The sequence below is a fragment of the Streptomyces sp. AP-93 genome (genome assembly GCF_022808175.1).
Lineage (GTDB): Bacteria > Actinomycetota > Actinomycetes > Streptomycetales > Streptomycetaceae > Streptomyces.
The window spans coordinates 112401-337133 of the sequence record NZ_JALGBX010000001.1; the positions used below are offsets into that span (position 1 = coordinate 112401).

Annotated in this window: 210 protein-coding genes, 1 other RNA gene, 4 pseudogenes and 1 riboswitch (2 of these 216 running past the window's edge); of the genes and pseudogenes, 117 read left to right on the forward strand and 98 right to left on the reverse strand. The window is 72.1% G+C overall.

Annotated elements, in window-relative coordinates:
• Both MTF69_RS00520 and MTF69_RS00525 read right to left on the reverse strand, forming a co-directional pair.
• On the reverse strand, positions 1 to 810 hold the 5' portion of the coding sequence (locus MTF69_RS00520; protein ID WP_243329494.1) for a prenyltransferase/squalene oxidase repeat-containing protein. 453 nt of this gene lie to the left of the window's left edge; the window shows 810 of its 1263 coding nt (coding positions 1-810); the start codon lies at positions 808 to 810; its stop codon lies beyond the left edge, outside the window.
• 142 nt (positions 811 to 952) lie between these two features.
• A riboswitch (cobalamin riboswitch) is annotated at positions 953 to 1032 on the reverse strand.
• Between the two features lie 79 nt (positions 1033 to 1111).
• Positions 1112 to 2176, reverse strand: a complete 1065-nt coding sequence (locus MTF69_RS00525) for an MBL fold metallo-hydrolase (protein ID WP_243329495.1) — start codon at positions 2174 to 2176, stop codon at positions 1112 to 1114.
• A gap of 230 nt (positions 2177 to 2406) precedes the next feature.
• Between MTF69_RS00525 and MTF69_RS00530 the strand changes: the two genes are divergently transcribed.
• The 3 genes from MTF69_RS00530 (at position 2407) to MTF69_RS00540 (ending at position 5136) form a co-directional block, all read left to right on the forward strand.
• A complete protein-coding gene (locus MTF69_RS00530) occupies positions 2407 to 3885 on the forward strand; it encodes an aldehyde dehydrogenase (protein WP_243329496.1) in 1479 nt (492 codons plus the stop codon).
• The gene (locus MTF69_RS00535; protein ID WP_243329498.1) at positions 3885 to 4118 is read left to right on the forward strand and encodes a ferredoxin; all 234 of its coding nucleotides are present in this window, start codon (positions 3885 to 3887) and stop codon (positions 4116 to 4118) included. Before MTF69_RS00530 ends, MTF69_RS00535 begins: the two co-directional genes overlap by 1 nt.
• 271 nt (positions 4119 to 4389) lie before the next feature.
• Positions 4390 to 5136 carry a hypothetical protein gene (locus MTF69_RS00540; protein WP_243329500.1) on the forward strand — a complete coding sequence of 249 codons (747 nt, stop codon included), beginning with the start codon at positions 4390 to 4392 and terminating at the stop codon, positions 5134 to 5136.
• Between the two features lie 52 nt (positions 5137 to 5188).
• On the opposite strand, the gene MTF69_RS00545 is transcribed toward MTF69_RS00540, so the two are convergent.
• Entirely contained in the window at positions 5189 to 5863 is a 675-nt protein-coding gene (locus MTF69_RS00545; protein ID WP_243329501.1) for a TetR family transcriptional regulator, read from the reverse strand.
• Between the two features lie 259 nt (positions 5864 to 6122).
• On the opposite strand from MTF69_RS00545, the gene MTF69_RS00550 reads away from it, so the two are divergent.
• The 3 genes from MTF69_RS00550 (at position 6123) to MTF69_RS00560 (ending at position 9410) form a co-directional block, all read left to right on the forward strand.
• Positions 6123 to 7481 (forward strand): glycosyltransferase family 4 protein, encoded by a 1359-nt coding sequence (locus MTF69_RS00550; RefSeq protein ID WP_243329503.1) that lies wholly within the window; start codon positions 6123 to 6125, stop codon positions 7479 to 7481.
• 61 nt (positions 7482 to 7542) lie between these two features.
• On the forward strand, positions 7543 to 8313 hold the full coding sequence (locus MTF69_RS00555) for a class I SAM-dependent methyltransferase (RefSeq protein ID WP_243329504.1): 771 nt from the start codon (positions 7543 to 7545) through the stop codon (positions 8311 to 8313).
• The gene (locus MTF69_RS00560; protein ID WP_243329506.1) at positions 8310 to 9410 is read left to right on the forward strand and encodes a prenyltransferase; all 1101 of its coding nucleotides are present in this window, start codon (positions 8310 to 8312) and stop codon (positions 9408 to 9410) included. The genes MTF69_RS00555 and MTF69_RS00560 overlap by 4 nt, the downstream gene beginning before the upstream one ends.
• A 73-nt stretch (positions 9411 to 9483) precedes the next feature.
• On the opposite strand, the gene MTF69_RS00565 is transcribed toward MTF69_RS00560, so the two are convergent.
• A complete protein-coding gene (locus tag MTF69_RS00565; RefSeq protein WP_243329508.1) occupies positions 9484 to 9786 on the reverse strand; it encodes a hypothetical protein in 303 nt (100 codons plus the stop codon).
• Between the two features lie 274 nt (positions 9787 to 10060).
• Between MTF69_RS00565 and MTF69_RS00570 the strand changes: the two genes are divergently transcribed.
• Together MTF69_RS00570 and MTF69_RS00575 are read left to right on the forward strand one after the other, a co-directional pair.
• Positions 10061 to 10558, forward strand: coding sequence for a hypothetical protein (locus tag MTF69_RS00570; protein WP_374321997.1), 498 nt, complete (start codon positions 10061 to 10063; stop codon positions 10556 to 10558).
• A 91-nt stretch (positions 10559 to 10649) separates the two neighbouring features.
• A complete protein-coding gene (locus MTF69_RS00575) occupies positions 10650 to 11105 on the forward strand; it encodes a hypothetical protein (protein ID WP_243329513.1) in 456 nt (151 codons plus the stop codon).
• Here MTF69_RS00575 and MTF69_RS00580 read toward each other — a convergent pair.
• Positions 11102 to 12052: an AraC family transcriptional regulator gene (locus tag MTF69_RS00580; protein ID WP_243329515.1), complete on the reverse strand. Its 951-nt coding sequence runs from the start codon at positions 12050 to 12052 to the stop codon at positions 11102 to 11104. The two genes, MTF69_RS00575 and MTF69_RS00580, sit on opposite strands and share 4 nt — an antisense overlap.
• Positions 12053 to 12133: 81 nt before the next feature.
• On the opposite strand from MTF69_RS00580, the gene MTF69_RS00585 reads away from it, so the two are divergent.
• Positions 12134 to 13084, forward strand: a complete 951-nt coding sequence (locus MTF69_RS00585) for an NADP-dependent oxidoreductase (protein WP_243329516.1) — start codon at positions 12134 to 12136, stop codon at positions 13082 to 13084.
• An 11-nt stretch (positions 13085 to 13095) separates the two neighbouring features.
• Here MTF69_RS00585 and MTF69_RS00590 read toward each other — a convergent pair whose 3' ends face one another.
• From MTF69_RS00590 to MTF69_RS00605, 4 genes are all read right to left on the reverse strand, one after another.
• On the reverse strand, positions 13096 to 14106 hold the full coding sequence (locus MTF69_RS00590; protein ID WP_243329517.1) for an LLM class F420-dependent oxidoreductase: 1011 nt from the start codon (positions 14104 to 14106) through the stop codon (positions 13096 to 13098).
• A gap of 103 nt (positions 14107 to 14209) precedes the next feature.
• Positions 14210 to 15025 carry a hypothetical protein gene (locus tag MTF69_RS00595; protein ID WP_243329518.1) on the reverse strand — a complete coding sequence of 272 codons (816 nt, stop codon included), beginning with the start codon at positions 15023 to 15025 and terminating at the stop codon, positions 14210 to 14212.
• 150 nt (positions 15026 to 15175) lie between these two features.
• The gene (locus MTF69_RS00600; RefSeq protein WP_243329519.1) at positions 15176 to 16201 is read right to left on the reverse strand and encodes an N-acetylmuramoyl-L-alanine amidase; all 1026 of its coding nucleotides are present in this window, start codon (positions 16199 to 16201) and stop codon (positions 15176 to 15178) included.
• A gap of 321 nt (positions 16202 to 16522) precedes the next feature.
• Positions 16523 to 17164, reverse strand: coding sequence for a class I SAM-dependent methyltransferase (locus tag MTF69_RS00605; protein WP_243329520.1), 642 nt, complete (start codon positions 17162 to 17164; stop codon positions 16523 to 16525).
• Positions 17165 to 17397: 233 nt separating this feature from the next.
• Between MTF69_RS00605 and MTF69_RS00610 the strand changes: the two genes are divergently transcribed.
• Positions 17398 to 18021, forward strand: a complete 624-nt coding sequence (locus tag MTF69_RS00610) for a hypothetical protein (RefSeq protein ID WP_243329521.1) — start codon at positions 17398 to 17400, stop codon at positions 18019 to 18021.
• 11 nt (positions 18022 to 18032) lie between these two features.
• Here the strand turns inward: MTF69_RS00610 and MTF69_RS00615 are convergent, their stop codons facing one another.
• Together MTF69_RS00615 and MTF69_RS00620 are read right to left on the reverse strand one after the other, a co-directional pair.
• Positions 18033 to 19913, reverse strand: a complete 1881-nt coding sequence (locus MTF69_RS00615) for a serine/threonine-protein kinase (protein WP_243329522.1) — start codon at positions 19911 to 19913, stop codon at positions 18033 to 18035.
• Positions 19914 to 19957: 44 nt separating this feature from the next.
• Entirely contained in the window at positions 19958 to 20893 is a 936-nt protein-coding gene (locus tag MTF69_RS00620; protein WP_243329523.1) for a LysR family transcriptional regulator, read from the reverse strand.
• A 79-nt stretch (positions 20894 to 20972) separates the two neighbouring features.
• Between MTF69_RS00620 and MTF69_RS00625 the strand changes: the two genes are divergently transcribed.
• The 3 genes from MTF69_RS00625 (at position 20973) to MTF69_RS00635 (ending at position 24824) form a co-directional block, all read left to right on the forward strand.
• Positions 20973 to 21704 (forward strand): hypothetical protein, encoded by a 732-nt coding sequence (locus tag MTF69_RS00625; RefSeq protein ID WP_243330405.1) that lies wholly within the window; start codon positions 20973 to 20975, stop codon positions 21702 to 21704.
• Between the two features lie 149 nt (positions 21705 to 21853).
• Positions 21854 to 22195, forward strand: coding sequence for a hypothetical protein (locus tag MTF69_RS00630; RefSeq protein WP_243329524.1), 342 nt, complete (start codon positions 21854 to 21856; stop codon positions 22193 to 22195).
• Positions 22196 to 22775: 580 nt separating this feature from the next.
• Complete coding sequence (locus MTF69_RS00635; RefSeq protein ID WP_243329526.1) at positions 22776 to 24824, forward strand: serine/threonine-protein kinase; 2049 nt, start codon at positions 22776 to 22778, stop codon at positions 24822 to 24824.
• 10 nt (positions 24825 to 24834) lie between these two features.
• Here MTF69_RS00635 and MTF69_RS00640 read toward each other — a convergent pair whose 3' ends face one another.
• Together MTF69_RS00640 and MTF69_RS43300 are read right to left on the reverse strand one after the other, a co-directional pair.
• On the reverse strand, positions 24835 to 25521 hold the full coding sequence (locus MTF69_RS00640; protein WP_243329527.1) for a response regulator transcription factor: 687 nt from the start codon (positions 25519 to 25521) through the stop codon (positions 24835 to 24837).
• A gap of 4 nt (positions 25522 to 25525) precedes the next feature.
• Positions 25526 to 26767, reverse strand: coding sequence for a sensor histidine kinase (locus MTF69_RS43300; protein ID WP_243329530.1), 1242 nt, complete (start codon positions 26765 to 26767; stop codon positions 25526 to 25528).
• A 176-nt stretch (positions 26768 to 26943) separates the two neighbouring features.
• Between MTF69_RS43300 and MTF69_RS00650 the strand changes: the two genes are divergently transcribed.
• The 5 genes from MTF69_RS00650 to MTF69_RS00670 all read left to right on the forward strand — a co-directional run bounded on the left by MTF69_RS00650 (position 26944) and on the right by MTF69_RS00670 (position 32738).
• A complete protein-coding gene (locus tag MTF69_RS00650) occupies positions 26944 to 27651 on the forward strand; it encodes a hypothetical protein (protein WP_243329532.1) in 708 nt (235 codons plus the stop codon).
• An 8-nt stretch (positions 27652 to 27659) separates the two neighbouring features.
• A complete protein-coding gene (locus tag MTF69_RS00655) occupies positions 27660 to 28253 on the forward strand; it encodes a hypothetical protein (RefSeq protein WP_243329535.1) in 594 nt (197 codons plus the stop codon).
• A 38-nt stretch (positions 28254 to 28291) separates the two neighbouring features.
• On the forward strand, positions 28292 to 30424 hold the full coding sequence (locus MTF69_RS00660) for an acyl-CoA dehydrogenase (protein ID WP_243329536.1): 2133 nt from the start codon (positions 28292 to 28294) through the stop codon (positions 30422 to 30424).
• A gap of 30 nt (positions 30425 to 30454) precedes the next feature.
• The gene (locus MTF69_RS00665; protein ID WP_243329538.1) at positions 30455 to 31642 is read left to right on the forward strand and encodes a beta-ketoacyl synthase N-terminal-like domain-containing protein; all 1188 of its coding nucleotides are present in this window, start codon (positions 30455 to 30457) and stop codon (positions 31640 to 31642) included.
• Positions 31643 to 31781: 139 nt separating this feature from the next.
• Positions 31782 to 32738, forward strand: coding sequence for a hypothetical protein (locus MTF69_RS00670; protein ID WP_243329541.1), 957 nt, complete (start codon positions 31782 to 31784; stop codon positions 32736 to 32738).
• Between the two features lie 48 nt (positions 32739 to 32786).
• Here MTF69_RS00670 and MTF69_RS00675 read toward each other — a convergent pair whose 3' ends face one another.
• Positions 32787 to 33917: an amidohydrolase family protein gene (locus MTF69_RS00675; RefSeq protein WP_243329543.1), complete on the reverse strand. Its 1131-nt coding sequence runs from the start codon at positions 33915 to 33917 to the stop codon at positions 32787 to 32789.
• Between the two features lie 183 nt (positions 33918 to 34100).
• Between MTF69_RS00675 and MTF69_RS00680 the strand changes: the two genes are divergently transcribed.
• Entirely contained in the window at positions 34101 to 35408 is a 1308-nt protein-coding gene (locus MTF69_RS00680; protein ID WP_374321908.1) for a cytochrome P450, read from the forward strand.
• A 113-nt stretch (positions 35409 to 35521) separates the two neighbouring features.
• Here MTF69_RS00680 and MTF69_RS42715 read toward each other — a convergent pair whose 3' ends face one another.
• Entirely contained in the window at positions 35522 to 35899 is a 378-nt protein-coding gene (locus MTF69_RS42715; RefSeq protein ID WP_279345259.1) for a DNA-binding response regulator, read from the reverse strand.
• Between the two features lie 327 nt (positions 35900 to 36226).
• Between MTF69_RS42715 and MTF69_RS00690 the strand changes: the two genes are divergently transcribed.
• The 3 genes from MTF69_RS00690 (at position 36227) to MTF69_RS00700 (ending at position 39240) form a co-directional block, all read left to right on the forward strand.
• The gene (locus MTF69_RS00690) at positions 36227 to 37099 is read left to right on the forward strand and encodes a MaoC/PaaZ C-terminal domain-containing protein (protein WP_243329544.1); all 873 of its coding nucleotides are present in this window, start codon (positions 36227 to 36229) and stop codon (positions 37097 to 37099) included.
• A gap of 95 nt (positions 37100 to 37194) precedes the next feature.
• On the forward strand, positions 37195 to 38271 hold the full coding sequence (locus MTF69_RS00695; RefSeq protein ID WP_243330408.1) for a Zn-dependent alcohol dehydrogenase: 1077 nt from the start codon (positions 37195 to 37197) through the stop codon (positions 38269 to 38271).
• Positions 38272 to 38295: 24 nt separating this feature from the next.
• On the forward strand, positions 38296 to 39240 hold the full coding sequence (locus MTF69_RS00700; protein ID WP_243329547.1) for a 3-oxoacyl-ACP reductase: 945 nt from the start codon (positions 38296 to 38298) through the stop codon (positions 39238 to 39240).
• A 94-nt stretch (positions 39241 to 39334) separates the two neighbouring features.
• Here MTF69_RS00700 and MTF69_RS00705 read toward each other — a convergent pair whose 3' ends face one another.
• Both MTF69_RS00705 and iscB (MTF69_RS00710) read right to left on the reverse strand, forming a co-directional pair.
• Positions 39335 to 40465, reverse strand: coding sequence for a hypothetical protein (locus MTF69_RS00705; RefSeq protein WP_243329549.1), 1131 nt, complete (start codon positions 40463 to 40465; stop codon positions 39335 to 39337).
• A 103-nt stretch (positions 40466 to 40568) separates the two neighbouring features.
• Positions 40569 to 41939: an RNA-guided endonuclease IscB gene (iscB, locus tag MTF69_RS00710; protein ID WP_243330410.1), complete on the reverse strand. Its 1371-nt coding sequence runs from the start codon at positions 41937 to 41939 to the stop codon at positions 40569 to 40571.
• Between the two features lie 519 nt (positions 41940 to 42458).
• Here iscB (MTF69_RS00710) and MTF69_RS00715 point away from each other — a divergent pair.
• The 5 genes from MTF69_RS00715 (at position 42459) to MTF69_RS00735 (ending at position 47300) form a co-directional block, all read left to right on the forward strand.
• Entirely contained in the window at positions 42459 to 43520 is a 1062-nt protein-coding gene (locus tag MTF69_RS00715; RefSeq protein ID WP_243329551.1) for an ABC transporter substrate-binding protein, read from the forward strand.
• A gap of 194 nt (positions 43521 to 43714) precedes the next feature.
• The gene (locus MTF69_RS00720; RefSeq protein WP_243329561.1) at positions 43715 to 44584 is read left to right on the forward strand and encodes a Nif3-like dinuclear metal center hexameric protein; all 870 of its coding nucleotides are present in this window, start codon (positions 43715 to 43717) and stop codon (positions 44582 to 44584) included.
• Positions 44581 to 45324, forward strand: coding sequence for a zinc ribbon domain-containing protein (locus tag MTF69_RS00725; protein WP_243330412.1), 744 nt, complete (start codon positions 44581 to 44583; stop codon positions 45322 to 45324). Before MTF69_RS00720 ends, MTF69_RS00725 begins: the two co-directional genes overlap by 4 nt.
• Positions 45324 to 46721 carry a bifunctional RNase H/acid phosphatase gene (locus MTF69_RS00730; protein ID WP_243329563.1) on the forward strand — a complete coding sequence of 466 codons (1398 nt, stop codon included), beginning with the start codon at positions 45324 to 45326 and terminating at the stop codon, positions 46719 to 46721. The genes MTF69_RS00725 and MTF69_RS00730 overlap by 1 nt, the downstream gene beginning before the upstream one ends.
• A gap of 201 nt (positions 46722 to 46922) precedes the next feature.
• On the forward strand, positions 46923 to 47300 hold the full coding sequence (locus tag MTF69_RS00735; RefSeq protein WP_243329565.1) for a hypothetical protein: 378 nt from the start codon (positions 46923 to 46925) through the stop codon (positions 47298 to 47300).
• A 63-nt stretch (positions 47301 to 47363) separates the two neighbouring features.
• Here MTF69_RS00735 and rnpB read toward each other — a convergent pair.
• Positions 47364 to 47773: RNase P RNA component class A (rnpB, locus tag MTF69_RS00740), an RNA gene on the reverse strand.
• A gap of 76 nt (positions 47774 to 47849) precedes the next feature.
• Between rnpB and MTF69_RS00745 the strand changes: the two genes are divergently transcribed.
• Positions 47850 to 48626, forward strand: coding sequence for a MerR family transcriptional regulator (locus MTF69_RS00745; RefSeq protein WP_243329567.1), 777 nt, complete (start codon positions 47850 to 47852; stop codon positions 48624 to 48626).
• Positions 48623 to 49459 (forward strand): hypothetical protein, encoded by an 837-nt coding sequence (locus MTF69_RS00750; protein ID WP_243329568.1) that lies wholly within the window; start codon positions 48623 to 48625, stop codon positions 49457 to 49459. The genes MTF69_RS00745 and MTF69_RS00750 overlap by 4 nt, the downstream gene beginning before the upstream one ends.
• A gap of 138 nt (positions 49460 to 49597) precedes the next feature.
• Here the strand turns inward: MTF69_RS00750 and MTF69_RS00755 are convergent, their stop codons facing one another.
• The 6 genes from MTF69_RS00755 to MTF69_RS00780 all read right to left on the reverse strand — a co-directional run bounded on the left by MTF69_RS00755 (position 49598) and on the right by MTF69_RS00780 (position 54883).
• Entirely contained in the window at positions 49598 to 50194 is a 597-nt protein-coding gene (locus tag MTF69_RS00755) for a hypothetical protein (protein ID WP_243329570.1), read from the reverse strand.
• On the reverse strand, positions 50191 to 51381 hold the full coding sequence (locus MTF69_RS00760) for an MAB_1171c family putative transporter (RefSeq protein ID WP_243329572.1): 1191 nt from the start codon (positions 51379 to 51381) through the stop codon (positions 50191 to 50193). The genes MTF69_RS00755 and MTF69_RS00760 overlap by 4 nt, the downstream gene beginning before the upstream one ends.
• A gap of 1 nt (position 51382) precedes the next feature.
• Complete coding sequence (locus tag MTF69_RS00765; protein ID WP_243329574.1) at positions 51383 to 52084, reverse strand: hypothetical protein; 702 nt, start codon at positions 52082 to 52084, stop codon at positions 51383 to 51385.
• A gap of 142 nt (positions 52085 to 52226) precedes the next feature.
• Entirely contained in the window at positions 52227 to 52739 is a 513-nt protein-coding gene (locus tag MTF69_RS00770) for an XRE family transcriptional regulator (protein ID WP_243329576.1), read from the reverse strand.
• 639 nt (positions 52740 to 53378) lie between these two features.
• Complete coding sequence (locus MTF69_RS00775; protein WP_243329578.1) at positions 53379 to 54173, reverse strand: helix-turn-helix domain-containing protein; 795 nt, start codon at positions 54171 to 54173, stop codon at positions 53379 to 53381.
• 53 nt (positions 54174 to 54226) lie between these two features.
• Positions 54227 to 54883, reverse strand: coding sequence for a phosphotransferase (locus tag MTF69_RS00780; protein WP_243329581.1), 657 nt, complete (start codon positions 54881 to 54883; stop codon positions 54227 to 54229).
• A 435-nt stretch (positions 54884 to 55318) separates the two neighbouring features.
• On the opposite strand from MTF69_RS00780, the gene MTF69_RS00785 reads away from it, so the two are divergent.
• Both MTF69_RS00785 and MTF69_RS00790 read left to right on the forward strand, forming a co-directional pair.
• Positions 55319 to 55687 (forward strand): hypothetical protein, encoded by a 369-nt coding sequence (locus MTF69_RS00785; protein WP_243329583.1) that lies wholly within the window; start codon positions 55319 to 55321, stop codon positions 55685 to 55687.
• Positions 55684 to 56361, forward strand: a complete 678-nt coding sequence (locus MTF69_RS00790; protein ID WP_243329585.1) for a nucleotidyl transferase AbiEii/AbiGii toxin family protein — start codon at positions 55684 to 55686, stop codon at positions 56359 to 56361. The genes MTF69_RS00785 and MTF69_RS00790 overlap by 4 nt, the downstream gene beginning before the upstream one ends.
• Before the next feature lie 40 nt (positions 56362 to 56401).
• Here the strand turns inward: MTF69_RS00790 and MTF69_RS00795 are convergent.
• Positions 56402 to 56539 (reverse strand): annotated as a pseudogene (locus tag MTF69_RS00795) (DUF4265 domain-containing protein); the annotation flags it as partial.
• Positions 56540 to 56633: 94 nt separating this feature from the next.
• On the opposite strand from MTF69_RS00795, the gene MTF69_RS00800 reads away from it, so the two are divergent.
• From MTF69_RS00800 to MTF69_RS43305, 3 genes and pseudogenes are all read left to right on the forward strand, one after another.
• Complete coding sequence (locus tag MTF69_RS00800) at positions 56634 to 56912, forward strand: hypothetical protein (protein ID WP_243329587.1); 279 nt, start codon at positions 56634 to 56636, stop codon at positions 56910 to 56912.
• A gap of 374 nt (positions 56913 to 57286) precedes the next feature.
• The gene (locus MTF69_RS00805; RefSeq protein ID WP_243329589.1) at positions 57287 to 57928 is read left to right on the forward strand and encodes a gamma carbonic anhydrase family protein; all 642 of its coding nucleotides are present in this window, start codon (positions 57287 to 57289) and stop codon (positions 57926 to 57928) included.
• A gap of 85 nt (positions 57929 to 58013) precedes the next feature.
• Positions 58014 to 59147, forward strand: a pseudogene (locus MTF69_RS43305) (IS630 family transposase).
• A 23-nt stretch (positions 59148 to 59170) separates the two neighbouring features.
• Here the strand turns inward: MTF69_RS43305 and MTF69_RS00820 are convergent.
• Positions 59171 to 60076 carry an AraC family transcriptional regulator gene (locus MTF69_RS00820; protein ID WP_243329593.1) on the reverse strand — a complete coding sequence of 302 codons (906 nt, stop codon included), beginning with the start codon at positions 60074 to 60076 and terminating at the stop codon, positions 59171 to 59173.
• Positions 60077 to 60225: 149 nt separating this feature from the next.
• On the opposite strand from MTF69_RS00820, the gene MTF69_RS00825 reads away from it, so the two are divergent.
• Entirely contained in the window at positions 60226 to 60624 is a 399-nt protein-coding gene (locus MTF69_RS00825) for a TerD family protein (RefSeq protein ID WP_243329595.1), read from the forward strand.
• 67 nt (positions 60625 to 60691) lie between these two features.
• Here MTF69_RS00825 and MTF69_RS00830 read toward each other — a convergent pair whose 3' ends face one another.
• On the reverse strand, positions 60692 to 62134 hold the full coding sequence (locus tag MTF69_RS00830) for an RNB domain-containing ribonuclease (RefSeq protein ID WP_243329597.1): 1443 nt from the start codon (positions 62132 to 62134) through the stop codon (positions 60692 to 60694).
• 105 nt (positions 62135 to 62239) lie between these two features.
• Here MTF69_RS00830 and yaaA point away from each other — a divergent pair, with 105 nt between their 5' ends.
• On the forward strand, positions 62240 to 63040 hold the full coding sequence (gene yaaA, locus MTF69_RS00835) for a peroxide stress protein YaaA (RefSeq protein WP_243329599.1): 801 nt from the start codon (positions 62240 to 62242) through the stop codon (positions 63038 to 63040).
• 387 nt (positions 63041 to 63427) lie between these two features.
• Here the strand turns inward: yaaA and MTF69_RS00840 are convergent, their stop codons facing one another.
• Both MTF69_RS00840 and MTF69_RS00845 read right to left on the reverse strand, forming a co-directional pair.
• Positions 63428 to 64177: a bifunctional DNA primase/polymerase gene (locus tag MTF69_RS00840; RefSeq protein ID WP_243329602.1), complete on the reverse strand. Its 750-nt coding sequence runs from the start codon at positions 64175 to 64177 to the stop codon at positions 63428 to 63430.
• Between the two features lie 137 nt (positions 64178 to 64314).
• Positions 64315 to 64998, reverse strand: a complete 684-nt coding sequence (locus tag MTF69_RS00845; protein WP_243329604.1) for a TetR/AcrR family transcriptional regulator — start codon at positions 64996 to 64998, stop codon at positions 64315 to 64317.
• 115 nt (positions 64999 to 65113) lie between these two features.
• Between MTF69_RS00845 and ddaH the strand changes: the two are divergent.
• Positions 65114 to 65932 (forward strand): annotated as a pseudogene (gene ddaH / locus MTF69_RS00850) (dimethylargininase); the annotation flags it as partial.
• 209 nt (positions 65933 to 66141) lie between these two features.
• Here the strand turns inward: ddaH and MTF69_RS00855 are convergent.
• Both MTF69_RS00855 and MTF69_RS00860 read right to left on the reverse strand, forming a co-directional pair.
• Positions 66142 to 67146, reverse strand: coding sequence for a small ribosomal subunit Rsm22 family protein (locus MTF69_RS00855; protein WP_243329608.1), 1005 nt, complete (start codon positions 67144 to 67146; stop codon positions 66142 to 66144).
• 61 nt (positions 67147 to 67207) lie between these two features.
• Positions 67208 to 68527, reverse strand: coding sequence for a Bcr/CflA family multidrug efflux MFS transporter (locus tag MTF69_RS00860; RefSeq protein ID WP_243329610.1), 1320 nt, complete (start codon positions 68525 to 68527; stop codon positions 67208 to 67210).
• A gap of 109 nt (positions 68528 to 68636) precedes the next feature.
• Between MTF69_RS00860 and MTF69_RS00865 the strand changes: the two genes are divergently transcribed.
• The 3 genes from MTF69_RS00865 (at position 68637) to MTF69_RS00875 (ending at position 70933) form a co-directional block, all read left to right on the forward strand.
• Entirely contained in the window at positions 68637 to 69407 is a 771-nt protein-coding gene (locus MTF69_RS00865; RefSeq protein ID WP_243329612.1) for an SDR family oxidoreductase, read from the forward strand.
• Between the two features lie 75 nt (positions 69408 to 69482).
• The gene (locus MTF69_RS00870; protein ID WP_243329614.1) at positions 69483 to 70343 is read left to right on the forward strand and encodes a PhzF family phenazine biosynthesis protein; all 861 of its coding nucleotides are present in this window, start codon (positions 69483 to 69485) and stop codon (positions 70341 to 70343) included.
• The gene (locus tag MTF69_RS00875; RefSeq protein WP_243329616.1) at positions 70343 to 70933 is read left to right on the forward strand and encodes a GNAT family N-acetyltransferase; all 591 of its coding nucleotides are present in this window, start codon (positions 70343 to 70345) and stop codon (positions 70931 to 70933) included. Before MTF69_RS00870 ends, MTF69_RS00875 begins: the two co-directional genes overlap by 1 nt.
• A gap of 1 nt (position 70934) precedes the next feature.
• Here MTF69_RS00875 and efeU read toward each other — a convergent pair whose 3' ends face one another.
• From efeU to MTF69_RS00905, 6 genes are all read right to left on the reverse strand, one after another.
• Complete coding sequence (gene efeU / locus MTF69_RS00880; protein ID WP_243329618.1) at positions 70935 to 71804, reverse strand: iron uptake transporter permease EfeU; 870 nt, start codon at positions 71802 to 71804, stop codon at positions 70935 to 70937.
• A 17-nt stretch (positions 71805 to 71821) separates the two neighbouring features.
• Positions 71822 to 73138 (reverse strand): iron uptake transporter deferrochelatase/peroxidase subunit, encoded by a 1317-nt coding sequence (efeB, locus tag MTF69_RS00885; protein ID WP_243329620.1) that lies wholly within the window; start codon positions 73136 to 73138, stop codon positions 71822 to 71824.
• Between the two features lie 34 nt (positions 73139 to 73172).
• A complete protein-coding gene (gene efeO, locus MTF69_RS00890; protein ID WP_243329622.1) occupies positions 73173 to 74312 on the reverse strand; it encodes an iron uptake system protein EfeO in 1140 nt (379 codons plus the stop codon).
• A gap of 186 nt (positions 74313 to 74498) precedes the next feature.
• Complete coding sequence (locus MTF69_RS00895; protein WP_243329624.1) at positions 74499 to 75422, reverse strand: heme ABC transporter ATP-binding protein; 924 nt, start codon at positions 75420 to 75422, stop codon at positions 74499 to 74501.
• Entirely contained in the window at positions 75419 to 76558 is a 1140-nt protein-coding gene (locus MTF69_RS00900) for an iron ABC transporter permease (protein ID WP_243329626.1), read from the reverse strand. The genes MTF69_RS00895 and MTF69_RS00900 overlap by 4 nt, the downstream gene beginning before the upstream one ends.
• Position 76559: 1 nt before the next feature.
• A complete protein-coding gene (locus MTF69_RS00905; protein WP_374321912.1) occupies positions 76560 to 77579 on the reverse strand; it encodes a hemin ABC transporter substrate-binding protein in 1020 nt (339 codons plus the stop codon).
• 155 nt (positions 77580 to 77734) lie between these two features.
• On the opposite strand from MTF69_RS00905, the gene MTF69_RS00910 reads away from it, so the two are divergent.
• The 3 genes from MTF69_RS00910 to MTF69_RS00920 all read left to right on the forward strand — a co-directional run bounded on the left by MTF69_RS00910 (position 77735) and on the right by MTF69_RS00920 (position 81886).
• Positions 77735 to 79225, forward strand: coding sequence for an HtaA domain-containing protein (locus MTF69_RS00910; protein ID WP_243329629.1), 1491 nt, complete (start codon positions 77735 to 77737; stop codon positions 79223 to 79225).
• Between the two features lie 437 nt (positions 79226 to 79662).
• Positions 79663 to 81150: an HtaA domain-containing protein gene (locus tag MTF69_RS00915; RefSeq protein ID WP_243329631.1), complete on the forward strand. Its 1488-nt coding sequence runs from the start codon at positions 79663 to 79665 to the stop codon at positions 81148 to 81150.
• A gap of 19 nt (positions 81151 to 81169) precedes the next feature.
• Positions 81170 to 81886: a PhzF family phenazine biosynthesis protein gene (locus tag MTF69_RS00920; RefSeq protein WP_243329633.1), complete on the forward strand. Its 717-nt coding sequence runs from the start codon at positions 81170 to 81172 to the stop codon at positions 81884 to 81886.
• Between the two features lie 160 nt (positions 81887 to 82046).
• Here MTF69_RS00920 and MTF69_RS00925 read toward each other — a convergent pair whose 3' ends face one another.
• The gene (locus MTF69_RS00925) at positions 82047 to 82694 is read right to left on the reverse strand and encodes a heme oxygenase (biliverdin-producing) (protein ID WP_243329642.1); all 648 of its coding nucleotides are present in this window, start codon (positions 82692 to 82694) and stop codon (positions 82047 to 82049) included.
• 146 nt (positions 82695 to 82840) lie between these two features.
• On the reverse strand, positions 82841 to 83698 hold the full coding sequence (gene map / locus MTF69_RS00930; protein ID WP_243329644.1) for a type I methionyl aminopeptidase: 858 nt from the start codon (positions 83696 to 83698) through the stop codon (positions 82841 to 82843).
• A gap of 59 nt (positions 83699 to 83757) precedes the next feature.
• Here map and MTF69_RS00935 point away from each other — a divergent pair, with 59 nt between their 5' ends.
• A complete protein-coding gene (locus MTF69_RS00935) occupies positions 83758 to 83997 on the forward strand; it encodes a hypothetical protein (RefSeq protein WP_243329646.1) in 240 nt (79 codons plus the stop codon).
• An 18-nt stretch (positions 83998 to 84015) separates the two neighbouring features.
• Here MTF69_RS00935 and MTF69_RS00940 read toward each other — a convergent pair whose 3' ends face one another.
• Positions 84016 to 84621 (reverse strand): hypothetical protein, encoded by a 606-nt coding sequence (locus MTF69_RS00940; protein ID WP_243329648.1) that lies wholly within the window; start codon positions 84619 to 84621, stop codon positions 84016 to 84018.
• 201 nt (positions 84622 to 84822) lie between these two features.
• Between MTF69_RS00940 and npdG the strand changes: the two genes are divergently transcribed.
• Together npdG and MTF69_RS00950 are read left to right on the forward strand one after the other, a co-directional pair.
• Positions 84823 to 85536, forward strand: coding sequence for an NADPH-dependent F420 reductase (npdG, locus tag MTF69_RS00945; protein ID WP_243329650.1), 714 nt, complete (start codon positions 84823 to 84825; stop codon positions 85534 to 85536).
• 185 nt (positions 85537 to 85721) lie between these two features.
• The gene (locus MTF69_RS00950) at positions 85722 to 85916 is read left to right on the forward strand and encodes a hypothetical protein (RefSeq protein ID WP_243329652.1); all 195 of its coding nucleotides are present in this window, start codon (positions 85722 to 85724) and stop codon (positions 85914 to 85916) included.
• Here MTF69_RS00950 and MTF69_RS00955 read toward each other — a convergent pair.
• Entirely contained in the window at positions 85913 to 86740 is an 828-nt protein-coding gene (locus MTF69_RS00955; protein ID WP_243329655.1) for a site-2 protease family protein, read from the reverse strand. The genes MTF69_RS00950 and MTF69_RS00955 overlap by 4 nt on opposite strands.
• A gap of 72 nt (positions 86741 to 86812) precedes the next feature.
• On the opposite strand from MTF69_RS00955, the gene MTF69_RS00960 reads away from it, so the two are divergent.
• Positions 86813 to 90769 (forward strand): BTAD domain-containing putative transcriptional regulator, encoded by a 3957-nt coding sequence (locus MTF69_RS00960; protein WP_243330415.1) that lies wholly within the window; start codon positions 86813 to 86815, stop codon positions 90767 to 90769.
• Positions 90770 to 90838: 69 nt separating this feature from the next.
• Here the strand turns inward: MTF69_RS00960 and MTF69_RS00965 are convergent, their stop codons facing one another.
• From MTF69_RS00965 to panB, 3 genes are all read right to left on the reverse strand, one after another.
• Positions 90839 to 91690: an ABC transporter permease gene (locus MTF69_RS00965; protein WP_243329658.1), complete on the reverse strand. Its 852-nt coding sequence runs from the start codon at positions 91688 to 91690 to the stop codon at positions 90839 to 90841.
• Positions 91687 to 92718: an ATP-binding cassette domain-containing protein gene (locus MTF69_RS00970; RefSeq protein ID WP_243329660.1), complete on the reverse strand. Its 1032-nt coding sequence runs from the start codon at positions 92716 to 92718 to the stop codon at positions 91687 to 91689. Before MTF69_RS00970 ends, MTF69_RS00965 begins: the two co-directional genes overlap by 4 nt.
• Positions 92719 to 92849: 131 nt before the next feature.
• Positions 92850 to 93710 carry a 3-methyl-2-oxobutanoate hydroxymethyltransferase gene (gene panB, locus MTF69_RS00975; RefSeq protein WP_243329661.1) on the reverse strand — a complete coding sequence of 287 codons (861 nt, stop codon included), beginning with the start codon at positions 93708 to 93710 and terminating at the stop codon, positions 92850 to 92852.
• Positions 93711 to 93994: 284 nt separating this feature from the next.
• Here panB and MTF69_RS00980 point away from each other — a divergent pair, with 284 nt between their 5' ends.
• Both MTF69_RS00980 and MTF69_RS00985 read left to right on the forward strand, forming a co-directional pair.
• Positions 93995 to 95023 carry an endonuclease/exonuclease/phosphatase family protein gene (locus MTF69_RS00980; RefSeq protein WP_243329662.1) on the forward strand — a complete coding sequence of 343 codons (1029 nt, stop codon included), beginning with the start codon at positions 93995 to 93997 and terminating at the stop codon, positions 95021 to 95023.
• A gap of 53 nt (positions 95024 to 95076) precedes the next feature.
• Positions 95077 to 95985 (forward strand): hypothetical protein, encoded by a 909-nt coding sequence (locus MTF69_RS00985; RefSeq protein ID WP_243329663.1) that lies wholly within the window; start codon positions 95077 to 95079, stop codon positions 95983 to 95985.
• Between the two features lie 53 nt (positions 95986 to 96038).
• Here MTF69_RS00985 and MTF69_RS00990 read toward each other — a convergent pair whose 3' ends face one another.
• The 5 genes from MTF69_RS00990 to MTF69_RS01015 form a co-directional block, all read right to left on the reverse strand.
• The gene (locus tag MTF69_RS00990; RefSeq protein ID WP_243330417.1) at positions 96039 to 97793 is read right to left on the reverse strand and encodes an NAD+ synthase; all 1755 of its coding nucleotides are present in this window, start codon (positions 97791 to 97793) and stop codon (positions 96039 to 96041) included.
• A 50-nt stretch (positions 97794 to 97843) separates the two neighbouring features.
• Complete coding sequence (locus tag MTF69_RS42720) at positions 97844 to 99013, reverse strand: DUF4352 domain-containing protein (RefSeq protein WP_279345217.1); 1170 nt, start codon at positions 99011 to 99013, stop codon at positions 97844 to 97846.
• A 62-nt stretch (positions 99014 to 99075) separates the two neighbouring features.
• Complete coding sequence (locus MTF69_RS01005) at positions 99076 to 101130, reverse strand: transposase (protein WP_243329664.1); 2055 nt, start codon at positions 101128 to 101130, stop codon at positions 99076 to 99078.
• Between the two features lie 254 nt (positions 101131 to 101384).
• The gene (locus tag MTF69_RS01010; protein ID WP_243329665.1) at positions 101385 to 103064 is read right to left on the reverse strand and encodes a multicopper oxidase family protein; all 1680 of its coding nucleotides are present in this window, start codon (positions 103062 to 103064) and stop codon (positions 101385 to 101387) included.
• Between the two features lie 90 nt (positions 103065 to 103154).
• Positions 103155 to 103691 carry a hypothetical protein gene (locus MTF69_RS01015; protein WP_243329666.1) on the reverse strand — a complete coding sequence of 179 codons (537 nt, stop codon included), beginning with the start codon at positions 103689 to 103691 and terminating at the stop codon, positions 103155 to 103157.
• A gap of 225 nt (positions 103692 to 103916) precedes the next feature.
• Here MTF69_RS01015 and MTF69_RS01020 point away from each other — a divergent pair, with 225 nt between their 5' ends.
• Together MTF69_RS01020 and MTF69_RS01025 are read left to right on the forward strand one after the other, a co-directional pair.
• A complete protein-coding gene (locus MTF69_RS01020; protein ID WP_243330421.1) occupies positions 103917 to 104579 on the forward strand; it encodes a DUF998 domain-containing protein in 663 nt (220 codons plus the stop codon).
• Positions 104576 to 105499, forward strand: a complete 924-nt coding sequence (locus MTF69_RS01025) for an alpha/beta fold hydrolase (protein ID WP_374321916.1) — start codon at positions 104576 to 104578, stop codon at positions 105497 to 105499. Before MTF69_RS01020 ends, MTF69_RS01025 begins: the two co-directional genes overlap by 4 nt.
• On the opposite strand, the gene MTF69_RS01030 is transcribed toward MTF69_RS01025, so the two are convergent.
• The 4 genes from MTF69_RS01030 to MTF69_RS01045 form a co-directional block, all read right to left on the reverse strand.
• Positions 105496 to 105915, reverse strand: a complete 420-nt coding sequence (locus MTF69_RS01030; protein ID WP_243329668.1) for a CBS domain-containing protein — start codon at positions 105913 to 105915, stop codon at positions 105496 to 105498. The genes MTF69_RS01025 and MTF69_RS01030 overlap by 4 nt on opposite strands.
• A 337-nt stretch (positions 105916 to 106252) precedes the next feature.
• A complete protein-coding gene (locus MTF69_RS01035; protein ID WP_243329669.1) occupies positions 106253 to 106930 on the reverse strand; it encodes a DUF305 domain-containing protein in 678 nt (225 codons plus the stop codon).
• Positions 106931 to 106953: 23 nt separating this feature from the next.
• Positions 106954 to 107607 (reverse strand): DUF3105 domain-containing protein, encoded by a 654-nt coding sequence (locus MTF69_RS01040; protein ID WP_243329670.1) that lies wholly within the window; start codon positions 107605 to 107607, stop codon positions 106954 to 106956.
• Between the two features lie 73 nt (positions 107608 to 107680).
• Positions 107681 to 108049 carry a hypothetical protein gene (locus MTF69_RS01045; RefSeq protein ID WP_243329672.1) on the reverse strand — a complete coding sequence of 123 codons (369 nt, stop codon included), beginning with the start codon at positions 108047 to 108049 and terminating at the stop codon, positions 107681 to 107683.
• A gap of 217 nt (positions 108050 to 108266) precedes the next feature.
• Here MTF69_RS01045 and glnA (MTF69_RS01050) point away from each other — a divergent pair, with 217 nt between their 5' ends.
• Entirely contained in the window at positions 108267 to 109628 is a 1362-nt protein-coding gene (gene glnA / locus MTF69_RS01050; RefSeq protein WP_243329674.1) for a type I glutamate--ammonia ligase, read from the forward strand.
• Positions 109629 to 109714: 86 nt separating this feature from the next.
• On the opposite strand, the gene MTF69_RS01055 is transcribed toward glnA (MTF69_RS01050), so the two are convergent.
• The 3 genes from MTF69_RS01055 to MTF69_RS01065 all read right to left on the reverse strand — a co-directional run bounded on the left by MTF69_RS01055 (position 109715) and on the right by MTF69_RS01065 (position 112739).
• Positions 109715 to 109957: a TM2 domain-containing protein gene (locus tag MTF69_RS01055; RefSeq protein WP_243329676.1), complete on the reverse strand. Its 243-nt coding sequence runs from the start codon at positions 109955 to 109957 to the stop codon at positions 109715 to 109717.
• A gap of 125 nt (positions 109958 to 110082) precedes the next feature.
• Complete coding sequence (locus tag MTF69_RS01060) at positions 110083 to 110541, reverse strand: DUF2752 domain-containing protein (protein ID WP_243329678.1); 459 nt, start codon at positions 110539 to 110541, stop codon at positions 110083 to 110085.
• 92 nt (positions 110542 to 110633) lie between these two features.
• Complete coding sequence (locus tag MTF69_RS01065) at positions 110634 to 112739, reverse strand: PIG-L family deacetylase (RefSeq protein WP_243329680.1); 2106 nt, start codon at positions 112737 to 112739, stop codon at positions 110634 to 110636.
• A 518-nt stretch (positions 112740 to 113257) separates the two neighbouring features.
• Here MTF69_RS01065 and MTF69_RS01070 point away from each other — a divergent pair.
• A complete protein-coding gene (locus MTF69_RS01070; RefSeq protein WP_243329682.1) occupies positions 113258 to 116245 on the forward strand; it encodes a bifunctional [glutamine synthetase] adenylyltransferase/[glutamine synthetase]-adenylyl-L-tyrosine phosphorylase in 2988 nt (995 codons plus the stop codon).
• A gap of 123 nt (positions 116246 to 116368) precedes the next feature.
• Here MTF69_RS01070 and MTF69_RS01075 read toward each other — a convergent pair whose 3' ends face one another.
• A complete protein-coding gene (locus MTF69_RS01075; RefSeq protein ID WP_243329684.1) occupies positions 116369 to 117304 on the reverse strand; it encodes a hypothetical protein in 936 nt (311 codons plus the stop codon).
• Positions 117301 to 117825, reverse strand: a complete 525-nt coding sequence (locus MTF69_RS01080) for a SigE family RNA polymerase sigma factor (RefSeq protein ID WP_243329685.1) — start codon at positions 117823 to 117825, stop codon at positions 117301 to 117303. The genes MTF69_RS01075 and MTF69_RS01080 overlap by 4 nt, the downstream gene beginning before the upstream one ends.
• Positions 117826 to 118114: 289 nt before the next feature.
• On the opposite strand from MTF69_RS01080, the gene MTF69_RS01085 reads away from it, so the two are divergent.
• The gene (locus tag MTF69_RS01085) at positions 118115 to 118903 is read left to right on the forward strand and encodes a hypothetical protein (protein WP_243329687.1); all 789 of its coding nucleotides are present in this window, start codon (positions 118115 to 118117) and stop codon (positions 118901 to 118903) included.
• Between the two features lie 35 nt (positions 118904 to 118938).
• Here the strand turns inward: MTF69_RS01085 and MTF69_RS01090 are convergent, their stop codons facing one another.
• Together MTF69_RS01090 and MTF69_RS01095 are read right to left on the reverse strand one after the other, a co-directional pair.
• Positions 118939 to 119895: a helix-turn-helix domain-containing protein gene (locus tag MTF69_RS01090; RefSeq protein WP_243329690.1), complete on the reverse strand. Its 957-nt coding sequence runs from the start codon at positions 119893 to 119895 to the stop codon at positions 118939 to 118941.
• Positions 119896 to 120159: 264 nt separating this feature from the next.
• The gene (locus tag MTF69_RS01095; RefSeq protein ID WP_243329693.1) at positions 120160 to 120627 is read right to left on the reverse strand and encodes an ATP-binding protein; all 468 of its coding nucleotides are present in this window, start codon (positions 120625 to 120627) and stop codon (positions 120160 to 120162) included.
• A 108-nt stretch (positions 120628 to 120735) separates the two neighbouring features.
• Between MTF69_RS01095 and MTF69_RS01100 the strand changes: the two genes are divergently transcribed.
• Together MTF69_RS01100 and MTF69_RS01105 are read left to right on the forward strand one after the other, a co-directional pair.
• Positions 120736 to 121593 carry a helix-turn-helix transcriptional regulator gene (locus MTF69_RS01100; RefSeq protein ID WP_243329694.1) on the forward strand — a complete coding sequence of 286 codons (858 nt, stop codon included), beginning with the start codon at positions 120736 to 120738 and terminating at the stop codon, positions 121591 to 121593.
• Complete coding sequence (locus MTF69_RS01105; protein ID WP_243329696.1) at positions 121590 to 121847, forward strand: DUF397 domain-containing protein; 258 nt, start codon at positions 121590 to 121592, stop codon at positions 121845 to 121847. The genes MTF69_RS01100 and MTF69_RS01105 overlap by 4 nt, the downstream gene beginning before the upstream one ends.
• A 93-nt stretch (positions 121848 to 121940) precedes the next feature.
• Here MTF69_RS01105 and MTF69_RS01110 read toward each other — a convergent pair whose 3' ends face one another.
• The gene (locus MTF69_RS01110; RefSeq protein ID WP_243329698.1) at positions 121941 to 123428 is read right to left on the reverse strand and encodes a hypothetical protein; all 1488 of its coding nucleotides are present in this window, start codon (positions 123426 to 123428) and stop codon (positions 121941 to 121943) included.
• A gap of 302 nt (positions 123429 to 123730) precedes the next feature.
• On the opposite strand from MTF69_RS01110, the gene MTF69_RS01115 reads away from it, so the two are divergent.
• Both MTF69_RS01115 and MTF69_RS01120 read left to right on the forward strand, forming a co-directional pair.
• A complete protein-coding gene (locus MTF69_RS01115; protein ID WP_243329700.1) occupies positions 123731 to 125839 on the forward strand; it encodes a VCBS repeat-containing protein in 2109 nt (702 codons plus the stop codon).
• Between the two features lie 97 nt (positions 125840 to 125936).
• Entirely contained in the window at positions 125937 to 126485 is a 549-nt protein-coding gene (locus tag MTF69_RS01120) for a putative immunity protein (RefSeq protein WP_243329701.1), read from the forward strand.
• 97 nt (positions 126486 to 126582) lie between these two features.
• On the opposite strand, the gene abc-f is transcribed toward MTF69_RS01120, so the two are convergent.
• Positions 126583 to 128268 carry a ribosomal protection-like ABC-F family protein gene (abc-f, locus tag MTF69_RS01125; RefSeq protein ID WP_243329703.1) on the reverse strand — a complete coding sequence of 562 codons (1686 nt, stop codon included), beginning with the start codon at positions 128266 to 128268 and terminating at the stop codon, positions 126583 to 126585.
• 194 nt (positions 128269 to 128462) lie between these two features.
• On the reverse strand, positions 128463 to 129338 hold the full coding sequence (locus tag MTF69_RS01130; protein ID WP_243329715.1) for an NAD(P)H-binding protein: 876 nt from the start codon (positions 129336 to 129338) through the stop codon (positions 128463 to 128465).
• A gap of 110 nt (positions 129339 to 129448) precedes the next feature.
• On the opposite strand from MTF69_RS01130, the gene MTF69_RS01135 reads away from it, so the two are divergent.
• Complete coding sequence (locus MTF69_RS01135) at positions 129449 to 129847, forward strand: helix-turn-helix domain-containing protein (RefSeq protein ID WP_243329716.1); 399 nt, start codon at positions 129449 to 129451, stop codon at positions 129845 to 129847.
• A 22-nt stretch (positions 129848 to 129869) separates the two neighbouring features.
• Here the strand turns inward: MTF69_RS01135 and MTF69_RS01140 are convergent, their stop codons facing one another.
• The 3 genes from MTF69_RS01140 to MTF69_RS01150 form a co-directional block, all read right to left on the reverse strand.
• Complete coding sequence (locus MTF69_RS01140; protein ID WP_243330425.1) at positions 129870 to 130610, reverse strand: PP2C family serine/threonine-protein phosphatase; 741 nt, start codon at positions 130608 to 130610, stop codon at positions 129870 to 129872.
• Between the two features lie 98 nt (positions 130611 to 130708).
• On the reverse strand, positions 130709 to 131362 hold the full coding sequence (locus tag MTF69_RS01145) for a hypothetical protein (RefSeq protein ID WP_243329718.1): 654 nt from the start codon (positions 131360 to 131362) through the stop codon (positions 130709 to 130711).
• A gap of 76 nt (positions 131363 to 131438) precedes the next feature.
• Positions 131439 to 132068: a TetR/AcrR family transcriptional regulator gene (locus tag MTF69_RS01150; protein WP_243329720.1), complete on the reverse strand. Its 630-nt coding sequence runs from the start codon at positions 132066 to 132068 to the stop codon at positions 131439 to 131441.
• 121 nt (positions 132069 to 132189) lie between these two features.
• Between MTF69_RS01150 and MTF69_RS01155 the strand changes: the two genes are divergently transcribed.
• The gene (locus MTF69_RS01155; RefSeq protein WP_243329722.1) at positions 132190 to 133710 is read left to right on the forward strand and encodes an APC family permease; all 1521 of its coding nucleotides are present in this window, start codon (positions 132190 to 132192) and stop codon (positions 133708 to 133710) included.
• 97 nt (positions 133711 to 133807) lie between these two features.
• Positions 133808 to 135427, forward strand: a complete 1620-nt coding sequence (locus MTF69_RS01160; RefSeq protein WP_243329723.1) for an amidohydrolase — start codon at positions 133808 to 133810, stop codon at positions 135425 to 135427.
• A gap of 12 nt (positions 135428 to 135439) precedes the next feature.
• On the opposite strand, the gene MTF69_RS01165 is transcribed toward MTF69_RS01160, so the two are convergent.
• The 3 genes from MTF69_RS01165 to MTF69_RS01175 form a co-directional block, all read right to left on the reverse strand.
• Positions 135440 to 136345, reverse strand: coding sequence for a phosphatase PAP2 family protein (locus MTF69_RS01165; protein ID WP_243329725.1), 906 nt, complete (start codon positions 136343 to 136345; stop codon positions 135440 to 135442).
• Positions 136346 to 136471: 126 nt separating this feature from the next.
• Positions 136472 to 137512 carry a LacI family DNA-binding transcriptional regulator gene (locus tag MTF69_RS01170; protein ID WP_243329726.1) on the reverse strand — a complete coding sequence of 347 codons (1041 nt, stop codon included), beginning with the start codon at positions 137510 to 137512 and terminating at the stop codon, positions 136472 to 136474.
• Positions 137513 to 137538: 26 nt separating this feature from the next.
• The gene (locus MTF69_RS01175) at positions 137539 to 139242 is read right to left on the reverse strand and encodes a glycoside hydrolase family 13 protein (RefSeq protein WP_243329728.1); all 1704 of its coding nucleotides are present in this window, start codon (positions 139240 to 139242) and stop codon (positions 137539 to 137541) included.
• Positions 139243 to 139462: 220 nt separating this feature from the next.
• Between MTF69_RS01175 and MTF69_RS01180 the strand changes: the two genes are divergently transcribed.
• Genes MTF69_RS01180 through MTF69_RS01200 form a run of 5 tightly spaced genes read left to right on the forward strand, consistent with a single transcriptional unit; the run spans position 139463 to position 145366 of the window.
• Positions 139463 to 140740, forward strand: coding sequence for an extracellular solute-binding protein (locus MTF69_RS01180; RefSeq protein ID WP_243329729.1), 1278 nt, complete (start codon positions 139463 to 139465; stop codon positions 140738 to 140740).
• A 7-nt stretch (positions 140741 to 140747) separates the two neighbouring features.
• The gene (locus MTF69_RS01185; protein ID WP_243329731.1) at positions 140748 to 141818 is read left to right on the forward strand and encodes a carbohydrate ABC transporter permease; all 1071 of its coding nucleotides are present in this window, start codon (positions 140748 to 140750) and stop codon (positions 141816 to 141818) included.
• 2 nt (positions 141819 to 141820) lie between these two features.
• Positions 141821 to 142693 (forward strand): sugar ABC transporter permease, encoded by an 873-nt coding sequence (locus MTF69_RS01190; protein WP_243329734.1) that lies wholly within the window; start codon positions 141821 to 141823, stop codon positions 142691 to 142693.
• 52 nt (positions 142694 to 142745) lie between these two features.
• The gene (locus MTF69_RS01195; RefSeq protein WP_243329736.1) at positions 142746 to 144362 is read left to right on the forward strand and encodes a glycoside hydrolase family 13 protein; all 1617 of its coding nucleotides are present in this window, start codon (positions 142746 to 142748) and stop codon (positions 144360 to 144362) included.
• Positions 144359 to 145366 (forward strand): LacI family DNA-binding transcriptional regulator, encoded by a 1008-nt coding sequence (locus tag MTF69_RS01200; RefSeq protein WP_243329738.1) that lies wholly within the window; start codon positions 144359 to 144361, stop codon positions 145364 to 145366. The genes MTF69_RS01195 and MTF69_RS01200 overlap by 4 nt, the downstream gene beginning before the upstream one ends.
• Before the next feature lie 734 nt (positions 145367 to 146100).
• On the opposite strand, the pseudogene MTF69_RS01210 reads toward MTF69_RS01200, so the two are convergent.
• The 3 genes and pseudogenes from MTF69_RS01210 to MTF69_RS01220 form a co-directional block, all read right to left on the reverse strand.
• Positions 146101 to 146765 (reverse strand): annotated as a pseudogene (locus tag MTF69_RS01210) (YdcF family protein).
• Complete coding sequence (locus MTF69_RS01215; RefSeq protein WP_243329740.1) at positions 146762 to 146947, reverse strand: hypothetical protein; 186 nt, start codon at positions 146945 to 146947, stop codon at positions 146762 to 146764. The pseudogene MTF69_RS01210 and the gene MTF69_RS01215 overlap by 4 nt, the downstream one beginning before the upstream one ends.
• An 85-nt stretch (positions 146948 to 147032) precedes the next feature.
• Positions 147033 to 148424 (reverse strand): sporulation protein, encoded by a 1392-nt coding sequence (locus MTF69_RS01220; RefSeq protein ID WP_243329742.1) that lies wholly within the window; start codon positions 148422 to 148424, stop codon positions 147033 to 147035.
• Positions 148425 to 148667: 243 nt separating this feature from the next.
• Between MTF69_RS01220 and MTF69_RS01225 the strand changes: the two genes are divergently transcribed.
• Genes MTF69_RS01225 through MTF69_RS01240 form a run of 4 tightly spaced genes read left to right on the forward strand, consistent with a single transcriptional unit; the run spans position 148668 to position 152248 of the window.
• Positions 148668 to 149696 (forward strand): dTDP-glucose 4,6-dehydratase, encoded by a 1029-nt coding sequence (locus MTF69_RS01225; RefSeq protein ID WP_243329744.1) that lies wholly within the window; start codon positions 148668 to 148670, stop codon positions 149694 to 149696.
• Positions 149686 to 150675, forward strand: a complete 990-nt coding sequence (locus MTF69_RS01230; protein WP_243329746.1) for an ATP-grasp domain-containing protein — start codon at positions 149686 to 149688, stop codon at positions 150673 to 150675. Before MTF69_RS01225 ends, MTF69_RS01230 begins: the two co-directional genes overlap by 11 nt.
• The gene (locus MTF69_RS01235) at positions 150672 to 151814 is read left to right on the forward strand and encodes a DegT/DnrJ/EryC1/StrS aminotransferase family protein (protein WP_243329748.1); all 1143 of its coding nucleotides are present in this window, start codon (positions 150672 to 150674) and stop codon (positions 151812 to 151814) included. Before MTF69_RS01230 ends, MTF69_RS01235 begins: the two co-directional genes overlap by 4 nt.
• On the forward strand, positions 151811 to 152248 hold the full coding sequence (locus tag MTF69_RS01240; protein ID WP_243329750.1) for a low molecular weight protein-tyrosine-phosphatase: 438 nt from the start codon (positions 151811 to 151813) through the stop codon (positions 152246 to 152248). Before MTF69_RS01235 ends, MTF69_RS01240 begins: the two co-directional genes overlap by 4 nt.
• Positions 152249 to 152264: 16 nt before the next feature.
• On the opposite strand, the gene MTF69_RS01245 is transcribed toward MTF69_RS01240, so the two are convergent.
• Entirely contained in the window at positions 152265 to 153437 is a 1173-nt protein-coding gene (locus MTF69_RS01245; RefSeq protein ID WP_243329751.1) for a glycosyltransferase, read from the reverse strand.
• Between the two features lie 160 nt (positions 153438 to 153597).
• Positions 153598 to 157368: a hypothetical protein gene (locus MTF69_RS01250; RefSeq protein WP_243329754.1), complete on the reverse strand. Its 3771-nt coding sequence runs from the start codon at positions 157366 to 157368 to the stop codon at positions 153598 to 153600.
• 149 nt (positions 157369 to 157517) lie between these two features.
• On the opposite strand from MTF69_RS01250, the gene MTF69_RS01255 reads away from it, so the two are divergent.
• The 4 genes from MTF69_RS01255 (at position 157518) to pulA (ending at position 165795) form a co-directional block, all read left to right on the forward strand.
• Positions 157518 to 157985 carry an RICIN domain-containing protein gene (locus MTF69_RS01255; protein ID WP_243329755.1) on the forward strand — a complete coding sequence of 156 codons (468 nt, stop codon included), beginning with the start codon at positions 157518 to 157520 and terminating at the stop codon, positions 157983 to 157985.
• A 79-nt stretch (positions 157986 to 158064) separates the two neighbouring features.
• Positions 158065 to 158376 carry a hypothetical protein gene (locus MTF69_RS01260; protein ID WP_243329756.1) on the forward strand — a complete coding sequence of 104 codons (312 nt, stop codon included), beginning with the start codon at positions 158065 to 158067 and terminating at the stop codon, positions 158374 to 158376.
• 226 nt (positions 158377 to 158602) lie between these two features.
• Positions 158603 to 160363, forward strand: coding sequence for a carbohydrate-binding module family 20 domain-containing protein (locus MTF69_RS01265; RefSeq protein ID WP_243329757.1), 1761 nt, complete (start codon positions 158603 to 158605; stop codon positions 160361 to 160363).
• A 41-nt stretch (positions 160364 to 160404) separates the two neighbouring features.
• Positions 160405 to 165795 (forward strand): pullulanase-type alpha-1,6-glucosidase, encoded by a 5391-nt coding sequence (gene pulA, locus MTF69_RS01270; protein WP_374321923.1) that lies wholly within the window; start codon positions 160405 to 160407, stop codon positions 165793 to 165795.
• A gap of 57 nt (positions 165796 to 165852) precedes the next feature.
• On the opposite strand, the gene MTF69_RS01275 is transcribed toward pulA, so the two are convergent.
• From MTF69_RS01275 to MTF69_RS01305, 7 genes are all read right to left on the reverse strand, one after another.
• Entirely contained in the window at positions 165853 to 166398 is a 546-nt protein-coding gene (locus MTF69_RS01275) for a GNAT family N-acetyltransferase (protein WP_243329758.1), read from the reverse strand.
• 39 nt (positions 166399 to 166437) lie between these two features.
• Positions 166438 to 167181: a TetR/AcrR family transcriptional regulator gene (locus MTF69_RS01280; RefSeq protein ID WP_243329759.1), complete on the reverse strand. Its 744-nt coding sequence runs from the start codon at positions 167179 to 167181 to the stop codon at positions 166438 to 166440.
• A gap of 35 nt (positions 167182 to 167216) precedes the next feature.
• A complete protein-coding gene (locus MTF69_RS01285) occupies positions 167217 to 168266 on the reverse strand; it encodes a PDR/VanB family oxidoreductase (protein WP_243329760.1) in 1050 nt (349 codons plus the stop codon).
• Positions 168263 to 169165 carry a metal-dependent hydrolase gene (locus MTF69_RS01290; RefSeq protein ID WP_243329761.1) on the reverse strand — a complete coding sequence of 301 codons (903 nt, stop codon included), beginning with the start codon at positions 169163 to 169165 and terminating at the stop codon, positions 168263 to 168265. The genes MTF69_RS01285 and MTF69_RS01290 overlap by 4 nt, the downstream gene beginning before the upstream one ends.
• Positions 169166 to 169217: 52 nt before the next feature.
• Complete coding sequence (locus MTF69_RS01295; protein WP_243329762.1) at positions 169218 to 171146, reverse strand: hypothetical protein; 1929 nt, start codon at positions 171144 to 171146, stop codon at positions 169218 to 169220.
• A gap of 65 nt (positions 171147 to 171211) precedes the next feature.
• The gene (locus MTF69_RS01300; protein ID WP_243329764.1) at positions 171212 to 172027 is read right to left on the reverse strand and encodes a tyrosine-protein phosphatase; all 816 of its coding nucleotides are present in this window, start codon (positions 172025 to 172027) and stop codon (positions 171212 to 171214) included.
• Positions 172028 to 172107: 80 nt separating this feature from the next.
• Positions 172108 to 172740: a rhomboid-like protein gene (locus MTF69_RS01305; protein ID WP_243329766.1), complete on the reverse strand. Its 633-nt coding sequence runs from the start codon at positions 172738 to 172740 to the stop codon at positions 172108 to 172110.
• Between the two features lie 66 nt (positions 172741 to 172806).
• Between MTF69_RS01305 and MTF69_RS01310 the strand changes: the two genes are divergently transcribed.
• Complete coding sequence (locus tag MTF69_RS01310; RefSeq protein WP_243330475.1) at positions 172807 to 173583, forward strand: hypothetical protein; 777 nt, start codon at positions 172807 to 172809, stop codon at positions 173581 to 173583.
• A gap of 76 nt (positions 173584 to 173659) precedes the next feature.
• The gene (locus MTF69_RS01315) at positions 173660 to 175156 is read left to right on the forward strand and encodes a PepSY domain-containing protein (protein WP_243329768.1); all 1497 of its coding nucleotides are present in this window, start codon (positions 173660 to 173662) and stop codon (positions 175154 to 175156) included.
• A gap of 52 nt (positions 175157 to 175208) precedes the next feature.
• On the opposite strand, the gene MTF69_RS01320 is transcribed toward MTF69_RS01315, so the two are convergent.
• The 3 genes from MTF69_RS01320 to glnII form a co-directional block, all read right to left on the reverse strand.
• On the reverse strand, positions 175209 to 177011 hold the full coding sequence (locus MTF69_RS01320; RefSeq protein WP_243329770.1) for a serine/threonine-protein kinase: 1803 nt from the start codon (positions 177009 to 177011) through the stop codon (positions 175209 to 175211).
• A 154-nt stretch (positions 177012 to 177165) separates the two neighbouring features.
• Positions 177166 to 177780: a winged helix-turn-helix domain-containing protein gene (locus tag MTF69_RS01325; protein WP_243329772.1), complete on the reverse strand. Its 615-nt coding sequence runs from the start codon at positions 177778 to 177780 to the stop codon at positions 177166 to 177168.
• Positions 177781 to 178309: 529 nt separating this feature from the next.
• Positions 178310 to 179329 carry a glutamine synthetase gene (gene glnII, locus MTF69_RS01330; protein WP_243329774.1) on the reverse strand — a complete coding sequence of 340 codons (1020 nt, stop codon included), beginning with the start codon at positions 179327 to 179329 and terminating at the stop codon, positions 178310 to 178312.
• Between the two features lie 278 nt (positions 179330 to 179607).
• Here glnII and MTF69_RS01335 point away from each other — a divergent pair, with 278 nt between their 5' ends.
• The gene (locus tag MTF69_RS01335) at positions 179608 to 180537 is read left to right on the forward strand and encodes a Gfo/Idh/MocA family protein (RefSeq protein ID WP_243330429.1); all 930 of its coding nucleotides are present in this window, start codon (positions 179608 to 179610) and stop codon (positions 180535 to 180537) included.
• A gap of 74 nt (positions 180538 to 180611) precedes the next feature.
• Here MTF69_RS01335 and MTF69_RS01340 read toward each other — a convergent pair whose 3' ends face one another.
• A complete protein-coding gene (locus tag MTF69_RS01340; protein WP_243329776.1) occupies positions 180612 to 181238 on the reverse strand; it encodes a hypothetical protein in 627 nt (208 codons plus the stop codon).
• 209 nt (positions 181239 to 181447) lie between these two features.
• Between MTF69_RS01340 and MTF69_RS01345 the strand changes: the two genes are divergently transcribed.
• The 3 genes from MTF69_RS01345 (at position 181448) to MTF69_RS01355 (ending at position 184361) form a co-directional block, all read left to right on the forward strand.
• Complete coding sequence (locus tag MTF69_RS01345) at positions 181448 to 182155, forward strand: NADPH-dependent F420 reductase (RefSeq protein ID WP_243329779.1); 708 nt, start codon at positions 181448 to 181450, stop codon at positions 182153 to 182155.
• Positions 182152 to 183078, forward strand: coding sequence for a 2-dehydropantoate 2-reductase (locus tag MTF69_RS01350; RefSeq protein WP_243329780.1), 927 nt, complete (start codon positions 182152 to 182154; stop codon positions 183076 to 183078). Before MTF69_RS01345 ends, MTF69_RS01350 begins: the two co-directional genes overlap by 4 nt.
• A gap of 143 nt (positions 183079 to 183221) precedes the next feature.
• A complete protein-coding gene (locus MTF69_RS01355) occupies positions 183222 to 184361 on the forward strand; it encodes a serine hydrolase (RefSeq protein ID WP_243329782.1) in 1140 nt (379 codons plus the stop codon).
• Here the strand turns inward: MTF69_RS01355 and MTF69_RS01360 are convergent.
• Positions 184358 to 184756, reverse strand: coding sequence for an ArsC/Spx/MgsR family protein (locus MTF69_RS01360; RefSeq protein ID WP_243329784.1), 399 nt, complete (start codon positions 184754 to 184756; stop codon positions 184358 to 184360). The two genes, MTF69_RS01355 and MTF69_RS01360, sit on opposite strands and share 4 nt — an antisense overlap.
• A 106-nt stretch (positions 184757 to 184862) precedes the next feature.
• Here MTF69_RS01360 and MTF69_RS01365 point away from each other — a divergent pair, with 106 nt between their 5' ends.
• Positions 184863 to 185126, forward strand: a complete 264-nt coding sequence (locus MTF69_RS01365; protein WP_243329786.1) for a hypothetical protein — start codon at positions 184863 to 184865, stop codon at positions 185124 to 185126.
• A 36-nt stretch (positions 185127 to 185162) separates the two neighbouring features.
• Here MTF69_RS01365 and MTF69_RS01370 read toward each other — a convergent pair whose 3' ends face one another.
• Together MTF69_RS01370 and MTF69_RS01375 are read right to left on the reverse strand one after the other, a co-directional pair.
• Positions 185163 to 185858: a polysaccharide deacetylase family protein gene (locus MTF69_RS01370; protein WP_243329788.1), complete on the reverse strand. Its 696-nt coding sequence runs from the start codon at positions 185856 to 185858 to the stop codon at positions 185163 to 185165.
• A gap of 111 nt (positions 185859 to 185969) precedes the next feature.
• Positions 185970 to 187124: a PP2C family protein-serine/threonine phosphatase gene (locus MTF69_RS01375; RefSeq protein WP_243329791.1), complete on the reverse strand. Its 1155-nt coding sequence runs from the start codon at positions 187122 to 187124 to the stop codon at positions 185970 to 185972.
• Positions 187125 to 187200: 76 nt separating this feature from the next.
• On the opposite strand from MTF69_RS01375, the gene MTF69_RS01380 reads away from it, so the two are divergent.
• The 3 genes from MTF69_RS01380 to MTF69_RS01390 all read left to right on the forward strand — a co-directional run bounded on the left by MTF69_RS01380 (position 187201) and on the right by MTF69_RS01390 (position 190631).
• Positions 187201 to 187923, forward strand: coding sequence for a VIT family protein (locus MTF69_RS01380; protein WP_374321926.1), 723 nt, complete (start codon positions 187201 to 187203; stop codon positions 187921 to 187923).
• 330 nt (positions 187924 to 188253) lie between these two features.
• Positions 188254 to 189147, forward strand: coding sequence for a TIGR01777 family oxidoreductase (locus MTF69_RS01385; RefSeq protein WP_243329792.1), 894 nt, complete (start codon positions 188254 to 188256; stop codon positions 189145 to 189147).
• A gap of 233 nt (positions 189148 to 189380) precedes the next feature.
• Positions 189381 to 190631 (forward strand): FAD-dependent oxidoreductase, encoded by a 1251-nt coding sequence (locus MTF69_RS01390; protein ID WP_243329793.1) that lies wholly within the window; start codon positions 189381 to 189383, stop codon positions 190629 to 190631.
• 427 nt (positions 190632 to 191058) lie between these two features.
• On the opposite strand, the gene MTF69_RS01395 is transcribed toward MTF69_RS01390, so the two are convergent.
• Both MTF69_RS01395 and iscB (MTF69_RS01400) read right to left on the reverse strand, forming a co-directional pair.
• On the reverse strand, positions 191059 to 192558 hold the full coding sequence (locus MTF69_RS01395; RefSeq protein WP_243329794.1) for a regulator: 1500 nt from the start codon (positions 192556 to 192558) through the stop codon (positions 191059 to 191061).
• A 103-nt stretch (positions 192559 to 192661) separates the two neighbouring features.
• Entirely contained in the window at positions 192662 to 194074 is a 1413-nt protein-coding gene (iscB, locus tag MTF69_RS01400) for an RNA-guided endonuclease IscB (protein ID WP_243329795.1), read from the reverse strand.
• A 410-nt stretch (positions 194075 to 194484) separates the two neighbouring features.
• On the opposite strand from iscB (MTF69_RS01400), the gene MTF69_RS01405 reads away from it, so the two are divergent.
• The 5 genes from MTF69_RS01405 (at position 194485) to MTF69_RS01425 (ending at position 197950) form a co-directional block, all read left to right on the forward strand.
• Entirely contained in the window at positions 194485 to 194826 is a 342-nt protein-coding gene (locus MTF69_RS01405) for a hypothetical protein (RefSeq protein WP_243329796.1), read from the forward strand.
• Positions 194827 to 194914: 88 nt separating this feature from the next.
• Positions 194915 to 195712, forward strand: coding sequence for a lipoyl(octanoyl) transferase LipB (gene lipB, locus MTF69_RS01410; RefSeq protein ID WP_243329797.1), 798 nt, complete (start codon positions 194915 to 194917; stop codon positions 195710 to 195712).
• Between the two features lie 119 nt (positions 195713 to 195831).
• On the forward strand, positions 195832 to 196779 hold the full coding sequence (lipA, locus tag MTF69_RS01415; RefSeq protein ID WP_243329798.1) for a lipoyl synthase: 948 nt from the start codon (positions 195832 to 195834) through the stop codon (positions 196777 to 196779).
• Between the two features lie 270 nt (positions 196780 to 197049).
• Entirely contained in the window at positions 197050 to 197247 is a 198-nt protein-coding gene (locus MTF69_RS01420) for a hypothetical protein (RefSeq protein ID WP_243329800.1), read from the forward strand.
• Between the two features lie 10 nt (positions 197248 to 197257).
• Positions 197258 to 197950, forward strand: a complete 693-nt coding sequence (locus MTF69_RS01425; protein WP_243329802.1) for a DUF4191 domain-containing protein — start codon at positions 197258 to 197260, stop codon at positions 197948 to 197950.
• On the opposite strand, the gene MTF69_RS01430 is transcribed toward MTF69_RS01425, so the two are convergent.
• On the reverse strand, positions 197910 to 199658 hold the full coding sequence (locus MTF69_RS01430) for a recombinase family protein (protein WP_243329804.1): 1749 nt from the start codon (positions 199656 to 199658) through the stop codon (positions 197910 to 197912). The genes MTF69_RS01425 and MTF69_RS01430 overlap by 41 nt on opposite strands.
• A 450-nt stretch (positions 199659 to 200108) precedes the next feature.
• Positions 200109 to 200576, reverse strand: coding sequence for an RDD family protein (locus MTF69_RS01435; RefSeq protein WP_243329805.1), 468 nt, complete (start codon positions 200574 to 200576; stop codon positions 200109 to 200111).
• A gap of 186 nt (positions 200577 to 200762) precedes the next feature.
• Here MTF69_RS01435 and glnA (MTF69_RS01440) point away from each other — a divergent pair, with 186 nt between their 5' ends.
• The 3 genes from glnA (MTF69_RS01440) (at position 200763) to MTF69_RS01450 (ending at position 204697) form a co-directional block, all read left to right on the forward strand.
• Positions 200763 to 202172 (forward strand): type I glutamate--ammonia ligase, encoded by a 1410-nt coding sequence (gene glnA, locus MTF69_RS01440; protein WP_243329806.1) that lies wholly within the window; start codon positions 200763 to 200765, stop codon positions 202170 to 202172.
• Between the two features lie 903 nt (positions 202173 to 203075).
• Positions 203076 to 204401: a hypothetical protein gene (locus tag MTF69_RS01445; protein WP_243329807.1), complete on the forward strand. Its 1326-nt coding sequence runs from the start codon at positions 203076 to 203078 to the stop codon at positions 204399 to 204401.
• The gene (locus tag MTF69_RS01450) at positions 204398 to 204697 is read left to right on the forward strand and encodes a WhiB family transcriptional regulator (protein ID WP_243329810.1); all 300 of its coding nucleotides are present in this window, start codon (positions 204398 to 204400) and stop codon (positions 204695 to 204697) included. The genes MTF69_RS01445 and MTF69_RS01450 overlap by 4 nt, the downstream gene beginning before the upstream one ends.
• 53 nt (positions 204698 to 204750) lie before the next feature.
• Here the strand turns inward: MTF69_RS01450 and MTF69_RS01455 are convergent, their stop codons facing one another.
• Positions 204751 to 204969, reverse strand: a complete 219-nt coding sequence (locus tag MTF69_RS01455) for a hypothetical protein (RefSeq protein WP_243329812.1) — start codon at positions 204967 to 204969, stop codon at positions 204751 to 204753.
• Between the two features lie 429 nt (positions 204970 to 205398).
• On the opposite strand from MTF69_RS01455, the gene MTF69_RS01460 reads away from it, so the two are divergent.
• From MTF69_RS01460 to MTF69_RS01515, 12 genes are all read left to right on the forward strand, one after another.
• The gene (locus MTF69_RS01460; RefSeq protein WP_243329824.1) at positions 205399 to 205542 is read left to right on the forward strand and encodes a hypothetical protein; all 144 of its coding nucleotides are present in this window, start codon (positions 205399 to 205401) and stop codon (positions 205540 to 205542) included.
• On the forward strand, positions 205539 to 205715 hold the full coding sequence (locus MTF69_RS01465; protein ID WP_243329825.1) for a hypothetical protein: 177 nt from the start codon (positions 205539 to 205541) through the stop codon (positions 205713 to 205715). The genes MTF69_RS01460 and MTF69_RS01465 overlap by 4 nt, the downstream gene beginning before the upstream one ends.
• A 184-nt stretch (positions 205716 to 205899) precedes the next feature.
• Positions 205900 to 207156, forward strand: coding sequence for a DUF2637 domain-containing protein (locus tag MTF69_RS01470; RefSeq protein WP_243330435.1), 1257 nt, complete (start codon positions 205900 to 205902; stop codon positions 207154 to 207156).
• An 84-nt stretch (positions 207157 to 207240) separates the two neighbouring features.
• Positions 207241 to 207402, forward strand: a complete 162-nt coding sequence (locus MTF69_RS01475) for a hypothetical protein (protein WP_243329827.1) — start codon at positions 207241 to 207243, stop codon at positions 207400 to 207402.
• Positions 207399 to 208016, forward strand: a complete 618-nt coding sequence (locus MTF69_RS01480; protein WP_243329829.1) for a hypothetical protein — start codon at positions 207399 to 207401, stop codon at positions 208014 to 208016. Before MTF69_RS01475 ends, MTF69_RS01480 begins: the two co-directional genes overlap by 4 nt.
• On the forward strand, positions 208013 to 208453 hold the full coding sequence (locus MTF69_RS01485) for a hypothetical protein (RefSeq protein ID WP_243329831.1): 441 nt from the start codon (positions 208013 to 208015) through the stop codon (positions 208451 to 208453). The genes MTF69_RS01480 and MTF69_RS01485 overlap by 4 nt, the downstream gene beginning before the upstream one ends.
• Before the next feature lies 1 nt (position 208454).
• Positions 208455 to 209237 (forward strand): hypothetical protein, encoded by a 783-nt coding sequence (locus MTF69_RS01490; RefSeq protein ID WP_243329833.1) that lies wholly within the window; start codon positions 208455 to 208457, stop codon positions 209235 to 209237.
• 115 nt (positions 209238 to 209352) lie between these two features.
• The gene (locus MTF69_RS01495; protein WP_243329834.1) at positions 209353 to 209595 is read left to right on the forward strand and encodes a hypothetical protein; all 243 of its coding nucleotides are present in this window, start codon (positions 209353 to 209355) and stop codon (positions 209593 to 209595) included.
• A 143-nt stretch (positions 209596 to 209738) separates the two neighbouring features.
• Positions 209739 to 210095: a hypothetical protein gene (locus MTF69_RS01500; protein WP_243329836.1), complete on the forward strand. Its 357-nt coding sequence runs from the start codon at positions 209739 to 209741 to the stop codon at positions 210093 to 210095.
• A gap of 16 nt (positions 210096 to 210111) precedes the next feature.
• On the forward strand, positions 210112 to 210342 hold the full coding sequence (locus MTF69_RS01505) for a hypothetical protein (RefSeq protein WP_243329838.1): 231 nt from the start codon (positions 210112 to 210114) through the stop codon (positions 210340 to 210342).
• Between the two features lie 168 nt (positions 210343 to 210510).
• The gene (locus MTF69_RS01510; protein WP_243329840.1) at positions 210511 to 210711 is read left to right on the forward strand and encodes a hypothetical protein; all 201 of its coding nucleotides are present in this window, start codon (positions 210511 to 210513) and stop codon (positions 210709 to 210711) included.
• Positions 210712 to 211045: 334 nt separating this feature from the next.
• Entirely contained in the window at positions 211046 to 211285 is a 240-nt protein-coding gene (locus tag MTF69_RS01515; RefSeq protein WP_243329842.1) for a hypothetical protein, read from the forward strand.
• Positions 211286 to 211353: 68 nt separating this feature from the next.
• Here the strand turns inward: MTF69_RS01515 and MTF69_RS01520 are convergent, their stop codons facing one another.
• Positions 211354 to 212265 (reverse strand): tyrosine-protein phosphatase, encoded by a 912-nt coding sequence (locus MTF69_RS01520; protein ID WP_243329845.1) that lies wholly within the window; start codon positions 212263 to 212265, stop codon positions 211354 to 211356.
• A 236-nt stretch (positions 212266 to 212501) separates the two neighbouring features.
• On the opposite strand from MTF69_RS01520, the gene MTF69_RS01525 reads away from it, so the two are divergent.
• Positions 212502 to 213395 carry a hypothetical protein gene (locus MTF69_RS01525; protein ID WP_243329846.1) on the forward strand — a complete coding sequence of 298 codons (894 nt, stop codon included), beginning with the start codon at positions 212502 to 212504 and terminating at the stop codon, positions 213393 to 213395.
• 152 nt (positions 213396 to 213547) lie between these two features.
• The gene (locus MTF69_RS01530; protein ID WP_243329848.1) at positions 213548 to 213769 is read left to right on the forward strand and encodes a hypothetical protein; all 222 of its coding nucleotides are present in this window, start codon (positions 213548 to 213550) and stop codon (positions 213767 to 213769) included.
• Between the two features lie 42 nt (positions 213770 to 213811).
• On the opposite strand, the gene MTF69_RS01535 is transcribed toward MTF69_RS01530, so the two are convergent.
• Both MTF69_RS01535 and MTF69_RS01540 read right to left on the reverse strand, forming a co-directional pair.
• Positions 213812 to 214315, reverse strand: a complete 504-nt coding sequence (locus MTF69_RS01535) for a GNAT family N-acetyltransferase (RefSeq protein ID WP_243329851.1) — start codon at positions 214313 to 214315, stop codon at positions 213812 to 213814.
• Positions 214306 to 215547 carry a helix-turn-helix transcriptional regulator gene (locus tag MTF69_RS01540; RefSeq protein ID WP_243329853.1) on the reverse strand — a complete coding sequence of 414 codons (1242 nt, stop codon included), beginning with the start codon at positions 215545 to 215547 and terminating at the stop codon, positions 214306 to 214308. The genes MTF69_RS01535 and MTF69_RS01540 overlap by 10 nt, the downstream gene beginning before the upstream one ends.
• A 232-nt stretch (positions 215548 to 215779) precedes the next feature.
• Between MTF69_RS01540 and MTF69_RS01545 the strand changes: the two genes are divergently transcribed.
• The gene (locus MTF69_RS01545; protein ID WP_243329856.1) at positions 215780 to 216346 is read left to right on the forward strand and encodes a hypothetical protein; all 567 of its coding nucleotides are present in this window, start codon (positions 215780 to 215782) and stop codon (positions 216344 to 216346) included.
• Position 216347: 1 nt separating this feature from the next.
• Here MTF69_RS01545 and MTF69_RS01550 read toward each other — a convergent pair whose 3' ends face one another.
• Entirely contained in the window at positions 216348 to 216626 is a 279-nt protein-coding gene (locus tag MTF69_RS01550) for a hypothetical protein (protein WP_243329858.1), read from the reverse strand.
• Between the two features lie 94 nt (positions 216627 to 216720).
• Here MTF69_RS01550 and MTF69_RS01555 point away from each other — a divergent pair, with 94 nt between their 5' ends.
• From MTF69_RS01555 to MTF69_RS01585, 7 genes are all read left to right on the forward strand, one after another.
• Positions 216721 to 216954: a hypothetical protein gene (locus tag MTF69_RS01555; protein WP_243329860.1), complete on the forward strand. Its 234-nt coding sequence runs from the start codon at positions 216721 to 216723 to the stop codon at positions 216952 to 216954.
• Entirely contained in the window at positions 216951 to 217160 is a 210-nt protein-coding gene (locus MTF69_RS01560) for a hypothetical protein (protein WP_243329862.1), read from the forward strand. The genes MTF69_RS01555 and MTF69_RS01560 overlap by 4 nt, the downstream gene beginning before the upstream one ends.
• 229 nt (positions 217161 to 217389) lie before the next feature.
• Positions 217390 to 218025, forward strand: a complete 636-nt coding sequence (locus tag MTF69_RS01565) for a hypothetical protein (RefSeq protein ID WP_243329864.1) — start codon at positions 217390 to 217392, stop codon at positions 218023 to 218025.
• Complete coding sequence (locus tag MTF69_RS01570; protein ID WP_243329866.1) at positions 218025 to 218645, forward strand: hypothetical protein; 621 nt, start codon at positions 218025 to 218027, stop codon at positions 218643 to 218645. Before MTF69_RS01565 ends, MTF69_RS01570 begins: the two co-directional genes overlap by 1 nt.
• Positions 218646 to 218671: 26 nt before the next feature.
• Positions 218672 to 218830 (forward strand): hypothetical protein, encoded by a 159-nt coding sequence (locus tag MTF69_RS01575; protein WP_243329868.1) that lies wholly within the window; start codon positions 218672 to 218674, stop codon positions 218828 to 218830.
• A 95-nt stretch (positions 218831 to 218925) separates the two neighbouring features.
• Positions 218926 to 220101, forward strand: a complete 1176-nt coding sequence (locus MTF69_RS01580; protein ID WP_243329870.1) for a YcaO-like family protein — start codon at positions 218926 to 218928, stop codon at positions 220099 to 220101.
• Positions 220098 to 221462, forward strand: coding sequence for a TfuA-like protein (locus MTF69_RS01585; protein WP_243329871.1), 1365 nt, complete (start codon positions 220098 to 220100; stop codon positions 221460 to 221462). The genes MTF69_RS01580 and MTF69_RS01585 overlap by 4 nt, the downstream gene beginning before the upstream one ends.
• Here MTF69_RS01585 and MTF69_RS01590 read toward each other — a convergent pair.
• Positions 221381 to 222703 carry an MFS transporter gene (locus MTF69_RS01590; protein WP_243330437.1) on the reverse strand — a complete coding sequence of 441 codons (1323 nt, stop codon included), beginning with the start codon at positions 222701 to 222703 and terminating at the stop codon, positions 221381 to 221383. The two genes, MTF69_RS01585 and MTF69_RS01590, sit on opposite strands and share 82 nt — an antisense overlap.
• Positions 222704 to 222925: 222 nt before the next feature.
• Between MTF69_RS01590 and MTF69_RS01595 the strand changes: the two genes are divergently transcribed.
• From MTF69_RS01595 to MTF69_RS01605, 3 genes are all read left to right on the forward strand, one after another.
• A complete protein-coding gene (locus tag MTF69_RS01595; RefSeq protein WP_243329873.1) occupies positions 222926 to 223477 on the forward strand; it encodes a tetratricopeptide repeat protein in 552 nt (183 codons plus the stop codon).
• The gene (locus MTF69_RS01600; RefSeq protein WP_243329875.1) at positions 223474 to 223956 is read left to right on the forward strand and encodes an NUDIX domain-containing protein; all 483 of its coding nucleotides are present in this window, start codon (positions 223474 to 223476) and stop codon (positions 223954 to 223956) included. The genes MTF69_RS01595 and MTF69_RS01600 overlap by 4 nt, the downstream gene beginning before the upstream one ends.
• A gap of 307 nt (positions 223957 to 224263) precedes the next feature.
• Positions 224264 to 224733, forward strand: the start of a protein-coding gene (locus MTF69_RS01605) for a DNA sulfur modification protein DndB (RefSeq protein ID WP_243329877.1). Its footprint extends 712 nt past the window's final position; only the first 470 of its 1182 coding nucleotides appear in the window; its start codon is at positions 224264 to 224266; its stop codon lies beyond the right edge, outside the window.

Below are 224733 nucleotides of genomic sequence, written 5' to 3' on the forward strand. Positions count from 1 at the left end.
CTCGGCCAGGTATCCGGCCGCGCCCTGGGCCGCCGCCGCCGGGTCACCGGCGGTCGCCGGGCAGGCGAGCGCGGCCGCGGGGGTGTCCGTAGGAGAGGAGGAAGGGGAGACGAGCGCGCCTTTGCCGAGGCCGGCGAGTACGGCGGCGGCCGTCGCGTCGGCGTTGGCGGGGAGCTTGCCGTCGGCCGTCGGCTGGTAGGCGAAGGCGCCCCGGTCGGCGGCCGGCTCGGCCGAGCAGCCGAGCTGGAAGGCGAGCAGCCCCTCGTACGCGGACTTGCCGGTCTTCGACTTGACCTCGGCCGGCTTCTCGCCCGCCGCGGAGAGCGCGCTGATCACCACGGAGGTGGAGCTGGCCTCGCTCGGGGAGCCGGGTACGTAGGCCCAGCCGCCGTCCGCGTTCTGGACGGACTTCAGCCAGTCCACGCCCTTCTTCACCGCCGCGTCCTGGCCGCCGAGCGCCTTCAGCGCCTGCACGGCCACCGCGGTGGCGTTCGTGTCGAGCATCGTCTTCGCGTCGCACGCGGCTGCCGTGTCCGCGCGGAAGGAGGCGAAGCCGCCGTCGGCGCACTGCTGGCCGACGAGCCAGTCCACGGCCTGCTGCGCGGGCTTCAGGCCCACGGTGTGCTGGGCGAGCAGCGCGAACGACTGCCGCCACACCCCGTCGTACGTCGGGTCGTTCTTGCCGAAGAGCCCGGAGGGGACGACGGGCGCCGGGGACGGCGTCGCGACATCGGCGAGGGCCGCGGGGGCCGCGCCCACGCAGAGCACGGCGGAGACGGCGAGCGTGGCGGCGCTGCGGCGGACGTTCATGGCGGGGCGGGGGCCTCTCGTGCTGGGGACCCGGAGGCAGGCAGCACAGCAACGGAGGCTGGCACCGGGCTCCGGCTCCGTTTACCTCGACGGTGCCGGCCGCCGGAGGGCCCGGCGGCACGAGCCGCGCACCTCCGGCACGGGGCAATCCGGCTCCCCGCCCCGATGCTGCCGGGGAGGGTCACGGTTGCGGGTCAGCGCCGGATTCGCACCGGCTTCCCCCCGTACGGAAGTGTGGACGACGCCCATACTCTACCGGCCCGTAGCTCCGGTATCCGGTGGCGCCGCCCACCCGCACCCCTTACACGGCGCGGTACGTCACGGGGTCGCTGCCCGGCACCGCCTCCGCGCGGCCCTGCTTCACCAGACGCCGCAGGTGGGCCTCCGCTTCGGAGACGGCGATGTTGCGGGAGCCGTACGGGATCTGCTCCCAGGGCCGGTTCCACTCCATCCGCTCCGCCAGCGCCCACGGGGTCAGCGGCTCGGCGGCGAGCAGGTCCCGCAGCCCGGTCAGCCGCTCCTCGTGGTGCTCCAGGAGCTCCCGTACGCGGGCCGGGGCGTCCGTGAAGGCGTGCTGGTGGGCCGGGAGCACCTCGGCGGGCCGGAGGCGGCCGATGCGTTCGAGGGAGTCGAGGTAGTCGCCGAGGGGGTCGGTGACCTGCTCCGAGGAGGGGTCCTCGTAGAGGCCGATGTGCGGGGAGATCCCGGGCAGCAGGTGGTCCCCGGAGAAGAGGCGGCCGTTGCCGGGCAGGTTCGCCGGGTGCTTCTCCTCCAGGTGCAGGCAGACGTGGCCGGGGGTGTGCCCGGGGGTCCAGATCGCCCGCAGCCGGCGGCCGGCCAGCGGCAGCAGCTCGGCGGGCACGATCTCCCGGTCGGGGACGGCGGCCCGCAGCCCCGGCAGGGTGCTCATGCGGCCGCTCGTGCGAGCCGCGCGCAGCGGGGCGATGTGCTCCTCGGGGGCTCCGGAGAGGGCCAGCTTCTCGCTCATGTAGTCGAACCAGACGCCGGGTTCGGAGGCCCGGGTCCGCACCACGATCTCGCTGTCGGCGGCGTGCATGGCGATCCAGGCGCCGGACGCCTCGCGGACCTGGCCGGACAGGCCGTGGTGGTCGGGGTGGTGGTGGGTGATGACCACGCCGTGGACGTCGGCGACGGCGATGGAGAGGGCGCCGAGGCCGGCGACGAGGGTGTCCCAGGACGCGGGGTCGTCCCAGCCGGTGTCGATGAGGACCGGGCCGCGGTCGGTGTCGAGGACGTGGACGAGGGTGTGGCCGAGCGGATTGTCGGGGATGGGGACCTTGATGCCCCACACGCCGCCGCCGTGATCGGTGACGTGAGGTGCCACGTCCGGGGTGTCCTCTGCCATGAGGGGCTCCGCTCTAACGAGAACAGGTCCAACGGACCAACGAGAACAGGTCTAACGAGAACGTGTTGCAATAGTCGCCCAAGTCGACCACTTCTGCGGCCTCCTGACTAGTCGTTGGATCTTTGGGGTCTCGGGCGAAGTGGCGAGAGGGCGGTTCGGTCAGGGCCGTGGACTCCTAGAACTAGAACTGGTATCAGTTCTGGAACGCCAAGCCGCAGGAGGCATCAGCCATGACCGAGCTCGTGGAACACGGAAAACTGTTCATCGGCGGTGAGTGGACGGATCCGCTGGGCTCCGACACGATCAAGGTCGTCTCGCCCCACACCGGGCAGGTCATCGGCAGCGTCCCGCACGCCTCGAAGGCGGACGTCGACCGGGCCGTCGCCGTGGCCCGCAAGGCCTTCGACGAGGGCCCCTGGCCGCGCACCACGCTCGAAGAGCGGATCGCCGTGGTGACCAGGATCAAGGACGCCATAGCCGTCCGCCACGAGGAGATCGCCCGCTCGATCAGCTCGCAGAACGGGTCCCCGTACTCCTGGAGCATCCTCGCCCAGGCCCTCGGCCCGATGATGGTCTACGACGCCGCGATCACCGTGGCCCGCGACTACCCCTACGAGGAGTTCCGCCAGGGCGTCCTCGGCCCGATCCTCGTCCGCCGCGAGGCCGTCGGCGTCGTCGCCGCCGTCATCCCGTGGAACGTCCCGCAGTTCGTGGCCGCCGCCAAGCTGGCGCCCGCGCTGCTCACCGGCTGCACGGTGATCCTCAAGCCGTCCCCGGAGGCGGTCCTCGACTCCTACATCCTCGCCGACATCGCCCGCGAGGCCGGACTGCCCGAGGGCGTGCTGTCGATCCTGCCCGCCGACCGCGAGGTCAGCGAGTACCTCGTCGGCCACCCGGACGTGGACAAGGTCGCCTTCACCGGCTCCGTCCCCGCCGGCCGGCGGGTCATGGAGGTCGCCTCGAAGAATCTCACCCGCGTGACCCTCGAGCTCGGCGGCAAGTCCGCGGCCGTCATCCTCCCGGACGCCGACCTCGACACCGCCATCGCCGGCATCGTCCCCGCGGCCTGGATGAACAACGGCCAGGCCTGCGTGGCCCAGACCCGCGTCCTCGCCCCGCGCAGCCGCTACGAGGAGATCGCCGAGGCACTCGCCGCCGCGGCCTCCGCGCTGGTCGTCGGCGACCCGCTCGACCCCGCGACGCAGATCGGCCCGCTGGTGGCCAGGCGGCAGCAGCAGCGCTCCCTCGACTTCATCCGGATCGGCCAGGAGGAGGGCGCCAAGGTCCTGTCCGGCGGCGGGCGTCCGGCGGGACAGGGCCTGGACCAGGGCTGGTACGTGGAGCCGACCCTCTTCGGAGACGTCGACAACTCGATGCGGATCGCCCGCGAGGAGATCTTCGGCCCGGTCGTCTGCCTGATCCCGTACGGCGACGAGGCGGAGGCCCTACGCGTCGCCAACGACTCGGAGTTCGGGCTCAGCGGCAGCGTCTGGACCGGCGACGTGGAGCACGGCATCGACTTCGCCCGGCAGGTGCGGACCGGCACCTTCAACGTGAACACCTTCAGCCTGGACATGCTCGGGCCGTTCGGCGGCTACAAGAACAGCGGCGTCGGGCGGGAGTTCGGCCCGGAGGGGCTGAGCGAGTACCTGGAGCACAAGATGATCCACCTCCCGGCAGGGTACGCACCCCCCGCGGCCGGTGCGTGATGGGTGACCGGTGGCACGTCGAGGTGGACCGGGGGGTCTGCATCGGCTCGGGGATGTGCGTGAACCACGCACCTGAGGGCTTCGCCCTCGACTCGGCGCGGCAGTCGCATCCGCGGGTCGCGGAGACGGACGCGAGCGAGCCGGTGCTCGCGGCGGCGGAGGGGTGCCCGGTCGAGGCGATCGCGATCACGCTGCTGGGCAGTGGCGAGGCGGTGTTCCCTCCGGAGGAGTGAGGGGGCCGCCGGGGGGCCGGGGCCGGGGTTCGGGCCCAGGCCCCGCTGCTCCGGGCGGTGCCCTGCCCTGCCCTGGCGGGCCCCCGGCCCCCGGATCCGTTGCCGCGTGCGGCGCCGTTGCCGGGGACCAGTCCCCGGACCCCTGCGCCTCAAACGCCGGCGGGGCTGGATTTGGCCGACGTCGGCCTGCACGTGCGGGCGTGTGAGACTCGTGCCACGACTGCCCGGCGTACGTGAACGGGCGGCATGGTGAGGGTGGGGAACGAGCGGTATGCGCAGGAGCGGGTGGACGGCCGGGGTGGTGCTCGGGGCGCTGCTGGTGACGGGCTGTGGGTCGGGTGGAGACTCGGCGGCGCCGGCGTCGGCGCAGGCGAAGCCGTCGAAGGGGTCCGCCGCGCCCGCGGGGACCGCCGGACAGGGCGGGCCGGCCGCGTCCGCCGGGACCGCCGGACAGGGCGGGTCCGCCGCGCCGACCGGGTCGGGTGTGCCCACCGGGCCGGGTGTGCCGACCGCGCCGGCCGCCTCCGCGGCCGCCTCCGGTGCGCCCGGTGTGCCCGGTGTCTTCGGCAAGGAGCAGGCCGCGGCCGACATCGCCGCCGCCACGGCGGCGGGCGGGCTGCCGCAGCCCGGGGCGGCCGCCACCGCCTCCCCGGCCCCGACGGGGGCGGACGCGGAGGCGGACGTGCGCCGGGCCGAGATGGCCGAGTGCATGGCTCCCTGGCAGACCATGGAGCGGGTCGCGGACCCCGAGAAGGCGTACACGGCCACGATCGCGGAGCTGGAGCGGCGCGGCTGGAAGGCCGCGGGCGACCGGAGCCGGCACGACATGCTGAGCCAGGTGACCCTGAAGAAGCAGGGCTGGATCCTGTTCGCCCGACGCTACGACTTCTCCGCGGGCAAGGGTTCCGGCATGGGCATGCCCGACATGCTGTCCTTCTTCGCCTCCGACCTGGCGTGCGAAGGCCGTTTCACGGAGGCGGAGATGGCGGAGGCGCTCCAGGAAGCGCCGGAGGAGTAGCCGAGGAGTGGCCGCGGAGTAGCTGCGGCCGTGCCCCGCCCGGACAGCTGGATCAGGACTTTTTCGGAGGCGCCGACGGAGTCGCCGGCCCGGGCCCGGCGTCCGGGGCCGTGAGGTCGATCAGGCGGCAGACCGTTTCGATGTCGATCTTCACCTGGGCGATCGAGGCCCGGCCCGACAGCCAGGTGATCAGCGCCGAGTGCCAGGTGTGCTCGATCACCCGGACCGCCGACAGCTGCTCCGCCGTCGGCGGGGCGTCCAGGCCCATCGCGTCCAGGATGATCGCCGTCGTCAGCCGGGAGACCGTGTCCACCTCGGGGCTCACGCTGCGGTCCGCGAAGGTGAGGGCCCGGACCATCGCGTCCGCCAGGTGCGGCTCGCGCTGCAGTGCGCGGAAGGCGCGCATCAGGGTTTCCGCGACCCGGGCCGCGGGCTCGTCCCCGGCCGGCGGGCGCTTGCGCAGCGTTCCGTGCATGTGCTGCAGCTGGTCCTGCATGGTCGCGACGAGCAGGTGCACCTTGGAGGGGAAGTACCGGTAGAGGGTGCCCAGGGCCACGCTGGAGGACTCCGCCACCTCCCGCATCTGCACCGCGTCGAAACCGCCCCGGCTCGCCAACTGGGCGCTGGCGTGCAGGATCCGCCTGCGGCGTGCCTCCTGGCGCTCCGTCAGGGGCGGAGACGCCGGTGTGGTGACGGCTGGGGTCACGGCCTTCGCTTCCGCTGTCATCTGTCCCGTTCCGGTTCCAAGGCGTTCCAGTTCCAAGGCGTTCATGTCTGTGCCGGGGCGGCCGCGGGAGCTGCCCCGGGCCGTCGCGCGCCCAGCATGGCAGGCGCCCGAGCCGTGGCGCGAATCACCCGCCACCCCTCTTACGGTGTGGTTTCCGGCCGGTAGATTCAATGCTCTTCAACGGATCAAGTCTGAAACTTGTTCTACATTATCCGAGCGGTTACGCTCCGGCGAAAGTGCAGGGAGAAGGGGGCCGAGAGTGACCGCAGAGGCCATGGTGACGAGCCCTCTCACGGGTCCGGCCGCCGACGGCGGCCGCCCGTTGCGGATCGCACTCCTCACCTATAAGGGGAACCCGTTCTGCGGTGGCCAGGGCGTCTACGTCCGCCACCTCGCCCGCGAACTCGTGAAGCTGGGCCACTGCGTCGAGGTCATCGGCGCGCAGCCCTACCCGGTGCTGGACACCGACGCCCTCACCGGCGCCGGCGCCACCCTCACCGAGCTGCCCAGCCTGGACCTCTACCGCAGCCCGGACCCGTTCCGCACGCCCAAGCGCGACGAGTACCGCGACTGGATCGACGCCGTCGAGGTCGCGACCATGTGGACCGGCGGATTCCCCGAGCCGCTGACCTTCTCGCTGCGGGCGCGCCGCCATCTGGCCGCCCGCGCAGGCGAGTTCGACGTGATCCACGACAACCAGACCCTCGGCTACGGACTGTTGGCGGACCTCGGTGCCCCGCTGGTCACCACCATCCACCACCCCATCACCGTCGACCGCGAGCTGGACCTGGCCGCCGCCAAGGACCGCAGGAAGCGTGCCTCCGTGCGGCGTTGGTACGGGTTCACGCGCATGCAGGGCCGTGTGGCCCGGCGGCTGCCCTCCGTGCTCACCGTCTCCGGCTCCTCCAAGAAGGAGATCGCCGAGCACCTCGGCGTCCAGGGCGAGCGCATCCACGTCGTCCACATCGGCGCCGACACCGACCTCTGGTCGCCCGATCCCGCCGTGGCCGAGGTGCCCGGACGGATCGTCACCACGTCGAGCGCCGACGTCCCGCTCAAGGGGCTCGTGCACCTCGTCGAGGCGCTCGCGAAGCTCCGTACCGAACAGCCCGAGGCCCACCTCGTCGTCGTCGGCAAGCGCGCCGAACAGGGCCCGGTGGCCCGCGCGATCGAGACGTACGGACTCCAGGACGCCGTCCGCTTCGTCAAGGGCATCACCGACACCGAGCTCGTCGACCTCGTCCGCAGCGCCCAGATCGCCTGCGTGCCCTCGCTGTACGAGGGGTTCTCGCTGCCGGCCGCCGAGGCCATGGCCACCGGCACCCCGCTGGTCGCCACCACCGGCGGCGCGATTCCCGAGGTCACCGGACCCGACGGCGAGAGCTGCCTGGCCGTGCCGCCCGGCGACGCGGGCGCGCTGGCCGCCGCGCTGGGCCGGCTGCTGGGCGACGGCGAACTGCGCACCCGGCTCGGCGCCGCCGGCCGCGAGCGGGTGCTGTCCCGCTTCACCTGGGCCAAGGCCGCCGAGGGCACCGTCGTGCACTACCGCGCCGCCATCGAGCGGGCCGCGGCGCCGGCTCCCCGGTCCCGGGCCCCGAAGTCCCGTACCGCCCGGTGACCTCCCCCTTCCGTCCGATGCAGTTCCCCTCCCCACCCCGCGACCGCGAAGGCAGGACCACGTGCTGACCGTCGATTTCTCCCGGTTCCCGCTCGCCGCAGGCGACCGCGTACTCGATCTGGGCTGCGGCGCAGGCCGGCACGCCTTCGAGTGCTACCGGCGCGGCGCCCAGGTGGTCGCCCTCGACCGCAACGGCGAGGAGATCCGCGAGGTCGCCAAGTGGTTCGCCGCGATGAAGGAGGCGGGTGAGGCCCCGGCCGGCGCCACCGCCACCGCCATGGAGGGCGACGCCCTCGCGCTGCCCTTCCCCGACGAGTCCTTCGACGTCGTCATCATCTCCGAGGTGATGGAGCACATCCCCGACGACAAGGGCGTCCTCGCCGAGATGGTCCGCGTCCTGAAGCCCGGCGGGCGCATCGCCATCACCGTGCCGCGCTACGGCCCCGAGAAGATCTGCTGGGCGCTGTCCGACGCCTACCACGAGGTCGAGGGCGGCCACATCCGCATCTACAAGGCGGAGGAACTGCTCGGCAAGATGGAGTCCGCGGGCCTCAAGCCGTACGGAACCCACCACGCGCACGGCCTGCACTCGCCGTACTGGTGGCTCAAGTGCGCCTTCGGCGTCGACAACGACAAGGCGCTGCCCGTCAAGGCGTACCACAAGCTCCTGGTCTGGGACATCATGAAGAAGCCGGCGCTGACCCGGCTCGCGGAGCAGGCCCTGAACCCGGTCATCGGCAAGAGCTTCGTCGCCTACGCCACCAAGCCGCACCTCCCCGTGGACGCGGCAGCGGCCGTGGCCGGGGCCGCGGCCGTGGGCGCCGCACAGTGAGCTCTCCCGGGCGCACCGCACCCGAACACCTGGTCCTGGACGGCGTGCTGACCGCCGACCAGGCCGCCGCCACCGTCGCCGGGATCCTCGCCGCGCAGCGCGCCGACGGGGCCATCCCCTGGTTCCGCGGGCACCACCTCGACCCGTGGGACCACACCGAGGCCGCGATGGCCCTCGACGCGGCCGGCGAGCACGAGGCCGCCGAGCGGGCCTACGACTGGCTGGTCCGCCACCAGAACGACGACGGCTCCTGGTACGCGGCCTACGCCGACCGCGAGGACGGGGTCGACACCCGCGAGCCGCAGGACGCGAGCCGGGAGACCAACTTCGTCGCGTACCTCGCCGTCGGCGTCTGGCACCACCACCTGTCCACCGGCGACGAGGCCTTCCTCGACCGGATGTGGCCCGCCGTCTACGCGGCCGTCGAGTTCGTCCTGCGGCTCCAGCAGCCGGGCGGCGAGATCGGCTGGAAGCGCGAACCCTCCGGCGAGGACGTCTCGGACGCGCTGCTGACCGGCTCCTCCTCCATCCACCAGGCGCTGCGCTGCGCGCTGGCCATCGCCGAGTACCGGGGCGATCCGCAGCCGGACTGGGAACTGGCCGCGGGCGCCCTCGGGCACGCGATACGCCGGCACCCGGAGCGGTTCCTCGACAAGTCCCGCTACTCCATGGACTGGTACTACCCCGTCCTCGGCGGGGCGCTGACCGGCGCGGAGGCGAAGGCCCGGATCGAGGAGCGGTGGGAGGAGTTCGTCGTCCCGGACCTCGGCGTACGGTGCGTGTTGCCGAACCCCTGGGTGACCGGCGGGGAGTCCTGCGAACTGGCGCTCGCGCTGTGGGCGACGGGGGAGTCGGACCGGGCCCTGGAGATCCTGCGCTCGATCGGCCACCTGCGGGCCGACAACGGCATGTACTGGACCGGGTACGTCTTCGACGACCGGGCGGTCTGGCCCGTGGAGCAGACCACCTGGACGGCGGGCTCGCTCCTCCTCGCGGTGGCCGCCCTGGGCGGCGACGAGGCCACCGGCACGGTCTTCGGCGGGCTGACGCTGCCGGCCGGCCTGGAGCCGGACTGCTGCGCCGATACGCCCGCCTGAGTACGGCCCGCCCCCCGGCCCGTGCCGGGGGACGGACACCGGCCGGGCCGGCCGGGGGTGGTGGGCGCGCCGGTCAGCGGCGGTAGAGCCGGCCCGCGACGGCGTGACCGATGACCAGGTAGGCGACGGCCGCGATGCCGTAGCCGATCACCACCTGGACCCATGCGCGGTGGAAGGTGAACAGGTCGTACGACCAGCCGGCGAGCCAGGTCGCGGCGTCGTGGACGAAGTCCACCAGGGCGTTGCCCTGGTTGGCGTCCAGCAGGTACAGCAGGATCCACAGGCCGATGACGAAGGCCATGACGTCCGCCACGACCGCGACGGCACGGCCCGCCCGGCTGCTTCCTCTGGTGTGCACTCGCGTGTGTGTGGGCATGCCGCGCGTCTTGCCGCTCCCGGGCCGGGCAAACCCGTACGCGTGAACCCGAACGGGTCCCCCGGGTGGCGGAGTCGGGTGGCCGGGGTGAGGCTGCGGGGGACGCCTCAGTCCCCGGAGGAAACCCGTGTCCGTACCCACCACAGCCGTCCGCTTCCGCCGTGCCCTCACGGCGGTGCTCCTGTCCTGTGCCCTGCTCGGCGGCGCCACCGCCTGCGGCTCGGGCGGTGGCGACAGGACCGCCGCCGGTCAGGCCGACGAGGTCTCGGTGGCCATGGCCGCGTTCGCCGAGGCCGACGCGGCGGCCTCCGCGGAGGACGCGGAAGCGGCCGCCGCCACTCCCTCGGCCAGCACCCCGGAAGAGAAGCAGAAGTTCGCCAAGACCCGCTTCGTCGCCAACGCGGGGCTCGCGGCCGGCGCCACCTACCAGTGGATCATCAAGCCGTACCGCGACGGCAAGTTCAAGAAGGGCGCCAAGGGCCGCACCTTCGCCCTGGTCAAGGCGGGCCTCGCGGGCGCCTTCGCCTACAACCGGCTGAAGGCGGCCACCGAGAACGCCAAGGGCGACCCGCTGCTGTCGAAGGCCGTGGGCCCGCTGACGGCGGGCATCGACTCCCTCAAGGGGCTCGGCTCCAAGCTGCGCAAGGGCCAGGCGGGCGACGCCGACATCAGCGCCTTCGAGGACGTCATCAACGGCGTCAAGGAGGCCGGGAAGAGCGCGGGCGCCACGGTGACCGACAAGATCCCGAGCGCCGGGCAGCTGACCGGCTGAGCGCAGCCGCCGCCTTCCCGATGCCGCAGCCCCGGAACAGGCCGGACCGGAACATTCCGGTCCGGCCTGTTCCACCTGTTTGAATGGGCCGGTGATCGAGTACGTGGTCCTCGCCGGCGCCGCCGCCGCAGCCGGCTGGCTGATGCGCCGCAAGCACCTCCGGCGCCAGGCCGTCGGGCCCGTGCCCGGCATCCCGTGCATGGCCCGGCAGCCCGCGGGCACCGGCCGCTGGCGCAGCGGCCGGGTCTACGCCGACCAGGGCGCGGCCCGCTGGGTGCCCGGCCGGGGCGAGCCCGTGACCTTGACCGGAGCCCGCGCCACCGGCGTACGGGCGCCCTCCGTGAAGGAGGGCATCTCCATCAACCCGGGCTCGCGCATCGTGACCGTTGAGTTCGCGGGAGACGAGCGCGGAGCCTCCGGCGGCATGGAGATCGCCGTGATGCCGCTGGACCTGCGGGAGCTGCTGGCCGCGGTGGAGCAGGCGGACGGCGGGACGGCAGAGACGGCAGAGGCGGCAGAGACGGAAGGGACGGAAGGGACGGCTTAGGTCGTCTCTTCGTCGCGACGCCCGCCGCGGTAGCGCCCGGGCGGGATCCCGTAGGTCCGTTTGAAGGCGTGGGCGAAGGAGTACTCCGAGGTGTAGCCGGAGCGGGCCGCCAGGACCGACAGGGGTGTGTCGGTGGTGCGCAGCAGGCGCGCGGCCGTGGTCATGCGCCACCACGTCAGGTAGGCGAGCGGCGGCTGCCCGACGCGTTCGTGGAACCGGCGGGCGAAGGCGGCCCGCGACAGTCCGGCCCGCGCCCCCAGGGAGGCGACCGTCCAGGGGCGGTCCGGTTCGGCGTGGATGGCCGCCAGCGCGGCGCCGACGGCGGGGTCGACGAGCGCCGCCGCCCAGCCCGTCCGCCCGGCCTCCCCGGCGGCCCCGCCCGGCCCGGAAACCCCGCCCACGTGCGCCCGCAGCACGTACAGCAGCAGCACGTCCAGCAGGGCCGGGAGCAGCGTGTCCGTCCCCAGCCCGGGCTCCTGCGCCTCCCGGGCCAGCAGGGCCACCGCCTCGGCCGCGCCGGGCTGTCCGCCCGGCAGGTGGAGCACCTCGGGGAGTTCCCGCAACAGCGGATGCGCGTGCTCCGCCTCGATCCGGTACCCGCCGCACAGGGTCACGGTGACCGGCCCGGCGCCCGGCTCCCCGACGGTGTCCCGGACGAGCAGGGCGGGTTCGCGGTCGGGCTCCCAGCGGGGTTCGGCCGGCTCGGCCGACGGCTCGCCGAGCAGTGTGTACCCGTGCCCGTGCGGCAGGAACAGCACGTCCCCGGCGTTCAGACGGACCGGCTCCGAGGCGGTCGCCAGCAGGCAGCTCCCGCTGAGCACCACCTGGAAGCCCGCCGACCCGGGGACCGCGGGGAACCGCTGGCCCCAGGGCGCGTGCCACCGTACGAGCGCCGACGTGGGCCTGCCCGTACGCATGAGCGCGATGACATCGCTGAGTACGTCCACGCCCGGCAGCTTAGACGGATGCGCAGGAAACATGGATCTTCACGCATGGATCGTCTTCCGCCCGGCTCATAGCGTGGGGGCATGAACGAAACCCGACAGAACGAAACCCGACAGCCCGCCGCCACGATGCGCGCGGCCCGCGTCCACGCCTACGGAGGCCCCGCCGTCATCCGCCACGAGGAGGTGCCGGTCCCCGTCCCGGCTCCCGGCGAGGTTCTCGTGGAGGTGGCGGCCACCTCCTTCAACCCGTCCGAACTCGCCCTGCGCGCCGGGCTGCTGCGGCAGGTCCTGCCCCTGGACCTGCCGTACGTCCCGGGCTGGGACCTGGCGGGCACGGTCGTCGCCACGGGGGAGCGGGTGATCGGCCGGCTGGACTCGGGCGGAGCCGCCGCCCCGTACGTGTCCGTCGCCCCCGACCTGCTGGTCCCGGCCCCCCGCTCCCTCCCCCTCGCGGCCGCGGCGGCGATCCCGGTGGCCGGCCTGACGGCCTGGCAGGCGTTGTTCGAGGCGGCGGGGATCGGCCGGGGCAGCCGGATCCTGATCAACGGGGCCGGCGGGGGCGTGGGCGCCTTCGCCGTGCAGCTCGCACGCTGGGCCGGGGCCACCGTCGTGGCGACCGCGAGCCCGCGCAGTGCGCCGGCGGTGCGGCGGTACGGGGCGCAGCGGGTGATCGACCACACGGCCGGCCCGCTCCGCGCGGCCCTGGAGGGCGAACCGCTCGACGCCGTGCTCAACCTGGCCCCGCTCGGCCCGGCGGCCGCCGCCGCCCTGCCGGCCCTCCTCGGCCCGGGCGGCGTGGCGGTCTCCGTGGCGACTCCGATCCCCGGCGGCATCCACCTGGTGGCCCGCCGGGACACCGGGCAGCTCTCGCGGCTGGTCGCACTGGTCGACGCGGGCGACCTGGAGGTCGCCCCCGCCGCGGTCCGCCCGCTGGCCGACCTGGCCGACGTACACGCGGAAGCGGAAGCGGGAACTCTCGTCCGCGGAAAGACGATCCTGGTTCCGGACGCGAGCCGGCGTGCATCCCTCTGACGGGCCGGAACCTAGCTGTTCAGCTCCGCCAGGACCCGCAGGGTGTGCGGGTCGGGGGCGGTCAGGAGCAGGTCGGTCACCGGACCCTTGCGCCACAGCTCCAGGCGTTCGGCGATCCGCTCCCGCGGTCCGACCAGGGAGATCTCGTCCGCGAAGGCGTCCGGGACGGCCATGACGGCCTCTTCCTTGCGCCCGGCCAGGAACAGCTCCTGGATCCGGTGCGCCTCCTCCTCGTAGCCCATCCGGCCCATGAGGTCGGCGTGGAAGTTGCGTGCCGCGTGCCCCATCCCGCCGATGTAGAAGCCCAGCATCGCCTTCACCGGGAGGAGTCCCTCCGCGACGTCGTCGCAGACCTTCGCCCGGGCCATCGGAGCGATCATGAACCCTTCGGGGAGCTCGGACAGCGAGGCCTGGTAGACGTCCGTGCGGGTCGGCGACCAGTAGAGGGGGAGCCAGCCGTCCGCGATGCGGGTGGTCTGGGCGATGTTCTTCGGGCCCTCCGCGCCGAGCAGGAGCGGCAGGTCGGCCCGCAGCGGGTGGGTGATGGGCTTGAGCGGTTTGCCGATGCCGGTGCCGTCCGCGCCCCGGTACGGGTGGCTGTGGAAGCGGCCGTCCAGCGCGACCGGGGCCTCGCGGCGCAGTACCTGGCGGATGACGTCCACGTACTCCCGGGTCGCCGTCAGCGGGCTGGAGGGGAAGGGGCGCCCGTACCAGCCCTCGACCACCTGCGGGCCGGACAGGCCGAGGCCCAGCATCATCCGGCCGCCGGACAGGTGGTCCAGGGTCAGGGCCTGCATCGCGGTGGCGGTCGGAGTGCGGGCGGCCATCTGCGCGATGGCGGTGCCCAGGCGGATGCGCGAGGTGTGCGCGGCGATCCAGGTGAGCGGGGTGAAGGCGTCCGAGCCCCAGGCCTCGGCGGTCCACACGGAGTCGTAGCCGAGGTTCTCGGCTTCGGCGGCGAGGTCGAGGTGGTCCGGATTGGGGCCGCGGCCCCAGTAGCCGAGTGCGAGTCCGAGGCGCATGTGACGGTCCCCTCCACGAATCTGACGATGCGTCAGGAGACTGTAGGGCAACGGCCCCCCGCCCGGAAGGGCGGGGGGCCGTTGTGCGTGAGCGCGCCCGGGGTCAGCCGCGCTGGATGCCCGAGGTGTCGTTCAGGACGCCGCGGCGGCCGTCCTGGGTCTGGGCGATCAGCGTGGCCGGACCGCGCTGCTCCACGGCCAGGTACCAGGTGCCGGGCGCGAGCTCCGCGATCGGGGCGGGGCTGCCGTCCTCGGCGAAGAGCGGGCGGGCCACCGGAACGGCGAACCAGAACGGCGTGAAGTCCGCCGCCGGGGCGGGCTGCGGGGTCGCGTCCTGCGGGGCCTGGGGCTGCTCGTGGCCGCCGCCGTAGGGCGGGACCGGCTGCGGGGCGGCCCCGTACGGCTGCGGCTCCTGGCCGCCCGGGTAGCCGTACCCGGCGCCCGGCTGCTGCTGGCCGCCGTACGGCGGGACGACGGCGGCGGCGGGCTTCGGGTCCGGGATCAGCTGCCCGGCGAGCGCGGGCACCTTCGACCCGAAGAGGGTCACGCCGGCCAGCACGGCCGTGGCGAGGAAGCCGATGACGGCGCCCGCGCCCAGGTCGGCCCCGGTCGGGCAGGTGATCAGGGCCCAGAGCGCGGACCAGGCGGCCGCGACGGAGAGCACGGTGCCCCAGGCCTGGAAGGGCAGGCCCAGGAGCTGGCGTCCGGCGGGCTGCAGGCGGGCCGCGACGAGCAGGCCGACGGCGATGAACGCGAGCAGGAAGATGCTCGGCAGCGCCAGGCGGTACACGTCGGTGTCCCACGCGCTCGGTGCGTCGACGCCGGGCGCGGAATAGAAATCGAGGAACGAGGCGATGAACAGCAGCGCCGCTGCTCCGATCACCACGCCGTCGCCTCGAGTGAGGGATCGGATGTTCACGTCTCAGGTGTCCTTCTCGGTCTCGTCGTCTCGTGGTGCCGTGGGGTGCCCGCCGTGACGCAGGGGGGCGGGCGGCACCATGGTACGGAGCTTTGCCGCGGCCGAGAGGATCGGGGCTGCGGGCCGCCCGGAGGGACGGTCCCGGTGGCCCTACCCGCCGAGGAAGCCGACGATGCCGTCCGCGATGCCCTGGGCCGCTTTCTGGCGCCACTGCGGACTCGACAGCTGTGCCGCGTCCTTGGCATCACGCATGTTGCCGCATTCGATGAACACCTTGGGCCGGGTCGAGAGGTTCAGTCCGCCCAGATCGTCGCGGACGACCAATCCGGTACCGCCGCCGAGGTAGTTGGCGGGGGCGGAACCGGTGGTCCGGGCGAAGTTCCCGGCGATCCGCTCGCCGAGCTGCCGGGACGGTCCGATGATCTTCGCGGTGTCGGCGCCGCCGCCCTTGACCTTGGCGGGGAGGATGACGTGGAAACCGCGGCTGCCGGCCGAGACCCCGTCCGCGTGGACGGAGACCACGGCGTCGGCGACGGCCTCGTTGCCGATGCGGGCGCGCTCGTCGATGCACGGGCCGAAGGGGCGTTCCTTGCCGGCCTCGTGGGTGAGGACCACCTTGAGGCCCTTGGCCTCCAGGACGGTGCGCAGGCGGCGCGACACGTCCATGCTGAACTCGGCTTCCATGTAGCCGGAGTTGGTGGTCGTGCCGGTGGTGTCGCACTCCTTGCGGTTGGTGCCGATGTCCACCTGGCGGTTGATCTCGGTGGTGTGCTTGAAGTTGCCCGTGTTGTGACCGGGGTCGATGACGACGGTGCGGCCGGCGAGGCCCTTGGCGGCGGCGGGGCTCGGCACGGTGCCGGTCCCTCCGGGGGTCGCGCCGGGGGCCGGGCTCGCGGCCGGAGCCGACGCGGAGGCCGATGCCGATGCGGATCCCGGTGCCGGGGGCGCGGAGGATGCCGCCGCCGACGCCGCGAGCGGCATCACGATCCGGGGCGGCCGCGAGTCGTCGCCGACGCCCCCGCTCAGCACCTCGGTCAGTACCCACCCGGCCAGAGCGGCCGGGGCGACCGCGGCCACCGCGACGACCAGGGTCGACCGGCGGGTGTACCAGGGCCGGTCCGGACTGATGGACGTCGAGGACTCGGGGAGCGGCGGGAGGCTTTCGTCGTAGCGCACCCGGCGATGCTAGACCGGCGGTCGGCCGGGTGTACGGACCGTGGGCCATCCGGGGGCGCGGTGCGGTTATATGCTCCGCTGACCTGTTGGGCCCCGAGCCGCCGGGCGCTGTGCGCGGGTGCGGCGCCGTTGCCGGGGGGCGCTGCCCCCGGACCCCCGCGCCTCAAACGCCGGCGGGGCTGGATTTGGCCGACGTCGCCTCCACGAGCGGGCGGGCGGGGCTGGATTTGGCCGACGTCGCCTCCACGAGCGGGCGGGTGGGGCTGGATTTGGCCGACGTCGCCTCCACGAGCGGGCGGGTGGGGCTGGGTGCGGGCCGGGTCAGATGCCCTCGCCCGTGCGGCGCAGCACGCGCAGGGAGTCGGTCACCGAGACCTCCTCGAAGGCGCCGGAGGTCAGGGCGCGCAGGTAGATGCGGTATGGGGCCTGGCCGCCGTCGGCCGGGTCGGGAAACACGTCGTGGATCACCAGCGTGCCGCCCTCGGCGACGTGCGGGGCCCAGCCCTCGTAGTCGCCCGTGGCGTGCTCGTCGGTGTGGCCGCCGTCGATGAAGACCAGGCCGAGCTTGCCGCCCCAGGCCGCTGCGACCTGCGGTGAGCGGCCGACGATCGCGATGACGTGGTCCTCCAGGCCGGCCTTGTGCAGGGTCCGGCGGAAGGTGGGCAGGGTGTCCATCAGCCCGATCTCCGGGTCGACGACGCTCGGGTCGTGGTACTCCCAGCCGGGCTGCTGCTCCTCGCTGCCCCGGTGGTGGTCCACGGTGAGCGCGCTCACCCCCGCCTCGCGGGCGGCGTCGGCGAGCAGGATCGTGGAGCGCCCGCAGTAGGTCCCGACCTCCAGCAACGGCAGCCCGAGCCGCGCCGCGGAGGCGGCCGCCTCGTACAGGGCGAGGCCTTCCCCTACGGGCATGAACCCCTTGGCGGCCTCGAAGGCGGCGAGGGTCTCCGGCTTGGGGCTGGCCATGGTGTTCCTCCTGCGGGGTGGGCGGCATGCGGCATGCGTCGGCACGCGTCGGCGTACATCGGCGTACGTCGGCGTACGTCGGCGTACGTCGGCGGCCCATGCTGCCTTACCCGCTGGTAGGACGCCATGCCCGGGCCCGCCCACCGTGTCGGAGGGCGACATGAGTTGCTGTCATCCCGTCTCAGCCGACAGTTTTACTTGTCGTTAGGGCTTGCGGCAGGTAAACATGTCACATGGATGATTCGGTATCGATCCCGACCCCCGACAGGAACGACGAGGACTTCTGGGCCACCGTCATGGCCCTGGTGGAGCCCGCCTGGAGCGAGCCCGCCGAGGACGAGGAGTTCGCGATGGACGACCAGGTGCTCGACGCGGTCCGCCCGCTGGCGCAGCGCATCTCGACGCGCGCGCAGGCCTACCGGGCCGCCGGCCGGCCCTTCGACCCCGTCCTCATGGCCGCCCCCGACGTACAACTGGCCCTGCTGCGGGCGCTCTACGAGGCCAAACGGTCCGTCGACCGGATGGCGGAGAGCGCCGCGACCGTCGCCGGCCGCAGCGGAGCCAGCTACACGCAGCTCGGCGCGGCCTGGGGCGGCATCAAGCGCCAGTCCGCCCGCCTCAAGTGGCCCCACGCGGTGGCGAAGCGGTCCGCCAGTGAGTCCATCCCGCTGCGCTACGCGGGCGGCACCGCCGTCATCCACCACGACCCGGACGCCGACGCCTGGTGGTACACCGCCGTCGCCGCGGACGGGCAGGAGGAGGAGTCGGAAGCCGTGCACCCGACCTACGCCGAGGCCATCGCCCGGGCGACCGAATTCCTCCTGGGCCACGGCCGGCCGGACGGGCCGGCTTCCTGACCCCCTTCCGGTCAGCGGCCGAAGAGACGGGAGAGGGTGCCGGTCCCCGGGCCGGCGCCGCGGCGGCGTTCGCGCAGTGCGCGGCGCAGGTCCGCGCGGGTGTCCGTGACCTCCTGGGTCAGCCAGTCGCCGCTGCCGAAGACGAAGGGGAGCCGGTGCAGCAGAGGGTTGACGAGGCTCAGCGCGCGCTCGGGATCCCCCGCCTCGCCGATGCTGCGGATCACGCGGTGAGCCACCTCCGGGTCGCCGTGTTCCACGAGCTCCTCCACGTCCGGGAACAGCCGCAGGTACAGCGGCGCGGCCGCCGCGAAGTCGCCGACCAGCCACGCGTCGTGCGCCAGCCGACGCCGTACGTCGAGCAGGATCGGCCCGTCGGAGGGCAGGGTCCGCTCCAGTCCGGGCAGCAGCGGCCCCAGCAGGGCGCGTTCGCGCTCGGCCCGCTCGGGCGTGCGGGCGTCCCACTGGCCGTCGCGGTCGTGCGCGCCGCGCTGCATCGCCGAGGCCAGGTAGTACCGGGCGGTCATGGTCACCGGGTCGTCGGGACCGAGCACCCGGACCGCCTGCTCGATGATCTCGCGCAGCTCCCCCTCGTGGCGGTGGCCGTCGCCGGGTCCGTGGGCCGCGGCTTCGCCGACGTACGCGACGCGCGCGGTGATCGTGTCGTGGTGCTCCAGGCCGAGGACCCGCACCATGCGGGGCAGGATGCGCTCCAGCTCGACGCCGGACTGCCCGCGTACGCGCACCGCCCGGTGGTAGGCGGCCCGCACCGTCAGCGGGTCGTTCGCGCCGAGCTCCTCCGTGGAGTCGGCGGCCAGCATGCCCAGCCGTTCCACGAGGTCGGCGGGGGCGTCCGTCAGAAGCCGCTCCAGGCGCCGCCGCAACAGGGCCCGGACGGGATCGTCGGCCGGCTGGGCCGCGAGGACGTGGACGGTCGGGGAGTAGGACGGCACCGGAGGCGCGGGGGAGGGGGCGGGGGAGGACGGGACCGGCCCGGGTCCGGACGGGGGCGTGAGGGCGGGCGCGGACGGTGCGCCGCCCCGGGCGAGGTCCGCGAGCCGCCGCGCCACCTCGTGCGCATCGGCGGGACGGTTCCCGGGGTCCTTGGCGAGCAGGCCGAGTACGAGGTCGTCGAGGCCGGCGGGCAGCCCCGGCCGGAGAGAGCCGGGGGACGGCGGCTCGGCCGTCAGGTGCTGGGCGAGGAGTTCGTGCATCTCGCGTGCGGGGAAGGGGCGTTCGCCGGTGAGCAGCTCCATCAGGACGCAGCCCAGGGCGTACAGGTCGCTGCGGCCGTCCACGGGGACCCCGTTCGCGCCGCCCGTCCAGCGCTCCGGGGCCATGTACGGGAAGGAGCCGATGATCATGCCGGTGCCCGTCAGCTCCGTACCGGGGCCGCCCGGGGCCTTGGCGATGCCGAAGTCGAGGACCTTCGCCACCCCGTTCCCGCCGTGCCCGCCGTTCCCGACGTGCCCGACCACCATCACATTCGCCGGCTTGATGTCCCGGTGGACGATCCCGGCGTCGTGCGCGGCCCCGAGGGCGTCCGCGATCTGCCGCGCCCAGTCCAGGGCGTCGGCGAGGGGCGGTACCCCTTCCTCCAGGACCTCGGCGAGGCTGCGTCCCCGGAGTAGCTCCATCACCAGGAAGACCGTGCTGCGCCCGGCGCGTTCGGTGCGGCCGAAGTCGTGAATGGTGGCGATGTGGGGATGGGCGAGGCTCCCGGCGAGGCTGGCCTCCCGCTCGAAGCGGCGGGTGTCCTCGTACGTCAGCGGGTACCCGATCTTGACGGCGACCCGGCGGCCCACCCGGCGGTCCGTGGCCCGCCACACCTCGCCGAACCCGCCCCGGCCGAGCAGCTCCTCCAACTCGTACCGGTCTTCGATCAGTTCCCGCACCCGCTCGTCTCCCCGCCACGATCCTCGTCCCGCCGGGGCGAAGCCTATGTCCGGCGGCGTTCCACGTGGTGAGGCCCCGGGCCGCGAACGGCCGACTCAGCACGGCCCGTGAGGAAGGCCGTCAGGCGGGCCGCGTGCGGGGGCGGGTCCGCGGGGTGCAGGAGTTCCGTGCGGTGGACCAGGCGGGGGGCGTGGACCGGGATCGCCGTGGTGCCGGGGAACGTGGCGGCCAGGGAGAGGGGGAGGGCGGTCAGGCCGTGGCCGGCGGCGGCCAGGGCGGCCAGAGCGTGCGGGTCCGTGCCGTGGTGGTGGATGCGCGGGTGGAAGCCGGGGGTGTGGCTGACCTCGCGGAGCCGGGTCAAGGGGACCGCCGTGTCGGGGGCGTCGATCCACTGCGCCTGCGCGAGGTCGGGCAGCCGGACCGAACTGCGCCGCGCCAGGGGGTGGTCGTGCGGGAAGAGCACCGCCAGGGGCTCCTCGGTGACGGCGAGGGTGACGGTGGGGCCCAGGTCCGGCAGCGGGAGGGGATCGCTGGGCGCGGCCACTCCGTCCACGAGGCCGAGGCCGGCGCGGCCGGTCAGGACCGCCTCGACCACCGCGTCCCGGCCCAGGACGTGCAGGCCGACCTCCACCGGCCCCGCGGCGCGCAGCCGGGCCAGGGCCTGTGCGAGTGCCGGCCCGAAGGCCGCGGGGGAACAGGCCAGCGTCAGCCGGGCGTCGGGTGCCCGGTGCAGGCGGGCGATGTCGGCGCGGGCCGCGTCCAGGCGCAGGAGCAGCGCGGGGGCGTGTTCCATCAGCCGGACCCCCGCCTCGGTGGGGGCGACGGGCCGCCGCTCGACCAGCCGGGCGCCCAAGTCGGCTTCGAGCGCCGCGATGTGCTGGGAGACGGCCGGCTGCGTGTAGCCGAGGACCGAGGCGGCGGTGGAGAAGGAGCGGTGTTCGAGGACCGCGACGAAGGTGCGCAGCAGATGCGGATCCATGGGCATCAGTATCGCTTATGGGAGTAGTGCGGATCATCGTTGGACGTGATGGGCGGCGGCTCGGAGGATGGCCGTCATGATGAACGTGAACCAGACCGCCGGTACGGCAACCGCCCGCATCGCCCTGATCGCGGACCGCTCCGACGCCGTACGCTCCCACGCCCGCGTCCCCGGCCTGCTGGAGGCACTGCGCCTGCGCGAGGGCCTTGACCTGGACGCCTACTGGATCCCCACCGAGGAAGCCGGCGAGGGCATGGACGGCTTCGACGCCGTCTGGGTCCTCCCCGGCAGCCCCTACCGCAGCGAGGGCGGGGTGCTCGCGGCGATCCGGGACGCCCGCGAGAACGGCATCCCCTTCCTCGGCACCTGCGGCGGCTTCCAGCACGCCCTGCTGGAGTTCGCCCGTACCGTCTGCGGCCTCGACCGGGCCGCCCACGCCGAGAACGACCCCGCGACCACGGAGGCGGACGCCGTGGTCGTCCCGCTGGCCTGCTCGCTCGTGGGCCACGAGGGGACCGTACGGGTCACACCCGGCTCCCGTGCCGCCCGGCTGCTCGGCGCGGACCGCACGCAGGCGCGGTACCACTGCAACTACGGCCCCAACCCGCTCCACTCGGACCTGCTGCGGGCGCACGGCATGACCTTCACCGGCGCCGACGAATCCGGCGACATCCGCATCGCCGAACTGGCCGAGCACCCCTTCTTCCTGGCCACCCTCTTCCAGCCCGAACTGGACGGCGACGGCACCCGCGCCCACCCGTTCGTCACGGGCCTGGCGGCGGCGGCCGTCGAGCACGCGCGCAGCCACTGACCGCAGGGGGGCCGGAAGGGGGTGTTCCTGCCCGGACGGGGGAACGACACCGCTTCGGAGCGCCGCGTGATACCGGGGGGCCCCGAGGAGCGGGCTGGTCCGACTACGGCTCGGCCGCGGAGGACGCCGACGGCCACACCGACCTCACGGTGCGGTTCTCGGTGTATTCCTGCCCGGACGCGACGGCCGCCGGCCGGGGCTACACGGAGCTGGTCGCCGAACTCGACAATCCGGGCGGAGGGAAGGAAGTCCCCTTCGCCACCCGGAAACTGGGCGACGAGAGCGCGACGACCGCGTACACCGTTGCCGACGAGCATCTTGCGGACCCCACCCAGATCGGCCGCCACCTGATGTGGAGGGCACGCGTCGGGACCGTCGTGATCGAGATGCACTACGGGCCCCTGCGCGAGGGGGCCGGATCCGAGCGCGAGGCGGAGGAGTTCATGCGGATCGTCTGCGACCGCGCCCGGGCGGCTCAGGCCCGCGGCTGACCCGGACCGGGTCACAGGGGGCGGCGGCGCACTCGAACCACACCGTCTTTCCGATGGAGTTTGCGTCCGTGCCCCAGCGGTCCGTCACCGTCGCTCCCGTCTGAGCGGCGGCGGTAACCGGAGCCTGTCGGCTCTCCGCCTGTACGGGGAGGGCGAGCAGGCCGGAGCCGGTGAGGAGCGCCGCGGTGACCGCGCCGATCACCGCGCTGCGGAGGTGGGGACGGTGGGGCAGGGGGGCTCCTCGGGGATGAAGTGCGAAGGGAACACGCGCACTCAAGCAACTTCCGGGGAGCGGGCATAGCGGCCCTTGGGGGTCGCGCCTGCGCGGGGCCTCCGCCTCGTGCCCGGCCTTGCCCCACCCCCCTTGAAGAGAAGGGTTTCCGGTGGCACCGTTCCCCAGGCGTCAGGGCTCGGCAGGAGTACCCGTACGGCCGGTGGCACGGAGGCCGTCCGCCCGGCCATTTCTCGTACGCGCCCGACCTCGCCTTCAGGGTGCAGGTGAACTGGCTCTACCCTGAGCCGAGTTCGAACGGGACGGGCCGACCGGCCGCCCGCAGGGGATCACCGGGGGACGGGCAGCATGGGCAGCGGGACCGGCAAGGGGCAGGGTGGCGGCAGTGATGGCCACGTCGGCGATGCGGACGGCGGCATAAAGCCGCTCGCGGCCGGTGATCCGGGCCGGATCGGGCCGTACCTGCTGCTCGGGCGCCTCGGTGCCGGCGGGATGGGCCGGGTGTTCCTGGCCCGGTCCGAGGGCGGGCGTACGGTCGCGGTCAAGGTGCTGCACGAGGAGCACGTGGCCGACGCGCAGTTCCGGGCCCGGTTCCGCCGCGAGATCGACGCCGCCCGGAAGGTGGGCGAGCGGTACACCGCGCCCGTCCTGGACGCGGATCCCGACGCCGAACGGCCGTGGGTGGCCACCGGATACGTACCCGGGCTCTCGCTGGAGCAGATCGTGCGCCGGCACGGCCCCCTGCCCGTGGACTCCGTACACGCCCTCGCGGACGGGCTGCTGCACGCGCTGAAGGACATCCACAGCGCAGGGATCGTGCACCGCGACCTCAAGCCGTCGAACGTGATGCTGACCGTCGAGGGCAGCCGGGTCATCGACTTCGGGATCTCGCGCGCCCTGGAGACCTCCGTCGAGTCGCTGCTCACCAGCACCGGCATGGTCGTCGGCTCGCCCGGGTTCATGTCGCCCGAGCAGGTGCGCGGACAGCGGGCCGGGGCGAAGAGCGACGTGTTCACCCTCGGCTGTGTCCTGATGTACGCGGCCACGGGCGAGCTGCCCTTCGGGCACGGCGCCAGCAACCAGCACGCGGTGATGTTCCAGATCGTGGAGGGCGAACCGGCCCTGGAGCGGGTGGCGGACGCCACCCTGCGCGCGCTCATCGGCCGCTGCCTGGTCAAGGGCGTCGAGGAACGGCCGGGCGTGGACGAGCTGCTGGCGGATCCGGAGCGGGTCCGCCCGGCGGTGCGTGGAGGGGCGTGGCTGCCGCCCGAGGTGGTGGAACGGCTGGCCCGGCAGGCGGCGCGGCTGCTCGACGCGGAGGCGGTGCCCGTGGCCGCGGCCGCGGAAGGCGGGGGCCCGGGGGATACGCAGACCCCGGACCGGGGGACGGTCGGGCTGCGTCCGGAGGCGGGTGCGGCGGGTGCGGCTGGTGCGGCTGGTGAGTCCGGCCGGTCCGGCGAGCAGGTCGTCGAGGTCGTCGAGCCGGCGGGCGGACAGGCGGGGGGACCGGCTGCCGTTCCGGCGGCCGGACCGGCCGCCGTCGCCGGCGGTGCCGCGGAGAACGAGCGGCGCGGGGCACGGCGGCGGTGGTCCATCGCCGTGCCCGCCGTCCTGGTGCTGACCGTCGGCGGGGGCACGGTGGCCCTGCTCCAGCCGTTCGGCGGCGGTGGCGACGGGGCGCAGGCCTCGCCCCCGGCGAGCAGTGCGCCCGTGACGCCCGGCGCCTCCTCCGGCTCCCCTTCGGCGGCGAGCGGGTCACCCGCCGCCCCGGGCAGTCCGAACTCCGAGAGCCCCCAGGCCGCCCAGAGCCCGCCCGTACCGGTGCCGGACGGCCAGGGCGGCGCCGCGGCGGGCGCGGGGACCCCCGGCGGAGGCTCCGGTACCCCGGGCGGCAGCAGCGCGAGCCAGGGCGGCGGCGGTGGCCCGGCCGCCGGAGGCACCGGTACGGGCACCGGCCCGAGCGCCACCCCGGGCGGCTCGGGTTCGCCGAGCGGCGGGGGCTCCCCCAGTGGCGGCGGTTCGCCGAGTGGCGGCTCGCCCAGCGGCGGTTCGTCCGGCGGCAGCGACGCGGTCCCCGCGTACTTCACCGGCACCTGGACCTACAAGGGCGACTTCAACATCGGCCAGCCGGAGACGGTGACCATCACCCGGTCCGGAGCCGTCCGGCTGATCACCGAATCGAACATGGGCCACTGCGAGAACATCGCCAAGGTGACGTCGCTGGCCTCGGGCGGCACCCGGATCAACATCGGCGCGGCCGCGGTGGACAAGTCCAAGTCCACCAGCCAGTTCTGCGGGGTCCTGGACCCCTCCTTCTTCACCAAGAGCCTGCCGGCCGGCCTCCAGCACAACGTCGGCCCCTCCCACGGCGAGGGCTACTACTACGAAAAGTCCTGACCTCGGTCCTTCAAGTGCCGCTCGCCAGGCCGGTCTCCCAGGCCCACGCCGCGATGCCCACCCGGTTGCGCACCGCCAGCTTCGCCTGGATGTTGGCGACATGGGTCTTGGCGGTGCCCGGCGAGATGAACAGCTCGGCGCCGACCTCGGCGTTGGTCAGGCCGCGTGCGACGAGCAGGGCGATCTCGCGCTCCCGCGCGGTGAGGGGGTCCTCGGCTGCGCTCTGCGGTGCGGGAACGGCCTGCGGGCCGGGTTGCGGGCCGGGTTGCGGCGCGGACAGGCTGCGCAGCAGCCGGACCGTGAGCTGCGGGCTGATCAGGGTGTCTCCGGCCATCGCCGCCCGTACGCCCTCGATCAGCAGGTTGGGGCCCGACCGCTTCAGCAGGTAGCCGCAGGCGCCGTTGCGCAGTGCGGCGTGCACGTAGTCGTCGAGGTCGAACGTCGTGACGACTACGACGCGGACGGGGTGTTCGGCGGTCGGGCCCGCCAGGAGCCGGGTCACCTCCAAGCCGTCCAGGCGCGGCATCCGGATGTCGGCGAGTACGACGTCGGGCCGCAGCGTACGGGCGAGTTCGACCGCTGTCGCACCGTCGGCGGCCTCCCCGACGACGGTCATGTCGGGCTGCGAGTCGAGGATGAGCCGGAAGCCGTTGCGTACGTCTTCCTGGTCGTCGGCTATCAGAATGCGGGTGGTCACGGGATCATGATGCCGTGGCGTGCGGTCCGGTGGTGGCGGGAAGGGTCGCGGTCACGCGCCAGCCGTCCTGGTACGGGCCCGAGGCGAAGGTGCCGCCGGAGGCGCGGACGCGTTCGGCCAGTGCGAGCAGTCCGCCGCCGCCCCTGGCGCCCCGTTCGAGCCGGGAGAGGGCCGGCAGGTGCGAAGAGCGGCCGCGGCCACCGCCGTTGGTCACCTTGACCTCGACGGTCGTACGGTCCGTGCCGAGCTCGACTCGTACACCGGCCGCTCCCGGCGCGTGGCGCCGGACATTGGTGAGCGCCTCCACCACGACCCGGTGGACCGTGGCGGCTCCCTCGCGGGAGAGCACGTCGGTGACGTCCGGGGCCAGGTCGAGCCGGGCCGGTATCCGTCCCGTCTCACTGAACCGGTCCACGACTTCGCCGAGTTGGCCGATGCCCGGGAGGACCGTACGGGCGCCGCGCGCGGCCTCGTCTCCGGTCAGGCCGCTGCTGTCGCCGTCACCGTTGCCGCCGGTGTTCTCGTCGGCCGCGTGCAGCATCCGGACCGTACGGTCGATCGAGGCCAGTGCCGCGAGTCCGGCCCGCTCGATCCGTTCCAGCGCCCGGGCCGCCGCCGCCGGATCGTGCTGGGCCACGAACCGGGCCGCCTGGGCCTGCACGACGATGCCGCTCACGTCGTGGGCGACGAAGTCGTGCAGATCGTGGGCGAGTTCGAGCTGTTGGGCGCGGCGCGCGGCAAGGACCGCCTGCCGGCGGCGGTCCTCCATCAGGCGGGGATAGCCGCCGACGACGACCGAGACGGCGATCGGCGCCGACCAGAAGGACATCAGGCCGAGGCGCTCGAAGAAGGAGGCGTCCGGGACGAGCGGGAGGGTCCATGCGGCGACGGCCACGGCGCCGAGCCCGCCGCCCGTCAGGAGCTGCCGCCGGGGCGCCCAGCGCACCGCCGCCGTCAGGAGCAGCAGCACCGCTCCTACGGCCACCATGTGCCACGGCGCTCCTTCGGCCGTTCCGCGTCCCGGCCAGCCGAACGCGGCCACCAGGAGCAGGGCGCCGGCGCCGCCCGTGGCGGTCCCGGTCCATCCGCGCGACCGCGGCAGGCAGCCGAAAGCGGCGAGGGCGATTCCGGCGGCAGCGAGCGCCGGCAGCGGCCGTACGCCCAGGAAGAGGGTGGCGGCGCAGCAGGCGGCGGTAAGGACGCCGACGACGGCACGGTCCCGGTGTGCCATGCCCGTGATCTTCACCTCCACGACCTTAGGGGCTGTGCGGGCCGGCGGCCTCTGCCGAACGGCATAGAGGGGTCCACCGAGCCCCCGAGCGGATCTCCCCATCGGCCGATGGTCGCGGATCGGCGCGGTGGCGGAGGCTGATGCCACACCGAACAGCGGCTCAACCGGTCGCAGGGATCAAGGAGTTCACCATGCTGCGCAGTACCACGCTTCGTACGTCCGTCGTCGGAATCGCCGCGCTGGCGGTCATCGGCGGCCTCGCTGTCTCCGCCTCGGCCTCCGCCTCGGCCTCCGCCTCGGCCTCCGCCTCGGCCTCCGCCTCGGCCTCCGCCTCGGCCTCTGCCTCCGGCTCGGCTTCCGTCTCGGGCGGGGCGAAGAAGGCGCTGAAGGAATCGAGTCTCACCGGCTCCGCCAAGCTGTACCGGGAGGACGGCCAGCAGGTCCACTTCTCCTTCGACGCACACGGCTTCGCACCGGTCGAGCCCGACGAGCCGGGCGCCCCGGCCGGTACCTCGCGCGGCACCTTCCGGTTCACTCACCACGCTCCCGACGGAACGGGGGGTGCGTACGCCGAAGGCCGTATCGACTGCCTGCTGACCGGCGGTCCGGTCGCGACCGTCACCGGCATCATCACGCGTTCCGACCTGCCCCCCGGCGCCATCGGCACGCGCATCGGCTTCACCGTCTACGACGGGAAGGGCGACGGGAAGAAGGACCGGGTCGGCTACAGCTGGGCCGTGGCCGGGTTCGACGGGCTGGAGGTTCCGAAGTGCCTGAGTGCCGCTCCGTACGAGACCGTCGAAAGCGGCGACTTCAAGGTCGTGCACGTGTTGCCGGCGCCCCCGACGCCCCCGGCGGAGAGCACGGAGAGCACGGAGAACGCGGAGATCAGCGAATGAGGGCCGCCATGGAGTACCCGCCGAGCCGTCGAGTGGTGCGCCTCGCCCGCCTCGCCGCGCTCGCCCCGCTGCCCACGGGGCTCTGGCGGATCGCCGGAGCGGTCGGAGTGCCGCTCGGCTTCTCCGGGGGCGACCCGCTGGCGGACGTCAGCTTCGGCAGCGGCTTCTCGCTCTACCTGATCGGCCTGAGCGTGTTCGCCGAGGTACTGGGATTCCTCGCCCTGGGCCTCGTGCAGCGCTGGGGCGAAGTCACCCCGCACTGGCTTCCGTTGGTCGGCGGCAGGCGCGTACCGCCGCTCGCCGCCGTGATCCCCGCCGGCGTGGGGGCTGCCGCGCTGACCCTGCTGGGAGTCCTGGGGGCCATCGGCTGGAACGACCCGGGGAACATGGGCGCCCCCGGATCCCCGACGGGCGCGGCGTACTGGGTGATGACGGCCTGCTACCTGCCGCTGGTGGCCTGGGGGCCGCTGCTGGCGGTCGTCACCGTGGCCTACCACCGCCGCCGGAGGACCGCGGCACCCGGCCGCCGGCTCGTCATTGCCTCACGCTCCGGTCCGGGCGACGGCGGCCGGCCCCAGAGTGAGAACACGTTTCAGTTCTGACCTTCCGTCAGAATGCAACGTGTTCTACTCTGCCGCGCATGGGCATCGGAATCACACAGGAACAGCGGGAGTTGGCCGAAGCCGTACGCGGCTGGGTCGCGCGGGCCGTGCCGCCCGAGGAGGTGCGCAAACTCCTCGACACCCCGCCGCAGACGGGCTCGAGGCCCGCCTACTGGGACGGGCTGCTCGCCTCCGGGCTGCTGGAGCCGCACCTGGAGGGCGGGAGCCTGCTCGACCTCGCCGTCGCGGTGGAGGAGGCCGCCCGGGCGGCGCTGCCGGGGGCCTACCTGCCGAGCGTGCTGGCCTCCGTACTCCTGGACCGGGCCGGGTCCGAGCCCCTCGGCGGGCGGGTCGGGGCCGTGGCGCTCGGGCCCGGGGACCTGACCGCCGTGGCCGTGGAGGGCGGGTACCTCCTCGACGGGACCGCGCCGCCGGTGCTGGGCGCGGGCGAGGCCGACCTCGTGCTGCTCGCCGCCGAGACCGCGCACGGGACCCGCTGGTTCGCCGTCGGCGCCGCCGCGCTGGACATCCGTACGCAGGACAGCGCCGACCCGACCCGGCCCACCGCCGAGGTCCGCGCCCGCGGGGTCACCGCCGGGCCGGGGGCCCTGCTGGAACTCGACGCCGCCCTCGTACGGGACCTCGCCTGCGTGCTGTTCGCCGCCGACGCCTGCGGCACCGCCGCCTGGGCGCTGCACACCGCCGCCGAGTACGCGAAGGTGCGCGAGCAGTTCGGGCGGCCCATCGGGCAGTTCCAGGGGATCAAGCACCTGTGCGCCGACATGCTGGTGCGCGTGGAGCAGGCCCGGGCGCTCGCCTGGGACGCCGCGCAGGCCATGGAGGAACCGGCCGAGGTGCGCTCGCTGGTGGCCGCGCTGGCCGCGGGCACCGCGCTCGACGCCGCGTACTCCTGCGCCAAGGACTGCGTCCAGGTGCTCGGCGGCATCGGCTTCACCTGGGAGCACGACGCCCACATCTACCTCCGCCGGGCCCTCGTCGCCCGCCAGCTCCTCGGCTCCGGCGACGGCCACCGGGTCCGGGCCGTACGCCTCGCCGCCGCCGGAGCGCGGCGCGAGCTGCGCCTGGAGCTGCCCGCGCGGGCCGAGACCCACCGCGCGAAGGCCCGTAGCGCCATCGCGGACGCGGCCGGGCTCGACCCCGCCACCGCCCGCCGCGTGCTGGCGCCCACCGGGTACGCGGCCCCCTACCTGCCGGCCCCGTACGGGCTCGGCGCCGGTCCCGTCGAACAGCTCGTCGTCCAGCAGGAACTGGCGGCCGCCGGGGTCAAGGTCGCCGACCTCGGGATCGCCACGTGGGTCGTGCCGTCCCTCCTCGCCTACGGGACCCCCGAACAGCAGGAGCGCTACCTGCTGCCCACCCTGCGCGGGGACGTCACCTGGTGCCAGCTCTTCTCCGAGCCCGGCGCGGGCTCCGACCTCGCCTCGCTGCGGACGAAGGCGGAGCGGTCGGCTTCCGGGGACGGCTCCTGGCTGGTCAACGGGCAGAAGGTGTGGACGAGTTCCGCGCACAGCGCCGACTACGGGATCCTGCTGGCCCGCACCGACCCGGACGCCCCCAAGCACAAGGGGCTCGGCTACTTCATCGTGGACATGAAGACCCCCGGGATCGACATCCGGCCGCTCAAGGAGATCACCGGCGAGGCCCTGTTCAACGAGGTCTACTTCGACGACGTGCCGCTGCCGCCGGACGCCCTGGTGGGCGCCGAGGACGGGGGCTGGAAGGTCGCCCGCAACACGCTGGGCAACGAACGCGTCCACATGGCCGACCAGATGACCTTCGATACCGGCCTGGAGGCGCTGCTCGCCCGCTCCGCCGAACTCGAAGGCGGCTACCGGGTCCGGATCGGGGCCCTGGCGGCCGAGGCGCACGCCCTGGCCTGCATCGGGCTGCGCACCACGCTCCAGCAGGTCTCCGGACTGGAGCCGGGCGCGGGCGCGTCCGTACGCAAGCTCGTCCAGACCCCGCACCAGCAGCGGACCGCCGAGCTCACGCTCGAACTGCTGGGCCCGGCGGGCGCGGTGAGCGAGGGGGCGGGGAAGCGGGCGGTGCACGGCATGCTCATGTCCCGCTGCCTGACCATCGCCGGGGGCACCACGCAGGTCCAGCTCAACGTCGTCGCCGAGCGGATTCTCGGCCTTCCCAGGGACTGACTGAAGGACTGAAGGGCAGTGGGGACACACATGAAGTCGTACATCGTGGGCGTCGGCATGACCAAGTTCGAGAAGCCGGAGTCGAGGGACTGGCAGTACTGGGACATGGCGAAGGAGGCCGGCGACGCGGCGCTGGCGGACGCGGGCATCGACTACGGGCTGGTCGAGCAGGTGCCGGTGGGCTACTGCTTCCAGGCCTCCACGGCCGGCCAGCGGGCCGCGTACGAGCTGGGACTGAGCGGGGTCCCCGTCTACAACGTCAACAACAACTGCGCGACGGGCTCGACGGCGCTGATGATGGCGCGGCAGTTCGTGGAGGGCGGGATCAACGACTGCGTGCTGGCGCTGGGCTTCGAGAAGATGAAGCGCGGCGCGCTGGGCGGGGGCGCGGACGGCGGGGACTTCAAGATTTCCCCGGTCGCCCGCCACTACACGATCATGGCCTCCGGCCACGGCTTCGAGATGTCCCCGCCGACCGCACAGATCTTCGGGAACGCGGCGCGGGAGCACATGAAGCTCTACGGGACCACGGCCGCGCAGCTGGCGGCGGTCGGGGCGAAGAACCACCGGCACTCGGCGAACAATCCGAACGCGCAGTTCCAGGACGTGTACACGGTGGAGGAGATCCTCGCCGCCAAGACGATCCACGAGCCGCTGACGAAGCTCCAGTGCTCGCCGACCTCGGACGGGGCGGCGGCCGCGGTCGTCGTATCGGAACGCTTCGTGGAACAGCACGGCCTCGGCGACCGGGCGGTGGAGATCGTCGCCCAGTCCATGACCACGGACACGGAGGCGTCCTTCGCCTCCGGCTCCTGCATCGACGTGGTCGGCAAGCCGATGACGGCGGCGGCGGGCCGGGCGGTGTTCGCGGCGTCCGGGCTCGCGATCGGGGACGTGGACGTCATCGAGCTGCACGACTGCTTCTCGATCAACGAGCTGCTGACGTACGAGGCGCTGGGCATGTGCGAGGACGGCGGCGCCGGGGAACTGGTGGAGTCGGGCGCGACGACGTACGGCGGCCGCTGGGTGGTGAACCCCTCGGGCGGCCTCATCTCCAAGGGCCACCCCCTGGGCGCGACGGGCCTGGCGCAGGCGGCCGAACTCGTCTGGCAGCTCCGCGGCACCGCGGGCCCCCGCCAGGTCCCCGGAGCCAGGGTCGGCCTCGCCCACAACATCGGCCTGGGCGGCGCGGCGGTGGTGACCCTCCTGCGCAAGTAGCCCCCCGGCGGGTGCTCCGGTGCGGCCCTCGTACTCCGACCTGGCCAGTTCCGAGGGCCGCACCGGTGCGTCCGCCCCCCTCCTCAGAACGGTTTCACCCATCTGAGGAGCATCTTGTCCAGAATCCGTCGCAGAGGACGTGACCCTCCCCGCGGTGCACATGCCGCTGGGCCCCGCCGAGCTGGAGGCCACGCCGGGTGAGCTCCAAACCCTGGCGCCCGGGGTCACGTACCAGAAGTACAGCCAGGGCCACGTGTCGTCCGACCTGTGGTCGGTCGAGGTGCAGATCAAGGAAGACGACACGATGAAGTGGCAGGTCGTCGAAAGGTCGAACGCCGCCAACGTGCTCGTGGGCCTGGAGAAGAAGGGGTTCGCGGGCCGCGTCGACTCCCGGCAGGTTCCCGTCCTGAAGCAGTTCGACGACACCTGGCCGGTCGGCAGAACCATGTCCGAGCACAAAGTGCGCGTCGGGCGGTTCGGCCCCGAGGAGCAGGCCGGTGCGACCCAGCTGAAGGGCTTCCTGCAGTCCGCCGGTTACTCCGCCCGCACCGTCTACACGGGCCAGGACGGCGCCGACACCACCGGGCCGTGGGAGGTGCGGGTCGTCAAGGTGGATCCCACCGCGAACGTCGCCTTCAAGGCCGTACACGGACAGGACGTCAGGAAGGGGGAGACGGTCCGCGACATGGCCGCGGCGGCCGGCGCCCTGGTCGCGGTCAACGCCTCCGAGTTCGAAGTCGAACCGTTGGACAACAAGGACGCCTTGCTCTTCGACGGCGATCCCGAGGGCCTGCACGTCAATGACGGCGACCTCGTGAGCGAGCCCAACAACGGCCGCACCGCCCTGCTCCTGGAGGGCCCGGGAGCCCGCGTCCGCGTCGACGAGGTCTCCTCCAAGACCCAGGTGACCGCGGCCGACGGCCAGATCCACCAGATTGACGGCATCAACCGCGTGCCCGGCCGGAACCGCGGCTGCGGCGGGATCGGCACCGAGCGCCGAGACGACGTCCTCTACAACCGTCCCATGGACAGCTGGACCGCGAGCGGCCCCACCCAACGCAGGGTCAGCAATGCCGTCGTAGTCGTGCCGAAGTAGCCGCGACGTACCGGGGAGCGGGTTCCCCGCTCCCCGGTACGGGTTGCCTCAGGCGCGAGCCGGTGCCGGGGCCGGTGCCGGGCTCAAGGGGGCGGCCAGGGCCGGCATCAGGCGCAGCGCGTTGTCGCGGTTGATCGCCCGGTGGTGCGCCGGCGTCAGCGCCGGGTCGCCCGCCAGCGCAGGCAGGGCGATGTCCGTGACCATCTCCGCAGGGCACGCCGGCCAGTCGCTGCCGAAGAGGATCCGGTCGGGCGCCGCCATCGCCAGCAGGGTGCCCGCAGGGGACATGGGCCCGGCCGTGTCGTAGTAGAAGCGGCGCAGGTGGTCGCGGACCATCGCCGGGTCGACGGGCGGCGTCAGCGCACCCGCGAAGGCCTGTACGCGGGTGGCGATGTGCGGGAGGAAGCCGCCCGCGTGCGGCAGGATCACCGACAGGTTCGGGAACCGGTCCAGGGTGCGCTTGTGGATCATGTTCACCGCTGCCCGCGTCGTGTCCAGCAGGAAGTCGCACAGGAAGTTCGGGATCCCCGGCACAGCCACGGCCCCCGGCCCGCCGCCTGCCCGCGGCCCGCCGCCCGTGCCCTGCCCGCGGACTGCGTCCGCCCCGCCGCCCGCACCCGGCCCCGGCCCCCCGCCTGCCCCCGCGCCCCCGCCAGGGCCCGGCAGGTTGTGCGGATGGGTGTCCACGACGGCGGACCGCTCGTCGAGTTCGGCGAAGAGCGGGTCGTAGGAGGGGTCGCCCAGGTAGACGCCCCCGTAGTTCGCCGTGATGTTCACCCCCACCGCCCCCAGCTCGTCGAGCCCGCGCCGCAGCGCCCAGCGCGAGACCTCCGGGTCGTCGAGGAACAGCGGGGCGTGGAACGCGAAGCGGCCCGGATGCGCGTCCGCCACCTCCGCCGCCGCCCGCAGGGTGATGGCCGTGGCCTCGCGCAGCTGCGCGGACGTCGCGTAGCGCGCCGGCAGCATCGGCTTGAGGACGGCGGTGGCGATCCCCGTCCGGTCCATCAGGTCCAGGGCCGCCGCGGAGTCCCAGTGCGCCCACGGCGGCAGGGCCTTCCGGTTCACCAGGCCCTGGCCCTCGGCCCATTCCAGCCACTGGGGGGCGCAGAAGTGGTGGTGGACGTCGATCCGGTGGCGACTGCCGTCGTCCGGCGGGGTGAGGTCTGCGATGTCCGGCATGGGGGGACCTTATGGCGGGTCCGCGCGGGTGTTCGCGGGACAGGTCGGGGACCCGGCCGATCCGCTCAGGCGGGCGTAGTTTCGGGCCCGAACGGGGTAATCCGTGTTTTTCGGCGTTTTTTGGTCCACGGGCCGAGGGAGTGAGGTGGCTGGACAGTCGAGCCCCACGAGAGGTCTGAGCCCGTGACGACCGAACCCGCAGTGGCAGTGAGTGACGGCCTCCCGGTCGACAAAGCCGTGGCAGCCGTGTCCATGGGCACGCCGGAGTACCGAACGTGCCCTTATCCGGTCTATCAGTCACTGCGCGAGCAGGCCCCCGTCGCCCGGTTGACGACGCGGAACGGGGTGGCGACGTACCTGATCACCCGGTACGACGATGCCCTGCGGGTGCTTTCGGATCCACGCATCGGAAAGGACATGCACGAGCGCCCCGACCTTTACCACGCCGTCTTCGGGGACACCTGCGAGGCGCTCGACGACAACCTGCTCTTCGCCGACGGCGCTCGGCACACCCGGCTGCGCCAGATCGCCAACAAGGCCTTCACGCCGCGCCACGTCAAAGACCTGCGCCCGCGCATCCAGGAGATCGCCGACGAACTGCTGGACCGGTGCCCGACGGACTCTCCCGTCGACCTGATGGCGTCGTTCGCCCTTCCGCTTCCCATCATGGTCATCTGTGAACTGCTCGGAATCGTCGGAGACGAGCGCACGGACGTCCTGAAGTGGTTCGGCAACGTGACGCGCGCCCGGTTCAGCAAGGACATGGCGAGTGACCTGGCCGCGGCCGAGAATTGGCTGCGGACCTACTTCACCGGCCTCATCGCCCGCGAGCGCGCGCGCCCCTCGGAGGACTTCCTCAGTGTGCTGATCGAAGCGGATCACGACGGGGGGTCCCTGACCGACGAGGAACTCGTGTCGATGATCTGGGTGCTGCTCTTCGCCGGGCACAAGACCACCACCTACCAGATCGGGAACGCCGTCTTCGACCTGCTGACGCACCCCGATCAGCTCCACCTCCTCAAGGAGGACCGGGACCTCCTGCCCCACGCGATCGATGAGCTCGTCCGGTTCGAAGGCTCGGTGGAGACCTCCACGTTCCGGTACGCCATCGAGGACATGGAAATCGGGGGAACCCTCATCCCCAAGGGTTCTCTCGTACAGATCGCGATCGCCTCGGCGAACCGCGATCCGGAGAAGTTCCCCGCACCGGACACCCTGGACGTGACGCGGGAGGGACTGCAGAGCACCCACCTCGGCTTCGGCCACGGACCCCACTACTGCCTCGGCGCCCCGCTCGCCCGCATGGAGCTGGAGACCGCTCTGACGAGCCTGTTCGACCGGTTCCCCGACATGGTCCTGGCGACGCCGGGGGCGGGCGAGGAGGAGTGGCTCAAGGGGCCGTTCCCCGCGTTCCGCGGGTTGGAGCGGCTTCCGATCGCGCTGGACCCGTCGCGGACGGTCGACGACTGGACGGCGGCCGCCTCCGGCTGAGCCGGCCCTTCGCACCGCTGCCGCACCCCGCCCGCCCTGCGGATCCTCCGGAAGGATCCGCAGGGCGGACGCATGCCCGGTGGGGCCTACGGGGCCTACGGGGCCTACGGGGCCTACGGGGCGTGCGGCGCCTGTGGGGCCTCCAGCGCCGGGTCGACCACCGACTCCCCCCGGGAGGCGCGGCGGATGGCGTCCGCGAGGTCCTCGACCGGGCCGTCCCGCAGGACCAGGCCCGCCGCGCCGGCGGCGAGTGCGGCCTCCGCCAGGCCGGGATGGGCGGAGCCCGTCATCACCAGGATCCGGCATTCCGGATCCTCCGCCAGGAGCACGCGGACGCGGTCCACCGACTCCGTCAGCGCCACCGCCGGGCGGGCCAGCGCCGAAGCCACGACCTCGATGTCCGGCTGGAGGCCGAGGAGGACCGCCAGGGCCGGGTTCGGCGGGTCCAGGAGTACCCGCAGGGATCGGGCAGGGCGCTGGGAAACGGGCATATCGTCCACCCGGTCAGGGTAGGGGCGAAGTGTCCCGTACCAGCGTAACGCGCCGCGGGAGAAGTGTGTCTGACAGAGAGTCAGGAGTCTTCCCAAGTGCTGGGGCGTGCGTTATACATTCCTTCACCGGCAACCTAGAACGCGTTCTAGAGCGCCGGTCCCGCATACGACCTCGGTGCGGCCGACGGTGCGGACGGCCGCGCCGAGGTCTTCCAGGGCACCGCGCTTGCGCAGTCGGTGCCCTACGACCGGTGCCTCACAAGCCGGTGCCCGCCACACAGCCGGTGCCCCAAAGACGGTGTTTCCAACACAGGGAGCAGCACGCCCATGCCGATCGATGCCGCCAAGGCCCTCGCCGCAGAACCCCGCCGGGGGAACATCGCCTGGGACCACAAGGACATCCAGCTCTACCACCTCGGACTCGGCGCGGGGACCTCCCCGAACAACCCCGGGGCCGCCACCGACCCCGACGAGCTGCGCTACACCCTGGAGTCCAAGCTCCACGTGCTCCCCAGCTTCGCGACCGTCGCGGGCGCCGGCATGGCCATGATGGGCGGCCTCGCCGCCCCCGGCATCGAGGTCAACCTCGCCAACGTGCTGCACGGCAGCCAGTCCATCGAGCTGCACCGGCCCATCCCGGTCAAGGGGCAGGCCGCCTCCACCGCCAAGGTCGCCGCGGTCTACGACAAGGGCAAGGCGGCGGTGATCGTCCTGCGCACCGAGGTCGCGGACGCCGACGGGCCGCTGTGGACCTCCGACGCGTCGATCTTCGTACGCGGCGAGGGCGGCTTCGGCGGCGACCGCGGCCCGTCCGTCAAGGCCGAGCAGCCCGAGCGGGCGCCCGACCGGGTGGAGGAGCGCAAGATCCGCGAGGAGCAGGCCCTGCTGTACCGCCTCTCCGGAGACTGGAACCCGCTCCACGCGGACCCCGAGTTCGCCAAGATGGCCGGCTTCGACCAGCCGATCCTGCACGGCCTGTGCTCGTACGGGATGACCCTGAAGGCCGTGGTCGACACCGTCCTCGACGGCGACGTGTCCCGCGTCCGCGCCTACCGCACCCGCTTCGCCGGGATCGTCTTCCCCGGCGAGACCCTGCGGATCCGGATGTGGCAGGAGCCCGGCCGGGTCCTCGTCACGGTGAGCGCCGCAGACCGGGACGACGCCCCGGTCCTCGCCGACACCGTCGTCGAACACGGCTGAGCAGCCGCAGCAGCCGCAGCAGCCGCAGCAGCCCCAGCCGCCGCCGCAGCCGAAGTACGCGAGAAGCCCCGCACACCCACAGAAGGAGCCGCACCGTGCGCGCAGCACTCCAGAGCGAGATAGGCCAGGACAAGCTCGAAGTCGTCGAGGACATGCAGGCCGTGGGCTTCGGCCCCGGCAAGGTCAAGATCCGCGTCAAGGCCACCGGCCTGTGCCACTCCGACCTCTCCGCGATGAGCGGCGTCCTCCCGCAGCCCGCCCCCTTCATCCCGGGCCACGAGGGCTCCGGCGTGATCACCGACGTCGGTGACGGGGTCACCAGCCACAAGATCGGCGACCGGGTCCTGGTCTGCTGGCTCCCGCCCTGCGGGCACTGTCCCTCCTGCAAGCGCGGCCAGGGCCACCTGTGCCTGGAGGCCTTCGGCAACGTGGCCACCCCCAACTTCCAGCGCGGCGACAGCAGCATCTTCGGCTTCGCCGGCACCGGCACCTTCGCCGAGGAGATGGTGGTCCCGGCGGGCTGCGCCGTACCGATCCCCGACGACGTGCCCTTCGACATCGCCGCCCTCATCGGCTGCGGAGTCACCACCGGACTCGGCGCCGCCATCAACACCGCCAAGGTGGAGGCCGGTTCCTCGGTCGCCGTCATCGGCTGCGGCGGCGTCGGCATCTCCGTCATCCAGGGCGCGAAGGTCCAGGGCGCTGCCCAGATCATCGCCGTCGACCCGGTCGCCTCCCGGCGCGAGGCCGCACTGCGCTTCGGCGCCACCGAGGCGGTCTCCCCGGAGGAGTTCGCCGACGCCAAGAACCGGATCACCGCGGGCGAGGGCTTCGACTACGTCTTCGAGGTCGTCGGCAAGTCCGCCACCACCAAGACCGCCTACGACATGACCCGCCGCGGCGGCTCCGTCGTCGTGGTCGGCGCCGGCGCGCTCGACGACAACTACTCGATCAACATGTTCTCCCTCTTCTTCGACGAGAAGAAGATCCTGCCGTCGATGTACGGAGGCGGCGACGTGCTCCGCTCCTACGAGCGCACCATCGCGCTGTGGCGGGCCGGCCGGGTGGACCTGGCGGGCCTGATCACGCACCGCGTGCAGCTCGCCGAGATCAACGACGCGCTCGACCAGATGCGTACGGGCGTGGCCCTGCGCACCTGCATCGAACTCTGACCCGTTTCGAGAGGAACCGTACGGATGTCACTGCCACTTGAGGGACTCGTCGCCATCGTCACCGGGGCGGGCCGCGGCCTCGGCCGGTCCGAGGCGATCGAACTCGCCCGGCTCGGCGCGAGCGTGGTCGTCAACGACTTCGGGCAGCCCGGCCGCGACGGCTCCGGCGAGGCCTCGGCCGCCCCGGCGGAGGAGGTCGCGGCGGAGATCCGGGCCGCGGGCGGACAGGCGGTGGCGCACCTGGGCGACGTGGCCGACTTCGAGCAGGCGCGCGAGCTGGTCGAGCTGGCGACTCGCAGCTTCGGCAAGCTCGACATCCTGGTCAACAACGCGGGCATCCTGCGCGACCGGATGGTCTTCTCGATGTCGGAGCCGGAGTGGGACTCGGTCATCCGGGTGCACCTCAAGGGCCACTTCAACACGACCCACTTCGCGTCCGTGCACTGGCGCGAACGCTCCAAGGCCGCCGGCGGACCGGTCTACGGCCGGATCATCAACACCTCCTCCGAGGCCTTCCTCGGCGGCTCGGCCGGTCAGCCCAACTACGCGGCGGCCAAGGGCGGCATCGTGGGCCTGACCACGTCCACCGCCCTGGCCCTGGCCAAGTACGGGGTGACGGCCAACGCCATCTGCCCGCGCGCCCGTACCCGGATGACGGAGGACGTCTTCGCGGGCTTCCAGGTCCCGGAGGAGGGCAAGCTCGACGCCCTCGCCCCCGAGCACGTCTCCCCGCTGGTCGGCTACCTGGCCTCCCCGGCCTCGGCGAAGGCCAACGGGCAGCTGTTCGTGGTCCACGGCGGCATCGTGGTCGTCATGGAACGCCCCAAGGTGGCGGCGAAGTTCGACACCACCAAGGAGTCCTTCTCCTACGAGGAACTCGACGGGCTCCTCACCCCCCACTACGACTCCCGCCCCCCGAACGAAACCTTCGCGGCAGCGGAAGTCCTCGGCCTGAAGCACGACGGCTGACGGGTACGAGGGATCCGCACGCACGCCCGCACGCACATACGCACGCACGCAGACGCCGGGCCCGGGGTTCCCACCCCGGGCCCGGCGTCGTCGTTCACCCCAGCGGAGCCTGCTGCAAGGGGACCGGCCGGGCGGGGGCCGGGGGGAGGGGGATGGGGTCCAGGCGGATCGGCGGGGGCGGGGAGACCGGGAGGGTCATGCCCAGGAGGCCGCACGGGACCTCGGGGGTGGCGTACGGGAGGTGCAGGCGGCCCTCCGGGGTCCAGCGGCCCGTTCCGCCGAGCCAGCCGGCCGGGGCGCCGAGCCGGAACACGTGCCGGTCGACGGGGCGCCACAGGGCCAGCCCGGCCACGGAGCCGCCGTAACCGTCGCCGGCCTCGTCCACCCGCAGGGCGACCCCGCAGCTCTCCGGCATCAGCACCTGCCCCGGCTGCACCGCGAAGGGCGTCGCCGTGGCCCCGACGGCCCGCAGGCACTCCGGGAAGCGCACGGGGCGGGCGCTGCCCAGGACCCCCCAGCCGAGCCGGGGTTCGCCCGGCGCGTCCGAGCGGATCAGCAGCAGCCCGCTGTCGGGGTCGGCCAGCAGCAGCCGGTCGTTGCTGGCCTCCGCGATCTGGAGCAGCGGCGAGACCTCCCCGGCGCGCCGCAGGTCCACGGCCACCGCCTTGGTCACCGGCCCGCCCGGGCCGTCCAGTTCGCGGTCCAGCGCCAGCAGCCGGCCCGTCCGGTCCAGCCAGACCCCGCCCGAGCAGCGCCCCGGGATCCGGGCGACCCGCTCCGGCCCGAAGGGGACCCCGGCCACCTGCCAGACCGTGGTCGAGGTGGCCTCCACGGCCAGGGCGAAGGCCCCGTGCCCGTCCGGGGACGGGGGCAGCAGGGTGACCCGTACGCCGTCGGCCGCCGGGATCGCGCCGAGCTGCAGCTCCCCGGTCCGGGGCCCGGCGCCCCCATCGCCCCCGCCCGTCGGGTACAGCAGCGCGAAGCCGTGCCGCTCCGCGACCCGACGGTGGATCAGCACCCGCCCGTCGGCCAGCGGCAGCACCTCGCTGTCGGCCTCCTCGGGCTGCGCGAGGGGCAGGGGCACCGCGTACGGCTCGGGACCGGTCAGCGTCCAGCGCTCCGGATAGCGGGCTTCGCCCTCCCCGGCCAGCCGGGCGGCGTAGGACCCGTCCGCGGCGATGGTGAACGGGGTTGCGGTCGTCTCGAGGACACAGCCAGCAGTCATCGGACTTCTTTCGTGGATACCCCTGCTTTGGCTGGGGGAGGAAGCGAATCCTTGGGGGCAGAAGCGAGGAGCGCCGGAGGTCTCTTCGGTTTGTCGGTGACGGTCATGTGGTGCCGGTGGGCCCTTCGAGCCGGGTGGTGTAGGCGTAGCCGTCGGCTCGTTGGAGGAGGCGGAAGTGTTTGTGGCGGATGCTCTGGATGAGGCCGTAGGCGGTTTTGATGTTGAACTTGCCGCTGGCGCGGACGGCGACGCGACCAGTGTGGGTGCCGGTCCACTTGCCTGTGGGGACGACGGCGCGGGCGAGGTCTCCGGTCTGGTAGCCGAAGAACTGCTTCTGCCTGGGCAGGCGGAGGCGGGGGAAGCCGTACTTGTCGGGGCAGGTGCGCGTGTAGGTGCCGCGCCCGGTCGCGGCGACCGCGAGGACCGTGACCGGCGTACGGGTGACGGTGTCGAGTTCACCAACGCACAGTGCGTCGAGGGTGTGGGTTTTGGGCAGGCCGGTTCGCTGCCGGTTCCATTTCGTACGGCCACCTGATGCAGCACGCACCGAGGGGAAAGCGCCATCGAGTGCATGCCACAGGGCCCAGCGGGTGGTGTTGACGGCCGCCCCGTCCCGCAAGGGGGTTTTGGCCTGGGCAAGGATCTGGGTCAACAGGTGCGGGGAGTCCTTGAGGAACTCTTCGACCTCCCGGTTGGACTTCTTCTCGTTGCAGGGGACGCAGGCGGTGCACAGGTTGGAGACGCGGTCGCTGCCGCCGCGCGAGCGGGGCTGGATGTGGTCGATGTTGAGGGGGACCCCTGTGGCACCGCAGTAGGCGCAGGCCCTCTCCCACTTGGCGAGGAGGTATTGGCGGGCTTCTGTGCCGTGCAGGGTGCCGTGTTGGTACTCGGTCCCCTCCAACGGTCCGCCGTGGGACATGGTGTGCACGTCGAACGCGACGCGCTCGACGTGCACCGCGCGGACGGGTGCCCAGCGTGCGAGCCGGGCGGTCCACGACATGGTGGTGTCCACACGGTGACGCAACGACGGGGCGAGCCACCCCTTGGGGCGGGTGCGGTTGGAGAAGCGGGGCGCGCGGTAGCGCAGGTTGCGTGATCGCCTGCCACGCCGGTAGGCGGAACGAGCGGTGAGTTTGTCCCGGATCCGGCAGCCCCGGTGGGTGAGCTCGACCGCGTACAGGCCACGGCGCTCACCGTCCTTCGTGGTGAAGACAGCGATACCGGTGTGCTTCGCACCCGGATCGATCCCGAGTTCCACACCGTCCACCTGCGACTGGCCGACGGTGCGGTCCTTCAGCCGGATCGCGAACGGGGTGTGTCGGGCCACGACGGCCCGGTCCTGATGGAGGAGCTTGCGCGCCCTTGCGGGTGTGGTGGGTTGGAGCGGTGTGCTGTTCGTGTCCAGAACGAAGACGAAAGGGTGGCCCTCACGGGCCTTCTCCCCAACCTGATGGTTGGGGGTGACGCCATCGATGCCAGGTGAAGCATCGGTGGTCTCCCCTCGCACATGTTCCACGCCGGTTACCGCACGAGCACGGTGTTCGAGTCCCGTTTCGTCCCCGATCCGGGGGGTGTCTACTGACTCGAATTCCAGAGCAGCCCGCTGAGGAAGCACGGACTGGTGGGTCTTCTCGCCTACGTGGAACGTAGCCAACTTCGTTCACCTCCAATGTGCGTTGTTGGCTGGTGCTGGTAACGGCAGCTGCTGACAGCCCCCTCCCTCAGGAGGAAGATCCCGTTACCTCCGCCGAGGAAGGTAGAGGATCCCGTTTCCTCCGCCGAGGAACGTAGTGATCCCGCTCCCCGCCGGACAACGGGACAATCCCCGCTTCACACGTACGGGTGGCGGAGTGACGATTCGGCTGAGGAGGGGGAGGCGATTGTGCTGTGCGATATCGGGGCGTTTAGGGTGAGGGGGCGGGTTAGGTACACCTAACCCGCTTTTGCAGATCTTTCAGCCTTTCGCCCGTTCCCCATCCTCAGGAGACGTCCCATGTCCCTCCGACGCCGCACGCCCCGAGGTGGCTCCGTCGCCGCCGTCGCCCTGGCCGCTGCCGCCGCACTCGTCCTCACCGCCTGCGCAGGCCAGGACGACAAGGCCGCGAAGACGGGCAAGGAGGCCCCGGCCGGAGGCACCGAGAAGAAGGCCGCCGCCCAGGGCGGCAAGGACTTCTCCGACGCGGCGAAGAAGACGGCGGCCTTCGGGACCACCGCGGCGGCGGGGCAGTTCCCGCGCACGGTCACCCACGCCATGGGCTCCACCGAGCTCAAGGCCGCGCCCAAGCGGGTCGTCGTCCTCGACGTCGGCGAGCTCGACAACGTCGTCTCGCTCGGCATGCGGCCCGTCGGCTACGCGCCCACCGAGGGCGACGAGGGCATCCCCGCGTACCTGAAGAAGGACGCGGGAGAGCCGAAGTCCGTCGGCACCATCAACAACCTCAACCTCGAGGCGATCAACGCCCTGAAGCCCGACCTGATCCTCGGCAGCCAGCTCCGCTCCGCGGACAAGTACGCCGCGCTCTCGAAGATCGCCCCGACCGTCTTCTCCATCCGCCCGGGCTTCCCGTGGAAGGAGAACTACCTCCTGAACGCCGCCGCCCTCGACAAGACCGCCGAGGCCAAGGCCAAGCTCGACGCCTACCAGGCCAAGGCGGCGAAGCTCGGCGCGGACCTCGGCGAGAAGAAGCCGACCGTCACGATGCTGCGCTACATGCCGGGCAAGACCCGGCTGTACGCCGGCGCCTCCTTCATCGGCACGATCCTGAAGGACTCCGGCATCCCGCGCCCGCAGAACCAGCAGGCCGAGGACCTCGCGGTGGAGGTCAGCCCGGAGCGCATGGACGAGGCCGCCGCCGACTGGATCTTCACCGGCGTCTACGGGGCCAAGGACAAGACCAAGCGCGACTCCGCTGAAGCCAACCCGCTGTGGAAGGGCCTGGAGGCCGTGAAGCAGGGTCAGGCCAAGGACGTCCCGGACGAGACCTGGTACCTGGGCCTCGGCGTGACCGCCGCCGACAAGGTCCTCGACGACCTGCGCGGCTTCCTGGTCAATTGATGATGCTCGCCTTCTGTGTGGAGGCGGACCTCGGCTGCGCTCCAGGGCGGCGGCTCCCCGACCGGTCGGATGCCGCACTCGCGCACATGGGTGGTGACGCAGGGGTGGGGTGCGCTCCGTGGTCCGGGATGGGCTTGGTTCATAGGGGGGGCAGTCCTGACCAGGATGGTCGGCCCGGACGGTAGCCTTGGCCTGTGCCCCGTCTCTCTGAAGTCATCGCCGCGCTGGACGCTCTGTGGCCCCCCTCGCGGGCCGAGGAGTGGGACGCCGTCGGCACCGTCTGCGGCGACCCCGACGCCGAGGTCTCCCGGGTCCTGTTCGCCGTCGACCCCGTCCAGGAGATCGTCGACGAAGCGGTGAAGCTGGGCGCCGACCTGCTCGTCACCCACCACCCCCTCTACCTGCGGGGCACCACCACCGTCGCCGCCGGCACCTTCAAGGGCCGGGCCGTGCACACGCTGATCAAGAACGACATCGCGCTGCACGTCGCCCACACCAACGCCGACACCGCCGACCCGGGCGTCTCCGACGCCCTCGCCGGCGCCCTCGACCTGCGCGTCACCGGCCCGCTGGTCCCCGACCCGAGCGACCCCGCCGGCCGCCGGGGCCTGGGCCGGCTCTGCGAGCTGGACCGCCCCGAGACGCTGCGCGAGTTCACCGCGCGCGTCGCCGCCTGGCTCCAGCCGACCGCCCAGGGCATCCGGGTGGCCGGTGACCCCGACGCGATGATCCGCCGGGTCGCCGTCAGCGGCGGCTCCGGCGACAGCCTCTTCGCGCAGGTCCGGGCCGCCGACGTCGACGCGTACGTCACCTCCGACCTGCGCCACCACCCGGTGTCCGAGGCCCGCGAGCAGAGCCCGCTCGCCCTCGTCGACGCCGCCCACTGGGCCACCGAATGGCCCTGGTGCGAGCAGGCCGCGGCCCAGCTCGACGCCATCTCCGAGCGCAACGGCTGGGGTCTGCGGACCCACGTCTCGCGCACGGCCACCGACCCGTGGACGGCGCACGCGCCGTCCGTGACATCCCCTTCGATCTCCCCTTCTCTCCCTGGAGCCCCCAACTGAACGCCGAGCCCGCCGACCAGATCCGACTTCTCGACGTCCAGGCCCTGGACGTCCGGCTGTCTCAGCTGACCCACAAGCGCAAGATGCTCCCCGAGCACGCCGAGGTCGACTCGCTGACCAGCGACCTGGCCCAGCAGCGCGACTTCCTCGTCGCCGCCCAGACGCAGGCCACCGACGCCGCCCGCGAGCAGACCAAGGCCGAGCAGGACGTGGACCAGGTGCGCCAGCGCGCCGCCCGCGACCAGGCCCGCCTGGACACCGGCGTGGGCATCTCCGCCCGCGACCTGGCCAACTTGCAGAGCGAGGTCGTCTCCCTCGCCAAGCGCCAGGGCGACCTGGAGGACGTGGTCCTGGAGGTCATGGAGCGCCTGGAGGGTGCGCAGGAGCGCGTCACCGAGCTCACCGACCGGGTCGCCTCCCTGGAGGCCAAGCTCGTCGACGCCACCGCGCGCCGCGACGCCGCCACCGGCGAGATCGACGCCGAGGTCGCGGGCATCGCCAAGGACCGCGAGGTCATCGTCACCACGATGCCGGCCGCGCTGATCGCCCTGTACGAGAAGATCCGCGTGAAGCAGGGCGGCGTCGGCGCCGCCCGCCTGTCGCAGCGCCGCTGCGAGGGCTGCCGCCTGGAGCTCGACCTCGCCGAGGTCAACGAGATCAAGGCCGCCGCCCGCGACCAGATCGTCCGGCACGAGAGCTGCGGCCGCATCCTGGTCCGCATGGCCGACTCGGGCATCTGATGCCGCGGTTCGTTGTGGAAGCCGACGGCGGCTCCCGGGGCAACCCGGGGCCCGCCGGATACGGCTCCGTCGTCCTCGACCCGGTGACGGGCGAGACGCTGGCCGAGCGCGCGGAGTACATCGGCGTCGCGACGAACAACGTGGCCGAGTACAAGGGCCTCATCGCCGGGCTGAAGGCCGCCCGCGAGCTGGACCCGGACGCGGTGGTCCTCGTACGCATGGACTCCAAGCTCGTCGTCGAGCAGATGTCGGGCCGCTGGAAGATCAAGCACCCGGACATGAAGCCGCTCGCGGCCCAGGCGGCGAAGGTCATGCCGCGCGCCCAGGTGACGTACGAGTGGATCCCGCGCGAGCGGAACAAGCACGCGGACCGGCTCGCGAACGAGGCGATGGACGCGGGCAAGCGCGGCAAGCAGTGGGAGCCGTCCCACTCATCGGCCGTGCTGGACGCCTCGGCGGCCCGTACTCTGGCGACCCCGCAGGGCCCTCCGGGTGACGCAGCGAAGGGTGCCGCGGCCGTCCGGGCCGCGCTGGCCTCCGGCGGTGGTACGCGGACCCGTGCGGCTTCGGCTGCGGGTGTGCGGGCCGGCTCCGCACCGGCCGGCGCCGACACCCTGTTCGGGGACCCGGCCGACCTCGTCGACCCGGCGGCAGCCCCGGCCCCGGCCCCGGCTTCCGGGCCGGACACGGCTGCCGCGGCCGTGCCCGCCACCGCTGCGTCCACCGGCGCCGCTCCCGTCCCCGCGGCGGGACAGGGCTGGGGACCCGACATGGGGACCCCGGCCACCTTCGTGCTGCTCCGCCACGGCGAGACCGCGCTGACCCCGCAGAAGCGGTTCTCCGGCAGCGGCGGCAGCGATCCGGAGCTCTCCGAGGCGGGCCGCCGCCAGGCCGCCGCCGTCGCGGAGTCGCTCGCTGCGCGCGGCACCATCGAGACGGTGATCAGTTCCCCGCTGCGGCGCTGCCGGGAGACCGCGCAGGCCGTCGCCGACCGGCTCGGGCTCACCGTCACCGTCGAAGAGGGCCTGCGCGAGGTCGACTTCGGCGCGTGGGAGGGGCTGACCTTCGCGGAGGCGCGCGAGCGCCACCCCGAGGACCTCCAGGCGTGGCTGGACTCCCCGAGGGCCGCCCCCACGGGCGGCGGCGAAAGCTTCGCTTCGGCCACCCGCCGCATTTCGGCGACCAGGGACCGGCTGCTCGCCGAACACGCGGGCCGCACGGTGCTCCTCGTCTCGCACGTGACCCCGGTCAAGATCCTGGTCCGGCTGGCGCTGGGCGCCCCGCCGGAGGCCCTGTTCCGCATGGAGCTCTCGGCGGCCTCCCTGTCGGCGGTCGCCTACTACGCCGACGGCAACGCCTCGGTCCGCCTCCTGAACGACACCTCCCACCTGCGCTGAGCCACCGCGCCCGGCCGCACGGCGAGGCCCCCCGCCCCGACCGGGCGGGGGGCCTCGCCGTAATCCCCGAGCCGCGGCGCACCGCCGGCTGGTAGTAAGGGGTCACGCGAGGACAGCAGGAGGGACCGCCCGTGCCGCCGTACCCGTCCGGCTTCCGGTAGCACCCCCAGGAAGGCCCTGGGGTGCGGCTGGAGGCTCTCCTTGTCCCGCACCGCCCACCACATTCCCGCCCCGCACACCCCGTTCGCCGTTCAGCGGCGCGCGGAGCGCGACACCCCGGGCCGGCGTTCGTACAGCGGCCCCTGGCGCCGCGTCGACCTGCGCACCCTGCGCTACTCCGCCGCCGAGCTCCGTACCGCGGCGAAGGAAGGCAGGCGCCCGCGGCCGCGGGAGGTCCGGCGCGCCTTCGACAGCTGGCGGTACTGCTGCGCCTTCGCGGCGTCCCCGTCCGTGGCCGCGAACCTCGCGGAGCGCGCCTCGCGCGCACGGGCCCGTACAGCCTGCCGCGCCGCGCTCCACGACCCCGAGACGGTCATCGAGCCCTACCGGCCCCGCTACGGGGCCCACTGGGAGGCCTGACCGCCACCCGGTACGACGAAGCCCCCGCCCCGAACGAACGGGAAAGCGGGGGCTGTTCGTCGGCAGACGAGCCGGCCTGTACGCCGGGTTCTGTCACCCGGTGACCTCGCGGTCGCCGGGGAGACGGCCATCCATCTAGGACCGGCGTTGCCGCCGGCCTCGTGCGGTCTACCCGCGAACTCGGGCGGGCAGCCCTCAAGCGTTCGCGCAGGTCCTGCCATCCGAAAACGGCCGGACCCTCTTGACCTTGCTCCGGGTGGGGTTTACCTAGCCGCCTGAGTCGCCTCAGGCGCTGGTGGTCTCTTACACCACCGTTTCACCCTTACCGGGGGCCGAAGCCCCAGGCGGTCTGTTTTCTGTGGCACTGTCCCGCGGGTCACCCCGGGTGGCCGTTAGCCACCACCCTGCCCTGTGGAGCCCGGACGTTCCTCGGCGGGATCCGGGGATCCCGACGCGGCCGCCCGGCCGACTCGTCTGCCGTGTCGACCATGGTACCTGCAACGTGTAAGCACTTGACCTTGACGCAGCGGCAAGGTTTCTACTGGGCCCATGCGGATCGGAGAGATCGCCGCGCTCGTCGGGGTCACCACCCGGGCGATCCGGCACTACCACCACGTCGGCCTGCTCCCCGAGCCGGACCGGCGCCCCAACGGCTATCGCGCCTACAGCGTGCGCGACGCCGTCCGGCTGGCCCGGGTACGCCGGCTGACCGAGCTCGGGCTGAGCCTCGATGAGGTGCGCGACGTGCTCGCGGACGACGCGGGGCGCGAGCTGGCCGAGGTACTGGCCGAGCTCGATGCCGACCTCGCCCGCCAGCAGGCCGAACTGGCCGAGCGCAGACGGCGCCTGGCCGTCCTGCTCGCCGCCCCGCCCGGGGAGGCCGAGCCGGTCTCGCCCGCGCTCGCGGAGCTGCTCGCCAAGGCGCCCGCGACGGCCTCGCCGTCCGCCGCGCTCGACCGCGAGCACCTGAGCCTGCTGGACGCCTCGGGCGCCGTGGGGGAGGAGCTCTACGCCCTGCTCGGGACGGTCGCCGCCGATCCGGCCGTGCTCGCGCTGTACGAGCGGCTCGACGAGCTCGCCGACGCGGACGGGGACGACCCCCGGATCGGGCCGCTCGCCGCGGACCTGGTGGCCGCGGTGCCCGCCGAGGCGTTCGCGGCGATGGCGACGGCGACGCCGGAGGGGGCCGGCGGGCCGCAGGCGGTGCCGGGCTTCCTGGAGGCCCTGCTCGCCGAGTACGCCCCGGCGCAGGCGGAGGTCGTCCGCCGGGTGATGGAAGCCTTCACGGACACGTGGGCCACGCACACGAAAAGGGGCGGGGAATGAACGCGATACGCGCGGCACGGACCGGGGTGGCCGCCGTGCTCCCCATGGAGCTGGCACTGGTGGTGTGCGTGGCGGCCGGGGTGCGCCCGCCCGGCTGGGTCCTCGCCGTCGCCGAGGTGGTGGTGCTGGGGGTCCTCCTCCTGGAGGCCGGCGTCCTCTACTCCCTGTACGCCGCCGCCCGTGCCCGCGGCGCCGACCCGGGCACGGCCCGCCGAGAGGCCGTACGGGCCGTGGTGCCCGCGACCGTACGCCGCCTCGTGCTCCACGAGCTGCGCGCGTCCGCCTCGCTGGCCCGGTGGGCGCTGCGGCGGCCGCCGCACGGGGTGCGCCCCGGAGACCACGCCGCCGCGTACACCGGACCGCAGACGGCCATGATGTACGGGCTGGTGTTCGTGTCGCTGATCGAGACGGTGGCGCTGGCCTTCCTGATCCCCTGGCCGGCCGTCCACCGGGTGGTGCTCGTCCTCGACGTGTACGGGGTGCTGTTGATGCTCGGGCTGCACGCCGCCTGCGTCACCCGGCCGCACGTCGTGAGCCCCGACGGGACCCTGCGGATCCGCTACGGGGCCCTCTTCGACCTGGCCGTCCCGCCGGACGCGGTGGCCTCGGTCCGGGTGGACCGCCGCTACCCCGAGGGACGGCTCGTCACCCTCTCCGAGGACGGGGTGCTCGACCTGATCGTCGGCAGCCAGACCACGGTCACCGTGGAGCTGGTCCGGCCGCTCGCCTTCCGCCGTCCGCTCGGCGCCCGCGCCGAGGCCCGCGTCGTCCGCTTCCACGCCGACGAGCCCCGCGCACTGGTCGACGCACTGCGGCAGCCCACACCCCCGTGACGGGCTGCCACAGTGGCGACTGTGTGCGCCGAGCGTGACAAGCCGGGGCGCGCCTGTCTTGTCGAAAACGGCACGGCTCGAAAACGGCACGGCCCGAAAACGGCACGGCTCGAAAACGGGCTGCCCCGAAGACAGGCCCTAGCGGACCAGCGCGAAGGTGGTGGCCGCGACGGCCGCGCCCACCGCGGTGCCCGCGAGGACCTGGGCGAGGGTGTGGTCCTTCAGCTCGACCCGGGACCAGCCGACGACGGCGACCAGCGGGTAGGCGAGCAGCAGCCAGGGCCCGTAGGTCAGGGCGAGCATGGCCACGCTCCCGGAGGAGACGGCCGCGTGCACGCTGATCTTCCAGACGGGGGTCACGGCGAGCAGGGCCGCGAGGGTGGCCAGCATGGCCGCGATCAGCGCGATCATCGTGCGGGGCGAGCCGAGCAGCGCCATCAGCAGGATGCCGGTGGCGACCGAGCCGATGATGAACACCATCACGGTGATGCGCTGTCGGCGCTGACCGACGTGCCGGTCGGCCCAGCGGCCGCGCCGGATGCCGTACTTGATGAAGGCCAGCGGGATGACGGCGCTGAACAGGCAGCCCAGGAGTCCCCAGCCGATCCCGGCGAGGCCGGCGGTGTGCCAGCCGATCAGGAGGGTGTCGGCGATGATCCAGGTCTTGGGATCGAGCCCGTCGGTGATCAGGCGGGCGGACCGGGACTCGGCGGGCTGGGTGAGCGTGGCGGTCACGCCGTGGCCTCCTGGCTGGTGGCGCTGGTAGCGCTGCTGGTGGTGAGGAATGCGTCGGCCACGGCGGAGTGGTAGATCCGGGCGAGCTGGATCAGTCGCAGTACTTCGGCGGAGAAGTCGAGTTCGTCGATGCCGGCGGTGGCCGGCGGCTCCTGGGTGCCGTGGAGCGGCTGGATCCCGCGGGCCTTGCCCTCGCGGGCCGCCCGCATCCACAGGGCCTCGGCCGCCGGGCTCGTCGCCGGGTCGAACCCGGCCTCCAGGGCGGCGCGGTGCGCGCGCTCGCGGACCTCGGGGGCGGTGTACGCGTCCAGGGTCAGGGCGGCGTCGCGGATCTCGATCACCCGCCGGTACAGCCGCAGGCGCGGGCTGCGCAGGAGCCCGGTCTTCAGGACGATGTCGGGGGTGACCGCGGTCAGGTCCTGCCAGAGCGGCTGGAGCTGCCGGTGGTGCCGGCCGTCCTGGACGGTGCGCCAGGCCACGCCGAAGGCGGGGATGCTGCTCCCGATGAGGATGAAGCCGATCGCCAGGTACTTCAGGGCGTCGGTGACGTTGTCGACCGCGACGTCGCTGGTGTCGTCCGTGAGGCCCGCCAGACGGCTCGCGATGTACCCGGCCCGCAGCAGGGTGTAGAGCACGCCGACGGCGGTTCCGATGCCCATGAGCCGGACGCCGGTCCGCAGCCACAGGGCGCTGGCGTGCCGGGCGCTGCCCCAGAAGAGCCAGGTGGCGGTGGCCATGGCGATGCCGAGGTAGACGACGAAGAGGAGGTAGTAGAGCGTGGCCCAGCCGTTGCCCGCGGTCTCCTCGAAGAAGTCGGTCATCTCGTGGGGCCGCGGGACGAAGAAGACGAAGAGCACCGCCATGGCCGTCATCGCGGTGAGCGCGGCGTAGTGCCGGGCCCGCAGCCGGCGGCCGGTCTCCGGGCGGGCGATGGCGACGACGAAGTCGACGACCGCGCCGGCCGCGATCATGCCGAGCCAGTGCTTGACGAGGGTGGAGAGGTTGTTGACTCCCGCCCCGTCGTCCAGGGTGCGCATCACGCCGGGGAGGCGGAGCGTCATGGAGACGGTCAGGGCGGCGAACGCCGTCCACAGGGCCCGCTGTTTGACCGACCGGACGGCTGAGGGGGCGCGCCAGACCGTCACCGTCCACAGCATGGCCAGGATGGCGATTTCGAGGTGTTTCACTTCACGACCACGTGTTTCGAACGGGGTGCCCGAGGGCGTCATGGAGGCGTACGAGACGGTCCTCGGCCTCACTGTCACTGGAGGTCGACTGCGTCGTGTTGTAGCGGCCGGCCCGCTCGTGGATGAGCGTGGCCAGGGTCTCGGCCTGCCGTTCCTGCGGGCTGGCGAACTTGCTCCGCCCCATCAGGTGGGCCAGGCGGTCGATGTCGAGGCCGAGTTCCTCGTCGATCGTTTCGGTCCTGCGTGCGACGTTCCTGATCCGGGCCGCCTCGGTGCGGATGATCGAGGCCACGGGCAGCTCGGGGCGGTCGAGTCCGGAGACGGCCGTGTGCGTACGCGTCAGCAGGCGCTGGAAGTGCTCGGAGGCCCGGGCGAGCTCCCGGTCCGAGGGCTGTTCGGGCATGTCGAGTTCGGGAGCGACATGGCCGAGCAGCATGTGCGAGATCTCGTGGAGGACGATCTGCACCTTGAGGATCTCGGCGGCGACGGCGTCGTAGAAGACGAGGTCGGCGACGTCCAGTCCGAGCCAGATCCCGCAGGGCAGGGCCGGGTCGGAGGGTCCGTCGAGGGGCAGCAGGATCAGCGGCCGGCCGCGCTGCGCGGCTATGCCCTCGCAGAAGGCTTCCAGGTCGAACGGCCGGGGGATGACGAGCCGGTCCGCGACGGCGGCGCACTCCGCGTCGGCGCGCTTCCACCAGCGCATGGTCGCCCTCCCCGCCCGTCATCGCCCAGTCCGCACACCTGATCGGGTCTGAGAGTAACCGGAAGCGCAGCAGGGGCTGACTGAGGACGTGTCGGTGGCCGGAATATGGCTGATGGGGTGAGGCGCGTGGCTGATTCGCGCCTCAGGACTCCTTGCCGCGGCGGCGGCGGGGCTTCACATCCGGAAGCCCTTCGGCCTTCCGGAGCTGCTTGATCAGGCCGGTGACGGACCGCATGGAACCGGCGGACAGCCCGCTGAGGCGGAAGGCCGCGGCCTTGACCTGCTCGTCCTCGAGGACCTGGGCGAACTCGTCGGCCGCGGCGGCCTTGCCCATCTCCTCGCGCAGCCGCGCGATCCGCTCCTCGATCCGCTGCTCGATCGCCTGGGCGTTCTCGCCGTCGGCCAGGTACCCGACGGTGACGCCGAAGAAATTGGCGATGGCGCGGATCGAGTCGATGCCCGGGTTCGGGTTGTTGTTCAGGCGGATGGTCTGGACGGTGCCGTGCGAGACGGAGGGTCCCGACAGCTTCTTGGTGCCCTCGGCGATCTCCTGGTACGTGTACGGACCGCGGCCCGCCGGGTGGATCGTCTCGATCAAGAAGCCGAGGCGGTCACCCATGGTGTCCCGCCGGCCGGTGGGGGTCTCCTCACCCATCACCGTCACTGCTCCCGTCTACGGCTGGACCTCATGGTCCAGTACTAAATCATCGTCGACATTATCTACCTGCCTAGATGGCTTTCGCCACACAGTGCAACGAACTGCGTCTACCCAGCTAGCGGACCCCGGGGAATGTGACCCATGCCATATTGCCCCCGGGGCGCCCCGCAGGACCTTGACAGGCCATGTGTGCCGCGGCGTATCTTCGTCCAGCCGTCTAGCCCACTAGATGGTTCGGCGCTCAACCGCTCGACGCGATGCGTCTAGCCGACTGAGCTTCGGAGCCGGTGGGCGGGGCGGGAAGGGGGAGGAGCCGCGCTGCCGTCACGGCGGCGGGCTCCAGGTGCAGGACCAGGGGGGTCGGCGCGCTCGCCCGTGGGCTGAGGTACGGGGGTCCTCAGCCCGGGGCGGGCGAACCGCCCGCCGACGGGAGCCGACGCCCGTCGGCGGGGTCCGGCGGAATCCAACGGGGGAGCCGCCGCCGGACGGCACGGTCCGGCCGCCGCCCGGGACGCGATCCGAGGCGCGTCCCGGGCCGCGATCCGGCGGGGCGTCAGGTCGGCCGGCGCCCTGGATGGCCGGTGCCACGCGGCCTGGTGGTTCAGCCGCCTAGCTGTCTAGCTGTCTAGTGCCGCATCAGGCAACGTTTGCCCTGTCGACGACGGCGCGTAGGCGTCGGTCGTCGGCATGGCGGTTTCGCCAGATGATGTAGCGGCGGATCATGCTTCCTTGTTCCTTGTTCCTTGTTCCTTGTTCCTTGTGGCTGACGTGGTCAGTGCCGTCGAGGGTGAAGTAACGCAGGGCGGTGAACTGGCCCTCAATGCGGCTGCGCCAGGAGCTGTTGGTGGGTGTATAGGCGATCTCGACATCTTCGGGCTCGCCCTCCTCGTGTATGACCTCGCCGTCGGCGATCGCGTAGAGGTGCTCAACGCGAGCCTTCTTGGCCGCGTAGTCCGGGCCGCGGGAGGTCTTCCAGGTCTTCAGGCGTTGAAAGGAGACGCCTACCTCGCGGAGCAGGATGCGCAGGCCCTCGTGGCTGATGTCGTCGACCACCCTCTCGGCGAACAGGAAATCGGCCGGCTTGGTCAGGCTCCAGGTCGAGAACGGCAGGTCGTGTTCGGTCGGTTTGGACTTGGCGATCTTCTTGATCTCGCGGCGTTCGGGCAGGGTGAAGGTCTTCGGCCGTCCACCCTTGCACTTCGGGTAGAGCGAGTCGAAGCCGTCGATGTTGAAGTTGTGGATCACGTCGCGGACCCGGTCATCGCTGGTGAACGACACTTCGGCGATCTTTGCCACCGGCATGCCCTGCGCGGACAGCAGGATCATCTGGGCTCGCCGCCAGGTGACCACCGACCCGATGCCTCTGCGGATGATCCGCAGCAGCCGTCTGCCCTCGTCGTCGATCTCGCGCACCCGCACCCGCACAGCCACGGACCAGCACACTGGCAGATCCCCACGGCCCCGGCCAGGCCACCACCCGAGTGTCAGAAAGCGGCCTCGGCAACACGGCTCCGCAACCACGCTGCTTCCGCGGGCATCAGGTTCGGGTCGGCCAGCTTGGCCCTGACCGCCTCCTGGAGCCGTCCCGTGGGGTCGGTCCGAGAGCCGTGGCGTATGCCGCGCAGCAACAGGCTCCGTCCCAGGCGGGCGGCGAGTCCGGGGACGTCCGCGCTGCCGATGGTCACCATGGTCATCGCCACATCGGCAGCGGGATCACCAGCGCTCGCGTTGCACCAGTCAATCACCACCGGGCCCCGCTGGGTCAGCATGACATTGCCCGGATGCAGGTCCAGATGCAGCACCCGGTCATCATCTGCCGTGCTGAACCGCTTGGGCAGCCACTCCGGTGCCGGCAGCATGTGCAAGCGGTCGTGGAGGCCGCCCAGCACCCGGCCGAGGGAACCCACCTGCCACGGGCGCCGGGCCATCACGTCCAGCATCGTCGGCCCGGTCAGCCGCTCTAGAACCATGTCAGTCCCGGTGGCCTCGTACACCTGGGGCACCGGATACCCGTATGCCGCCAGGTGCGTCATCAGACGCGACTCGAGACCGGTGGGACCCCCGTGCCGGTATCGCCGCAGTACCCTGGACTCATCCAGGGCATACACATCAGCGTCCCGACCCCGCGCGATCAACTCCATGCGATGCAGTCTGTCTTGACAGGCAAGCCCGCGCCAACAGGGCGAACGTTGCCTGACGCGGCACCAGCATCACATCAACAGTAAGACTCGTGATCGGGGTCATCCCCGCGTGCGCGGGGAGCAGACTCACTGACCTGCCACTTTAAGTTGGCAACCGTACGTTCTGCAGCTTTCACCGAAATCGACACCAACCTCGGCCCGTCACGATGCCCACGCCGAAGGGCGATGCCAGCGCCGCGTCTGGGCCCTCCTGGACTCAGCTCTCCCGGGGCCGCTGGTAAGACTGGCGGAGCCAGCCGGCCCCAGGGCGCCTACGCGGGATCCGCGGGAGGCGTAGCCCGCGTAGGCCCCACGCACGACGCCCCATGCGGCCGGTGGGGACCGTACGCGCGTCTGCGGTACCGGGGAGGGGCGGTACGCGGGATAATCGGGTTCATGGTCATGCTCTCCTCCAGCAGTGCGGCGCCCTCGGCGGCCGAGGTGCTCCACGCCCGGTACGCGGGCCGGCTGCCCGTCTCCCTGGATGAGCTCGCCGGGCCCCGGCATGGTGTGGTCGAGCTGCCGCTGCACGTGGCCTGGTCGGGCTTGCGTTCCTACGACCTGGACCGGCCGCGCCTGCGCATGGGGCTCTACCGCACGGTCCTGGCCGAGGGGCTTCACGAGGACCTCGTCACCCTCCTGAACCGCGACCTCCTCCTCACGCAGTGGCCCGTCCTGCGCACCCTGGTCAGCCGGCACCTGCGCGAGGTCTGGGAAGACGCCTTCCCCGAGCTGCTCGCGGCGACGGGATCCGCCGCCGCGTGAAGCTGACCGACCTGCACCGCCGGCTCCTCGCCGCCGTGATCGACATCGGCGCCCCGTACCCCCTCGTGATCACCGGCGGGTACGCCGTCCAGGCCCACGGCCTCGTCGAGCGCATCAGCCAGGACCTCGACGTCGCCACCGAGAACCCCGCCCCGATGGCGGAGATCGTCACGGGCCTGGAGCAGGGATTGGCCGCCCGGGGCTGGCAGGTGCGGGTGATCGCCGTCGACCCGCTGTCGGCCAGGCTGATGGTCGTCGACCCGGACACCGGCGAGGAGTGCGAGGTCGACGTCCTCAAGGAGCACTTCTGGAACCCGCCGGCCCAGACCGAGTACGGGCCGGTACTCGCCTTCGACTCCGTCATCGGTACGAAGGTCCGCGCACTCGCCGACCGCGGAGCCGTCCGCGACTTCATCGACGTCCACGCCGCCTCCCGCCACCGCACCACCTCCGACCTCGAACGCCTCGGCGAGCGGCACGGCCGCGACGAGTTCCGGCTCCAGGACCTGCGCGACCGCCTCGCCGGCGCCGACTGGGCGGACGACGACGAGTTCGCCGCGTACGGCCTCACCGAGGACGAGACCGCCGAGCTGCGTACCTGGGCCCGCCGCTGGACGGACGACCTCGACCAGCGGCTGCACGACTCCGAGCACGATCACGATCACGGAGCCTGAGCTCGATCACCCTGCGCCCGGAACCGAGTTCCCATCGGAGTCAGGCGTTCCACCACTCGGCCGTGCCACAGCCGACTTCGTAGTGCCACCAGCCTTCCTCCTGCCCTTGAGCCAGCAGTGCCTTGATCCCGGCGAAGTCCGCGTCCGCCGGCACGGTGAAGGCGACCAGAGGGAAGTCCGCGGTGGTGTGGCACTCGTCGCGCTCCGCCCGGGTGGGCACCCGGCGTCTGCCGGTGGTCCACTGAAAGGAGGCCGGAAGGAGAGGAGCCGAGATGTACGTCCTGCGCGTCCAGCACTCCGTACCGGACTACGCGGCCTGGAAGGCGGCCTTCGACAGTGACCCGCTCGGCCGGGAGAAGTCCGGGGTTAAGAGCTACCGCATCCTGCGGCCCGCGGACGACCCGGGCCACGTCATGATCGACTTGGACTTCGACACCGCCGCCGAGGCCGAGGCTCTGGAGGCCGCCCTCCGGGAGATGTGGACCAGGGTGACCGTGGCGGTCGACCCGCAGAGCCAGATCGTCGAGGTGGTCGAGACCCGGCAGTACTGAAACCCCATGCTCGTGTCCCATCAATCGGCAACCTGCCTGCGTTTCATGATCATTCACGCGGGATGATGGCGGTATGCATGATGGGAATGGGCTGTTCGAGGTCGAGCCGGTCAGGAAGAGGCAGCCGCAGGGGCGTCCGGCGGTGGTGGACAAGCGGCCCCACCCACAGCCTCCAAGCGCCGACGGGACGGCCGCGACCGATCACATCGATCACGGCCGACTGGCCATGTGCCCGTTACTGACCCACGCTCCTAGTGCCGTATCAGCCAACGTTCGCCCTGTAGTGCCTCAGATCGCGGATGGCGCATGTCTCGGCGAACGCGACGTCGGAAATCCGCCAGCATGCTCGCGGTCGGTCGGGCGAGAATCCGCTCATGATCGCTGAAGCGCAGGGAATCCGCATCCGGCACCGCGGGCATGAACCGCAGGTCCATCCCACCGCCTATGTCGCCCCGACGGCCACGCTCGTCGGTGATGTCCGCGTGGGGCCGAGGGCGCGGGTGATGTACGGTGCGGTGCTCGATGCCGAGGGGTCTCGGATCGAGGTCGGGGAGGCGGCGGTGATCTGCGAGAACGCGGTGTTGCGCGGGTCTGCGGTCGCCGGCGATCAGCCGGTGCTTGTCGGCGACCATGTCTTCGTGGGGCCGCATGCCACGCTGTTGGGCTGCGAGGTCGGCAGGTGCGTCTATGTGGCGACCGCGGCGACGGTCCTGCAGTGCGCACGGTTGGGGGCCGGCTCGGTTGTCGCTGTCGGCGCGCTCGTCCATGCGCGCACCGTTTTGCCGGACGAGTACTTCGTGCCGCCGCACACCGTGGCGCTTGACGCGCCGGTGCGGCTGCTGGCCCCTGGCGATCCGGGCCTGGCCGAGGCCGTCGGGCGGGTGGGCTTCGCGCAGGTGGCGTTCGGCGTCGACGCGGAGTGGACCGACCGGATCAGCCGGTACGAGCGCATCGCGGAGGTGCGCGTCGCCGAGTTCGGCACGCACGCGGACGATGAGGTTCTGAATCTCGGCTAGCGCCGCATCAGCGACCCTTGTGCTGTGGTGAGGTGACGCGCCGTCCGGATTCCACTCCGGCGCACGCGTCCGGCAAGCTGTGCCGGTGGCAGAGCGAGTGCGGGTCCGTGAGATCGGTGACGACGAGGGCAGGCGGCCGCTGCTGATCATCCGTAGGGGCACCGGGTCGGTGGTGACCTGGCGCCGGGCGCAGATGGTGCTGTTATCCGCGCAGGGCATGCCCGTGGCGAAGATGGCCGGGGTGACGTTCACCAGCGCGGACCGGGTCCGGGATGTGATCCACAACTTCAACGCTGACGGCTTCGACTCGCTCTATCCGAAGTACGCGGGCGGGCGGCCGAGGACCTTCACCCTGCCCGAGCGCCGGGAGATCAAGAAGATCGCCAAGTCCAAGCCGGCCGAGCACGGCCTGCCGTTCTCGACCTGGAGCCTGGCCAAGCTGGCCGACTTCCTGGTCGCCGAGGGGGTCGTCGACGACATCAGCCACGAGGGCCTGCGGGTCCTGCTCCGCGAGGAGGGCGTCTCGTTTCAACGCCTGAAGACCTGGAAGACCTCCCGCGATCCGGACTACGCCGCCAAGAAGGCCCGCGTCGAGCACCTGTACGCCATCGCCGACGGCGAGGTCATACCCGAGGACGGCGAGCCGGAGGTGGTGTTCTGCTTGGACGAGTTCGGCCCGCTGAACCTGTAACCGCACCCGGGCCGGCAGTGGGCCGAACGCGGCGGCAGGCACAAAGACCCCGACCGTGAACCACGCCGCAGGCGGCGGGCGACCTACAACCGCCCACACGGGGTGCGGCACCTGTTCGCCGCCTACGACCTGGCCAAGGACAAGCTCTACGGCGACATCAAGAAGACCAAGAACCGATCGAAGTTCCTGGAACTCTGCCGCTACCTGCGCACCCTCTACCTGCCGACAGTCCGCCTGGCGATCGTGTGTGACACCTACTCCCCGCACCTGACCACCAAGCGGTGCCGCCGGGTGGCGGACTGGGCAGAGGCCAACAACGTCGAGATCGCCTACACCCCGACCAACTCCTCGTGGCTGAACCGCATCGAGGCCCAGTTCACTGCCCTGCGCTACGTCACCCTCGACGGCACCGACCACGCCGGCCACAAAGAGCAGGGCAGCATGATCCGCCGCTACATCATCTGGCGAAACCGCCACGCCGACGACCGGCGCCTACGCGCCGTCGTCGACAGGGCAAACGTTGCCTGATGCGGCACTAGCTGCCCAGCTGTCTAGCCGGACAGCATCACGCTGCTGACCCGGCCCGCCATGCGGTCCAGTACCGAACCGGGCGCCAGGCCGCCCCGCAGCAGGACGAACCGGGACGGGGGCAGCCCCGTCATCGCCTTCACCTCGCGGCTCAGGTGCGCCTGGTCGTGGTAGCCGCAGGCTGTCGCCACCTGCGCTGCCGCCGTTCCGGCCGCCAGCATCCGCAGCGCGTGCTGCAGCCGGAACACCCGGGCCATGGCCTTGGGCGACAGGCCCACCTGCTCGCGGAACCGGGCCCGTACGGTACGGGCGCTCCACCCCGTCGAGGCGCTCACCCGGGCCAGGGAGCGGGTGTTCGCCCAGAGCTCGAAGAGGGCTCCGCCGATCTCGGGCGCGGGGTGGGGGCCGCGGTCGAGGCGGGCGCAGAACAGCTCGTCGAGCAGGGCGAAGCGCTCCGTCCACGAGGGGAGCGCCTGGAGCCGTTCGGTGAGGTAGCGGCCCTGCGCTCCGAGCACGTCCACCAGATCTATGTGGGCGTCCTCGAAGTGCCACATCGGGATGCCGAACAGCCGGTAGCAGCCCTGCGGGGTCATGTTCACCTCCAGCCCGTGCACGACTCCCGCGTGCAACCCGACCGCCGGCACCGTGCGCGGGCCGCTGATCATGGCCCGGGCCGCGGGGCGCAGTTGGGCCGTGGCGAGGTCTTCCGTACGGGAGACCCACAAGCCGTCGGAGAAGCTGAAGACCAGCGTCACGCAGCCGGTGGGCAGCTCCAGGCGGCGCCTCGGGGCCATGAACTCGGTGTGGAACCCCGTGTAGTTGATGATGAGCGGCCGCAGTGCGGCGGCCGGCGCGCGCCGGCGCGCTGATCGTCTGCCCGGGGCGGCGGCGGGCATCGTGCGTACGTCGAAGGCGTCGACCGAGCCCATGTCCGGGCCCTCCCCCCGCTGTTGCGCGGCCGGTGGTACCGCGCGGTCGGCCGATGATGCCAGGTCACAGGGGGCGATGACCAGAGTGGTCCGGCGGCGGATCCGGGCCGTCGCCCCTGCCGGCAGGCCGGAAAGTGATGTGAGGATGCGTGCATGACAGAGATCATCAAGGGGGGAACCTTCCGCTCGGCGGCGGCGAGCCGATGCGCGTGGCCGTCGTACGCCGCGACGGCGGGCCGGACGCTCCCGCGGTCGACGCGGCCGCGCTGCTCGCCGATGCGGGCGGCAAGGTCAGGGACCGGGGAGACCTCGTGTACTACAACCAGCCCGAGCACGCGGGGAGCGCGGTGCGGCTGTTGGGGAGCGCCCAGGGGGAGGGCGGGGTGACCGCGGACTGGCTGGAGATCGACCCCGGCCGCGTCGAGCCCTCCGTCGAGCGGATCGTGGTCGCGGCCTCCTGTGACGGCGGGACCTTCGGGGAGGTCGAGGACCTCTGCCTGCAGCCCGCCGAGCTGAACGCCGTCAGCTTCTGGCTCCGCCACCGCTGACCCGCTCCCGGGCCCGGGACGGGGCGGGGCGTCCGCCGGCGACGCCCCGCCCCGGGCTCCGCGTCCGCTAGACCGGTGCGAAGAGCACCTTCGCCCGGCCCGGGTCCGCCTCCGTCAGCCGGACCCTGATGCGGTCGCCCAGCGGCAGCTCCGCCGACGTGGACTCCACGCGGCCGATCACCGCCGGCTCCGCCAGGTGGACCGTGCCGACCAGCGGCTCGCGGTCCTTGACGTCGATGACCGTCGCCTCGAAGGTCTCCCCGACGCGGTCCTTGAGCAGCGCCGCCTCCACCAGGTCCACGGACTCCCGCTCCGCCGAGTTCGCCAGCCGGGTTCCGTCCGACATCTCTTTCGGGAGGGCGTCGAGCGCCTCCAGCGCCCACCCGGGGGGTTCGGCCCCGGCCACGGCCGCCACGCACAGCTCGCCCGTGTACCGGTCGACGAGCCGGCGCAGCGGCGCGGTGCAATGGGCGTACGGGGCGGCGACCGCGGCGTGCAGGACGGGGTCCGGGGTCTCGCCGCCGGTGAAGACCGTGTAGCCGGCGCCGCGCAGCAGAGCGGTGCACTCCTGGAGGAAGGCGGCGTGGGCGGGCCGGTGCGGATCGAGCCCGCGCACGAGCTCCGCGTACGGGACGTGGTGCGGCCAGTCGATCCGCAGGGCCTTCGCCGCCCGGCGCAGCCGCCCGACCGCTCCGTCGGGGGCGGTCGGCAGGGTCCGTAGGATCCCGGTCCCGGCGGCGAGCATCAGCTCGGCGGCCGCCATGCCGGTCATCAGGGAGATCTGCGCGTTCCAGCCGTCGGCCGGGAGCGGAGCCCGGTAGGCCAGGCTGTACGAGCCCCCGTGCTCGATGATCTCCTGCTCGGGCACGTTCAGCGAGATGCCCCCGCGCTCCGTCTCCAAGGCCTCGCGCAGCCGCCCGATGTCCTTCAGCAGGGCCAGCGGCTCCTCGGCCGTGCCCGCGTCGATGGCCTTCTGGACGCCGTCGTAGTCGAGTTTGGCCCGGCTGCGCACGAGTGCGCGGCGCACGTCGGTGCTCTCGACCCGCCCCTCGGCGTCCAGGTCGAGCCGCCACAGCAGGGCGGGGCAGGTCTGGTCGGGGAGCAGGCTGGCGGCGCCCTCCGAGAGCACGGCCGGGTGCAGGGGGATCTTCTCGTCGGGGAAGTAGAGGGTGGTGACCCGGCGGTGGGCCTCGCTGTCGAGGGCGCCGCCGGGAGTGACGTAGGCGGCGACGTCGGCGATGGCGTAGTGGACGCGGTAGCCGCCGGTGGCGCGCTTCGCCAGGTGCATGGCCTGGTCCAGGTCGCGCGAGGCCGGCGGATCGATCGTGAAGAAGGGGATGTCGGTGGCGTCGAAGTCCGGCAGGAGGGGGTGTCGTACCGCCCGCTCGGCCTCGGCGAGTACGGGCGCCGGGAACTCTTCCGGCACCTCCAGCTTCGTCCGCAGTTCACGCAGCGCGGCCCGCAGAGCAGCCCCGTCTGCGCCGGTCATGATCATATGACGGCGTGGCATGTGCCGAGCCTATGGCCGGTGGGCCCGGGCGGCACGGCGAGCCGTCTACCCTGGTCGGGGGCCGCACCCCCGCCGCTGTGCCGTGCCCGTCGAAGGAGAACCACCGTGCTCGTGCTGCTGCCGCCGTCCGAAGGAAAGGCCGCCGGCGGCTCCGGCGCACCGCTGAAGCCGCAGACGCTCTCGCTGCCGGGGCTGGCCGAGGCCCGCGCGGCGGTGCTGGAGGAGCTGGTCGAGCTGTGCGTGGGCGACGAGCTGAAGGCCCGCGAGGTGCTCGGCCTGAGCGAGGGCTTGCGCGGTGAGGTCGCCAAGAACGCGGAACTGCTGACGGCGGTCGCCCGCCCGGCCGGGGAGATCTACACGGGCGTCCTGTACGACGCGCTGGGCCTGTCGACCCTGTCGCCCGCCGCGGCCTCCCTGGCCGCGGATTCCCTGCTGGTCTTCTCGGGCCTGTGGGGTGCGGTCGGGGTCGCGGACCGCATCCCCTCCTACCGCTGCTCGATGGGCGTGAAGCTGCCGGGGCTGGGGGCGCTGGGCGCGTTCTGGCGCGAACCGATGGCCTCGGTGATGCCGGAGGCGGCGGGGGAGGGCTTGGTCCTGGACCTGCGGTCCTCGGCGTACGCCTCCGCGTGGAAGCCGAAGGGCGAGGTGGCGGGCCGTACGGCCACGGTCCGGGTCCTGCACTCCCAGATGGTGGACGGGGTGGAGAAGCGGTCGGTGGTGAGCCACTTCAACAAGGCCACCAAGGGCCGCCTGGTCCGCGACCTCCTGTCGGCGGGCGCGGCCCCCGCGGCTCCGGCGGAGCTGGTGACGGCCCTGCGTGACCTGGGCTTCACGGTGGAGGCCGAGGCCCCCGCGAAGCCGGGCAAGTCATGGTCCCTCGACGTGGTCGTCACCCAGATCCACTGACCGGTGCGTCCGGGGCGGGGGAGCCGCTGCGCGGGGCTTCCCGGGCGCTGCCCGGACCCGCGCCTCAAACGCCGGCGGGGCTGGATTTCGCTGCGGTCAGCCCACACGCGCATGCCACGGCGGGGCAATCCCGGAGACTTTTCAGCCGTCCGGCGTTTGAGGACCGGGGTCTGGGGCGGAGCCCCAGGGGGTCCGGGCGCAGCCCGGTACCCCTCCCAGCCCGTCCGGCGTGTGAGGACCGGGGTCCGGGCAGAGCCCGGGGAACGGGCGAAGGGCGGGTAGGGGACCCGGCCCCGCGCAGCGGCCAGGGCACGGTGCGGCGTCGCTGCCGGGGGCCGGCCCCGGGACCCCCGCGCCTCAAACGCCGGCGAGGCTGAATGGGGCCGGTCAGCGGCCCAGGGGCCAGGCGACGGTGGCGGGGGTGTGGTCGGACGTGCCGGCGTAGGTGGCGCACGCGTCCGTGAGGGTTTCCAGTAGGGTCAGCGGATCGACGAGCGGATGCTCCATCCCGCGGAGCCAGGTCACCGAGAGGTCCCCCGGCAGTGCGGCCGGCGGCACCAGTACGTAGCTGCCCCGGCAGTGCCAGCGCAGCCCGGGGTGTTCGTCCATCGTCTCGGGGTGGCAGTCCAGTTCGCAGGGCCACCACTCGTCCTCGTCCTCGGGCGTACCCCGGGTCGCGGTGAAGAAGAGCATCCGGGCCTGGTCGCCCGTACCGCCCGATTCGGCGACCGGACCGACCTCGATGCCGGCGGCCAGCAGGCGTTCCAGCGCGCTGTGCCCGGCTTCCAGGGGGACGTCCAGGACGTCGTGGACCATGCCCGTCGCGGTGATGAAGTTGGCCGCGGGCTGGTTGCGCGCCCAGCGTTCGACCTGCGCGCGGTCCGTCGTGGACTGCGTCTGCCAGGCGAAGGAGACGGGGTGGCGTGCGGGCGTCGGACAGCCGATCCGGTCGCACGAGCACCGGTAGCCGGCGGGGTGCGCGGCGGGCGAGATCGGCAGACCCGCCGCGGCGACGGCCAGCAGCAGGGCTTCGCGTTCTCGTGCGGGGTCCGCGGCGTCGGGTTTCGGCTTGCGGCGCAGCCACTGGGAAATCCTGCTCTGCTCGCCGCGTTTGACGCGGCCCGACTCAGACCCCATCTATCCCCTCACCTACACCGTTGCCCCGGCAGACCCTCACATGTTCCCACCATCCTGGGCGCCGGGTGACCGCACCCCCCGACCAGGACTCCCGCATAACCATAGAAATCGGCCATATGTTCTCGGCCATCAGGGGGTCATGACTTATCCCACCCCACCCCGGCCCCGCCCAGCACCGCGTCCACCAGCGCATCCGCGTACGCGTGCGTGAGCGGCGCCGTGCGCAGCAGCCAGCGGTAGGTCAGAGGTCCGAGCAGCATCTCCACGGTGAGCCGCAGATCGGTGTCCGGCGGGAGCTGCCCGGCCTCGCGGGCCGACCGCAACCGCTCCTCGTACAGCGCGAGCTGGGGCTCCAGCAGCTGCTCGGTGAAGCGCGCCCCGAGCTCGGGGTCGGTGGCGCCGGCCGCCGTCAGGGCGCGCGCGGGGGCCGCGTACCGCTCGTCGGCGAACTCGTCCACCGTCGCCCGCAGTACGTACTTCAGGTCGGCGGCCAGATCCCCGGTGTCGGGGAAGCCGGTCCACGCCCCCTCGGACTGCGCGTCCCCGGCGAGCGCGACCGAGGCGTCCAGCAGGACCGCGGCCTTGGACGGCCACCAGCGGTAGATGGTCTGCTTGCCGACTCCGGCGCGGGCGGCGATGGCCTCGATGGTCAGCTTGTTGTAGCCGACCTCCCCCACCAGGTCGAGCGCCGCGTCCAGGATGGCCCGCCGCGAGCGGTCGCTGCGGCGCGTGGCGTCCGGGGACCGGGGGGCGGAGGAGGGGCCGGGACCGGAGTCGGGGTTGGGGTCGGAGTCGGGAGCAGGGAGGGGGCTGGAGCTCATTTCGGCAACTTATCAACACCGAACCACTCGTTTTTCAGCCGTTCGGGAAACCACCCAATCAGTTCACTGCGCCGTTCCCGCCGAGGAGAGACGATTCTCTTCTCATCACCGTGAGGAGCCTTCATTGCGCAGAGACGCCACACCCCGGCGCTACCTGATGTGCCCACCGGCGCACTTCAAGGTCACGTACTCCATCAACCCCTGGATGGACCCCACGAAACCGGTGGACCTGCCCCTGGCCATGGCCCAGTGGGAGGACCTCCGCGACCGCTACGTGGCCCTCGGCCACACCGTCGAGACCCTCGTCCCCGAACGCGGTCTGCCCGACATGGTCTTCGCGGCCAACGGCGCCCTCGTCGTCGACGGCCGGGTGCTGGGCGCGCGGTTCGCCTACCCCGAGCGGGCCGCCGAGGCGGAGATCCACCTCGACTGGTTCCGCGGCCACGGCTTCCAGGAAGTGCACGAGCCGTCCCACGTCAACGAGGGCGAGGGTGATTTCGCCGTCACCGCCACCTACATCCTGGCCGGCCGGGGCTTCCGCTCCAGCCCGCTCTCGCACGACGAGGCGCAGGAGTTCTTCGGCCGCCCGGTCATCGGGCTCGACCTGGTCGACCCGCGCTACTACCACCTGGACACGGCCCTGTCCGTGCTCGACGGCGACGAGGTCATGTACTACCCGGACGCCTTCTCCGAGGGCAGCCGGGCGGTCCTGCGCCGGCTCTTCCCGGACGCGCTGATCGCGCGGGCCGAGGACGCGGCCGCCCTCGGGCTCAACGCGGTCTCGGACGGCCGGCACGTGCTGCTCCCGCAGGAGGCGACCGGACTCTTCGCACCCCTGCGGGCGCGGGGGTTCGAGCCGGTCCCGATGGACCTGGGAGAGCTGCTCAAGGGCGGCGGCAGCGTGAAGTGCTGCACGCAGGAGCTGAGGCCCTAGCCGTCCGCGGGTCCCGACGGGCCCGGGCCCGCGGGGGTTCAGCCTCCGCGGGCCGAGGTCTTCGCGGGCTCAAGCCTTCGACGGCCCGGGCCTTCGCGGGCTCAGTCCTCGCGGGCTCAGGCCTCCGCAGGCTCAGTCCTCGCGGGCTCAGTCCTCGCGGGCCCAGGCCTCCGCAGGCTCAGCCCTCGCGGGCTCAGGCCTTCCCGGGCTCAGGCCCCCTGCGGAGGCGGCCACTCCTGGCCCCAGTCGGCGTTCCGCGCGGCCTTGTACAGGTCGCCGTGGCGCTTGGTCACGTTGACGTGGGTCTGCCCCTCGGACTCGGGTCCGCACAGCTCCAGCAGGACCAGCCCCTTGCGGATCTGCGGCCTGCGCGTGATCCGGGAGGCGGCCGGCTCCACCGGGAAGCGGGTGGCGGCCACGTAGCTGAACTTCTCGTCCTCGTAGGAGAGGGAGCCGCCCTTGACCTGCCGGTGCAGGGAGGACCGGCTGACCCGGGCCGAGAAGTGGCACCAGTCCTTGCCGACCTCGATGGGGCAGGTCCCGTCGTGCGGGCACGGGGCCGCGACCCGCAGCCCGGCCTCGATCAGCTGGTCGCGGGCCTCGCGGATGCGCAGGTACCCCTCCGGCGTGCCCGGCTCGATCACCGCCACCGCCTGACCGGCCCGCGCCGCCTCGGCGACCACCTCGCGGCGGGCTTCCGGGGTCAGTTCGCCCAGGACGTACGAGACCGTCACCAGGTCCGCCCCCGGGAGCGTCAGGCCGGCCCCGATGACGGTCCGCCGCCACTCGGCGGCCCGCAGCGTGGGGGAGGAGGAGGCCGCGGCCAGCTCCTTGCCGAGGTCCAGGGCCGGATCCGCCCAGTCCAGTACCGCCGTCTCGCGCGGCCCGCCCCAGATCGAGTCCGCGGCCCAGGCCGCCGCGCCGGTGCCGCCGCCCACGTCCACGTGCGAGGCCGGGGACCAGCCCGGGGCCGCCTCGGCGAGCCCGTCCAGGGCGGACCGTACGGCCTCGAAGGTGGCGGGCATCCGGTACGCCGCGTAGGCGGCCACGTCGGAGCGGTTGCGCAGGACGGGGGTGTGGGTCGGGATCTGGCCGCGGTAGTTGGCGATCAGCCGCTCCACGGCGGCCGTGGCCTGCTTCTGCGGGAGGCCTTCGAGCAGTCCGGCGAGGGCGCTGCGCAGGGTTTCGGCGGTGGTGGTGGCGGTGTCGTTCACCCGCCAAGTTTACGGGGCCGGGGCCGGGCCGGGTCCGCAGCCCGGACCCGGCCCCGGACGATCAGCTCGCCGTCGCCGTCGCCGTCGCCGTCGTCGGGGGGCTGGTCCGCCAGGGGCGGCACAGGACGACGAAGCAGAGGACCGCCATGAGGGCGCAGGTCGCCTGGACCACGGCCATCGGTACCGCCGTGTCCTCGCCCGCGATGCCGACCAGGGGGGAGGCCACGGCTCCGACCAGGAAGGAGGAGGTGCCGAGCAGGGCGGAGGCCGAGCCGGCCGCGTGCGGGGCGCGCATCAGGGCCTGCGCGTTCGTGTTCGGCAGCACCAGGCCCATCGCGGACATCAGGACGAACAGTCCGGCGCAGATGGCGAAGAGCCCGACCTCGCCGAAGACCCCCGCGGTCATGAGGAGCAGGGCGGCCGAGGCCGCCATGACGACCGCGAGTCCGTACCCCAGCACCTTGTCCAGGCGGACCCGGCCGACCAGCAGCTTGCCGTTGATCTGGCCCACCGTGATCAGGCCGAGGGAGTTGACGCCGAACAGCAGGCTGAAGGTCTGCGGCGAAGCACCGTAGATCTCCTGCACGACGAACGGCGAGGCGGAGATGTACGCGAACAGCGTCGCGAAGGCGAAGCCGCCGGCCAGCGTGTACCCGGCGAAGACCCGGTCGGCGAGCAGTCCGCGCATGGTCCGCAGCGCGGCGCCGACGCCGCCGGTCTGGCGCCGCTCGGGCGGCAGCGTCTCGCCGAGCTTCCGCCAGACCAGGAGGGTCAGGAGGGCTCCCACGACGGTGAGGACGCCGAAGACCCCGCGCCAGTCGGCGAAGCGCATCACCTGGCCGCCGATGAGCGGGGCGATGATCGGCGCCACGCCGGATATGAGCATCAGGGTGGAGAAGAACCGGGCCATCTCGACCCCGTCGTACAGATCGCGCACGACGGCCCGCGCGATGACGATCGCGGCAGCGCCGGCCAGGCCCTGGAGCAGCCGGAAGGCGATCAGCAGCTCGACGGTCGGGGCGAAGGCGCAGATGGCGGTGGCGAGGACGTAGACGACCATGCCGACGAGCAGGGGGCGCCGGCGGCCCCATTTGTCGCTCATCGGACCGATCACCAGCTGGCCCAGGGCCATGCCGGCGAGGCAGGCGGTGAGGGTGAGCTGGATGGTCGAGGCCGGGCTGTTCAGATCCGTGGTCACCGCCGGCAGCGCGGGCAGGTACATGTCCATGGACAGCGGGGTGAGCGCGCTGAGTCCGCCGAGGATGAAGGTGACGAGCAGTCCCGTCCGGCGGGCGGCCGTCTGGGGAGGGGTGCTGAGAGGGAAGGGAGTCGTGGGGGACGAATCCTTCGAGGGCGCTGTCGCGGGGCCTCGCTCCGACATACGGAACTCCAGTCTTCTTATCGTGTCTTCACACCCCCGGATCGCCCCATGTTCTCAGCAATCGGAACGTCCCGGGGGCGATGTCCCGTGTGACGTAGCCTGCGGCCCCATGAACGCACGTGTGAAGAAGATCGCCGTAGTGACCGGGGCCGGCTCCGGAATCGGCCGCTCCGTGGCCCTGACCCTGGCCGCCGCCGGATGGTCGGTGGCCGTGGCGGGCCGCCGGACCGAGCCCCTGGAGGAGACCGCGGGGGCCGCGCGGGCGGCCGATGCCGAAGCCGACGTGCTCTGCGTCCGGGCCGACGTGAGCAATCCGGACGACGTCGCCGTGCTGTTCGAGACCGTGCGGGAGCGCTACGGGCGGGTCGACCTGCTCTTCAACAACGCGGGCACCTTCGGCCCGGCCGGAGTCCCGCTGGAGGACATCTCGTACGAGGCCTGGCGCTCGGTGGTCGACGTCAACCTCACCGGCTCCTTCCTCTGCGCGCAGGCGGCCTTCCGGGTGATGAAGGCCCAGGACCCGCAGGGCGGCCGCATCATCAACAACGGCTCCATCTCCGCGCACGTGCCCCGGCCGAACTCGATCGCGTACACCGCGACCAAGCACGCCATGACCGGCCTGACGAAGTCCCTGTCGCTGGACGGACGCCCGTACGGGATCGCGTGCGGGCAGATCGACATCGGCAACGCGGCCACCGAGATGACCGAGCGGATGCAGACCGGGATCATGCAGGCCAACGGACAGCTCGCGGTGGAGCCCGTCATGGACGCGGCCGACGTGGCGCGCACGGTGCTGCACATGGCGGAGCTCCCGCTGGGTGCCAACGTGCAGTTCGCGACGGTGATGGCGACCGCGATGCCGTACATCGGGCGCGGCTGATCCCGTACGCCGGGCGCGGCTGATCTTGTTCGGCTCCGGGGGAATGCCCGCCCGGGGGCCGGGGTTGTGGTGATCATGACGATCGAAGTACTGCGCTACACCGCCTTCTCCGACGATCCGGAGGGCGGAAACCCGGCCGGAGTCGTGCTCGACGCGAGCGGTCTGGACGACGCCGCCATGCTGGAGATCGCCGCCGAGGCGGGCTACAGCGAGACGGCCTTCCTCACCGCACCGCCCGAGGGCCTCGGCGGTGAGCCGGGGAGGGCCTTCTCCGTGCGCTACTTCAGCCCGAAGGTGGAGGTCCCGTTCTGCGGGCACGCCACCGTGGCCACCGCCGTCGCGCTCGGCGAGCGGGTCGGCCCCGGCGAGCTGCTGTTCGCGACCAAGGCGGGCACCGTGCCGGTGTCGGTGACCCGGGAGGGCGGCGGCCTGCGCGCCACCCTGACCAGCGTCGAACCGCACACCGAGGACCTGGACCCGGCCGACCTCGCCGAGGCCCTGGCCGCGCTGGACTGGCCGGCCGCCGACCTGGACCCGGCGTTCCCGCCGCGGATCGCCTACGGCGGCGCCCGCCACCTGGTGCTCGGCGCCGCCACCCGGGCCCGGCTCGCGGACCTCGACTACGACTTCGCCCGGCTGGAGGCGCTGATGCGCCGCCTCGACCTGGTCACCGCGCAGCTCGTGTACCGGGCGGGCCCGGCGGAGTTCCACGTGCGCAACCCCTTCCCGGTCGGCGGCGTCGTCGAGGACCCGGCGACCGGCGCGGCCGCGGCCGCCTTCGGCGCGTACGCCCGCGAGCTCGGCCTGGTCCCGGCCGACGCCGTCCTGACCCTCCACCAGGGCGAGGACATGGGCCGCCCCGGCGTCCTGACGGTGGAGCTCCGCTCCGGGGACCCCCGGGTCCGGGTGGGCGGCGCGGGGGCGCTGATCCCGTAGTGCGGATCGAGGGGCCCATCGAGGCGTACGAAGACCTGCCCGCCGGGCTCGCCGAACAGGTGGCGGCCCTGGAGGCGCAGGCGTGGCCCGGGTCGTCCTCCGGGCACGACCCGGCGCTCCGCCCGCGCGCGGTACTGCTCCTGGACGCCGGCGGACGGGTCGCCGCCTGCCTGGCGCTCCTCCACAAGCCGGTCCGGCTCGCGGACGGGCGTACGTACCGAGCGGCCGGGCTGAGCGGCGTGGTCACTCGGGCCGACCTGCGGGGGCGCGGGTACGGGAGCCGGCTGGTGGCGGCGGCCCGCGCCGGGCTCGCCGCCGATCCGGCGGTGGACCTGGCGCTGTTCAGCTGCGACCGGGAGCTGGTCCCGTTCTACGAGGCGGCCGGCTTCGAGGTGCTGCCCGGCACGGTCCTGGTCGGCGGCACCCCGGCGGAGCCTCTCGCCACGGACGCCCCGGGCCTCGACAAGACGGTGCTCGCGGCGTTCCCGGCCGGCTCCGCGGACGGCGAAGGCCGCGCGGACCAGGTCCGCGCGGCCTTCACCGGCATTCGAGTCCCCCTCTACCCGGGGACGATCGACAGATTGTGGTGAGTCAGGAGCCGCTCGGCTCCGACGCCGACGCCGGCGCCGCGGACTCCGGCTTCGGTTCCGGCTTGCTGCGCTTGGCCTGCGACGGCGCCAGGAACAGGGCGAGCACCGGGACCAGGTACAGGGTCCACACGACGACCTGGAGCACGGTCGGGTCCGGCTGGAAGTTGAAGGTGCCCTTCAGCAGGGTCCCGTACCAGCTGTCCGGCGGGATCGTCGAGCTGATGTCGAAGGCCTTGTTGGTCAGACCCGGCAGGAAGTCGGCTTCCTGGAGGTCGTGGACCCCGTACGCGAGGACGCCCGCGGCGACCACGACCAGCATGCCGCCGGTCCACGTGAAGAACTTCGACAGGTTGATCTTCAGCGCGCCCCGGTAGAACAGCCAGCCCAGGGCGATCGAGGACCCGATGCCGAGCAGCACGCCGATCAGCGGGCCCGCGCCGTCTCCGGCCGCGTGCACCGAGCGCCACACGAACAGCGAGGTCTCCAGGCCCTCCCGGCCGACGGCCAGGAACGCCGTCGCCACCAGGGCGCCGGTGCCCATCGCGAGCGCCGCGTCGAGCTTGCCCTGGAGCTCGGCCTTCAGGTGCCGCGCGGTGCGCTTCATCCAGAAGACCATCCACGTCACCAGGCCGACCGCGACGATCGACAGGGTGCCGCCGATGGCCTCCTGCGCCGTGAAGGTCAACTCCTGCGTGCCGAATTCGAGGCCCGCGCCGAAGGCCAGGGACAGGGCGGCGGCCAGGCCGACACCCAGCCACAGCGGCCCCAGCTTGTCCTTGTTCCCGGTCTTCACCAGGTAGGCGATGAGGATGCAGACGACGAGGCTGGCTTCCAGCCCCTCGCGCAGTCCGATCAGATAGTTGCTGAACACTTCGGTTCTCCCCGTCCCTACGCGAACAGCGTCCGGCCCCACCAGTCGTCCTTGTCGCGGACGCCCGGCGGGACGGCGAAGACGGCCGAACCCACGTGCTGGATGTATTCGTTGAGGACGTCGGCCTTGGCCAGGCTGCGCTGGACCGGGACGAAGCCGGTGCGGACGTCGCGTTGGTAGGCGAGGAAGAACAGGCCCGCGTCGAGGCGGCCCAGTCCGTCGGTGCCGTCGGTGAAGGAGTAGCCGCGGCGCAGCATCATCGCGCCGTTGTTGGTGTCGGGGTGCGCGAGGCGGACGTGCGCCTCGGGCTTCATCGCCTTCAGGAACGGCTCGTCGCGTTCCTTGGACTTGCCGACGGGGGCGCCCTCGCCCTTGTCGCGGCCGAAGATGTCCTCCTGCTCGCCCAGGGAGGTGCGGTCCCAGATCTCGATGTTCATCCGGATCCGGCGCGCCACGAGGTAGGAGCCGCCGGTCAGCCAGTCGCTGCCGTCGCCGGCGCCGACCCACACGTGCTTGTCCAGGGCGGCCTTGTCGGTGCCCGAGATGTTCCGGGTGCCGTCCTTGAAGCCCATCATGTTGCGCGGGGTCTGCTCCTCGGGGGTGGTCGAGGAGGTCTTGCCGAAGCCCAGCTGCGACCAGCGCACCACCGTCTTGCCGAAGCCGATGCGGGCGAGCTGGCGGATGGCGTGCACGGCGACCTGGGGGTCGTCGGCGCAGGCCTGGACGCACAGGTCGCCGCCGGAGCGGGCCGAGTCGAGGTTGTCGCCGGGGAACAGCTCCAGGTCGATCAGGGCGCCCGGGCGCTTGCCTTCCAGGCCGAAGCGGCCGTTGGCGAAGAGTCCGGGGCCGAAACCGATGGTGAGGGTGAGGCGGGAGGGCTTGAGGCCCAGTGCCTCGCCCGTGTCGTCCGGCGGGGCCTGGGGCAGGCCGCCGAAGCCGCCCTCGCCGACGGGCTGACCGGCCGTCATCAGGCGGGCCGCCTCGGTCCAGTCCTTGAGGAGCTGGACCAGCTCGCCGCGGTCCTTCGTCTTCACGTCGAAGGCCGCGAAGTGCAGGCGGTCCTGGACGGCACTGGCGATACCGGCCTGGTGCTCACCGTGGAACGGCACGGCCGCCCCCGCCGCGGCCGCCGAGACCATGTCGGGGCCCGAGTTCAGAGCGATAGCCGTACCGCCGGCCGCCGCCGCGCCGAGCGCGAGGCCCGCGCCGCCCCAGCCCAGGACGGCCCGGCGCGAGGGCGCACCCGAAGCCGAGCCCGCCTGCTCCGGCGCGCCTTCGGGCGCGCCGTGCGCGTCGTCCTGTGCGGACTCCTGCCCGGACACCGACTCGCTCATGTGAGGATCTCCCGCCTGCTCTGCTGTTCCGGAGTTACTTCGCGACCGCGGCGGCCAGCATGGAGAGCGGCTCGCCCAGCGCGCTCACGCCGTCGGAGAGCTCCTTGCGCTCGGCCTCGCCGACCTTGTCGTACGACGTGAACTCGTAGGAGGTCTTGTCGGCGCGGTACTTGTCCAGCAGGGTGTTCATCGCGGCGAACTGCTTGTCCAGCTCGGCGGTGAGCGCGGGGTCGGTCTTCGAGGTGACCGGCTTGAGCAGCTCGTACGCCTTCTGCGCGCCCTCGACGTTGGCCTTGAAGTCGACCAGGTCGGTGTGGCTGTAGCGCTCTTCCTCGCCCGTCACCTTGCCGGTGGCGACCTCGTCGAGGAGCTCCTTGGCGCCGTTCGCCATCGAGGTGGGGGTGATCTCCGCCTGGCCGACCTTCTTCTGCCACACGGCCAGGTCGGCCATCAGGGTGTCGGCGAGCTTCTTGTCCGCGTCGTCGATCTTGTTCTCGGCGAAGAGGGACTTCTCCAGCTTGTGCCAGCCGGTCCACTCCTGGCCCGGCTCCAGGCCGTCCTCGCGGACGTCGACCTTCGGGTCGATGTCACCGAAGGACTCGGCGACCGGCTCCGTGCGCTCCCAGCCGATCCGCGAGGGGGCGTACGCCTTCTTCGCGGCCTCGACGTCGCCGGCCTTGACCGCGTCCGCGAAGGCCTGCGCCTTGGGAATGGTCCCGTCGGCCTGCTCCTGCACGTACTTGCGGTACGCGGCGACCGCGGCGTCCGCCTCGGGGCTGCGCTTCAGGGCGGTGCCCGTGCCGGTGGCCTTGACCTGCTGGCGGATGCCGTCGCCCTTCATGCCGGGCTTGCAGGCGATCTCGTAGTCGCCCGCCTTGAGCTCGGCGGTGATGGTGGCCTTGGTGCCCGGGCCGATGTTCTCGCGCTCGGTGACGATGCGGTCGTCGGGGAACAGGACGTAGAGCTCGGTGACCTTGGAGCCCTTGTTCTCGACCTCGATGGTGACCTTGCCCGCCGGGAACTCCTTCGCGGAGACCTCGCAGGCCGAGTCGGAGGCCGCCACCTTGATGGTGCCGTCGCCGGACGCGTCGCTCTTCTCGGAGCAGCCGGTGACCGCGGTGAGGGCGGCCACGACGGCTGCCGCGGTGACGACGGTGAGGCGGGCGGGGCGCATAGGGGGCTCCTGGCAGTCTGGCGTTCGGCAGACGGCCGCCCCGATCGGGTGAGGCGGCCGGTGAGGCGGACCTAACTTAGCCGAGGCTTACCTCACCCATACCCGCACGTCCAGTGATTCGGCCCACACATGCGGGGGCCGGACACGGGGCTGTTACGGACGCCCCACGCCGCCCCCATGACCGGGTCAAGCCGAGGTCAAACCCCCGTGGCCGTTCCGTACGGCGGAACGGCCGGCTCCCGGTGTCCGCGGCTCGCCGTCCCGTACGGGGACCACCAGGGGCGCCCCGGTCCGCGGGTGCGGGAGGACTTCCACCGACTGGCGGTAGACCCGGCTCAGCAGCCCGTCCTCGAACACCTCCGCGGGCGGGCCGTCCACCGCGATCCGGCCCTCGTGCAGCACGGCGACCCGGTCCGCGTACGCCGCCGCCAGGCCCAGGTCGTGCAGGACCACCACGACCCCGTCCCCGGCCGCCGCCCGCTCCCGGCAGATCCGCAGCACCAGCTCCTGGTGGCGCAGGTCCAGGGCCGCCGTCGGCTCGTCGAGCAGCAGCAGCGGGGCCCGCTGCGCCAGTACGCGGGCCAGCGCGACCCGGGCCCGCTCCCCGCCGGAGAGCGCCGAGAACGGGCGGGCCGCGAAGCCCGTCACCTCGGTGGCGGCCATGGCGGAGGCCACCGCCTCCTCGTCGGAGTCGGCCAGTTCGGTGGCCGCCCAGGGGGCGCGGCCCATCCGTACGACGTCCTCCACAGGGAAAGGGAAGGCCAGTGCCGCCGATTGGGGGAGCACCGCCCGGCGCAGGGCCAGCTCGGGGGCCGGCCAGTCGCCCACCGGGCGCCCGTCGATCCGCACTTCGCCGGCGGCGGCCGGCAGGTCCGCGGAGAGGGCCGCCAGGAGGGTGGACTTGCCCGCGCCGTTCGGCCCGACCAGGGCCAGCACCTCACCGGCCCGCACGGTCAGCCCGATCCCGGCGAGCACCTCGCGCCCACCGAGCCGTACGCGCAGGTCCGTGACCTCGGCGAGCGGCGCACCGGGGGCCGGCCGGGCCGGAACGGCGCGCTTGTTCCCGCGAAGGCGGAGTGCGGCGAGACCGGAACGCAGCCGGACGCTCATGCCCAGCCTCCTTGCTTGCGACGGGTGCGGCGCAGCAGCCAGAAGAAGAACGGGCTGCCGAGCAGGGCGGTCAGGACACCGAGCGGCAGCTCGGCGGGCTGGGCGAGGGTCCGCGCGGCCAGGTCTCCGGCGACCAGCACCACGGCTCCGGCGAGCGCGCTGCCCGGCACCAGGAACCGGTGGCCCGGACCGTTGGCCATGCGCAGCAGGTGCGGCACGAGCAGCCCGACGAAGCTGATGATCCCGGCCACCGCGACGGCCGCCGCGGTGAGCAGCGCGACGAGCAGGATCAGCGCGAGCCGCAGCCGCTCCACGTCGACGCCGAGGTGGCGGGCGGGGCGCTCGCCGAGGGACAGCAGGTCCAGCTTGCGGGAGTAGAAGGGGGCGAGGGCCAGGCCGGCCAGCGCGCAGGGCAGGACGGCGAGCACCTTGGGCCAGGTGGCCTGGGCGAGGGAGCCGAGCTGCCAGAAGGTGATCTGGTTCACCTGGCCGCTGTCCGCGAAGAAGATGAACAGGCCGATCAGGGCGCCCGCGAAGGCGTTGACGGCGATGCCCGTCAGGATGAGGGTGACGACCTCGGTCTTCCCGCCGTTGCGGGAGAGCAGGTAGACGGCGCCGACGGTGATCAGCCCCGCGACGAACGCGCAGGCGGTGATGGTCCAGTTGCCGAAGAAGCTCAGGCCCAGCCCGATCGCGGCGACCGCCCCGACGGCCGCGCCCGCCGAGATCCCGATGACTCCGGGCTCGGCCAGGGGGTTGCCGAACACCCCCTGCATCAGCGCCCCGGCGCAGCCGAGGCTGGCCCCGACGAGCAGGGCGAGCACCACGCGCGGCAGCCGTACGTTCCACAGCACGCTCTCCCCGACCCGGTCGAGGGCGGCGCCCCCGAGCCCGAGGCGGTGCTGCACCGACCCGATCACTTCCCCGAGCGGGATCTCGTAGGCACCCACCCCGGCGGAGACCAGCGCGAGCAGCACGAGTACCGCGGCCAGGGCGCCGGTGAGCCAGGCGGAACCCCACCGCCGCCGGGGCGGTGCGCCGGCGGCGGTGGGGGCGGCCCGGGACGCCGCCGGCTCGGGAGCGGGAAGGGGGTCCGCTCCGGGCGGCGTCCCGGGGGCTTCGTAGGAGAGGGACACGTCAGGAGGCCTTGCCGTAGAGCTGGGTGATGAGGGAGGTCAGGACCTGGTCGGTGCGCGGGCCGTAGTTGAGCAGCACCCCGTCGTCGACGGTGATCACCCGCCGGTCCATGCCGGCCGGGGTCTGGGCCACGCCCGGGATCTTGACCAGCCCGTCGACGCCGCCGACGGACTCCAGGCCCTTGGACATGACGAGGATCGCGTCGGGCGCGGCGGCCGCCAGGGCCTCGCTGGTGATCGGGGTGAAGTCCTTGCCGAGCCCCGACTCCGGGCCCGTGTCCAGCGCGCCGGCCGCCTCCAGCAGGGAACCGGCGCCGGAGTCGGAGCCGCCCATCAGGTACACGGAGGCCGTGCCGCGCAGGTAGAGGAAGGCCACGCGCGGCTTCTTGCCCGAGGCGGGCAGGGCCTTGCGGGCGGCGGCGATGCGGGCGGCGGTGCGCTGGTTCAGCTGCGCGCCGGCCTCCTTGACGCCCAGTGCGGCGGCGACGGCATCGGTCCGCTTCGCCACGTCGTCCAGGGACTTGGCCGGGGCCACCACCAGGAGGGGGATGCCCGCGTCCCGGATCTGCTGGATCGCCTCGGCGGGGCCGGTCGTGGTCTCGGCCAGCACCAGGGTCGGACGCAGCGACAGCACGCTCTCGGCGGAGACGTCGTGGCCCCGCGTCACCACCGGGAGGTCCGCCGCCTGTTCGAAGGTGGCGGTGATGTCCTTGGCGACGACCTTGGGGCCGAGTCCGAGGGTGTACACGATCTCGTTGAGGCCGCCCGTCAGCGGCACCACCCGATCCGCCGAGGTGACGGTCACCCGGGCGCCGTCCGCCGAGGCCACGGTCGCCGGAAGGACGGGTACGGGCGCCGGGGCGAGCGGGTCCACCCGGTCCGGGACGGCCGGGGCGCCCGCTCCGGTGGCGGGGGAGGGGGTGGCCGTACCTCCGCAGGCGCTCACGCCGAGTGCCAGGACCACGGAGGTCAGGGCGACGGCGAAGCGGGACATGCGGGTTGACGCGGCGGGCGTAGGCACGAAGGCACCGTCCTGATCGTCCGACTGGAAGCGGGAGTGGCTGGAGAGGGGTCCCGGTTCACAGTTCAAGTTCCGGGTGCCGGGGGGTTTCCCGCCTGGCCGGATGTAGCTTAGGTTAGCCTAACCTCGTCTGCTAGACCCTGGAGGGGACATTCATGTCCGCAAGACCCGCCCGTGCTTCCGCCGTCGCCCTGCTGGCGACCCTGGCGGCCCTGCTGGGAGCCGTCCTGCTTCCGGCGACCGCCGCCCAGGCGGCGGACCGCACCGTGGAGGGCGGGCGGCTCGACTGGGGCATTAAATCCTCCTTCCAGAGTTACGTCACCGGCCCGGTGGCAAAAGGCGGGTTCAAGCTGAAGGGCGGAGCCGCCACCGCCGGCGGCAGCCTGTTCCGCTTCCACTCCGCGAACGGCTCCTACGACCCGGACAGCGGCGCCCTGCAGGCCTCCTTCAGCGGCGGCGTCACCTTCCAGGGCCACCAGAAGCCGGACGGCACGTACGAGCTGGACATGAGCGTCAGCCGCCCCACCGTCAAGATCAGCGGCGGCAGCGGCACCCTCTACGTGGACGTCTCCAGCAAGGCCAAGGAGGGCGGAGCGGTCACCACCGCCTCCCAGGTCCCCTTCGCCAAGCTGGGCCTGGGCGGGGTGAACATGAAGGGCGGCGGCAGCCCGATCGCCCTCGCCAACATCCCGGCCACCCTCACCGACCAGGGCGCCAAGGCCTTCGCCGGCTACTACGCGGCGGGCGCCCAGCTCGACCCGGTCTCGCTCTCCGTGGACGTCAAGGCCGCGGCTCCCGCGGCCGGACAGTCCGCGTCGCCGGCGCCCTCGCCGAGCACTCCGGCCGCCTCCCAGTCCCCGCAGGCCGCCGGGCAGTTCACCGACGCCGCCGTGGACTGGGGGGTGCGGCGCACCTTCCGCGAGTATGTCTCCGGCTCCATCGGCCAGGGCAAGTGGGAGCTGGCCGAAGGCGCCCAGGACGGCGGCGCGCTGTTCCGCTTCCCGCAGGGCAAGGGCGCGTACGACGGCGCGAAGGGCACCCTTGACGCCGCTTTCGCCGGCTCCGTGCACTTCACCGGGGCTCACCTCGACCTGAAGCTGGCGAAGGTCACCGCCAAGGTGGAGAACGGCAAGGGCGTGCTCTTCGCCGACGTCACCACCGGCACGGACACCAAGCCCGCCGTCCCGCTCGTGGAGTTCGACGCCAAGGGCCTCAAGACCGAGGGCGGCCTCGCCACCCTCACCGAAGCCCCGGCCACCCTGACCGAGGGCGGAGCCCAGGCCTTCAACTCCATGGCCGCGTTTTCTATGTATGCGGCCGGCACCGAGATGGACCCCGTCTCCCTCGCGGTCGCCCTCGACGGAGCCGCGAAGCTCCCGGCCCTCCCGAACCTCGGCTCGACGGCCACCCCCGCAGCCCCGCCGGCCCCGGCTCCGGCCGACGCCGCGAAGGCGGACGAGTCCTCGAACACCGGCCTGTACGCCGCCCTCGCGGTGGCCGTCCTCGTCCTCGCGGGCGGAGCGGCCTTCCTGGTCCTGCGCAACCGCCGCAAGGAAGCCGCCGCGACCCCGGCCGCCGCCGGCTCCGCCGTCCCCTCCGACTCCCCGGACTCCACCGGGCCTGCCGGTGCCGGTCCGCGGGACTGACCCCGCGCCCCGAATCCGCACCACCTGCACCACGCACCACCCGCACCACCCGCACCACCGCACGACCCGCACGACCCGCACGGCCCGTCCGCTCGCGCTGCCCGCACCACCCGCACGGCCCGCACGGCCCGTCCACCTGCACGACCCGCACGGCCCGTCCGCTCGTGCGGCCCGTCCACCTGCACCACCCGCACCACCCGCACGACCCGCACTGCCCGCACCACCCGTGCAGCCCGGACCGCCCGTCGGCCGGCGCGCAACCGCACCACCCGTACGCAGCGCGCCACACGCGCCAGGCCCCGCAGGGCCCCGCACCCCGGGGCCGCGCACGACAGGGCCCCGGACCTCCGGGGCCCGGCTCGGCTCCATCCTGCCCCGGCAGGCGCCCCGTTCCGTTCATTCCGCCTCCTCGACCCCCGTTTCAGGAGAACCCCGACATGGCATCGATCCGCCGTCCCATCGCCCTCGCAGCCGCCGTGGCCACCGCCGCCGCGATAGCCGCCACCGCGTTCGTCCTGCCCGCCACCGCGGCCGGCAACGCACCGGCCGCCCCCGCGGCGCAGGGCGCCCGCGCGGCGATCCCGGTCGTCGGCGGCACCCTCGACTGGGGCGTCCTGGAGAGCTACCGCACCTACGTCACGACCATCGCCCAGGGCGAGATCACCGTCGCGGACGGCGCGAAGAAGACCGCCAAGGGCTTCACCTTCGGCTCCGCCACCGGCAAGTACGACCCGGCCACTCACCTCGTGACCGCCGCCTTCAAGGGCAGCGTCACCTTCAAGTCGGCCGCGCACCGCTTCGAGGTGAAGCTCGCGAACCTGCGCATCGACACCGGCAAGAAGCTGCTGCTCATCGACGTCACCCGGGACGGCGTGCTCACGAAGGACGTCGCCTTCGCGAAGGTCGCCTTCGGTGGGCAGTCGATGGCCAACCTGGGCACCATGCTGACCGCCGACGCCGCCAAGCTCCTGGGCTCGGACACCTACAAGGACAAGCCGGGTGACCCGCTGACGGCCGTACTGGAGTTCCCGCCGCCGCCCTCCCACAGTCCCTCCCCGTCCGCCTCGGCCTCCGCCTCCGCCTCCGCCTCGGCCTCCGCTTCGCCCTCGCAGAGCGCGTCCCCGTCCGCCTCGGTCTCCGCGTCCCCCTCCCCGTCGAAGCCGGCCTCCCCCTCGCCCTCCGCCTCCACCAGCTCCCCGGCCACCGGCGGCCCGCAGCAGATCCTCAGCGGCAAGCTGGCCTGGGGCATCAAGGAGTCCTTCCGCAAGTACGTCCAGAGCGCGGGCGGCACCGTCACCCCCACCGACGGCGCGGTCGCGAACGGCGACAGCTTCGCCTTCGGCGGCGGCAAGGGCACCCTCGACGCCAAGGCGCGGAAGCTGAACGCCACCTTCGCGGGCAACCTGCGCTTCCAGTACGCGGCCCACGGCATCGACATGACCTTCGGCAACGTCCGCATCAACGCCGAGGGCGACAAGGGCACCCTGGTCCTGGACGTCAAGACGGCCGCCGGGGTCAAGGCGAACATCCCCTTCGCCACGCTCGACCTCTCGAAGGCCGACTACAAGACCAAGGACGGCGTACTCGCCCTGAACGCGGTGCGCACCGCGCTCACGGCCGAGGGCTCCGCGGCCTTCGCCAACGACACCACCGGCTCGATGTACCCGGTGGGGACCCGCGCGGACGACGTCAACCTGACCGTCTCCGTGGACAAGGACGCCGTCCTGCCCCCGGCCGGCACCGGCGGCACCGGCACCACGGGCGGCACCGGCGCCACCGGAGGCGGCGGCACCGTCGGAGGCGGCCTCGCCGCCACCGGCGCCGAGATCCCGGCCGGCGCGCTGCTCGGCTCCTCCGCCGCCATCATCGCCGCGGGCGCGGGCGCGGTCTTCGTCGCGCGCAGGCGCCGCACGGCCCAGAACTGACCCGTGCTTCAATTCCCGCGTGAACGATCTCGACGTCCTGAGGGTCTTCTGCGCGGGTGACGGCAGCCACGGCAACCTGCTGGGCGTCGTACGCGACGGCCGGTCCTGCCCCGACGACACGTCGCGGCAGGCACTGGCCGCCGAACTGGGCTACAGCGAGACGGTGTTCGTCGACGATCCCGAGCGCGGGATCGTCGACATCCGCACCCCCGGCACCCGGATGTCCTTCGCGGGGCACCCGCTGGTCGGAGTCGCGTGGCTGCTCGACATCGAGGAGCTCCAGCCCCCGGCGGGAGCCGTGTGGGCGCGCGACGACGGGGAGTTCACCTGGATCACCGCCCGCCCCGAGTGGGTCGAGGGCAAGCGCACCGAGCAGTACGCCGATGCCGCCGCGGTCGAGGCGCTGCCCGGCCCGCCGCCGGGCGAGGGCTGGCTGTACGCCTGGGCCTGGGAGGACGAGGCCGCGGGCCGGATCCGGGCCCGCGGTTTCCCGCGCCGCCCCGACCGGGCGATCGTCGAGGACGAGGCCACCGGCTCGGCGGCGATGCTGCTGACGGCCGAGCTGAACCGCGCCCTGAACATCACCCAGGGCGCCGGCTCCCAGATCCTCACCGCCCCGGGCCCGGACGGCACCGTAGAAATCGGCGGCCGCGTCCGCTTCGCCGAATCCAGCCCCGCCGGCGCCACATCCAGCCTCGCCCGGGGGCACCTCCCAGCGGTAGCTGGGGGAGTTTGAGGCGCGGGGTCCGGGGCGGAGCCCCGTGAGCCCAGGGCGGAGCCCCAGGAGCCTAGGTGGCAGCCGTCCGCGCCGCACGCCGCCGTGCCCCGGGGGCGAAGCCCGGAAGGGGGTGGGCCCGATGGGCCCACCCCCTTCCCCGTTCAGCCCGCCGCAGGCGTCACGCGCTGAGCGGGAACTGCTCGCCCAGCTCGCGGAATACCGCGCCGTTGAAGTCGAAGGCGCGCTTGCACTCGTCGATGATGCGCTGCTTCTCCAGGTCGTCCGCGGCGATCGCGTCCAGCAGCTCGCGGTAGGTCCGCTTGAAGGCGGCCGGGTTGGAGATGTCCGCGAAGACGTAGAAGCGGACGCCGTCGCCCTTGCGCTCGAAGCCCCAGGTCCGCTCCGCCTTGTCGCGGATGATCTGGCCACCGGAGAGGTCGCCCAGGTAGCGGGTGTAGTGGTGGGCCACGTACCCGCCCGGCCAGGACGCGGCGCACTCGGCCACGCGGGCCGCGTAGGCCTCGGTGGCGGGCAGTGCGACCAGGGTCTCGCGCCATTCGGGACCCCGCAGGTGGGCCAGGTCCCGCTCGATCTCGGCGAGGCGCATCAGCTCGGGCTGTATGAACGGCCCGGCGACGGCGTCGTCCCGGAGGGCCTCGGCGGCGTCCTCCAGGGCCTTGTACACGAACCACAGCTGCTCGGTGTAGCGGGTGTAGGCGTCCACACCGAGACGGCCGCCCAGCAGGTCGCTCATGAAGGTCGAGGTCTCCGCCTCGGTGTGCTGCTCGTGCGAGGCGACACGGATGACGGTCGAGAAGGCGTCCAAGGCGGACCTCCGAGGAATCGGAAGAAAAGGGGGAGCAGGCGTGACGGCCGTGCCGCCACACCTGATCCTCCTTCTTAGGCTTACCTAAGTCAATATGTTCCCGACGCCTTGTCGGTAAAAACCTCCGCGAGGCACTTCTCCCCGGATCAGGGCAGCGTGAGGATCTCTGCTCCGGTGTCCGTGACCACCAGTGTGTGCTCGAACTGCGCGGTCCGCTTGCGGTCCTTCGTGACCACCGTCCAGCCGTCCTCCCACATGTCGTACTCGTGGGTGCCCAGGGTCAGCATCGGCTCGATGGTGAAGGTCATCCCGGGCTCGATGACGGTGGTGGCGTGCGGGCTGTCGTAGTGCGGGACGATCAGGCCGGAGTGGAAGGACGAGTTGATCCCGTGACCGGTGAAGTCCCGGACGACGCCGTACCCGAAGCGCTTCGCGTACGACTCGATGACCCGGCCGATGATGTTGATCTGCCGGCCCGGCCTGACGGCCTTGATGGCCCGGTTCAGGGCCTCGCGGGTGCGCTCCACGAGCAGCCGCGACTCCTCGTCCACGTCCCCGCACAGGTACGTGGCGTTGTTGTCGCCGTGCACCCCGCCGATGTACGCGGTCACGTCGAGGTTGACGATGTCGCCGTCCCGCAGGACGGTCGAGTCGGGGATCCCGTGGCAGATGACCTCGTTGAGCGAGGAACACAGGGACTTCGGGAAGCCGCGGTAGCCCAGCGTCGAGGGATAGGCGCCGTGATCGCACATGTACTCGTGGGCGACACGGTCCAGCTCGTCGGTGGTCACCCCCGGCGCGATCAGCATGGCGGCCTCTTCCATCGCCTGGGCGGCGATCCGGCCGGCGATGCGCATGGCCTCGATGGTCTCGGGCGTCTGCACCTCCGGTCCGGTGTACGGAGTGGGCGCGGGCTTGCCCACGTACTCGGGCCGGCGGATGTTTCCGGGAACGGAACGGACGGGAGTGAGCTCGCCTGGTACGAGCAGCGACTGGCCAGACATACGAGCGAGTGTATCGAGCGGGTATGGGGCAGCATGGCGACAGAGAGAGGAGCCTGACGATGGCCCTGTTCAAGAAGCGCCAGGTGGGCAAACCCGGCGAGTGGTACTACTGCCTGGTCCACAAGAAGGTCGAGGAAGGCCCCGAGTGCCCGGCGAAGGACCGTTTCGGCCCCTACGCGACACCCGAAGAGGCGAACCACGCCATGGAGACGGCGCAGGAGCGCAATCTCGAATGGCAGAACGACCCCAAATGGAACGACAAGACCCGCGAGACCGAAGAGGGCACGGGTACCCCGTAGTCACGCCTGCGGCTTCGGCTACCAGCGGCTGGGCGGCGGCGCGGCCAACTGGTCGGCCAGCCGCGCCAGCCGGTCCCGGAACCGCCTCGGCCCGCGCTGCACCGGCAGGCTGTTCTCCCCGGCCGCCGCGCTGACCAGGTGCTGCACGGTGTCCAGGTCCAGCTCGGCGGCCCCGTCCGGTACGGACAGCGCCTCGTGCGCGAGCGTCCCGAGATCCGAGTCCCCGCCGTCCATGGACAGTACGGTCGCCCCCGCGCGCCGGGCGTCGTGCACCCGCTCCAGCAGCCCGTCCCCGGGCCGCTCCGGAGCCACCACCAGCAGGGTGTGACCGCGCCGGGCCGCCTCCAGCCGGCTCAGCCCGACCGACAGGTGCGGGGCGTCGCCGGGCAGCACCCGGTGGCGTACGAGCGTGGGCGCCAGCTCCGGCAGCCCCGACCAGGCGGCCTCGTCGACCAGGTGCGCCGCCAGGTGCCAGGGCTCGTACTGCTCGGTCCCGACCAGCAGCAGGTTCCCGCCGGCCGGCACGACCGACCGCCGCAACGTCCCGGCGAACCGGCGCGCGGCACCGGGCCACTCCGTGCCGGCGAGCACCTCGCGCAGCAGCGCGACTCTCACGGCGTCCATACCGGCATCCTGCCGCATGGAAGGGACAAACGGGAGCTGTTCCCCCATCTCCCGCCCCAGGCACCTCGGGACACCGATGAAACGGTGTCACCTCCCACCTGTTCCTACCTCCTCCTCCCCCTACCTCCTCCTCTTCCTGCTCGGGGATCTCACACCGTCCGCGCATTCGACTCTGACGATCTCGCGGCTACCCTCGCCCCCATGACCTCCACAGACAGCACGCAGCAGCCCGCGAAGGCCCCCGCCAAGGACCCGTGGGACCTTCCCGACGTCTCCGGCCTCGTCGTAGGCGTCCTCGGCGGCACCGGCGACCAGGGGCGGGGCCTCGCCTACCGGCTCGCCCGCGCCGGCCAGAAGGTGATCATCGGCTCCCGTGCCGCCGACCGCGCGCAGACCGCCGCCGACGAGCTCGGCCTCGGGGTGGAGGGCGCGGACAACGCCGAGTGCGCGCGCCGCAGCGACATCGTGATCATCGCGGTGCCGTGGGAGGGCCACGCCAAAACCCTGGAATCGCTGCGCGAGGACCTCGCCGGCAAGCTCGTGGTCGACTGCGTCAACCCGCTCGGCTTCGACAAGCAGGGCGCGTACGCCCTCCAGGTCGAAGAGGGCAGCGCGGCCCAGCAGGCCGCCGCCCTCCTCCCGGACTCCCGGGTCACGGCCGCCTTCCACCACCTCTCGGCGGTGCTCCTCCAGGACGAGTCGATCGACGAGATCGACACCGACGTGATGGTCCTCGGCGAGGTCCGCGCCGACACCGACATCGTCCAGGCCCTCGCCGGCCGGATCCCGGGCATGCGGGGCGTCTTCGCGGGCCGCCTGCGCAATGCCCACCAGGTCGAATCCCTGGTGGCCAACCTCATCTCCACCAACCGCCGCTACAAGGCCCACGCGGGCCTGCGCATCACGGACGTCTGACCCGGCCGGGCCCTGCGGGCCCGCAGGGTGTCCACCCGTCCGGCCTCCTTCGCCGGGGTCGACAGGACGGGTGGCCCCGCGTCCCCTCGGCGGGACGGCGGACATCAGCCGGACGGGAGCACGCCGGGGCATGGGGGACACTGGAGGGGCTTGAACCGCTTCAGTGTCTTCGAGGAGCCCCCACCATGCCCCGCCTTGCCGTGTTCGCCGTCGTTCTCTGCGTCCTCGCCACTGCCGCCGCCGTGGTCTCCTTCGTCGAGGGCAGTCTGCTCGGGATCGTGTGGGTGCTGATGGCGGGCATCACGTCGAACATGGCGTGGTTCTACGTGCGCAAGGCGAAGATCGAGAAGGCCGCGGCAGCGGACCGCACCGCGGGCTAGGGCGCCTGGCAGAAGCCGTTGGTGTCCTGCCAGAACTGGTAGAGGTCGCGGCCGCAGTAGGCCTCCAGCTCCGTGACGCCCAGGGACGACAGCACGCCGTACACCGCGTCGAAGAAGTACGCGTTGATCTCCGGGATCCACAGCAGCGCGAAGACGGCCAGCAGGCCGAACGGTGCCAGCGGCGCCACCTGGCGGCGGACCTTGTGGGAGAGCCAGGGCTCGATGATGCCGTAGCCGTCCAGGCCCGGGACCGGCAGGAAGTTCAGGATCGCCGCCGAGACCTGGAGCAGCGCCAGGAAACCGAGCGCGAAGCGGAACGGGATCGGGACCCCGTCCAGGGCGTTCAGCCAGAACGGGGCCGTGCAGACGGCCGCGAAGGCGACGTTCGTCAGCGGGCCGGCCGCCGAGATGAGGCTGTGCCGCCAGCGGCCCTCGATCCGGTCGCGCTCGATGTACACCGCCCCGCCGGGCAGGCCCAGGCCGCCCATGATCACGAAGAGGACGGGGAGGATGATGCTGAGCAGCGCGTGCGTGTACTTGAGGGGGTTCAGCGTCAGGTAGCCCTTCGCGCCGACGCTGAGGTCGCCGCTGTGCAGGGCGGTGCGGGCGTGCGCGTACTCGTGCAGGCACAGCGAGACGATCCACGCCGCCGTGACGAAGAGGAAGACGGCCAGCCCGGTGCTGGTGGAGTACCCCGTCCACACGGCCCAGCCGGTCACCGCCATCACGGCGAAGATGCCGAGGAACACGGGACTGATCTGCCGGTCGCCGCGGTCGTGAGTGCTGCGGTGGTGGCTACGGTTCGTACTGCCCTGGGGACCCATACGGCGAACCTATCCCGGAGGCGGCGCCCGGGGGAGCTCCGGGCCGGAGACAATGGGCCGGTGCGTTACGCGATGCTCGGCACCACCCAGGCCATCCGCGACGACGGGAGCACCGTACCCGTCGGCGGAGCGCGGCTGCGCGCGCTCCTGACCGCGCTCGCGCTGCGGCCGGGGCGGGCGGTGCCGGTGGCCTCGCTCGTCGACGAGGTGTGGGACGGCGACCCGCCCGCGGACGGCCCCGCGGCGCTCCAGGCGTTGGTGGGGCGGCTGCGCAGGGCGCTGGGGCGCGAGGCGGTGGGGTCCGGGGAAGGCGGCTACTGGCTCGTCGCCGCCCGGGACGACATCGACCTCTACCGCTTCGAGCGGCTCGCGCGGGCGGCGGCGCAGGCCTCCCCGGCGGAGGCGGCCGCCCTGTACGACGAGGCCCTCGCCCTGTGGCGGGGCGAGCCGCTGAGCTCCCTGCCGGGTTCCGGGCCGGAGGCCGCCCGCTGGGAGGCGCTACGGCTCGACGCGCGCCGGGGCCGCCTGCACGCGGCGCTGGCGCTGGGGGAGGCGGAGCGGGTCCTGCCGGAGCTGACCGCGCTGTGCGCGGGGCTGCCGCTGGACGAACTCCTGCAGGCCCTGCGCATCCGGGCGCTGCGCGACGCGGGCCGCCCGGCGGAGGCGCTGGCCGCTTACGACGAAGTCCGCCGGGACCTCGCCACCCGCCTGGGCACCACCCCCGGCCCCGCCCTCCGCGCCCTCCACACGGTCTTGCTGACCGACCCGACGGCGGGCCCCGGGCCGCTTCCCGGGACGCCGGCCGTACAGGGTCACTCCGACCCCGCGGCCGGACCCGGGCCGCTTCCTCCGGCGCCGACGGCCGGGACCGGCCGGACCGACCTGCCCGCCCGGACGGGGCGGGGCGGATCCGCTCCCGACCGGGGGCCCGGCCACCCCGCCGAGGACTCGACAGGCCGGACGGAGCCGGCCGGGTCCGGTGTGCCCGCCGGGACCGGACAGGGCCCCTCGGCCGCCCCGGCCGGACCCGGCGGGCCCGTGCCGGGCCCCGGCCAGGACGGCCGGCCCGGCACCCCGGCCGAGCCGCACCGACCCTCCTCGGCGCCGCCCGGGACCACCGGTCCCGACCGGGCGGGCTCCGGCTCCCCGGCCGCACCGGACGGAGCCGGCTACCCGGCTGGACCTGCGGGATCGGGCTCCGGCTCCGGCTCCCCGGCCGGACCTGCCGGATCCATCTCCGGCCGTACCGCCGGGCCGGGTGGCTCCGGTTCCGGCGGCCCGGACAGTGGGGACCCCTACGCGGGCGGGCCGGACAGCGGGCACGCGTACACGGGCGGGCCGGGCAGCGGCGACCCCCACACGGGCGGGCCGGGCAGCCGGGACCCCCACGGGGCCGCCGCGGTGCCCGGGGCCGGTCAGGTGCCGACCGGACCGGGCGCGGGCAACCTGCGGATGCGGCTGACCACCTTCGTCGGGCGGGAGGAGGACATCCGGGTCATCGGGGACGACCTCGCCCGGTCGCGGCTCGTCACCCTGCTCGGCCCCGGCGGCGCCGGCAAGACCCGGCTGTCGCAGGAGGCCGCCGAGGCACACGCTCGGGCCGGCCGCGGCACGCCGGACGCGCCCCCCGCCCTCGGCACGCTCCCGGGAGGATCCGCCCCCGCCTGGGCCGACGGGGTGTGGTTCGTGGAGCTGGCTCCCGTGGACGACCCGGAGGACGTCGCCGAGGCCGTGCTCGCCGCGCTCGGGGCGCGGGAGACCAAGCTGCGCGGCGGCTCCGCCGAAGAGATGCGGGTCCTGACCGAGCGCGGCGGCGACCACCCCCTCGACCGCCTCGCAGAGCATTGCGGGCGGCGCCGGATGCTGCTGATCCTCGACAACTGCGAGCACGTCGTCGACGCCGCCGCCCGCCTCGCCGAAGAAGTGCTCGCACGCTGCCCCGGCGTACAGATCCTGGCCACCAGCCGTGAACCCCTCGGCGTGCCCGGCGAGACGCTGCGCCCGGTGGAGCCGCTGCCCGACCCCGTCGCGCTCCGGCTGCTCGGCGACCGCGGGGCCGCCGCCCGGGCGGGGTTCACCGTGGACGAGGACCCGGACGCCGCCGCGGAGATCTGCCGCCGGCTCGACGGGATGCCGCTCGCCATCGAGCTGGCCGCCGCCCGGCTGCGGCTGCTCACCCCCCGTCAGATCGCCGACCGGCTGGACGACCGGTTCAGGCTGCTGACCGGCGGCTCGCGCACCCACCTGCCCCGCCAGCAGACCCTGCGCGCGGTGGTCGACTGGTCCTGGGACCTCCTCGACGAGCCCGAACGGGCCGTCCTGCGACGGCTGTCCGTCTTCGCCGGCGGCTGCGACCTCGACGCCGCCGAGGCCGTCTGCGCGGACGGGGGATACCTCGACGGCGGGGACGTCGCCGACCTGCTCGGATCCCTCGTGGACAAGTCCCTCGTCGTCGCCGCCCCCGACGGCCCCGCCGGCATGCGCTTCCGCCTCCTGGAGACCGTCGCCGAGTACGCGGCCGACCGCCTCGCCGAGGCCGGCGAGGACCGGGCGGAGACCGAGCACCGCCACCTCACCCACTACCGCGAACTCGCCCGCACCACCGAGCCGCTGCTGCGCGGCCACGGCCAGCGTGCCGCCGCGGACCGGCTGGCCACCGAGTACGAGAACCTGCGCACCGCCCTGCGCCGCGCCGTCGCCGCCAAGGACGTGGGCGAGGTGCTCTGCCTCGTGCACTCCCTCGGCTGGTACTGGCACATGCACGATCTGCGCGCCGAGACCCGCCACTGGGCGGGTGCCGCCGCAGCCCTCGGCCCGGACCCCTTCGCCGCGCCCGTCGTCCCCGCCGAGCCCGTGTACGAGCAGATCGTCGACACGCCCCCGCCCTACGAGGGCGAGCTGCTCACCGAGGCCTGGCGCGGCATCCAGCTGCTGTGTCTGGTCGCCCGCGACCAGATCAGCGCCACCTGGTCCACCCCGGAGGTCCGCGCCCAGGCCGAGGGCGTGGTCGCCGCCTACCGCCCGGGGCTGCCACAGACCTGCCGGGCCCCTTCCTTCCTGTGGATCTACGCCGTCATGATCTCCGGGGACGCCGAACTGCTCCACCGCGCCACCGAGGAGACCGTCGAGACGGCCCGCGCGCTCGGCTACCGCTGGGAGCTGGCCTCCGCCCTCCAGCTCCGGGCCAACGTCCTCGCCAACCGCGCCGACGGGGCCGGCAGCGCGTCGCGCGACGCCGAGGAGAGCCTCGCCCTCTACGCGTCCCTCGGCGACGACTGGGGCTGCGCCGAAGCCCTCTCCGCCCGCGCCGAGGCCCGGGAGAAGCGCGGGGAGTACGTCCTGGCCGCCCAGGACTACCGCGCCGCGATCGAGTACGCCCGGCGGCTCGGGGCCAAGGCCCAGGTCACGGTGTTGCAGGTGCGGATGGCCGGGACCCTCGCCGAGGACGGTCTCCTGGAGGAGGCCGAGGAGATCCTCACCGGCCTGCTCGCCGGCGCCATCCACCAGTTCGGCAACGAGGCCGTGCCCGCGGCCCAGATGTTCCTCGCCTGCATCTACGGCCGCACCGGCCGCCTCTCCGAGGCGCGCGCCCAGCTCCAGTCCCTGCGCGAGGAGTTCGCCGTCGGCGCGTTCGCCATGTTCGACGGCTTCCTGCTCGGCCTGCTGGCCTGGATCGACAACGAGGAGGGCCGGTACGAGGACGCCGTCGCCCGGCTCCGCCAGGCGATGGAAGCCGTCCGGGACCCGCTCTCCATGATGCTCGCCCCCCACCTCCCGGCCGCGTACCTGATCACCGGAGCCCGCTCCCTCGCGCAACTCGGCGGCCAGGTCCGGGCGTACGACGCCGCGCGGCTCATCGGCGCCTACCACGCGCTGCTGCCGCCCGCCCACTTCCCGGTCACCCTCGAGCGCGCGGACGCCGAACTGGCCGAGCGCCTGGCCCGGGCCGCGCTCGGCGACGCCGCGTACGAGGCGGCGTACGCCGAAGGCGGCGGCCTCACCCTGGAGGAGGCCACCGCCCTCGTCTGACCCGGTGGTCGCCCGCATCGACGACGTGGGTCCGCCCGGGACGCGATCCGGAACGGACCGGTCCGCGGATCAGGTCTTCTGGCGGAACTTCCGCACGGCGAGCGGCATCGTCACCAGCGTGATGCCGACCGACCAGGCCAGCGTGATCCACACGGAGTTGCCGAGCGGGGTCCCGTTGATCAGGGACCGGGCCGCGTCGGCCAGGTTGGACAGCGGGTTGACGTCGGTGAAGCTCTGCAGCCAGCCGGGCATCGTCGTCGGCGGGGCGAAGATCGAGCTGCCGAACTGCAGCGGCATCAGGACCAGCATCGCCACGCCCTGGACGGCCTGGGGGGTCTTCATGGTGAGACCCAGCAGGATGAAGATCCACATCAGCGAGGCGCCGAAGACCGCCGACAGCCCGATGGCGAGGAACAGGTCGAGCACCGAGGACTCGATGGACAGGCCGAGCAGGAAGCCCATGCCGAGCAGGATCGCGATGGCCACCATCATCCGGCCGAGCTCGACCACGATCTTGGCGATGAGCACCGAGGAACGGGCGATCGGCATGGACCGGAAGCGGTCCATCACGCCCTTCTTGAAGTCGTCGTTGACTCCGGTTCCCACACCCATGGCGATGTTCATGCCCATCATCGCCATCAGGCCCGGTACCACGTAGTTGACGTAGTCGCCCTGGTTGCCCTTGCCGGAGATCGCGCCGCCGAAGACGAAGACGAACAGCAGCGTGAAGATGATCGGCATGAACAGGACGTCGAACATCGACTCCGGGTCCTGCTTGATCTGCAGGATGTTGCGCCGGGCCAGGGCGCCGATGTGGCGCAGGTTGCCCCGCAGGCCGATCCGGCCCTCGTCCGGGGGGACGGGCCCGGCGGCCGGGGCGGCCGCGGTGGGGCTGGGCTTCGTCGTGGTTACGGTGCTCATGCCGCGACCTCCTCGGTCTGCTGGTGGGGGATGGAGTCCTCGGCGGTGGGCTTCTGCCCGGTGATGGACAGGAACACCTCGTCCAGGCTGGGCAGGTAGGTGCTGATGTCGGAGATCCCGTACCCGCGGGCCGCCAGCAGGCCCACCACCGCGGTCAGCTGCTCGTCGGCCAGGATCGGCACCAGCAGGGCACCCTCGTCCGGGACGGCCTGGGAACCGGCCACCCCGTCCAGACCGGCCTCCGCCAGCGAGCGGGCCATGCCCGGCAGGTCGGACGGGTCGGTGGGGCGGATCCGCAGGGTCCGGCCGCCGACGCGGGCCTTCAGCTCGTCGACCTTGCCCTTGGCGATGACCTTGCCCTTGTCGATGACCGTCAGCTCGTTGGCGAGCTGCTCGGCCTCCTCCATGTACTGGGTGGTGAGCAGGACGGTGGCCCCCTCTGCGACCATCCGCTGCACCTCGTCCCACACCTCGTTGCGGGTACGGGGGTCCAGACCGGTGGTCGGCTCGTCCAGGTACAGCACGGCCGGGCTGCCGATCATCGAGGCGGCCAGGTCGAGTCGGCGCCGCATGCCGCCGGAGTAGGTCATCACGGCCTTCTTGGCGGCGTCCGTGAGGGAGAACCGCTCCAGCAGCTCGTCGGCGCGGCTGCGGGAGTCCTTGCGGGACAGGTCCAGCAGCCGGCCGATCATGTAGAGGTTCTCCCAGCCGGAGAGCTTCTCGTCGACCGAGGCGTACTGGCCGGTCAGGCCTATGGTCCGGCGCAGCTGCCGCGGCTGGCGGACCACGTCGAAGCCGGCGACCCGGGCGGTGCCGGCGTCGGGGGTGATCAGGGTGGAGAGGATGCGGACCAGGGTGGTCTTGCCCGCGCCGTTGGGGCCGAGGACCCCGAGGACGGTTCCCTCGCGGACATCGAGGTCCACACCATCGAGGGCTTTGGTCTCGCCGTAGTGCTTGACCAGCCCCCGGACCTCTACGGCGTGCGAGCCGTTCAGGGGATTCTTGTCGTTTCGCGTCATGTCCACCATGGGAACAGACGGCACTGACAACCCACCGACAAGCCACCGACAGCCCGCCCGCGGAGCACCGACAGCCCGCCCGCGGAGCACCGACAGGACATCGGCGCGATCCGCGGGCAGGCCGTCGGCCGGCCATCCGCTTAGTGGAAGGCGTGCTCTTCCTGCGGGAACGTTCCGCCGACCACGTCCTCGGCGAAGGCCTTCGCCGCGTCGCCCATGGTCGCGCGGAGGTTCGCGTACTGCTTGACGAACTTCGGCATCTTCCCGCCGGTCAGCCCCATCATGTCCGTCCACACCAGCACCTGCGCGTCGCACTCCGCGCCCGCGCCGATGCCGACCGTCGGAATGTGCAGGGACCGGGTGACCTCGGCGGCCAGCTCGGCCGGGACCAGCTCCAGCACCACCGCGAAGGCGCCCGCGTCCTGCGCCGCCTTCGCGTCGCGCAGCAGCTGGTGGGCGGCCTCGTCGCCGCGGCCCTGCACCCGGTAGCCCATGGCGTTCACGGACTGCGGGGTCAGGCCCAGGTGGGACATGACCGGAATGCCCGACTGCACGATCAGCTCGGTCTGGCGCAGCGAGCGCTCGCCGCCCTCCAGCTTCACCGCTCCGACCCCGGCCTCCTTGACGAGCCGGGTGGCGCTGCGCAGCGCCTGTACGGGGCCCTCCTGGTAGGAGCCGAAGGGGAGGTCCCCGATGATCAGGGCCCGGCTGGTGCCGCGCACGACGGCTGCCGACAGCAGGGTCATCTCGTCCATCGTCACCGGGACGGTGGTCTCGTAGCCGAGGTGGCAGTTGCCCATCGAGTCGCCGACGAGCATGACCGGGATGCCGGCCTCGTCGAACACGGACGCCGTCATGGCGTCGTAGGCGGTGAGCATGGGCCACTTCTCGCCGCGTTCCTTGGCGAGGGTGAGGTCGCGGACGGTGATGCGCCGGGTGCCCGAGCCTCCGTACAGGGTGGGGGAGGAGGCTTCGCGGGCAGGCGAAACGGCATGCGTCATTGCAACTGCTCCTTGATGTTCATCTCGAGGCGCCCTTACGGCGTCCCCGGACTCACCACCATGGTGGCACTCTCCGGGCCGCGGCGGGAAGTGGCACGAGGTCCGGTTCGTCACGGCGGCCGCGCCACGGGCAATGTGCGCGTTTGGTGACAAGCGGAACCCCGGCCGCTCGGTAGTTCGTCCTCCCGGACGTACGGCCGAGACAATCGGCACGGAACGCTCCGTGCATCGCCTAGGGTCAAGAGGCGGGGACGGAGCGCGAGCACGGCAGTGAGGGCAGTGGCATGGCACAGGCGTACATGACGGAGACGGGGAGCGACGGTTCGGAGCCCGAGCCCTCCCGGGCGGGTCTCCGGCGCCGGCTGGCCGAGCTGCGCCGGGATCCGGGCATCTGGCGCCGGGGGATCGTGCTCGCCGCGCTCGCCGTGCTGATCTCGCTCGTCATGATCTTCCACGCCGAGCTGCCCAACGACATCGGCAACCTCGGCAGCCTCACCGAGACCTTCCTGCCCTGGCTGGGCCTGGCCGTCCCGGTGCTGTTCGCCGCCGCGCTCTTCCGCAGGTCCGCGACCGCGCTGATCGCGATACTGCTGACCGCCGCGGTCTGGGTGAACCTCTTCGGCGGCCTGGTCACCGACAAGGCGCAGGCCGGCGGCAACCTCACGGTCGCCACCCACAACGTCGACGCCGACAACGCCGACCCCGCCGGCACCGCCGCCTCGGTCGCCGGGGCCGGGGCCGACGTCCTGGCCCTGACCGAGCTCAAGGGCAGCGCCGTCCCCGTCTACGAGAAGGCCCTCGCGGGTACGTACAAGTACCACTCCGTCGAAGGCACCGTCGGGCTCTGGAGCAAGTACCCGGTGGTCTCCAGCAGGCCCGTCGACATCAAGATGGGCTGGACCCGGGCCATGCGCGCCACCGTCAAGACCCCCCACGGAGAGGTAGCCGCCTTCGTGGCCCACCTCCCCTCGGTCCGCGTCAAGCTCAACGCCGGCTTCACCGCCAACCAGCGCGACAACAGCGCCGACGCCCTCGGCGCCGCGCTCGCCTCCGAACCGTTGCATCGGGTCATCCTGCTCGGCGACCTCAACGGAACCGTCAACGACCGGGCCCTGTCCGAGGTCACCTCGCAGCTGCGTTCCACCCAGGGCGCGTCCGGCGACGGCTTCGGCTTCAGCTGGCCCGCGCAGTTCCCGATGGCCCGCATCGACCAGATCCTGGTCCGCGGGGTCACCCCCGAGGCCTCCTGGACCCTGCCCCGCACGGGCAGCGACCACCTGCCCATCGCGGCCCGGGTCACCGTCAAGCCGTAAGGCAGCCCCTGCGATACTCTCCTGACGTTTTTTGAATCGGGGGCGGGATCGTAGTGCTGACCTGGGTGTTCCGTTCGTTCACCGTGCTCGCCTGGCTGGCCTTCACGGCGGCCGGGGTCTGGGCGCTCGGGCTGCACCGAGGTGCGCTGCCGCCGTACACGGGCGTGCTCGTGCTCGGCTGGACCGGCGTGGCCGCCCTCTGGGGGCGGGCGCTGACGTTGCCGGCGTTGCGGCGCGGGACGGGCCGGGCGGCCGAGGAGCCGGCGCCGGCCGAGTCCGCGGGCGCGGCCGCGGTGTGGATGCGCCATTCGGCAGCGCTGCTCGCGCTGATCGTGGCGACGGCGGCGCTCACGGTGATCGGTACGGCGAGCGGCGACGGCACGGTCCGCGCCGTGAAAGAGGCGGGCCCGGTGGTCACCAGCGGGACCGTGGTCGAGGTCGCGCAGGTGCGTGCCCGCTACGAACGCAAGAAGCCGAAGGGATACCGCTCGACGCTGCTCCTGCGGACCCCGGACGGGACCAGGATCACCGCCCGTGACGTCGAGACCCTCGCGGAACCGCACACAGGGAAGACGTACGAGGTGCTCTGGGCGCCGTCGGCACCGGAACTCGGCGGGTTCGCGGACCCCCGGTTCGGCGTGTCGAAGTACCTGGACGACCGCTGGGGGTGGACGGTCACCTCGTGGGCGTGGCTGGGCGCGGCCGCCCTGTTCATCCTGTGCATCATGCTGCCGCTCATGTCCATGGCGGGCACGTCCGTGCTGCACCGGCTGGCGCGTCAGCCCCTGCCCCAGTTCGTACAGGCGGCGGTGGTGACGGTGCTCTTCTTGGGCCTGCAACGGGTGCTGACCGGCGCCGTCGACCGGAACCTGGCGTCCTCGCCGATCGGGGGGCTGGCGTTGCTGGTGACGGCCGGGGCCCTGATGGTGGTCGCCCGACTCCGGAGTCCCGCCGACCAGTAGGCCGACAGCGTGACGTGGTGCCGGGGGCCCGGCACCACGTCACCGCGCGGGCGTTACGCCTGCTCGCGCCAGCCGTTCGTGATGGGCAGCCGGCGGTCCTTGCCGAAGCCCTTCGCGGAGATCTTCGTGCCCGGCGGGTACTGACGGCGCTTGTACTCGGCGGTGTCCACCATGCGCAGGGTCTTCGCGACGAGCTCGCGGTCGTAACCGGCCGCGACGACCGCCTCCAGGCCCTGGTCGCGGTCCACGTACAGCTCCAGGATCCCGTCGAGCACGGGGTAGTCCGGCAGCGAGTCCGTGTCCACCTGCCCCGGGCGCAGCTCGGCGCTCGGCGGCTTGACGATGGAGTTCTCCGGGATCGGCGGGGCCTCGCCGCGCTCGGCCGCCGCCCGGTTGCGGTACTCGGCGAGGCGGAAGACGTCCGTCTTGTAGACGTCCTTGATCGGGCCGTAGGCGCCCACGGAGTCCCCGTACAGGGTGGAGTAGCCGACGGCCAGCTCCGACTTGTTGCCCGGGGCCAGCACGATGTGGCCCTCCTGGTTGGAGAGCGCCATCAGCAGGGTGCCGCGCAGCCGGGACTGGAGGTTCTCCTCGGCGAGTCCGGTCAGGCCCAGCGCACCCATGTACGCGTCGAACATCGGCTCGATCGACACGGTCCGGAAGTTCAGGCCGGTCCGCGCCGCCAGCTCGGCCGCGTCGCCCCGGGAGTGCTCCGAGGAGTACTTGGAGGGCATCGAGACGCCGTGCACGTTCTGCGCGCCGATCGCGTCGCACGCGATGGCGGCGACGAGCGCGGAGTCGATGCCGCCGGAGAGGCCGACCAGGACCGAGCGGAAGCCGTTCTTCCGTACGTACGCGCGCAGACCCACGACCAGCGCGTCGTAGATCTCCTCGTCGTCGTCCAGCCGGTCGGCGTAGCCGCCCGTCACGACCGGTTCGTACGGCTCCACCGGCTCCTCGGTGAGGATCACGCGGTCGATGCGCAGACCGTCGTCGACGGTGCCCCCGACGGGGGTGGCCGAGGCGGCCGGCAGCTCCAGGTCGACCAGGACACAGCCCTCGGAGAACTGCGGGGCGCGGGCGATGACCTCGCCCGCGGAGTCGACGACGATCGAGTCCCCGTCGAAGACCAGCTCGTCCTGGCCGCCGATCATCGCCAGGTAGGCGAGGGTGCAGCCGGCTTCCTGGGCGCGTTTGCGCACCAGCTCCAGGCGGAGGTCGTCCTTGTTGCGCTCGTACGGGGAGGCGTTGATGGAGATCAGCAGCCCGGCCCCGGCGGAGCGGGTGGCGGGGACGCGCCCGCCCTCCTGCCAGAGGTCCTCGCAGATGGCCAGGGCCACGTCCACGCCCCGCACCCGGATCACCGGCTGGGTGTCGCCCGGCACGAAGTACCGGAACTCGTCGAAGACTCCGTAGTTGGGGAGGTGGTGCTTGCCGAAGCGCAGGACGACCTGCCCGCCGTACAGCACGGCGGCCGCGTTCTCCGGGGAGCCCGCCGGGCGGCCGAGCCGGGGCGCGGCCTTCTCCGTACGGTCGAGGTAGCCGACGACGACCGGGAGGTCCCCGAAGCCCTCGTCCGCCAGGCGCCGCGCGAGGGCCTGCAGCGCCCGGCGGGACGCTTCGACGAAGGAGCCGCGCAGGGCGAGGTCCTCGACGGGGTACCCGGTCAGCACCATTTCCGGAAACGCCACCAGGTGGGCGCCCTGTTCGGCGGAGTGCCGGGTCCAGTGGACGACCGAGTCGGCGTTGGCGGCGATGTTGCCGACCTGCGAGTCGATCTGATTCAGAGCGAGGCGTAGTTGAGGCACGCGGCCCAGTCTAATCGTCTTTCTGACGCGATGTCCTGGGAGTCGCCGGTTCAGCCGATCGGGCCGCTCCAGATCGCGTCGTCGTACTCGGTGCCGGGCGAGATCTCGAAATGCAGGCTCTTGGTGCCCTCGGGGACGACGAAGGCGAAGGTGCCCGTCATCGACTCGCCGGCCATGACCGAGCCGTTGAACATCTTCGGCACGGAGCCGTCGAAGGCCATCTCGGCCTCGGTGCCCTGGTCGTCGCGGGCGTGCGGCAGGGCCAGGCTGACGTCGAGCGCCGTCTCCGTCTTGTTGACGATCTTCACCGTCACCTTGACCGCGTTGCCGTTGCGGGCTTCGGGCGGGTAGGCCGTCGAGGACGGCTCGTACGGGACCGCGCGCTGCACGGTGACCTGGACGCCGTCCTCGTAGGTGTAGGGCTTGCCCCAGGCCAGGGCCGAGGTGATGCCCGGGATGTCGGAGGGCGAGGGCTTGGGCGTCGGGCTCGCCGGGGTGCGGGGGGAGCTGGGCTCGTCGTCGTAGTAGTACTCGCCGTAGACGCGGTCCTCGGAGGCCTTCTTGTCGAGCTTGTCGATGACGGTCGTGGTGATGAACCAGCCGCCGACCGAGGCGCCGAGGCCGAGGAGGCTCAGGGCGGTGCCGACCGCGGCCATGGTGCGGCGCGGGGCGCCGCGGCGGGCCTTGAGGATCGCCGCGATGCCGATGCCGACGCCGGTCACCGCGAGCAGGGCGCCGGCCCAGAAGAAGAAGGGGATGAGGCCGACGAAGATGCCGAACAGCCCGAGGAGCAGGGCGGCGACGGCCAGGCCGTTCGCGGCGGCCGGGGGCGGCGGGAAGCCGGGCCCCTGCGGGCCGCCGGGGTAACCGCCGGCGTATCCGCCGGGGGGCGTGGCCCAGGGGTTGGCGGGTGCGGGGGCGCCAGGGGCGCCGTACGGGGCTCCCCACGCGGGCGCCGGGGGAGCGGTGGCGGCCACCGGGGCGGGGGTGACCGGAGCGAAGGAACCGGCGGGGGCGGGGGCCGCGGCAGCGGGCTGCGGCGCGGAGGCCGCCTCCGGGGCCGCGGCCGGTACGCCTGCTCCGACGCCCGCCGGTGCCGCGTCTGAGGGCTGCGCCGGAACCATGGGCGCCGGTATGGGAGCCGCCTCGGGTACGGGGGTCCCCGCGGGCTCCGTCGGCGGGCCGGACGGGGTGCTGGGCGGGTTCGGCGGGGTGCTCATACCGGCGGATAGTCCTTCAGGTCGCAATCGGCGCGTGACGATCACCAGCGTCTCAGATGAGCTTAGGTTTTCCTGGGTGGGGTTGGTTGTTCTGCCCCTTGGGAAAAGTGTCTCGGGTCTCGCCGTGCCCGTTGTCGGGTGGGGGTGGCGTGGGTGTGCAGGTGGAAGCCTGCGCCGAGTCTGGCCCCGGTCGGCTGGTGCCGGTTGGGGGTGCTCATCGTGTGCGGTGCCTGTCGCCCACCTCGCCGCTGGGTGCGGTGGGTGGGTGACTGGGGCTGCCGCCCCGCCGGACGCTTTCCACCCGGGCCAGTTGATGCTGGTGCTCCGGGTGGGGCGGGGACCCTGCGTCGCTGCCTGGGCACAGGGCGGTCTCTCGTCGGGCCCGACTTCGTCCGGTCCACAGCGGATCGCTGCGGACCGGGCTCTGGCGAGTCCGGGTGGGTGGGTTTGGTGTGCTGGACGGGTTGGTCCAGCTCCTGAACCGTGCGGCGGATCACATACGTGCCACTCGCGGGGTCCAGGACGGTCAGGTGTTGGTCTTGCAGTCCGCGTGCGCCGATGCGCTGCCAGGCGGCGGTGTCCCGGTCCGCGCTGTATCCACACCGTGCATTGGGGCAGGTGGCCCATTTCCAGCCCGGTCGGGTGCTGTCGGGGGCGGCGTGGTGACGGAAAGCGGTCAGGCAGCGGGGACAGAATCTGGAGGTGCCGCGCGCGGGGACGATGACCACGGCGATCCCGTGCCGGGCCGCCTGATGGAGCACGTCCGCCACGATCTGCCCACGTACCGAGCTGGAGAGGCGGGTGTTGAGGGTGCGGCCCTTGCCGCGGGCCTCCATGTCCCGCAGGTCCTCCAGATAGATCACCGACGCCCGTGCGGCACGGGCGTGATCCACCATGAACCGGGCGGCCGCCTTGGCGATCTCCGCGTTCAGGCGCCGGCGCCGCTTACTGACCCGTGAGTGTTCGGTGCGCAGCACGTCGAGTTTTGCGGCCGTTGCGGGGTCGGGGCACCGGCCGGGGGCGCGCCAGCCGTCCATGAGGCGTTGCAGGTGGGCGGCTTTTGTCCACAGGTGTTCGGCGTGGATGCGGAGCCGGTCGGCTTTGGCCAGTACCCCGTTGACGCGGAGGAAGACGGGCTGTCCGTCCGTGACGACGGCCGGTTGGATGCCGCCGGTCACGGTGAGGGTGCCGCCGGTGAGGAGAGTGTTGAGCCCGTAGTCGAAGGCCACCGCCCGACCATGTCCGTCACGGCGGGTCTTGGGGACGGCGGTGGTGTGGGCGACATCCAGGCGCAGCCGTCCGCCGTGCGGGCGCAGGGTGGGGGCGTGCAGGGCGGCGGCGCTGTCGATGGTGGGTGGCAGGCGGAAACGGATCCGTACCGGATGCCAGTCGGCACGGGTGCGCGGGTCGTGGCGTACCGGGAGCCGCACGGTCAACACCGCATGGTGCGCCGGGTCGTCCTCGCACCGGGTCAGGGTGGCGAGCTGTTTGTCGGCGGCGGCCAGCACCACCTGCCGGCCGCCGCCCGGCGCCGCCTCCAGCTCACACAGACCGGCGGGCAGACGCCGGTGTACCGCAAGGAATCGCAGGACCTGACGGGTGCGGGAACGGAAGACGGACGCGGGCACCACAGTCCCCTGCGGACAGGCCGCCCACAACGCCGCCCACTCCTCCACGGTGCGTTGCATCGGATCCCCGCCGGCCGGCCAGGTGGTCAGGACCGCGTCCACCAGCCCGGCCCGCCATTCAGCCGACCGCAGGACCCGCCCGGCCTGCTCCTCAGCGACCCTGCGGACCCGGTCGGGCACATACAGCGCTGCCGGAACGACAGCCGTCCAGCCCAGCGTCCGCATCGCCATCCACGCGTTCGACGGCAACCGCTCACCCGACCGGGCAACACCCGAAGCGAGCAAAGCCAGCTCGGCCCGAGACCAGTGCCCGCCGATCACCCCGGCGGCCATTGACTCCACCAGCGTCGTCAGCCAGCCCACCCGCTCACCGAGTGCGGCAGTGTTCAGGACCTCACCGCTGACGGTGTCCAGACCCCGGAACGCGGTGGCGGACACGCACGCCACCCGCCCGGCCTCCCCCTCACCCAGCGCGATCTTCCGGCGCACCCCCACACCCCCGCCCCCATGGCGATCTACAGTCCGATCATCGGACCCACATACGGAACGAGCCCAACCCCGGCAAGGTCACGCAACACGACGAGATCCCGCGCAACACCCAGGGAAACCAGACCAATCCGTGAACTGTGCGCGCCCCCGTCATGGACGGACGGCTCCCCGCCGGGCATTTCGGCCCCGAACGCCCCGGCCCGGTGCCGCGCTGACGACCGCGCGCCGCCGGCCCGGTCCGGGGCGGGATCCGGCTACCGCTGGTAGCCGAGCACGGTCATCATCCCTGCCTCCGCGTGGAAGACGTTGTGGCAATGGACCATCCACAGGCCGGGATTGTCGGCGTCGAAGTCCACCGTCAGCCTGCCGTTGGGAAGGACCACCGCCGTGTCCTTGCGGGCCCCGCCCGCCCGGCCGGCGAGGCCGAAGGTGTGCCCGTGCAGGTGGAGCGGGTGCCACATCGTCGTGGAGTTGTCGAACTCCAGCCGGACCCGTTCCCCCGCCTTCACCGGGTGCCGCTGGTCCGGGGCGTACGGCTTGCCGTCGAAGGCCCAGTCGTACTTCGCCATCCCGCCGGTCAGCTTGATCCGCACCGTGCGGTCCGGTTCGCGCGCGGCCAGCGCCACCGGCTCGGCCGCCTTCAGGGCGTCCGCCGTCAGGGGCCGTCCGGTCAGCTCGGCGGGCCGGGTCGCCGCGGTCGGCGCCGCCCCCGTACCGGTGCGCAGCACCGCGAGCGCCGACGCCGAGTCCCCCTTGCCCTCGGCGAGCGCGGTCAGCGGGAACACCCCGTCGCCCGCCGTCACCAGGACGTCGTAGCGCTCGCCCATGCCCAGCAGCAGGGAGCGGGCGGCCGCGTGCTCCACGGGGAAGCCGTCGGTGTGGGTGACCGTGAACTCGTGGCCGCCCAGGGCGATCCGGAAGGCGGTGTCCCCGCCCGCGTTGATGATCCGGAGCCGGATCCGGTCGCCGGGGCGGGCGGTGAAGACCGAAGGGTCCTCGGGGGTGCGGCCGTTGACCAGGTAGTGCGGGTACGCGACATCGCCCGGGTCCCTGCCGAGGACCTCGCTGACCCCGCCCATGAGGAGCCGCGACGGACCGCTGCTCGCGGCGGGTGCGGGCGTGCCCGTGGCGCCGGCACCGGAACCTGAGCCTGAGCCGGAACCGGAGCCGTGGCCCGAATGGCCGCCGCCGCTCGAGCTCATGTCCATGCCCTTGCGGAGTTCGGCGAGCACGGCCTCGGGGGTGGAGCCGTCCACCCCGTCGAGCCAGTCGTCGAGTACGACCACCCACTCCTTGTCGTAGGAGAGGGGCTCCTTGGGGTCCTCGACGATCAGCGGCGCGTACAGGCCGCGGTCCTGCTGGACGCCGGAGTGCGGGTGGAACCAGTACGTCCCGGGGTGCGGGACGGCGAACTTGTACGTGAACGAGCCGCCCGGGGCGATGTCCCGCTGGGTCAGCCCCGGCACCCCGTCCATGTCGTTGCGCAGCGCCAGGCCGTGCCAGTGCAGGGAGGTGGCCTCGGGGAGGTTGTTGGCCAGGGTCAGGGCGAGGGTGCCGCCCGCGGTGACCCGTACCTCCTGGCCCGGGAGCTTGTCCCCGTACGCCCACGAGCGGACGGAGCGGCCGGCGCCGAGGTCGAGCGGGGTGGCGGTGGCCGTCAGCCGGACCTCGGTGAGCGGGCCCGTGGCCTTGCGGGCGGCCTCGGCGGCCTGCACCTCCGCGCCGGCCGGGTCCACGTAGCCGCCGGGGGCGGGGGAGGCGGACCCCTTGCCCGTGGCGCCGGCGCCGTGGTCCATGCCGGCCATGCCGGAGCCCGAGCAGGCGGCGAGCAGCCCGGTGCCTGCGAGTGCGGCGCCGGCACCGAGGACGGCGCGGCGGGACGGCGAGGAGGGAGAGGGAGAGGGAGCGGGAGAGGGGGAAACGGAAGAGCGCATGGTGGAACACCTCGTGATGGTGTGAGGCAGGCAGATGGGCACCGTCTGCCGCCGCCCCGAAGGCATGCGGGGGCGACGACGGAGCCCGGCCTATACGCGCAGCACCGTCAGCAGGGTGAGGAGTTCGCGGGGCGGCGGCGGGTCCGGACCGCCGGACCGGCCCGGCGCGCGTGCCGCGCCCCCGAGCGGCGCGGCACGGCGCGGGCCGGCCAGCCCGGCTCCGAGGACCAGCAGGGTGAGGGCGCCGAGCACGGCGAGGCACACGGACATGGGGTCCATGCCGGAGTGCTGAGGGCGCGGGGCCTCGAAGGTGGCGGCCGTGGTGGTGGTGGTGACGGTGGTGGCGACCGCGGCGACGGCAGCGGCCGCCGTGTCCGGGGAGGCCACCGTGTGCGACCGGCCCGTCAGGTCCGGAGCGTCGGCCGGTCGGCCGCCGTGCGCCTCCCCGGACGGCGGATGGCCGCCCCGGGGAACGAAACGGACCGACGGCACGTCCTCCATGGCGTGGGCCGGAGTCGGATGGCCCAGCGTGTGCATGCCCGCGATGCCCAGCAGCAGCGCGGCGAAGAGCAGCAGCCGGGGCCACCGGACTGCTGGTCGCTGCGTGCGCAAGGTTGGGCGGGTCATGGGCGGAACCCTACCCGGGGTGGGTATCCGATCGGAGGACCGGACCCGGCCGCGTTTAGGATTAGTCACACTATGTCCATAAAAGTCCCGCCGCTGAGCCCCCGGAAACCCGGGGACCCGATCAAGCACGTGAAACCCGTCAAGTCCCGGAGATCCTGGAAGTCCGTGAACAGCCCCTCCACCGCGACGGGTCCCGCCGCCACGGCCGGGGCCGGTGCCCGCTCCGTGGCCCTCCTCATAGGGCTCGGCGCCGCCGCCTACACCGCGTGGGTCCTCGAAGTCGTCCTCTCCACCGGCCTGAACCCCATCGAGACGTACGTCAGCGAGCTCGCGGCCCAGGACCAGCCGCTCGGCGGCCTGTTCCGGGCCACCGACTTCACCGCCGGCCTCCTCGTCTTCTTCGGCGGCGTCCTGGCCCTGGTCCGCCTCGCCAGGCGCGTCGAACCCCGCCGCCTCTGGTCCGTCGCCGGCTGGTCCGGGATCACCCTCTTCGGAGCCTCCACCGCGGCGGACGCCTGGCTGCCGCTGAGCTGCACGCCGACCGTGGACCCCGAATGCGCGGCGCGGGAGACCGCCGGCCTGGTCCCCGCCACCCATCAGGCGCACGCCGTCAGCAGCAGTCTGGCCATGACCGGAGCGCTCGTCGGGATCGTGGCCCTCACGCTCGCCGCCCGCCGCTACGGCCGCCTCGCCCCCCTCGCGCGATTCGGGCCCGCGCTCGTCGTACTCGAACTGCTCGCCACAGCCTGGACCCTGGTCTCCATCGCCCTGTTCACCGCCGGGCACGGCACCTGGGCGCTCGGCGCCGGGCAGCGGCTCCAGGTGCTGTTGGTGGCGGTCTGGCTGGGCCTGCTCGCGTACTCCGTCCACCGGGATCGCCGCACGTGAGCGGACCCGGGGCCGGGGCAACTCCCGGAAGGTTCGTACGCCTCCCAGCCGGCCCCGCAGGACCCGCCGCCGACGGAGTACCGCTGCACGTCCTCGTGGAGGGTTCCGGACCTCCCGTCGTCCTCAGCGCCGGGCTCGCCATGGCCTGGTTCGACTGGGACGCCGTCGCGGAGCTGCTCGTCGCCGCCGGCCGTACCGTCGTCCGGTTCGACCGTCCCGGGCACGGGCTGAGTGCCCCCGCCGTACGTCCGCCGTGCGCGGCCGGGGAGGCGCACCGGATCGCCGGGCTGCTGGACGCGCTGGGGCTGGGCGCCGAGCGCGTCACCGTGGCCGGGCACTCCATCGCCGGGTTCCACGCCGAGGCCTTCGCCCGGCTGTACCCCGGGCGCACCGCGGCCCTGGTGCTGGTCGACGGCAGCGTGGAGGAGCGGCCGCCCCGTACGGTCCTGCCCGCCGGGCTGCGCACCGGGGCCGCCCGGGTGCTCGGCCGGGCCGTGACCGCCGCCGGGCTGCCGGCCGCGCTGGGCCCCCTGGCCCGGCGGACCGCCGTACGGGCATCCCGCGCGGGCGGCGCGGACCCGGCCGCGCGGGACCTCGTACGCCGCTGCTACCGGACCGGCCGGGTCTGGCGCGGAGCCCTGCTGGAGAACGCCCGCTACCCCGACACGGCCGCCGAGGTGCTGGCGCTGCGCGCGGCGCTGCCGCTGACCGTGCCCGCCACCGTCCTGGCCGGCCACGACCCCGGCGCACGCCGCCCGGACCTGGGCTGGCTGGGCCGCCAGGCGGCGCTGGCCGACGCGCTGGGCGCCCGGTTCGTGGTCGCGGAGCCGGCCGGGCACCTGGTCATGCTGGACCGCCCGCACCAAGTGGCGCGGGCGGTCCTGTACGCGGCGGAGCCGGGGGCTCCGGGGGAGGCCTAGCCCCGGGCGTAGACCGCTTCCGCCCAGCCTGCTATCTGCTGTTCCGAGAGGTGCTTGGCCAGGTCGGCCTCGCTGATCATCCCGACCAGCCGCTTGTTCTCGATGACGGGGAGCCGGCGGATCTGGTGGCTCTGCATCTCCTCCAGCACCTCGGAGACGTCGGCGCCCGCGTCGATCCAGCGCGGGGTGCCCTGGGCCATGTCGCCGGCCGTGGTCTTCGACGGGTCGTGCCCCTTGGCCACACACCCGATGACGATGTCGCGGTCGGTCAGGATGCCGCAGAGGCGTTCATTGGAGTCGCTGATGGGCAGCGCGCCCACATTGAGCCGGCTCATCAGCTGAGCGGCCCGGTCCAGGGTCTCGGTGGCGGGGATCCACTGGGCCCCGGGGTGCATGATCTCTCCGGCGGTGGTCATCGCGTAAACCTCCTGAGCGAGCCGTAGCGGCCGGGCGCGGGTGCGCCGGCCTCGGCGTCCTCATCCTCATTCGCCCGTTCGGCCCCCGCGACCCGGCGGGGGCGGGAGGGGGCCGTTCGGGTGACCCCGCGCGGGTGCGGTCACGCGGTGCGGGGCCCTGCGGGGCGGAGTCCCCTACCCGCCCTTCGCCCGTTCCCCGGGCTCTGCCCGGACCCCCCTGGGGCTCCGCCCCAGACCCCGCGCCTCAAACGCCGGCGAGGCTGGATTTGGCCGGCGTTTGAGGCGCGGGGGTCCGGGGGCGGAGGCCCGGGCGACGGTGCCGCACGCGGCAAACGGGTTACCCCGCGGCCAGCGGATCCGCTCCGCGCTGCTTCAGCATGTCGGCCATCAGCTGGAGCTCCGCCTGCTGGGCCTCCACCATGCCCTGGGCCAGCGCCCGCTCGGCCGGGTTCACGCACTGGGTGGCGCAGCCCTGGGCCATCCCGACGCCGCCCTTGTGGTGGTCGGTCATCAGCCGCAGGTAGAGCACCTCGGCGTCCCGGCCCTCGGCGGAGCCGAGCTGCACCAGCTCCTCCTTGGTGGCCATGCCGGGCATCAGCGCGCCGGGCTTGGTGACGACCCCGCCCATGGCGTGGCCGGCGCCGTGGTCGCCGCCCCCACCGCTCCCCATCCAGGACATCGGCGGCTCGTCCGCCACAGTCTTGGGCAGGCCCCACATGTCCAGCCAGCCCAGCATCATGCCGCGCTGGTTGGCCTGCGTGCTGGCGATGTCGTAGGCGAGGGTGCGTACCGGCTCGTCCTTCGTGCGGTCGCGCACGATGAAGGACATCTCCACCGCCTGCTGGTGGTGCACCGCCATGTCCCGGGCGAAGCCCGCGTCCGCGGAGTAGAGCCCCGGCGTACGGGAGGACGCGGGAGCGGAATCGGTTCCCCCGGCGGTGGCGACCGTGGCCCCCACCGCGAAGAGCAGCGCCAGGCCCACGGCCGAGCCCGCGGCCCAGTACGTACGGGTCACGGAGCCGCGACCGGACGTACGGGTCACTTGTCGGCCAGCCCGTTCGTGCAGGGAGCGCCCGGCTCGGGGGTCTGCGTGCCCTGCACGTACTTGGTGAGGAACGCGGCCACCCGGGCGTCGTCCGCCTTGTCCACGGTCAGCTGCTTGCCCCACGCGCTGAGCATGATCGCGCCGGACTGCTCCTTGACGGGGCTCATCAGCGTGAACGGGGTCTTGGCCACCTTGGCGGCGAGCTTCTCCACGTCGGCCTTGGCGGCCTTGTCGGTGTACGTCACCCACACGGCGCCGTGCTCCAGCGAGTGGACGGCGTTGGTCTCGGGGACGGGGTTCGTGTAGACGTCGCCGTTGCAGTTCATCCAGCGGGGGTGGTGGTCCCCGCCGACCGGCGGGTTCATCTCGTACTTCACCGGGGTCTCGACGTGGTTGCGGCCGAGGTTCTTGGCGTCCCAGGTCTGCTCGCCGGCGACCGGCGCCTTGAGGGCCGCCTCCTTGGCTTCCTTCTTGTTCTGCTGGTCGATCATCACCCACGCGCCGAAGCCGATGAGCGCGGTGACGATGGCGGCCGACGTGGTGATCGCGATGGCCTTGTTGCGCCGGTCGCGCGACTGGTCGGCGCGCCGCATCTCGGCTATCCGCGCCTGGCGGGAGTTGTTGGTTTCGGAGTTCCTGCTGGCCATGGCCCTGAATCCTTCTTGCTGAGGGGGGTGGAGTGGAGAACGCGCTGCCTGAGCGCCGCCGGACCGGGACCGGTCAGGTCCGCAGCACCTGGAGGGCGTACAGGTCGGGGCCGCGCGCGAGCGCCGAAGGGGGCCGGATCCCCGCCGCGGGCGCGGGGCGCACGGCGGGTGCGGGAGCCCCGCCGGCCACCAGGGCCGCGGGCGGCGCCGGGGGCAGGAGTCCGGGGAGGACGTGCGAGAGCGGCGAGCAGCCGGGCCGGTCGTAGGGCGCCACGCAGACGACGCGCTGCGCGCCCGGCGCGTGGGCGGTGTGCCCGGCCCGCGCGACCGTCCCCGAAGCGGGCGGCTGCCCGGCCCCGGCCCCCACCCCGGCCGTCCGGCACAGGAACGCCGCCCCTGCCAGCACCCCGAAGGCCATCAGGAGGACGGCATGGCGGAGCACCGGACGTCTCCGACGTCCCTGCTCGTCCTGCGCATGGCCCCCCATGGGCGCCGATGGTAATGCTCATGACCTGCCCAAGGTCAGTGCGGGGGTGCCACCGGCTTTCCGGGGTGCGTAATCTGGCGGAAACCACCGCTGGCGATACTGGGGCGGCCCGACTGTGCCCGCGCCCTCGCGGCAGTGGTGCACAGGCCGCCTGAACTGCGAGGATGAAGCCATGGACAAGCAGCAGGAATTCGTCCTCCGGACGCTCGAGGAGCGCGACATCCGCTTCGTGCGCCTGTGGTTCACCGACGTACTGGGCTTCCTGAAGTCCGTAGCGGTCGCGCCGGCGGAGCTGGAACAGGCCTTTGACGAGGGCATCGGATTCGACGGCTCGGCGATCGAGGGCTTCGCACGGGTCTACGAGTCCGACATGATCGCCAAGCCGGACCCGAGCACCTTCCAGATACTGCCGTGGCGCGCGGAGGCCCCCGGAACGGCGCGGATGTTCTGCGACATCCTGATGCCGGACGGCTCGCCCTCCTACGCGGACCCGCGGTACGTCCTCAAGCGCATCCTGAACAAGACCTCCGACCTGGGCTTCACCTTCTACACCCACCCGGAGATCGAGTTCTTCCTGCTGAAGGACAAGCCGCTGGACGGCACGCGGCCCACCCCGGCCGACAACTCGGGCTATTTCGACCACACCCCGCAGAACGTCGGCATGGACTTCCGCCGCCAGGCGATCACGATGCTCGAATCCATGGGCATCTCGGTCGAGTTCAGCCACCACGAGGGCGCCCCCGGCCAGCAGGAGATCGACCTGCGCTACGCCGACGCCCTCTCGACGGCCGACAACATCATGACCTTCCGCCTGGTCATGAAGCAGGTCGCCCTGGAACAGGGCGTCCAGGCCACCTTCATGCCGAAGCCGTTCTCGGAGTACCCCGGTTCGGGCATGCACACCCACCTCTCCCTCTTCGAGGGCGACCGCAACGCCTTCTACGAGTCGGGCGCCGAGTACCAGCTCTCCAAGGTCGGCCGCTCCTTCATCGCGGGCCTCCTGAAGCACGCGGCCGAAACGGCAGCGGTCACCAACCAGTGGGTCAACTCCTACAAGCGCATCTGGGGCGGCTCCTCCCGCACCGCGGGCTCCGGCGGCGAGGCCCCCTCGTACATCTGCTGGGGCCACAACAACCGTTCGGCCCTGATCCGCGTCCCGATGTACAAGCCGGGCAAGACGGGCTCCTCGCGCGTGGAGGTCCGCTCGATCGACTCGGGCGCCAACCCCTACCTCACGTACGCCGTCCTCCTGGCGGCGGGCCTCAAGGGCATCGAGGAGGGCTACGAACTCCCGGCCGGCGCCGACGACGACGTCTGGGCGCTCTCCGACGCGGAACGCCGCGCGATGGGCATCGAACCCCTCCCGCAGAACCTCGGCGAGGCCATCGCCCTGATGGAGCGCAGCGAACTGGTCGCCGAAACCCTCGGCGAGCACGTCTTCGACTTCTTCCTCCGCAACAAGAAGCAGGAGTGGGAGGAGTACCGCAGCGAGGTCACGGCCTTCGAACTCCGCAAGATGATGCCGGTCCTGTAACCACGGCTCAGGGCGCACAGGCGCATACACGTACGGCCGGCCCCCTCAGTCATGAGGGAGCCGGCCGTACGGCCGTACGGTGCACGTCAGCCGCGCAGCACGCGACCCTGCTTGTCGGTGCGGTCATCCTTGACCAGGAACAGGATGCCGTCGATCAGGGCCCAGACGCCGAGGCCGCCGCAGGTGACCAGCTGGGCGATGGCCATGCCGGTGTGGCCGGTGTAGAAACGGCCGATGCCGAGACCGCCGAGGAAGATCTGCAGCAGACCGGCAGTCAGCTTGGACTTGTCGGAGTACTGCTGACCGTTCGGGGCGATGTTCTGAGACATGCAAAAGCTCCTTGTGAACTGCTCATGGTGGGGACGTGTGCCGCGATTGCGAGTCGCGACGCAAACACTGACCTGCGACGGCTGTGCATGGTTGCCCTGTGGACCGCAACGTGATCAACCTGTGATCACATGGCCGCATTGCGAACAACCGCCCAGGTCAGGGCCACCCCAATGATGGCTGCCTGTCCCCGGAGTCCGATCGCCGGGTGGTACTTCCGCCCGCGTAGGCCTTCGGTGACCCAGCGTCCGTAGAGGAAGAGGGTGAGCGGCAGCCCCAGCAGGAACAGCACCGCGTTGTCGTGGAAGGCCGCGACGAAGTCGCCGTGCAGGATGTCGTAACACATCCGGGTGGCACCGCAGGCCGGGCAGAGCTGGCCCGTCAGCCAGTTGAAGGGGCAGCGGGGAAGCCAGTGGCCGGGCTCGTGCGGATTGGTGCCCCAGAGGTACGCGGCTCCCGCGCCCAGCACCGCGAGCGAAGCGAGCGGGGCTGCCGCCGGCCGACGGAGCAGCGACGTGTGCGGCTGTGGCCCGCCGCGGGAACTCCGGTCCCGTCCGGGGGTGTCGTCCGGCAGGTCGGCCGACATGGGTGCTCCCTCCTTGATGTACCCGCACGTGGTGGTATGCGGGCAACCGGAGGTCATCTTCGCACCGGGGGTCCGCGCCGCCCGCTGTCGGGCTACGCCTGCGGGACCGCGCGGTGCCAGGTGGGACGGGTGGGGGTGGGGGTGGCGGTCGGGAGGGAGGTGGCCGCGTGGAGTTCGGCGTCCAGGCCCAGGACGACCGTCGTCAGGGCGCCGTCCGATTCCTGGATGGCCGCGGGGGCCCCCGCGTAGAGGATCCGGGACTCCGTCCACGCCGGCGGGCCGCCGAGGCCCGTCGCGGCGACCGTGCCCGAGTCGGCGCGGCCCGCTATCAGGCGGCCCGCCACGCCCACCGCGCCGTAGCCCGACCGGCCGCCGGCCTCCGTGACGCTGGAGACCGTCGGCAGCGCGCCGCCGGCCGCGGCCGTGACCACGGCGGTGCGGACGACCCCCGAATCGGGGCGCCGGAAGTAGAGGCGGACGCCCGCCGCCTCCGGGGCGGCGGTGAGGGGGACGGTGGTGGCCGGGAGCCCGGTCGGGAAGGGGCCGGCCAGCGGGGCGCCCGGGGCGGGCTGGATCCAGGCCACCACCGACTTGGTGGTGGCGGCGTAGACGTGGCGCCGCCCGGCGGAGTCGGTGGCCACCACCGGGTCGGACAGGAGGTCGGCGCCCCCCAGGTGCTGCCAGCCGCCGAAGGCACCCGAGGGCTCCTGGGTGCGGGCGAGCAGGGCGCGCCGGGAGTCGCGGACGTACACCGTCAGCCGCCCGTCCGGGTCGCAGACGGCCGAGGGCGCGCTGATCCAGGAGGTGCCGGGACCGTCCCCGGTCTCCGGGGTGCCGAGCGTGACCCACGCCCCGAACGGGCCACCGGGCACGGACTGGGCGGCGTAGACGATCTCGCGCCGGTAGTCCCCCGGCCGGTCGCCGAAGACGGTGCGGGTGGCGAGGACGACGACGCGCCCGTCGGGGAGGCGGGCGGTGGTCGCGCCCGGGTCGATGCCGGTGCCCGGCAGCAGGACCGGGCCCTGCCAGGCGGCGCCGGGGCCGGTGCCGGCCCCGCGGTTCCAGAAGGCCATCTGGCCGTCGAGGACGGCGAAGGCGTACAGCCGGCCGGGCGGGCCCGGCACCAGCCAGGAGGAGTGGTCGCCGCGCGCGTAGCGCAGCGACTGGGCCCAGTTGCTGACGGTCGGGTTTCCCCCCACCTTGCGGTCGCCGCAGCCGGAGGGCGAGCCGCAGTAGTTCCCCTTGTCGTGCCAGCCGTACGTCTTCAGGTAGCCGATCTTCGTCCGGACCGTCTGCGGGTCCAGCGTGTGCGGCAGCGCGCCGTTGAGATAGCCCAGGTAGCTCTGGACCGTGAAGTGGGGCCGCTGCCCGACCGGGACCCGCGCGGCGTACGCGGCGGCCCCGGCCTGCGCGAACCGCGCCGCGTACATGTGGTCCTGATGGTCGGTGAGGCTGCCGGAGCCGGCGTACCGGCCCGGCGTCGGGTCCTGCATCCGTATCGTCGTCGGCTTGTACCGCTCCAGGACCCCCGATATCGCCGCTATCACCTGGTCCTTGGTGAAGGTGGGCTGCTGTGTGACCGGGGTGCCGGCGGTGAGCTGCGGGGCGAGCGCCGGTATCCGGCCGTTCCACAGGCCGCGCAGGCTGTGGGGGCTGTCGGAGCGGGCGGAGCGGGCCTCGCGCATCTGCAGCCAGACCAGGTTGATCTGGGGCTTCGCGATCAGGACGTTGAGCTCGAGGTGGCCGCCGCCCGCGGTGGGTATGGCCGTACGACGCCACGGGCTGGTGCGGTCGCCGGTGGCCATCTGCGCGTACGCGGCGCGTATGCCGTTCTGGCGGGCTTCCGCGTAGTGGCTCCGGTCGGTGGGCTGCTCGGGGTCCTTGGCCTCGGGGCCGTTGGCCTGGTTGCGGCCGTCGGCCTCGCCCGAGGTGAGGTACAGGGTGGTGAGCGGGGTGCCGGACGCGAGGGAGCGGCTGATGTCCGGGTTCATGAAGAACAGGTCGTCGTCCGGGTGGGCGACGATCTGGACGACCGAACCGGCGGTGGCGCTCACGGGGAGAGCGGCCGGGGAGTCGGTTCCCGGGACGGCCTCGGCCGCGGTCTGCTGGCCGGAGGCAACGGCGAGCGCACCGGTGACCCCGATGGTCAGCATCGGGACCACGGTCGCGAGGAGGAATCGTCGGCGGGATACGGGCATCGGCTACGCCTTGGGGTCGTTCCGGCAGGAAGGGCCGCGTGAAACTGTCGGTCGGTCAGTGAGAGTCCGATCCGGGCGCGTTGGTTCACCCGATGCGCCGATGACTTCCGATTTGGTGAAATGCCCGCCCGCGTCGCCCTCTTGTGGGCGTTTCGCACGTGTCCCCGGTCACGCCACGCACCCGCCGACCGCCCGGCGCGGCTGAGTAAATCCAGCCCCTCCGGCGTTTGAGGAGCGGGGTCTGGGGCGGAGCCCCAGCTGGGGGTCCCCCCGGACGGAGTCTGGGGGATGGTGGAAGGGCGGGTAGGGGACAGCCCCGCGCAGCGGCTGCCGGATCCCGCCGCGGGAATGTGCCGGCCATCCGGCCATGCATCCCACCCTGCTCGCGGTGAGTCGAACGCCTGCTCCGGCTAGGCTCTCCCCGGGCAGACGCGCGGACCCTCCCGACGGCGACACCGCCGAAGGCGACATCCCGCGTAACCGCCCGGCCAGGGCAGACGCACGCGGGAGGCGGCGGGATGACAGTCCCGGGACGCAGGAGCAGTACCTTCAGCCGGCTGCTGCGCAGCGGGTTCACCGACCCCTCGGCCGCGGCCCGGCTGCTCGACACCGACGCGCTGGCCGCCGTACGCGCCGATCCGGTGCTCCTCGACGCCCTCGGGGCCACCGCCGATCCCGACCTCGCCCTCCTCGGGCTGGTCCGGATCGCCGAGGCGCAGGCACCCGAGGAGCTGCCCGTCCTCCTCGACACCCTCGTCAGCGCCAAACCCCTGCGCGACCGCCTCCTCGGCGTCCTCGGCGCCTCCGAGGCCCTCGGCGACCACCTCGCCCGCCACCCCCGGGACTGGCAGGCCCTCGTCACCTACGAAGCCGTCGACCTGCACCCCGGGCTACGCGAGTTCGAGAACGGACTGTCCGGCGCCCACGACCCCGTCACCCTGCGCGTCGCCTACCGCCGCTGCCTGCTCTCCATCGCCGCCCGCGACGTGTGCGGGACCATAGACGTCGCCCAGACCGCCGCCGAACTCGCCGACCTGGCCACCGCCACCCTCCGCGCGGCCCTGCGCATCGCGACCGCCGCCGCCCCCGAGGACGCGGCGCTCTGCCGGCTCGCCGTCATCGCCATGGGCAAGTGCGGCGGCAACGAGCTGAACTACGTCTCCGACGTCGACGTCATCTTCGTCGGCGACGCGGCCCCCGGCGCCGACGAGGGCAAGGCCGTCCAGGCCGCCGCCCGCCTCGCCTCCCACCTCATGCGGATCTGCTCCGAGACCACCGTCGAAGGCACCATCTGGCCCGTCGACGCCAACCTCCGCCCCGAGGGCAGAAACGGTCCGCTCGTCCGCACCCTCGCCTCCCACCTCGCCTACTACCAGCGCTGGGCCAAGACCTGGGAGTTCCAGGCCCTCCTCAAGGCCCGCGCCGTCGCGGGCGACGAGACGCTCGGCGCCGAGTACATCGCCGCCATAACTCCCCTCGTCTGGCAGGCCGCCGAGCGCGAGAACTTCGTCCCCGACGTCCAGAAGATGCGCCGCCGCGTCGTCGACAACATCCCCGCCGCCCAGGTCGAGCGCGAGCTGAAGCTCGGCCCCGGCGGCCTGCGCGACGTCGAGTTCGCCGTCCAGCTCCTCCAGCTCGTGCACGGCCGCTCCGACGCCACCCTGCGCTCCGGCACCACCCTCGACGCACTCACCGCCCTCGCCGCCGGCGGCTACGTCGGGCGCGCCGACGCCGCCCAACTGCACGACGCGTACCGCTTCCTGCGGGCCATGGAGCACCGCATCCAGCTCTACCGGCTGCGCCGCACCCACCTCGTCCCCGAGGACGAGGCCGACCTGCGGCGCCTGGGCCGCTCGCTCGGCCTGCGCACCGAACCGGTCGCCGAGCTCAACAAGGCCTGGCGCCGGCACGCCTCCGTGGTCCGCCGCCTGCACGAGAAGATCTTCTACCGGCCGCTCCTCGACGCCGTGGCCCAGCTCGCCCCCGGCGAGACCCGGCTCTCCCCGCGCGCCGCCGGCCAGCGCCTCGAAGCCCTCGGGTACGCCGATCCGGCCGCCGCCCTGCGCCACCTCGAAGCCCTCGCCTCCGGAGTCACCCGCGCCGCCGCCATCCAGCGCACCCTGCTGCCGGTGCTCCTCGGCTGGTTCGCCGACTCCGCCGACCCGGACGCGGGCCTGCTGAACTTCCGCAAGGTCTCCGACGCCCTCGGCAAGACCCCCTGGTACCTGCGCCTCCTGCGCGACGAGGGAGCCGCCGCGGAGAACCTCGCCCGCGTGCTCTCCGCCGGACGCCTCGCCCCCGACCTCCTCCTGCGCGCCCCCGAGGCGGTGGCCCTGCTGGGCGACCCCGAGGGCCTGGTTCCCCGTACCCACGAGGCCCTGGAACAGGAGGTGCTCGCCGCCGTCGGCCGCGCCGAGAACCCGGAAGCCGCCGTGGCCGCCGCCCGCGGAGTCCGCCGCCGCGAGCTGTTCCGCACCACCGCCGCCGACATCATCGGCTCCTACGGTACGGAGGACAGCCCGGCCGAGGAGGACCACGGAGCCCTGGTCGACCGGGTCGGCCGGGCCGTCTCCGAACTCACCGCCGCCACCGTCGCCGGAGCCCTGCGCGCCGCCGTCCAGGGCCACTGGGGCGACACCCTGCCCACCCGCTTCGCGATCATCGGCGTGGGCCGCTTCGGCGGTCACGAACTCGGCTACGGATCCGACGCCGACGTCCTCTTCGTCCACGAGCCGCGCGAGGGCGTCGACGAACAGGTCGCCGCCAAGGCCGCCCAGAACGTCATCGCCGAGATGCGCAGGCTCCTCCAGCTCCCCACCGCGGACCCGCCGCTGCTCATCGACGCGGACCTGCGCCCCGAAGGCCGCTCCGGCCCCCTCGTCCGCACCCTGCCCTCCTACGCCGCCTACTACCGCCGCTGGTCCCTGACCTGGGAGTCCCAGGCCCTGCTGCGCGCCGAACCGGTGGCCGGCGACCTCGAGCTCGGTCAGCGCTTCATCGACCTGATCGACCCGCTGCGCTACCCGGTGGAAGGCCTCGGCGAGGACGCCGTCCGCGAGATCCGGCGCCTCAAGGCCCGGATGGAATCCGAACGCCTGCCCAGGGGCGCCGACCCGACCCTGCACACCAAGCTGGGCCGCGGCGGCCTCAGCGACGTCGAGTGGACCGTCCAGCTGATCCAGATGCGGCACGCCTGGGTGGAGCCGGGCCTGCGCACGACCCGGACCCGCGAGGCCCTGGCCGCCGCGCACGCGGCCGGGCTGATCCCGACGGAGGAGGCGCAGATCCTGGACGAGGCCTGGGTCCTGGCCACCCGGGTCCGCAACGCCGTGATGCTGGTCCGCGGCCGGGCGGGCGACACCTTCCCCTCGGCGGCCCGCGAACTGGCGGCGGTCGGCCGCTACCTCGGCTACGCGGAGGGCACGGTCGGCGACATGCTGGAGGACTACCGCCGCATCACCCGCCGCGCGCGGGGCGTGGTGGACGAGCTGTTCTACGGGGGCTGACCGGCCGCGGTGCCGGCCGGACCGGCCGCGTACCCGGTACGCCGGTACGCCGGTGCGTGGCGGGGCCCCGCCGCCGACCCCTGTACGGCGGCGGGATCCCACGTTCCACGGTCCCCTTCCCGGCTACGGGAGGGACTTCTCGTACCCCTTGTCCTGGTCGGAGTCGTAGACCTGCTTGCCCTGGGCGTCGTAGCCCTTGACGCGCGGGGCCTTGGTGACGGACCGGTCCAGGAGGCCGGTGGCGGCGAACCAGCCGTGGTCCACGGCGCCTTCGAAGGTGGCGCCGCCGTAGCTGACGGTGACCCGGGTGACACCGGGGTCGACCGTGCCGATGCTGCCCCAGCGGTAGGGCAGCTTCCAGGGGCCTTCGGAGCTCAGCTTCTGGAGGTAGAGCTTGCCCCCGTTCATGTCGGGGCGGACGGATCCGCTCCCGGGGTCCGCGCCCCCGCCGACGGAGGTGTTGAGGCCCTGGGCCGTGCCGTCCTTGATCAGGCAGATGAGCCGGGTCTGCCGCGGGGCCTCCTTGACGGCGACGATGTACCGGCCGTCCCCGGGGGAGTTGTTGTTGCCGGTGCTGCGGTGCGCGAGCAGGATCCGGTACTCGGAGGCTTTGCCGAGGTCGGGGTGTTCGTACGCGGCGGACTTCGCGTTCGCCCGGTCGTAGGCGAGGCACAGTCCGAGCCCGTCGGCCGCCTCCTGGAGGGTGATCCCGTCGGCGAGCTGCCCGGGCGTCGCGGGTGCGGCCGGTCCCGGGGGCGCTTGGGGGGTGGGCGGCGCCGCGCTCGGCGTCGGGCCGCCGCCGGCCACCGGCACGACCGCCAAACCGCCGCCGGGGCCGTTCCCGGCGAAGACCAGGGCCGTGACCGGGACGACGGCCAGCGCGACCAGGGCCGCCCCCGCCGCCGCGAGCCTGCGGTTGCGCAGTTCCGCGCGGCCCTGCCGGACGATCTCCGGATACGGCACGGCGGCGGGCCGCACCGCCTCGGCGCCCCGGGCCATCCAGTCCCGCAGGTCAAGCTCGAACTCGTCGCCCTGCCTGCCGTTGTCCGGCCCGTTCACAGGACCGCCCCCTCGCTCCTCGTCGCGATCCGGCCCAGTCCGGGCCAGGTGCGCAGTTTCGCCAGCGCCTTGGAGGCCTGGCTCTTGACGGTGCCCTGGGAGCACCCGAGGACATCGGCGGTCTCGGCCTCGGAGAGGTCCTCCCAGTACCGCATCACCACCACCGCCCGCTGACGGGCGGGCAGTTGGGCCAGCGCCTCCATCAGCGCGCCGCGCTCGTCGGCCCATTCCGCGGCCCGGTCGCCCACCGAGGCGTCCGGCACGCTGTCCGTCAGGCGCTCGGCGACCCGGCGCTTGCGGAACCGGTCGCTGTTGCACGTGACCAGCATCCGGCGGACGTACGCCTCCGGGCTGTCCATGCGCGCCACGCGCCGCCACGACCGGTACGCCTTCGCCAGCGCGGCCTGGGTCACGTCCTCCGCGTCGTGCGGATCGCCCGTCAACAGGTACGCCGTGCGCACCAGATGGTTCCAGCGCGCGGCGACGAACGACTGGAACTGAGCTTCTTCCTCGGCCTGCATCGGCACCTCCTCGCCCCCTTGACCACCGCCCGCCCCGATTCGGTTGCCCGGACGGGCGAACGAATTTTCGCGGGCGGTCGGATCGGGTCCGACGGGGAGGTCAGGCGGCTTCGGCCGCCGTGCAGGAGGCGCAGTTGCCCGGTTCGGGGGCGCGGAAGACGCGGTTGCAGCAGCCCTCGCAGTTCTGGAACGGGTGGATCACCCTGTCCGGAAGCCTGGCTCCGGCGGGCGCACCCCATCCGGCCGTCGTCTGCTGGCGGCGACGGCACCGGTGGCGCATCGTGACGGTATGGCGAGCCCTGCGGATCCTCCCAGGCGTCGACTGGAAGGGCCGGCGCGGATCGTGGCCTTCGTCGGCGGGCTGGTCGGGATCGTCGCGACCACTATCGGAGTCGTGGTGGCCTGGCCGGCCGACTGGTGGCCGCGCCACCCGCCCGAGCCCGAGGTGTACGTGAAAGGCGTGACGGAATGGGGCGGGTACGTGGTCCCCCACCCGGCCGGGGTGTTCGACAAGCCGCCTCATCACGCCAGATTCCCCTGCAGACGGGGGATGAGCGACTGGGTCAAGTCGCTCGGTGGCGTACCGAACCGGATCTCCGTCGACTTCGTGCTGACCACCGAGCGATCCGAATCGGTCGTCGTGCTCGGCCTCAAGCCGCACGTGCGCAAACTGCCGACACCGCCCATGCGGACCACCGTCGTGGACTGCGTGGCGGGCTCCGGCTACTGGGGACGCTCCGCCGATCTGGTCGTGGACTCCCAGCCGCCCAAGTTCCGGCTCAACGACGAGAACGGCCAGCCGATCGAGCGCATCGGAATCAACCTGGGGAAGGGCGAAGCGGCGGAGTTCCACCTCTCGGCCGAGGCCGAAACCCCGGGGGCGGTGTACGAGTGGACCGCCGACCTCGAGCTGCTCGTGGGGGGCGAGCCCATGAAGGTCACGGTCTCCGACGGTGGGAAGCCCTTCAAGGTCGCGGGCGCCCTCCCCGACAGCGCGCCCCGGGTCGACCTCACCCTGAAACTGGCGGACGACGGCAGCATCTACTGCACCGAACACCCCCAGGATCCCGCCTGCTGACATCGGCCGGACCGCTTGCGGTCAGTCGACCGAGGTCAAGCCGCGTTGGCGGCTCTGGTGGCGCTGCAGGAGTTGCAGTGGCCCGGGGCGGGGGCGCGGAAGACGCGCTCGCAGTCGTCGCAGGTCTGGAACGGGTGGATGACCATGTCCGGGGGCCGGACTCCGCCGGCCGGGCGCTGCGGCAGGCGGGGCGGCCGCAGCTCCCTGAGCCGGTACGCCAGCAGGCCCGCGGCCGACTGGATCGGCCCGTCGGGAAGGCCGCCCGCCAGCGTGGCGCTGACGGCGGCCCGGTTCAGTCCGAGCTCCAGCCAGCCGGTGAGCGCGGGGGCGAGCCGCGCCACGTCCCGCTCCGACAGCGTCAGCCGCGGATCGCGCAGCCGCAGCCGGGCGAGCAGGTCGGCGGATTCGCGGTGGCGTTCCGGGAGGGGGCCGACGGGGGCGGGGGCTTGGCGGGGCTCCGGCGCGCTCGCCTGCTGGGGCGGGGCCTCGGCCGGAGGTGTCGACAGCGGTACGGCTTCGCCACCTGCTGCGGGGGCCGCGGCGGGAGCGGGCTCCGGGCTGGGGCAGGGCGCCGGGTCGGGGTCAGGATCGGGCTCCGGGTCGGGCTCCTCGGCCGGGACCGGCACCAAGGCCAGGACGGGCGGCGGGACCTGCTCCCGGTCTTGCTCCTGGGCCTGCTGGGGCGGCTGCTGCTCCCACTGGTCGAGCGGGACGTTGTAGGACACGGTCTGGGTGACGATGTGTCCCGAGGGGAGCCGCACCCGGGTCCTGGCGAGGTAGCCCGCTGCTTCCAGCTCGCGCAGAGCGGCGGCGATACGGGTCCCGCCCTCGGGAAAATGCCTCTTCAGGGCCCTGATGGACACATCCGTGCCGTCGGGAAGGGACTGGATGTACACGGACAGGCCGATCGCCGTCAGGCTCAACGTGCTGTGCTGGGCGAGCTCGTTGCAGATCTTGACGTAGCGCTCGGCCCGGGGTCGCTTCTTCTGCATGACGCCGGGCCTCTGGTTGCCGTACGGAGCGCGCGACGGCGCGCTAAGCTGCTGAACAGCCACGGGAAGACCTGTGTTTCTTCCTGAGCGGTGAGGCCCTCGGCCGGGATGCCAGTCCCGTCGGGGGCCGTTCGCATGTCTGGAGTTGTGTCGGGCTGAGCCTGCACCATGAATTGGCATATGCGCCAGCCGAGTTGGGTGTATTCACCCGACCGAGTGAGTTCGCGCGGGGTTTGGTTGGGTTGGGTTATTTCCCTGGGTTCTTTAGGGGTTTACGTTCCGAGTCGCCGACCCACCGCCCACCGGATCCCGGAAACCCGGATCCGGTGAATCGGACCCCGGTGGACCCATTTCCGCCCACACCGTTTTCAGGGGAACGGGACCGACGCAGACACCCCACCGGTCCGCCAGCGCCGCGACGAGCGCCAGCCCCCGGCCGGACTCCGCGTCGGTGGGCGGGAGTTCGGGAGAGGGTGGAGGTACGTGCTCGGCCCGGGTGTCGCTCACCTCGATACGGAGCGTGGCCCCGGCGGCGGTCAGTGCGAGCCGGAACCTCCTTCCCGGGAGCCGGCCGTGCGTGACGGCATTGGCGGCGAGTTCGGCGACGACCTGGGCCGCGTCAGGGAACGGAAGCCCCCAGTCCGCGAGTTGCGCGGCGGCGAGCTGCCGCGCGGAGCGGGCGCCGTGCGGGGTGGCGGGGAGCGTGGCGATGAAGGTGATTTCCTGATTCACGTGACTGAGCGTGGCGAGCCGTGCGTAACCTGAACAGGGAAGCGCCCGTCGTGTACGGCCGTTGTCCCGGGGTGTCCAACCCTGTCCCGCCTGTCCCCTGGGGGTGGAGTGAACGCAGACAGCACCGATGAGTCGAGCGAATCCAGTTGGGAACTCGACCCGGAGGACGAAGCAGGGGCGGTAATCGCCACCGTGGGCCGCCAGCTGAAAATGTGGCGGGAGGCGGCCGGTCTCGACCGAATGCAATTCGGTACGCGGATGGGATACGGGCCGAACCTCATCTACAAGATCGAACGCGGCGCCCGAATTCCGCGCCCGGAGTACTTGGACAAGGCGGACGAGATCCTCGGCGCGAGCGGCAAGATCGCCGCGATGAAGGCCGATGTGGAGCGGGCCCGCTACCCGAAGAAGGTCCGGGACCTGGCGAAGCTGGAGTCCGACGCGGTGGAGCTGGGTGCGTACGGCAACCACAACCTGCACGGCCTGCTCCAGACCGAGGAGTACGCGCGGGCGCTGTACGAGATCCGGCGGCCGGCGTTCGCCCCGGACGTGGTGGAGCGGTACGTCGCCGCACGCATGGCCCGGCAGGAGATGTTCCATCGGCAGCCGCCCCCTGCCCTGACTTTCGTGCTGGAGCAGGTCACGCTGGAGCGGACCATCGGCGGGCGGGAGGTGCTCCGCAGGCAGCTGGAGCACGTACTGGACCTCGGCCAGCTGCGCAACGTCGAGATCCAAGTGATGCCGACTGACTGTGAAGACCACGCTGGCATGGGTGGGCACATCCAGGTGCTGAAACTCCGGGACGGGTCGACGATCGGTTACATCGAAGCGCAGCTGCCGACCCGTTTGATCACCGACGTCAAGGAGATCCAGATCCTTGAACTCCGGTATGGGATCATCCGTTCACAGGCACTCAGCCCACGGCAGTCGAGGGCCTTCATCGAGAAATTGCTGGGGGATACATGAGCATCAAGCCCTCGATCGGCGGTCCTTCCGCACTGACCTGGGTCAAGAGCAGCTACAGCGCCAGCGACAGCAACGAGTGCGTCGAAGTCGCCTGGGCGAAGAGCAGCTACAGCACCAACGACGGACCGGAGTGCGTCGAGGTCGCCATGCTCCCCGAAGCGATCCTGATCCGGGACTCCAAGGACGTGTCCCGGGACCACCTCGCCGTGGCTCCCGCCACCTGGAGCGGGTTCGTCCGGTACGCCGCCGGCTGACCGCTCGGAGAGCATCCTGCGCCACCCGGAACGGGCGACCCGGCAGCGGCGGGGTGTCCGCTGCTGCCGGGGCGCCTCACGCGGTCAGTCCGTTCAGCGGACGTCTACGTAGTCCTGGCGGCCGTAGACCGCGTAGTGGGTGGCGGGGGTGTCGGTGTACCGGATCTGCCAGGTGCCGTCCTGGCGGGCGGTGACCTTCGTGCTGAAGGTGCCGTCGGTCCTGGTGGTGGTGCTCGCGATCGCCTCCCAGGCCGAGCCCTTGGCCGAGGCCTTGAAGTAGACCCGGACCTTCTGGCCCGCGAAGGCCTTCCACGACGTGCCGGACTGCTGGCGCAGGCCGCCCTTCGCGGTGATCTGCGTGCCGGCCTTGACGCCCTCGGGGGTGAGGTCGTCGTTGGAGAGCTGCGTGGCCTTGCGGGTGGTCTTGAGCGTGGGGCTGTTCTGGGCGGCCTTGGTCACGCGCACCCGCCAGTAGCCGGTGCCGGTGAGCGGGGCCCGCTGCTGCGGCGTCCGTGAGAAGGCCTGGCCGTACCGGCCGGTGAAGGAGTCGACCGTCTTCCACGTCTGCCCGTCGGAGGAGTACTGGACCGCCATCGGAGCAGTCGTCCCCGTCGGGTACGAACCCTCGGCCACCTCGGGCTTACCGGTGATCGTGACCTTGCGGTACTTGTCCACGGCAGCCTTCAGCGACACGAACTTGGTCGGCACGAGGTGCAGGGTGAACTTCTTCTGGGCCTCGTTGTTGAACCAGTAGTTCCACTGCGGGCCGACCGTCAACGACGTGTTGCGCCCGACGTTCTGCATGAACGCGAAGCTGCCGTCCTTCGCGGTGGACGTCCTGACCTGGTTGTCCGCCTGGACGTAGTGGTCGTCCACGGGCTTGTCCACACCGGACTCGCTGGTGGCGCGGACCGTGCCGCGGACGGGGATGTCGCTCCCGGCCGGGGCGGTGATCGTGCTGCCGCCGTCGACCGTCAGCTTCAGATCGTGTCGCAGGCGCTTCACCGTGATCGACTGTTCGGGGCCCTCGAACCTATAGGTGCGCGAGAACTCGGTGCCCTCGCCGAAGTCGGGGCGATGTGTGAACCGGCCCTGCCCATCCGCCCGCTGAGGCATGTAGCTGTAGTGGTGGTACCAGGCCGTGCCCTCGGGCATCGGCTTGACCTCGTGGGTCACCGGGTCCTCGGCCGTCAGGCTCCCGATGATCTGTTGCGGGTGCTCCCAGGAGTCCGTCGGGTAGTTCGTGGTGAGAGCCAGGCGAGGGTTGAGCCCGTAGCTCAGATCCCCCCTGTCATAGCCGATGCGCTCGTCCGGGAGGCCTTCCCGGTACACCACGTCCGTGGTGTAGCCGCGTACCTCGGGGAGCACCACCGGATCGGACAGGAACCGCCCGCCGTCGCAGCTCGAGGGCGCGCACAAGTCCCGGTCACGGGCACCGGCGATACCGACCGTGGCGACCACCTCGTTCGAACCCCAGCGCCGGATCCGGATCTGGACGTCCTCTGGGCGCATGTTGTCCCAGTCGTGGAAGGTCACGTAGACCTTCCCGTCCTTGATGGTCGTCGTCGTATGTGACTCCATGTAAGGAGCGGCGTGTGCCGTGGGTGCAACGGCCACCGAAGTGGCTGCGAGGGCGAGCGCCGTGGTCAGCGCTGCCGTAAACCTTCTCAAAACAGGGTCCCCCTCAGACACGTGCATGACTTCCGGATATCCGACTCGCCACGAGCCCCGATGGTTGCCCTGTGGATCCAACCGATCCCCGCACCCCCCAGCGGCCGTTGACGGCCGAAACGGGCGCCCTCGTCCGTGATCATGGCCTGATATACGCTGCGCGCGTACTTGCATGCATCTCATGCATCTCATGCCCGGGGGGGCCTTTCCATATGACTCTGCATGCCCGCACGACGCTCGGCGTCGCGCTCACTCCTGTCCTCGCGCTCGCGCTCGCCGCGCCGACGGCGGCCTCGGCCGCGCAGGGCCCCGCCCAGGACGCGTCCGCCACCGCCACCACCGCCGCCCCGGTGCAGCTCGGTCCGTGGGCCAAGCCCACCCGGCTGGACCAGCCGATCAAGAGCATGGTGACGGCCAAGAACGGCACCGTGCTGGCGGTGTCGGGCGATACGGTCCTGCGGCGTCCCGCGGGGGCGACGGGCTGGCTCCCGACGGGCTTCAAGCTGTTGGACACCAGCGCCGTACACCTCACCGCACTGCCCGACGGCTCCGTCCAACTGATGTGGCGGGACGGGAACCTGAATACGGACACGAAGGCCTGGACCGCGATGCTCGCACCGGGCGCCACCGAGTTCTCGGCAGCGCAGCACTTCATCGGGTCCTACGAAGCCCGCGTCGCGGGCAGCGTCTCGGGACACGTCGTCGCCGCCTGGTACGCGTCCGGCAAGGTCTACGCCTCCGAGCGGACGGCCCAGGGAGCCTGGTCGGCTCCGGCCGTCCTGGCCACCGCCGCCCAGCCCCGTGACGCCGGAGAGGTGTCCCTCGCCGTCGCCAACGACGGTACGGCGCTGGTGTCCTGGGGCGGCGTGCTCGTGTGGGGGGAAGCACGCCAGTACCAGACCATGGAGAAGGCCGCCGGCGCCGCGCAGTGGGGCGCGCCGCGTGGTCTCGCCCTGGCAGGCTCGCCCCACGACCTGCAGCTCTTCGCACACCCCAAGGGCGGGTTCCACATGGTGTGGAACGGCCGGGCGGAGAGCGCACAGTCGCCGGACGTCGCACTGTCCTACGCGCGGCGGGCGGCCGGCACCACGTCCTGGAGCCCCGCCGAGCTCGTAGGCACCGGGACCGCCTACCGCATCAACGCACCGATGATTCTGCCGAACGGCGATGTCGTCCTGGTGGGTTCGAACCGCGTGCCCTGGTACAGCGTGCGCTCGGAGGCCAAGGGCACCTGGGCGGCAGAGCAGCGTTTCCCGTCCCCCCGCGCCGTCTACCACACGGTGCACAGTGTGCTGGCCGCCAACGGCACCGTGGCAGCCGTCTGGACCCGGGTCAGCGACGGGCGTGACCGCGCCTGGGCGTCCACGTACGCGGGCGGCACCTGGTCGGCCCCCACGCTGCTCAGCGAGGCGCACAACTGGAACTTCGAGATGACCGTCGACGGTCAGGGTCGGCCGCTCGTGGCGTTCGGTCAGAACGAGCAGGACGCCGACGGCGTGTACCACACGGTCGGCTACCTCGCGACCACCACCACGCGCAAGCTCCCCGTACGGCGCGACATCACGGGCGACGGCAAGTCCGACGTCCTCGGGCTCTCGACCGCGGGCAACCTCAAGGCCTACTCGGGCGCCGGTCTCACCGCGGCCCCGTTCACGGTGCCCGGCTGGGACCCGGCCGCCGAGGTGCTGCCCTTCGGGGACCTGAACGGCGACCGCTGCAACGACGTGTTCGTCCGCCTGCCGGGCGGCGAGGCCCGCATGTACACCCCGGTGTGCGGCGGACTCCCGTCGCCCGGATCGGCCTACAAGAAGATCGCCTCGGACTGGAAGGCCTACAACTCCTTCTCCGCTCCCGGGGACCTCACCGGTGACGGCCGCACCGACCTGCTGGCCCGCGATGCCGCCACCGGCAGCCTCTACCTCTACGCCGACAACGGCGCGGGCGGCTTCGCGGCGCGGGTCAAGGTCGGCACGGGCTGGAACGGGTACAAGAAGATCATCGGTGCGGGTGACCTCACCGGTGACGGCAAGGCCGACCTGCTCGGCCTCGACGCCTCCGGCGAGCTGTGGCGCTACAACGGCACCGGAAACGGCACCGGCACCGGCGTCTTCAAGAGCCGCGTCCTGGTCTTCAAGGACTGGGGCGGCAGCTACAAGGACGTCGTCGGCGCCGGGGACCTGAACGGCGACGGCAAGGCCGACCTCCTCTCCCGCGACACGGCGGGACGGCCGTGGCTGAACCCGGGCAACGGCGCCGGCGGCTTCGGCAACCGGACCGCCATCGGCACCGAGCCGATCTGGGACTACACGAAGATCTCCTAAGGCCCGTCGGCGGTGTCGGTCCGAGTGTCCGCCCGGCAGTCCCTCATCGAGCTGTCCAGCTGTCCAGCTGTCCAGTGCAATCGTGGAAGATGGAACCATGACAGGGGACGCGAGCGAGATCGTTCTGAGCACGCAGGACCTTCGCGAGGTCGCCGCGTTCACTGCGGCGTGTGCGGAGGCGGTGCTCGAGATATTCGAGGCCGATCAGCCGGACGACTTGCGGCCTCGAGACGCTGTCAGCGCCGCGTGGGAGTTCGCTCGGGGCGGCGAACGCGGGAGATCTCTGCGCGACACGGCGTGGGCAGCCCTCAAGGCGGCCAAGGGCGCGGACACTGCGGCTGCGCGTGAGGCGGCGTGGGCGGCGATGTCTGCGGCAGGCTCCGCCTACCTGCATCCGCTGGCCAAGGCAACCCAGGTCAAGCACATTCTCGGAGCCGGCGCTCACGCGGCCAGAGCGGCCGAACTCGTCGCCGGCGACGATCTGAGCGTTGGTTCCGAAAACCTTGAGCAGACGGTGCGTCGTGCGACACCGGTCGTCGTTGACGTGCTCAAACGCTTCCCGGCGGCGCCGAGTGGCGGCGGACGGGTTGGTGAGTTGATCCGCATGCTTGACGCTGACCTTCGTTCGCTCACCCTCGCTGAGTGACCTTCAGGCCCGAACGGCGCGGACTCAGCCGCGATCACCTGGCCGTGGCGCCCGCCGCGTGGGCCGGTTTCGTGCGGTACGCGGCGGGCTGACCCGGTCAGCTGACCGGCTGCGGCGTCCCGTCCCGCAGTTCCAGCCGGTCACCGGCGAACGCGGCGCGGAAGCGGGGGTCGTGGGAGACCGCGACCACCGCTCCCGGGTAGCCGGCGAGTGCCTGCTCCACCTCCTCGACCAGCGCGAGGGACACGTGGTTGGTCGGCTCGTCCAGCACGAGGACGTCGGCGGGCCGGGTCACCAGGCGGGCCAGTTCGAGGCGCTGCCGCTGCCCGGCGGACAGCGCCGCGACCGGTACCGGCAGGTCCTCCTCACGGAACAGCCCGAGCGTCAGCAGCTCCTGCGCGTGCTCCTCGGGCAGCCCGGGGAGCCCCGCCGCGAACGCGGCGAGCAGTGGGAGCCGGACGGGGGAGTGAGGCAACTCCTGTGCCAGATAGCCGAGTCGGACGTGCTCCGCGCGGCGCACCGTGCCCGCGTCCGGGGCCAGGTCGCCGGCCAGGACCCGTAGGAGGGTGGTCTTCCCGGCTCCGTTCGGGCCCGAGACCAGCAGCCGCTGCCCCGGCCGCACGGTGAGGGCGGGGAGGTGGAGCCGGTCGCCGACCCGGATCCCGGAGAGTTCGAGCAACGGCCCTTCGGGGGCGGCCTCGTGGGCGGTTCCGGGGATGGTTTCGGGGGCCGCGATCCCGGCGCCGAAGCGCAGCGGCACCGGCGGCGGCGCCACCGGCTCCGCGTGCAGCCGTTCGAGGTGCGTCCGGGCGGCCCTGACCTGCCCGGACAGCTTGGCTTCCGAGGAGCGGCGGTGCTTCCCGAAGCCCTGCCCGGGGTCCCTGCCGGTGCGGTCGAGCCGCCGGCCCGACGCCGCGACCAGGGCCTCGGTGCGCGCCAGATCCCCCCGCCACTCCGCGTACCGCTGCGCCCAGCGGGCGCGCGCGGCGGCCTTCGCCGCGAGGTATCCCGCCCAGCCGTCCCCGTACCGCACGACCGTGCACAGGTCCCGGTCGACCTCCAGGACCGTGCTGGTGATCCGCTCCAGGAAGTCCCGGTCGTGGGTGACGACGACGAGCGTGCCCCGGTGGGCGCGCAGCCGCTCCGCGAGCCAGTCGACGGCCCGCCGGTCCAGGTGGTTGGTCGGCTCGTCCAGGAGCAGGAGTTCGGGCGCGGCGGCCAGTACGCAGGCCAGCGCGAGCCGGGAACACTCGCCGCCGGAGAGCGAGCCGAGGGTGCGGTCCCGGGTGACGTGCCCGAGGCCGAGCCCGTGCAGCGCGGCGTCGGTGCGGGCGTCGGCCTGGTAGCCGCCGCGTTCCTCGTAGGCGGTCAGGAGTTCGCCGTACGCGTCGAGGAGCGCGGGATCGGGCTCGCCGCCGGCGCCGCCGAGGGCGGTCTCGGCGGCGCTGATGCGGGCCGCCAGCTCCCGCAGGCCGGCGAGGGCGAGGTCGACGGCGTCCTGGACGGTCAGCCCGGGCGCGAGGTCGAGGGTCTGGGCGAGGTGTCCGGTGCCGCCGGGGAAGACGGTGGTGACCTCGCCGCCGTCCGGCTCCTCGGCCCCGGCGAGCAGCCGGAGCAAGGTGGACTTGCCGGAGCCGTTCTCGCCGATGACGGCGGCCTTCTCGCCGGGCCGTACGGTCAGCGACACCTGGTCGAGCACGACCCGGTCGCCGTAGGCCTTGGTGACTCCGGACAGCGTCAGCTGGGACTGGGACTGGGACGGGTGATGGGCGCGCGGGCGCATGGGGGATCCCCTCGGGGTACTCGTTCTTCTTCCACTTCTCCTTCTGGGCGCGGGCAGCGCGGACACGCGGCGGAGGGGCAATGTGCATGCCCTCACGCCGCGTCCGAGCCGCTGATCAGCGGAAGAAGTAGTACGAGTACAAACCCATGGGGGCAGGATAACGCGAGCCGATTCGTTGCGTCTCGCGAGTTTCCTCAGCCCGCGCTGCGCGCCGAGGCCACGGCCTCCGCGACCGTCACCGCCAGCGGCGTCGTGGGGCGGCCGATCAGCCGGGCGAGGTCGCCGGAGGTGCCGGCCAGGCGGCCGCGCTCGACGGCCAGGTCCACGTCGACCAGGATCTCGGCGAAGGGGGCGGGGACCCCCGCACCGGTCAGGACGGAGAGGTGGGCCTCGGGAGTCAGGGCGTGGTACGCGATCTCCTGCCCGGAGGCCTCCGCCACCGCCGCCGCGTACTCCGTGAAGGACCAGGCCGTGTCGCCGCTCAGCTCGTACGCCGCGTCGAGGTGCCCTTCCCCGGTCAGCACGGCCGCGGCCGCCGCCGCGTAGTCGGCCCGCGCCGCCGAGGCCACCCGGCCCTCGCCCGCGTTGGAGAGGACCGCTCCGTGCGCGAGCACCGGAGCCAGGTTGCCGGTGTGGTTCTCGGTGTACCAGCCGTTGCGCAGGAAGGTGTACGGCAGGCCCGAGGCGAGGATCAGCTCCTCGGTCGCCCGGTGCTCGGCGGCCAGGTCGAAGTCCGCGTCGGGCCCGCCCAGGATGCCGGTGTACGCGAACTGCGCCACCCCGGCCGCCTTCGCCGCGTCGATCGCGGCGGAGTGCTGGGGCACCCGCCGTCCGACCTCGCTCCCGGAGATCATCAGGACGCGGTCGCCGGAGCGGAAGGCCCCGGCGAGGGTCTCGGGCGCGCTGTAGTCGGCGATGCGCAGTTCGACACCCAGCGCGGCGAGCGGGGCGGCCTTCTCCTTGTCGCGGACGACGGCGGCGATCCCGGCGGCGGGGACGCCCTGGGCGAGCAGCTCGTCGATGACGAGACGGCCGAGGGCTCCGGTGGCTCCGGTGACGACGATGCTCATGGCGGATTCACTCCTGGGTCTGGACCTTGTTCCCCGTTTCCGGGCTGTGCACTCACCGTACGGCGGGCGCTAACCAAACGACAGTACCCACTTTGAAGTAAGGTACCGGCATGGGAGTAAGTGAGAAGTGGACCATGGTCGAGGGCATGTGCCCGCAGCGGCTCGTCCTGGAGCACGTCACCAGCCGCTGGGGCGTCCTCGTGCTGGACGCCCTGCTCGACCGCTCGTACCGGTTCAGCGAACTGCGCCGGGGGATCGCGGCGGTCGCCAAGGTCAGCGAGAAGATGCTGACCCAGACCCTCCAGACGCTGGAGCGCGACGGCTTCGTGCACCGCGACGCCAAGCCCGTCATCCCGCCCCGCGTCGACTACTCGCTCACCCCGCTGGGCCGCGAGGCCGCCGAGCGGGTCCGCGCCCTCGCCCACTGGACGGGTGTGCGCATGGAAGACGTGCAGCGGGCGCGCGAGGCGTACGACGAGTCGAAGCGGCTGGAGGCGGCCCTGAAGTAGCGGGACCTCGCGTAGCGCGACCTCACGCGCCGATGCGTACCAGCGCGAGCGAGATGTTGTCGGGGCCCCCGGCCTCGATGGCGGCCCTCCACAGCTCGAACGCGGCCTTGCCGTCGTCGTGCGTCCGCAGCACCTCGTCGATGGCCTCTTCGGGCACCGGGTCGGTCAGTCCGTCGGTGCACACCAGGTAGCGGTCACCCGGGGACAGCGGGAAGGCCGCCACGTGCGGGGTGAGGACGTGCTCGGCGCGGCTCCCGCCGAGGGTCTGCGTGACGGCCGACGTGGTGCGGTGCCCGGGCAGCGGCGGCGGGCTGTCGTCCACGCTGACCTGGCGCAGCCCGCTATCGGCCGCCTGGAACACCTTGCTGTCGCCGACGTTGAACGACAGCAGCGACTCCGGCAGGACCAGGGTGCCGGCGACCGTGGTCCCCATGGCGGTCAGCTCCGGACGGCCGTCGGTGGCGGAGTGCACCGCACGGTTGCAGAGGTTCAGCGCGTCCTCGATGGCCTCGGCGCCGTCCAGCGTGGGGCCGAGCAGCGCGAGTTCGCGGACGACCAGCTCGCTGGCGACCTCGCCGGCCGGCTGCCCGCCGAGCCCGTCGGCCACGGCGACGACGAGCGGTCTGCCGAGGGGGAAGAGGAGCGTCTGCGGGCTCCGGGTCGTGGTCCCGCACAGCGTCCAGGGCCCGACGACCAGGCTGTCCTCGTTGTGCTCGCGGACCAGCCCGACATGACTCAGGGCGGTCACGGCTATGTACTCCACCACGAGGTCCCGCCTCTCCGCGACGCAGATGTGTCCTTCCCTCGTCGCCACCATTGTCCCGCCGCCGGGCGAGCGGCGCGTGTCCGCGGCTCCGGTGGTCAGTACTCCGTGCCCCTGGCCGTGAACGGGCCGGTCGCGGGGGCCACGCACTTGTCCGTGACGGGCTCCTCGCCGCCGCCCACCGAAGCCTCCACGCAGAGCCGTCCGCCGTTCTCGCGGAGGTCGAGCGAGAACTGCGTGGTCGCGCCGGACTGCTTGAGGTCGTGGATGCGCTCGTCGGGATAGCCGGCGGCGTTCAGGGCCGCCCTGACCTTGGCCGCGGTGGGCTCCGCGATCTTTTCGACGGCCAGGTAGACCTGCTGCTCGTGGCTGACGCCCGCGCACCAGTCGCGGGTGTCCAACTCCACCATGGGGCCCGCCGTGGGCGCGATCGGCGTGACCCCCGTGTCCTGCGACTCCGCGCCGGGCGGTGCCGGCTGCGGGCTCGGCGGTCCCCCCTGGAGGGTGCCCGGAGCCGGGCAGGATTGCGCGATGTGTGCCTGTATCTCCGCGAGGGCCGGAGAGGACAGGCTTCCCATGGGCTTCGCGGCAGCTGCCGGCGCGGCCGGGGCGGCGGGCTCGCCGCCGCCGGTCGCCTTCGCGGTGCCGCACGCGCCGAGTGCCAGCACGGCGAGGGCCGTCAGGGCCAGGGTGAGCCGCGGCCGGCGCGCGGAGCGGGCGAACGTGCTGGTGGAGCCATGGGTTCGGGTCATGCGCCCAGTCTGTGATCACGCCGAGCCCGGCGCGTGAGTACGCGTACTCACCTGGGCCGGGGGTACTTGCTCAAGCTCAGGGCGTGCACGGGCCGGTCACGGCGGCCCCGTCGCGCAGCCCCCTCGCGTACGCCAGGAACGCCGTCAAGCCCACTTCGAAGGCGGCCTCCGCGCGGCCCGGGCCCTGCGCGGCCAGGGCGCGGGCGAGCAGCGGGGTGCCCGGGGTCGGCTCCCACATGGCGTCCGGGGCCGCGAGGTCCAGGGCCGAGCCCAGGACCAGGTTCTCCAGGCCCGTGAGCAGCGGCATCACCTGCTCCGCGGCGAAGCCGGCCCGGAGCAGGAGGGCGACCGCCCGTTCGTACTGCGCGAGCACTGCGGGCGCCCGTACCGGGGTCGTCATCAGCAGCGGGATGGCCCGCGGATAGGCGGCGAAGGCGGCCCGGTACGAGCGGGCCCAGGCCTCCAGCGACCGGTCCCAGGGCTCCAGGGAGGACAGCGTGCCGCCGTCGATCCCGGCGCACACCCGCTCGCGGATCAGCTCGATCACCCCGGCCCGGCCGTCCACATGGTGATACAGCGACCCGGTCTGCACCCCGAGCGCCCGGGCGATCTGAGGGACGCTGAACTCGCCTTGCTCGGCCAGCAGTTGCAGGCCGGCAGCGCCGATCCGCTCCCGGTCGAGCAGTGGAGTGCGCGGCCGCGCCATCGTATTTCTCCCGCCGTCAGGTCTTCCCGTACGTCAAAACCGGAGGCTACATTGCCGCAAACCGAAAGCCTTTAGGTTTTCGGCTCCCCGCCGCCCGCCGTTCGCAGAAGGGTGCTCCCGCATGCCCGAAACGCCCGAGCCGCCAAGAACGAACACCGACCTGCGCCGCGGCGCGCTCGGTACCGCCGACATCTCCTTCTTCGTCGTCTCCGCCGCCGCCCCGCTCACCGTCATGGCCGGCGTCGCCCCCGTCGCGATCCTCCTCGGCGGCATCGGCGCCCCCGCCGGCTACCTCCTCGCCGGCCTCACCCTCGCCGTCTTCGCCGTCGGCTTCACCACCATGAGCCGCCACGTCCGCAGCGGCGGCGCCTTCTACGCCTACATCGCCCGCGGCCTCGGCAAGCGCGTCGGCATCGGCGCCGCCCTGCTCGCGCTCATCGGCTACAACGGCATGGAGATCGGCGTTTACGGGCTCCTCGGCACCACCACCGCCGACACCGGGCGGGCCCTCGCGGGCCTGGACATCCCCTGGCTGCCCGTCTCCCTCGCCGGCCTCCTCCTCGTCTGGTACGGCGGCTTCCGCTCCATCGACTTCGGCGCGAAACTGCTCGGCGTCCTGCTCGTCGCCGAGACCGGGATCCTCGTCCTGCTCGCGGGCGGCGTCCTGCTGGAGGGCGGCGCCCACGGCCTCTCCCTCGGTTCCTTCGCCCCCGGCGCGGTGCTCGTCCCCGGCACCGCCGCCGTCCTGGCCTTCGCGTTCGCCGCGTTCACCGGCTTCGAGTCCACCGTCATCTACCGCCGCGAGGCCCGCGACCCCGACCGGACCATCCCGCGCGCCACCTACATCGCCGTCGCCTTCCTCGGCCTCTTCTACGCCTTCGTCGTCTGGACCGTCATCCAGGCCTTCGGATCCGAGGAAGTCCTCGCCGCGGCCGCCGACGACCCCGCCGGCCTCTTCTTCACCGCCATCACCACCTACGTGGGCCCCTGGGCGGCCGACCTGATGCACGTCTTCATCGTCACCAGCGTCATCGCCTCCCTGCTCGCCTTCCACAACGCCATCAACCGGTACGCGCTCGCCCTCGCCGAGGAAGGCGTCCTGCCCGCCGCCCTCGGACGGATCCACCCGCGCCACGGCTCCCCGTACGTCGCGGGCGCGGCGCAGACCGCCCTCGGGGCCGTCATCGTCCTCGGCTTCGCCCTCGCCGGAGCCGACCCGTACCAGCAGCTCCTGCTCTGGGTGAACACTCCCGGCATGATCGGCCTCATGGCCCTGATGCTGCTCGCCGCCATCGCCGTACCCGTCTACTTCCGCCGCGTCCGGCACGACGAGGGGCCCTGGCGGACCCTGATCGCGCCCGTCATCGCGGCGGTGCTGCTGGCCGTCGCGATCTGCCTGGTCGTCTCCAAGGTGGCCCTCTTCACCATGGCCTCCACCACCGTCAACACCCTCCTCGTGGCCCTCGTCCCCGCCGTCTTCCTCGTGGGGCTCGCCCTCGCCCAGCGCCTGAAGACCCGCCGCCCCGAGGTCTACGCCCGCTTCGCGGAGGAGCCGGCCGGGGCAGCGGCACCTTCGGCACCCGCAGTACCCGCAGCGCCCGCAGCGCACGGGGAGTCCCAGGCACCCGTAGCGTCCGCATAGCCCGCATAGCCCGCATGGCCCGCAGCACCCGTACAGCCACACCAGCCCGACCCGCCACACCAGCCCGACAGCCCGACGCCCCACAAGGAGCAGAGCCGTGCCCGCTGCCGACACCGTCCTCACCGGAGCCCGCGTCCGCACCCTCGACCCCGCCCGCCCCGAGGCCCGCGCGGTGGCCGTCCTCGGCGGCGAGATCGTCGCCGTCGGGGACGAGGCCGACGTCCGCGACTGGCGCGGACCCGGCACCGAGACCGTCGACCTCGGCGGAGCCACCCTCACGCCCGGCCTCACCGACGCCCACAGCCACCCCGTCTGGGGCATCGAGATGGCAACCGGCACCGACCTCTCCGCCGTCACCGACCTCGACCAGCTCCGCGCCGCCCTGCGCACCGCCGACCGGGGCCCCGGCGGCTGGGTCACCGGCTTCGGCCTCGACCACAACGCCTTCGGCGGCCGCCCCGTCGACAAGGCCCTGATCGAGGAGGCCCTCGCCGGAGCCCCCGCCTTCCTGCGCCTCTACGACGGCCACTCCGCCCTCGCCTCCGGCGCGGCCCTGGCCGCCGCCGGGATCACCGGACCGCGCGCCTTCGCCCAGCGCTCCGAGATCGTCTGCGACCCCGACGGGCGGCCCACCGGCCACCTCGTCGAGCACGCCGCCATGGCCCTGGTCGGCTCGCTCGCGCCGAAGCCCACGTACACCGAACGCCGCGAACGCCTCACCCGGCTGCTCTCGGACATGGCCGCCACCGGCCTGACCGGCGCCCACGTCATGGACCTCGGGGACGGGGACGTACCCGCCCTGCTCGCGACCGCCGAGTACGAGGGCGACCTGCCGCTGCGCCTGAACCTCTCGCCCTGGTGCATGCCCGGCGCCACCGGCGAGGACCTGGAGGAGCTGATCGAGCTCCAGCGGCTCACGGGCCGCCACTGGAAGGTCGGCGGGGTGAAGTTCTTCATGGACGGCACCGTCGAGGGCGGCACCGCCTGGCTGGAACACGCCGACTGCCACGGCCGCGGCACCGAGGCCTTCTGGCCCGACCCGCAGGCCTACGCCGAGGCCGTACGGGTCCTCGACGCCGCCGGGGTGCGCACCGCGACCCACGCCATCGGCGACGCGGCGGTCCGGCACGTCCTGGACACCGTGGAGTCCCTGGGCCTGCGGGGCCGGATGCGGCACCGGATCGAGCACATCGAGACGGTCCCGGACGGCCAGCTGAAGCGGTTCGCGGAGCTCGGGGTGATCGCCTCGATGCAGCCGCCGCACACCGCGTACACCCGGGCCGACCACAGCGACGAGTGGTCCAAGCGGCTGGGGGAGGAGCGGGCCGGCCACGCCTGGCGCTGCCGGGACCTGCGCGAAGCCGGCGCGGTCCTCGCCCTCGGCTCGGACTGGCCCATCGCCCACTACGACGCCCGCCAGGTCCTGGCCACCGCCCGCGACCCGCGGGGCGCGGCCTCGGCCGGTACGGGGGCCTGGACCGGGGCCGCCCTGACCGGGCTGATGGCCCTGGAAGGCATGACCTCGCACGCCGCGCTCGCGGCGGGGGAGGGAGCGGTGGCGGGCCGGATCGCGGCCGGCTTCCGGGCGGACCTGACCGCCTTCGGCCTGGACCCGGTGGACGCTCCGGCGGACGAGCTGGGCGGGGCGCCGGTCCGGCTCACCATGTCGGGAGGCCGCATTACCCACAGAGAGGGGTGTACCCACAGGGAGGGGTGAGAGGGGCCCCGCTCAGCGCTGGAAGCGGGCCAGCGCCGGATGGTTCAGGACGGCCGCCGTCACCGGGTGGCGGCCGGTCTCCTCGGGCCGGCGCGGCAGCCGGTGCGGGAGGGATCCGTACCAGGCGCGGGAGACGGCGTAGCCGAAGGCCAGGCAGAGCAGGCCGCCGACGGCGTCGAGCCAGAAGTGGTTGGCGGTGGCCACGATCACGACCAGTGTCGCCGTCGGGTAGAGCAGGCCCAGGATCCGGGCCCAGGGAGCGGAGGCGACCGCGAAGATCGTCAGCCCGCACCAGAGCGACCACCCTATGTGCATGGACGGCATGGCCGCGTACTGGTTCGACATGTGCTTGAGGTTGCCCGAGGCCATCGAGCCCCAGGTGTGGTGGACCAGCACGGTGTCGACGAAGTTCTGCCCGTTCATCAGCCGGGGCGGCGCGAGCGGGTAGAAGTAGTAGCCGACGAGGGCCACGCCCGTGGTGGCGAAGAGGACGAGCCGCGTGGCCGCGTAACGCCCGGGATGAAAGCGGTAGATCCAGACCAGCACGCCGATGGTCATGACGAAGTGGAGCGTGGCGTAGTAGTAGTTCATGCCCACCACGAGCCAGGTCACCGAATTGACGGCGTGGTTGACCTTCTCCTCCACGGCGATGCCGAGCGCCTGCTCCGCCTTCCAGATCCAGTCGGCGTTCGCGAGCGCGGCCGCCTTCTGCTCGGGCACGGCGTTGCGGATCAGCGAGTACGTCCAGTAGCTGACCGCGATCAGCAGGACCTCGAACCAGATCCGGGGTCGCCGGGGGGCGCGCAGCCTGGAGAGCAGTGCGCGCTCGGACGACTCCGGACGGTCCTTGCTCTCGGTCACGGGGGGTGACGAGACGTCCGTCCGGGTATCCAGTGTCTTCACGCTCGCTTCACCCATAGGAAAAGAGTCTGCCAGATGCGGACTCTCCTTCGATCATCCCTTGGGACGGTCTTGGCCGCAGCCCCTCCGCCTCCGGGACGAGCAGAGGCCGTACGCCCCTAAGGGAAACGGCAGGGGCGCGCCTCAGGGGCGCGCGGCGGACCGGCCCTGCTGCGGGCCCGAAGCGGTCGAACCGCGGACGACGAGCTCGGGCAGGAACACGAACTCGCTGTGCGGGGCCGGCGTACCGCCGATCTCCTCCAGCAGGGTCCGTACCGCGGCCTGGCCCATGGCCTGCACGGGCTGGCGGATGGTGGTCAGCGGCGGATCCGTGAACGCTATGAGCGGGGAGTCGTCGAAGCCCACGACGGAGACGTCCTGGGGGACCTTGAGCCCCTGCTGCCGGGCCGCCCGGATCGCGCCGAGCGCCATCATGTCGCTCGCGCACACCACCGCCGTGCAGCCGCGCGAGATCAGCGCGGCCGCGGCGGCCTGGCCGCCCTCCAGCGTGTAGAGGGAGTGCTGGATCAGCTCCTCGACCTCCTCCTCGCCGAGCCCGAGCCGCTCCTTCATGCCGAGGCGGAAGCCCTCGATCTTGCGGAGCACCGGCACGAACCGCTTGGGCCCGACGGCCAGCCCGATCCGGGTGTGCCCGAGCGCGGTCAGGTGGGTCACCGCGAGCTGCATCGCGGCCCGGTCGTCGGGGGAGACGAACGGCGCCTGCACCTTGTCGGAGAAGCCGTTGATGAGGACGTACGGGACGCCCTGCCCGCGGAGTTGGTCGTAGCGGCCCATGTCGGCCGTGGTGTCCGCGTGCAGCCCGGAGACGAAGATGATCCCGGAGACCCCGCGCTCGACGAGCATCTCCACGAGCTCGTCCTCGGTGGACCCGCCGGGCGTCTGCGTGGCCAGCACCGGGGTGTAGCCCTGCCGGGTCAGCGCCTGGCCGATGACCTGGGCGAGCGCCGGGAAGATGGGGTTGTCGAGCTCGGGGGTTATCAGGCCGACGAGCCCCGCGCTGCGCTGGCGCAGGCGTACGGGGCGTTCGTAGCCGAGCACGTCGAGGGCGGCCAGCACGGATTCACGGGTGCCTGCGGCCACACCGGGCTTGCCGTTGAGCACGCGGCTGACTGTGGCTTCGCTGACCCCCGCCTGGGCTGCGATGTCGGCTAGCCGTGCGGTCACGGGATTGGACTGTACCGGTCGGACGTTCACAATGACCACCACGTGCACGAATCCGGGGGAAGCCGGACGGTGCGGCCGTCCGTCTCCACCGGGGCGCTGGACAGGACGGGGCGCCCGGGCGCGGGCAGTTCGACCGCGGAGGGCCGGGTGTTGAGGGTGCAGACGAACCCGGGCCGGGTGAAGAGCAGCACCCCCTCGGGCGCGGGCAGCCACTGCATGCCGGTGGCTCCGCCGGAGGCGTCGGCCCCGGCCTCCGGCGCCCCGAGGCCCGGCAGGGCGTGGCGCAGTTCCAGGGCGGCGCGGTAGAGCTCCAGGGTGGAGTGGGGGTCGCCCGTCTGGGCGGCGACGCTGAGCCCGCCCCAGCCGGCCGGCTGCGGGAGCCAGCTGCCGGCCGGCCCGAAGTCGTACGGGGGCTCCTGCCCGGACCAGGGGATCGGCACCCGGCACCCGTCGCGCAGCCCCTCCTGCCCGGCTGCCTCGGAGGCGGCGCCGGGCGCGGCCCCGGCCCCGGCGGCCGCGGCCCTCACGTCCGGCTCCCGGCGCCCGCGGCGGTACGCCGGGTCCCGGCGGGCGGCATCCGGGAGGTCGGTCACCTCGGGGAGCCCGAGCTCCTCGCCCTGGTAGACGTACGCCGAACCGGGCAGCGCCAGCATCAGCAGCGCGGCCGCCCGCGCCCGGGCCAGGCTGCCGTAGCGGGTGCGGTGCCGTACGACGTCGTGGTTCGACAGCACCCAGGTGGTCGGGGCGCCGACGGAGGCGGTGGCGGCGAGGGACTCGTCGATGACGGTGCGCAGCGCGAGGGTGTCCCACGGGCATTCCAGGAAGCGGAAATTGAAGGCCTGGTGCAGTTCGTCGGGGCGGACGTACAGCGCGAGCCGCTCGGAGGTGGGCGCCCAGGCCTCGGCGACCCCGATCCGCGGGACCTCGTAGGAATCGAGGAGCCGCCGCCAGGAGCGGTGGATCTCGTGGACGCCGTCCTGGTCGAAGAAGGGGAGCGGCTCGGTGCCGATCAGGGTGGCCTGCGCGCCGCGGCCGATGTCCGGCATGCCCGGGGCCTTGACCATGCCGTGCGCCACGTCCACCCGGAACCCGTCGACGCCGAGGTCGAGCCAGAACCGCAGGACGGCGGAGAACTCCTCGGCGACCTCCGGGTTCTCCCAGTTCAGGTCGGGCTGCTCGGGGGCGAAGAGGTGCAGGTACCAGGCGCCGTCCGGGGTCCGGCTCCAGGCGGGCCCGCCGAAGACCGACTCCCAGTCGTTGGGCGGGAGCTCCCCGGCGGCCCCCCGGCCGGGCCGGAAGTGGTAGCGGTCGCGGGCTCCCGGCTCCCCGGCCAGCGCCGCCCGGAACCAGGCGTGCTCCTCGGAGGTGTGGTTCGGGACCACGTCCACGATGACCCGCAGCCCCAGCGCGTGGGCGGCGCGGATGAGGTCGTCGGCGTCGGAGAGGTCCCCGAAGAGCGGGTCGACGGTCCGGTAGTCGGCGACGTCGTAGCCGCCGTCGGCCTGCGGGGAGAGGTAGAAGGGGGTCAGCCACACCGCGTCGACCCCGAGCCGGGCCAGGTGGGGCAGGTGCTCGCGGACCCCGCGCAGGTCCCCGATTCCGTCGCCGTCGCTGTCCGCGAAGGACCGTACGTACACCTGGTAGATGACGGCATCGCGCCACCAGCCGCCGCTCGCGGTGGCGTTGCTGGAAGCGCTTGCAAGCCGGGAGGCGGTCAACTCGTGGGTCATATCGGGTCAACGCGTGTACGCACCCCCTGGTTGCGGGCCCGGACAGTCGAAGAGGGTTCGAACTAACAGCAAGCTGCGGCAACCGTACGGACACACGGATGTAACGATCACCTCTTCTTGCAGAAAGTTCCCGCAAGGTCTTTCGGTCGGCTTTCAGGCTTGTTACGTTCTCGGCAACTCGGGACCGCGAGGCGCGGCCGGGATCATCGAAGGAGTTCATATGCGGCGTGGCATAGCGGCCACCGCGCTGGTCGCGGCTCTGGCGCTCGCGGCGACGGCTTGCGGCGGTGACACCAAGGACGGCGGCAGCAGCGGCGCCAAGGCCGACGGGGAGCTCTCCGGCACGGTCACGTGGTGGGACACCTCGAACGACGCCGAGAAGGCGTCCTTCCAGAAGATCGCCGAGGCGTTCACCGCCAAGCACCCCAAGGTGACCGTCAAGTACGTCAACGTCCCGTACGGCGACGCGCAGAACAAGGTCAAGAACGCCTTCAGCAGCGGCTCCGAGGCCCCCGACGTGATCCGCGCCGACGTGGGCTGGGTCGCCGACTTCGCCTCCCTCGGCTACCTCGCCGAGGTCCCGGCCGACACGGCCAAGAAGGTCGAGGGCGAGTTCCTGCCCCAGGCCGCGGCCAGTGGCAAGTACGAGGGCAAGACCTACGCCGTCCCGCAGGTCATCGACACCATGGGCCTCTTCTACAACAAGAAGATGCTCGCCGACGCCGGCGTCCAGCCCCCCAAGACGCTGGAAGAGGTGAAGACCGCCGCCGCGGCCATCAAGGCCAAGACCGGCAAGGCCGGCCTCTACCTGCGCGGCGACGACTCCTACTGGTTCCTCCCGCTCATCTACGGAGAGGGCGGCGACCTCGTCGACGCGAAGACCAAGACGGTCACCGTCGACAACGCGGCGGGCGTCAAGGCCTTCAAGGCCGCCCGCGACCTGGTCACCTCGGGTGCGGCGATCACCAACGCCACCGACGGCTGGACCAACATGCAGACCGCCTTCAAGACGGGCGAGGCCGCGATGATGATCAACGGCCCCTGGGCCGTGGCCGACGCCTACGCGGGCGACCAGTTCAAGGACAAGGCCAACCTCGGCATCGCCGCGGTCCCGGCCGGCTCCGTCAAGGCGGGCGCCCCGCAGGGCGGCCACGACCTCGCCGTCTACGCGGGCTCCAAGAACATCGCCGCGGCGAACGCCTTCGTCGACTACATGACCTCGCAGGAGGTGCAGGTCCAGTCCGCCAAGGAGCTGAGCCTGCTCCCGACCCGGATCGCCGCCTACGAGCAGCCCGACGTCAAGTCCAACGAGATGGTCACCTTCTTCAAGCCGGCCGTGGACAAGGCCGTCGAGCGCGCCTGGATCCCGGAGAACGGATCCCTCTTCGAGCCGCTCAAGGTCGAATACACCAAGGCGGTCACCGGAGCGTCGAGCCCGGAGGACGCGGCCAAGGCGGCCGGCGCCGAATTCCGCAAGATCCTCAAGGGCTGGAAGTAACGAAAAGATGGCTGCTCACACCAGCCAGTCGGTGGCGAAGGCCGCGGGCAGCGAGACCGGTCCTGACGCCGGTCCCGCCGCCCGCGGCCGGAGCCGCAGGACTGACAGCAGGGCCGGTGGCAAGACCGACAACAGGACCGGCGGGAGCAACCGCCCGGGGCTGAAGCGGGCCCTGGCCACCCACTGGTACGCCTGGGCCATGATCACCCCCGTGGTGCTCGTGCTCGGCGTGATCATCGGCTGGCCGCTCGTCCGCGGCGTCTACCTGTCGCTGACCGACGCCACCGAGCGCAACGTCGGCCGCACCATCGGCGCCAACCACATCGAGGCGACGTACGAGTTCATCGGACTCGACAACTACGCCGACGTCCTGGCCGACCCGGTGTTCCTGCAGCGGCTGGTGTGGACGGTGCTGTGGACCGTCGCCTGCGTGTCGGTCACCTTCGCGCTCGGCCTCGGCCTCGCCACCGTGCTCAACCGCGAGTTCAAGGGGCGCGCCGCCTACCGGATGGCGCTCATCCTGCCCTGGGCCGTCCCCGGATTCGTCTCCGTCTTCGCCTGGCGGTTCCTCTTCAACCGCGACAACGGCATCCTCAACAAGATCCTCGAAGGCGGCGGCATCTCCGCCGTCCCGTGGCTCGACGACCCGACCTGGGCCAAGATCGCGGTCATCGCCGTCAACGTCTGGCTCGGCATCCCCTTCATGATGGTCGCCCTGCTCGGCGGCATGCAGTCCATCCCCGGCGAGCTCTACGAGGCGGCCGAGATGGACGGGGCGAGCCCCTGGCAGCGGTTCCGCCACATCACCCTGCCGGGACTGCGCACGGTCAGCATGACCGTGATCCTGCTCTCCACCATCTGGACCTTCAACATGTTCCCGGTGATCTTCCTGCTCACCCGGGGAGGCCCGGGCGACTCCACCGAGATCCTGGTGACCCAGGCCTTCCGCGAGGCGTTCGTGACGAGCCCGCGCGACTTCGCGGTCTCGGCGACCTGGGGCGTACTGATCCTCCTGCTGCTCACGATGTTCGCGCTGGTCTACCGGCGCTCGCTGCGCAAGCAGGGAGAGGTGTGGTGACCGTGACGACCAACTCCGAGACCGTCGCGAAGGCGGCCCCCGTCCGCCCCCGCGGCAAGCGCTCCCCGCTCGCCTCCGCCGGGCTGCACGCCACCCTGGCCGTCGCCGCGATGATCGCCGTCTTCCCGGTGCTGTGGATCCTGCTGACCTCCCTCAAGCCGGCGAAGCACGCCATCTCCACGGACTTCGTCAAGGAACCGACCCTCGACAACTACCGCTACCTGGTGGAGTCGACCTCCTTCCTGGCCTGGTTCGGCAACTCCGTCCTGGTCGCCGGCATCACCACCGTCCTCGGGGTGTTCATCGCCGCCACCACCGGATACGCCGTCAGCCGCTTCAAGTTCCCCGGAATGAAGCCGCTGATGTGGACCCTGCTCATCACGCAGATGTTCCCGATGGCCATCCTCATCGTCCCGCTCTACAACCTCATGGGAGACCTGGGGCTGCTGAACCAGCCGCTCGGCCTGGTGATCACGTACCTCACCATCGCCGTGCCGTTCTGCGCCTGGATGATGAAGGGCTTCTTCGACACCATCCCGGTCGAGATCGACGAATCCGGCCGCGTCGACGGGCTCAACCCCTTCGGCACCTTCTGGCGCCTCATCCTGCCGCTCGCCAAGCCCGGCCTCGCCGTCACCGGCTTCTACGCCTTCATCACCGCCTGGGGCGAGGTCGCGTACGCCTCCGCCTTCATGGTCGGCGACGAGAACCTCACGCTGGCCGGCGGCCTGCAGACCTTCGTCACCCAATACACCTCCAACTGGGGTGCGATGAGCGCCGCTTCCATCCTCATCGCCATCCCCGCGGCCTTCTTCTTCCTCTTCGCCCAGCGTCACCTCGTCGCCGGGATGACGGCGGGCGCGACCAAGGGCTGACCACCCCGCGCCCCGCCCTCGTACCACCCGGCCCGACCTCTCCAAGGACGACATGACCCAGCACCTCGCCGCCGAACCCTCCCTGGACGGCCTCCCCACCTCCACCGGCACCCAGCCCGGCTGGTGGAGAGAAGCGGTGATCTACCAGGTCTATCCGCGCAGCTTCGCCGACTCCAACGGAGACGGCATGGGGGACCTCGAAGGCATCCGCAGCCGACTGCCCTACCTGAAGGAACTCGGCGTCGACGCCGTGTGGCTCAGCCCCTTCTACGCCTCCCCGCAGGCCGACGCGGGCTACGACGTCGCCGACTACCGGGCCATCGACCCGATGTTCGGCAGCCTCCACGACGCCGACGCCGTGATCCGCGAAGCGCACGCGCTGGACCTGCGGATCATCGTGGACCTCGTTCCCAACCACTGCTCCGACCAGCACGAATGGTTCAAGCAGGCACTGCGCGAAGGGCCGGGTACGCCGCTGCGCGAACGGTTCCACTTCCGCGCGGGGCGGGGCGAGGACGGGGCGGAGCCCCCGAACGACTGGGAGTCCATCTTCGGCGGACCCGCCTGGACCCGGGTCGCCGACGGGGAGTGGTACCTGCACCTCTTCGCACCCGAGCAGCCCGACTTCAACTGGGAACACCCGGCCGTCCAGGACGAGTTCCGCTCGATCCTGCGCTTCTGGCTCGACCTGGGCGCCGACGGCTTCCGCATCGACGTGGCGCACGGCCTGGTCAAGGCCCCCGGCCTGCCCGACCTCGGCCGCGGCGAACAGCTCAAGCTGCTCGGCAACCAGGTGCTCCCCTTCTTCGACCAGGACGGCGTCCACGAGATCTACCGCTCCTGGCGCCGGGTCCTCGACGAGTACGCGGGCGACCGCATCGGCGTCGCCGAAGCCTGGACGCCGAGCGCCGACCGGACGGCCATGTACCTGCGGCCCGACGAACTGCACCAGGCCTTCAACTTCCACTACCTGAACACCGGATGGGACGCGCAGGCACTGCGCGCCACCATCGACGAGTCCCTGGACGCGATGCGCCCGGTGGGTGCGCCGACGACGTGGGTGCTGTCCAACCACGACGTCGTACGCCACGTCACGCGCTACGGGGGAGGGGCGGAGGGCCTGGCCCGGGCGCGGGCGGCCGCGCTGCTGATGCTGGCCCTGCCCGGATCGGCGTACGTCTACCAGGGCGAGGAGCTCGGCCTGCCCGAGGTCGTCGACCTCCCGGACGCCGTCCGCCAGGACCCGGCCTTCGCCCGCGGCGCCGGGCAGGACGGGCTGCGCGACGGCTGCCGCGTACCGATCCCGTGGTCGGGCACCGAAGCCCCGTACGGCTTCGGCGAGGGCGGCAGCTGGCTGCCGCAGCCGGCCGGCTGGGCGGGCCTGAGCGTGGCCGCGCAGACCGGCGACCCGGCCTCCACCCTGGAGCTCTACCGCGCCGCGCTGCGCCTGCGCCGCTCGCACCCGGAGCTGGGCGCGGGCGACGCTGTCCAGTGGCTGGACGCCCCGGCGGGCGTCCTGGCCTTCCGCCGGGGCGACTTCACCTGCACGGTCAACACCACGGCGGAGCCGGTACGGATGCCCGCGCCGGGCGCCGTACTGCTGGCGAGCGGGCCCCTGCCCGACCCGTCGGAGCTGCCGGCCGACACGGCGGTGTGGTGGCGGGGATGACCTCCCCGCTGCGGCTGACGGACATCGCCGCGCAGGCCGCGGTCAGCGAGGCGACCGTCAGCCGCGTGCTCAACGGCAAGGCGGGCGTGGCGTCCGGCACCCGGCACAAGGTGCTGGCCGCCATGGACCTGCTGGGCTACGAACGCCCGGTCCGGCTGCGCCGGCGCAGCAACGGGCTGGTAGGTCTCCTCACCCCGGAGCTCACCAACCCCATCTTCCCGGCGTTCGCCCAGGTCATCGAGCAGACCCTCGCGGGCCACGGCTACACCCCGGTGCTGTGCACGCAGACCCCGGGCGGGGCCACCGAGGACGAATTGGTGGAGCAGCTGGAGGAGCGCGGTGTCACCGGCATCGTGTTCCTGTCCGGCCTGCACGCGGATTCCTCCGCCGACCCGTCGCGCTACCAGCGGCTCGCGGCGCGGGGAGTCCCCTTCGTCCTCATCAACGGTTTCAACGAACAGGTCCAGGCACCCTTCATCTCCCCCGACGACCGCGCGGCGGCCGAGATGGCGGTCCGCCACCTGGAGGACCTGGGCCACCGCAGGATCGGCCTGGCCATCGGGCCGACGCGCTACGTCCCGTCGGCGCGCAAGGAGGCGGGCTTCGTCGCCGCCCTCCCCTCGGCGGCGGCCGACGGCCTGATCCAACGCACCCTCTTCACGGTCGAGGGCGGCCACGCGGCGGGCGGAGCCCTCCTGGACCGGGGCTGCACGGGCATCGTCTGCGGCAGCGACCCGATGGCGCTCGGCGTCATACGGGCGGCCCGCGAGCGCGGCCTGCGCGTCCCGGAGGACATCTCGGTCGTCGGCTTCGACGACTCCCCGCTGATCGCCTTCACGGACCCCCCGCTGACGACGGTCCGCCAGCCGGTCCGCGCCATGGCCACGGCAGCGGTGGGCGCCCTCCTGGAGGCGGTGGCCGGCACCCCGGTCCAGCGCACGGAGTACGTCTTCCAGCCGGAGCTGGTGGTCCGGGGGTCTACGGGGCAGGGGCCTGGGGGGTAGGGGCTTCGCGGGGGCGGGGCTTCTTCCCCCCTCTCACCACCACCCTCAGCCGGTGGTTGCCCACCCGCCCCCTTCGGTGGTGAGGTGCAGGCGCGGAGCGCTGCGGGGCGGGGTCGGGGGTGGGCTGTGCTGCGGGCCGGGCGGTGGCTGCGGGGGTGCCGGGCGGCGTCCCGGCAGTCGAGCGTCCTTCCGTGGTGGGACGGCCCGTCAAGGGCGCTCCTTCGTCGCGTCGCTACGCGATGGCCTTCGGCCACCCTTGACGGGCCGTCCCACCACGGAAAAACACAAGACTCCCGGGATTCCCCCGGGGAATGGCCGGGGGGAGACAGAGGGAGGGGCGGGCAGGCTGGAGATGCCTGTGCTCTCTCCGGCCGAGGGCCCTCCGCACACGCCCCCGGCAGGACCGTGACCTCTGCCGGAACAGACGCGCGGGGCGATCAGAGCATCCAGGGCCGGGCGCCTGGACACCCTTCCCGCGACGTCGACCGCCACCACGAGCGCAAGGACGCTCACGAGCCCGTCAGGGTCGGGGGGCGCGACTGATCGCTACGCACTCTCGCTCGGCTTAGCGTCTGCGCCGCGATTGTGGCTGATCGCAGGCGGGCTCGAGGTCGCCCCCAGGGCCGCGAGTCGGGTGCGGTGCGTCTTCGCCGCTAAGCGTTTGGCCAGCGTCGCCTGCCTCGGGAAGAGGATTGGGCTGATGAATCGCGCACAGCCCGCCCCGCGCAGGGGAATCAGGAGATGAGGCGGCTGGTGGAGCCGTCGCGGATGAGGGATTCGTACGCGTCATGCACGTCCTCCGGGACATCCTGGGCGATGGCGAACCCGTTCTTCGGATATTCGATCACCCGCTGGAGATCACCGACGAGCATGTCGAGGACGAGTTTTTCGTCGCCGATGCTCTTGAGGTAGTCGTCCAGCTCGAGCGGCTCCGAGGCGCAGATGATCTCGATCTGGGGCCACAGCTTGCGGGCGGTGGCGAAGGACCGTCGCTCCATGTACGGATGGAGACCAGCAGGACGGACTTCGGTGTGATGCCGTTCGCGGCAAGGAGCTCACGGCTGAGGGTGATGTTCTGGCCGGTGTTCGCGGCGTTCGGCTCTACGAGGATCGCTTCGTCGGGGACGCCGAGTTCGAGGGCGTGCTCGCGGAAGTGGACTGCCTCGCCGCGGGGGAACCGGGCCCGGGTGGTCGGGCTGTTGCCGCCGGTGAACACGAGGATGGGGAACAGGCCGGTTCGATAGAGGCCAGCGGAGGCCGCAGCGACTCCGAGGTCGTGGCTGCCCAGTCCGATCGCCACGTCCACCGATGCCAGGTCGTGGCCCATCTGGTGGTAGTCCCAGATCAGCTTGGCCTGGCGCCACTGTTCCTCGGTGATCGTCTGCTGGATGTCCGTCACGCGATCTTCTCCCTGGTCACCGTCGTCGGGGGCCGGAGGCCCCCTCGTTCATGGCCCTGATGCCCTCGATGAGCGACCGGCCAGTTCTCGGGCTCGGCGAGGTCTTCGAACTCCCGGGTCGCGGCGAGCAGGACGCGGGAGGCATAGCCGTGGTTGCCGTCCTTGCTCAGGGGTGTTCCCACCCACAGCCGGGCCCTGGCCCGGTCCCGGCGCGAAAGCCGTCGTCGACGGGCAAGGGCGCTGATCCACCCGCGCTGGCTTTCCGGTTCAGGCTGCGGCGGGCAGTTCGGTGCGGGTGCGTTGGATGAGGTCGGCCACCTCGGGGCGGTCTTTCCAGGGGCTGAGGGTGCGGGTCACCTCGTGGAGGTAGCTGTGGGCGCGGGCGGACTGGACGTTACTGAGGATGGTGAGTGAGGTGTTCGCGGCGGTGAGGCCGGGTTCGAGTTCGCGGTTCTGGAGGTGGCTGGTGGCGAGGACGGCCATACGGATGCCGGTGGCCCGGGTGAAGCGGTCGGCCGGCATAGGTTCGGCCAGCCCGTTCCAGGCGAAGGCGCCCTTGGGGTCGGCGAGATCGCGGTGTACTTCGGTCGCGTCGGCAGCGAGCCGGGCGTGGGTCATGTAGGCGAGCTGCTCCGGGTCGTGGCTGCCCGGGCGGATGGAGTCGAGGAGCTCCTGGGTCCGGCCGAGCGCGGCCTTCGCGGCCCGCGCGTTTCCGGTGCGGCCATGGGCACGGGCCTCGGCCAGTTTGGCGAAGGCCAGGACCCGGGGTGCGGCGTGCCCGAGGCCGCGCTCGTAGGCTCCTTCGGCCATGTCCGCCGCCTGCTCGGGGCAGCCGCGCAGGAAGGCCTGCAGGGCCATGGTGGCCAGTACGTAGCATCCGCTCTCCACGTTGCCCGCGGCCCGGGCCAGGCGCAGGGCCTGGACGAAGTGGCGCTGGGCGATGTCGTGGTGGCCGGTGTCGACCGCTGACCATCCCACTACCCGGGACAGCTCGGCGGTCGCCGCGAACAGCTCGCGCCCGATGGCCTCCGTGTAGGTGCCGGTCAGCAGGGGCGCGGCGCTGAGGCGGAGGCATTCGGTGACGGAGCTAGCCTTCCAGTTCCCGCCGCCGAACCGGGAGTCCCACAGGCGGGCTTCATCGGCGGCCCTCCACAGCTCGTCGAGGTCGCTCCGGCCGACCTGCCGTCCGCCTTCGTGGGCGACGGGAGCGTCGGTCGGCTTGGCCAGCCAGCGGGTGACAGGGGTGGCGAAGGCGGCGATGGCGAAGCCGTTGCTGATGAGCTGGCGGCGGGAGCGGTCCACGGTTCTCCAGTAGGTCGCGGCGACGCGGATGGCATCGACGGGGTCGCGGGCGAAATCCAACCCCATGTCGGGGTTTCCGCCCGACCTGCTGTACATGCCGATCTCGTCCACGCTCACGTGCCTGCCGAGACGTTCGCCCAGCGCAGCGGCCAGGAACTCGGGCACACGGCCGCGCGGGATCATTCCGAGATTCACCCATCTGGCGACACTGGTGTGCTCGTACCGGAGTGGTACACCGGCTGCGGCTCCGATCCGGTTGACCTGGGCGGCCAGGGACTTGTGGCTCGCGCCCGCCTGTTTGACGAGCCGGGCCAGATTCTCGTTGGGATCGCCCTGGCGGTCCTTCGTACGCGCCACCGAGCCCCCTCTTGCCAGCCGGTGTCCTGCGACATGGATGCCGCGGGTGTGGGATCCGAGCCTAGGACGCGGGCAGGACGCGAGGGAACCGGATGTGCGTTGTTCGCCCCCCTAGTTCGCCTCCCGCGCGCATCGGCAGCGGCGGTTCTCTGGACGCAGACGGCGGCTCGCCGAAAGACCCGCACTCCGGACTTCCGGGGGATCCGCAGTCCCTTCCCGGTCCACGACCAAGGTGGGTGTCAGATGTACGAAGTCCTCGTCACCGGCGGTGCTGGCTTCATCGGTTCGCGTTTCATCCGGCGGATCCTGCGCCGGGACGACATGTCCCGGGTGACCGTGCTGGACGCGCTCACCTACGCGGGCCACCCCGAGAACTTGGGGGAGGCCTTCCTGGACCCGAGGCTGACGTTCGTCCACGGCAACATCCTCGACGGACCGCTCGTGGACGAGCTCATGGCCCGGCACACGGCTGTCGTCCACTTCGCCGCCGAGTCCCACGTCGACCGCTCCCTCACGACGGCCGACAACTTCCTCACGACGAACGTCCTGGGCACGCAGACCCTCGCCGCCTCCGCCGGCCGCCACGGGATCGCGAAATTCGTGCACGTCTCGACGGACGAGGTGTACGGGTCACTCGCCGAAGGCTCCGCGACCGAGGAGGACCCAGTACGGCCCGGCGTCCCGTACGCCGCGTCGAAGGCCGCGAGCGACCTCGTGGCCCTGAGCCACTTCCAGACCTACGGCCTGCCCGTGTGCGTGACCCGTAGCTCGAACAACTACGGACCCCACCAGTTCCCGGAGAAGGTCATCCCCCTCTTCACCACCCGCCTCCTCACGGGCGAGAAGCTGACCCTGCACGGCCAGGGGCAGCACGTACGGAACTGGCTGCACGTCGCGGACAATTGCGCCGGCATCGAGCTGGTCCTGCGCGATGGGAACCCCGGCGAGGTCTACAACCTGGCCGGCGGCACGGACCTCACCGGCCGGGAGCTGGCCGCCAAGCTCCTGGCCCTGTGCGGCAAGGGCTGGGACTCGGTGGCCTACATTCCCGACCGGCAGGCCAACGACCTGCGGTACTCGATGGTCTGGGACAAGATCGCCGCCCTCGGCTTCCGGCCGGCCCGCGACCTCGACGAGGGCCTGGCCGAAACCGTCGACTGGTACCGCAGGCACCCGGACCGATGGGCCCCGCTCCTGCGCTCCGCGCGCGCGAGCCTCCCGCCCACGACCCGCGTCACCGCCACCGCAGCGGAGGCCACGCATGTCCACTGATCAGCGCATTCAGCGGCGCATTCTGGTGACCGGCGTCGGCGGGGCCCCCGGCTTCGACCTGGCCCGCGCCCTGCTCCGCCTCGGCTGCGACGTCATCGCCACCGACTCCGACCCGCTCGCCCCCGGCCTGCTCCTACCGACCGTCACCCCCCGCGTCACCACGGCCGCCGCCGACGAGCGCTACCGGGCCGATCTCCTGCGCCTGTGCGCCGAGCTCCGCCCGGACGCGATCATCTCCACCGTCGAGCGGGAACTCCCCAAGCTCGTCATACTCCGCCGCCCGCTGGCCGACCTCGGCGTCACCACGTGGCTGCCCGACGCCCAGGGCGTCGAAGCCTGCGTCGACAAGGCCGCCTTCCACGCGGCGCTGACCGAGTACGAGGTCCCCACGCCCCGCACCGTCATGCCGGACTCCCTCGGCGACCTCCCCGAGGACCGGCCCCTCGTCGTCAAGCCCCGGTGGGGACAGGGAGCGCAGAACGTCGTCTTCTGCCAGACCCGCGAACAGGCCCGGATCCTGTGCGAGGTCGTCCCCGATCCGATCGTGCAGGAACGGGTGACCGGGCGGGAGTTCACAGCGGACTGCCTCGTCGACCGCTCCGGCCGCGCCTCGGTCATCCTGCGGTACCGCCTCCTCGTCAAAGGCGGTCTGGCCGTGGTCTCCCGCACTTTCCACGACCAGGAGGCCGAGGGCTGCGTCCGCCGGACCCTGGCCGCCGTCGGCGCGGCCGGGGCCTGCTGCGCACAGGGCTTCCTGCGTGCCGCCGGCCCCGAGCGGGTGCTGATGACGGAGGTGAACGCCCGCGTCGGCGGCGGCTTCCTCACCGCGGAGGCAGCCGACGCCGACCTTGCCGGCCAGCTCCTCGCCGGCCTCTTCCACCGCCCCGTCGACCACAGTCGCCTGGCCTACCAGCCGGGTGTGTGCCTGACCAAGTACACCGAGACGCCGGCCACCACGACCCAGGAGCAGCAACGATGAAAACCTCCACGGCGGCAGCCGCCATCCCCAACGCACGCCCCTTCCTCTATGGGCAGGAGGCGTCCGCGATCACCGCCGCCCTGCGCAGCGGACAGTACGGCCACACCGACACCACCGACGCCTTCGAGGCGGCCATCGCCGCGTTCCTCGACGTCCCCGACGCTGTTGCCGTCGCCTCCGGCACTTCCGCCCTCCACGTCGCCCTCCTCGCCGCAGGCATCGGCCCCGGCGACGAGGTGATCGTCCCCTCCCTCACGTTCTGCGCAAGCGTTCAGGCCATCCTCGCGACCGGGGCCGCCCCGCGCTTCGCCGACGTCAGCCCCCGGACCCTCTGCGTAGACAGCCACCACGTCCTCGACGCACTCACCCCGAGCACCCGAGCCGTCGTGCCCGTGCTCTACGGCGGCCGGGCCGTCGACCTCGCCGACGCCGAGCCCGCCCTCGCCGAACGGGGCATCACCGTCATCGAGGACGCCGCCCACGCCTTCGGCTCGTACGCCGGTACCCGCCGCGTCGGCGCCACCGGGAAACTGACCTGCTTCAGCTTCGGCCCCATCAAGAACCTCACCTGCGGCCAGGGCGGCATGATCGTCCCCCGCAGCCCGGAGGAAGCCGAGAAGTGCCGCCTGTTGCGCGGTCTCGGCATCGTCGAGTCCCCGGCACAGAGGGCCGAAGCAACCAGCTATACGGTCGACGGCTTCGGCCTGCGCGCCCAGATGTCCTCCCTCAACGCGGCCGTCGGCCTCGCCCAGCTCGACCACTTCACCGAAACGCAGACCGCACGCAAGGCCCTGTGGCGCACCTACGCCGACGCCCTCCACGACGTCGGCGGAGCGACCCTCATCGACGTCGACATCGAGCAGTCGGTCCCCCACCTGTGCGCCGTCCTCGTCGCCGCCCGCGACCGAGACCACGTCTTCCGCACCCTTCGCCGGCGTGGCATCGGAGTCGGCACGCACTACCCGCCCAACCACCAGCAACCCGCCTTCGCCACCTGGTCCAGGCCACTGCCGGTCACCGAGGGCGTCGGCCGGGAGATCCTGACACTCCCCTTCCACCAGCACATGACGCACGCCGACGCCGAGCACGTTGGCATGGAACTCGGCAAGGCCATCGTCGAGGCAGAGGCGGACCGATGAGCCGCCCCCGCCGCATCCTCACCGTTTGTCTCGGAAACATCTGCCGCTCACTTCTGGCCGCCGCCGTCCTGGCCCGGCACGGAGGACCTGCCGTCGAGGTCCGCTCGGCCGGAATCCGGGACAAGTGGACGGGCGAGCCCGCACACCCGCAGATGGTGGCCGCCGCGGCAGCACACGGCTACGACCTCACGACTCACCGCGCGGCGCAGGTCACCGCAGACCTCATGGACTGGGCCGACAGCATCCTCGCCATGGACGTCACCAACCTGGCAGCCCTTCAGGAGCTGGCCCGAGACGAGCGAACCTGCCGCAAGCTCAGCCTGTACCTCGGTGAGGGCGGCCGGGATGTCCCCGACCCGTTCGGGAAGGATCCGCAGGCCTTCACGGCGGTAGTCGAACTCGTCGAGCGCGCCACCGCCGCACTTCTGCGGTAGCCCCTCCCGGGAGGGGTCAGCCGGACGCCGCGGCCAGGAGTACGTCCACGAGCCTGTCCGCAGCATCCGGCCGTCCGTACGCCCGAGCCCGTTCGGCCATCGCCGTCCGGCGGGCGGGGTCGGTGAGCAGCGGACCGACCGCGTTCCGCAGGTGCTCGCCGGTGACCTCGCCGAGCAGGGCGAGCGCCGCACCCGCGTCGGCCAGGTGCCGGGCGTTGTGCGCTTGCTCGTTCCCGGCCGACGTAGCGAGAGGGACGAACACCGCCGGCTTGCCCAGCGCTGTCAGTTCCGCCAGCGTTCCGGCCCCGCTTCGGGACACCACGACATCGGCCAGCGCCAGTACGTCCGGCAACTCCGGCCCGACGAACCCGGCCAGGTGGTATCGGCCGGCGAGAACCGGGTCCAGACCCGCGGCGGCGGACCGGATCCCGTCCACGTTCGCGGGACCGCACTGGTGGATCACGTTCGCGTGAGCCAGGAGCCAGGGCAGTACTTCGCGAACCACGGTGTTGATCTGCTGGGCGCCCTGCGCGCCGCCGGTGACGTAGACCGTCGGCAGACGCCGGTCGAACCCGTACAGGGCCAGCGCCTCGACCGCCTTGTCCCCGTGGCCGCCCAGTACTTCCGGCCGTACCGGGTTTCCGGTGACGACCGCGCGCTCGCGCACCTCGGCGGGCAGCAGCGGTAGCGAGGACTCCGAGGACACCGCGATCCGCGTCGCCGAGCTCGCGAGTTTCCGGTTGGCCAGTCCGAGCCGGACCGTCTGCTCGTGCAGGACCAGCGGACGCCGGCACAGCCGCGCGGCCAGCCCGGCCGGGACGGCGACGTACCCGCCCGTCGCGAGGACGACGTCCGGCTGGAAGCCGGAGACGATCGACCTGGCCTGAGCCACGCCGAGCGGCACCCGGGCCATGTCCTTCACGTTCGCCGCGGACAGCATCTTGAGCGGGTTCGAGGAGCGGCGGATCTTCCCCGTGGCCACCGTCCTGAACGCGATGCCCTCCGCCGGGGCGACACGCGCCTCAAGGCCGTCCTCGGTACCGATCCACAGGACGTCCAGTGTGCCGCCCGAGGCTGCGAGGCGGCCCTGCAACGTACGGATCGCCGTCAGCGCCGGGTAGGTGTGACCGCCAGTCCCCCCGCCCGTCACGAGCAGCCGGAAGGAACGCGGGTGAGAGGGAATGTCCACCCGGGCAACCCTACTGTTTGAGGGCGCCCCAGCACGACGTGGCTGTCGCCGACCGCCCTCATCTGCCAACCAGCCCTTGAGGCGGTCGGCTTCGGCCCGCTGGTCGAGGCGTGGCTCTTGTTGCCGACCTGCCGGCTCGACGACGCGTCGGGTACGGATGTCAGTGCCGCGGGCATGGTGGGCTGAAGGTGACTGCTGTGAAGTGCTGGGACCATTGGGGTCGGGTGATCCGGGGGTGCGCGCTGTTGCAGATGCGGGCCGTGACCCTGGCCAGGGTGGTGTCCCACAGGCGGATCGTGAAGTCGTTGCCGCCGGTGGACAGGGTGTTGCCGTCCGGGCTGAAGGCCACGGCCGGGACGGGGTTCGTGTGGCCGGTGAGGGTGGTGGGGGTGGCCGTACCGTTCACGTCCCACAGGAGGGCCTTGCCGTCCGCGGCGGCGGCTGCCAGGCGGTGGCCGCCGACGTCGAAGGTCAGCCTGTAGATCCAGGAGCCGGACCCCGGCAGTCGCCTCACCTTGGTCGGGCGGCCGATGGCGTCGACTTCCATCAGCCATACCGTCTTGTCCCTGCGGTGGAACGCGGCCAGTTGCCGGTTGTCGGGGCTGAATACGCCGCCGGTCAGGGGGTCGGAGCGGAGGGGGGACGGAAGTTCCCTGGGGCTGCGCGGATCGCTGATGTCCCACCACCGCAGCGGACCGGACTCTCCGCTGCTCGTCAGCAGGGTGCGCCCGTCCGGCCGGAAGGATGCCAGGGTGACGTCCGGCCCGTCCTCGGCGATCCGGCTCAGGGGCTTGGGACTGCCGGGATCGGTCAGGTCCCACAGGCCTGCTCTGCCCAGGGCCCAGACGGCCAGCAGGCGGCCGCCCGCACCGAAGGCGACGCCGCCGACTTCGCCGGCGCCGGGCCTGAGGACCGAAGCCAGTCGCGGTCTGCGCGGATCGGTCACGTCCCACACGCGGACGGTGGTGTCCTCGCTGGCCGTGACGAGGGTGCGCCCGTCCGGGCTGAAGGCCACGCACCGCACGAACCTGGTGTGGCCGTGCAGGACCGAGAGCGGCCACAGGGCACGGCCACCGGTGACCTGCCACAGCCGTGCGGTGCCGTCCCAGCTGGCGCTCGCGAGCACGTGGCCGCCCGGGGCGTACGCCAGGGACGTGACCACGTCGTCGTGGGTCGCGAGCGACAGGTCCCGCAGGTCCAGGAGCCGGTCGGAGATGGCGAGCATCTGGCCGTCCGGGCTGAACGCGGCCTGGTAGAACCCGCCCTGGATCGTGCTGGTCCGCTTCGGCTTCGCCGGGGCGGCGACATCCCAGAACTGGACGGACCCCCCGACCGAGACGAGCGTGCTGCCGTCCGGGCCGAACGCCACCGACCAGACGATCGCGGGATGGCCGGGCAGCACGGCCGGTGGCTTCCTTCGCGGGCCGGTGTCCCAGACCCGTGCGGTGCGATCCCAGCTCCCGGTCGCCACCAGAGCGCCGTCGGGGCTGAACGCCGCCGAGGTCACCGTGTCGGTGTGTCCGCGCAGGACGTCGAGGAGGAGGGGATCGGCGGGGTCGGTGACGTTCCACAGCCTGACGGTGGTGTCGCCGGTGGTCGCCAGGGTGCGGCCGTCCGGGCTGAACGTCGCCGAAGTGACCGCGTGGGTGTGGCCCGGCAGGGTGGCCAGCAATCGCGGGTGGCGGGGATCGCTCACCCTCCACAGCCGCGCCGAGCCGTCGGCGTGGCCGGTGGCCAGGACGGCGCCCGGCCCGTACGCCACCCACGTCGGCCCGGACCGCTGGTCCGGCAGCGTGCTCAGCTCGGCGGGCGCACGCCGGTCCGTCACGTCCCACAGCCGTACCGAGCGTTCGCTCGCCGTGGCCAGGACACGGCCGCCTTCGCCGAACGCCACCGACATCAGCCGCTCCGGCTGGTTCACGACGGCCAGCTGAACGGGGTGGTGGGCGTCCCGGACATCCCACAGCCGGACCGTGCGGTCCCAGCTCGCGGTGGCCAGGACCCGGCTCCCGGGGGCGAAGGAGACCGAGACCACGTCGGAGGTGTGGCCGGTGACCCGGCTCGTGTACGGCGTGGCGAACGCACTCATGAGCTGGTCGCGGACGTCGCCGGTGGGTGCCAGCCGGTACGCGGCCAGGTTCAGCTGCGCGGCGAGCGAGGGGTCCTGCGGCCGCACCTCGGCCGCGTCCGCGGCGGTCTTCCGCGCGATGGCCACGTTGCGCTGCTGGAGGGCGGAGTCGCGCGAGTCGACGGCCAGCCCGCCCGCTGTCGCAGCGATGACCACCAGCACCGTGAGCAGCGTGACCAGCTGCCGCAGGCGGACCGTCCGCCGCCTGGCCGCCGCCATCTCGCCGGCCTGCGCTTCCCGGCTCGCGTCGAGGAAGCGCCGTTCCCTGGAGGTCAGCCGGCTGCCGTCCGCGGCGGCCAGGTCCAGTGCCGCGGCCAGGCGGGCCCCCCGGTAGAGGGCGTGCGGGTCACGGTCGCGCAGCTCCCAGCCGGCCGTCGCGTCGGTGAGCTGCCGGTGCAGGAGCAGCCGGTCCCGGTCCTCGGTCAGCCAGCCGCGCAGCCTCGGCCAGCACCGGATGATCGCCTCGTGGGTGATCTCGACGCACCCCTCGTCCAGCGTCACCAGCCGCTGCCGGGCGAGGGATTCGAGCACGAAGGCCGTATCGGGGTTCTGGTCCAGCTCGTCCCTGGTGATGCGGCGCCTGGTGTCCTCCGTACCGTCACCCAGCGCGGTCAGCCGGAGGAACAGCGACCGGGCGAGGTCCTGCTGCACGGGCGACAGCCCCCGGTAGGCGGCCTCCGCGGTCTGCGCGAGCGCGTGCTGGATGCCGCCGGCCGCCAGATACCCGTCCAGGGTCAGGCGGTTGCCGCTGCGGCGGCGCCAGGTCTCGACCATCGCGTGCGAAACCAGGGGCAGCGCACCCGGCTGGCCGGTGGCGTCCGCGATGACGGCCGCCAGCAGCGGTCCGGTCACCGAGCAGTCGGCGAGCATGGCCGGCCGGGTGACGGCCTCGCGCAGCTCCTGGCTGCTCATCGGGCCGACCGCGATCTGCGCGTCGCGCATCGCCTCGACCAGCCGGGGGTCCTTGACGCAGTGCCCGTAGAAATCGGCGCGCACGCCGATCACCACCCGGGTCCGGCTGGTCGCCGCCGTGGTGGCCGCGGTCAACAGGGCGATGAACGCGTCCCGTTCGGCCGGGTCCCCGCAGAGGGTGAAGACCTCTTCGAACTGGTCGACCACGATCAGCGCGTCGATGTCCGGTGCGCGGTCGATCACGGTCTGCCGGATCCTCAGGTGCAGCGCCCCGGGATCCTCCAGCAGCTCGGCCACCAGTGCGCCGGGAGCCGCGCCCGTCTCGGCGGCCAGGTGGACGGCGCACTCCTCCACGGGACGCGCGCCCGGCGTGAACAGCATCACCGGCCACCCCGATGCCCGCGCACGGGCCACGAGCCCCGCCCGCAGCACCGAGGACTTCCCCGAACCCGACGGCCCGAAGACCGCCAGGAACCGGCGCTCGCGCACCTTCGCGAGGACCTCGCCGGTCAGCCGTTCGCGCCCGAAGAACCGGTCGGCGTCCTCCGGCTGGAACGCCGACAGCCCCGCGTACGGTGCGCCCTGCCCGCTGGATTCCCCGGGCTCGCCGCCCTGAGCGCTCGCGGCGATCTCGGCGGCGACCGCATGCCATCGGGCTTCCCATGCGCACCGGTCACCCTGGCACGCCTCGACATACGCGAGCGTGACACCAAGGCTCGGAAACGTGTGCCCGCCCGCGGCGTCCGACAGCGTCGTGGACGAATAGTGCGCCCTCTTGGCCAGCGCCCGATAGGGCGGCCGCCCCGCCGCCTCGCGCAGCTTTCGAAGGTCGGCGGCGAACTGTGTCAGCGGACCGATGTCCGGGTCGAGCGGCCGTTCGGGGCGGGGCATGACCTTCCTTCCTGCGCCTCTGCGCAGTCGCGATGGGTGGTGTTTGTCCAGCTTTTGATGTCCGGAACCCACGTTCCGGCGCCGGACATCGACCGGCGGCTACACAAGGCCCAGCGCAACCCGCGCACCGGCGACACGAAGGAGAAACCATGAGGACCGTGCGACGACTGATGCTGCTGGCGGCGGCCACCGGGCTGCTGGCCGGCGCCACCTTGGCGGGCTCGCCCGCGTCCGCCGCGGCGCCGCTGCTCAAGTCCAACCTGAACGGAAGGTGCGCCGACATCTTCATGTTCCATCAGGAGAACGGCGCCTCCACGGTGACGTGGGACTGCCACGGCGGCACCAACCAGCAGTGGTACTGGGACGGCGAGCAGATCCGTTCCAATCTGAACGGAAAGTGCCTGGAGATCTACGGCCCCCACCTGGGCGACCAGGGCTCGGTGAGCATGTGGGACTGCAACGGCGGCCGCCACCAGAAGTGGTTCCGCAACGGCAGTGAGATCCGTAACAGGGTGAACGGAAAGTGCCTGGACATCCTGGCCGGCCGGCCCGACAACGGGCAGCTCCTGGTGAGCTGGGGCTGCAACGGCGCACGCAGCCAGAGCTGGGACTTCTGAACGCCGGCCCGGTCCGGCACCGCACGTGCCGGACCGGGCCCCCCGTTTCGAATCGAATCATCAGAAAAGAGGGTGGCGCATGTCCTTTCAGGCGATGAAGAACGAGCGAAACCAGCATTCCGAAACCGAGGGCCCGGACCGGCGGGCGTTCCTGACCAGGGCGCTCGGTGTGACGGCCGGTCTGGTCGGAGCGGCGGCGGCGGGCACCTTCGCCGCCCCGGCTTCGGCGCGGGAATCCCATGCCCTGGCGAACCAGCCGAACTGGCGCTTCTGCGTGAAGTGCTACGGCATGTTCTTCTACGGCTACCAGGACAACGGCCGCTGCGCCGCCGGCGGCGCCCACAGCCGCCAGTCCAGGCCCGACTACGACTTCGTCATCCCGCACAGGTAGACCCGTCCTCCGCCCCGCGCCCACCAACCCCGAGGGGCTGGTGGGCGTTCTCACGCCCGTGCCCGCCCGTGCCCGCCCCATCCGACTCGACCCGGAAACAATTCTGCAATCTCTTGCGCAAGGTCTTGCAGAGGCTCCGCCCGGCACCTACGGTCGCTGCAATCCCCAACTCGGCCGTGACCGGTCCCCACCCGGTCGTGTGCCTCTCCGCCAGGAGGAACACCGCATGCCAACCCGTGCCCGCGCCGCCAGAGCCGCCGCCGCGCTGCTCTCCGTATCCGCCGTCACCGCCGTGGCCGCCCTCGCCGTCGTCGGGGGGTCCGCGCCGCAGGCTCTGGCCGCCGCCCCAGGTGAGAAGGACGTCACCGCCGTCATGTTCGAGTGGCGGTTCGATGCCGTGGGCAAGGCCTGCGGGGAGAGCCTCGGGCCCGCCGGGTACGGCTACGTTCAGGTGTCGCCCCCGCAGGAGCACATCCAGGGGGCCCAGTGGTGGACCTCGTACCAGCCCGTCAGCTACAAGATCGCCGGGCGGCTGGGCGACCGTACCGCCTTCAAGGCCATGATCGACGCCTGTCACGCGGCCGGCGTGAAGGTCGTCGCCGACTCCGTCATCAACCACATGGCGGCGGGGGACGGGGTGGGGACGGGGGGCAGTTCGTACACGAAGTACAACTACCCCGGCATCTACTCCGGCGGCGACATGGACGACTGCCGGTCCTCGATATCGAACTACGGCGATCGCGGGAACGTCCAGAACTGCGAGCTCGTCCAGCTCGCCGACCTGGACACCGGCGAGGACTACGTGCGTGGCCGCATCGCCGGCTACCTCAACGACCTGCTCTCCCTCGGCGTCGACGGCTTCCGGATCGACGCCGCCAAGCACATGCCCGCCGCCGACCTCGCCAACATCAAGTCGCGGATGTCGAACCCGAACGCCTACTGGAAGCAGGAGGCGATCCACGGCGCCGGGGAAGCGGTCTCGCCGAGCGAGTACCTCGGGAACGGCGACGTGCAGGAGTTCCGGTACGCGCGCGACCTCAAGCGGGTCTTCCAGAGCGAGAACCTCGCCTACCTGAAGAACTTCGGGGAGGCGTGGGGGCACATGCCCTCCGGGCAGTCCGCCGTCTTCGTCGACAACCACGACACGGAGCGCGGCGGTGACACCCTCAGCTACAAGGACGGGTCCGCCTACACGCTCGCAAACGTCTTCATGCTCGCCTGGCCCTACGGTTCGCCCGACGTGCACTCCGGCTACGAGTGGACCGACCGCGATGCAGGCCCGCCCAACGGCGGCGCGGTGAACGCCTGTTACGCCGACGGCTGGAAGTGCCAGCACGCCTGGCGGGAGATCTCCTCCATGGTCGGCTTCCGCAACTCCGCGCGCGGCCAGGCCGTCACCGACTGGTGGGACAACGGCGCGGACCAAGTCGCCTTCGGCCGGGGGGCCAAGGCGTACGTGGCGATCAACCACGAGGGCTCGGCGCTGACCCGGACGTTCCAGACCTCCCTCGCGGGCGGCGACTACTGCGACGTGCAGAGCGGCCGCACGGTGAGCGTGGACTCCGCAGGGCGGTTCACCACCACCGTCGGAGCCGGGACGGCCGTCGCCCTGCACGTCGGCGCCCGAGGGTGCGGCGCCACCTCCACCCCGAGCCCGACTCCGACCCCGACGCCCACCCCGACCCCCACCGCCACCGCCGGTGCTTCCTTCGCCGTCAACGCCACCACCGTCGTCGGCCAGAACATCTACGTCACCGGCGACCGCGCCGAGCTCGGCAGCTGGAACACCGGCGCCGCGCTCAAGCTCGACCCGGCCGCCTATCCCGTCTGGAAGCTCGACGTCACGCTCCCGCCCGGCACGGTCTTCGCGTACAAGTACGTCCGCAAGGACGCCGCCGGGAACGTCACCTGGGAGAGCGGAGCCAACCGCTCCGCCACGGTCCCCGCCAACGGCAAGGTCACGCTGACCGACACCTGGCGCAACTGACCCTCCCGCCCCACCCCGTCCCGCACCCGAGGAGATCCTCCGTGATACGCCCCGCCCTCGCCGGCGCGGCGGGAGTGCTCGCAGCCACCCTGGCTGTGACGCTCCTGCCCGCCCTTCCCGCCGCCGCGGCGGCCGCCGCCAAGGCGCCACCGGCCCCGCCCTCGGACGCCGGACTGGCCGCCGAGTCCGCGCGGCACGACCTCACCCGGGAGCAGTTCTACTTCGTGCTCCCGGACCGGTTCGCGAACGGCGACCCGCGCAACGACCGGGGCGGGCTGACCGGCTCCCGGCTGGAGACCGGCCTGGACCCGACGGACAAGGGCTTCTACCAGGGCGGCGACCTCAAGGGGATCACCGACCGGCTGGACTACATCAAGGGGCTCGGCACCACCGCCATCTGGATGGCGCCGATCTTCAAGAACCAGCCGGTGCAGGGGACGGGCAAGGACGTCTCGGCCGGCTACCACGGCTACTGGATCACCGACTTCACCCAGGTCGACCCGCACTTCGGGACCAATGCCGATCTGGAGCGGCTGATCGACAAGGCGCACGGGAAGGGGATGAAGGTCTTCTTCGACGTCATCACCAACCACACCGCCGACGTCGTCGACTACCGGGAGGCGTCCTACGGCTACCTGTCGAAGGGCGCCTTCCCGTACCTGACCAAGGACGGGGAGCCGTTCGAGGACTCGACTGCGTTCAATTCAGGAGCGGCCTCCGGGGGGAAGGGGAAGTTCCCGAAGACCGACGGCGACTCCTTCCCCCGCACCCCCTTCGTCCCGGCGGCGAAGAAGAACCTGAAGGTCCCCGCCTGGCTCAACGACCCGACGATGTACCACAACCGGGGCGACTCCACCTTCGCCGGCGAATCCTCCGACCAGGGGGACTTCTTCGGCCTCGACGACCTGTGGACCGAGCGTCCCGAGGTCGTGGAGGGGATGGAGAAGATCTACGAGAAGTGGGTCGAGGAGTTCGACGTCGACGGCTTCCGGATCGACACCGTGAAGCACGTCGACACCGGCTTCTGGACCCAGTGGGCCACCGCCCTCGACGCGTACGCCGCCCGGCAGGGCCGCAAGGACTTCTTCATGTTCGGCGAGGTCTACTCCGCCGACACCGCGATCACCTCCCCGTACGTGACGCGGGGCCGCCTGGACGCCACCCTCGACTTCCCGCTCCAGGAGGCGATCCGTTCGTACGCCGCCCAGGGCGCGGAGGCCGGGCGGCTGGCCTCCGTCTTCGGCGACGACTACCGCTACACCACCGACAAGGCGAACGCCTACGAGCAGGTCACCTTCCTCGGGAACCACGACATGGGCCGCTTCGGGACCTTCCTGAAGCAGGACCGGCCGGGGGCGGGGGAGCAGGAGCTGCTGGACCGGTACCGGCTGGCCAACGAGCTGATGTTCCTCTCCCGGGGCAATCCGGTGATCTACTCCGGAGACGAGCAGGGCTTCACCGGCGCGGGCGGCGACAAGGACGCCCGCCAGCCCCTCTTCGCCTCCCGGGCGGCCGACTACCTGGACGACGACCAGCTCGGAACAGTGCGCACACACGCGAGCGATGCTTACGATCCGGAGCAGCCGCTCTACAAGCAGATCAGTGCTCTCGCGAAGCTGACCAAGGACCACCCGGCCCTCCGCGACGGCGTCCAGAGTGAACGCTTCTCCGACGGCTCGGCCTACGCCTTCGCCCGCACCGACCCCCGCACGCGCACCGAGTACCTGGTCGCGGCCAACAACGCCGCCGAGCCCCGCACCATCGAGCTCGACGCCCCGGCAGGCGTCCAGTACGCCGCCCTCTACGGCGGCACGGCCACGCTGATCCGCTCCTCCGCGGCCGGCAAGCTGACCGTCACCCTCCCGGCCCTCGGCTCCGTAGTCCTCCAGGCGACCACCCCCGCCGCCAAGCCCACCGCCAAGCCCGCCCTCACCCTCAAGGCCCCGGCCCCCGGCGCCACCGGCACCGTCGAGCTCTCCGCCGAGGTCACCGGCGACCCCCTGAGCCGGGTCGTCTTCGCCGCCCAGACCGGCACCGGCAAGTGGCAGGTCCTCGGCTCCGCCGACCACGCCCCGTACAAGGTCACCCAGTTCATCGGCGCCGACGTGGCCGCCGGCACCCCGCTGCGCTACAAGGCCGTGGTCGTCGACTCCGCCGGCCGCACCGCGAGCGCCCTCGCCGCATCCACCACCGGCCAGGCGCCGCCCGCCGAGGTCCCCACCGCCACCCAGCGCGACTACGCGATCGTCCACTACAACCGCCCCGACGGCGACTACACCAACTGGCGCCTGTTCGCCTGGGGCGACCTCGCCGAGGGCGAGACCACTCCCTGGCCCGCCGGCCACGACTTCACCGGCCGCGACGCCTACGGCGCCTTCGCCCACGTCAAGCTCAAGCCCGGGGCGAGCAGCGTCGGTTACCTCGTCATCGACAAGGACGGCACCAAGGACGTCGCCGCCGACCGCACCATCGACGTGTCGAAGACCGGCGAGATCTGGCTGGAACAGGGCAAGGAGCCCGCCCGCACCGACCGCCCCGCCTACCCGCCGCAGGACCAGTCGAAGGCCGTCCTGCACTACCAGCGTCCCGACGGCGCCTACGAGGGCTGGGGCCTGCACGTCTGGACCGGAGCGGCCGCGCCCACCGACTGGTCCAAGCCCATCCTCCCCACCCGCACCGACTCCTACGGCGCCGTGTACGAGGTCCCCCTCGCCGCCGGAGCCACCAGCCTCAGCTACATCCTCCACAAGGGCGACGAGAAGGACCTCCCCTCCGACCAGTCCCTCGACCTGAAGAGCAACGGGCACGAGGTGTGGATGCTGGGCGGCAAGGAGAAGTACCTCCTTCCGCAGCCCGCCGGCAGCGCCGCCGCCCTGGACCTCACCAAGGCCCAGGCCGTCTGGATCGACCGCGACACCGTCGCCTGGAACGCCCCGCCCGCCGCCGCCTCCCTCCAGCTCCTCGCCTCCCGCGAAGGCGCCGTCAAGGCCGAGAACGGCACCCTGACCGGCCGGGCCCAGTGGCTCCGGCTGGCCAAGTCCGAGCTGAGCGCCGCCCAGAAGCAGAAGTACCCGCACCTGGCCGCGTACGCCGCCTACACGGTCGACCCGCGCGACCGCGACCGCGTCCGCGAAGCCCTGCGCGGCCAGCTCGTGGCCAGTGCCCGCGCCGCCAACGGCGCGGTCCTCGCCGCCACCGGAGTCCAGCTCGCCGGGGTCCTCGACGACCTCTACACGACGAATGCCCCGCTCGGCCCCGTCTTCAAGGACGGCCGCCCCACCCTGTCCGTATGGGCCCCGACCGCCCAGCAGGTCGCCCTCGAACTCGACGGCGGCCGCACCGTCCCGATGCGCCGCGACGACGCCACCGGCGTCTGGTCGGTGCGCGGCGACCGCGACTGGGCCGGCAAGCGCTACCGCTACGCCGTCACCGTCTGGGCCCCGAGCACCGGCCAGGTGGTCCGCAACCTGGTCACCGACCCGTACTCCACCGCCCTGACCACGGACTCCGCGTACAGCCTGGCCGTGGACCTCGCCGATCCGAAGCTCGCCCCGCCCGGCTGGCGCGAGCTGAAGAAGCCCGCGCCCGTCCCCTTCACCTCCGCGCAGATCCAGGAGCTGCACATCCGCGACTTCTCGGTCGCCGACCGCACCGCCGCCCACCCCGGCCAGTACCTGGCCTTCACGGACACCGCCTCGGCGGGCATGGGCCACCTGCGCGACCTGGCCGCCGCCGGCACCTCGTACGTCCACCTCCTGCCCGCCTTCGACATCGGCACGATCCCCGAGAAGCCCGGGGATCGCACCGAACCCGCCTGCGACCTGAAGGTCTACGCCCCCGACTCCGAGGAGCAGCAGGCCTGCGTGGCCGCCGCGGCCGCGAAGGACGCGTACAACTGGGGCTACGACCCGCTGCACTACACGGTCCCCGAGGGCTCGTACGCGAGCGACCCGAACGGCACGGCCCGCACGGTGGAGTTCCGCCGCATGGTGCAGTCCCTGAACGGCGCGGGCCTGCGCACGGTCATGGACGTGGTCTACAACCACACGGTGGCCGCCGGCCAGTCCGACAAGTCGGTGCTCGACCGCATCGTCCCCGGCTACTACCAGCGGCTGCTGGCCGACGGCTCCGTCGCCACCTCCACCTGCTGCGCCAACACCGCCCCCGAGAACGCCATGATGGGCCGCCTCGTCGTGGACTCGGTGGTCACCTGGGCCAAGCAGTACAAGGTCGACGGCTTCCGCTTCGACCTCATGGGCCACCACCCGAAGGCCAACATCCTGGCCGTGCGCGCCGCCCTCGACGCGCTGACGCCGCAGAAGGACGGGGTCGACGGGAAGAAGATCGTCCTCTACGGGGAGGGCTGGAACTTCGGCGAGGTCGCCAACGACGCCCGCTTCGTGCAGGCCACGCAGCAGAACATGGCCGGCACCGGGATCGCCACCTTCTCCGACCGCGCCCGCGACGCGGTCCGCGGCGGCGGCCCCTTCGACGAGGACCCGCGGGTCCAGGGCTTCGCCTCCGGCCTGTTCACCGCCCCCAACGCCTCCCCGGCGAACGGCACTCCGGAGCAGCAGCGCGTCCGGCTCCTCCACGACCAGGACCTGATCAAGGTCGGGCTGACCGGCAACCTCGCCGCGTACGCCTTCACGGACTCCACCGGCCGCAAGGTCAAGGGCGCCGAGGTGGACTACAACGGGGCCCCGGCCGGGTACGCGGCAGCCCCCGGCGACGCGCTCGCGTACGTCGACGCCCACGACAACGAGACGCTCTTCGACGCCCTGGCCTTCAAGCTCCCGGAGGGCACCCCGGCGGCCGACCGGTCCCGCACGCAGGTCCTGGCCATGTCCGTGGCCGCCCTCTCCCAGGGCCCGGCCCTCTCCCAGGCGGGCACGGACCTGCTCCGCTCCAAGTCCCTGGACCGCAACTCCTACGACAGCGGGGACTGGTTCAACGCCATCCACTGGGACTGCGAGGACGGCAACGGCTTCGGCCGCGGCCTGCCCCCGGCGGCCGACAACCGCTCGAAGTGGACCTACGCGAAGCCCCTGCTGGCCGCGCCCGCACCGGGCTGCGCCGAGATCGGCGGCGCCTCGGCCGCGTACCGGGACCTGCTGAAGATCCGTACGACGGAACCGGCCTTCGCCCTGACCACCACCGAGGCGGTCCAGTCGAAGCTGGCCTTCCCCCTCTCGGGGCCCGAGGAGACCCCGGGCGTGATCACGATGGCCCTGGGCGACCTGGTGGTGGTCTTCAACGCAGCTCCCGCCGCCCTGACCCAGCGGGTCCCGGCCCTCGCGGGCACGGCGTACGCCCTGCACCCGGTGCAGGCCTCGGGCGCGGACCCGGTGGTCCGGCAGGCGGCCTACGACCCGGCGAAGGGAGAGTTCGCCGTCCCGGCCCGCACGGCGGCGGTCTTCAAGCGGGGGTGACCCGTCACGCGGGGGCGACCCGTCACCCGGGGGTGACCCGTCAGGCGCGGCCGCGGATCAGGCCGAGTTGACCAGAGTGAGCTGGTCCAGCCGCTTCTCCAGCAGGATCACCCCGTACACCCGCCCGTCCTTGCCCTCCTTGTGGGGGAACTCCCCGACCACCCGGTAGCCCGCGGACTGGTAGTACGCGAGCAGCCGGGGGTTCGTGGAGACGCAGTCCAGCCGCGCCCGCTCGCGGCCGGTCCTGGCGATGCGCCGCTCGGAGTGTTCGAGCAGCCGCCGGCCGGCCCCGGCGGGCGCGGCTTCGCGTTCGACCATGAGCCGGTGCACGTAGCCGGCCACGGGCGGCTGGATGCCCCAGGCGTCCTCGTCGGACCACCACAGCTCGTACGCCCCGACGGCGTGCCCGTTGCCGTCCGAGGCGATCCACACCTCGCCCTCGCGCATGACCGCCCGGAAGTGCGCGGCGTCCTTGTCGCCGGGCTTCCACTGCTCGATCCCGTGCGCGGCCATCCAGCGGGCGGCCTGGTCGTACAGCGCCACCAGCGTGCCGGCGTCCTTCTCCTCGGCCTGCCGGAACACGATCCCGTCGTCAATGATCACGCGGGCATTATTGCGTGCTATTCGATCAAGGACGGTCCATCAACGCGGACCGGGCACCGAGGGGCCGGATCCCGTGGGGCCGGGTCCCGTGGGGACGAGGGCCACCAGCCGCCCCACCAGTTCCCCGAACGGCCCGTCGGCCGGCTCGTCCACCAGGATCCGTACGAGGATGCCCGCCATCTCCGCGTCGTAGGCGGCGCTCACCGCGGCCAGCGCCGCGAAATCGTGCACCAGCTGCAACTCCAGCTCGGCGCGCGGGATCCGCCGGCCGTCCAGCCAGATCAGCGCCGTCGACTCGGCCAGCGACACCCACGAGCGCACCACGAGCTCCAGGCGGGCGGGCGGAGCCTTCAGGTCGACGCCCAGGTGCGAGAGGATCTGCTCGTACGCCGCCTGGCGGACCTCGTCGATCATCGCGTTGGCCCGGCTGCTGCCGACCGCGGGACCGCCCCGCATCAGCGCCGAGAAACCGGGCCCGTGCTCGTCGACGAAGGCGAAGAACCGCCCCATCACCCGGAGCAACCGCGCCCCGAGCGGCCCCTCCTGCGGCTCGACGAAGCGCAGCGCGAGCTCGTCGGCCGCCCGCCGCAGCGCAGCCTCGTAGAGGCTCAGCTTGCCGGGAAAGTAGTGGTAGACGAGCGGCCGCGATATCCCCGCGGCCGCCGCGATCTCGTCGATGGACACATCGTCGGGCGACCGGTGGCTGAACAGCTCCAGCGCCACCCCGATCAGCTGCTGCCGCCGCTCCTCGACACCCATCCTGCGCCGCACCCCGGTTGTCATGCGGACACCCTACTGCGCACCCCCGCAGGGGCCCCCTACAGGTCCAGGACCAGGCGGTCCGAGGCCGCGCGGGAGACGCACAGCAGCATGGAGTCCTCGCGTTCGCCGTCGGTGAGGAGCGTGTCGCGGTGGTCGATGTCCCCCGCCAGGACCCGGTGTTGGCAGGTGCCGCAGAAGCCCTGCTCGCAGGAGTACGGGGTGTTGGGGAGCTCCCGCCGGACGGCGGTCAGGGCGGATTCCGTCGCCGCCACCTCCACGACCCGGCCCGATCGGCGCAGTTCCACCGTGAAGGGCTTCGCGTCCCCGCCCGCGGCCGCCGGGGCGAACCGCTCCAAGTGGACCGGGGTGCCCGCCGGCGCGGCCGCTTCGACCGCGGCCATCAGGGGGCCCGGGCCGCAGCAGTAGACCGGGGTCTGCGGGCCGAGCGCGCCGAGCACGCTCAGGTCGGGGAGGCCCGCCTCGTCCTCGGGGACGACCGTGACCCGGTCCCCGTACCGGGCGAGTTCGGCCAGGAAGGGCATCGAGGCCCGCGAGCGGCCCCCGTAGAGCAGGGTCCAGTCCGCGCCGGCCGCCGTCGCCGCCCGGAGCATCGGGAGGACCGGGGTGATGCCGATCCCGCCCGCGACGAAGGCGTAGGACGGCGCCGGGACGAGGGGGAAGCGGTTGCGGGGCGGGCGGACCGGGAGTTCCGCACCCTCCACCAGCTGGGCGTGCGCCTCGCGCGAGCCGCCGCGGCCGTCCTCCACGAGCCGGACCGCGATCGTGTAGCGGCCCCGGTCGGCGGGGTCGCCGCACAGGGAGTACTGGCGGACCAGCCCCGACGGGAGCTGCACGTCCAGGTGCGCACCGGGGGCCCACTCCGGGAGTTCCGCCGATTCCAGCGTCAGGGACAGCACCCCGTCCGCCGGCTCCGCACGGGAGACGATCAGCGCCGGGATCCACCGGCGCGCCGAGTACCCCGAGACCGGGGTCTCCAGCGCGGGCAGCGGCCACAGCGGCGATCCGGAGTCGATGCGCCGGCCGATCGCCCGCTTCGCCAGCCACGCGGCGCCCGCGAGCGCGGTCACCGTGAGGGCGCGCCTCATCGGTGGCCACCGCCGTTCGCGCCGGGGGAGGAGGCCAGGTAGGCGACGGCCTGCGCCGTGGAGCCCTCCTGCGAGGGGTGGTAGGTGCGCGAGAGGTACGTCGGGATCGACTTCAGCATCGCGCCCGTGGACGGCAGGGTCCCCTTGCGGCCCGAGCGGTAGAACTGGCGCACCGACGCCCTGGACCCGGGCGGGAGTCCGGGATCGTGTTCCATGAAGTAGCGCGATCCGCGCTGCCACAGGAAGACCAGCGCCGTGAAGGCGGTGGCCCAGGTGCGCGCCCGGCGGCGGTAGTTGCCGTCCAGGTGCATGAACAGGTCGAAGGCCACCGACCGGTGCTCGACCTCCTCCGCACCGTGCCAGCGCAGCAGGTCCAGCATCACCGGGTCCGCGCCGCGCCGGTCCAGCTCGTCGGCGTTGAGCACCCAGTTGCCCAGGAACGCCGTGTAGTGCTCGATCGCGGCGATCATCGCCACGCGCTCCATCAGCCACCACTTGCGGGCCGCGCCCGGCGGCAGGGTCCGGTCGCCGAGCAGCTTCTCGAAGAGCCAGTCGATCTGCGCCGTGTAGGGCGTCGGGTCCAGACCCAGCCGCTTGAGGTGGGGGAGCACGTCGTCGTGCGCGCTCGCGTGCATGGCCTCCTGGCCGATGAACCCGACGACGTCCTCGCGCAGCCGCTCGTCCGTGATGTACGGGAGCACCTGCTTGTAGACGTGCACGAACCAGCGCTCGCCCGCCGGGAGCAGCAGGTGCAGCACGTTGATGGTGTGGTTGGCGAAGGGGTCGCCGGGCAGCCAGTGGAGCGGGGTGTCCTCCCAGGAGAAGGACACGTTGCGGGCCTTGAGATCTATGTGTTCCGACGCCACGGGGGCGGGCGACGCGGGCGGCGTATTAGACATGGCGTCAATGTACTGATGGGTAAGAGGGAGGGAAACCCCTCTGCGGCGACTTCTAGCGCAGTACTCCCGCCTTCGAACCGTCCGTGAGCTTGCCCGTCAGCTCCACCTGCGCCCCCGCCGGAGCCTTCACCGCCAGCCGGTTGCCCACCGCGACCCCGCTCACCTGGCCGCCGCCCACCGTCAGCGAAGCGAACTGCGCGCTGCCCGCGGCCAGTACGTACCACTGCCCGGCCTTCGACTTCCACAGCACCCCGGCCAGCACCCGCGGCTCCCGCGGCCCGCACGCCGGCGAACCCTCGGCCTTCGCCGCCTGCGCCGCCAGCGGCGCACCCGGGGCCAGGAACTGCGCCTGCACCCGGTCCGCCGTGCCCTGCCAGGTCTCCGCCCGGGTGCACAGCCAGGTCGCCGTGCCGTCGCCCTCGGGCAGCGGCTGCTTCGCGTACGTCCACGCGTTGACCGTGCGCACCCCGTGCGAGCGCACCGAAGGCAGCAGGCACGCGATCCGCGACCAGTCGCCCAGCTCCGCGCCCTCCGTCACGTTCCGCTCGGCGCCCGGCGCCCCCGAGGTCAGCCGGGCCGGGGTCAGCTCGCCCAGGTCGGTGATCAGCCGGGTCGAGCCGTCACCGGTCATCGCCAGGGCGTTCCAGCTCGTACAGGTGCCGTCCGGGGCGGGACTCGGCACCGGCGGAGTGACCCCCTCCGGCGTCAGCTCCAGTCCCGTCGGGGCGTCCGCCGGCTTCAGCAGGTCCCGCCGCGTCGCGCCCGTCACCCACGGCGCCGCCAGATAGCGGACGTTGCCGTCGACCCGGCTGAGCACCAGGGCCGCCGCCGTGTCCGCCGAGGCGCCGTCGGTCCGGGCGAAGTCCAGGGCGGCGATGTCGGTGCCGGAGCGCGGTTCGGCGTACCGCACCACGCGCAGGCCGTCGTAGAGCAGGACCACGACGGCCTGGTCCACGGTCCCGGCGAACAGCAGCTGCGGGGGCCCCATCGGCGGCCCGGACGGGGTGCCGGGGGTGGCCGAGACCACGACCGAGCGGCCCGGCCGGGCCCAGACGGCCAGCGCCCGCCGCAGCAGCGCGGCATCGTCGACGCGGTCCCCGCGCGCGGGCCAGCCGGAGTAGTCGGTCCGCGAGGAGGTGCCCCAGACGGTGGGCGCGACCCGGACCAGCTGCCCGGGATCCAGGGCCTGCTCCGCCGCCGCGTTCCTCGCGTAGAGGGGGGCGGCGGCCCCGTCGGCCCCCCACCCGCCGCCGGGCAGCGCGAGCAGCACCCCGCACACGGCCAGGGCGACCCCGGCGGCGATCCCGCCCCGCACGAGCCGGCGGCGGCGCAGCAGGTCGGTGGGCCGGGCCTGCAGCACACAGGGGTCGAACTCGGGGGAGGCGAACAGCTCGTCGGTCGACGGATCCCCCGACTCCGCTACGGCGGCGGCCGGGTTGGCCACCCCCGCCTCGGTCAGCACCCGCAGCACCTCCGGCTCGGGCAGCCGCTCCAGCGCCCGCAGGACGCACGCGGCCCGGCCCGGCCCGTCGAGTGTGGCCAGCCACTGGTCGAGCGCCAGCTCCTCGGCCCCGCCCGAGCGCGGGAACAGCCGCAGCCCCCACACCTGGGGCAGCAGCGGCGGCAGTTGGGCCCGCCGGGGCAGCGCGCGGAACGTCACCGGGATCCCGGCTTCCAGGGCGGACCGCAGCACGCGCAGCCGCACGTACGCGTACCCGGACTCGGCCCCCGCGCCGCCCCGCTGCCCCGGAACCCCGCCCTGCACCGCCGCCTGCGCGGCGGCCGCGCCGTCCCGCCGCCCGCGCGGCAGGGCGCGCTGGGCCAGCGAGTGGGCGGTGAGCACCCGCCGATTGCGGCCGAGGGCGGGCGGCAGCACGAGATAGGCCAGCCGCACCAGCCGTGGGTAGTGCTCGACGATGGCGGCCTCGGCCTGCTCGACATCGGGCGGGAGGGGGCGGGTGGCGGTATCCGGCGCAGTCACGTTCAGCAGAACGAGCGAATGGTCGGATGGTCACCCGGTCCCAGCGCGCGCGTTCGGACCAATTCCTACGCGATCAGGCGGGCGCGCAGCGCCTCGACCGTTTCGTCGGGGACGCCGAGGCCCTCGCGCACGTACTTCTCCATCGAGCCGTAGCGCGTGTTCACCTCGTCCAGCGCGGCCTCCAGGTAGGAGGGGAAGACGCCGATCAGCGCCAGCGCGATGTCCGGGTCACCGCCGGCCGCGGTGAAGCCCTCGATCATCGGGGCGAAGGCGATCCGCACCGCCGGATTGACCGACAGGTACTCGCTTATCAGCGTCTCGTCGTCGGCGCCGAGCAGCGACAGGACCACGGTCGCGCCCCAGCCCGTACGGTCCTTGCCCGCCGTGCAGTGGAAGAGCACCGGTCCGGACTGCGGGTCGGCGAGCTCGGTGAGCAGCAGCCGGTACGCGGCCTGCGCCGAGGCGGAGCTCACCAGCGAGCGGTAGATGCCGGCGAACAGGGCCTGTGCCTTGCCGCCGCCCAGGTGCTCCTCGGCGACCACCGGGTCGGACAGGAGGTCCTTGAGCTGGGCGGCGGGGATCTTCCCCGGGCCGCCGTTGCCCGGGCTGTCGGCGGACATCTTGTCGGCCAGGGCGTCGGCTATGAGCAGCCGGGCGCCGGCCGGTATGCGGTCGGGGTGGTCGCCGCGCTCGGCGCCGGAACGGAAATCGATGACGGTCCCGATGCCCAGCGCGGCCACCGCCCGGTCGACGTCGAGGTCGAGCCGGTCGAGCTGGCCGGAGCGCAGCGCCAGGCCCGGGCGGACGCGGCGGCCGTCGGCGAGCGCGGTGCCGCCGAGGTCCCGGAGGTTGGCGACGGTCGTGGCGGGGGTGGCGGTCATCGTGGCGGCTCCAACGTGATCAGAGAAATGTGATCAGAGAAACGTGATCAGAGAATCGAATGATCCGAGACATGGACGGATCAGGACGAAGCGCGCTGGGTGACGCGTGTCATCCTGATGATTTTCGGAGATTTCGCTCCGGAAAGGTAATCGGCGGCCAGCGAGACCCCGAGGCCGAGCCCCAGGGCCACCAGGTGCCCGGCGTCCGTGAAGGTCCGCTCCCGCCGCAGCACCGGCCGGACGGCGAGTGCCAGCAGACCGACCCGGGCGGTGGTGCGCACCGGCCCGCGCGGGAGCGCCGAGGTCAGCGCCCCGAGCACGGTGTTGAACCCGTAGCTGGTGCCCACGTCCACCGCCCGCCGGGTCCGGGGGCCGGCCGTCCGGCGGAGCACCCCGTAGACCAGAAGGGTGGCCGTGACGTGCCCGAACAGGAAGGCCGCCGCCGTCCACCAGGCCCCGTAGGCGTACTCGGCGTACCCGAGGACGGCCGCCAGCAGGAGCGCGTACGGCAGCGGCATCGGCTCCTCGACGAGGAAGGCACTGGCCGGCAAGGTCTCCCAGCGGCCGGCGTCCAGGTTGTCGGCGTTGGTGGAGCAGCGGCGCAGCAGCCGCTCCCGCACCGCCGGATCCAGCCGCTCCAGGGCGTGCGCCCCGAGCTGGACCGTGCCCGCGTACACCGCGCTCAACGGGACCGTCAACGGCAGGGGGCTCATCGGACCATGATCGGCCACGGGGGTGCCGTTCGGCGAGGCGGGGGGCCGTGGCAACATTCCCAGGTCATGTCACACAGCCCCGCGCCGATGCGCGCCACGCGGGCCGCGGTATTCGCGGCGGTGGCCGTCGCACTGGGTGCGGTGGGGCATTCGTACATGTCCGGTACGGACCTTCCGGCACTGGTGCTTCTGTCCGCATTCGGGCTGATCGGAGGGCTCGCCTGGCTCTCCGCCGGGCGCCGGCGCGGACCACTTTCCATCGCCGCGGCGCTGCTCGCCGTACAGGCGGTCCTGCACTTCCTCTTCTCCGCCTCGGCCGGCGGCAGCCATCAGGCGGGTGCGGGTGCGAGTGCGGGCATGGGCGCGGGCGCGGGTGCCGGTGCGGATGCCGGTAGGGAGGGCGCGGCCGCCGACGCGGTGCACGGCATGCACTCCATGGACGGCATCGACGGCATGAGCGGCATGGACGGCATGGCCGGCATGGCCGGGATGGGTGAGATGGCCGCCGGTCACGCCCATGACGGGCTCGGCATGGTCGCCGCGCACGTCCTCGCCGGGCTGTTCTGCGCGCTCTGGCTGGCCTGGGGCGAGGCAGCCGTCTTCCGGCTCGCCGCCGCCCTCGCGGCCGGGGCCCTGCTCGCCGCCCGGCCGCTCTCCCGGGTCCTCGCCCTGCTCCGGGCGCGCGGGATCCCCGTACCCCCGGCGCGGGCGTTCCGGCCCGCCGGGTACGAGCGGCCGCGCACCCTGCGCGGGGCCGTGCACGCGCACACCGCCGAGCGGCGCGGGCCGCCCGCGCGCGGACGGATCCGTATCACGGCCCCCGGCCGTCCCGCCCGCGCCTGACCGAACGGCGCACCCCTGGAGAGGGGGCGAGACCTGGGGCCGCTCACCCATGTCTTCGCCAACACCTAGGACACCCATGTCTCTCGACGAGGTCGGGGAACTCCGCGCAGCGGACCCCGATGCACCCGACGCACCCGAAACCCCCGTGGCCGCGGCCGAGCCCGCCCCCGCTCGCACGCCCGGCACCTGGGCCGCCCTGCGGCCGCTGCTCCTGCGCCTGCACTTCTACGCCGGGGTGCTGATCGCCCCGCTCCTGCTCGTCGCCGCCACCACCGGGCTGCTCTACGCAGGTTCCTGGCAGGCCGAGAAGATCCTCTACGCCGACCAGCTGACGGTCGACCGCGTCGGCGCGAGCGCGCAGCCGCTCAGCGCCCAGGTCGGCGCGGCCACGAACGCCGCCCCCCAGGGCACGGTGACGGCCGTCTGGCCCGCGCCCGAGGCGGATGCCACCACCCGGGTGATCATGGAGAGCCCGGGACTCGCCGAGGGCGAGACCCTCACCGTGTTCGTCGATCCGTATACGGCCGAGGTCCGCGGGAAGCTCACCACCGTCGGGGACGCGCTGCCGTTGCGGGCCTGGCTGAGCGAGTTCCACGCCAGCCTGCACCTCGGGGAGTTCGGCCGGAACTACAGCGAGCTCGCCGCGAGCTGGCTGTGGGTGGTCGCGCTGGGCGGGCTCGCGCTGTGGATCGGCCGCAAGCGTGCCCGTAAGGCCGCCCTCGTCGTGCCGGACCGCACGGCGACGGGCCGCCGCAAGACCCTGTCCTGGCACGGCTCCGTCGGCGTCTGGATCGTGCTCGGCCTCGTCGGCCTCTCCGCCACCGGCCTGACCTGGTCGCGGTACGCCGGCGAGAACATCGGCGAACTCAAGGACGGCCTCGGCGGGGGCACCCCGGCCGTGGCCGCCAAGCTCCCCGGAGCCCCGGCCGCCGACGCGGGCGGCGAGCACGCCGGGCACGGCGCGGCCGGCGGAACCCCGGAGGCGATGCCCGCCCCGGCGGCGCCGGTCGATGTCATCGGCATCGACGGAGCGGTGGCGGCGGCCCGGTCCGCCGGGGTCACCGAGTCGCTGCGGATCACCCTGCCCGCCCAGGGCAAGGGGTACGTGGTCAAGGAGCAGGACAAGCAGGTGCCGGTGCACCTGGACGCGGTCGCCGTGGACCCCGCCGACGGCCGGGTCATGGACGAACTCCGCTTCGCCGACCACCCGCTGCTCGCCCAGCTGACCCGCTTCGGCATCGACCTGCACATGGGGCTCACCTTCGGGCTCGCCAACCAGCTGGCCCTGGCCGCGCTGGCGGTCCTGGTGATGTTCATGGTCGTCTGGGGCTACCGCATGTGGTGGCTGCGCCGCCCGACCAAGGAGCGCACGCTCTCGGCCGGCCGCCCCCAGCCGCGCGGCGCGTGGCGGAAGCTGCCGGTGACGGTGCTGCTCCCGCTGGCCGCGGCGACGGCGGTCGTGGGCTGGTTCCTGCCGATGCTGGGCATCAGCCTGCTGGTGTTCCTGGCGGGGGACCTGGTGCTGGGCTTCGTCGCGTCGAGGCGCGGGGCCGGGGCCGGCGCCGAGGTCTAGATCGCCGTCCGTGGGCCCGGGCCTCCTCCTGAGGAGCCCGGGCCCCACGGCGTCAGCCGATCTTCCAGAGGGTGAGTGCGGTGACGTAGTCGGGCACAGGGCGGAAGCCCCCCTTGTGGGGCACCACCTCGGTGATGCGGAGCATCGCCAGGTTCCCGTCGCTGGTTACCGTGCACAGCACGGTGCCCTTCGTGAGCTCCTTGCCCTGCTCGAGCTGGTCACTTGTCAGCTTGGAGGCCAGGGCGTTGGTGGCGACGGCGTCTTTGCACTCCTCCGGGGTGCTGCCCGTGCTCTTGCCCGTGGCCGTCTGGAAGACCAGGCCCGCGTCGCTCCAGTCGTGGTAGGTGAGCTCTATGTCCCGGTCCTCGCCGATCTCCCCGTTGGGAACGACCTTCGGAGCGTCCAGGTCGACGTGGGTTCCGGTGCTGGAGGAGGGCGCGCGCAGGGTCAGGGGCTTCTCCTGGAAGACCACCGTGTACGCGGCCTTCGGCGCGGAGGAGGCCGAGGGCGAGGGCTTCGGCGCGGACGAGGCCTTGGCCGGGTCCGGGGCTCCGGACCCGGGCGCGGCCGGGGTCTCCTGCCGGGCGGCGGGCGCCTTCGCGTCGTCCTTGGAGTCGTTCCCGTCCAGCAGCCAGACCGTGCCGGCTCCCGCGGCGACGGCCAGGGCGAGGCAGGCGGCGACGAGCCCGCCGCGGAACCCCTTCGGGGCCGGAGCGGGGCCCGGAGCCGTACTCGGCGCGGGCGCCGGATGGTTCGGCTGCGGCGGCCCCGGGGGCCGGGGCGGTGCGAACGCCGTGTCCGCGGCGTGCAACCCGCCGAAGGCGCCGGACGTCCCGGTCCACGTCCCGGTCCCCGTACCGGCCGGACCGAACCCGCCCGCAGGCGCCGCGCCCGCAGCAGCAGCCGCGCCCGAGTCCGCCACGGTCGCCGCAGGCGGATTCTCCGCGGCCCGCACCCGGCGGGCGATCTCCTGCCCGACCGGAACCGGGAGCCAGCCGTCGAAATCGTTCAGCGGCCGCCCGGCGGACAGCTCGCACAGCGCGGCGAGCTCGTCCGTGCCGATCCGCTCCGCCGGGTCCGCCGTCAGGCAGCGCTCCAGCAGGTGCCGCAGCCCGTCCGGGTAGCCGCTCAGGTCCGGAGGCAGCCGGTCGGTGTTGGCGATCCGCACACCGATGGCCGTGGCCCCGCCCTCGCCGTAGGGATGCCGCCCGGTGGCCGCGACCGCGGCGATGAGCCCGACCGCGAACAAGTCGCTCGCGGTGGTGACCTCGGCGCCCAGCGCGTGTTCGGGGGACATGTACTGCGGGGTGCCGATGACCCCGCCGGTACGGGTGAGCTGCGTGCTGTCGGCGGCCCGGGCGATCCCGAAGTCGATGACGTACGGCCCGGCCGCGCCGAGCAGCAGGTTGGCGGGCTTCAGGTCGCGGTGTACGACCCCTGCGGCGTGGATGGAGCCGAGGGCCCGCGCCGTGCAGCCGATCAACTGGAAGACGGCGCCCAGCGGGAGCGGACCGTAGGCGCTCAGGGTGTCGTGCAGCGACAGTCCCGGTACGAACTCCGAGGCGAGCCAGGGCGCGGCGCCCGTGGTGTCGTGGTCGAGGACCGGTACGAGGTGGTAGCCCTGCACCCGGCGCGCGGCCCGCACCTCCTGCTCGAACCGGCTGCGGAAGTCCGGGTCCTGCCCGAACTCCCGGCGGATCAGCTTCAGGGCGACCGGCTGCCCGCCGCGCGTGTGCGAGAGGTAGACGGTGCCCATGCCGCCCTCGCCGATCCGGGCGATCAGCCGGTACCCGGCGGTCTCGCGGGGGTCCTGGGGCTCAAGTGGGGCAAGTACGCTGCCGGTTCCGATGGTCACGACGGAAAAGCCTACGGCAGGAACGGGGCCTGATCAGCACGGATGTGCGAGGAAGTCCCCTTTGTGGCGGCTCGAGTTGATCAACCTGTCCACCCCACGCCCGGACGGGCCCGCACTCCCGCTCCCTCGCGTGAGCACGGGCCCGCCGTCCCGGTCAGGGCGCGTACTTGTACCCCACCCGGCGTACGGTCTGGATGGCTCCGCGGTGGGCGGCGCCCAGCTTGCGGCGCAGCCGCGCGACGTGGACGTCGACCGTGCGGCCGTCGCCGACGTGACCGTAGCCCCAGACGGTGGTCACCAGCTGGTCGCGGCTGTGCACCCGGTGCGGGTGCGCGACCAGGTGGGCCAGCAGCTCGAACTCGAGGTACGTCAGGTCCAGGACCTCGCCGTCCACCTCGGCCGTGCGCTGCGCGGGGTCGATGCGGACCAGGGGGTCGCCGGTGACGGCCGCCGCGCCGGGGGCCGGGGCGGGGGCCGGGGCGGCGGGAACGGACCGCGGGGAGAGGGCGGTCGGCGGCTGCTGATCGGCCGGTACGAGCACCAGGTAGCCGATCATCGGAGGCTGGCCCGGAAGGGTGGGCAGGGTGTGCGGGGGAGCGGGCAGCCAGGTGGTGCCGGGCGGCAGGAAGTCCGCTACGCGGGCAACGGCGCCCACCTCGTCCCGGTCCACGGCCCGCAGGCGGTGGCGCGGACTGGGCGGGAAGGCCGGGTAGGTCAGGGGAGAGGTCGCAGCGGAGGCGGCAGAAGCGAAGGAACGGGTGTTCGCCATGAGTGGTCAGCTCTTTCACGCGGAGTGGTCGGCAGGAGACGTACGTAAAGGCGTCGTCTTGTGTCGTACCGCGCAGACCGAAGGCCTCGGGGGAGGTCGGTTGGAGGTCCCGGAGGCTTTAGAGGGCCGGCGCGTTCTTCGCGCGGCAACACACCCGGTCGAAATCGTGATCCTGACGGGAAGGCCAGAACGGCTCGAGGTCGCTGCGACCGGTCGAGGTGTGCGGGTAGCTGGCCATGGCCCCATTCAAGCAGATGCGCGGGCGCCGGGGCAGACCCCGTCTCACTTGATGGAGCGGAATCCCATATTCCGTGATCATGCCATGAATGCACCATGGCAATCCCGACAAACCGTCACCCGCCCGGCCGCTTCCTCCAGTCCGTGTCCAGCGCCCGTATTGCATCGTGAGCGGATCCGTCCCACGGATCCGTCTCACGGAATCGCCGGCGGGCGCCACCGACAGCGCGGCGCCCGCCCTCCCGAGGGGGAGGGCGGGCGCCGGGGTGGTGTCAGGGGCGGCCGGCCGGGATCAGACCAGGCCGTCCTTCTCCAGGGCGGTGCAGCAGGTGTCCGTGATGAGGCGGGTCACCACGTACGGGTCCACGTTCGCGTTCGGGCGGCGGTCCTCGATGTAGCCCTTGCCGTCCTTCTCGACCTGCCACGGGATGCGGACGGAGGCGCCGCGGTCCGAGACGCCGTAGCTGTACTCGTTCCACGGGGCCGTCTCGTGCAGGCCCGTCAGGCGCTCGTCGATGCCGGCGCCGTAGTTCTTGACGTGGTCCAGCGGCTTGCTGCCCTCACCGAGGGACTCGGCCGCGGAGATGATCGCGCGGTAGTCCTCGCGCATCGCCTTCGTGGAGAAGTTGGTGTGCGCGCCCGCGCCGTTCCAGTCGCCCTTGACCGGCTTCGGGTTCAGCGTCGCGGAGACGTTGAAGTCCTCGGCGGTGCGGTAGAGCAGCCAGCGCGCGATCCACAGCTGGTCGGAGACCTCCAGCGGGCCGACGGGGCCGACCTGGAACTCCCACTGGCCGGGCATGACCTCGGCGTTGATGCCGGAGATCGCCAGGCCCGCCGCGAGGCAGTGGTCCAGGTGCTTCTCGACGATGTCGCGGCCGAAGATCTCGTCCGAGCCGACGCCGCAGTAGTAGCCGCCCTGCGCGGCCGGGAAGCCGTTGACCGGGAAGCCGAGGGGGCGGGCGCCGTCGAAGAAGGTGTACTCCTGCTCGATGCCGTAGATCGGCTCCTGAGCGGCGAACTTCTCGGCGACCGGACGCAGCAGTGCGCGGGTGTTCGACTCGTGCGGGGTCATGTCGATGTTCAGGACCTCGCACAGGACGAGGACGTTGTCGCCGCCGCGGATCGGGTCCGGGCAGGTGAACACCGGCTGCAGCACGCGGTCGGAGGCGTGGCCCTCGGCCTGGTTGGTGCTCGATCCGTCGAAGCCCCAGATCGGCAGCGCGTCGCCGTCGCCAAGGATCTTCGTCTTGGAGCGCAGCTTCGCAGTCGGCTCGGTTCCGTCGATCCAGATGTACTCAGCCTTGTAGCTCACGGGCCCCATCCTTCGGTGCGTGCTCCGGCGCAGACTCTGCGGGTGCTGCGTTGCGTCCTGCGGATCGCGTACGGCGGTTCACGTCCCTGTGGCTCGCGTACTGCGAATTCGTTCTGCGGTGTAGACCGCAGCGTGCCCGCTCGCGATTTCTCTTCCGTTGCCCGTGTGTGAACCCCGTGTTACCGAGGTTTGCGCCGCAGGTGGGCGTGGTCGAGAGGGTTGGCGCCGGGGCACCCGTCCGGGTGGGGCAGACTGGGCGGGTGAGCATTTCGTACGATTTGACGTCCGCCGGAGATGCCGCCGCACAGGCCGCTTCCGGGCCACGCCCCCGGGTCGGGCTGCTGGGCACCGGCCCCTGGGCCCGCCGCACGCACGCCCCCGCCCTCGCCGCGCACCCCGGCTCCGAATTCGCCGGAGTCTGGGGCCGGCGCCCCGAAGCCGCGGCCGAGCTGGCGCGCGAGTACGGCGTGAAGGTGTACGAAGACCCCGACGCGCTGTTCGCCGACTGCGACGCCGTGGCCTTCGCGCTCCCGCCCGACGTGCAGGCCCCGCTCGCCGTGCGCGCGGCCGCCGCCGGCTGCCATCTGCTGCTCGACAAACCCGTCGCCACGACCCCGGCCGACGCCCGCGCGGTCGCCGAGGCCGTGGCCGAGCACCGGGTCGCCTCCGTCGTCTTCCTCACCCTGCGCTTCGCCGAGCCGACCGCCGGCTGGGTGGTGGAGCAGGCGGAGCGCACGGGCTGGTTCACCGCCGCCGCACACTGGCTCGGCGCGGTCTACCCGCCCGACGGCGAGCCGAGCGCCTACGCGGACTCGCCCTGGCGCAAGGCCAAGGGCGGGCTGTGGGACGTGGGGCCGCACGCCCTGTCCGTACTCATTCCGGTCCTCGGCGACGTCACCGAGGTCAGCGCCACCCGTGGCCCCGCCGACGTGGTGCAGCTGGCCCTGCGCCACAGCTCCGGCGCGGCCAGCACCGCCGTGCTCAGCCTCAGCTCCCCGCGCGCGGCCGCCGGCGTGGGACTGGAACTGCGCGGGACCGCGGGCGTCTTCGGCCTGCCGGACTGGAGCGACGTACCGGGTGCGTTCGGGGCAGCCCTGGACGCGCTGCTCACCTCGGCCCGCACCGGGGTGCCGGACGTACGGGGGGCAGAGTTCGGGGCCCGGCTGACGGAGATCCTGGCGGAGGCGGAGAGCCAGCTGCCGGAGTGAGGCGGGCGCGGGCCCGTATGCGCTCCCGATCCGTGTTCCCGGGGGCGGCGGTCATTACTTGATGGCGGCGGTCATCACTTGATGACCGCGTTGGCCGCGATGATGGCCAGCCCGATCGTGGCATCGGCGACCCCGATGAGCAGCGCCGAGGCGAGCTTGTAGCCGACGCGGAGGGCCACGAAGGCGCCCCAGGCGAACAGCAGCGCGGTGTTCACGCCGAGCCCGACGGCCGTCACCCCGTGCGAGTCCCAGTCGGCGAGCCCGGCGACGAGCAGGAGCAGCACCGTGGGCAGGGTGGCCGCGATCATGGGCCACTCGTTCCACAGCGCCCGCCCCAGGATCCGCCACCGATGACCGGCGGAGCCGGCCTGATGGGTGCTCATGTGGTGCGAGTACCCGTGCGCGAGCCCGGCCGTGGCGGCGGTGACGAGCACCCAGCTGGCGTCGTAGAAGGGGGTGTACTCGCCGCCCTTCTGGTCGAGCGCGGCCAGCAGCCCGGACGCGAGGACGGTCCCGTACACCCCGCCGAACATCCAGTCGGCGCCGCGCCGGGGCGGGGGGAGCGGGGGGAGCGCAGGCGCCGGGAGGCCCGGCGGGGCCGGGGTCACCGGCATTACCGGCGTCACCGGCGTCACCGGCGCCCCCGGCGCCACCGGAGGCTCGCCGGGCGTGGTGGGCCTCGGGTGCTGCTGCTCGTTCACAACTGATCCTTTGGTGCGGTACGTCCCCTTTGTGCTGGCCCCACCCTACGAGGCGCGGGATGGGGCCGAGGTGAAGGCCGGTGGCGGGGGCGGTGACGGGGGCGGTGACGGCGAGGGGGCGCCGATGGCGGCGGTGACGGCGGCGGGGCGGCCTCGCCCCGGTGGCGCAGCGGCGGAATACCGTGGCTCGCGGGCGACTTGAACCCCGCATGGCAACTCTTGGACTCATCGGAAGCGGCAACATCGGAAGCACCCTCGCGCGGCTCGCCGTGGACGCGGGGCTGGACGTGGTCCTCAGCAATTCCCGGGGACCGGAGACACTGGACGCCCTGGTCGCCGAGCTCGGCCCGCGGGCCCGGGCCGCCACCCCGGCCGAAGCGGCCGCGGCCGGCGACTGGGTCGTGGCCACCATCCCGCTGGGGAACTACCGCGAGCTGCCCGCCGACGCGCTCGCGGGCAAGGTCGTCCTCGACACGCTCAACTACTACCCGCAGCGGGACGGGGTCTTCCCCGCCCTGGAGGCGGAGGAGGCCACCACCAGTGGGCTCGTCCAGGAACACCTGGCCGGGGCGCAGGTCGTCAAGGCGTTCAACAACATCTACTTCAAGCACCTGCTCTCCCTGGCCCGCCCGGCCGGCTCCCCGGACCGCTCGGCCCTGCCGATCGCGGGCGAGGACCCGGCCGCCCGCGCGTCCGCCACCCGCCTCCTGGACCTGCTCGGCTACGACGCGGTCGACGCGGGGACGCTCGCCGAGAGCTGGCGCTTCCAGCGCGACACGCCCGTCTACGTCCTCCCGTACGCCGAGGACACGGCCGGCCCGGGGGGCTTCTACGAGGCTCCGGGGGCCGTTGCCGACGCGGCGTCCGTCCGCACCGCCCTGGCGGAGGCCGTCCGGCCCGCGGGCTCGGCCGGATGAGGATCCTGACGGTCGGAGCCGGAGCCGCGGGCGGCTACTTCGGTGCGCGCCTCGCCCGGGCAGGCCGGGACGTCACCTTCCTGGTGCGCCCGCGGCGGGCCGAGGCCCTGCGGGCGCGCGGGCTGCGGGTGAGCGGGCCGGGGGAGGAGATCGCCCTCGCCCCGCGGCTCGTCACCGCCGGCGAGCTCGTGGGGACGTACGACCTCGTCCTGCTGTCCGTGAAGTCCACCTCGCTCGGAGCGGCCACCCGGGACCTCGCCCCGGCGGTCGGTCCCGGGACAGCGATTCTGCCCCTGCTCAACGCAATGGCCCACCTCGACCACCTCGCGGACCGGTTCGGGGACGCGGCGGTGCTCGGCGGGGTGGCCAAGGTGGTCACCACCCTGAACGAGCACGGCGACATCCTCCGGCTGGCCCCGCCCGCCGTGGTGCTCACCGGCGAACGCCACGGCCGTCCCTCGGCGCGGGTGGACGCCGTGCGCGAGGTGCTGGCCGGGGCGGGGATCGACACCCCCGACGTGCCCGACATCATCGGCGCCATGTGGCACAAGTGGGTCTTCATCACCACCCTGGCGGCGGTGACCTCCCTGGCACGCGGAGCCGTCGGCGAGGTCAACGCCGTGCCCGGCGGGACCGAGTTCGGCCTCGCGGTCCTCGCGGAGGCGGCCGCCGTGTCGGCCGCCGCCGGGTACCCGGTACCGGAGTCCGAGCTCGCCTTCACCGCCCGGACGCTGGCCGCGCCGGACTCGCCGCTGACCCCGTCGATGTACCGGGACCTGGTCGCCGGTCACCCGACCGAGGTCGAGCACGTGCTCGGCGACCTGTCCGCCCGGGCCCGCAGCCTCGCCGTCCCCACCCCGCTCCTCGATCTCGCCGCACTCCAACTGCGGGTGCACCAGCGGCGGGTGGCGGCGGGGGAGTAGGGCCGCGGCCTCAGGGTCTGCTCCCCCGGCCCCTTCGGGGTGGCCTCGGGGTGCGGTCAGGGTGATCACCGATGGGCAACGCGCGGTGCGTGGCGGAGTGTTGATGTCAGAGCCCGCCGAGTCGCCTTCTCCAGGAGCCACCGATGAACGCACGCCCCCGCACCTTCCGCCGGATCGCCGTCACCGGCATCGCCCTGGCGGCCCTCGCCGTGGGTGTGGGCGCCCCGGCCGCACTGGCCTCGACCGGCGGGTCCGGCGGATCCGGCACGTCCGGCACGTCCGGCACGTCCGGCGGATCCGACGGCTCCGCCGTGAGTGCGGTCCAGGCCCGGCAGGCGGCCGTCCGCGATCCCGCCGCGCTGCGGGCCTTGCTGGCCTCCCTGCCCGACGGCGTTTCGGCGGGGGCCCTGGCGCGGCTGTCCGGCGAGGGGCTGCGCACGCCGTGGACCGGAACCGGCGGGCCGGTCGCCGCCGACGCGGAGGTCCCGATCGGCAGCGTCACCAAGCTGTTCACGAACACCCTGGTGTTGCGGCTCGTCGCGGAGCACCGGATCGAGATCGACGCGCCCGTGCGCCGCCACCTGCCCGACCTGATACCCGAGGCCTACGCCGACGTGACGGTCCGGCAGCTCATGGACCACACCGCCGACCTGCCGATGGTCGCCGGCGATGCCGCCGACCCGCGCACCATCGTGCTCGAGACGTTCGCGGCGGACGAGGCCACCCGCCCGGGCCGCAGACCCGCCCCGGGCACGGCCCAGCAGTACAACGGGATGAACACCTTCGTCGCCGGCCTGCTCGTGGAGCGAATATCCGGCCGGACCTACGTGGAGGAGCTGCAGCGCCGCATCGTGCGCCCCCTGGGGTTGCGTCAGACCCGGATGTCGACGGATCCGCGGATGGCCAGGTACTGGGCGGAGGGCGGCCTGGTCTCCACCGCGGCCGACCTGGACCGCTTCATGGCCGCGCTGCTGGGCGGCCGGCTGCTGCCGCCCGCGCAGCAGCGGCACCTCTACGAGGTCCCGGACGTGCCCAACACCAAGGGGAACACCTGCCTGTCGCCGAGGGCCTGCTTCGGCGCGGCCGGCCTGATGCGCCACGAGACCGCCGGCACTGTGGTCTGGGGCAAGACGGGCTCAGGCCCCGGCTGGTCGACCGGAGTGTTCGCCACCGAGCAGGCCGGCCGCCGGCTCGTCTACGCCCACAACCCGAAGCCCGGAGCGGCCCGGGAGGACCAGATCAAGCGCGTCGTGGACTTCGTGGACGCGGGCTTCGCCGGCTAGGCGGTGCGGGAGAGGGCTTCGCGGACGGCTTCCTCCGAGCGGGCCACCACCGCCGTGCCGTCCTCGGCCGTGATGATCGGGCGCTGGATCAGCTTCGGGTGCGCCGCCAGGTGGCTGATCCAGGCCCCGCGGGCGGCTTCGGTCTCCTCGCGCGGCAGGTCCCTCCCCCAGACTCCGTCCGGGGGGACCCCCGGACCGGTCTCCTTGGCCAGGGGGTCCGAGGTGCGGGTGATGTCCCAGGGTTCCAGGCCCAGCCGGCCCAGGACCTCGCGGATCTCGGCCTCGGAGGGCACGTCCTCCAGGTAGCGGCGGACGGTGTACTCGGCGCCCTCCGCGTCCAGCAGGGTCAGTGCGCTGCGGCACTTCGAGCAGGCGGGATTGATCCAGATCTCCATGCCCGAAAGCTTAGCGAGGTGCTGTCTGGCCAGGTCCTTTGTCAGTGGTCGCCGGTAAAATTCAAGGAGAAGGACAGGACGCCAACTTGCCTTTGGGAGGCTGTAGATGGCCACTGCCATGACCCTGCACACCATCGGGCCCGTCAAGAAGAAGCCGCTGCCGGCGGGGCTGCCCCGGGAGTGGTACGAGAGCCACAACCGGCGGCTGAAGGCGATGCGGCTGGCGATATCACTGCTCGACTCGGGCACGTATGACGCTCAGCGCGCCACCAACCGCAAGATCCGCACGATGGCCGTCCGGACGGGCATCCGGCGGCCGTCGAACGTGACCTGCAAGCTGGTCCGTTCCTTCATCCGCGACGCCGGGTAGGCGGAGCGGGCGGCGGCGCGGGCGGGCCGGCAGGGCTCAGCCCGCCTCGGGGATCTTCGGGAAGCTGAAGTCGTAGCCCTGCTCCTTGAGCCACGGCAGCAGCTTTTCGAGGGCCTCGACGGACTGGGAGCGTTCGCCGCCCCCGTCGTGCATGAGGATCGTCGGCCCCTTGGTCTTCAACTGCTCCTGTACGGCGCTGACGATCTCGTCCGCGCCGGGCCGGTTGAAGTCGCCGGGGTCGACGTTCCAGCCGAGGTTGGCCATGCCGCCGCGGGCGGCGATCTCGCGGCTCTCGGGGGTGAAGGCGCCACCAGGGGCGCGGTAGTACCAGATGCGGGACGAGCCGCTCGCCTCGTCGATCATCCGCTTCGCGTCCATGATCTCCTTCACCAGGTCCGGGTGCTTCTTCGCGTTCGGCCCGGTCAGGCAGAAGGTGGCCTTCGCCCCGTGTGCCTCGAGGAGTCCGAGCGCCTTCGGGGTCCACCTCGGGTCCGGGCCGTCGTCGAGGGTGAGGTTGACGACCTTGCCCCCGTCCTCGGCGGCGCGCGTCAGGGCCGAGCCCACCTGGAGCGGGGCGGGGGCCCCGACCTGCTGGTTGGGTGCCGAATCCGGTTCCGCCACCGCCTCTTCCCCGGCCAGGCCGAACACGATCGCGCCGGTGATCAGTGCGACGGCTCCGGCCGCCGCGACGACGGCCGTGATCCGCTGGTTGTGTTTGTACGGTGCGCGCATCGAAGGGGCCTCGAATTCCGTGCTCGGAGGGCTGGAAGACCCGAGCAAAACACGGAAATTGACCCAAATGGGTGATTGTCATCGTTTGGTCATGTGATCAGTACGGCATGGTCACCGCGCGCCGGGGCCGGGCTTCCTTCCGCCCCGCGCCCCGCCGTGCGCCGCCCCGCCCCGAGCCCTGTCCCGCTCCGGGGACAGGGACAGCACCAGCAGGGCCACGTCGTCGCGCGGCCCGCCTCCGGTGAAGGACCGCAGGTCCCGCCACACCGCCGGGGCCAGCCCCGCCGGATCCGTCGCCAGTACGGGCACGCGGGCGGCCAGCGGGTAGAAGTTCCCCGCCGCGTCGCGGGCCTCGGTCACGCCGTCCGTGTACATCACCAGCCGGTCCCCGGGGAGGGTCCGGAACTCGGCCGGCGCCGCCGGGGTGGGGCCGGCCAGGCCCAGGCCCAGCGGAGGCCCCGGGTCCACGTCGACCTCCGAGACCGTGAAACCCCGTAGCAGCAGGGGCGGGGGATGCCCGCACGACACGATCCGTACGAGGTCCAGTCCGGGCGGGAACTCCAGCAGCACCACCGTCGCGAAGAGCTCCGCGTGCGCCACCGACTCGGCCGCCGAGTCCGCGAGCAGCCGCCGGTCCAGCCGGGCCGCCACCGTCGTGAGCTCCGCGTCGTCCAGGACCCCCTCCCGGAAGGCGCCGAGCAGCGAGGCCACGGTGCCGACGGCGGCCAGGCCGTGGCCCTGGACGTCACCGACCAGCGCGCGCACGCCGTAGGGGCCGACCCGTACGTCGTACAGGTCGCCGCCGACCAGGGTGCCGTGCTGCGCCGCACGGTAGAGGCCCGCGCAGCCGACCGCGCCGACCCGTTCGGGGACGGGCGGCAGGACCGCGAGCTGCGCCGCCTCCGCGACGGTGCGCACGCTCACCAGCTGGGCGTCGCGGCGTTTTCGGACCCAGGCGACCACCACGCTGAGCAGGCCGATCACCGCGACGGTCGCGAGGTCGGACCCCCGGGCGTGGGCGATCCCGAGCGAGGGCAGGCCGATGAGGACCAGCACCACTCCGGCGAAGACGGCCGTCCCGGCGGCCCCGTAGGCGAAGGCGGCCACCGGGGGGAGCCCGGCCAGGAAGTAGCCCAGCTCGACGTCGCCCGGGGTGATGCGCTGCACGAACACCAGCACCACCAGGGCCACCGCCGGCGCGAGGCGTGCCCAGCGCGGCGGCGGCGCCCCGCGCAGCCAGCCCGGCTCCTCGCGTAGGCGTCTCACCCCTCCACCCTTATCCCGGCGCCGAAAGCGCGCACGCCGGGTGGCTCCTTCCGGCGGCGGCCGCGACAGTGGTGGCGTGACGGAAGCGGATGGTACGGCGGAGCACGGCGCGGCGGAGCAGAGCGCGGCGATCAGCACCCGGCTGAACTGGCTGCGCGCGGGGGTGCTCGGCGCGAACGACGGGATCATCTCCACGGCGGGCCTGGTCGTCGGCGTCGCGGGGGCCACGACCTCGCGGACGGCGATCCTGGCGGCGGGCGTCGCCGGGCTGCTGGCGGGCGCGCTGTCGATGGCGGCGGGGGAGTACGTGTCGGTCAGCTCCCAGCGGGACTCGGAGAAGGCGGCGCTGGACGTGGAGCGGCGCGAGCTGGAGGAGTCGCCGGAGGCGGAGCTGGAGGAACTGACGGGGCTGCTGGTGGGCAGGGGGCTGAGCGAGCCCGTGGCCCGGGAGGCGGCCGAGCAGCTGACGGAGCGGGACGCGCTGCGGGCGCACGCGCGGGTGGAGCTGGGGATCAACCCCGACGAACTGGCCAACCCCTGGCACGCGGCGGCGGCGAGCCTGGTGGCGTTCACGGTCGGGGCGCTGCTGCCGCTGCTGGCGATCGTCCTGCCGGGGGCGTCGCAGCGGGTCCCCGTGACGGTGGTCGCGGTCCTGCTCTCCCTGACCCTGTGCGGGGTGCTCAGCGCACGGCTGGGCGGGGCGCCCGCGGCCCGCGCGATCCTGCGCAACGTCGCCGGCGGAGCCCTGGCGATGGCGGTGACCTACGCGGTGGGCACCTGGCTGGGCGCAGCCACCTGACGCAGCCGCCGCCTCCGCGCCCACCCCGCAAGCCGCCCACCGCCTGACGGGGGCTCGCCATCTAATGGCCTGCCGCCGTCTGAGGGGCTTGCCGCAGACTCCGGTCCACTGCCGGTGCCCGGCCCGCCGCCGCCCCCCGGCGTGCCTCCCTCCGCGGCCGGGGAGTGCGAGGCTCGGGCCTGGGCCCGGCGGCCCCTGCCGGGAGCGTGCGGCCCGGAGGTGTGCGGCCCGGGAGCGTACGGCCGGAGGGTGTGCGGCCCGCGCCCGAGCGGCGCGGCTCCGGGCGGCCCGGCGCCCCCGTCGGTGCGGGCCCGCTGCCAAGATGGGGCCATGCGTATCGCAGTCACCGGTGCCACCGGGCTCATCGGCAGCGCCCTCGGGCGGTCACTGAAGGCCGACGGACACGAGCTGGTCCGCTTCGTGCGGCGGGAGCCGGCCGGCCCAGGCGAGGCGCGGTGGGACCCGGCGCGCGGGTACGTGGACCCGGCCGGGCTCGCCGGGTGCGAAGCCGTCGTGCACCTCGCCGGGGCCGGGGTCGGGGACCACCGCTGGACGGCCGCCTACAAGCGCGAGATCCGCGACAGCAGGGTCAAGGGCACCGCCGCCATCGCCTCGGCCGTCGCCGCCATGGACGAGCCGCCCGCGACGCTCGTCTGCGGATCCGCCGTCGGGTACTACGGAGACACGGGAGACCGGGCGGTCGACGAGGACTCCCCGGCCGGCGAGGGGTTCCTCCCCGAGGTCTGCGTGCAGTGGGAGGCCGCCGCGGCGCCCGCCCGCGACGCCGGGGTCCGGACCGTGTTCGCCCGTACCGGACTGGTCGTCGCCGCCGAGGGCGGGGCCTGGGGGAAGCTGTTCCCCATCTTCAAAGCCGGCATCGGCGGCCGCCTCGGCAACGGCCGCCAGTACTGGTCGTACATCTCGATGCACGACGAGATCGCCGCCCTGCGCCACATCATCGACACCCCGGCCTTGGCCGGGCCGGTGAACCTGACCGCCCCCGAACCCCTGACCAACCGCGAGGTCACCGCCGCGATGGGCCGGGTCCTGCACCGCCCGACGGTGTTCGCCGTGCCCGCGCCGGTCATGCGCGTGGTGCTCGGGGAGTTCGCCCAGGACGTGCTGGGCAGTCAGCGGGCGCGTCCCGCCCGGCTGCTGGAGTCCGGGTTCGTCTTCCGGTACCCGGGGATCGAGGAGTCGATCAGGGCCGCACTGGAGGCCTGAAACGACCCGGGGCCGCCAGGCCCGAAAGCCCCGGCGCGCCAGGCCTGAAAGCCCCGGGCTCCAGGGGGGAGCGCCGGGGCGCACACCTGCGACCGTCCGTGAGCCGAATGCGACCGCCGTGCGACCGGAGTTGACCGCATTACCCGTAATGGCACACCCAACTCGGGTTCCGCTGGAGCCCGTTGGGGGAAGGAGGTTCCCCACACAGCCGGGCCGACCTCGGGGAGGGGCACGTGCTCAACAGCGCACACGCACACCATGCGGACGTGGTCATCGTAGGAGCCGGAGTCTCCGGACTCGCGGCAGCGCACCACCTGATCGCGGCCGGAGTCACGGTCATCGTCCTGGAGGGCGCCGACGACCCCGGAGGCCGGATGGCCACCGAGACCGTGGACGGCTTCCGGCTCGACCGGATCGGCCAGCTCCTCAACACCGCCTACACCGAACCGGCCCGCACCCCGGGCCTCGAAGACCTGGTCCTCAAGCCCTTCGCGCCCGGCGCCCTCGTCCACAGCGACGGCAGAACGCTGCGCGCCGGCGCCCTCACCCGCGCCCGCGCCCTCACCAGCGGCTCCCTCGACCAGGCCCGGATCGGCGCGGCTCTCGCACGCCTCGCCGCCCTGCCCGAGGAACGCCTCCTGGCCCGCCCCGAGCGCACCGCGCACGCCGCCCTGAGCTCCAGGAGCCTCGGTACGACGCTGCGCCCGCTCCTCGCCGCGCTCCTGCGCGACCCCGCACTCACCACCTCCAGCCGGGTCGCCGACCTGGCCCTGCGCACCTTCGCACGCGGCCGCCTCGCCGTACCCGAGGGCGGCGCCGCCACCCTGCCCGCACTGCTCGCCGCCGCGCTGCCGCCCGGCACCGTACGGACCGGGGTCCGGGTCCGCTCCCTCGCCACCAACCTGGTCACCACCGAGGAACACGGCGACTTCAGCTGCCGCTCCGCCGTCCTGGCCACCGGCGCCCGGGCCGCCGCCGAACTGCTCCCGGGCCTGCGCGTGCCCGCCTTCCACCAGGTGACCGTGATGCACCACGCCACCACCACCCCGCTCGCCTGGGACGGCTCGCTGCTCCTGGACGGGGACCCGGACTGGCCCGTCGCCCACACCGCGGTGATGAGCGCGGTCGACCCGACGCGCGCGCCCGCCGGCCGCAGCCTGGTCACCACCACCGTGCTCGGCCCGCCGCCGCCCACCCGGACGGTCGCCTCGCGACTGGCCCGGCTCTACGAGACCGCGACCCGGGACTGGGAGCTGCTCGCCGTCCACCACACCCCCGAGGCCGTCCCCGCCATGCCGCCGCCGCAGGACACCCGGCGCACCGTCCGGGTCCTGGCCGGGCTGTACGTGTGCGGCGACCACCGGGACACCAACACCGTCGAGGGAGCCCTGCGCTCGGCCCGCCGCGCCGCAGCCGCCCTCCTGCGCGACTTCGGCATCCCCGTCCCGTCCACCCCGGAAGCCGCCCTCCCACTGGCAGCCTGACCCCACCACCCACCACCCCGCCGCCCCCACACACCCTCGCGGGCCACCACTCTCTTCGGGGCCCGGGTCGCCCTACGGCCACCACTCTCTTCGGGGCCCGGGTCGCCCTTCGGTCACCACTCTCTTCGGGGCCCGGGTCGCCCTTCGGTCACCACTCTCCTCGGGGCCCGGGTCGCCCTGCGGGCAACCACCCACCTCGCGGGCCGTTTCGCCTCGAGGGCAACCACCCCTCCTGTGCGGTACTGCGTCGCCCTGCGGGCAACCACCCCCCTCGGAGGGCTGGTTGCCCGCAGGGCAAAATCAGCCCCGCCGGCGTTTGAGGCGCGGGGTCCGGGGCGGAGCCCCGGGAGCGGACCCGCAGGGGCACCACGGCGCAGCCACCCGCCGGCCCCGGGGGCGCAGCCACCTCCCCCGCCGACCCGCAGGGTCACGACAAGGCGGCCACCCGGTCCCGATACCCCCGCACCGCAGACGCGTCCCGGTACGGCTCCAGCCGCCGCTCGAAGTCCCGTACGTACTCCACCGCCCGCACCGACCGCATCTCACTCGCCTGCTGCGCCGCCTCCGCGCCCAGCGCGCACGCCTGGTCCAACTCGCCCAGCCCCAGCCGCGCCGTGGCCAGCACCACCCGGCAGAACAGCCGTGACCGCGCGTACGAGGGCGCCCGCAACTGCAAGGACCGCTCCGCGTGCTGCGCCGAGGCCCGGTACTGCTGCAGGTCCCGGTGGCAGTGCCCGAACTCGTCCGCGAGCTGCGCCTCGTCGTAGTCCCGCGCCCAGTGCGGTACGTCGTCCCCCGGCCGGGCCGCGCCCAGCGCCCGCTCGGCCCGCACCAGCGAGGCCGTCGACGCCCTGACCTCCCCGAGCACCGCGTGCCCGCGCGCCTCCGCCGAGTGCAGCAGCGCCTGCACCACCGGCGGCGGCCCGGAGCCCACGCCCTGCTGGGCCACCCGGGCCAGCTGCACCGCCTCCCGGCCGTGGCCGAGGTAGACCGCCTGCCGGCTCATCGTGATCAGCACGTACGCCCCGTACGGCCGGTCCCCGGCGGCCTGGGCCAGGCGCAGCGCCTGGACGAAGTACCGCTGGGCGAGCCCGTGCGCGGCGATGTCGTACGAGGTCCAGCCCGCGAGCCGGGTCAGATCGGCGGCGGCGGAGAACAGCCGGCGCCCGGTGGTCTCCCCGTAGGTGCCGCGCAGCATCGGCTCGGCCTCGTGTTCCAGGTACCGGACCAGGGCCTGGCGGGCATGGCCGCCCCCGTAGGCGTGGTCCAGGGTGCGGAACAGCTCGCTCACCGATCTGAGCGCCGCGATGTCACCGCCCGTCACCCGCTGCCCGGGCCCGCGGTCGATCTGCCGCTGCCGGGGCACCGAGGCCCGGCCGGGCAGGGGACGGTTCTGCTCGGGACGGCTGTGTTCGTGACGGCTGTGTTCGGGGCGGCTCTGTTCGGGAACGCGCGCGGCGGCCTGCTCCGCGCCCCGGCCGACCCGTTCGTCGGCGCGCCCGATCAGCCAGTCGCGGCTGGGCACCACCAGCCCGGCCGGGGTGAAGGCGATCTTGCGCAGCTCGGCGTGCGAACCGGAGTCCTTGCGCCAGAGCCCGCTCGCGATGTCGACGGCCTCCTCGGGGGTGGCCGCGAACTCCAGCCCCGCGTACACCGGGGCACACGCGTCCAGGCCCAGGTCCTGGGCCGAAAGCCGCCGCCCCAGGCGCCGGGTGAACACCTCCGCGATCAGCGCCGGCGTGGTGCCGCGCGGCTGCTGCCCGCGCAGCCAGCGGGTCACGGAGGTCTTGTCGTACCGCAGATCGAGACCGTGCTCCAGACCGAGCTGGTCGACACGGCGGGCGAGCCCGGCGTTGGAGAAACCGGCCTCGGCGATCAGCGCCGAGAGTTGCCGGTTGGGGACACGCTGGGCAGGTCGTTCCGTCATCGGATTTCTTTCGTGGAAACCCCTGCTTGAGCTGGGGGAGGGAGCGAATCCTTGGGGGCAGAGGTGCGGAGCGCCGGAGGTCTCTTCGCTTTGTCGATGACGGTCATCTGGTGCCGGTGGGTCCTTCGCGCCGGGCGGTGTAGGCGTATCCGTCGCCTCGTTGGAGGAGGCGGAAGTGTTTGTGGTGGATGCCTTGGATGAGGCCGTGGGCGGATTTGATGTTGAAGTTGCCGTTGGAGCGGACGGCGATGCGGCCGGTGTGGGTGCCGGTCTTCTTGCCGGTGGGGACGATGGCGCGGGCGAGGTCTCCGGTCTGGTAGCCGAAGAACTGCTTCTGCCTGGGTAGGCGCAGACGAGGGAACCCGTACTTGTCGGGGCAGGTGCGGGCATAGCTGCCGCGCCCGGCTGCGGTGACCGCAAGGACATGGGCCGGGGTGCGGGTGACGGTGTCGAGCTCGCCTACGCAGAGGGCGTCGAGGGTATGGGTCTTCGGGGTGCCGGTCCGCTGCCGATTCCATTTGGTGCGGCCACCGGATGCGGTGCGCACCGTGGGGAAGGTGGCGTCGAGGGCGTGCCAAAGGGCCCAGCGGGTGGCGTTGACGGCTGCCGCGTCGCGGAGTGGGGCTTTGGCCTGGGCGAGGATGCGGGCCAGCCGGCGTGGAGATTTCCTGAGGAAGTCTTCGACGGGGTGGTTGGATTTCTTCTCGTTGCAGGGGATGCAGGCGGTGCACAGGTTGGAGATGCGGTCGCTGCCGCCCAGGCTCTTGGGGTGGATATGGTCGATGTTGAGCGGCACTCCGGTAGCACCGCAGTAGGCGCAGGCCCTCCCCCACTTGGCCAACAGGTACTCGCGGGCTTCTGTGCCGTGCAGGGTGCCGTGTTGGTATTCGGCTCTCTCCAGGGGTCCGCCGTGGGACATAGCGTGAGTGTCGAAAGCGGCGCGCTCGATGTGCACCGCGCGTACGGGTGCCCAGCGTGCGAGCCGGGTGGTCCACGACATGGTGGTGTCCACGCGGTGACGCAGCGACGGGGCGAGCCAGCCCTTCGGGCGGGTGCGGTTGGAGAAGCGGGGTGCGCGATAGCGCAGATTGCGTGAACGCCTGCCGCGCCGGTAGGCGGCACGAGCAGTGAGCTTGTCCCGGATCCGGCCACCCCGGTGGGCTAGCTCGACCGCGTACAGGCCACGGCGCTCACCGTCCTTCGCGGTGAACACGGCGAGGCCGGTGTGCTTGGAGCCGGGGTCGATCCCGAGTTCCACGCCGTCCACCTTTGACTGGTCTGAGGTGCGGTCTTTCAGCCGGATGACGAACGGGGTGTGCCGGGCCACGACGGCGCGGCCCTGCTTGAGGAGCTTGCGGGCTCTGGCGGGTGTGGTCGGTTGCAGTGGTAAGCCGTGCTTGTCCAGGACGAACACGACAGGGTGGCCCTCACGGGCCTGCTCCCCAACCTCACGGTTGGGGGTGACGCCGTCGATGCCAGGTGAAGCATCGGTGGTCTCCCCTCGCACATGTTCCACGCCGGTTACCGCACGAGCACGGTGTTCGAGTCCCGTTTCGTCCCCGATCCGGGGGGTGTCTGCTGACTCGAATTCCAGAGCAGCCCGCTGAGGAAGCACGGACTGGTGGGTCTTCTCGCCTACGTGGAACGTAGCCAACTTTCGTTCACCTCCACACATGTGTTGTTGGCTGGTGCTGGTAACGGCGGCCCTCAACCACGCGGGTTGAAAGCCCCTTCCTTGCTGGAGGGGATCCTGTTACAGGGCCGGGACTCCGGTCTGTTATCGCTCACGGTCTCCGGACGAACGGCGTGAATGTAGCGGCGAACCTTGCCCGGACCGCCCTCTCTGTCCCACATTCATCCGATCGTGTGCAGAACCGGTGGGTCTCTTTACGGACCGACCCCCTCCACCCGCGTACGCTGCGCCCCATGACCCGCCGGCCCACCGGGGAGCCTCACCCCGGCAGCTGCGAGCGCCCCGACGGCGACGGCAGCCACGCAGAGTCCACGGCCCCGCCGCACGTCCCCGAGCCGGCAGCGCCCGAGCTGACCGAGGCGGAGTGCCGGCGGTGCGGGACCTACATCGCGGGGCTCGACGGGCGCTACGCGTGCGGGGTCTGCGGCTGGGTGAACGACCACTCCGAGGGCCACCGCCGGCTGCCCCGGGCGGACGAGGACCCGGACCGGCCGCCGAAGGGCCGCAGGCGGCCGAAACAGCTCCCCGGACCCCCGGATCCCGGGCCTTCGGCGGTGTCCGGGACGGGCGGCTGACGGGGCCCGCGGGGGCCGCCGTACCCTTGCCTGGTGCGATAGGTGCACACAGCAAGTTCGTCGGCAGGTTCAACGAGGAGGCGCCGCGGTGGCTGAGCTTGGGTTTGTCCGCTTGGGCTTCGGCCCGGAGGCCGTCGAGTACACGGTGGCCTGGGAAGAGCAGCGCCGGGTGCACGCGGCCCGCTTCGCGGACGAGATCGAGGACACCTGCCTGCTGGTGGAGCACCTGCCGGTCTACACGGCCGGCCGGCGTACCGCCGACAGCGAGCGCCCGCTCGACGGCACGCCCGTCGTGGACGTGGACCGCGGCGGCAAGATCACCTGGCACGGCCCGGGCCAGCTGGTCGGCTACCCGATCATGAAGCTGCCCCGCCCCGTGGACGTGGTCGCCCACGTCCGCCGCCTGGAGGACGCGCTGATCCGCACGGCCGCCGAGTTCGGCCTGGAGACCACCCGCGTCGAGGGGCGCAGCGGGGTCTGGGTGCTCGGCGACCCCGTGGAGGAGCGCCCGAAGATCGGCGGCCTCTCGCTGGACTTCGACCCGAGGCTGCACGACGAGGAGTTCGACGCCCGCCTGAACGGCCCCGAGTACGCGCCTTCCAACGCCGGCCAGCGCCGCGAGGACCGCAAGCTCGCCGCCATCGGCATCCGGGTCGCCAAGGGCGTCACGATGCACGGCTTCGCGATCAACGTGAACCCCGACAACACCTGGTTCGACCGGATCGTCCCCTGCGGGATCCGGGACGCCGGTGTGACCTCGCTCTCGTACGAACTGGGCCGCGAGATCACCATCGCCGAGGTGCTGCCGGTGATCGAACGGCACCTGAAGGACGTGCTGGAGCAGGCCGAGCTGCGCCCGCGGGAGATAGAGCCTGCCGCGGGCTGATCCCGGGGGGACGCCGGGGAATGGGTCGGGCCGCCCGCAGGTTGGCCGAGTGAAGAGCGTATGAAATTACGGGCGTACCCTGGTGGGCGCCGAAGAATCGAAGTCACAGGGAGCCGGTCGTGTCCGCAGTCGCACCCGACGGACGCAAGATGCTGCGCCTAGAGGTCCGTAACGCCCAGACGCCCATCGAGCGCAAGCCCGAGTGGATCAAGACGCGGGCGAAGATGGGTCCCGAGTACACCAAGATGCAGGCCCTGGTGAAGGGCGAAGGACTGCACACGGTGTGCCAGGAAGCCGGCTGTCCGAACATCTACGAATGCTGGGAGGACCGCGAGGCCACCTTCCTCATCGGTGGCGACCAGTGCACCCGGCGCTGTGACTTCTGCCAGATCGACACGGGCAAGCCCGAGGCGCTGGACCGCGACGAGCCCCGCCGCGTCGGCGAGTCCGTCGTCACCATGGACCTGAATTACGCCACCATCACGGGCGTCGCGCGCGACGACCTGGCGGACGGCGGAGCCTGGCTCTACGCGGAGACCGTGCGCCAGATCCACGAGCAGACGGCGGGCCGCGAGAGCGGGCACACCAAGGTCGAGCTGCTCGCCCCGGACTTCAACGCGGTCCCGGAGCTGCTGGACGAGGTCTTCGCCTCCCGCCCCGAGGTCTTCGCCCACAACATCGAGACGGTGCCGCGCATCTTCAAGCGCATCCGCCCCGGCTTCCGCTACGAGCGCTCGATGGACGTCATCACGCGGGCGCGGGCCTACGGCCTCGTCACCAAGTCCAACCTGATCCTGGGCATGGGCGAGGAGCGCGAGGAGGTCAGCCAGGCGCTGAAGGACCTCCACGAGGCGGGCTGCGAGCTCATCACCATCACGCAGTACCTGCGCCCCTCGCCGCGCCACCACCCGGTCGAGCGCTGGGTGAAGCCGGCCGAGTTCGTGGAGCTGGCGCAGGAAGCCGAGGAGATCGGTTTCTCCGGAGTCATGTCCGGCCCGCTGGTCCGCTCCTCGTACCGCGCGGGACGTCTTTACACCCAGGCGATGGAGAAGCGCGCGACGGTCTGAGTGCCAGGTGCGCGTGAGGCGTGCATGGCGCGCGAGGCGCGTGGTGCGGGCGGTATGTGAACTCCCGCACAAAGTCTTACTTACGGGTAACACCGCACCGATGCGGCCCCTAGGCTCTTTCTAGCGAGAGTCCTGGTGGGCCGCATCAAGGTTTCATCACTGTTTGACCAGTCGGTCATGCCCTGGTAACACCAGTCAGTGACGATTGTTCGACGCACCGCACACACGCTTGGCAACCCCCGACGTGAGCTCCGTGAAAGGGTCGACACCATGCAGGCCGCGCCCGTACGCGCCATCGCCATTCCGTCCCTCACCGACGCCGTCCGCGGCCTGGAGTCGCTGCTCATGAGCGGCGCCCGCCGGAACGCCTGGACGGCGGTCCTCGAAGACCGCCGCAGGGCCCAGGACCGGGTCGAAACCGAGCACGTACTCGAGGCCGCGGCGACCCGGACCGAGAAGGCCACGTAAACTTCGCTGCATGGCGAGGAAGTCAAACGCAGAGACTGCTGCGAACCCCGGGCGACTGAAGCAGATCGCCCTGACGTACAAGATGACGCGCAAGGCCGACCCGAAGGTCGGTCTGATCGTCGCGGGCGTGGGAATCGTCACCTTTGGTGTCTTTCTTGCGATCGGCTTCCTGATCGACCACCCGGTCTACCTGGGCATCCTGGGCTTCCTGGTGGCGTTCCTGGCGATGGCGGTCATCTTCGGACGGCGAGCCGAGACGGCCGCCTTCGGACAGATGGAGGGACAGCCGGGCGCGGCCGCGGCCGTACTGGACAACGTGGGCCGGGGCTGGAGCACCACCCCCGCCGTCGCGATGAGCAAGCAGCAGGACATCGTCCACCGTGCCGTGGGCAAGGCCGGCGTGGTCCTGATCGCCGAGGGCAACCCGAACCGGGTCAAGCCGATGCTCGCGAACGAGAAGAAGAAGCTGGCCCGGATCATGCCCGACATCCCGGTCCACGACTTCATCGTGGGCAAGGGCGAGGGCGAGGTGCCGCTCAAGAAGGTCCGTACGACCCTGATGAAGCTGCCCCGCGTGCTCTCCGGACCCCAGATCACCCAGGTCAACGACAAACTGCGGGCCATGGGGGACTTGCTGAGTAATATGCCGATCCCAAAGGGCCCTATGCCCGGTCGTGGCATGAAGGGTCAGCGACCGCGATGAGGACACCGGGAGTGACCCCTGTGGTCATTTCCATGGTGGGCAACGGATGAGGCTTGGTTGGAGGGGTGCCTTGGCACCCCTCCAACGCGTTCATGACCGCTTCCCACAGGCCTGATTCCGTCCAGCGCCGCCAATGGCCGCGCAACCCCGTCGAGCTGTGTTTCGCGTTCAGCTCTGCCCACCGTGCATCGGTCCTCGCCTTCTCCAGGAAGGCTTCCAGGACGGTCCGGGGAGCCAAGCCCCCCTTCTGGCGAGCGCGCGTTCCCCCGTTGGGGAACAAGCCCAGGGCGATCAGTCGAGCCCAGACCTCATCGGTCACCGTCGGGACCGATCTGGCCTCTTTCCGGAACCAGTCGGCCACGGGGCAGACCGTGCCCCGCCGCATCGGGGGCGGTGGGCCGGTCATCTCGATCCGGATGTCGAGCAAGCCCATCAACTCCCGCTGCCGCTCTCGCGCCAGATCCTTCAATTCCTCGTGGGTCAACCGGGTGAGGGCCCGAAGCGTCAGGGCCCGACACTCCTCGTTGATCGCCTCCACATGCCAGGAAGCCACCTCCGCGCGTGTCCGCTCCAAGCGCTCACGCTCTTCCCGTAGTGGCCTCAGGGCCCGGTCGGCAGCGATTTCCGCATCTCTGGGCGGCAGTCCCCGCTCCGTCGCAGACTTTGCCATGACGCTCGCGACGAGGCCGATCGTCTTGGCCTGCTCGGCAACGAGCCGATCCAGCTCGGTCAGTCTCGCCGCACGGTTCGCAGCCGGCCGGGTGCTTAGTCCGGACCGCTCCTCCGCCGGGGCGCGGAATCGTTCCTCATCTCCGACAAGGGTGCAGACTCTGGCCCACGCCCAATCTTCGACTCCGGTGGCATAGATCTGTGGGCAGGAGCAAATGGAGGCGCCCGCGTACAGCGGTCGCTTCCCCGTGCAGACGTAGTGAGGGGATTTCTCGCCGACTGGACTCCCGCCGACATAGTGCTTCCCGCACGGACTCGATCTGCGCCCACTGAGGGTGTAGCAGTTCCACTGAACCGGCGAAACCTTCGGCCGCCGGGAGACCGCGCTCCTGAGTTCGGCGACTTCGGCCTCGGTGAAGACGGGATCGAGCGGGATCGCAATGCTCTCTCCCCAGACGGGAGCGCCGTCGGGCCGGGTCTCTGCCCGGTGTGGCTTTCGGAAGACGTATCGGGCACTCAAGAGGTCCTCGTCCATGAGCCGTGCCCTGATATTGGCCTGGCTCCAGCGCTTGCCCGATCGAGTGCGTGAGCCCTCCGTGTTCAGGGCGAGCGCGACGCGGCCCCACTTGCCGTGTTCTTTGACGGCGAGCTGCCTCGCCCGGCGCAAGGTCGGCGCCTCGTGACGAGTGGTGCAAGGGGCTGACGGGGAGCAGTGGTCTCCTCCGTCGCAGTCATCGATCACCAAGCGCTGCTCGCCGCGGCGGCCCTGGTTGAGGATCCGGTATCCGTATCGCGGTGCCCCTCCGGGATGGCCGCCTTCTTTGGCCTTCTCCTGGATTCCGCCCTGTGTGCGGGTACGGATGTTCCTGTGCTCCTGTATGGCGTACTGGGCACCGTGGTGCATCCGTGATCGTCCGGCTCCGGTGGAGTTGTCGTAGTCGTCGTTGGCGACGGCCACGAAGATGCCCAGATCCTCAAGTTCCCAGATCCACTGCCAGAAGGCCGGCCCGGTGCGGCCGATTGCCCTGGTCTCGTTCACGTCCGAGTGCGTCCCTACCGTCCGCCTTGAGGGAGCCGCTGACGCCTCCATCGGTGTACGTGCCTACGTGTTCCCAGCCCTTGCCTGTGATGTAGAGCGAGGTGTCTACGCCGGTATAGGCCAGTCCGTAGCCCTTGGTCTGTACCTGAGTCGATACGCGGAGATAGTCGACGGCGCGTAGGGCGCCGGTTGCCCGCGATGGGATCCCGTTCGCAGGCGTGAGAGAGTTGCCCATGTCAGTCCTCCAAGACTGGCCAGACCCCGGGGTGTTAGCGCACGCCCGGGGTCACCCATGTGCTTGTCACGCTAGAGGTTTTGGCTGCGATGGAGGCGTTGAAGGGGAGAGATCCCCCAATGGGGTGACTTCTTCCGGGAGACCTGGATCCTGATTGCATACAGAAGGGCGCCCTGAGCAGCAGCTCAAGGGCGCCCTTCTGTGTCTCCCGGTCCCTAGATCCTGACCTGTACGGCGCGGCTGAGACGGTCGTGCAGCCCGCGGCCGTCGCGGTCCCAGACGAGGGCCGGGATCAGCAGGGCGAGCAGCGCGGTGCGCAGCACCACGCGGCCGAAGCCGAGCCGGCCGCCGTCCTGCGAAACGACCCGGAGGCCCAGGATCCGCTTCCCGGGGGTAAAGCCCACGGTGCCGACGGTCAGGACCACCAGGGTGACGAACACCGCCAGCGTCCAGTTCCCCGCGCCGTTCCAGTCACGGCCCGTGATCAGGCCGTACGCGATCAGCTGGCAGCCCATCCAGTCGATGGCGACGGCGCCGAGCCGACGGCCGAAACGGGCCACCGATCCGGTTCCCCGCTGCGGCAGGCCGAGCTGTTTGCCGGGGTACCCGAAGTCGGCACCCATCTCCTCGGCGGCCTCGCGGGGGCCGGAGAGCCAGGATCCGATTGCTTGCCTCTTGTCCACGCGAACACGGTACCTGTGCGGCTCGACGCCGTTCCGGCGGGACCCTGGTTAACTTGTGCGAAACAAATGGGTCATGCTTGAGAAACCCCGTCTGCTTATGGTCGGGTCAGCGTGCGGCACCGCACTGACGCACCACTAGCTATAAAAGCCCGCCCCTGCCCCGGGGTCGGGAGTAGGAGGAGTTGGATGTTCAAGAACGCCGACGAAGTGACGCAGTACATCCAGGACAACGACGTCAAGTTCGTTGACGTCCGCTTCTGCGACCTGCCTGGTGTGATGCAGCACTTCACCATCCCGGGGCGCGCGTTCGACCCGAACGAGGAGCTGGCCTTCGACGGCTCCTCGATCCGCGGCTTCCAGGCGATCCACGAGTCCGACATGGCGCTGCGTGCCGACATCACCACCGCGCGCCTGGACCCGTTCCGCAAGGACAAGACGCTCAACATCAACTTCTTCATCCACGACCCGATCACGGGCGAGGCCTACAGCCGCGACCCGCGCAACGTCGCGAAGAAGGCCGAGGCGTACCTCGCCTCCACCGGCATCGCCGACACCGCGTACTTCGGCCCCGAGGCCGAGTTCTACGTGTTCGACAGCGTGCGCTTCGCGACCTCCGCGAACGAGAGCTTCTACCACATCGACTCCGAGGCCGGTGCCTGGAACACGGGCTCCGAGGAGAACAACCGTGGTTACAAGGTCCGCTACAAGGGTGGTTACTTCCCCGTAGCCCCGGTCGACCACTTCGCCGACCTGCGCGCCGAGATCTCCCTCGAGCTGGACGCCCAGGGCCTCCAGGTCGAGCGTCAGCACCACGAGGTCGGCACCGGTGGCCAGGCCGAGATCAACTACAAGTTCAACACGCTGCTCGCCGCGGCCGACGACCTGATGCTCTTCAAGTACATCGTGAAGAACGTCGCCTGGCGCAACGGCAAGACCGCGACCTTCATGCCGAAGCCGATCTTCGGTGACAACGGCTCGGGCATGCACGTGCACCAGTCCCTGTGGGCGAACGGCGACCCGCTGTTCTACGACGAGGCCGGCTACGCGGGCCTCTCGGACACCGCGCGCTACTACATCGGCGGCATCCTCAAGCACGCCCCGTCGCTGCTGGCGTTCACCAACCCGACGGTGAACTCCTACCACCGCCTGGTCCCGGGCTTCGAGGCGCCGGTCAACATGGTGTACTCGCAGCGCAACCGCTCCGCCGCGATGCGCATCCCGATCACCGGCTCGAACCCGAAGGCCAAGCGCGTCGAGTTCCGCGCTCCGGACCCGTCCTCGAACCCGTACCTGGCGTTCGCGGCCCTGCTCCTCGCGGGCCTCGACGGTGTCAAGAACAAGATCGAGCCGATGGAGCCGATCGACAAGGACCTCTACGAGCTCTCCCCGGACGAGCACGCGAGCGTCCCGCAGGTCCCGACCAGCCTCGAGGACGTCCTCAAGGCCCTCGAGGAGGACCACGAGTACCTCCTGGCCGGCGGTGTCTTCACCCCCGACCTGATCGAGACCTGGATCGACTACAAGCGCACCCACGAGATCGCCCCGATCGCGCAGCGCCCGCACCCGCACGAGTTCGAGCTCTACTTCGACCTCTAGGAATTAGGGCATACCCGGACCAATCGCCCCTAGGGTGTGCGGTCCAGGAAAGCCCCCCTGACCTGCGGAAACACCTTTCGGCACCTTCCGTCGTCTTCCAGCGTTTTCCGTCGCCTTGTGCAAGATCGGTGCAACGGGACGGCTCTGGCGGACGGCGTGCCAGTCCGAATTGCACATGATCGAGGCCCCGCCTCTCTTCACGGAGAGTAGCGGGGCCTCTTTCTGTTTGCCTATCTTTGTCCACAAAAGCCCAGGTCGGAGGTGGTGTGGAGAGTCTGATGAGGTGTTTGCGCGGGGCCGGAGAGTGAGCGTACGGTCACATCCGTAGTCGCACGGGCGTCCCTGATGGGGGTGCTCGGGAAGCTGCACGGCGCCCCGCTGTCTACCCGGCCGGCGTCACAGACCAAGGCCGCGGGCAACGCAAAGAGGCCCGAGCATCCAGGGACGGGTAACGCCGTCCCATTCCAAGAAGCTCGGACCTCTCACTGCTGACCAACGGCCACCGAGCTTTCGCTCGTCCCAGGTTCTCGCCAAAGTCCCCGGGGTGGGCCTCGAAGTAAGAGGCTTCGAGTGTCAATCAGCACGCTTAGTTTGCCATGCCCTGATGCGGCACGGCCAGCCAGCCGCCCTATTTGTCGCGATGAATCTCGCGCAGTTGCTGGCGAAACGGTACGTCCGATCCGCACCCGCTTCCCCGCCGCGTGGCTGACCCGGTTTACCGGGGACACCCTCCGGGTCTGGACGCTGGCCAACGACTACGGCCGCCCGGCCCGGGGTGAGACTGCCCGCCGCGGATGCTTCGCCTCGGACAAGACCATCGCCGAACAGCTCGGCCTGCATCCTGTAACCGTCCAGTCCGCGTTTGCCGTACTGGAGGACCGGACCCACGCCGGCGAAGCCGCGGTGGCCTCTTCCACGCGCAGCCACCGGGCGACCGTGACCCGCTGGACCCGGCCCGTCGGCAAGAGCGAGAAGTGCGTCGAGGTCTCCTCGCACGCCCGCGCCGAGCTGTCCGCGAACCGGTTCAAGGTGTACGGCTTCATCCGGCTGGAGAACGACTTCGAGACCGAGCCGTCCCCGAAGGAGATCGGCAAGGCGCTCCGCCTGACCTCGGAGACCGTCCGTCGCATCCTGGTCGACCTCCGTACCGAGGGCTGGGTCAGCAAGACCGAGGGCGGCGGCGGCCGGGGCAACGAGGCCCGCTACACCGCCCACGACTTCCCGGTCATCCGGATCACGCAGCTCGCTCTCTTCCCCCAGCCCCAGCAGGTCAAGGTGGTCGCGTCCGAGGCCGCCGAAGACCTCGCGGACGAGATGTTCCCGGGCCAGATGAGACTCTTCGACTGCCCTGGAAACCCCCTCGATCTTCTTGCGGAAACCCCCCTCGATCCGGCTGTAGCAAACCCCCTCGATCCGGCTGTACAGAAGAAGCCCTCTTTTGATCAGGCTCTTTTTGATGATGCGGGCGAGGTGGATGGTGGTTCCGCCCGTAGGGCGCTACAGGTAGTAGCGCGTGGCCCTGTGGAAAACCCGGCCACCGAGACGTTTTCGCAGGCAGTGGCCGAGGTGGACACGGCTTCGCCGGAAGCACCCAAGAAGTCCCCCACCACGATCTCGGCGACCGCGTACCGCGTGCTGCGGCTGCTGCCGCTGGAGCTGTCTCCCGGTCAGTACGGGCTGGCAGCGAAGGCGATCGAGCAGGCGGTGGCCCAGGTCGGCGGCGACGTCGAGCGCATCACCGATCGCGTCCACCGCAACCTCGCCGGCCCGCAGGTCACCGACCCGTACGGCTGGATCATCAGCCGGGGCTTGCGGAACTCCCCCTGCCCGGAGACAGCGTGCGAGGACGGCCGCACCTGGCCGACCGGAGCCGACTGCCCGATCTGCCGCGAGCGGTACGCCGACCGGCGTGGAACCCCGCTGGTCTTCCGCGACCGCGCCACCGCGATCTACGAGGTGACGTGGATCTGCACGAAGTGCGAGCGCCCCGGCCCAGGCGAACCACCCGCCGATGCCATCTGCCGCGTCTGCTGCCCGGATGTGGCCCGGGTCGGGCCGTCGCCCTACCTGGCCGAAGACGTCCGGGGCCACGCTGCGGCCGTCCGCTCCGGCATCCGCCACAAGGCCACCGCCGAGCAGGACCACGACGCCCTGGCCATCGCCCGCGAGCAGAAGCGGGCTCGCCGCCTCGAACTCGACGAACAACGCCGCCCCGGCGACACCGCATGACCACCACCATCCCGAAGGAGATTGCCGTGGCCACCGATACCCGCAACGCCCAGACACCGCTGGACTGGGGCAGCGCCGCGGCCTGCGCGGGCTCTGTGCTGAGCCTGTTTTTCAGCTCGGGCACCAGCGGCATGGAAAAGCTGGCCACCCTGCGGGCCAAGGACATCTGCGAAGGGTGCCCGGTCCGGCAGAAGTGCCTGGACTGGGCGCTCGACCTCGAAATCGAGTACGGCGTTTACGGCGGCCTCGACCCCCGTGAGCGCGAGCGCCTCGTCGCCCGCGAGGCCGCGGCGTGAGCGGGCAGCAGAAAGCCCCCGCCGCGGTGTCGACGGGGGCCTGGAGGTCGGATTCAGGATTCTGCGGCAGCCGGCTCGCCCAGGCGGGATGCCTCGCCCAGCGCCCGGCAGGCACGTTCGTACCAGGCCATGTCCACGATCACCGCGCGCGGCTCCTCGTAGCGCACCACCACGGTGTGCGTCGCGTTGTAGTGCGCCCTGTTCACGGTCTCCGTGAAGTCCTTCCGGACCTCCGCGACGGGCCGCCGGGCGGATGCCTGTTCGTCTGCCATGCGCATATCGTACGGCCACCCACTCTTGCACAACAGATGAATGTTGTACAACACTGACCTACGCATCAACACCGGAGCGACAAGCCGGGGTTGACCAGCACCACGAGAACAGCCCGGAGGAAAGCCCGCGGGGGTGAGTACGAAGGCAGCGCTCGTTCCTTGAGAACTCAACAGTGGACAGAAACAAGATCAACGAGGTCTGACGATCTCCAGCCCGGCGCGTCTCGTACGTGCCGTGGCTGTGGGCCCTCAGCCCAAACGAAGAACGCCCCCGGCCGCTGCGCAAACAGCGGTGATCGGGGGCTCCGACAGATACCCCTGCCACACAGGAGCCGTCGTGATCCACACCGTAATGCACCCCAAGGTGCCGCCGATCGACCGGGCCTGCGCCCGGAAGGCCGCCGCCCTCCTCGCGAAGGGCTGGACCCGATGACCGACCACGACCACGACCAGGCTCGTGAGGAAGAGCGCGAGGACATGGTGCAGCTCGCCCGCACCGAGACCGAGCGCACGCTGACCGAGTACGGGGTCGCGCCCGCCGAGATCGCGCTCATCCTCGGGAGCGGCGAGTGAACGCCTCCGTCTTCCAGCAGCTCGAACTCGACATCCCTCTCGGCGCCGGCCGCGGGACCCTCACCACCGCGGATCGCCTGCGGGCCGCCGAGCTCCGCGCCCGCCAGGCCCACCGCCGGGCAGCCCGCACCTGGCACGGCTACGCCGCCGAGTTCTTCGGGGGGCTGCGATGAAGCCCCAGCGCCGCCAGGCCGGATGCGGCACGGCCCTATTTAACGTCGCCGCCGTCTTGTTCCTGGTCGTCCTCGCCCTCAAGGCGGGCACCCAGTGACGCCCCGCACGACCCGAAAGGAGGACCCGGTGCCGGACACCCGCACGGGCCTCGCCCAGCTCACCGGCGCCCGCAAGCGTCTCGCCCTGGCCGTCGGCGGGGGCGCCCTGATCATCGCCGGGATCGGCTTCGCCGGGTCCTACTCGGCCGTCGTGGACCTGGCCCGCGAGAAGGGTTTCGGCAAGTTCGCCCATGTCTTCCCCATCGGCGTCGACGCGGGCATCGCCGTACTCCTCGCGCTCGACCTGCTGTTGTCCTGGATCAGGATTCCCTTCCCGATCCTGCGACACATCGCATGGATGCTGACCGCCGCGACCATCGCCTTCAACGGCGCCGCGGCCTGGCCCGACCCGATCGGCGTCGGAATGCACTCCGTCATGCCGGTCCTCTTCGTCGTCGTGGTCGAAGCCGTACGCCACGCCGTCGGCCGCCTCGCCGACATCACCGCCGACAAGCACATGGACGGGGTCCGTATCACCCGCTGGCTCCTCTCGCCCGTCCCCACCGCGAAGCTGTGGCGGCGGATGAAGCTGTGGGAACTGCGCAGCTACGAGCAGGTCGTGGGGATGGAGCAGGATCGGCTGATCTACCAGGCCCGCCTACAGGCCCGGTACGGGCGCGCATGGAGGCGCAAGGCGCCCGTCGAGGCGGTGCTGCCACTTCGGCTTGCCCGCATCGGAGTCCCTCTCGCGGACACCGCGCCCGCCGGCCTCGCCGCTGCCGGACTCGACATCGAGTGGCGCCCGACCGCCCGACCGCCCGCCGAGACCACCGCGCTTCCCGCCTTCGAGGAGCACACCACGGCCGCTTTGGAGGTGCTCGGCCACCCCGTCCAAACGTACGCGGACACCCCGAGCGCGCTGCCCGCCCTTCCCTCCGGCCCGGAGGAAGGTAACCACCCCTCGCTGAGAGCTGCCCTTACCGGCCGACAGCCCGCGTACGCCGAGGAAGGGGCGCCGAAGAAGGCCCGGGAGGAGGTCACCGCCCGCATCCCGCAGGTCGACCTCCCGGAGGAAGCGCCGGAGTGCGAGGACGTCGTGCAGGTTCCCGCGCAGGTTCCGCCCCCGGAAGTCGGGACGGACGCCCGAACGGGTGAGTCTGCCGATGAGTCGACAAACCCGAAGGTCGCGCCCGGAGGTAACCGAACGTCGGACCAGCGTGACCCGCTGGCCGAACACCGCGCCCGCGTGGCCGAGGAGACGGCCGTCAAGCGGCAGGTCATCCGCGAGAAGTGGACGGCGGCGAAGGCCGAGAACCCCGCCCTCTCGAAGGCCGCGTTCGCCCGCATGACCTCCTGGACCGACCGGGAGGTCTACGCCGCGCTGCAAGGCGCATCCGCCTGACCCCGCACAGCACGACGCCCCCGAGCCAATGCTTCCTACGGCCGGCTCGGGGGCGTCCCCTTCGTCCCCGAAAGGACAGACCGAGTGTCCCAGATACTGAGCAAGCGCCGTCGTCCGGCATACCGCGTCACCCGTACGGGCTATGTCCTCCACAGCGTGCCCCGCTGCCCGGTGCACAGCTCTGAGCCCGGCGCCGACGAGATCGCCCTGCGCACCGCACTGGTCCGGATGGGGGTCGGCCGGTGACCGCCCAGGACACCCCCGCCACCGAGGGCCCGGCGGACACCAAGAAGGAGCGGGGGGAGAAGCGGCGCCGCATCCTCTGGTACAGCTTCGCCAAGAACGGTGATCAGGGGGAAGAAGCCCCTGAGATCCCCCAGAAGACCGACACGGAGCAGATGCTCGACGTCCTCACCCGGATCGCCGAGCAGACCGCCCCCACCCCGCCCCCCGTGAAGAAGCAGAAGCTCCCGCACTCCCGGGAGGACGTCTACCAGTGGTGGGCGAGGCTGCCCGCCAAGACCAAGTTCCTACTGCGGCACAGCTCCGCGGTGGCCCTCGGTGGCTGGTCGTACGGCCTGCTCGAAGGAGACTTCTCCGTCGGGCTGCCCCAGACCTTCGGCTACTGGATGCAGGCCGTCGCCGTGTCCTCGCCGTCCCCGTACACCGGGCTCGCCCTGGGCGGCTTCATCGTCCTCGGCATCGCGGTCGTCGGCAGCCGGGTGATGAGCACCGCCGTCCGGTGGCTCGCCTTCTCCCCGTTCCTGCTCGGCGCGGTGCGGTACACGCTGGCGGTCCCGATGTCCTCGGCGGTCTTCGCCGTTCTGATCCACACCACGGCCAAGCAGGGGGCGGCATGAACAGCAGCATGACCATGTCCGGGGCCGAAACCGCCCTCGGCAGCGTCGGGGCCGGCGGCATGGCCGCGATCTTCTTGACGGTGCTGATCCTTGGAATCAAGGGGAAAGGGAAGAAGCGGCTCGCCGCGGTCCCCGCCGTCGTGGTCGGCATCTTCGCCGGAGTCGAATTCGACCGGGCCGGAGACCCCTGGAACACCATCTCGCAGTCCCTGCGGGACATGGTGACCGAGGTCAGCAGCACGGGGGAGTTGGGCGCGATGGGCCCCGGCTTCGCCGCCCTGTTCCTCCTCGCCCTGTTCTTCTACCTCAAGCTGTCCCCGGCGATCGGCGCAATCCTCGGCCTGCTGATGGCGTCCGCGTGGGCGGCGGCCCCCGATTCGCTGTGGCGGGTGCCCCTCAAGCTCGTGGGCACCATCCTCGGCATCGTCGGGGGCTGACGTGTCCGATCCGAAGATCCCCACCCCCCGCGAGTGCGGCCGGGCCACCTGGTGGCTGGTTCGGTACACCGGCCACGTCGTCTTTGTCGAAGGCGCCGAGGTGAAGAACGCGAAGGGCAAGGTGACCGAGGAGTCGACCCGCTCGACCAGGGTCGGTGTCGCCGCCTTTGCCGTGTTCCTGCTGATCATCTTCGGGAAGCGGTATCCCGATCTGTGGCTGTGGGCCGGCGGGGGATTGGCCGTCGTCTGCTTCGGCCTCGCCGCCACCGGCGACTTCACCGTGGAAACCGAGGAGGAGGAAGAAGATCACGGCACCGAGGGCGGCCAAGACCAGGACGAAGATCCCGAAGCCCTGGGGGAGCAGCAGCCAGGACCGTCACCGGCCGAGATGAAGGCGGCAGGGGAGCAGCTCACCCGCAAGATCCTGCGCTACGTCAACATCCACACCTCCGGCGGCACCAAGGGCGTCCACCTCGACAGCCTCGCCGCCCACCTTGATCTCTCGCTGACCGCGCTGCGCGAGCACTGCGAACGCGAGGGCTGGGAGGTCGTCTCCTTCAACATCAAGCGGGGCGGGCAGCAGGCCAACCGGATCGGCGTCCGACGGGACTTTCTCGAACGGCTCTACGGCGCCCCTCTCCCCGCCGTCATCCAACAGCTCGAACGGGACGCCGCTCCCCCGCCCGAGGTGCACACCACCGCTGCCGACCACTTCGCGCACGGGTTGCACATCCTCAGGAACCGCCCCTCCCCCGACACGGTCCCGGACAGGGAGGCCGGATAGAACCGCAGGTCAGACCCCCTACCGCTAGACCTACCTACCCGAACGAACCTCATCCGCAGACCCCTCTCCGCCGGTACCGTGAGCCTTCAACACGACACCGGTGAGGGGGAGTTCGATGGCCTGGCAGTACCGCTGCGGCACCTGCAGGACGGGCTGGGGATGGATGAACAAGCAGGACGCGGACGACCTCCGCACCCGCCACCGCGACGAGCGCCACAGCGGCGGAACTCCCGACGGCGAAGAGCTCACCTCCAACGCCGCCAGCGCCACCGACGACCCCCGCGCCCTCTGGATCACCGGCGCCATCTTCGCCTTCGGCGCCCTCGCCTGGATCTGGCAGCAGATCACCGGCACCTGATCCTCCCCGACCATCTGACCGGCCCCTGGCCGTGACATCCAGGCACCCCTGGAGACTGCGGCCCCCGACCGGCCACCAACCCCCCTGCGCCCACCTGGGCCGGGGGGTTTCCTCATGCCCCCTGACCTAGAAGGAGTTACTCCGTGCACAACACCTACGCCCCGCCGCCCACTCCCGCGCCCGCGCCGCTCAGCAACAAGAGCGCCGCCGCCATCTGCGCCGGACTCGTCGGCACCGCGCTCCTCTTCGTCGGAACCCTCGCCTACGCCAAGGCGGCCGACACGGCCGCCGCCGACCCCTGCGCCCGCACCGACCGCCTCGACCGCGAAGCCCGGACCATTCCCGACACCGCCGACAACATCGCCCGCGCCCTCGACACCCAGACCCTCGCCTACGAGGCGTACGAGGAATGCCGGATCGCCGGCCGGGACGTGTCGCCGTCCACGAGCGCCTGGTTCGAGCTCCAGTACGAGATCCCGAGGCTCAGCACCACCTTCTGACACCGGAAAGGACCCGATGAAGGACTACCAGCGCGACGCCATCCACGACTCGGTCAACACCCTCATCAGCGAGATCAATGACATCACCCACCACCACATCGCGGACGGCTGCTGGGCCGCCGAGCCCGGCACCGACGAGGAGCTGATCGCCGCCGCCGACGAGATCGCCGACCGGATGCTGACCGCCGCCCTGGCCGTGAAGAAGTCCACCACCGCCGCCAAGCGCATCCGCAGGAGGACCCCGTGACCACCCAGCCGACCGAGCCCACAGTGAGCACCTGGCGGTGCGAAGAGCCTGGCTGCCCGGTCAAGTTCCGGTCCGCCAGCCCCGCCCTGCTCAAGCGTCTCGCCGACGCCCACGCCGCCCGACGCCACCGACGACAGCGGGCCCAGGATCGTCCTCGACGAACGTGCGATGGCGAAGATCGCCTTCGAGCACGGCATGTACGACAAGCTGTTCCCGATGCGCCGGGCGCTGGACCCGATGATGCTCAACGCGCTCCTCCTGGACGGGGTCCTGACCGCCGACGACATCAAGGGCGCCATCCTCATCAAGACCGGTCAGCCCCCCGCGTCCCGATCCCCGCACACGACGAAGCCCCCGTGCCAGCTCTAGGGCCAGCGCGGGGGTTTCTGCTGCTACTGGGCCAGCCGAGCATGTGGGGAACAGGCTCGCTCCGGCTAGCTGCCTCGTACCGGCGCAACCGAACACACTCCGTAGCCAAAACGAGCGATCCGATTTTCCGGCCGGCGCTCGCCGCGCTCCGATAAAAGAGCAGGTCACAGGCTCGCGCATGATGTGCGCATTCTCTGCATATCGGGCACTCAAGTGTTACCCAGAGTGAAATGAGCAGGTCAGGGGTTCAGTGCCCCGCAACCCCGCCCCTCCTCGTACTGTCCCCCGCATCGCCAGCCGCCCGGCTGGCAGATCCAACCCGAGGGGGGATCGCATGATCATCGCCGCTGCCTGCGTCACCGGCCTGTTCGTCATCACGGCCGCCTGCATCACCGCCCGCGCCACCATCCGTGCCGCCCGCCTTAACGCGACGCCCAACGCCAGCCAACTCGGGGCCCACCAGGAGAACATGCCCGCCTTCTACGAAATCAGCGGGAAGGCGGTCGTCAACCAGATCAACAACGTCGAGAAGGGCGCCGCCGGAGTCTTCAACGGCCCGGTCACCTTCAACTGACCCAGGAAATCACGAGGCCCCCGCCCCCGGAGTGATCCGGGCCAGGCGGGGGCTTCGTGATTTCCTGATCAGGCGACGACGCGCGAGCGCAGCTTGACCAGGTCGGAGGCGCTGAGGCCAAGGCCGTTGGTCAGGAAGTTGCCGAAGCTGCCGTAGTCGGCGACGGCCTGGTCCCGGAACGCCGCCAGGTACGGACTGCGGACCTCCTGGAGCGGGATGAGCAGATCCGGGTTCTGCATGTACCCGCCGGCCTTGACCTGGTCGCGCAGGGCCTTGTCCGACGCCGCCCGCAGCGAGTTCGACAGCAGATAGTCCTGCTCCGAGGTCGAGGCCGGGACACCGACCGAGCGCAGGATCGTGTCCGCGAGGACACCCGTGCGGTCCTTGCCCGAGGAGCAGTGGAACATGACGGGCTTGGTGGAGTTCGCGACGTTCTTGACCGCGTTGCCGAGCGCAGTGCGGTTCGCCGAGTTCGTCACGAAGCCCTTGTAGAGGGCGATCATCCGCGCCTCCGCGGCACCGTTGCCGAGCTGTGCCTGCTGGTACACAGGGTCCTTGCTGCGGACGACTTGACCGATGAACGCGAACAGGTTCGTGTCGTCCACCGGGAGCGAGACCGAGTTGACCCCGGCCGGAAGCTTGTCCAGCCCATCGGCCTGGCGCTCCGCACTCATCCGCAGGTCGATCACGTCGCCCAGGCCCAGGCCGGCCAGCGCGGTCACCCCGTCCGCCGGAAGCTTCGAGAGCGTCTCGGAGCGGTACACCACACCCCAGCGGGTGCTCTTTCCGTCGTAGGTCGTGTACCCGCCGACGTCGCGGGCGTTGACGAGGCCCGGGACGGTGAGAACCCGACTGGAGCTGGTGGTCGAGGACGACCAGGAGTAGTTGATGGTCGCGGCGTGGGCCGCTACGGGGACCAGCGGGGCGGCGAGGGCCAGGGCGACGGCGGACGCGCTGAGGGCGCGGCGGATTGATCTCACGCGAGGGTTCCTTTCCTGGTGGAGGGGCGGACCGTAGCGCGCGGATCGTGAAAACTGAAGACTCGTCGGGGGAGACAGTTACCCTCGGTAACTCCAGGTCCGGCATGGGATGTTCCACGTGCTGGACCCGTCTGGATTGATCGACGTTCAAGGTCTAACCTTCGCGGGCGCCAGCCGAAAGATCCCTTCTGCCGACGAAGGCCGCCTGCGCGCCCCGGCCCAAACGAGGACCCTCCATGACCACCCCTGAACAGCCGCCCCAGCCCCCGATACCGCCGCAGCCCGCGTACGGTTACCCGCAGCCCGGATGGCCCGCCGCTCCGACCGCACCCCCCGTCGCACCCGCCAAGGGATGGCGCCGCTCCGCGAAGATCGCCGCCGCGGTCACCACCGCAGTCCTGGTCATCGGGGGAACCGTCCTCACCACCTTGGCCCTCACCAACAACCCCGAAACCACCACCACCACGGGCAGCGACAAGGCGAGCGCACCCACCGACTACCGGGCCGACAACCTGAGCGCCGACGAGAAGGCGTTCTTCGACGTCATGTTCAACGAGTCCCGCAACAAGGACGAGCTGTCCAAGAAGACGGCCGCGGAGATAGCCCAGATGGTCACTTTGACCCGCCTGGCATGCGCGCTGCCCGAGGACGAGCGCGCCGACGCCCTCGCGAAGGACAAGCCCCCCACCAACTCCGACACGATCAACAAGGCGTTCAAGGACCACCTGTGCAAGGGAGTCCCGGCGCCCCTGGAGACGCAGGCCGAGCCCACCAAGGAAGACCCGTCGCAGGGCCACACCGGTGACGTGGTCATCACCAAGGCCGGGAACAAGCCGGAATACGGCATCAAGAAGTACGAGGCCACCTACAAGATCACCAACTCCGGCACCCAGGCCGCCAGCTACTGGATCAAGTTCGAGGCATACGACAAGGACGGCGACTTCCTCGGAGAAAGCCACGCGTCGGCCAAGCGCCTCGGAGTCGGCAAGTCCGAGACCGGCGACGTCACCTTCTACGACCACACCATCAAGGAGCAGGACCCCGCCGTCATCGCCTCCGTGAAGGTCAAGGAAGTCACGTACTGCGACGGGACCTCCACCAACTACATGTGCGCCTCGTTCAACAACTGACCACCCAGACCGCCTGGCCGAACACAGCAGAAGCCCTCGCCTCGGCACCGAGCCGGCCAGCGGGGGCTTTCGCCGTTTCCAGGGTCGGATGGCGCTGGCCCAGGTGGGCGCATATTTTCGAAGGTGCACCACCACGACCCGGGAGGACCCGTATGCCCACGACGCTGTACCCGCGCCGGCCGATCGGGATCGCGATCCCCACCGCCCCCGCCGTCGCCATGCTCGATGGCTGCGGGCGCTGGACGCTCCTCACCCGCTGCCCGCTGTGCAACTGCCAGCACATGCACCCCGCGGGGACCGGCGACGAGCCGAAGTACGGACTGCGCCGTCCCCTTTGCCGGACGGGCATCGTCTACTGGGCCATGCCGATGTGAGCCCCCGGACCCTGCCCCGGTACCGTCGTCCGGCCGCGTAGGTCAAAGCGTCTTGACCATCACCGCGCACACGGGGGAGTCGTCGGAGGGATTGGTCTCGCCCCGCTTCTCATAGCCCCACTTCTCATACAGGGCTTGCACCCTGGGGTGCGTGGAGTCGACGAGGAGCGTCACGAAGTCGACGTCGAACGACTGGACCAGCGCGTCATGTATCCGCTGCGCCCGCCCGGTGCCCTGCCACTGAGGCAGCACCATCAGCTCGGACAGGGCGAGGATTCGGCCGATCACGCCCCTGGGCCGGTCTGCTCCCAACCACCAGCCGCCCGGCTTGAACCTCGAACCGTACGCGTACCCGACCGGGCCGCCGTCCTCCCACCCCGAGACACAGCTCCAGTCCTCGCGCCCTGACCACTTGTCGACGAAGTACGAGAACCGCTCGCGCGAGGTGAACGGGTCGGGATCGTTGGCGTACACCTCGTCGTGGATGTCCAGGAGCAAGGAACGGACGTCAGGTGCGTCGGCGTGCGTGTACCACTTCAAGTCCATTGGCGTGACTCCTCGATCCAGCTCACGACCTCGGGCGCCTTCGTGCCCGTGGCCTCGATGACTTGGCGCGTTACGGCCAAAGTGTTGGTTGTGCGCTGCGACCCGGACGACGGCAGCAGCATCCCGTACGCCCGAGTTCCGGTTGCGCAGGCCAGTTCCACCTCACCCTGCCTCGCCTGGGCCAGGGACAGGTGCGCCGTGAAGAGCGCCCTGTTGCGGACCATGTCGTCAGGGAGCGTGCCGAGGGTGCGGTGAAGGCATGACTCGGCACGCTCGTGCTCACCGAGCGCCGTCCAGACGTACGAGGACAGGGCGTCGAACTCGGCCGGGCTGTAGAAAGCGATCCACCCCGATGGCTGCCCGCTCCGCACCCGACCGAAGGCGGTCTCCGCGAGGTTCATGGCTCGGAGCGAGTACGCGGGCTGGTGCAGCCTGGCCAAGGCGTTGGCGTGCCGCATGTGCCCCAGCGATGCGTACAGCGGGTCACGCCGGGCCACCGACGAGTGCTTCATCACCTCCGCGCCGGACGCCGCCTCGGCGTGGTTCTCCCGCATGCTGGAGGTGAGCATCAGGTGATCCCAGACCCGGTACATGGTCTCGCCGTCACGCGCGAGGCCCGCGAGGGTGAGGGCCTTGTCGAGGTGGGCGCGTGCACGCTGCGGAGCGCGTGCGTCGATCGCGGCGAAGGCCGCCAAGCACGTTACGTCGGACGCGAGCCGGTACATCTGACGTCGAATACGGTCCGAGGCGCCACCGCCGGCGAACGACGACTGAACACGCGCCGATAGCTCGACGGCCTTGTTCTCAATCTGCCGCGTTCCGCCGACCCGTGAATCGTCGCGCAGCAGGTCGGTGTACTCCTGGTGGAACCGGTCGGCGTCGGACTGCCCCAGCCGCAAGGAGCGTGCAGGGAGGACAACAGCGGCGGCAGTTCCGGTCGCTGCGAGAAGCAAGGTACGTCGGCGCAATGGGTCCTCCGCTTGTGCTGCGGAACGTGGTGGAGCGAACCCTAAATCCGCCACGGGGCGTCCGAATACCTCCTCCAGCGCGATGCAGGTCCGGCCGATCGGCCGCCGGGTGGCGCCGTTCAGCAGGTTCCTCACGGTGCGTGCGGAGACTTCGCCTGGTCTGCCGGTGAGCTTGTGGAGCGCGGTGTTCATCTGACGTGCCAATTCGTCCTGCTTGAGGCCCAGTTCAGCCATCTGGGCCTTGAGGACGGCGTTCACTCCCATGCGACAGAAAGTAGCCGCACGGGCACTGTCCGAACCACCCTCCGGGTAATGCAGGCGCAAAGTTTTCCGGTCGGCTGCGAGCAACTCGGTGGCAATCCTTCCTGTTCGCCGACGCCCGACGCTCGTTGAATGGTCACCACGCCGCCTCCGCAGGGCGGTCCTCCTGGCCCCGCCGCTGTCGACTCCCTTCGTGGCGGGGCCGGGCACCACCTCATCAAAGGAGCGCACCGAGATGAGCACCATGCCCACCCCTGCCCAGGCCGCCGACAAGGCGAAGAAGATCCTGGCCGCGATCGAGGCCGACCCCGAGTTCGCCGCGTTCGAAGCCGCGACGCTGGAGTACTCCTCCGACTGGCAGTGCTTCACCGGCTTCCCGGTCATCGAGCGCTGGAACTTGGACGAGGACAAAGCACCGTTGTTCACCGAGGGCCTGCGCGCGCTCGCCCTCAAGGCCGCCGTCTTCGACCTCACCGGCGACGAGCACCTGGCCGAGGTCGCCGTCGCGGTGCCGGTCGACGAGATGACGCACGCGATGATCGCGCAGCCCCAGTTGTTCGCCCGGATCGCCGACCGGACGGGCTTCGCGCTCATCCACCAGACCGACCAGGAGCACACCGACTACACCGACGGGGACTTCACCCACCTCGCCTACCGCCTCGCGTGGGGCGAGCCCCCGGCCCGGTACTGGCTCCCGAAGAACGAGGTCGACCGGCGGGTGCAGATCCTCACCGCGCGGTACGCCAGCATCGGAATGGACCGCGCCGGCCGCGAGCACGACATCGACTTCGCCGCCGCGTAGGTCAACGCGACAGGGACCACCATCGCCTTCGCGGCGGCTCCTGCTCGACAACGACCCGTTCGGGCGGCGGCGCAATCCGGTCCGGCTCGACCCCGATCTTGTCCGGGTGCACGCAGGCCGGAGTCCCGTCCGAGGTGTAACGGTGGCCGTCGGCCGGGTTGAACGGGCACTCGCGCGAAGGCCGGTCGTAGACGACGAAGGCTTCCCTCGGCAGCCGCAGCGAGGGACAGATCCCGCACGCCGGATGATCGCTGTCCTCAGTGATGAACGGCTCAGCCATCCCCGCACGATACCCCCGAGCAGCAGGCCGCGCCCCCGTCCCCGAGAACGCATCCGCGGCCCGCTACACCCCCTCTGACGGCAGGAGCGCAGCCATGAACGAGCCCCTCCCTCACCGAACCCCCCTGGCCCGACAGCTCGAAGACCAGCCCGACGAGGGCATTCCGTGGGATGCCTTCGCTGTCGAGTCCGACGTCGCCGGGGTGTACGGCCAGCCGTCCCCGGCCCTGATGGCGAGGGCGAAACGCGGCTGGCGCAACCTCGGCTACCTGCATGCCGGTATCGACCCGGTCGACGCGGACAGCACCGCGGAGGGAGGCCCGGCATGAGCAGGCTGCCCGGCTGGCTCCGCGAGGGCGCCCGCGTCCTGGACCCCGCCAAGGACCGTGAGGGAATCGTGCAGTTCATCGGCGAGTACGAGGACCCCTACACCCGCCGCGTCACCGCCAGCGCCGTCTTCCTGCGCCCCGAGGGCGGCGGCAAGGAGTGGATCGTGCCGGACCATCAGGCCCTGCGCCAGGCCGACGCCCGCTAAAGGCTTCCTGCCCCGCACTCCTACGGCCCGGGGCGGGCGCATCATCCGCAGACTCCTCTCCGAACCTGACCAGGCAGTCGGCACGGAGAGGACCGGCTCCGGGGACATGTCTGGGGACGTGATCCCCGGCGCCACCCACGCACCATGCGAACGAAGCATCACGGCACGACTGAGCGCTTCGAAATGACAGCGCCGCCATCCATGAACCTTCGCGCACAAGGAGCACACGATGGACACCGGTCAATCCACCGCACAGCTTCCGGCCCGAGTCGCGTGGGACGAAGCCGGCACCGTCATCGTGCCGAACGTCCTGGGGAACACCCGCTTCGAGGACATCGTCGCCGAGGCACACGAACGCGTCGAACTCGTCACGCCGCACATCCACGAGCACACCGCCGCACACCGCGACGGGTCCTTCGCCTCGCCCGTCCACTGCGGCTTCATCCCGCCGGGCCGCACCCTGGAGGGGCTGGCCTTCGACAAGGAGCTCCTGGCCGCCCTCCGCGAAGCCACCGGCATCCCGCGCCTGATCCCCCGCGGCGGCGCTGTCGTCCTGTACGAGGAGGGCGACTTCCAGGGCATCCACACCGACTCGGTGAAGTCCACCGTCACCGTCTCGATCGCCCTCACCGAGACCCTCGCGCCGATGGGCTGGGCGCCGCACCTGCGCAACGCCTTCGGCGACCAGCTCGGCCAAGTCGTCGCCGATCACGGCATGTTCCCGGACGGGGACGGCTTCACCACCCTGGAGCACCCCTTCGCGGACGGCAGCGTGCGCGCATTCGCCGGATACCACGTGCCGCACTGGCGCGCGCCGGCCAAGAAGCGGGCCATGCTCGCCACGATGTCCTTCATGGACCTGTGATGGGGTCCGCGCTGCGCCGGACGTGGCTCGCCGAAGGCCGGGCCGAGGTTCCGGAGGACGTCGTCGAGGCCGCCCTGTGGGACGAGATCGCCGTCGAGACCGAACGGTGCGAGCCGCACGCGGCGGTCCGGCACAACCAGCGGCCCGGCCTCCTCGCGATGCGCGACGGGTCGATCACCTCGCCGCAGCTCTGCAAGGTCCACCCCGGCGGCACGGCGCTGAACGCGCTGGCCATGTCCAAGGGCCTGGCCGAGGTCGCGTGCGAGGCCACCGGCCGCTCCCGCATGACGCCGATCCGGTACGGGCTCAAGTACTACCAGCCCGGCGACTACATGCACGTCCACCGCGATGACGGCAAGTGCGAGATCACGTTCTCGTGCGGCCTCACGCCCGGCCTCGCCGCGATGCACTGGCTGCCCAAACTGCGCTTCCTCACGACCGAGCAGGTCGTCGACCGGCTGGCCGACACCCCATACCCCGACGGTGGCGAGGAGTTCCCGATCCGCCACCGCGTCCTCACCGGATTCGACGGAAGCCGAATCCCCCACTGGCGTACCCCGCTCGACTCCCAGTCGCGCGAGGTGCTGATCACCATCTGCTTCACCGACCTCTCGGTGTAGCAGCCGCCCAACCACAAGGAGGAACGATGTCCAAGATCGAAGCCACCACCAAGGCGGTGGACCCGGCCGAGTTCGTGGCCGAACTGCACTCCGAGGGCAACCTGCCGCAGAACTCCGGCGGCGACCCGGCCGTGCCCGACTCCGCCTTCCCCGACACCCACACCTACCAGCAGCCCACCGTCTGACCCAGGCCACGGCCTGAGCGCGCCCGGTCGCTGGAAGCTCCCTTCCCTGGGGGTCTCCGGCGGCCGGGCGCCGTCGTCCCAGCAGGAGGCGAATCATGCGCAAGACGTACTTCGACGGCACGCACCGCACCCGCCACCCCGCGGACACATGGACCCGCGTCCGTCCCCTTCTTGCCCGCTACGGCATCACCCGCATCGCGGACGTCACCGGCCTGGACGACATCGGCATCCCCGTCACCATGGCCGTCCGCCCTCTGGCGCGCACTCTCTCCGTCGCCCAGGGCAAGGGAGCCAACTTCGATGCGGCCCGGGTCTCCGGCGCGATGGAGGCCATCGAGGCATGGCACGCCGAACGCGCCCTTCCGCCGGTCACCGCCCACCAGAAGCCGTCCGAAAGCATGCGTCTGCCCTACCCGGTGACCACACTCGAAGCCCACCCCGGCAGCCTCCTCACCCACCAGACACGCCTGGACTGGATCACCGGCCGCTCCCTCACGGACGGAAGCCCCGTCCCCGTACCGGCAGCCGCCGTCAGGATCGGCCGCGAAGCGCACGCCGACTGGCGGATGCACCTGCCCAGCTCCTCCACCAACGGCCTCGCCTCCGGCAACACCCCCGAAGAGGCCATCGTCCACGCGCTGGGCGAAGTGATCGAACGGGACACCATCAGCGCCCTGGCCGACGGCCACCCTCACGCCCACGCGCAGCTCATCGACCCGTGGAGCGTGGACGACCCGCAGTGCTCCCACCTCATCGGGCGCCTCATCGCGGCAGGCGCCTGGTTCGAGTTGTGGCATCTACCCACCCGCTTCGGAGTGCCGGTCATGGCCTGCTACCTGTGGCGCGAGGACCAGCCCGCCGTCATCGTGTCTGGCTCCGGCGCCCACCTGGACCCCCGCGTGGCGCTCTCCAGGGCGATCACCGAGGCCGCCCAGTCCCGCCTCACCCTCATTGCCGGAACCCGCGAAGACGTTGCACCCGTCGCCTACCGGCCCGGCGTCCACCAGGGCCCCAAAGCCTCCGAGACCCCGTGCACCGCGTGGCCCCGGATCACCGACGCCTACCGGCTCACCTTCGACTCCCACGGCGCCGAAGCGGCCCACCTCACGACAGTCATCACCGTGGCGACCGGCATCCCTCCCATCGCCATCGACCTCACTTCCGGCATCCACGCCCGCGAGGAGTTCGCCGTGGTCAAAGTGCTCGCCCCGCACCTGCGCTACGACTCCCGCCACACCATCCCCCGCCCCGGCCGTCAGGAGCAGCCGTGACCGTGCACGTATTCACCGGCCCCACCATTCCCGCCGACGACGTCCACCACCTCCTTCCCGATGCCGTATGTCACCCGCCGGTCAGCCACGGGGACCTTCTCCGGCTCGGCCTCGCCCGCACCGACATCGCCCTGATCATCGACGGCCTCTGGCACCAGACCGCCCCTATCCGCCATAAAGAACTTCTCGCAGTCATGGCGACCGGCGTGCGGGTCGTCGGCGCCGCGAGCATGGGCGCACTGCGCGCGGCAGAACTCGCCCCGTACGGCATGCTCGGCGTCGGACGCGTTTACGAGAGCTATGCATCCGGCGCCCTGGAAGCCGATGACGAAGTAGCCGTTCTCCACACCCCCGAGGGCCACAAAATCACCGAGGCCCTGGTGAACATGCGCACCGCCATCGACCGCGCGACGACAGCCGGCCGACTCGGCAGGACCGACGCCCAGGCCCTGCTGGAACTCGCCCGCTCCCTGCCCTACACCCGCCGAACCTGGAAGGCCCTCGGCTACGCCGCCGAGGAAGCCAGCCTGACGTGCGCCTTCGACGCCGTGAACTCCTGGCGCCAGACACACCCCTACGACCTCAAGCGCGCGGACGCGGAGGAAGCACTGGCCATACTGCTCCGCGGCCTTCCGGCGCCGGCCCGGACCGCGCCTTGGCGGGGAGAACGGTGGCAGACCAGCTTCGTCCGCTACTGGACCGCGGCCTTCCAGCCCGACCGCACCGGCATCCCGCTCCTCGCGCTCCTCCAACATCAGCAGCTCTACGACCCCAGGTTCCCGGCCCGCTGGCGCCAGCGGGTGCTTGCGAACATCGGCCGCGAGCACAGCGGACTGCCGGAAGAGGCCGCTCTCACTGCTGCCCGCGAGGCCGGGACCAGCACCACCGACCTTTCACCAGCGCAGCGCGCCCACTGGTTCACGTCCGACGAGGAGCGACTCCTCGACCCAGGCGAGGGGCTACGCCGCATCATGGTCCGGTCCGCCCGCCTCGACGGCGCATGGACCGTGTGGCCCGCAACCCACGCCGAGGCTCTTCCCCTGCTGGACACCGACTTGGACACCGAGCAGAGAGTGGCGCACGCGTTCCGCGTCAACGACGCCGCGCAGGCCAACAATCCTCGACACACCCCCGCACATCTGGACGCCGGGCGCATCACCACGCACCTTCTGTCCCACTGGGGCCTTCCGACCGACGCCGACCAGGAAACCCGAGATGCCGCGGCCCGCGACCGGGCGTTCCGCGACTTTGTCGGCGCCGTGGAAACCTGCCGCGCCTACTACCTCGGCGCCCGCGCCGCCGAAGTCACGAGCGATCCGTCGGCGCCCTCCGGCACCGGCGCGGTGATGCTTCGAACCTGAGCCAGCGCCAGCGGCACCACCGCGGCGCACACGATCAGCAACGCCCCGGCCGCCAGCGTTCCGCGCAGCCCGAGCACCGCGACCAGCGGTCCGACGGCCGCGTAGCCGATCGGCACTGGAAGCAACTGACCCAGCGTCGAGTAGGAGGTCGTCCGGCTGAGACGGTCGGCGGGGATCCGGGCCTGCACCACCGACGCCCACGACGTCATGCTCACCGCCAGCCCGGCCCCGGCCAGCGCCGCAGCCACCACCACAACCGGCAGCGGGGCCCGCACCGCCATCGCGGCCAGCGGCAGCGACATCCCCCCGGTGCCCGCGCACACCACCACACCGACGAGCCGCGGCTTCCACATCAGTGACATGGCCGCTCCGGCGATCAGACCGCCGGTGAACCCGGAAACGACCACGCCCCAAAGGGCCGGTCCGCCGAGGAACCGCTCCCCGTACACCGGGCCCAGCGCCTGATAGCCGACCAGCCACGCGGGAACGATCACGGAGCCCTGGATGACCATGACCCACAGCCAGCGCCGCGACCAGAAGTCACGCCACCCGTCGCGGAGGTCGGCGACGAACCCGGTCTTCACCTTCACCCGGCCGGAGGTCAGGCCGATCCTCGCGCAGAGGACGGCGGCCACCGCGAAGGTCAGCGCGTCCCAGCCGATCACCCACGCAGGCCCGGCGACCGCGACCAGGAAGCCGCCGAGCGCAGGGCCGCCGACCTTCACCGTGTTCTGCCCGATCTTCAACAAGGCGTTCGCGGTGTGGCGCATCTCGGCGGGAACCACATCGACCACCACTCCGCCGGCCGCAGGCGTGAAGAACGCCGAAGCCGCCCCGCACACCATGGACATCGCGGCCAGGTGCCAGACGCGCGCATGTCCGCTCCACAACAACAGAGCAGCCAGGCTCTCGGCCACGCAGCAGACGACGTTGGCCCACACCATCACCCGGGCCCGCGACCAGCGGTCGGCCACAACGCCGCCGATGAGCAGGAGAAGGATCTGGGGGATCATGCCCGCCGCGAGTACCAGGCCGAGGGCTCCGGGGCCTCCGTCGATATGGAAGACCGCGAACGCCAAGCCGATCGGGGCCACGGCTGACCCGGTCCACGACAGCATCCGCGCGAAGAAATGCATCCGGTACGGCTGGATCGACAGCGGGACCGCGGCCTGCCGTGCACGGGCTTTCCAACCAATCCGAGGAACCGCATCCGACTGTCCCCGACGCCCTGCACCGCGCACGTACCGCAAGATCAAACTCCGCCCAGGAAACACGAAGTCCCGGCAGCAGAACGCCGCCGGGAACCTCGACTCACCCTAGGACAACTCCAAGATCATGTGTCCCCGACGCCACTACCGACCCCGGCGTCACCCATTCGAGAAGAGCACTGCCATACCCGCCCCGGCCATCGCGCATCATTCATCTCCGGCGACCGGAACGGGAACCGAACAAGGGAGGCACGAGTGCTCCAGCACCTCATCGCGCAAGACGGGGACCTGCGCATGGTCCCCACCGACCGGGACCAGTTGACCGCCGCCGTGGAGAAGATCCGCGAGGAGCTGCTGGCGCTTCCCGAAGGGACGGACGGCGACCGGGCTCGGGACCTGACCCGGTGGACCGGCATCGGCCTGATGACCCTGGGCCACCACGACGACGCACGCGTGTTCCTGCGGCAGGCGCTCGACCTGGCCGCCGCCAGCGGCAACACCCGGGCCGTCATCGCCGCCGAACTCAACCTCGCCGACGCGTACCGCTACGCCGGTGAGGCGCAGGCCGCGGACGCGTTCTATCGCAGGGCCCTGGACGGCGCCCGAGGCCAGCACCCGGAGCTCGTCGACTTCGCCCTCCAGCACCTGGGCAAGCACCTCATGGAACAAGGCGACCTCGCGACGGCCCGCGCCCACCTACAGGAAGCGCTGCGACTGCGGATCACCGAGGGTGATGCCGGGCTGATCGAATCCACCCAGGCCGCACTCGACCGCGTCGAACTGCTGACGAAGGAGACCACCGCATGACATCTGCCCCCGTTCCCGCCCGGGTACCGCATCACCTCGACGTCCACGTCCTTCTGTACGGCGCCGACGGCTCCGTCCTCTTCGGCCGGCGCCGCGGAAAGCCCGTCTGGCAAGGCTACTTCCAGCTCCCCTCGGGGCGTCTGGATCCCGGGGAGCCTCTGAGGGCAGGGGCGGCGCGGGAGCTGAAAGAGGAGACCGGCGTCACCGTCGTACCGGAGGCGCTGGACATGGTCCACGTAGTCCACCACCGCAGCCCCTACGGCACCGACCGGGCCGGCTTCTTCTTCGCCGCGCGCGAGTGGACCGGAACCGTGGTCAACACCGAGCCCGAGCTGTGCGAGGGATGGGAATGGCGGGCGCCGGGCACCCGTCCCGAGCCGCTCGCGCCCTACCTGGTCCAGGCCCTTGAGCACGTGGCGCAGGGACTCAGGTACTCCGAATTCGGGTGGACGGACACCTCGGACCGCCGCATGCCGTAGTCCCTGCGCGAGGCGCCGACGGCTCTCAGGCCCCCGCCCCCGCGGCGGGGGCTTCGGCATGTCCGGCCGGCGTGATACCTACGCACCCCAGCACCTCCGCTACGCAGGAAACCAAACCCCCTACGCCGGAAAGTGACATGCGCTACGCAAGGCCGCCAGACCCGCTACGCAAGAACTTAGCGTCTCAGAATGCGAGTTGATGGGTTGTCATACAACTATGAGCCGTAGTAGCTTCTTCATCAGCACCTGACGAACCGACAGGCCCCACCTGGGGTCTGCGACTGCGTGCCCACCGGGAGGACCCGACATGCCCAAGATCCACATACCCGTCATCGGCTACACGCAGGGCGGCCGGCAGATGATGACCACCGCCATGTCCGCGGTCGACCTCGTCTCCATGGTCACCAAGCCGAAGGCGTGGGACCCGGCCACGACCTCGGAGCACGGCAACCGCGCCCGCGACACCCCGCACATGCTGGGCATCGTGAACTACCTGGAGACCGTGCCGAAGTACGTCATCGGCTGCGCCGTCGTCTACCTCACCTCGAAGGAAGCGAGCTTCGAGCCCACCACGGTCCCCAACGTGACCACCGAGAACGACGCCGCACAGTTCGGCGTCCTCAGCATCGACATCGGCGCCCGCTTCGACATCGGCGACGGCCAGCACCGCATCGGCGCCTACGAGAAGATCGTCCAGAGCCGCGACGAAGACGACCCCCTCATCCAGAACCTCCGCAGCGCCGGGCAGCCCCTGATCATCGTCATCGAGGACGACCC

Coding starts and splice junctions, on each gene's coding strand:
- panB (WP_243329661.1), bottom strand. CDS start 93,710: ATGACGCATGCCGTTTCGCCTGCCCGCGAAGCCTCCTCCCCCACCCTG.
- MTF69_RS00565 (WP_243329508.1), bottom strand. CDS start 9,786: ATGCCCACACACACGCGAGTGCACACCAGAGGAAGCAGCCGGGCGGGC.
- MTF69_RS00620 (WP_243329523.1), bottom strand. CDS start 20,893: ATGGATCCGCATCTGCTGCGCACCTTCGTCGCGGTCCTCGAACACCGC.
- glnA (WP_243329806.1), top strand. CDS start 200,763: ATGTTCAAGAACGCCGACGAAGTGACGCAGTACATCCAGGACAACGAC.
- MTF69_RS01425 (WP_243329802.1), top strand. CDS start 197,258: ATGGCGAGGAAGTCAAACGCAGAGACTGCTGCGAACCCCGGGCGACTG.
- MTF69_RS01250 (WP_243329754.1), bottom strand. CDS start 157,368: ATGCCCCGCCCCGAACGGCCGCTCGACCCGGACATCGGTCCGCTGACA.
- MTF69_RS01240 (WP_243329750.1), top strand. CDS start 151,811: ATGAGCCGCCCCCGCCGCATCCTCACCGTTTGTCTCGGAAACATCTGC.
- MTF69_RS01365 (WP_243329786.1), top strand. CDS start 184,863: ATGGCCACTGCCATGACCCTGCACACCATCGGGCCCGTCAAGAAGAAG.
- MTF69_RS00915 (WP_243329631.1), top strand. CDS start 79,663: ATGGCATCGATCCGCCGTCCCATCGCCCTCGCAGCCGCCGTGGCCACC.
- MTF69_RS01315 (WP_243329768.1), top strand. CDS start 173,660: ATGTCTCTCGACGAGGTCGGGGAACTCCGCGCAGCGGACCCCGATGCA.
- MTF69_RS00590 (WP_243329517.1), bottom strand. CDS start 14,106: ATGCGCCTCGGACTCGCACTCGGCTACTGGGGCCGCGGCCCCAATCCG.
- MTF69_RS01145 (WP_243329718.1), bottom strand. CDS start 131,362: ATGACCCGAACCCATGGCTCCACCAGCACGTTCGCCCGCTCCGCGCGC.
- MTF69_RS01325 (WP_243329772.1), bottom strand. CDS start 177,780: ATGGCGAACACCCGTTCCTTCGCTTCTGCCGCCTCCGCTGCGACCTCT.
- npdG (WP_243329650.1), top strand. CDS start 84,823: ATGACCTCCACAGACAGCACGCAGCAGCCCGCGAAGGCCCCCGCCAAG.
- MTF69_RS01260 (WP_243329756.1), top strand. CDS start 158,065: ATGTCCTTTCAGGCGATGAAGAACGAGCGAAACCAGCATTCCGAAACC.
- MTF69_RS01235 (WP_243329748.1), top strand. CDS start 150,672: ATGAAAACCTCCACGGCGGCAGCCGCCATCCCCAACGCACGCCCCTTC.
- MTF69_RS00605 (WP_243329520.1), bottom strand. CDS start 17,164: ATGGCCAGCCCCAAGCCGGAGACCCTCGCCGCCTTCGAGGCCGCCAAG.
- MTF69_RS01085 (WP_243329687.1), top strand. CDS start 118,115: ATGGCGAGCCCTGCGGATCCTCCCAGGCGTCGACTGGAAGGGCCGGCG.
- MTF69_RS01360 (WP_243329784.1), bottom strand. CDS start 184,756: ATGGAGATCTGGATCAATCCCGCCTGCTCGAAGTGCCGCAGCGCACTG.
- MTF69_RS01405 (WP_243329796.1), top strand. CDS start 194,485: ATGACCCGCCGGCCCACCGGGGAGCCTCACCCCGGCAGCTGCGAGCGC.
- MTF69_RS00730 (WP_243329563.1), top strand. CDS start 45,324: ATGCCGCGGTTCGTTGTGGAAGCCGACGGCGGCTCCCGGGGCAACCCG.
- MTF69_RS00655 (WP_243329535.1), top strand. CDS start 27,660: ATGGAGTACCCGCCGAGCCGTCGAGTGGTGCGCCTCGCCCGCCTCGCC.
- MTF69_RS00530 (WP_243329496.1), top strand. CDS start 2,407: ATGACCGAGCTCGTGGAACACGGAAAACTGTTCATCGGCGGTGAGTGG.
- MTF69_RS01040 (WP_243329670.1), bottom strand. CDS start 107,607: ATGGCCAGCAGGAACTCCGAAACCAACAACTCCCGCCAGGCGCGGATA.
- MTF69_RS00865 (WP_243329612.1), top strand. CDS start 68,637: ATGAACGCACGTGTGAAGAAGATCGCCGTAGTGACCGGGGCCGGCTCC.
- MTF69_RS01495 (WP_243329834.1), top strand. CDS start 209,353: ATGGCCTGGCAGTACCGCTGCGGCACCTGCAGGACGGGCTGGGGATGG.
- MTF69_RS01285 (WP_243329760.1), bottom strand. CDS start 168,266: ATGAGGCGCGCCCTCACGGTGACCGCGCTCGCGGGCGCCGCGTGGCTG.
- MTF69_RS01565 (WP_243329864.1), top strand. CDS start 217,390: ATGGACACCGGTCAATCCACCGCACAGCTTCCGGCCCGAGTCGCGTGG.
- MTF69_RS01515 (WP_243329842.1), top strand. CDS start 211,046: ATGATCATCGCCGCTGCCTGCGTCACCGGCCTGTTCGTCATCACGGCC.
- MTF69_RS00970 (WP_243329660.1), bottom strand. CDS start 92,718: ATGGTGGACATGACGCGAAACGACAAGAATCCCCTGAACGGCTCGCAC.
- MTF69_RS01535 (WP_243329851.1), bottom strand. CDS start 214,315: ATGGACTTGAAGTGGTACACGCACGCCGACGCACCTGACGTCCGTTCC.
- MTF69_RS01200 (WP_243329738.1), top strand. CDS start 144,359: ATGACCTCCCCGCTGCGGCTGACGGACATCGCCGCGCAGGCCGCGGTC.
- MTF69_RS00745 (WP_243329567.1), top strand. CDS start 47,850: ATGCGGATCGGAGAGATCGCCGCGCTCGTCGGGGTCACCACCCGGGCG.
- MTF69_RS01370 (WP_243329788.1), bottom strand. CDS start 185,858: ATGCGCGCACCGTACAAACACAACCAGCGGATCACGGCCGTCGTCGCG.
- MTF69_RS00895 (WP_243329624.1), bottom strand. CDS start 75,422: ATGAGCGTCCGGCTGCGTTCCGGTCTCGCCGCACTCCGCCTTCGCGGG.
- MTF69_RS01030 (WP_243329668.1), bottom strand. CDS start 105,915: ATGACCACCGCCGGAGAGATCATGCACCCCGGGGCCCAGTGGATCCCC.
- MTF69_RS01545 (WP_243329856.1), top strand. CDS start 215,780: ATGAGCACCATGCCCACCCCTGCCCAGGCCGCCGACAAGGCGAAGAAG.
- MTF69_RS01555 (WP_243329860.1), top strand. CDS start 216,721: ATGAACGAGCCCCTCCCTCACCGAACCCCCCTGGCCCGACAGCTCGAA.
- MTF69_RS01290 (WP_243329761.1), bottom strand. CDS start 169,165: ATGTCTAATACGCCGCCCGCGTCGCCCGCCCCCGTGGCGTCGGAACAC.
- efeB (WP_243329620.1), bottom strand. CDS start 73,138: ATGAGCGAGTCGGTGTCCGGGCAGGAGTCCGCACAGGACGACGCGCAC.
- MTF69_RS00980 (WP_243329662.1), top strand. CDS start 93,995: ATGGCACAGGCGTACATGACGGAGACGGGGAGCGACGGTTCGGAGCCC.
- MTF69_RS00635 (WP_243329526.1), top strand. CDS start 22,776: ATGGGCAGCGGGACCGGCAAGGGGCAGGGTGGCGGCAGTGATGGCCAC.
- glnA (WP_243329674.1), top strand. CDS start 108,267: ATGGACAAGCAGCAGGAATTCGTCCTCCGGACGCTCGAGGAGCGCGAC.
- MTF69_RS00785 (WP_243329583.1), top strand. CDS start 55,319: ATGGTCATGCTCTCCTCCAGCAGTGCGGCGCCCTCGGCGGCCGAGGTG.
- efeO (WP_243329622.1), bottom strand. CDS start 74,312: ATGCGCCCCGCCCGCCTCACCGTCGTCACCGCGGCAGCCGTCGTGGCC.
- MTF69_RS01150 (WP_243329720.1), bottom strand. CDS start 132,068: ATGGCGCGGCCGCGCACTCCACTGCTCGACCGGGAGCGGATCGGCGCT.
- MTF69_RS00845 (WP_243329604.1), bottom strand. CDS start 64,998: ATGAGCTCCAGCCCCCTCCCTGCTCCCGACTCCGACCCCAACCCCGAC.
- MTF69_RS01280 (WP_243329759.1), bottom strand. CDS start 167,181: ATGACAACCGGGGTGCGGCGCAGGATGGGTGTCGAGGAGCGGCGGCAG.
- MTF69_RS00965 (WP_243329658.1), bottom strand. CDS start 91,690: ATGAGCACCGTAACCACGACGAAGCCCAGCCCCACCGCGGCCGCCCCG.
- MTF69_RS00870 (WP_243329614.1), top strand. CDS start 69,483: ATGACGATCGAAGTACTGCGCTACACCGCCTTCTCCGACGATCCGGAG.
- MTF69_RS01060 (WP_243329678.1), bottom strand. CDS start 110,541: ATGTCGGCCGACCTGCCGGACGACACCCCCGGACGGGACCGGAGTTCC.
- MTF69_RS00625 (WP_243330405.1), top strand. CDS start 20,973: ATGAACGTGAACCAGACCGCCGGTACGGCAACCGCCCGCATCGCCCTG.
- MTF69_RS01575 (WP_243329868.1), top strand. CDS start 218,672: ATGTCCAAGATCGAAGCCACCACCAAGGCGGTGGACCCGGCCGAGTTC.
- MTF69_RS01450 (WP_243329810.1), top strand. CDS start 204,398: ATGACCACCACCATCCCGAAGGAGATTGCCGTGGCCACCGATACCCGC.
- MTF69_RS00545 (WP_243329501.1), bottom strand. CDS start 5,863: ATGACAGCGGAAGCGAAGGCCGTGACCCCAGCCGTCACCACACCGGCG.
- MTF69_RS01300 (WP_243329764.1), bottom strand. CDS start 172,027: ATGACCGCCACCCCCGCCACGACCGTCGCCAACCTCCGGGACCTCGGC.
- MTF69_RS00700 (WP_243329547.1), top strand. CDS start 38,296: ATGTCACTGCCACTTGAGGGACTCGTCGCCATCGTCACCGGGGCGGGC.
- MTF69_RS00525 (WP_243329495.1), bottom strand. CDS start 2,176: ATGGCAGAGGACACCCCGGACGTGGCACCTCACGTCACCGATCACGGC.
- MTF69_RS00715 (WP_243329551.1), top strand. CDS start 42,459: ATGTCCCTCCGACGCCGCACGCCCCGAGGTGGCTCCGTCGCCGCCGTC.
- MTF69_RS01010 (WP_243329665.1), bottom strand. CDS start 103,064: ATGCGCTCTTCCGTTTCCCCCTCTCCCGCTCCCTCTCCCTCTCCCTCC.
- MTF69_RS00770 (WP_243329576.1), bottom strand. CDS start 52,739: ATGGGTGAGGAGACCCCCACCGGCCGGCGGGACACCATGGGTGACCGC.
- MTF69_RS01345 (WP_243329779.1), top strand. CDS start 181,448: ATGGCAACTCTTGGACTCATCGGAAGCGGCAACATCGGAAGCACCCTC.
- abc-f (WP_243329703.1), bottom strand. CDS start 128,268: ATGCGCCCGCGCGCCCATCACCCGTCCCAGTCCCAGTCCCAGCTGACG.
- MTF69_RS01385 (WP_243329792.1), top strand. CDS start 188,254: ATGCGTATCGCAGTCACCGGTGCCACCGGGCTCATCGGCAGCGCCCTC.
- MTF69_RS01395 (WP_243329794.1), bottom strand. CDS start 192,558: ATGACGGAACGACCTGCCCAGCGTGTCCCCAACCGGCAACTCTCGGCG.
- MTF69_RS01155 (WP_243329722.1), top strand. CDS start 132,190: ATGCCCGAAACGCCCGAGCCGCCAAGAACGAACACCGACCTGCGCCGC.
- MTF69_RS01510 (WP_243329840.1), top strand. CDS start 210,511: ATGGCGAAGATCGCCTTCGAGCACGGCATGTACGACAAGCTGTTCCCG.
- MTF69_RS00910 (WP_243329629.1), top strand. CDS start 77,735: ATGTCCGCAAGACCCGCCCGTGCTTCCGCCGTCGCCCTGCTGGCGACC.
- MTF69_RS00820 (WP_243329593.1), bottom strand. CDS start 60,076: ATGGGCTCGGTCGACGCCTTCGACGTACGCACGATGCCCGCCGCCGCC.
- MTF69_RS00950 (WP_243329652.1), top strand. CDS start 85,722: ATGCCCCGCCTTGCCGTGTTCGCCGTCGTTCTCTGCGTCCTCGCCACT.
- MTF69_RS01065 (WP_243329680.1), bottom strand. CDS start 112,739: ATGCCCGTATCCCGCCGACGATTCCTCCTCGCGACCGTGGTCCCGATG.
- MTF69_RS01110 (WP_243329698.1), bottom strand. CDS start 123,428: ATGGAGTCACATACGACGACGACCATCAAGGACGGGAAGGTCTACGTG.
- MTF69_RS01255 (WP_243329755.1), top strand. CDS start 157,518: ATGAGGACCGTGCGACGACTGATGCTGCTGGCGGCGGCCACCGGGCTG.
- MTF69_RS01090 (WP_243329690.1), bottom strand. CDS start 119,895: ATGCAGAAGAAGCGACCCCGGGCCGAGCGCTACGTCAAGATCTGCAAC.
- MTF69_RS00830 (WP_243329597.1), bottom strand. CDS start 62,134: ATGCCACGCCGTCATATGATCATGACCGGCGCAGACGGGGCTGCTCTG.
- MTF69_RS01550 (WP_243329858.1), bottom strand. CDS start 216,626: ATGGCTGAGCCGTTCATCACTGAGGACAGCGATCATCCGGCGTGCGGG.
- MTF69_RS01455 (WP_243329812.1), bottom strand. CDS start 204,969: ATGGCAGACGAACAGGCATCCGCCCGGCGGCCCGTCGCGGAGGTCCGG.
- MTF69_RS01175 (WP_243329728.1), bottom strand. CDS start 139,242: ATGACCCACGAGTTGACCGCCTCCCGGCTTGCAAGCGCTTCCAGCAAC.
- MTF69_RS00660 (WP_243329536.1), top strand. CDS start 28,292: ATGGGCATCGGAATCACACAGGAACAGCGGGAGTTGGCCGAAGCCGTA.
- MTF69_RS01310 (WP_243330475.1), top strand. CDS start 172,807: ATGTCACACAGCCCCGCGCCGATGCGCGCCACGCGGGCCGCGGTATTC.
- MTF69_RS00935 (WP_243329646.1), top strand. CDS start 83,758: ATGGCCCTGTTCAAGAAGCGCCAGGTGGGCAAACCCGGCGAGTGGTAC.
- MTF69_RS01080 (WP_243329685.1), bottom strand. CDS start 117,825: ATGCAGGCCGAGGAAGAAGCTCAGTTCCAGTCGTTCGTCGCCGCGCGC.
- MTF69_RS00805 (WP_243329589.1), top strand. CDS start 57,287: ATGATCGCTGAAGCGCAGGGAATCCGCATCCGGCACCGCGGGCATGAA.
- MTF69_RS00800 (WP_243329587.1), top strand. CDS start 56,634: ATGTACGTCCTGCGCGTCCAGCACTCCGTACCGGACTACGCGGCCTGG.
- MTF69_RS01560 (WP_243329862.1), top strand. CDS start 216,951: ATGAGCAGGCTGCCCGGCTGGCTCCGCGAGGGCGCCCGCGTCCTGGAC.
- MTF69_RS00585 (WP_243329516.1), top strand. CDS start 12,134: ATGAACGAAACCCGACAGAACGAAACCCGACAGCCCGCCGCCACGATG.
- MTF69_RS01115 (WP_243329700.1), top strand. CDS start 123,731: ATGACTCTGCATGCCCGCACGACGCTCGGCGTCGCGCTCACTCCTGTC.
- MTF69_RS01485 (WP_243329831.1), top strand. CDS start 208,013: ATGAACAGCAGCATGACCATGTCCGGGGCCGAAACCGCCCTCGGCAGC.
- MTF69_RS01570 (WP_243329866.1), top strand. CDS start 218,025: ATGGGGTCCGCGCTGCGCCGGACGTGGCTCGCCGAAGGCCGGGCCGAG.
- MTF69_RS00535 (WP_243329498.1), top strand. CDS start 3,885: ATGGGTGACCGGTGGCACGTCGAGGTGGACCGGGGGGTCTGCATCGGC.
- MTF69_RS01135 (WP_243329716.1), top strand. CDS start 129,449: ATGGGAGTAAGTGAGAAGTGGACCATGGTCGAGGGCATGTGCCCGCAG.
- MTF69_RS00610 (WP_243329521.1), top strand. CDS start 17,398: ATGGATGATTCGGTATCGATCCCGACCCCCGACAGGAACGACGAGGAC.
- MTF69_RS01185 (WP_243329731.1), top strand. CDS start 140,748: ATGGCTGCTCACACCAGCCAGTCGGTGGCGAAGGCCGCGGGCAGCGAG.
- MTF69_RS00570 (WP_374321997.1), top strand. CDS start 10,061: ATGGCCGCGTTCGCCGAGGCCGACGCGGCGGCCTCCGCGGAGGACGCG.
- MTF69_RS01540 (WP_243329853.1), bottom strand. CDS start 215,547: ATGGGAGTGAACGCCGTCCTCAAGGCCCAGATGGCTGAACTGGGCCTC.
- MTF69_RS01420 (WP_243329800.1), top strand. CDS start 197,050: ATGCAGGCCGCGCCCGTACGCGCCATCGCCATTCCGTCCCTCACCGAC.
- MTF69_RS01195 (WP_243329736.1), top strand. CDS start 142,746: ATGACCCAGCACCTCGCCGCCGAACCCTCCCTGGACGGCCTCCCCACC.
- MTF69_RS01525 (WP_243329846.1), top strand. CDS start 212,502: ATGACCACCCCTGAACAGCCGCCCCAGCCCCCGATACCGCCGCAGCCC.
- MTF69_RS01070 (WP_243329682.1), top strand. CDS start 113,258: ATGACAGTCCCGGGACGCAGGAGCAGTACCTTCAGCCGGCTGCTGCGC.
- MTF69_RS01225 (WP_243329744.1), top strand. CDS start 148,668: ATGTACGAAGTCCTCGTCACCGGCGGTGCTGGCTTCATCGGTTCGCGT.
- MTF69_RS00675 (WP_243329543.1), bottom strand. CDS start 33,917: ATGCCGGACATCGCAGACCTCACCCCGCCGGACGACGGCAGTCGCCAC.
- MTF69_RS00960 (WP_243330415.1), top strand. CDS start 86,813: ATGCTCGGCACCACCCAGGCCATCCGCGACGACGGGAGCACCGTACCC.
- MTF69_RS01600 (WP_243329875.1), top strand. CDS start 223,474: ATGACATCTGCCCCCGTTCCCGCCCGGGTACCGCATCACCTCGACGTC.
- MTF69_RS00750 (WP_243329568.1), top strand. CDS start 48,623: ATGAACGCGATACGCGCGGCACGGACCGGGGTGGCCGCCGTGCTCCCC.
- MTF69_RS42720 (WP_279345217.1), bottom strand. CDS start 99,013: ATGAGCACCCCGCCGAACCCGCCCAGCACCCCGTCCGGCCCGCCGACG.
- MTF69_RS01460 (WP_243329824.1), top strand. CDS start 205,399: ATGACCGACCACGACCACGACCAGGCTCGTGAGGAAGAGCGCGAGGAC.
- MTF69_RS00940 (WP_243329648.1), bottom strand. CDS start 84,621: ATGGACGCCGTGAGAGTCGCGCTGCTGCGCGAGGTGCTCGCCGGCACG.
- MTF69_RS00540 (WP_243329500.1), top strand. CDS start 4,390: ATGCGCAGGAGCGGGTGGACGGCCGGGGTGGTGCTCGGGGCGCTGCTG.
- MTF69_RS00860 (WP_243329610.1), bottom strand. CDS start 68,527: ATGTCGGAGCGAGGCCCCGCGACAGCGCCCTCGAAGGATTCGTCCCCC.
- map (WP_243329644.1), bottom strand. CDS start 83,698: ATGTCTGGCCAGTCGCTGCTCGTACCAGGCGAGCTCACTCCCGTCCGT.
- MTF69_RS01130 (WP_243329715.1), bottom strand. CDS start 129,338: ATGAGCATCGTCGTCACCGGAGCCACCGGAGCCCTCGGCCGTCTCGTC.
- MTF69_RS01230 (WP_243329746.1), top strand. CDS start 149,686: ATGTCCACTGATCAGCGCATTCAGCGGCGCATTCTGGTGACCGGCGTC.
- MTF69_RS00650 (WP_243329532.1), top strand. CDS start 26,944: ATGCTGCGCAGTACCACGCTTCGTACGTCCGTCGTCGGAATCGCCGCG.
- MTF69_RS01055 (WP_243329676.1), bottom strand. CDS start 109,957: ATGTCTCAGAACATCGCCCCGAACGGTCAGCAGTACTCCGACAAGTCC.
- MTF69_RS00690 (WP_243329544.1), top strand. CDS start 36,227: ATGCCGATCGATGCCGCCAAGGCCCTCGCCGCAGAACCCCGCCGGGGG.
- MTF69_RS01305 (WP_243329766.1), bottom strand. CDS start 172,740: ATGAGCCCCCTGCCGTTGACGGTCCCGTTGAGCGCGGTGTACGCGGGC.
- MTF69_RS01105 (WP_243329696.1), top strand. CDS start 121,590: ATGAGCATCAAGCCCTCGATCGGCGGTCCTTCCGCACTGACCTGGGTC.
- MTF69_RS01350 (WP_243329780.1), top strand. CDS start 182,152: ATGAGGATCCTGACGGTCGGAGCCGGAGCCGCGGGCGGCTACTTCGGT.
- MTF69_RS00955 (WP_243329655.1), bottom strand. CDS start 86,740: ATGGGTCCCCAGGGCAGTACGAACCGTAGCCACCACCGCAGCACTCAC.
- MTF69_RS01120 (WP_243329701.1), top strand. CDS start 125,937: ATGACAGGGGACGCGAGCGAGATCGTTCTGAGCACGCAGGACCTTCGC.
- MTF69_RS00765 (WP_243329574.1), bottom strand. CDS start 52,084: ATGCGCTGGTGGAAGCGCGCCGACGCGGAGTGCGCCGCCGTCGCGGAC.
- MTF69_RS01530 (WP_243329848.1), top strand. CDS start 213,548: ATGCCCACGACGCTGTACCCGCGCCGGCCGATCGGGATCGCGATCCCC.
- MTF69_RS00705 (WP_243329549.1), bottom strand. CDS start 40,465: ATGACTGCTGGCTGTGTCCTCGAGACGACCGCAACCCCGTTCACCATC.
- MTF69_RS01265 (WP_243329757.1), top strand. CDS start 158,603: ATGCCAACCCGTGCCCGCGCCGCCAGAGCCGCCGCCGCGCTGCTCTCC.
- MTF69_RS00780 (WP_243329581.1), bottom strand. CDS start 54,883: ATGGAGTTGATCGCGCGGGGTCGGGACGCTGATGTGTATGCCCTGGAT.
- MTF69_RS01505 (WP_243329838.1), top strand. CDS start 210,112: ATGAAGGACTACCAGCGCGACGCCATCCACGACTCGGTCAACACCCTC.
- MTF69_RS42715 (WP_279345259.1), bottom strand. CDS start 35,899: ATGCCCGTTTCCCAGCGCCCTGCCCGATCCCTGCGGGTACTCCTGGAC.
- MTF69_RS01165 (WP_243329725.1), bottom strand. CDS start 136,345: ATGGGTGAAGCGAGCGTGAAGACACTGGATACCCGGACGGACGTCTCG.
- MTF69_RS01180 (WP_243329729.1), top strand. CDS start 139,463: ATGCGGCGTGGCATAGCGGCCACCGCGCTGGTCGCGGCTCTGGCGCTC.
- MTF69_RS00840 (WP_243329602.1), bottom strand. CDS start 64,177: ATGGGGTCTGAGTCGGGCCGCGTCAAACGCGGCGAGCAGAGCAGGATT.
- MTF69_RS01580 (WP_243329870.1), top strand. CDS start 218,926: ATGCGCAAGACGTACTTCGACGGCACGCACCGCACCCGCCACCCCGCG.
- MTF69_RS00665 (WP_243329538.1), top strand. CDS start 30,455: ATGAAGTCGTACATCGTGGGCGTCGGCATGACCAAGTTCGAGAAGCCG.
- MTF69_RS01015 (WP_243329666.1), bottom strand. CDS start 103,691: ATGACCCGCCCAACCTTGCGCACGCAGCGACCAGCAGTCCGGTGGCCC.
- MTF69_RS01355 (WP_243329782.1), top strand. CDS start 183,222: ATGAACGCACGCCCCCGCACCTTCCGCCGGATCGCCGTCACCGGCATC.